The following is a 228,909-nucleotide window of genomic DNA, read 5'->3' as shown; positions in this document are numbered from 1 at the left end:
GTCGTGCTCAAACGCATGTCCGGCAGCCGCACGCACACCATGCTCGACCTGGATACCGTCCATCGCGCACGCACGCTCGACTGGAGGCAGCTTGGCGCGGACTACCTGGCGAGCACACGGCCGGCGACGGGCATCAAGGCACATTTCATCGACAAACTGCCCCATAACTTTCTCTATGCCGGCTATATCGCTCGCGCCTTGCCGAACGCCAAGATCGTCTGCCTGCGCAGGGATCCAGTGGATACGTGCCTGAGCAACTTCCGCCAGCTCTTCTCGCAGATCTCGCCGCTTTATGGCTACTCGTTCGACCTGCTCGATACGGGCCGATACTTCACACAGTTCGATCGCCTGATGTCTCACTGGCAGCGAGTGCTCCCCGGACGCATCCTGGAGGTCCGCTACGAATCGCTGGTGGATGCTCAGGAAGAACGCTCTCGCCGGTTGATTGATTTCTGTGGCCTGTCCTGGGACGAGCGCTGCCTGCAATTTGAGAAAAACGAGGCGCCGGTCAATACGGCCAGCGCGGTACAAGTTCGCGCACCGATCTATCGTACCGCTGTCAAACGCTGGAAGAAGTACGAGTCCCAGCTGGGACCACTGCTGGATCTGCTTGATGACTCCGGCATCGCGCTGGAGCGTTGAACGGACCGGCCTGCCCTGCAGGCGACTTGTCGATCGCTTGAGTGGAAACGGCCCTGCAAAACAGGGCCGTTTCCGTGAAGCGCTCAGCCACTAGTTCCCGAAGGTGTACTTTGCTTCGAGGTAGATGGCACGACCATACACGTTGTAGTTGTCAGTGTTATAGGGCGTATTCGTCAGGCCATCGTAGCTATGATCTTCAGGTGGCATGTTGTCGAACAGGTTGTTTACCAGCAGCGACAGGCCAAGGTTTTTGATCGGGTTATAGGTCACGCTGGCGTTGTAGATGATCCACGGTGCGAGCTTGCCGGTACCCGGATCCGTGTAGTTGTCGACCACCGTGGCCAGGTAGTTCGGCGTGCTTCCGTAACGGTTGAAGTACAGCGTGGCCGACCACTCGTTCTTACTCCAGGTGAGCGAGCCGTTCGCCTTGCTCTTGAAGTCCGTGCCATTGGGATACGCGGCCGGATGGCGAAGCACGTCGACCTTCGGATCGGTCGCGTAGTCCTGCGTGGTGTGCTTGAGCACGTCCGAATAGGACAGGTTGAGCGCCAGCTGGCCCCACACCCCTACAGGCTGCACGTAGGCAAAGTTCGCCGTGATGGCATTGAGCTGCTCGTTGGCGATGTTGAGCTTTGGCGTGGTGATGTTGGTGATCTGACCCAACAGGGTGCCGTTGCCTGGACCGCGCGTGATCAGGTTGAACGCATTCGTACAGAGCGCAGATGCAGGGTCATAGGTTCCTATGTCGCAGAGGTATTCCGTCTTCGACAACTGGTCGGCACTGATCTGGGTAACCTCGTTGTTGATGTCCCAGTGAAGGTAATCAACACCAAACGACATGCGCTCGATCGGCGCCCAGACAAAACCGTAACTCCACACCTTCGCCGTGATCGGCTGCAATTCCGGATTGCCGTAGGTCAGGCCCTGATACTGCGTGAGGTCATACGGAGCTTTACAGTTGCGTGCAGCATTGGCCGGATCCACACCCATGCGTGCGCAGTTGAGGTAGTCCGTGACCGAGTTGTAGTAGCCGCTTGGACCCTGGAACTCGTCCGCCAGTGTCGGCACCTTGAAAGCCGAACCGTAACGCACGCGCAGCAGCAGCGTTTCAACCGGACGGTATTCAAGCCCGGTGTTGTATGTGGTGTGATCCACGTGATTTCCGGCGACCTTGTAGTTGTCGTACCGGGCCGAGATATCCATGGTCAACTGCTCAAGCAACGGCAGCCTGAATTCCGTCGTCGCCGCGTAGCGGGAGCGGTGACCCGCACCCGGCGTTGCGCTGGTGCCGTAGACATAGCTGTCGGTGTTTCCGTTGACGTCGGTCACCGTCTGCAACAGACGCGGGTCGGGCGATGAATCCCAGCCCTGGTTGCCGCCTTCGAGCACCACCGCGACGCCTGCATCGCCACCGGCCAGATGGACCAGCGACTGGTTGGTCAGCTGACCGCGAAGCAGGTTGTCCCAAGTCTTGGCGGTTGACGTGGTATAGCCGGTGAAACTGCGGAAGTCAGACGTCGAAACCGGGTTGTACAGCTTCGTATAGTCAGGCGTGAACACCGGATAGCCGGAATACGTACCCTGCTGGCGGCCCATGACGTGATCGGCAAAATATTGCTCGATCGGACCCGTAAAGCGCTGGAAGTCCCGATTGATGAGCTTGTCATCGGAATGCGTAAAGCCGAGATCGTAATCCCAGTTGGACTGCCCGACCGTGCCCTTGCCACCCAGGGTCAGCATGTACGAGTTTTCGTACTGCTTGCTCATGATGTTCTGGTAGCCGCCCACTTCTTCAGGCGTGAAGATGCGCTGCACCAGCGCCAGGGTGTTGAGATTGGGATCCCAGTAGTAACCGCCGCCGGCGGCAGCCGTCGCGATTTGACTGCTCCAGAACGTCGTGTTGCTGCCCGGCGTGAATTTCTGCTCTTCGTAGTTGTAGAGCAGGTCACCGTAGAGCTGCAGATTCTCGTTCACGTCGAACGTCGAGTGCGAGTACAGGTTGGCCGTCTTGTCGTCGTTGGCGATCGTCGAATAGCCGGCGCTGTATTGCGAACCGCAGTAGTCGCCTCGACCCGGACGATTCTGCAACCCTTCCGTACCGTGGTACCCACCGCTCACCGTCGAGCAGTTATTGGGGTCGAGAAACAGGTACTGGCCCGCAATGGCGTCCAGCACAAGATAGTCTCGGGACGCCGTAGCCGGACTCGTTCCCTGGTTGTAGTAGGTCTTGGTAAGAGAGCGGTCGTAACCCCAGATGGGCTTTTTTTGCTCGTATTGAAGGCCAATCATGGTGTTGAATTTGCCGACGCTGAAACTGTCCGCAAAACTGATGCGCTGACTCGCCCCGCCGCCTCGTGAGTACCAACCGGCGCGCACATCAATGGCCGGGGCATCCACGTGCTTCTTCAGCACGATGTTGACCACACCGGCAATGGCGTCGGAACCGTACAGCGACGACTGACCACCTGGCAGCACATCGATGTGGTCGACCATTTCCATCGGAATGTTGCTGATGTTGTTGAAAACATCGCTGCCGTTGTAGAGGCCGGGGAAATCTCCCATCGGCCGGCCGTCGATGAGGTACTTGGTGAAGCCGACGGGCAGGCCGAACATGCTCAGCGTCTGAGCACCGGTGGTGAACGAATTATTGTCCTGTGGACCTTGGACGCTGCCGGTGGCAAACGACTGCTGCTGCAACGCTTCCGCGACCGTGGTGAATCCACGAGCCTTCATGTCCTCTGCCGTGATCGTGATGATCGGCGTCGCCGTTTCCACCTGCGATTGAGGAATCAGTGAACCCGTAACGGTCACGGCTTCAAGCTTCTTTGCCTTTTTCACTGCGTCTGCATCTTGCTGGGCTTGCGTCGCATCCTGAGCGGATGGCGCGTCCTGTGGCGCTGGTGAATCAACAGCGCTGGCCGCAGATGCATAGCCGAACGCCAAGGCTGCCAGCACGGCAGCCGTGAGCTTGCACTTCAACATGCTTGTCTCCCCGAATCTTCCTTCTCAGAAGACACACCAAGCGGTGTGCACGAAGGCGAGAACAATCAGCTGGACGACAATTCCCCAACAGTCGTCCGGTCCCCTTATCCGTCCCCGCCAAGCCCTGTTTATCACAGGTTTTTTTTAACAAACAGTGACGTCATCCAGGTCGCAATAACTTGCGGCTCGCGCGATATTTGGACGTCCATAACGGGGATGCCCATCAAGCGAGTGCAGCCTGCATTCGCGCAAACGGCCGATGCCACGGCCTGATGCCATCCGGGTGTGACATTTCACGCGAACAACACATGAGCGCCAGTGGCGCGCTGCCTATGATGACAGCGGTGACATACCCGTCAGATCAACCGCTCCGCTTCCAGCTCGCTCTTCAGATAGGCGTAGTAGATCGGGCCCGCGATCAGCCCTGGTAGACCGAACGCTGCTTCCATCAGCAGCATCGCCACCAGCAGCTCCCACGCGCGGGCACGGATCTGTCCACCCACGATGCGCGCATTGAGGAAGTACTCGAGCTTGTGGATGAGGATGAGGAAGCCCAGCGCCGCGATGCCCACGCCCAGTGAAATCGACAGGCCCGCAATGGTGATGGCAGTGTTGGAGATGAGATTGCCTATAACCGGCAGCAGGCCGACGATGAAGGTGACCACCACCAGCGTCTTGGCCAGCGGCACGTGAATGTCCAGCAGAGGCAACACGCCCAGCAGGAAAATGGCGGTGAACACGGTGTTGATCAGCGAGATCTTGATCTGCGCAAACACCACGTTATGGAACGCCTCGGCGAGACGCTGTGCACGCAGGCCCAGAGACGCCGCCAGCGGCCCGACCTGATGCGCCGGGCGCGCCCGGCTAAGCGCCACGATCGCGCCCAGCACCATGCCGATGAGGATGTGCACGAACACGCGCGCAGCTTCCTTGCCCACGGTCTGCAGGCTCACCGAATGCTTGCGGGTAAGTTCCAGTGCCATCACGCGCAGGTCGTCCACGCTATCGGGCAACCAGCCCACCACGGATGTGGGCAACTGCTCGCGCGCCTTTTCAACGAGTGGCATCAGCTGTTGCTGCCACATCACCTCGGGATTGCCGATCTCGTTACGCAGGAAGCTCACTGCGCCAAGGATCAGCAACACCAGCAGGCCCACCACGATGGTGCCGAGCAAGGCCACCACCAGCACCCGCGCTCGGTCGCCGGGGACGCGTTTGCCCAGCAGCGGCGCGGTGGCTTGCACCAGCTCGTATACCAGCAGGCCCGCGAACAGTGCCGGCAGCAGACGCAGGCCCAGCACCAACATCAACGCGGCGCCGGCCAGCACGTAGCTGGTTATGCGGACGGCCAACGAAGGTTGGCGCAGGATGGACGGGGCAGGTTCCATGCAACTTCATGTGGGCGGTGGGGGCCGCCCGAGTCTGTCAGCAGGCCGACATTGCCGCCAGCCCCGGATACCCTGCCCTCCACCGTCGTCCCAGCGAACGCTGGGACCCAGTGCCTGTGGTTGATGACTGCGATACACCCCAGATAAAGACACTGGATCCCAGCCTTCGCTGGGATGACTGCTGGTGAGGCCCTCGGTCACGACATGCCCCTGTCGTAAACTTCTCTGATCCTGTTTGTTCAGTCTCCACGGGAATCCCTTCATGTCCGTTCGTTTGCCGGCGGCCCTTGCCGCCCTGGTTTTGCTTGCCGGTTGTTCCGCCGCACCCCTCAAGTCAACTGCGCCCGCCGCTGCGGCGACGCCCACCCCGGCCGCCGCGATCCAGGCGGACGACAACCTCAATGCCGTCGCCTGGAGCCAGGCCGCAATCGAGCATGACCTGATCTATCTGCAAACCTATCGCGATGCGCAATCGCGCCTGTTGCCCGCCATGGTCGACCCTCAGTGGGACGCGCTGCCGAAGGACGACCGGGTCGCCCCAGCCAAGGGCCTGACGCCCGCGGTGGTGCTGGATATCGACGAAACCGTGCTGGACAACTCGCCCTATCAGGCCCGCCTGGTAAAGAGCGGCGGTGAATACAACGAGGCCGACTGGGCCGCGTGGTGCAAGGAACAGCGCGCCCGCGCCCTGCCCGGCGTGGTCGAGTTCACCCAGTTCGCCGCCAGGCATGGCATCGCGGTGATCTATATCTCCAACCGCGCCAAGGACCTGGACCAGGCCACCCTGGCCAACCTGCGCGCTGCCGGCCTGCCGGTCTCCGGCCCCGAGGCATTCCTGGGACTGGGTACGTTTGTGGAGGATTGCGAACAGGTTGGCACCGAGAAGGGTTGCCGCCGCCAGATGATCAGCCACAAATACCGTGTTTTGATGCAATTTGGCGACCAGATCGGCGATTTTGTAACCGTTCTATCCAACAACGCCGAAGGCCGACAGAAGGCCATGGCGCCCTATATGGGTTGGGTGGGCACCCGCTGGTTCGTGCTGCCCAATCCCACCTATGGCGCATGGGAACCGGCTTTGTTCAACAACGATTGGACGGCACCGCGCGACGAGCGCCGCCGCCAGAAGATCCAGTCGCTGCATTTTGATTGAATGAACATCACAAAAAATCAATGAGTTACGCGACTCAAGCTAAAGTATTGCTTTAACTTTAACGGGGAAGTAAGATCTCCCCCGCCAACACCTGCTGACCTTGATAATTCCGCAGGCAAGGCCATTTCCCTTCCGGCTCTGCCGGATTACCCCGTGAGGCCAAACGCCCGCGGGGTTTTCTTTTTGGGCCACCGCACAGCCCGGCAACCTGGCTCTTGTTCACGCGGAGCCGCCGCCCTTACGCTCCGCCGACCGCTCCGGACCCTGCTGGTCGACGGGCGCCACACTTCGAGACTCCATGCGCCGCTCATCCGTCTTCTATGCCGTTGGCGCATTTGTCGCCCTGCTGGTGCTGGCCACGGTGGTCGCCTTGGTCATGACTTCGCACAAGCCCGCACCGGTTCCGGTGGTTGCCGGCGGCGAAACGCCCGAGGCCTCGGTGCAGCAGTCGGTGGCCCTGATCAAGACGGGTGATTTTGCCGGGTTCTGGAAGCACGCCCTGCCTCCCGCGGACTACGACACGCTGCGCACGGACTGGACGCGCGCCCGCGCCGACGAACAGCCCATCAGCGCCGAAGACCGTGCCGACTTCATCAAGAACATGCAGCAGCTGACCGAGCCGGACGCGGAGAACAAGCTCTACGCACTGGCCAAGCCCAAGCTCACCCAGCTGGAGCAGCAGTACCACGACCAGGTGCCGGTGATGATCGGCATTGCACAGGCCATCGCCAGCACGGGTGTGGCGCAGAGCAAGGAGCTGACCACGCCACAGAAGCGGCAGGCCACGGAAGTGGTCAACGTACTCGCGCCGTGGGCGCAGCAGGTGCCTTGGTTCGATCAGGCGCGGGCCAAGCAGGCGATTGCCGTGGCCGTGGCCACCGCACGCAAGCTCGACCTGAAGACACCCGAGCAGCTGCGCAGCATGGACTTCGATACCGCGATGCAGAAGTACAGCGCAGGCTTCCTGGGTATCAAGCAGGTGCTGGCCATCTATGGGTTGTCGATCGATGACACGCTCAACTCCGTCAAAGTCACGCCGCTGGAAAGCGGAAATGGCCACGCTCGCGTGCGCATCGACTACGTCCTGCTTGGCAAGCCACTTTCCATTGAATCGGACCTGGTCCAGCAGGCCGGTCGCTGGTACAGCGCCGACATGTTGCAGAACGTCCGCGAGGCGCATGAGCGGCTGATCGCGCCGCCCGCGCCTGCCAGCAGCACTGAAAAAGCTCAGGCCGTGAAAGGCTTAGCCACCGCGCTGTCGACTGATTGCGTCACTGGCGTCCACGTCGGCTACGTCGCGACTGGCGGTGGCGCAACGCCCGCGCAGGCGGCCGCAGCCCGGGCGACGGCGGCCCAAGCCGAAGCCAAACTAACTGCGGCGTGTAAGCACTGAGGCCGAATCCGGTTCTTTTGGCTCCACCGGTTACAATCTGCGGATGCTGAATATGTCGACCACGGACACTCCCGCCCGTAGCCGCGCGCCTTGGTGGTTCAACCTGGCCGGGCAACTGCTCGAACCCTGGATGCGCATCCGCCGCGATCCCGCCGAACCCGCCGCCCTGCTCCAGGCCGGCGTGCGGGTGTGCTATGTGATCGAGCGCGATGGCTTCTCCGATGCCCTGATCCTTGAGCGCGCCTGCCGCGAGGCCGGACTGCCCAGCCCGATGCAGCCGCTATCGGGCACACGCCGCAAACGCTCGGTATTTGCGCTCGCGCGCCGCGACGGCTGGCTGTTCGGCCGTAACCGCAAGCGCTCGCCCAACGAGCCGCTGGGCCAGCTGGTGCGTTCGCTGGAAGGCGACCCGGAGCGGGACATCCAGATCGTGCCCGTCTCCATCTACGTCGGCCGCGCGCCTACCCGCGAGTCGGGCTGGTTCAGCGTGCTGTTCTCGGAAAACTGGGTGATGGTGGGCCGCTTCCGCCGCATGCTGGCGTTGCTGCTCAACGGTCGCGACACGGTGGTGCACTTCTCCACGCCGGTGTCGCTGCGCACGGTGATGAACGAGGCCGGCGAGATCCGGCCGGAACGCCTCACCCGCAAGATCGCCCGCGTGCTGCGCACCCACTTCCGCCGCATCCGCGCGGCGGTAATCGGCCCGGATCTTTCGCATCGCCGCACGGTGGTCGACGCCGTGCTCAATGCCGAACCGGTGCGCACCGCCATCGCCGCCGTCGCGGCGAAGGAAAACATCAGCCAGGCCAAAGCCTGGCGGCGTGCGCACGACATGGCGATGGAAATCGCCGCCGACTATTCGCACCCGGTGGTGCGTTCGGTGTCGTTCCTGCTCTCCAACTTCTGGAACAAGCTGTACGACGGTATCGCCATGCATCACTTCGACAAGGCCCGCGCCGCTGCGCCGGGCCATGAAGTGGTGTACGTACCGTGTCATCGCAGCCATACCGACTATCTGCTGCTGTCCTACCAGCTGCATGTGTCCGGCGTGGTGGTACCCCACATCGCTGCGGGCGTGAACCTCAACCTGCCGGGCATCGGCCCGATCCTGCGTCGCGGTGGTGCGTTTTTCCTGCGCCGCAGCTTCAAGGGCAATGCGCTGTACCCGGTGGTGTTCAACGAATACCTCGCCCAGCTGATCGATCGCGGTGTGCCGATCGAGTATTTCATCGAGGGTGGCCGGTCGCGTACCGGGCGCCTGCTGGCGCCGCGTGCCGGCATGCTGGTGATGACCGTGCGTGCGTTCCTGCGCGCGCCTCGCCGTCCGGTGCTGTTCCAGCCGGTGTACATCGGCTACGAGAAGCTGATGGAAGGCAAGAGCTATATCGGCGAACTCTCAGGCAAGCCCAAGGAGAAGGAATCGCTGCTCGGCCTGCTGCGCGGCCTGAAGGTATTGCGCCAGCGCTACGGGCACGTGTCGCTGAATTTTGGCGAGCCGATCGAACTGAACCCGTTGCTCGATGCCGCGAGTGCCAACTGGCGCGCCGCCATCGATGATCCGGACGCCAAACCCGAGTGGCTGAACCGCGTGGTGGATGATCTGGCCGAACGCATCCAGGTCAATATCAATCGCGCCGCCGACGCAAATCCCATCAACCTGCTGGCGGTGGCCCTGCTCGCCACGCCCAAGCACGCGATGGCCGAGAACGACCTGCTGGCGCAGCTGGAACTGATGAAGGCGCTGCTGGAAGAGCTGCCTTTTTCGGACCGCATGACGCTCACCTCGATGGATCCTGCCGGCATCATCGCGTACGGCGAGCAGATGGGCTGGATTCGCCGCGTGCGTCATTCGCTGGGCGACGTGCTGGTCACCGAAGACGAGCAGGCGGTACTGCTCAGCTACTTCCGCAACAACGTGCTGCACCTCACGACAACCGCGGCATGGGTGGCCTGCTGCTTCCTCAACAACCGCCGCATGTCGCGCGCCTCGGTGCTGCGACTGGGTCGCATCATCTATCCGTTCATCCAGGGTGAGCTGTTCCTGCCGTGGGACGAGGAAGGTTTCTGCACGCAGCTGCAGTCGACTATCGACTTCTTCGTGCGCCGTGGCTTGCTGGAAGCCACCGGCGAAGGTCGCGTGCTGGAGCGCGGCCCGGGCCAGGACGATGCGGCATTCCAGTTGAAGATCATCGCGCGCAGCCTGATCCAGGCATTCGAGCGCTACTACATCACCATCGCCGCACTGGTGAAGAACGGTCCTCACACGCTCACCGGCGCGGAGCTGGAGAACGCCTGCACACTCACCGCGCAGCGTCTGAGCCTGCTCAATGAGCTGTCGGCGCCGGAGTTCTTCGACAAGGCGCTGTTCCGGGGCTTCATCCATAAGCTGCGCGAGAATCGCATCGTGTGGACCGACGAAGCCGGCAAGCTCGACTACGACCATGCGCTGGAAGACATGGTGCGCGATGCACGCGTGATTCTTTCCCGCGAAGTGCGCCACTCCATCCTCAAGATCACACCGGGCGGCGATGGCGAGAAAGAGGTCGCGGCCGAGAAGCCGGTACCGGCCGATGCCACCAGCGAGGCGCTGCACGCGCGCCACGTGGCAGCGGAACGTCACGAGCACGCGCCGGCCGAGGTCACGACGGTGGTGGAAGACGCCGGCAGCGACGAGTCGGGTAAAGACTGATCGTCCATATCCCGAGGGGTGACTTTCGTCACCCCTCATCACGTGTGTCACTCCCCTAAGATGGTCGCTTCACCCGGGGAGCTCACCATGACCACACGCATTGCCTTCGCCATCGCCGCAGCCCTTGCGCTGCCTGCCGCCATCGCAGCGGAAGCGCCTACCACCCATCGCGACGTCACCGTGCTGCATTGCGCGCGCCTGGTCGATCCGGCCGCAGGCAAGCTGCTGGGCGAAACCACGCTGGTGATCGAGGGCACCCGGGTCAAGGAGATCAAGAGCGGCAACGTCGACGACAAGCCGTATCGCGACGCCGCCAGCGCGGCTGGCACGCGCTACGCCGTGGTCAATCTGGCGGACGCCACCTGCATGCCGGGCCTGATCGACTCGCACACGCACCTCTCCTTCGAAACCAGCCCCTCCAGCTACTCTGACCAGTTCCGCTGGAATGTGGCCGACTACGCCGTGCGCTCCACCGTCTATGCCCGCCGTACGCTGATGGCCGGCTTTACGGCCGTACGCAATGTCGGCGACGGCAACAACGAATCGATCGCGCTGCGCAACGCGATCAACGCGGGCATCGTGCCGGGCCCGCGCATGTTCACCGCGGGCAAGCCGATCGGCACCACCGGCGGCCATGCCGACCCCACCGATGGCTACCGCTCGGATTTGGCCGGCAACCCGGATCCAAAGGAAGGCGTCATCAACAGCCCCGAGGATGCCTACAAGGCCGTGCGCCAGCATTACAAGGACGGCGTGGATGTCATCAAGATCATGCCCTCGGGCGGCGTGCTGGATGAAAGCAGCAGCGCCGACAACGCACAGATGACCATCGAGGAGATCAAGGCGGTAGTCACCGTCGCGCACGACTACGGCTTCACCGTGGCCGCGCACGCGCACGGTGCCGAGGCCATCCGCCGCGCCGTGCTGGCCGGCGTGGACTCGATCGAGCATGGCACCTTCATGAACGACGAGGACATGAAGCTGATGAAGGAGCATGGCACCTGGTACGTGCCCACCATCATCGCCGGCAAGTATGTGCAGGAAATGGCCGCCAAGCCGGGCTATTACCCGCCACAGGTGGCAGCCAAGGCGATGCAGGTCGGCCCGATCATCCAGGCCACCGCGGGCAAGGCGTACAAGGCTGGCGTGAAGATTGCCTTCGGCACCGACGCAGCGGTTTACCCGCATGGCCAGAACGCCAAGGAATTCGAATACATGGTGCAAGCCGGCATGCCCGCGATGTACGTGCTGCAGGCCGCCACCACGCACGCCGCCGAACTGCTGCACAAGCAGAACGAGCTCGGCCAGATCGCCGTGGGCCGCCGCGCTGACGTGGTCGCGGTCCCGGGCAACCCGCTGGATGACATCACGGTGATGCAGAAGGTCAGCTTCGTGATGAAGGATGGCGTGACCTACAAGCAGGACGGCAAGGAAGTTCTGTAACCCCGCCCTTTCTCCCTCTCCCCACTGGGGAGAGGGCTGGGGTGAGGGGTCGGTCTTGCGATGAGGCCAGTTCAGAGCCGGCTCTTTTAAAGCCTTCCCGCGAGCACTCGCCCCTCAACTCAATCCTCTCCCCCAAGGGGAGAGGAAGCTCAAGGGCCCGATCCGTTACCATGTATCCATGAGCGATCAGCACCGCAACACCACCCATTTCGGTTTCCGCGACGTGCCCGTCGCCGACAAGCAGAAGCTTGTCGGCCAGGTGTTCACTTCGGTCGCGCGCAACTACGACCTGATGAACGACCTGATGTCGCTGGGCATCCATCGCCTGTGGAAGCGACATTTCGTGGCGATCAGCGGCGTACGCCGGGGTGATCGCGTGCTCGACCTGGCTGGCGGCACCGGCGATATCGCTGCGTTGCTCAAGCCCGTGGTGGGCACGGAAGGCGAAATCGTGGTGGGCGACATCAACGCCGCCATGCTCGGCGTGGGTCGCGATCGCATGACCGACCGCGGCCTCGTCTCGGGCCTGCGCTGGGCGCAGCTCAATGCCGAAGTACTGCCGTTCCCGGACAACAGCTTCGATGCGGTGACCATGGCCTTCGGCCTGCGCAACGTCACCGACAAGGACAAGGCGCTGGCCGATATCTGCCGCGTGCTCAAGCCCGGTGGGCGCGCGCTGGTGCTGGAGTTCTCGCGTGTCCAGAGCGACCTTTTCAGCAAGATCTACGACTTCCACTCGTTCAAGGTGCTTCCGAAACTCGGCCAGCTGTTCGCCGGCGACGCCGACAGCTACCAGTACCTGGCCGAATCGATCCGCAAGCATCCTGACCAGGAAACGCTCAAGGGCATGATGGAACGTGCAGGCTTCGGTCGCGTGGACGTGCGCAACCTCAGCAACGGCATCGTCGCCATCCACCGCGGCTACAAGTTCTAAGCACGCATGCGCGTGCTGGTCACGGGGGCCTACGGCTTCATTGGCTCGCACATCGTCGCGGCGCTGACCGCCGCCGGTCACGACGTGGTTTGTGCGGTACGCGCCGCGCGACTGGATACACGGTTTCCCGGTTCGCACGCGATCGCCTGCGACATGGCGCGCGACGTTACACCCGAGGCTTGGCTGCCGCGCTTGCGCGCCATCGATGCGGTGGTGAACTGCGCCGGCATTCTGCGCGAGCAGGGTGCAAACCGTTTTGAATCCGTCCATGTGCAGGCACCACGCGCCCTGTTCGAAGCATGCGTGCGCGCCGGCGTACACCATGTCGTGCAGGTGTCGGCCCTGGGCAAGGCCGGCGATGGCGAATTCATCGCCAGCAAACACCGTGGTGACGAACAGCTGGCGAGTCTGCCGCTCAACGCCACCATTCTTCGCCCGTCGCTGGTCTACAGTGCGCGCGGTTCCTATGGAGGCACCTCGCTATTGCGCGCGATGGCTGCCTTGCCCGGTGTCATCGCCGTGCCTCGCAACGCCATGCGCCCCTGCGTTCAACCCATCGCGGCCGAGGACGTCGCGCTGGCGGTGGTCGCCGCCTTGTCGCGTCCCGCCATCGGCGTGGAAGTGCTGGAACTGGTCGGACCGGAATCGTTGGGTCTGGGTGATTACCTGCAGCGCTGGCGGCGATGGCTCGGCCTTCCGAAGGCACGGATCTTGGCAGTGCCCGCCGTCGGTGTACGACTGGCATGCTGGCTCGGCGAACGGTTGGGACAAGGGCCGCTCGGCGAAACCATGCAGCGCATGCTGGAACACGGCAATCTGGGCCGGCGCGGCGCACTGGAACGCATGCAGGCCAGGCTCGGCGTGTCGCCGCGCTCGTTGAATCGCGCATTGTCCGAAGCACCCAGCCATGTGCAGGATCGCTGGCACGCGCGGTTGTATTTGGCGCTGCCCGCGTTGCGCATCAGCCTTGCGCTGCTGTGGCTCGCTTCCGGCGTCATCGGCTGGTGGCTGCCGGCGGAAGCGGTCACCGCAGCGACACCAGACGGCCCACTCTCGGCCGGCGCCGCCCTCGTTCTGGCGCGAGGCACCGCGACGCTCGACCTTCTGCTCGGCGCGCTGTGTCTGTTGCGTTGGCGCCCGCGCTGGGTGCTCATGAGCATGCTGCTGATGCTGGTCGGCTACACCGCGGGCATCGGCATGCTGTGGCCGGTGCACTGGCTCGATCCCCTTGGCGGATTGCTGAAGAACCTGCCCCTGATGGCGGCGCTGATCGTGTTGCTGGCCACGGAAGAAAAGCAATGACGGCTTATGCGCTGCTGAAGTTCGTGCACATTCTTTCCTCCACGCTGCTGTTCGGCACCGGCTTGGGCACCGCGTTCTTCATGTGGTTCACCTGGCGCGGTGGCGACCTGCCGTCGATCGCCGCCGCGTCGCGGCTGACCGTGCGCGCGGACTGGTGCTTCACCACGCCTGCCGTCCTCATCCAGCCCATCACCGGCGTCGCGCTGGTTCGACTGATGGGTTTTCCGTGGACGAGTCCCTGGTTGCAGGCGGCGATGGCGCTCTATCTGTTCACCGGTGCCTGCTGGCTGCCGGTGGTTGTCCTGCAGATGCGTGTGCGCCATCTCGCGGCTGCAGCACTGCATGCCGGCCAACCGCTGCCCGCCGATTGCTCACGTCTGATGCGCTGGTGGTTTGCTTTGGGCTGGCCGGCATTTCTCGCCGTGCTGGCCATTTTCTGGCTGATGGTGGCCAAGCCACCGCTGTGGAGTTGAGCAGGTTTTTGCGATGCAGGAGATCACGCCTCCGGTGGGGTCTTCCGGTGGCATAGTGTCGAAATCGCCTCGGCCCGACGCAGCGGTCTCTCCATGGCACAGCCTTATCGCCCACTTGCCATTTTCGGTGCCCTGCTCGGCTGGTTCGGGCTGGCGCTGCAATTGTGGCTGTCGATCCAACTCACCGAAGCGAAAGGCCAGGGCGTGCTCGCCGGCGTGTGGCTGTACCTGAGCTTCTACACCATCCTTACCAATATGCTGGTGGCCAAGGCGTTGTCGGCCGTGGCGATCGGACCAGGCCACGGCCCGGTGATCCGCTTCTTTCTGCGGCCAGGCGTGCAGACGGCGATCGCCATGAGCATCGCCATCGTCTGCCTGATCTACAACCTGATGCTGCGCCAACTGTGGCACCCCACCGGCTGGTTGCTGGTGGCGGATGTGATCGTGCATGACGTCATGCCGCCGCTGTATCTCCTGTACTGGTGGCTGGCGGTGCCCAAGGGCGGGTTGCGCTGGTCGCAGGCGCTGGTATGGCAGAGCTATCCGGCTGGCTATTTTTTCTATGTGCTGCTGCGCGGTGCGGCCAACGGCTGGTATCCGTACCCGTTCCTTGACGTGAAGTCGCTGGGCTACGGGCAGGTGCTGGTGGACGCGATCGCCGTGCTGCTCGCCTTCATGGCAGTGGCGCTGGCGCTGGTGGCGCTCGGCCGCTGGCAGGCACGCCGGAACGGTTACGTGGCGGTCGATCCGGTTTAGTGCGGCTTATGCGGTGCGCAGGTCCCGCACCACCTCGCCGTAGCGTTGGACCTCTTCTTCATGCGCCACGTCGCGCCAGGTTTCGGTCAATGCGTCTTCGTACCAGCGGCGCATCGAAGGCAATGCCAACATGCGTTGCGCATACTCCGCAGCGGGTCGGTCCAGCTCAAGGCCATAGGTCTGCACGCGGAAAGCTACCGGCGCGAAGAAGGCATCGACCGCGGTGAACGTGTTGCCCGCCAGGAACGGGCCGCCAAAACGCTGCAGCCCCTCGCACCATAATTCGTTGATGCGCGCGACGTCCGCCTTCAGTGCTGGGCCGTTGGCACGCAGGCGCACGCGGATGCCGCAACTCATGCCACATTGATCGCGCAGTGTCGCAAAACCCGAATGCATTTCCGCCGCGGCGCAACGCGCCCAGGTACGCGCCGCGCTATCGGACGGCCAGACGCCCGGATGGCGCTCGGCCAGGTATTCGGCGATCGCCAGCGAATCCCAAACCACCGCATCACCGTCGTGCAGGCATGGCACGCGGCCGCTGGGTGAGAAGCTGCGAAATTTCTCCCAGTTCGAGCCCTGCTCGAATGGCACAGCTTTCTCCTCGAACGGAATATCCAGCTCGTTCAACAATACCCAGGGACGCAGCGACCACGACGAGTAGTTCTTGTTGGCGATGTAGAGCGTGGTCACCGATGGACTCCTAGCATGGACGGCTTCAGGTATCGAGGATCAGTAGCGTACCGCGACTGCCCTTCTCCACGCTGTGTGGCACGCCCCCAGGCACCACGCAAAGTTCACCGGCACCGATGCGGCACGTTTGGCCGTCCATCCTGAGCATCATCTCGCCGTCCAGCACCAGCAGGCCTTCGGCGTAGTCGTGGCATTCCTCTGGATAAGCAGAGTCGTCCATGCGCAACAGTTTCAGTTGCGCATCGCCGAAGTGGGCAAGCACGCGCGACGACCATGCCTGCGGCAGGCTCCCATCCGCCTCTATCAGGCGGATGGGCGTCACGCCTCAGCTCTGCTTGGCCGACGCAGCCACCACTGCCGAGGCCGACGCAGGCGCGCGGCGGCGCGCATTGGCCAGCACCACGCCGCCCACGGTGATCACGCCGCCCACGAGGGTCAGCATCGTGGGGCGCTCGCCCAGCCACACCCAGCCGATCAACACCGCGATCGGCGGCGAGAAGTAGATGAAGCTGCTGACCTGCGAGGCGGACGCACGGTGCAGCGCTGCGTTCCATGCGATGTACCCGATGAAGGTTGGCGCAATGCCCAGCCACAGCAGCGCACCGATATGCGACGCGGGTGCCACCGCCAGCGCATGCGGCAGCCCCAGCCCGAACGGTAGCGAACCCAGCGTTCCGGCAAAGAAGGTGAAGCCGGTGACGCCCAACATGCCGTTGCGCACGAAGAACGGCTTCTGGCCCACGAAGAACACAGCGCACGCAAGCACACTCACCAGCACCAACGCCGCCATCGGCTCGATCTTCACATCCTTGCCGCTGGTCAGCACCACGATCACCACGCCGATCAATGCCACGGCGAGGCCGGTCAGGGAGCGTGGCGACAGGCGCTCACGCAGCCAGATGGCCGACAACGCCGCCGTGGTCGCCGGCACCAACGAGATCAGGATGGCTGCCGTGCCACTGGCAACGCGCGTTTCTGCCGTGTTGAGGCACAAGTGGTACACGGTGAGGCCAATCAAGCCGAGCGCTGTCAGCTGCGGCCAGTCGCGCCGTGCCGGCAGCGGCACACGCTTCACCACCAGTAGCACGGCGAAACACAGCGAGCCGATGGCGAGGCGCGCCAGCGCCACTTCGCCGGGCGTGAACGAGGCTAGCGCATAGGCGATCGCGGCGTAGGCCGACGACCAGGTAAGCAGGGCGATGCCGATAAAAGCGAGGGCACGCCCGTCCAGGCGTTCCGGGGTCTGCATGGGGAAGATTCCGGTGGAGGGAAACGTGTGCATCGTAAATCGGGCAGCGGTACGCATGAATGATGGATCAGCGTAGGATGTTGATGTTTCGCCAACGATCGAAATGTCCATGAACGCTGTCACCTTTGAATCGAAACCGATTTGGGACGCCACGGATTGGCAACTGCTGGAGGCCCTACAGCAGGACGCTCGCCTGGGCTACGCGGAGCTGGGACGCAAGGTGCGCCTGTCCGCACCTGCCGTGGCAGAGCGCGTAAAGCGGCTGGAGGAAGCCGGCGTGATCACCGGGTACCGGGCGGTGGTGAACCCGCGCAAGCTGGGCTATGAGATCGACGCGATGATCCGCCTGCGCTGTGACGGCGGCATCTGCGCACGCGTGGGCTCGCTGGTCGCGGACATTCCCGAAGTGCTCGACTGCCGCCGCCTGGCCGGCGAAGATTCCGCCCTGCTGCACGTGGTGGCCATGTCCATTTCCCATCTCGAGTCGGTGTTGGACCGCCTGCTGAAAATTCACGCCAGCATCAGCACCACAACCCTGGTGGTCTTGCAGACGCCGCACGAAAACCGGCCGCTGACGCGCACGATGTGGAATACGGCGCGTACTTTCCTCGAGGACTAGGGGCAACTTTCGCTCCAATCAACTATTAGCGTGACGTAGTTCACATATTCAAAATCGACGCATATCGATCGGCATAGTTATTGCCTAGCCCTTCGCATGAAAAGGGAATGTTGAAGAAGCGGTTTTTGCAATAAATATTCGAAGGCGCAGAACCTTACGGAGGTAGGCGCGGGTCGATTGAGTTAGGATGTCCTGTGTTTTGGGGGCATGCCTGGCATCTCAGGGGGCTCCAGTTCTGTTCTGTTCGGCCGATCAGGAACGGACGGTTTGGAAGGGAAGCTCCATCCAGCGGGGGTTGGACATGCAAAAGGGAACAGGGGTGACCTTCTGGCTCCGCCAGATCGCGATGGCCGTGGCCTATGCCATGGTCGTGTCACTCTTTCGTCAACTGTCGATCTCACATTGGCTGCTCTTGTGCGGTTTGCATTTGTCCGCGCTGCTGCTGGTGCCCTATCGCTATTGGGTAGCGCTGCTGGTTGGCGAAACGGTGTCGCTGACGTATCTGAGCATTACGTGTCTTGACCAGCTCGGGCTCGCCTGGTCGCTCTGCAATCTGGTGCCATCAATCGCATTCGCGATGCCCGTGGTCTATCTGTGCCGCGAACGCTGGCAGGTCTTTCCGTCCCGGACGACTATCAACATGGGCGCGCTGCTCGTGTGTTCACTGTTGGTGGCTGCGCTGAGGACGGCGTACAGCCTAGGCCTGGTGTCGACGACCAAGCTTCCTGAAGGCTACCCCCCCCTCGACTACGGATTTCTGGCCGGCCAGTGGATGCTCGGCAATTACATGGGCGTCCTGACTGTCGTGCCGTTCGTGCTGGTGGTCCGTCAGGTGCTGCAAGAGACCACTTGGCGCGCGCTCGACACGCGCTTCATCAAGAGCCGGCTAGCTATGGAATGCGTCTTCCTGCTGGTGCCGATGTTGATCTTCCTGATGTGGATGGGTTTGAGTGCGTCACCCACCGCAAACACCCGCCAACTCGCCCAGATGGCGATGTTCCTGCCGGTATTGTGGCTCACGCTGCGCTACGGCTGGCAGGGCGCCGCCGTGGGCGGCACGCTGGCCAGCCTGGCGGTGGTCGTGTTGATGCCGGTGATGTTCGATCCTGGCACGCTGAACGCACAGGTTTTTATCGCGTTCATCATCTCGACCATGCTGATCATGGGCGCTCGCATCGGCGCGCTGGATCACCGGGCGCAACAAGAGCGCACCGATGTACGCATGGCGCTAGCGCTGGCGCAGCGCAATGTGCATCTCGGCGAAGTGCAGATGCGCATGACTTCGCAAGCGCTCGAACAAGTCCGCGAGTCGGTCCACTCGGTCTACAACATGATGCTCGGACGCCTGCATCACATGGGGCCGATCATTGATGATCGTAGCTACCGTCGGCAGGCACTGGTGGCACAGGACCAACTCTATCGCCTCGCTGATAGCCTGTGCCCGGTGACGAGCGAGCGCGGATTGTCCGCCGTGCTGCGCGAGGGCCCCATCGCCCGCGTACTGGACGAATCTGGCGTCACCTACTGGTGCGACCTGCGCGGGCCAGTGAGCATGCTCTCGGCAACCATCCAATTGGCCATCTATCGCCTCATCTGCGAGGCCATCGCTGATGGCTGCACTCGCAAGGACATCAGCGACATCCGCGTGCAGGTCCGCTGTGGCCAGCGCGGAGATCGTCGATGGAGCGTGGTGCGAATCAACCTGCGCTCCAAGCCCGAGCGGCTGGCAGACGTTCGATGGGACGAGCTGCTGCCGAGGGTACTTCGAACTGCCACCGGTCTCGGCTGGCCGGCTATCGAGGACCGCGCTGCCACTTTTGAGGGCAAGGCCCGCGAGCGCCTGATCTACGGCGGGCGCTGCATCAGCGTGATCCTGTTCGATCCGGAAGTCCCTGGCAGCGACGAGTGCTGCCAGGGTTGACCCCATCACGTCCTCACTGGGCGTGATTGCTGCACTGGACAGGATCGCAGGCAGCAGCTGACACCGCCCTGAGCTGCACCGTACCGTCCGTCTGCGGCGTCGCGGTGACCTGCACGGACGTGTCCTGATACACGGTGGTCGGCGCAGTGGCCGCCTGCGCTGCTGTCACCACGGCGGCAGGTTGCTGCGGCGTGGCAACCAGCTGCGCGAAAGCGCCGATCGGTAGCGTGATGAACTGGCCGTTGGCCGTACCGACCGCACCGATGACGTTGCCATTGATGTCATTGACCTGGACGTACTTGACGCCGCCGAGAACGAACACATAAGCGTGCCAGTTCGGGCTCGCGCTCACATCCGTGGTGTTCGGCCACGCTTGACCAAGACCGGTGGCTGCCGGCTGGGCAGCCATAGCTGCGCCCGATACACCGGCCAAGAGCAGACCCGCAAGCGCGGCACAACGCAGACGTGTGTTTGACATAGCCATTCCCCTCTCCGAGTAGTGATGACGCCTTGAGGCGCTTCCCGAATGTAGCACTAGCGCGCCTATCAAACAGAAGATCGCTGCAACAAATGGATTGGCCCTCTCTTTGCAGTGCCGCAGCCTCGTCCAGGCATCGACGAATGTCGAAAACGTATCGCCTCCCAACCAGTACTTTTGTCACGGTCGCGCCGTGACGGTGATACGCATACTCCAAGGTCGGCCACATCGTCGCGGTCACCACCCTGGGGAGTTTCATGCGTCGTCTTTTGTTTGTGCTGCTTGCCAGCAGTGTTGCCCTGTCACCCTGCACTCAACTACTGGCCAAGGACGCGCCCGCCAACAAGAAGGAAGTCGCCGGCAAAGACGAAGACGTCCAGGCGCCCAGCACTGAAACCGCGGTGCGAACAAAGCACAGCGCCAGCATCGGTGGCCACTCGGTCGCCTATACGGCGACAGCCGGCACGCTGATCATTCGCGACGACAAGGGTCAGCCGCAGGCCAGCGTGTTCTACGTGGCTTATACGGTGGACGGCGGCAAGTCGGAGAAGCGGCCCGTCACGTTCCTCTACAACGGCGGCCCGGGCTCCTCCAGCATGTGGCTGCATATGGGCTCGTTCGCGCCGGTACGCATTGAAACGGCCAGCCCCGCGGCCACCGCGCCAGCGCCGTACAAACTGGTCGCCAACAACGACAGCCTGCTCGACAAAACCGACCTTGTTTTCATCGACGCCGTAGGCGCCGGCTACTCGCGACCAGTCGGCAAGGCCGAGGGCAAGGATTTCTGGGGCGTGGATCAGGACGTGTCCGCGTTCAGCCGCGCCATCCAGCGTTACGTGACCATCAACAACCGCTGGAACTCGCCCAAGTTTCTCTACGGCGAAAGTTACGGCACCACGCGCTCGGGTGCGCTGGTGGATGCGCTGCAGGACAAGGGCATGTCGTTCAACGGCGTGATCCTGATGTCCACGATTCTCAACTACGGCGTGCGCATGCCGGGCTACGACGAGATGTACATCGGTTACGTGCCGAGCTATGCGGCTGCCGCGTGGTACCACAACAAGCTCGCCAACAAGCCCGCTGATCTCAAGACCTATCTTGACCAGGTGCGCGCATTCGCCCGCGGCCCATATGCCACTGCGCTGGCCAAGGGCCAGGACTTGCCGGCGGCGGAAGCCGATGCTGTGGCTCGACAGCTCGCCAGCTACACCGGCCTATCACCGGAGTACATCAAGGAAGCGAATCTTCGCGTCGAGCCCTCCCGCTTCCGCAAGGAACTATTGCGCGACCAGCGCCGCACCATCGGCCGCTACGACGCACGCTTCGAAGGCGTGGACGAGGATGCCGCCGGCGAAGTGCCGGGCTACGACGCCTCCGACGCCGGCATCAGCGGTGCCTTCGTCACTGCGTTCCATGACTACGTAAGCAGTCAGCTCAACTACCACACCGACCTCGACTACCGCCCCACCTTCAGCGACATCGGCAAGGACTGGGACTGGAAGCACCAGGCCGCCGGCATCAAGCGCCCGCTGCAAATGGCTTACGTCGCAGGCGATCTCGCACATGCCATGCGCACCAATCCGCATCTGCAGGTGTTGTCGGTGAACGGCTACTACGACTTTGCCACGCCGTTCTTCATCACCGAGTACGACCTGTCGCACATGAACCTCGAGCCGGCGCTGCGCGGCAACGTGCACTACCTGTACTACCCCTCGGGCCACATGATTTATCTGAACACCGAGGCGCTGCAGCAGCTCAAGGGCGACCTGTCCCGCTACTACGACGACACCACCCACTCCTGATTTCGCGCCGTACCGGAGACATTCCCCATGCGCCACATGCCATTCGCCTCGCTCGCCTTCGCCACGCTACTGGCCTTGGGCAGCCTGCCGCTGCACGCCGCCGACGACACCAAGGACGCGCCCAAGGCGCAGTCGGACAAGGGCGACAAGGACAAGAACGACAAGAACGCCGGTGACGAGCAGCCCATCCCTGCCGAGCGCACGGTGGTGACCAAGCACAGCGTGCGCATCGGCAACCGCACGGTGAACTATCAGGCCACCGCCGGCACGCTGCTGATCCGCGACGACAAGGGCAAGCCGACGGTGAGCTTCTTCTATGTCGCGTACACCGCAGACGGCGGCAAAAGTGGCAAGCGCCCGGTGACGTTCTTTTACAACGGCGGCCCGGGTTCCTCGTCCATGTGGCTTCACATGGGCTCGTATGGCCCCGTGCGCGTGGCCAACGATGGCGACAAGCCCATTCCGCCCGCACCGTATCGCTGGGTGCCGAACGAATACAGCCTGCTCGACAAGAGCGACCTGGTGTTTATCGACGCGCCGGGCACTGGCTATTCGCAGCTGGTGGGCAAGGCGGAAGGCAAGGATTTTTGGGGCGTGGACCAGGATGCCGACGCCTTCACCAAGTTTGTCACCCGCTACGTCAGCGCCAACAATCGCTGGAACTCGCCCAAGTTCCTGTTCGGCGAAAGCTACGGCACCACGCGCTCGGCGGTGCTGGTGAAGTCGCTGCAGGAAAAAGGCATGGAGTTCAACGGCGTCGTGCTGATGTCATCGATTCTCGACTTTTCGGTGGCCGCACCCGGCATCGATCACGGCTACATCGTGAACCTGCCGACCGAGGCGGCGATTGCGTGGTATCACAACAAGGTGCCGAACAAGCCATCGGACATCAGCACGTTCCTGGCCGACGTGCGCCGCTTCGCCTCGGGCGATTACACGCAAGCCCTGGCCAAGGGCGACGCCATCGACCCGGCCGAAGCCGACCGCATCGCCAACCAGATGAGCCGCTACCTCGGCCTGTCGCCGCAATACATCAAGGAAGCCAATCTGCGCGTCGGCCCCAGCCGCTTCCGCAAGGAGCTGCTGCGCGACCAGCGCCTGACGGTTGGACGTCTGGACGGCCGTTTCCAGGGTATTGACCCGGATGCTGTGGGCGAGACGCCTGATGGCGATACCGCCAGCGATGCCATCACCGGCGCCTACGTGGCCACATTCAACCAGTACGCAGCAACCGAGCTCAAATTCACCGAGGATCGCCCCTACCTGCCCAACAACTACGCCGCCGTCGGCAAGACGTGGGACTGGAAGCGCAAGAAGAGTGACGGCTGGCTACAGGCCACTTACGTGGGTGACGACCTGGGCGATGCCATGCGCCGCAACCCGAACCTGAAAGTATTCTCGGCCAATGGCTACTACGACCTGGCCACACCGTTCTACGCCACCGAGTTCGATCTTTCGCATCTGGGCCTGGAGCCCGCACAGCGCAAGAACATCTCGTTCGGCTTCTATTCCTCGGGCCACATGATCTACATCGATCAGAAGTCGCTGGAACAGAGCAAGGCAGACCTGTCCCGCTTCTACGACAATGCTGCGCCGTGAGCAAACCGCCTCCGCCAAAAGGCGCTGACGGCGACGGCGAACAACCGCTCGATCCATCGCGACGCCGCCTGCTCGGTGGCCTCGCACTCACGGGCGCCGCACTGGCGGTGGGCGGACGCGAGGCGTTCGGCGGCGACCTTCCTACCGCGATGCATGCCGCATCCAAACCGCTGGATGTTGCCTTGCGGCAGCATATCCAGCAGGTCGTGGTGATCTATGCGGAGAACCGCAGCTTCAACAATCTGTTTGCCAACTTCCCCGGCGTCGAGAAACCGCTCAGCGCGCTCACGCCGCAGCAGTATCAGCAGCGCGATCGCGACGGTTCGCTGCTGAAGACCTTGCCGCCCATCTGGCACGGCCTGGCCCCGCACAAGCAGGTAGTGAACCATCGCAGTTACCAGGTGATGCAGGACGACCTCAACGGACTACCGAATGCACCATGGGCTCTGCGCACCGGCAGCGGCGAGCCGTTGCCGCACGGGGTGGTCACGCGCGACCTGGTGCATCGCTTCTACGAGAACCAGCAGCAGATCAACGGCGGCAAGAACGACGGCTTCGCAGCCTGGGGCGACACCGGCGCGATGGTCATGGGCTACTACGACAACAGCGCGTCAAACCTGCGGCTATGGCAGCTCGCACGCCAGTACACGCTGTGCGACAACTTCTTCATGGGCGCTTTCGGCGGTTCGTTCCTCAACCACCAGTATCTGGTCGCTGCACAGCCGCCGCTTTATCCGAACGCGGACCAGAGCCCGGCGCGCTTCAATATTGCCGTCTCCGAAAGCGGCGCGCCCACCGACACCCGCTTGAAGCTTGCTGACGATTCGCCGCGTAGCGCGATGGACGGCCGGCCGAAATTCGCTTCACGCAGCTCGCTCACGCCCGACTTCTATGCGGTGAACACGATGTCACCGCCCTATGCACCCAGCGCCACCACATCGGGTAGCAACCCCACGCTCGCCGACGAGGACAGCCCGAATACGCTGCCACCGCAGGCGCACAAGACGATTGGTGATGTGCTTTCCATCGCAGGCGTGGATTGGGCCTGGTATGCCGGCGCCTGGCAGCTGGCGCTGGACGGCAAGGGCGATGGTGACGAGAAGCAGTTTCCGCAGCGACCCAACTTCCAATTTCATCATCAACCGCTCAACTACTTCAAGAGTTTCGCACCGGGCACCGAGGCACGCGCGAAGCATCTGTGTGATGCGGGCGTAGGCGAGACGGCGCAAACCAATCGCTTCCTCGCCGATATCGAGGCCAATCGCCTACCCACGGTGACCTTCTACAAGCCGCAGGGCGATCTCAACATGCACGCCGGCTACTCGGACGTGGATGCCGGCGACCGTCACATCATGCGCATCGTCGACAGCTTGCAGAAGTCGCCTTCGTGGAAGCACACGCTAGTGATCATTACCGTCGATGAAAACGGTGGCTGGTGGGACCACGTCGCGCCGCCCAAGGGCGACCGCTGGGGGCCGGGATCACGCATTCCCGCCATCATCGTGTCGCCGTTCGCCAGGAAGGGTCACGTGGACCACACCATCTACGACTCCGGCTCCATCGCGCGTTTCCTCACCCGTCGCTTTGGCCTGGAAAAACTACCCGGGCTCGCCATGCGCGAGCAGGCGATGATCGCTGCCGGTGGACCGCCACCGGGCGACCTGACCGGCACGCTGAATTTTGAAGGCTGAGCAACACCGGTCGCGCATGCCTTGCGCCACCGGTGTCTTCACTGCTCCCAACGAACATACCCCTCACATTTCCGGTGCCATACTTCTGACTCACATTCAGGGAGAGAGCACCGCCATGCGCCACACCCGCCCGATCCTTGCTGCACTCGTTGCATTGGCCACCGCTACCGCCGGCCACGCGCAGATTGGCCTCGGCAATATCGCCAATACCGCAGACACCGCGTCGAAGAATTTCGATATCGCCGACAAGAACCACGACGGCCTGCTTAGCAAGGAAGAGGCCGAGAAGGGGCCGGTGCCGTTCATCCGCGCGCATTTCGACAAGATCGACAAGGAACACCGCGGTCTGGTGTCCAAGCAGGACGTAAAGGATTACTTCCAGGCGCTAAACAAGAAGCCCGATCAGAAGCCCGCGCCGGCGGCGGCAAGCTCCGGCTACTGAGGTTCGTGCGGCGGTCGGTTATCGCCGGGGGTGACCATCTGCACCGGCAACCGTCCGCTCGCCGGTGGCATACTCGGCGCTTCCGCTGATGGAGCTACCCCGATGCGCCCGTTCCACGTCCTTGCCTTCGGCGCCCTCGTGCTGCCGCTGAGCGCCTTCGCCGCCGACCCGCATTCGTATGCCCAGCCCGACCAGGTGCGCGTCACCCATCTGGACCTGGACCTGAAGATCGACTTCCCGCACAAGCAGCTCAATGGCCAGGCCACGCTGAAGCTGGATTGGAAAGATGCCAAGGCACAGTCGCTGGTGCTCGATACGCGCGACCTGAAGATCGCCAGCATCGAAGGCATCGACGCAGCCGGCAAGGCGAGTGCGCTGAAGTACGCGCTGGCGCCACGTGACAAGGAACTGGGCAGCAAGCTCACCATTGCCACGCCGCAGCATCCGGCGCAGGTGCGCATCGTCTACTCCACCGTGCCCACTGCGTCGGGCCTGCAGTGGCTGACGCCGGAGCAGACCGCGGACAAGGAACTGCCTTTCATGTTCTCGCAGTCCGAATCCATCCACGCGCGCTCGTGGGTGCCGCTGCAGGATTCGCCGGCCATCCGCTTTACATATAACGCCCACGTCACCGCACCGCAGGACGTGCGCGTGGTGATGAGCGCAATCAATGATGCAAAGCATCCACTGAACGGCGACTACTCATTCAACCAGCCGCATCCGATTCCTTCCTACCTGCTGGCCATCGGCGCGGGTGACATCGCTGCGAAGGAAACCGGTCCGCGTTCGGCCGTCTATGCGGAACCGAGCGTGGTCGGCAAAGCCGCCAAGGAATTCGAGGACACCGAGAAGCTGATCGCGTCGGCCGAGAAGCTGTACGGCCCGTATGCATGGGATCGTTACGATCTGCTGGTGCTGCCGCCGTCGTTCCCGTTCGGCGGCATGGAAAACCCGAACATGACGTTCGCCACGCCGACGTTGTTGGTAGGCGACAAGAGCCTGGTCTCGGTGATCTCGCATGAGCTGGCCCATTCGTGGTCCGGCAACCTGGTGACCAGCGCCGCGTGGCGCGACATCTGGCTCAACGAAGGTTTCACCACCTACGTGCAGGGCCGCATCACCGAGGCCGTATACGGCAAGACACTCGCCGACGAAGAGGCATTGCTGTCGGCTCGCAATCTGCAGAAGACCATCGGCGAAATGCCGACCAACGCGCAGCGACTGGCACCCGAGCCGCGCGGCATCGGCGCCGACGATTCGATCTCCGAAGTTCCCTACGACAAGGGTTCGTGGTTCCTGCGCACGCTGGAACGGCGCTTCGGCCGCGACACCTTCGACACGTACCTGAAGGGCTATTTCGCGCACTTCGCGTTCCAGAGCATCAACACCGAGCAGATGCTGGACTACCTGAAGGCCAATTTGTTCGACAAGAACCCGGGCAAGATGAGCTGGGATGAAGTGAAGGCCTGGGTGTACGAACCGGGTATTCCGAAGAACGCTCCGTTGCCCGACTCGCCGCGCTTCGACTCCATCGACAAGGAACGCGCCGCATTCCTCGGTGGCACGCTCGCTGCCGACAAGCTCGATGCCAAGGGTTGGAACACGCAGGAATGGATGTACTTTCTCGACGGCCTGCCGGACGCGACGCCGCTGGACAAGATCAAGCAGATCGATGCCACCTGGCACCTTACCGGCACGCCCAATGCCGAGATCGGCATGCGCTGGTACAGCCACGCCGTCGCCGCCGGTGACAAGGACGTGTGGAGCGCCGCCGCTGAGCACATGACGCGCATCGGTCGCCTGTATCTCACCATGCCGCTGTACAAGGCCTTCGCCAAGACGCCGGACGGCCTCGCCTATGCCGAGCAGGTCTACGCCAAGGCCAAGGCCGGCTACCACCCGATGACCCAGGGCGCGGTGGAAGCGGTGTTCGCCAAGGCAAAGAAGAAGAACGCCAAGTAAGCCGCTCGCGCGCCTCCTTGCAAAAGGAGGCGCGCGTCGCCATCGATGGTTGCGCCCCCTCATCCCGATTCCGACATGACATCCAAAGCCACTATGCCCAAGCCTGTTTCCACGCGCCCGCTATGGCAGCGACTGGCCTTGCGCCGGCTCAAGTTCTTCGCCTTCGTGGCGGCGCTGCTGGCGGTGCTGCTGGGCGGCTCTTACCTGTTCGCGCCGCAGTGGCTGATGCAAGCCGACGTCAAGCGGCAAGCGGTGGCCGCGCACGTCGAGAAACATTCGGTGCAGGTGGGCGATACGAAGTGGGTGTATTTCGAAGGCGGACAGGGTCCGACACTGGTGCTGCTGCACGGCTTCGCCGCCAGCAAGGAAGTGTGGCTGAAGCAGGCGGAATTGTTGACGCCGCATTTCCATGTCATTGCGCCGGATCTGCCCGGCTGGGGCGAGTCCTCTCGCGTCGAGGGCGCCAGCTACAACATCGACGCCCAAGTGGCACGATTCCAAGGTTTCGTCGATGCACTGCACCTGCCGCGCTTCGTGTTGATCGGCCACTCGATGGGTGGCGCCATCGCCGGCGTCTATGCCGCCGAGCACCCTGAGCACGTGGCCGAGCTGGCCTTGTTCGACTCGTTCGGCCTCAAGACCAACGAAAATGACTTCGCCCGCGAGGCGATGGCCGGCAAGAACCCATTCAAGTTCGACAACCGCGAGGAGTTTGAGCGTGCCACCGCACTCGCCTTCGCCAAGCCGCTGTCGTTGCCGGGTCGCTTCGAGGACGTGTTGATCAAGCGCAACCAGGTCGATCGCGCCTTTATCGACCGCACCTTCAACGAACTGCGTGAGCCCTCGCAATACCTTTCCGTGCAGAGCCGGCTCGGCCAGCTGGAGATGCCCGTGCTGGGCCTGTGGTGTCACGACGACAAGATCATCGATATCTCGGCGCTGGACAGTCTGCGCGATGGTCTGAAGAACGCCAGTGCGATCAGCACCAGCACCCTGAACGGGTGCAACCACATGCCGATCCTGGAGAAGCCCGAAGAGACGGCGCGCATCCTGACGGCGTTTGCGTTATCGCACTGAACCCTTGCCAGACCTGCCACGCGCCCGTCGCGTGGCGTTTCCCCCGGCAGGCGCCGCTCGTCTTGCCAGCTTCAGCGGGTGGTGTAGGCTAGCTCTGGGGAATCCAGGGGAAGTGCTATGCGCTGGCTGCTATGCGTGGTCATCGCCTTTGCGTTGCTGGCCGCTCAGTCGGCCGTGGCGGGCGACCTTTCGGTACGTGTGCTGGACGAGGCTCATCGCCCCGTCAGTGATGCTGTTGCCACACTGACGCCGGACGTCGCCGCTGCGTCGGCTTCGGCGCCGTCACCCGCAGTCAAGGTCGTCGACCAGAAAGACGAAACCTTCCTGCCCTACGTGCAGGTGCTGCAGCCCGGCAATGCCGTGGTATTTCGCAACAGCGACACCACGCGCCATCACGTGTACTCGTTCTCGCCGGCGAAGGCGTTCGAGTTCGTGCTGCGCCCCGGCGAAAGCTCGCCGCCGCTGACGCTCGATCGCGTGGGCATTGCCGCCGTGGGCTGCAACATCCACGACCACATGATCACCTATCTCTACGTCTCCGATGCACCCTATGTCGCGGTGACGGGACACGACGGCAGCATCACGTTTCCCCAGCTGCCGCCCGGACGCTACACGTTGCATCTGTGGCATCCGCAACTGCATCCGGGGCGTCCGGAGATCACGCAGGTGGTGCAAATTGCCGGCAACGCCGCGCCTGCGCCGCTCACTTTCACTTTGTCACTGCTTCCGGATCCGCGCATGCCGATGGATCGCGAACACATGCAGTACTGATCGCCATGGCCGCCCTCGGGTTTCGCATGCGGCTGACCCTGTTTGTCGTGACGACCATCGTCGCGATACAGGTGATCACGGCCGTGCTCGTCACCCAGATCACCCGTCGCCAGCTGATTGCCGAAGGCGAGCGCCAGCTGACCGTCTCCGCTGACGCTTTCATCGGTCAGCTTGATGATGTCTCCACGCGCGTCGCCGAGAGCGTGCAGATCCTCGCGCTCGACTATGCCTTGCGCGCCGCCATTGCGCAGCACGATCGCGACACCGTGCTTTCGGTGCTGCGCAATCATGGCCGCCGCGTTGGAGCAACGCGCATGCTTATGATCGGCCTGGACGGCTCCATCCAGGCCGACACCGCCGCCAACGCGCCGACACTGCAGCGATTTCCTTTTCCCGACTTGCTGGACAGCGCCTTCAGCCATCGCACGGCCGCCGTGGTCGCGCTCGACGGCAAGGCCTACTGGATGGTCGTCGTGCCGATCTACGCGCCGCAGCCGGTTGCGCTGGTGGCGGCGGGCATTCCGATGGACGACGCCTTCCTCGCGCGCATGCTGCATCTGTCGGCCTTGCCGACCGATATCCAGCTGATCGCGCAAACGCCACCATCACGATGGGAGGTGGTCGCCAGCAGCCAGGCACGCGTGAACCTGCTGGGTGGCGTGGTCGCCGCGGGCCGCACACCCACCGCGAAGCCGACGCTGGAGATGGTCGACGGGCGTGAATACCTCTTGTTGATGCGCGCCTTGAGCCGGCCGCACGAAAGCCGTTCGGTGCAGGCACTGATCGGCTACTCGCTGGACGATGCGCTGCGGCCGTATCGCTCCGTGCTGTCGACCTGGCTTGGCCTGCTGGCGCTTGGTTTGCTTGCTGGCCTGCTTGGCGCCTGGTTGATCGCACGCGGCGTCTCCCGCCCGGTGGAGGCGTTGGCTGCGTCGGTGCGACGGATCGAACGTGGCGATTACAGCGTTGCGCCGCGCATGGGCCGCAATGACGAGCTGGGGCAGCTGGCCGACGCATTCAGCGCCATGACCCAGGCCATCCGCCAGCGCGAGGAGCGCATCCGTTTCCAGGCGCTGCACGATGCGGTCACTGAGCTACCCCATCGCAACGCGGCCGAAGTCTTCATCCAGCAAAGCGTGCACGAACACGCCAGCGGCGCGCTGCTGATGGTGGGCCTGACGCGCATGCCCGAGATCATCAAGACCGTCGGCCACGCGCTGGGCGACCGGCTGATGCGCGATGCCGCGCTGCGTATTCAGGCGGTAACCCGCGGCTTTGTCGCCCGCGCGTCCGATGCCACCTTCCTGATCTGGTTGTCGGATGCGGACCGGGGAACCGTGATTGCGCTCGCCCTGCAACTGCTGGAAGTGCTCAACAAGCCTTATCAGGAACCGGACATATCGGTCGATACGACGCCGGCGGTGGGCATCGCCCAGTATCCCGAGCACGCTGGCACCGCCAGCGAGCTGCTGCAGCGCGCCGAAGTGGCCGTGCTGGCCGCGCTGCGCGTGCCGGAGGCGGTGGCCTTCTACGACGCTGCCAACGATCCGCATCGCCCGGAGCGCCTCTCGTTGATGGGCGATCTGCGTGATGCCATTGCGCGCAACGACGTCGCGCTGCATTACCAGGCCAAACTCAATCTTCGCAGCGGCGTCATCGACGGCGCCGAAGCACTGATCCGCTGGCAGCATCCAAGGCTGGGCGTCGTTCCGCCGGATGCTTTCATCACGCTGGCCGAGGAAACCGGCAACATCCACCGCGTGACGCGTTGGGTGCTCGCCACGGGCGTGGCCCAATTGCAACGCTGGTCGGCGCAGGGGTTGAACCTGCGCCTTGCGGTGAATCTCTCCGCGCGCGACCTGCAAGACCTGGAGCTGCCGCGACGTATCGCGGATCTGCTTGCGCTGCACCGCGTGAAGGCCGAATGGCTGCGACTGGAAATCACGGAGAGCGCTGTGATCGGCGAGCCCGCCGTGGCCATCCAAGTCCTGCGCGAGCTGGCCGATCTGGGTCTAAGCATCGCCATCGATGATTTTGGCGTAGGCGAGTCGTCGCTTGCCTATCTGCGCAAGCTGCCCGTGCACGAGTTGAAGATCGACAAGATGTTCGTACAGCGGCTCGGCACGGAAACGGAAGATCGCATGATCGTCCGCTCCATCGTGGAACTCGCGCATCGCCTGGGTTTCGGCGTGACAGCCGAAGGCGTGGAAGACGCCGCGGCACTGGCCTATCTCACCGATATCGGCTGCGACTACGCCCAGGGTCATTTCATCGCCGCAGCCATGCCAGCGGAACACCTCGCCAGTTTCGTGGCGCGGTACGGCGTGGAACACACCGGGTGAGGCACGCGCCCCGTGTCGCCATGGCATGGATCATCCTGGCGGCATCGCGCGTGGCCGCTGCGCAGGACATCTCGCTTCATGCCTATGTGGATGCGCGCCTCGTGGCCGCACCCGATGCGCTGAGTTGGACCCAGGGCGGTGTCGGCAAGACACGCTTCGGCAACGGCGACGACGGATTCCAGTTCGGCGGCGGCGCATTGGCTGTCGCCCTGCAGGCCACGCCATCGCTGCTCGCGTTTGCGGACGTGCAATACCAGACCACCGACCGGCACACGCTCGACGTCATCGAGGCGTATGTCCGGTACCGGCCAGTGTCCACTACTGCCTGGCGCGGATCGATCAAGCTCGGCGCCTTCATGCCGCCCGTGTCGCTGGAGAACGACGCCGTCGGCTGGACCAGCCCGTGGACCATCACGCCATCGGCCATCAATAGCTGGGTTGGCGAGGAATTGCGGGCGAAAGGCGCGCAGGGCCAACTCGAATGGCGCGGCAACCAGCAGACGCTCGAATTCGGCGGTGCGCTGTTCAAGGGCAATGACCCCACGGGGACGCTGCTGGCCGTGCGCGGCTGGTCGCTGAGCGACCTCACCTACGGCATCGGCAGCACGCTGCGAGAGCCGGATGCGTTCGTGCGCGCCTTCGGCGATCCGGACCGCCCGCGCTACAACCCGTTCCAGGAAATCGATGGACGCTGGGGCTGGTACGCCAACCTCGCATGGCGCTCCAGCGAGTATGGTCAGTTGACCTTGATGCGCTACGACAACCGCGCCGACCCGGCCGCCCATACCTCCTCCGATGGCTCGGCCGACGTATTCGCCTGGCATACCTATTTCTGGAGTGCAGGCGCACGCACCGATACGGGAGCAGTGACCTGGATCGTGCAAGCGATGGATGGCAGCACCGAGATCGACCCTACGCCCGGATTCCACCTGGAGACGCGCTTTCGCTCCGCCTTCGTGCTCGCTGGATGGAATCGCGGCGCATGGCGGCCGGCGCTGCGGTTGGAACACTTCAGCACGGGCGACTATCGCAACGGTGTCTACGCCAGCCAGGGCGAGAGCGGCAACGCGATCACCGCCGCACTGAACTGGCGACCGCATGCATGGCTTCGCCTGACGGGTGAAGTTCTTCATGTCGAAGGCTCGCGCTCGGCGCTGCGCGTGCTGGGCCTGCCCACGCGATACAACGATACGCAGGCACAGTTGAGCGTGCGGCTGATCTACTGAAGACAGTCGCCGCTGTCAGTCGGCGACGTCGGCGATCAAGCGATCCAGCTCCGTCTTCAGCCATGCGCCGTTCAAGCGCAGCCAGTCGCGCTGTTCGCGCCAATCCGGGAAGAGGCCTTCCACCTGCGCCCAGAAACGCGGCGCGTGGCTACGCACCTTGAGGTGACATAGCTCGTGCGCGAGCACGTAGCGCAGCGCGGCCGGCGGCGCGAGCGCCAGCGCGAGATCGAGGTTGATGCGGTCGCGCGTATCGAGGCTGCCCCACAGGCTCTTCATCGGCCGCACACGCAACGCGGTGGGCGCGAGTCCCAGCATCGGCACGTAGCCAGCGAGCCAGCGCGACACATCACGACGTATCTGCGTTTCGAAGAATGACGCGAGCAGGCCGCGCGCTACCGGCAAGGCCCGCGTATGCGGCCGAGGTATCACCAACGTCAATGCGCCCTCGCTCGCCTCCACGCGTGGATACGGACCTTCGGCCCAATCCAGCTGCACCGTTTCGCCGCGTAGGGGAAATTCGGTGGGTGTGCCCTGGCGCAATGGCGGCAATGGTTTGACGATGAGATGCAGCTCGTCGAGTTTGCGCTCCAGCCAATCGGCGTGGTGGCGAAGGAAAGCACTGACCTGAGCGGGATGCGTGCCGTGCGGATACGAAACACGCGCGCCCTTGGGCGTCACGGTGAGGCGCAAGCGGCGCGCGCGCGGATGCGCGGATTTCAGCACGCGTATCGTGCTACCACTTGCAGTGGCCAGTTCCAGCCAATCGCCTTCGAGATGCTGCGTCATGTCCCGCCCTAATGCTCTGGCGTCCAGGCCGGAAGTGTCCCTCAGACTATGTGGGGGGAGCATGCAGGCTTCGCAAGACGGGCCGGTGACCGCCATCCCCTGGCCGAACGGCCAGGGGGAGACGGGCGGCCTCAGGCCTCGGCCGGCCGCGGCAGGCCGAACCATTCCTCCAGCTTGCCCAGCAGCCGCTCAACCTCGAGCGTAAGCAGGGCAAAGGTGGCGTCGGCCTCGGCGGCGGCGTCCGGGTGGCTATCTCCCAGCTCGTCAACGACCACGTCGAGGAACTTCAGCTTGCGCACGATCAGGTCCTCGCCCAGCACGAAGCTCATACGCTCATCGAAGGTGAGACCGAGCTGAAACACCTGTTTGCCGTTGCGCAGGTGTTCCTTCACTTCCTCGCTGTCCAGGTCCTGGCGGCGGCACTTGGCAATGGCGCCGGTCGCCGAGGCCGCGTCACGCAGCTCGACCTCATCGCCCAGGGCCAGGCCAGCCGGCAGGTTGCCGCTGGCGAGCCAGTCGGTCATCAGCACGCGCGGGCCCTCCTCGGGCGCCAGCGGCACCGCCGGGAAGCTGCCCAGCGCCTCGCGCATCTGGGTCAGGGTGTTCTCGGCCGACTTGCGGCTGGAGGTGTCCAGCACCAGCCAACCGTGCTTCTTGTCCACGTAGGCCTTCATGCGCGAGCTGCGGATGAAGGCGCGCGGCACCAGTTCGGTAAGCACGTCTTCCTTGAGCCGCTTGCGCTCGCGACCACCGACCTTGCGGCCTTCTTCTTCGGCGATCTTCTGCACACGGCGGTGAAGTTCGTCGTTCACCACCGAACCTGGCAGCAGCTTGTCCTCACTGCCTACGGTCACCATGGTGCAAGCGTTGACGGCATGGGTGAGCAGCGCTTCCTCGCCACGACCCACCGGCGGGACGAAACCCTTGGTGCCCATTTCCATCGGCCCGCACGGGCGCAGGCGGTGTTCGCCCAGCGCCTCGTCCAGGCGGTTCAGATCTTCGGCAACGGCGGGGGAAAAGCGGAACAGTGTGAGATTGCGGAAAAACATTTGGTATCCGTTCTTATTTGCCGTCATCCCGGCTCGGGCCGGGATCCAGCGTTGTTATCGGTGCGCAAAGGCACTGGATCCCCGCTTTTGCGGGGATGACGGTGAGGTGGCTTGAAGGCTTAACGGCTGATCGCGGCGACCGCGTTCACCACCGTGTCCAGGTTCACACGGTTCAACGCCGCCACGCAGATGCGGCCGGTGCCGATGGCGTAGATGGCGTACTCCTCGCGCAGGCGATCCACCTGGGCCTTGCTCAGGCCCGAGTAGGAGAACATGCCAGCCTGCTGCTGGATGAAGCCGTACTGCGGCGCACCCGCCGCGGCCAGCTTCTCCACCATGCCGGCGCGCATCGCGTGGATGCGCTCGCGCATCTCGCCCAGCTCCTGCTCCCACATCGCGCGCAGCTCGGTGCTGTTGAGCACGCCGGCCACCAGCGCGCCACCGTGCGTGGCAGGGCTGGAGTAATTGGAGCGGATGGTGCGCTTGACCAGCGACTGCACGCGCAGCGCCTCGTCGCGGTCTTTGCCCACCACGGACAGCGCACCCACGCGCTCGCCATACAGCGAGAACGACTTGGAGTACGAATTGGCCACCACGAACGATTCCAGTCCCGACGCGGCAAACAGGCGCACGGCGATGGCGTCGGCGTCGATGCCTTCGTCGAAGCCCTGGTAGGCCATGTCGATGAAGGGCATCAGGCCACGCTCTTTCACCAGGTCCACCACTTGCTGCCACTGTTCGGCGTTGAGATCCACGCCGGTGGGGTTGTGGCAGCAGGCATGCAGCAACACCACCGTACCCGGCTCAAGCTTGCCGAGGTCGGCCAATATGCCGGCAAAATCCAGACCGTGCGTGGCGGCGTCGTAGTACGCGTAATCCACTACTTCGAAACCGGCAGCGGTGAACACCACGCGGTGGTTTTCCCAGCTTGGGCTGCTGATCGCCACCTTGGCCTTGGGCAGCACCTTCCTCAACAGGTCGGCACCGATGCGCAGCGCGCCGCTGCCGCCAATGGTTTGCGAGGTGGTCACGCGGCCGGCTGCCAGCAGCGGCGAATCCTCGCCGAACACCAGTTTCTGGGTGGCGATGTCGTAGGCCACCAGGCCGTCGATCGGCAGGTAACCGCGCGGCTTGGCTTCCAGTGCCAGCGCCTGCTCCACCTCGCGCACGGCGCGCATCAGCGGGATGCGGCCCTGCTCGTCGTAGTAGATGCCCACGCCCAGATTGACCTTGCCCGAGCGGGTGTCGGCCAGATAGGCCTCAGTGAGTCCCAGGATCGGATCGCCCGGGGTCATTTCAACGGATGCAAAGAGAGACACGGCGTTACTCGACTGGTGGGTGATGGGGTTCAAGACTCGTCCGGCGTACCGGCAAGCCACTGGCACGCCTCGGCGCGTGGGGCATCTTCGCGCGCGCCCAGCGCGGCGAAGTCGAACAGCTTGCGGTCGGTGAGCTGGGAGGGTTGCACGCTACCCAGCGCGCGGAAAATGTTCTCGGCGCGCCCGGGTTGCGTCTTCTCCCAGTCCGCCATCATGCGCTTGACCGCCTTGCGCTGCAGGTTTTCCTGCGAGCCGCACAGGTTGCACGGAATGATGGGGAACTGACGCTCCTGGGCGTATTCCGCGATATCGCTTTCCTTGCAGTAGGCCAGCGGGCGGATCACGACGTGGCGACCGTCGTCCGAGCGCAGCTTGGGCGGCATGGCCTTGAGCTGCGCCTGATAAAACAGGTTGAGAAAAAACGTGCCGAGAATGTCGTCGCGATGATGGCCCAGCGCGATCTTGGTCACCCCGTTGTCCGCCGCCCACTGATACAGCGCGCCGCGCCGCAGGCGCGAGCACAGGCTGCACATGGTCTTGCCCTCGGGGATCACGCGGGTGACCGTGCTGTAGGTGTCCTGCTCGATGATGCGGAACGGCACGCCGCGCGCGGTGAGGTATTCCGGCAGCACGTGCTCGGGAAAGCCTGGCTGCTTCTGGTCCAGGTTCACCGCGATCAGCTCGAAGCGCACGGGGGCCTTGGCCTGCAGCGAGAGCAGCACGTCCAGCAGCGTGTAGGAATCCTTGCCGCCGGACAGGCACACCATCACCTTGTCGCCGTCCTCGATCATGTTGAAGTCGGCAACGGCCTGGCCCACCTGATGGCGCAGGCGCTTGGCCAGTCTGGCGGCCTCGTGGTGCTGCTTGCGGATGACGTCAGGCTGGGTGGACATGGTCGGGATCGTACGGGTCGGCCTCCCATTGTAGCGATCTGACCGCCCCGGGTCCGGCGGCGGTACACTGGAGGTCTTCCTTCCCAGTCGCCGTCGTCGTCATGCAGGTCCAGGACCAAGCCGAGATCGCCCATCTACTGGCTGAACTGCGCGTCGAGCACCGCGATCTCGACGTCGCCATCGAACACCTCGCCACCACGCTCAGCCGTGACGAGCTGCAAATCACCCGACTGAAGAAGCGCAAGCTGCTGCTGAAGGACCATATCGCGCGCCTGGAAAGCAGGCTGATCCCCGATCTGGACGCCTGACAAAGCGCGATTCAGGGCATAGCTACGGCGCAAGCCGAAAGCGTGCGGATGACCTTTCTGGCGAGGTCCCCTGAGCGATAAAGCGCCACGCGGCTCACCAAAACCCGGGATGCGACACCGCGCCCACCGATTGTTGCCGCCGCGGCAGGCTGCTTAAATGCCGCGTCATCGCCCTCCCTTTCACTGCCCGCGACTCGCTGGAGTCCCCATGCCCTCGCTCGCCCCGCTTCGTTTGGAAGACGACTACGTCGCGCTCGAACCGTTGACAGCACACCACGCGCCTGCGCTGGAATCGGCCGCTGCCGATGGCGAGTTGTGGAAGCTGTGGTTCACCAGCGCACCAGCCCCGGGAGAAGCGGCCGCCTATATCGCCAAGGCGCTGGAAGGCCAGACCAGCGGACTGATGCTGCCATTCATCGTGCGCGAAAAAAGCACCGGCGAGATCGTCGGCACCACCCGCTATTACGATTTCGTGCCAGAACTGCCGCGCATCGCCATCGGCTACACCTGGTACGCGAAACGATGGCAGAAGAGCCACATCAATACAGCCTGCAAGCGCCTGCTGTTCAGGCATGCCTTCGAAACACTCGGTTGCGTGGCGGTGGAGTTCCACACGGACCATCGCAACCTCGATTCGCAACGCGCCATTGAACGCCTTGGCGCGCATCGCGACGGCGTGTTGCGCGCCCACAAGCGCCGCCCCGATGGCACGCTGCGCGATACGGTGTGCTTCAGCGTGATCGCCAGTGAATGGCCGGATGTATCGCGCTGGCTAACCATGCGCCTGGAGCGACTGGCGGGCTGAGTACGCCTCACCTTTTGCCGCAGGAGCGCACCCTGTGCGCGACCGCAGAGTCACGTCGTTCCCGCAGCGCTGGATCCCCTTGGGGGATGGGCATAGCGCGCGCAGGGTGTGCTCCTATAGTGTTTCGTTACAGCAGGCGCCCGATCAGCCGGTCGAGTCGCACACGCCGCAGTCGACGCAACATGCGACGCACCTCTGGCGGATAACTGCGCGCACCCGGCAGCTCGCGGTACTGACTTAGTCGCGTGGCGTGCTGGCGCAAGGCCTCCCACTCGGCCTCATGCTGCGCAAGCAGCCGGTGCGACGGATCACGCAACAGCAGACCGTTCTCCAGATCTAGCGCCCACGCGCGCGGGTTCAGATTGTTGCCGGTGAGCACGGCCACATCTTCGTCCACCAACAGCCCCTTCAAGTGATAGCTGTTGTCGCCGTCACGCCACAACCACAGGTTGAGCTGGCCGCTGTCGATGGCCGCCTGATGCGACCGCGCGAAACGGCGCAAATTGCTTTCGTAGAGGTACGGCAGCATGCCGATGCGGTTGAACGGCTGATCGGGCGGGATGTAGAAATCGTTCGCCACCTTGTCGCCCACCATGACGTCCAGGCGACAGCCACGGCGCAGCAGCTGGCCAATCGCCGCGCGTACTGGCCGTGGCAGGTTGAAATAAGGCGTAAGCAGGATCACACGCTGACGGGCGCCGCGCAGCAGAGCGAGCAAAGTTTCGTTGAGCGCGTTGTCGCTGCGGCCAAATCCCACCAGCGGAATCACCGCCACTTCGCCTTCGCCCAGGGGCTCGTTGGCGCCTTCGTACTGCGCCTGCTGCAACGACTGGCGCAGGCGTCGGATCGGTTCCTGCAGCTCACGCGGCCGTGGCAGCGGCAGGCGGTCCAAGCGCGACACCGCATCGCTGCCCCCGAACTCGCGGCGTACGAAGCCGGCCATGCTGTCGGCCAGCGCGCGATGACGGATCAGATGGTAGCGATCCAGACGGTAGCGCCCGTGCTTGGCCAGGTAGACGTCGTTGAGGCTGGCGCCGCTATAGAGCACCGCGTCGTCGATGATGAAGCCTTTCAGATGCAGCACGCCGAACAACTCGCGCGTCTGCACCGGCACGCCGCGGATCACCACGCCCTCGCCGAGACGCTGCGCATATTCACGGTACATCGCTGCATTGCCTTCGCTGCCACCCTTGCCGATCAAACCACGCCGCGCGCGATGCCAGTCGACGTAGACCTCCACCACGAGTGTCGGCCGCGCCATGTGCGCGGCGTAGAGCGCATCGAGCACCTCGCGGCCGGCGTCATCGTCCTGCAGGTACAGCGCTACCAGCACGATGCGGTGTTGTGCCTGCGCAATGTGCGCCAGCAGCGTTTCGCGGAAGGTTGCCGGGCCGTCGAGGGTGGTTATCGCCGCGGCGGGCACCGCAAAATTCGCATAGCCGGACAGATCCAGCTCGCGATGGCGGCGCAATGACAGCAATCTGCGGGCTAGGCCACGCGGCGAGGGCAACGGACGGTTCATGGGGCGCCATGTTAATCAAGCGCGCCCCCCACGTGGAAAAGTCCGCGTTATTCGCGGTCCTTGTCCAGCGCCCGGCGCTGCTGCACGTCGATGCTGGCGGTCATGCCGGCAGCCAGCACGACATCCTTGGGCACGCTGGCTTCGTCGATGGTGATGCGCACCGGCACGCGCTGCGCCAGCCGTACCCAGTTGAAGGTGGGGTTGACGTCAGCCAGCAGGTCGCGGCCGGTGGGGTTGTCGCGGTCGGTGATGCCACGCGCGACACCGGTGATGTGGCCTTTGAGATGAACGCCGCCACTCATCAGGCGAATGTCCACCGGATCGCCCACGCGCAAGTGCGGCAGCTTGGTTTCTTCGAAGTAGCCGTAGATGTAGTAGCTGTGGCGGTCGATCAGCGCCAGCCGCGGGCTGCCGGTGGCGGCGTAATCGCCCACGCGCACATCGAGATTGGTGACATAGCCGTCCACCGGCGAGCGCACCTCGGTGCGCTCCAGGTCGAGCTTGGCGCGATCCACCGCGACCTGTGCCTGCACCACCGCCGCCTCGGCCTGCTCGCGCGCCGCACTGGCCTGATGGCCGCTCGCCTGCGCCTGTTGCCATATGGCCATGGCGGTATTGGCGGCGGACTTGGCATCAGTGCGCTCTTCCTTCGGCACCACATCGGCCAACTGCTCGCGACGCTTGGCCTGATCCTGGCGCATGTCGAACTCGGCCTTGCGCGCGGCGGCACTCGCCAGTACGGCGTCGATGTTCGCGCCCGCGGCACGCGCGCTGGCCTTGGCTGCCGTGAGGTTGGCGTCGGCCTGCTGCAGGGCGATGTGGAAGCGTTCCGGATCGATCTCGAACAGCACATCGCCCTTCTTCACTTCCTGGTTGTCGATCACTGCCACCTTGGTTACCAGACCCGAAACATCTGGAGCGATGCGGATCACTTCCGCGCGCACGCGGCCATCGCGCGTCCACGGCGAGTACATGTAGTGCCGCCACAGAGCATGGCCCAGCAGCAGCGCCACGATGACGACGGCGGCGGTGATGGCGAAGCGGAGCAAGGCTTGTGGCTGGATTTTCATGGAAGTCACTCAGGGATACAGCAACAGGCCGGCCGCGCCGAACAGCACGAAGAACACGGCAACGCGAAACAGCGAGGGATGCCAGACGTAGCGATACAGGCCATAGCGGCCGACGATGGTGTCGATCACCCACAACACCAGCAGGCAGCCCAGGTAAATCAGCAGCATCCCGGGAACCAGCGCGTCACCAAGGGCGATTTCAAGAGGCATGAGGGGTCTCCTGTGCCTTGACGATGTAAGGCGCGAGTGCGGATTCGTCGTCACGCAGCGCCGTGCGCAGCTGCAGCAGATGCGCCAGCGCCGGCTGGCAGCTGGCGCGCGCCTGCGGCAGTGTCTGCCTTGTCAGCGTGAGGGCATGGTCAACATGGCGGTCGGCCGCCTGCCAGTGCGCCTGGTCGGGCTGATCGTAGAGCTGAGCTAGCGATTGCACGGCACGCTGCAAGGCTTCCATGATCGGGGGCGGGAGATCGGCATGCTGCATGTCCTGACGCAGCTCGATCACAGTGCGGCCCGAGTCATGCACGGCCAGCGCCCATGCGAGCTGGCACTGCGACTCGGCGCTGCCAGGCTTGGTGAACTGCACGATCTGATGGAACAGGTCTCGATTCTCGCTCTCGAATCGATACACAAGGCCTTCCAGCGGCGCCGTGGCTGCCATGGTTACCTGACGACGCAGTTGCTGCAGTTGACGCCTGCGCAGCCATTCCGTGCCGATCACGGCGGGAATGACCATGAATGCCAGGCCGCACATGAGCAGGCCGAACAGTGAAGCGATGGCATCGTTGAAAAGCCGGTCCGGCGCGTAAACCATGGGGTTCTTCAACGCCAGAATGGTGGCGAAACCCAGCATGTAGCCAGAACCGATGCCCGGCAATGTCGCGTTGCGTGTGGTCAGGTAGGGGCCGATCATCAGCAGCGGCCCGCTGGTGAGCATCAGCATCAGGAAACCGTCGCTGCCGGGCAGCAGCCATAGCACCACGATGAAGGCCGCCAGCATGCCCAGGGCGACGCCGATCGACATATTTACCGTTGCCGGGATCGGTCGTGGCGATGTCGCGAGCAACCCGCTGAAGACGGTAGCCAGCAGCATCGCCGTGATTCCTGACGGCCAGGCCGTCACAAGCCAGAACGTGCTTAGCGTAGCCATGGTGAGGAACGTGCGGATCACCGCGATGGCCGGCGAGACGAATTCGTTGGCACGCCTGAAGCTGATCCGCTCCACCGTACCGCCCAGCGTACCCTGCGTCTCGCGCAGCGTTGCTTCCAGCGCCGCGAAGTCGCGCAATTCCCTTGCGAAGCGATAAAGCAGCGCGGCGCCGCTATCGAACTCCAGCAGCAGTTCCGGATCCTGGCGCAACTCTTCCTGCAGCTTGGCCGCCAGCGCCGGCAGTTCGGCTTCGCACGCTTCCAGGCGCGTGGCCATCAGCCTGGGCACGTGCTGGTCATCGGCCGGCGGCGACAGCGCCTTGCCCACCGGCGCATAGAGTTTTATCAGCGCGCCGGCCGTGCGGGGATGGTTGGTTCGCTCCAGGCGGTTGATCAGATGGTGCAATGACTGGAAGCTCGTAGCCGCCGCCATGTAGCGCACATTGAGCAACTGCATGCGGCTGCTGCGCGCGCGAGCTTCCGGGTCTTCGAAGATCACCGTGGAACGCAGGTCCTCGAGCTCCACGGCAGCACGCACGAAATGCAGATGCGCCTGCTCCATGTCGGCGCGTGGGATGACACCACCCAGGCTGCCGCGCGCAAACTCGATGAAGTGCCCGTAGTGTTCCCGCGCTCTACGCCGCAGCACCTGGCGCAGGCGCTCTGGCAACACCATGTCACTGACCAGACCCGCCACGATCATGCCCAGCATCACCTCGCTCACGCGCATCACGGCCGAATCGAACACGGCGTAAGGGTTATCGATGGCCGGCAATATCACGATCACGGCGGTGTAACCCGCGAGCACGAAACCATAGGACATGAAGTTGCGGTACAGCACTGCGCCGCCCGCGCACAGGCCCACCCACAGCGAGAGACAGAACAGGAACAGCTCGCGCTGCTGTGGAAACACCGTCATCAACAGCAGGGCGAACAAGCTGCCTGTACAGGTGCCGATCGCGCGGTAAAAGCTCTTGGCCAATACCATGCCGCTCTGCGGATGCATCACGATCGATACCGTGATCATGGTGGTGGATGGCTGCTCCAGCTGAAACACCATCGTCAGCCAGGCGGCGATGTAGAACGCCAGCATGCATTTGAATACGAAGATCCAGGCCTGGCCTTCAGTCGCCAGGAATCCACCCAGCCACGGCAGGGTCCGCTTGGAAGCAAGCTCCGTAGGCAGCGCCGACATGGCTAGTCGCGCTCCAGCTCCGCGAGGAATTTCTTCAGCAGACGCTCTAGCTGCGCCATCTCGCGCGGTTGCAGGTCACCCACCTGGCGCTCCAGCAGATCGCAGATGTCCGGCAGGAAACTCTCGATCATGGCCACCCCCTCCGCGGTGAGCGTGAGTGTCACCTTGCGGCGATCCTCGTCGCTGGCATTGCGTGCGATAAGGCCTTTTTCGCACAGCTCATTGGTAAGCCGCGTGATGTTGGCCGACTTCTCGCCGGCGGCGTCGGCCAGTTCCGTGGGGTGCAGCGTGTAGCCATCGGTGCCATACAACATCATCAGCAGGTTGTATTCCGGATGATTGATGCCGTACGGCCGCAGTACGGCGTTGGCATCGTCATGCACGCGTTTGTAGATGTGTTTGATCAACCGCACCACGACCGCCGGATCCCGCGGAAAGGCGGGATGCCGCTGGCGGGTGATCGCCAGTCGTTGTTCGGTGGGAAGGAAGCTGCTCACGACGCGTCGCCTAAATAGTACATATATGTAATATATACATGTAAATTTTATGCTTGCCGCGGAGGGCGCGCAAGAGCGTCATCCTCTGGACGTGAAAAAGGCGCCACGAAGGCGCCTTCCAATGCGAAACCGGGTTGCCGCTCCTGTAGGAGCGCACTCTGTGCGCGACCGCAGCCTTACAACTCACCGCTACGGCATGCCCGTTTGTCGCGCACAGGGTGCGCTCCTACAAAAGGCGATCGAGGCCGGACAGTCCTCAACCGCCCTTGACCGGGTACGTCTCGAACGCACCTGGTGCCGTTGATGCTTTGGCTGGATTCGCCGCCGGCCGATTGGTCGGCGCCAACTGCGCGCTGCCGCACTGGTAGGCGCCCCACGGCTGTGAGCCATCGGCAGGGTCGCCCAGTGGCTTGATGGTGTCGGCGTGCATCTTGGCGGCTTCGTTGCGCGCCATGACTTCCAGTTCGTCGCGCACCTTGATGTCGTTCCGGTTCATCGGACCGACATGATCCATCACCGATACGGTGACCTTGCCCAGGTCATGACAGGAGGACACGTCGCCGCTCCAGGCCGTGCGGACGTTCTTCCCGGCATCGTCCAGCGTGATGCCGTAGGTGCAGGCGCCGAGCAGCGCGATGGGAACGAGCAACAGCAGGGTCTTGCGCATGAGTAACTCCGCAGCATGAATATAAAGAGGCCGGGCGGTTGCCCACCCGGCCTCCATCGTAGCGCGAGGACGTGAACAGGTCCTCACGCAGGGTACGACTTATTTTGTCGGCATCTGCTTGCCGTCACCGTCGATCACCTCGACCTCACCGAGCTTGAGCGCGCGCACGGGCTGCTCAATCTTCTTGAGATCACCCACGATCACCCAGGTCAGCGCGCTGGGCTTGATGATCTCCTTCAGAGCGCTTTCCGCATCGGGCTGGCCGATCGCCTCGGTACGCGCCTTGAGCGTCTGCACATAGTTGTCCGGGCGGTTGTACTGCACGATCTCGCTCATCGCGCTCAGCACTTCGGCACCGGTCTCGAAACTGCCCGGCAGGCCACGCACGTTGGAGTCCTTGATCTTGTTGACCTCCTGCGTGGTCAGCGGATGTGCGCCGACCACCTCGTTGGCTTCCTTGAGAACTTCGTGCGCGGATTCGGCCGTCTTGTCGGTCTGCACCGGCGCGTACATCAGGAACGGGCGCTGGCCGATCGCATCGCGCATGAAGCTGAAAGCACCATAGGCCCAACGCTTGTCCTCACGCAGGTTCATATTGAGCCGCGAGGTGAAGCTGCCGCCGAATGCGCCGTTGGCCACGTCGATGGCCAGCTCGTTCGGGGCCTTGCTCGATGGTGCAAGCAGGCCGGCGAGGATCAGCGACTGCGGTGCGTCCGGTTTGTCGATCAGAAACACGCGCGGCTTGGACTGCGCCTCCACCTTGGCGATGTTCTTCTTCGGCACAGCGCTGGACGGCGCCTTCCAGTCACCGAAGGCGGCATCGAGCTGCGGAATGATCTGCTGCAGCGTGGTGTCGCCCGCCACCAGGATCTTCACGTTGTCCGGCCGCAGCCAGTCGCGCTGGAACGTGGTGAGATCGGAAGCCTGCATTGCCTTGATCGCTTCTTCCGTGCCCGAACCGGTAAACGGAATGCCATAGGCGTGGTTGGCGCCGTACAGCAGCGGAGGCAGCGTGCGCAGGGCCAGCGCGGTGGGCTGCGTCTTCTCCTGCGCAATACCTGCCAGCCACTGCCCACGAACGCGCTCGATGTCCTCGGCCTTGAATGCCGGGTTACGCACGATGTCGGCGAACAGCGCCAGCGACGGCTGCAGCTGGTCGTTCAACGCATTGAGCGACGCCGAGCACGCATCAAGCCCGCAACCGATGCGCGTGATCGCACCGAGCCGCTGCTTGCGCTTGGCCACTTCCACCGAGTCGAGATCCTTGGTGCTCTCGTTCATCAGCGTGGTAGTGAAGCTGGCGGTGCCGAGCTTGCGACCTTGGTCGGCGGCGTAGCCCGCGTCGAACATCAGCTGCACGTGCGTCACCGGAATGGTGTGGCGCTGCGCCAGCACCACCTCGATGCCGTTCTTGAGCTTGCCGCGCTCAAGCGGGGGAAAGCTGAGGTCCGGGAACTGCGCGACCTGGGGCACACCGTTGCTGCGATCAACCTGGCCCTTCGCCACGGTGTACGTCTGCTTGGCCGGCAGCTTCGCTTCGGGACGGCCTTCGGCCGGGGTGAGCGCGACAACCTTCGCGTCTTCCGTATCCGGATTGAAGTCGTTGCCAGCCGGCAGCACGGTGAGCAGGTAATCGCCCTTGCTGAGCCACTTGTCGGAAGCCGCCTTGACGCTGGCCTGGGTGGCCGCGTCGGCGCGCTCAAGATCCTTTTTGTACGCGCCCGGATCACCGCGATAAACCTGACCCTCAGCCAGGATCACCGCCTTGCCGCCGAAGCCGCCCACCTTCTCCAGCCCGCGCACAAAGCTGGCACGGTTGCCGATCTTGGCGCGCTCGAGTTCGTCCGTCGTGGGGCCTTCGGCAAGGAATTTCTTCAGCTCCTCGCCGATCACCGCCTCGACCTTGGCCGGGTCCACGCCGTCCTTCACGTCGGCCTGGATCTGGAACTGGCTGGCCAGCGCGAACGGCGAAATGCTGGCCGAGATGTCATCGACCAGCTTGTCCTGGTAGACCAGGCGCTGATAGAGGCGCGACGTCTTGCCACCACCGAGCACGGTGGAAGCGAGATCGAGCTGGATCGCATCGTCGGCACCCAGCTGCGGCACCACCCAGGTGCGGTAGATGCGCGGCTGCGCCACGTGATCGTGCTGTACGCCGCGGGTGGACTTGCTCAGCGGCGTAATCCACGTCTGCTGACGCGGCACCGGCGGGCCGGCGGGAATGTCGCCGAAATATTTCTCGGCCTTGGCCTTGGCTTCCGCCAACGTGATGTCGCCGGCCAGCACGAGCGTGGTGTTGGCGGCGCCGTAGTAATCGTGGAACCACTGCTTCACGTCACCCAGCGAGGCCGCGTTGAGGTCGGCCATCGAACCGATGGTGTCGTGCTGATAGGGGTGGTTACCGGGATAGGTATTGGACAGGACGTTCTGGTCGACACGGCCGTACGGACGGTTCTCACCCTGGCGCTTTTCGTTCTGCACCACGCCGCGCTGCGTGTCGAGTTCCTTCTGGCCAATGGCACCGAGCAGATGACCCATGCGGTCCGACTCCATCCACAGCGCCATGTCCAGCGCGGTAGTCGGCACCGTCTCGAAATAGTTGGTGCGGTCGAACCAGGTGGTGCCGTTCATGTCGGTGGCACCGGCCAGCTCGAACGGCTGGAAGTAGGTGCCCTTGTGGTTCTCGGAGCCCGAGAACATCAGGTGTTCGAACAAGTGCGCAAAGCCCGTCTTGCCCTTGGGCTCGTCGGCCGAACCCACGTGATACCAGATGCTCACCGCCACCACCGGTGCCTTGTGGTCCTCGTGCACCACAACAGTCAGGCCATTGGGCAGGGTGAAACGGGTGTAGGCGATATCGGGCACCGCCTGGGTGGCTTCAGCGGCGGCGGCCTGGGGCACCGCAATGGCGGGAATGCCTGCCGACATGCTGAGCACTCCAGCAACGAGCAGAGCGAGGGGCTTTCTTGCCATGACGACACTCCTGTTTATTTTCAGCGAATGAACGACCGGAGGCTATCGGTGCCTCCGGACCTTGGCAAATGACCAATGGCAGGGGATTTGGTGCCCGGATTAGTGTCCGTCCGGTTGTCCGGCTACGCCCGGTCGCTGTCCGCGGACAGCCAACGGCGGCATTCGGCTCTGGATAATTTCCAATAACGACAGTCACTTAAAGGTGAATGCAGGGTTGGCACGGGCCTTGCCATATCTACCGTGCAGGACCTACCCACTAATTCATCGGAGATATGATCATGAAATTCGAAGCCTTGATGCTGCGCAGCCTGTTCGTCGCCTGCCTGCTGGTTTGTGGACTCGTGCTGGGTGCCATGGTGACCGCTTCGCCGGAAGCCGTCCGTCTCGCCGCCACCGGCACCGCCGGTCAGCTGATCGCTGCCCCCGTCGCCTGCGCCTTGCCGCCCGACGGCGTGGTCTGCCCCCGCACCAACGGTTGAGCACGGACGCTCACCGTTTCGTGAGCCAGGGAAGACACCCGATAATGGCCGGATGCTGCATGTCATTCTTTACCGACCCGAAATACCGCCCAACACCGGCAATGTGATCAGGCTGTGCGCCAACACCGGCGCCACGCTGCACCTGATCCGGCCCTTGGGGTTCGAACTGGACGATGCCCGCCTGCGCCGTGCAGGCCTGGACTACCACGAATATGCGCAGCTGGCCGTGCACGACGACCTAGCCAGCTGCCTCGAGGGCATCGGCCAGCCACGTGTGTTTGCGTTCTCCACGCGCGGACGCGTCGCCCATGTCGATGCGCGATTTGCCGAAGGCGATGCCTTGTTGTTTGGCTGCGAAACCGCCGGCCTGCCTGGCGACGTGCTCGATGCGATTCCTGAGGCGCAGCGACTGCGACTGCCGATGCGCGCCAACAGCCGCAGCCTCAATCTTTCCAACACCGTCGCTGTGGCGGTGTATGAGGTTTGGCGACAATTGGGATTTGCTGGGGCGCTTTAACTCCCTCTCCCCGTTGGGGAGAGGGCTGGGGTGAGGGGTCAATCTTGCGATAGCGCATGATTGAAGCCCGACTCGTAGATGCCTTATCGCAAGCACCAAACCCTCACCTCAATCCTCTGTCCCGCTGGGATTACCTTCAGGTCGCCCGTCGGGGAGAGGAGGCTAAACGCCGCTAGCCGCTACAATCGCGGCATGACTGCGCCCTCCCCTCGCTCCCTGCTGCCTCGCCCACTGCGCGCCCTCGCCGGTCGCGCGCTGGAAACTGCGCTCAATCACACGCTTTCACTCGACCCGGAAACAGTCGCGCGATTGTCAGCGCTCGATGGCCGCAGCGTGCAACTGCATCTGCGCGGCCCGGAGCTGGCACTGTCGGTCACGGTGGAAGGCGAGCGCCTGAAAGTCGGCCCCGCGCAGGAAGACAACCACCTGCGCGTCGCCGCCACGCCGGGCAGCCTGCTCGCGATGCTGGTCAAGCGCGATGACGAAGGCGTGGCCCCGGGCAAGGTGGACATCGCCGGCGACGCCGACCTTGCGCGCCGCCTGGAGAAACTCGCCAGCAAGTTCGCGCCGGATTTCGAGGAAGCCTTCGCGCGTACCTTTGGCGACGTACTGGGCGTGCCGCTGGCCAAGGCGGTGCGCAACGGCCTCGCCCATGCGCGCGACACGGCCAGCCATCTCACCACCGACACTGCCGACTGGTTACGCGACGAAGCCCGAGTGGCCGCTGCGCCCGGCGAAGTGGAAACGTTTCTCGATGGCGTGGACGAGCTGCGCGAACGCAGCGAGCGCCTGGAAGCACGCCTTGTTCGCCTTGAGCAACGCTTGAGGAAAGGACCCGCGGCGTGACGATGCCACTTAAGGTCGTGCCGCGCGTGCTACGCGTCGCCTCCGTGCTGCTTGCCTACCGGCTCGACGAACTCGTCGACGCTGCCCATCTGTTCCGCCCGCTCAAGCTGGTACGCCCGTTCGTGGCGCGGCCGCGCGTGGACGTGCGCGACCTTTCACGCGGCGCACGGTTGCGTCTGGCGCTGACCGATCTCGGCCCGATCTTCGTCAAGGCCGGCCAGGTGTTGTCCACGCGCCGCGATCTCGTACCGACCGACATCGCCGACGAGCTCTCGCAACTGCAAGACCAGGTGCCGCCCTTCCCCGGTACCGAAGCGCGCGCCATCGTCGAACAGGAACTGAAAGCGCCGATCGGCCAGCTCTACGCGAGTTTCGATGAAACGCCACTGGCGTCCGCCTCCATCGCCCAGGTGCACGCGGCGACGCTGCACGATGGCAGCGCGGTGGTGGTGAAGGTGCTTCGTCCCGGTATCGACAAACAGATCGAACGCGACATCAAGCTGCTGCGCTCGCTGGGTGAACTAGCCCAACGCTGGCACCCCAACGCTGACAAGATCCGCCCGCTCGACGTGGTCGCCGAAGTCGAGAAGATGCTGGAGAACGAGCTGGATCTGCAGCGCGAAGGCGCCAGCGCGAGCCTGCTTCGACGTAACTTCGAAAGCGGCGTGGATATGTACGTGCCCTCCGTGCACTGGGAACTCACTGCCGCCCGTGTGCTGACGCTTGAACGCGTCTATGGCGTGAGCTGCGACGACATCGCCGCGCTCGATGCAGTCGGCATCGACCGCAAGGCTCTTGCGGTGAAGGGCGTGCGGCTGTTCTACGAACAGGTGTTCCGTGACAACTTCTTCCACGCCGATGCGCACCCCGGCAACATCTGGGTGGACACCGCGCGCCCGGGCGAGCCGCGCTTCATCGCGCTGGATTTCGGCATCATGGGTTCGCTGCCGGAAGAGGACCAGTACTGGCTGGCGCAAAACTTCATCGCATTGTTCGAGCGCGACTACGCGCGCATCGCGCAGCTGCACGTCGACGCCGGCTGGATGCCTTCCACCGTGCGCATCGATGAACTCACGGCTGCCGTGCGCACAGTGTGCGAGCCCTACTTCACGCGGCCGCTCTCGCAGATCTCGCTGGCCGAACTGGTGGTCAAGCTGTTCCAGACGGCGCGCCGCTATGAACTCACGCTGCAACCGCAACTGATCCTGCTGCAGAAGACCTTGCTCAATATCGAAGGCGTGGGTCGCATGCTCGATCCGCAGATCGACATCTGGGCGGTGGCGCACCCAGTGCTCAAACGCATTCTGCGCGAGCGCTACAGCCCCTTGCGCACCCTGCGCGCGATGCGCCAGCGGGTGCCCGAGTGGCTGCATGCTGCGCCGGAATTTCCGGAGCTGATCCGTGACGCGCTGCGCCAGGTAGCCCGCGGCGAACAGCGCAGCGTGAGCGATCCGCGCGAACTGACACAGCAACACGAAGAAGCGCAGCGCACGCGGCGCTCGCTGGCGTTTGGACTGCTGGGCGGAAGTTTGCTGATTGGCAGTGCCGTGTTGTGGACGCAGGCGCCACAGCAGGGCGTGTGGCCCGCTGCGATTGCCGCAACCGCAGGCTTACTCGCTTTCTTTATTGGCTGGCCCCGCCGCTGATCGCTACCTCGCGTCATCGCTAATTCCCGCCTCGCGTCATCCTGGCGGCTCTCAACAGCCGAAGGGCTGGTCAAGCCGGGATCCAGCGACTTTCGGCGGTGCGGCGAGGTTGAAAGACACTGCATCCCAGCTTGACCAGCCCTTCGGCTGTTGAGAGCCGCTGGGATGACTTCTTCCATGCGTGGCGCGACGGGAATGCACCTTCCAGAGTTCATCCATGCTTGAAATCCTCTACCAGGACGACGCACTCATCGCGGTGAACAAACCCGCGGGCCTCGCCGTGCATCGCTCAAAGATGGTGGGCAACGCCGAGGAATTCCTGATCGACCGGCTGCGCGAGCAAGTAGGCGGCATCACGTATCTCGCACACCGCCTGGATCGCGCCACCAGCGGCGTGCTGCTGGTCGCACGCTCCACCGAAATTGCGGCCGCACTGGGTGAGCAGTTCATGGGCCGCAACGTGCACAAGCAGTACCTCGCGGTGGTGCGTGGCTGGCCGGAGCCGGAAGAAGCTCTGATCGACTACGCCCTGCCCGGCTCACGCGAAACCGGTCCACGTCGCGACGCCCGCACGTCCTATCAGCGACTGGCGACCGTGGAAGTACCCATCGCGCTGGGTCGCTACCCGCAGCAGCGCTATGCGTTGGTACTGGCCGAGCCACAGACCGGCCGCTTCCGCCAGATCCGCAAGCACATGGCGCACGTCCACCACCCGATCATCGGCGACTGCCAGCACGGCCGCGGTGACCACAATCGCCTGTACAAGCAGTACTTCAGCTGCCATCGCATGCTGCTGCATGCCTGGCGACTGAGCTTCACGCATCCGGTCACGGGCGAGCCCATGCGCATCGAAGCGCCACTGGATACGGCTTATCTGGCTCTGCTCGATCGGTTCGGCTGGTCCCTACCGGTCAGCTGATGCGGCGGTGCGACATGGCAGCGCATCATGCGCGCCCGCTAAACTTCGCAACATGCTCACCATCAGCCGATCCATCGTCGTACCCGAGACCGAGCTGACCGAGCGCTTCCTGCGTGCCGACGGTCCGGGCGGCCAGCATGTCAACCGCACCGAAAGTGCGGTCGAATTGCGCTTTGACGTAACACACTCGCCTTCGCTGCCCGAACCCGTGCGCGAGCGCCTGCTCGCCCGACGCGACCGACGCCTGACCGACGACGGCGTACTGGTGATCCAGGCGCGCCGGTTTCGCGATCAGTCCCGCAACCGCGAAGATGCGCGCGAGCGTCTGGTCGAGATCATCCGTGGCGCGCTGGTCGCTCCCAAGCCGCGCGTCGCCACCAAACCCACCCGCGGCTCGAAAGAGCGCCGCCTCGTTGGCAAGCAGCAGCGGGGCAAGATCAAACAAACGCGTTCGCGTGACTGGAGTCGTGAATGAGCACCCAGCTGCTCCCTGCAGCCCCGCCTGAAGCACCCAGGCTCAATAGTCGTTTCTGGCCGTGGCTCGCGCGTACGCTGCTGCGCCTGAGCGGTTGGCGCCTGCTTGGTGGACTGCCCAACGAGCCAAAGCTCATCCTGATTGGGGCGCCGCATTCGTCCTATTGGGACGGCTATTACGGCCTGCTGATGAAGATCGGACTGGGCGTGGACATCAACATCATGGTCAAGCGTGAGGTGTTGGATGGCCCTCTTGGCATCATCCTGCGCCCCATCGGCCTGATTGCGATCAATCGCAGCGCCGCGCTCAATGTGGTGGGCCAGATGGTGCAGCGTTTCGCCACCAGCGAGCGGATGTGGCTGGGCATCACGCCCGAAGGTACGCGCAAGAAGGTCACGCACTGGAAGTCCGGCTTCCTGCGCATCGCGCACGAAGCCAACGTGCCAATTCAAACCATCTTCATCGACTATCCCACCAAGACCTTCACGTTCGGCCCCGTAGTGCGCGCCACCGAGGATCACGACGCGGACATGGTGAAGATCCGCGAGCTGTTCACGCCATATCGTGGCAAGCATCGCAACGCCAACGATTAAGCTCCATGGAATCGCACGGCATCCTGCACTTCGACGCTTTCCTGCTCGCCTGCATCGCGCTGAACCTCACGCCGGGCCTGGATACGTTCTACATCCTCACGCGCAGCGGTCGCGAAGGTCGTGCCGTGGGTGTGGCGGCGGCGTTGGGCATCAATGCTGGTTGCATCGTGCACACACTGGCCGCGGTGCTGGGCATCTCGGCGATCCTGATGACCTCGGGCATCGCCTTCAGCGTGCTGAAGTACCTGGGCGCTGCTTACCTCGTGTGGATCGGCCTGCGCATGCTGCTGTCACGCGGCAGTGTTCGACAACCCACGGTCACGCGCGGCAAAGGTCTATCAGCAGCGTTTCGCCAGGGCATGCTGACCAATGTGCTCAACCCGAAGGTGGCGCTGTTCTTCCTCGCCTTCCTGCCGCAATTCGTGTCGATGCAGGTGGCGCATCCGCAACTGGGCCTGCTGGTGCTCGGATTGAGCTTCATCGGCACCGGCACGATCTGGTCGATGGTGCTGGCGTGCTGGGTGGCCAAATCCATCACCTGCTCCATACGCGCTCGCAGCTCGGCGGCTGGATGGATCACGTGTGTGGCACAGTGCTGCTTGGCTTCGGCGCGAAGCTGGCACTGCAACGGCAGGCGTAGATGCTTTTTTGTAGGAGCGCACCCTGTGCGCGACAATCCTACGGAGCAGCAACACCCATTCGCCGCGGTCGCGCACAGGGTGCGCTCCTACACAGAACGCTCAACGCTCCGAGTGCCCCGACTCGTCGTAATCGCGGTGCGTCAGCAAGCCCGGCTTCACCAGATCTACGAATGCGCGTGCCTCCGCACTGAGAAACTTGCCCTTGCGCATCACTACACCGTAGCTGCGCTGCGGAAAATACTGCTTCATGTTTCGGACGGCCAAACGCGAGCGGTCGGCCTCGGTAATGCAAATACCGGTGACGATGGAAATGCCCAGCCCCATTGCCACGTATTCCTTGATTACATCCCAACCACCCACCTCGATCGCTACGCGATAAGGCACTTGTCGCTGCTGGAACACCAGATCCACCAATCGGTAGGTGGACAAGCGTTGTGGCGGCAGGATCAAGCCATAGGGCGACAGATCCTGCAGTGTCAACGCGGCCTTGGACGCCAATGGATGATCAAGCGGCGTAATCAGCATGGGGTCGTAGTGGTACACCGGTGCCCAGGCGATGTCGTTGGGCACATCGAGCATCGAACCCACGGCAAAATCCGCCTCGTCGGCACGCAATAGCGCCAGGCCGTCCTTGCCGGTGACGTTCGCCAGCTGCAGGTGCACCTCCGGAAACTGTTCGCGGTAGCGGCGTACCAGCTCCGGCAACAGGTACTGGATGGTCGAGGTGCCGGCTGCAATGGTGAGCCGGCCGCCCTGCAGTCCCTTCACCTTGGCCTGAAAATCCCGGTCCAGGTTTTCCCAGCCCTCCACCAGGGGCCGCGCCAGTTCATACAAGGCCTCGCCGGCATCGGTGAGGTTGATGCGACGGCGACGACGCTCCATCAGGCTGACGCCCAGCTCACGCTCCAACGCCTGCAGCTGCAGGCTCACGGTTGGCTGAGACAAGAAGAGAGCTTCTGCAGCGCGTGTCAGGGTGCCGAGTTTCACGGTGTACACGAAGGCCCGCATCTGCTTCTGGCGGTTGCCCTTGTAGTAATACCGGCCGCTGTCGCTTTCCGCCGCATCAGTAGCCCTTCGCCGCCTCGAAGACGCCGGGCGCGGCTTTTTTTCTTTGTTCATCCGGTTTTCGGCGCTTTTCATTGCTTAAAACTCAATGAGTTGGGATACACATTAAGAATAGCAATATTAATGATTGAAACATTTGCTTTGTCAAAGCAAATCTCCGTGACCTAGTGTCATCCCATCGTCATCACGGAGAATCCCCATGGCCGTCCCCAAGGAACGCCTCGCTCTTATCCCGGCACAGGTCAACGGCACCACCGGACCCGGGCATGACGCCATTCTCAGCGCCGATGCCCTCGCCTTCCTGGCCGACCTGCATCGCCAGTTCGACGCCCGCCGCCTGGAGTTGCTGGCCGCCCGCGAAGCCCGGCAGGCCCGCTACGACGCCTGCGAGCTGCCCGATTTCCGTGCCGACACCGCCGCCATTCGCGAGGGCAACTGGACCGTCGCGCCAATCCCGGCCGCCCTGCGCGATCGCCGCGTGGAGATCACCGGCCCGGTCGAGCGCAAGATGATCATCAACGCGCTCAATTCCGGCGCGAAGGTGTTCATGGCGGACTTTGAGGACTCCTCGGCCCCGACCTTCGCCAACCAGATCGACGGCCAGACCAACCTGCGCGACGCGGTGAACGGCTCGATCGAGTACACCTCGCCAGAGGGCAAGCACTACCGCGTGAACGACAACCCGGCCGTGCTGGTGGTGCGCCCGCGCGGCTGGCACCTGCCTGAGCGCCACATCACTGTGGATGGCGAGCCGATGGCCGGCGCGCTTGTCGACTTCGGCCTGTTCGCCTTTCACAACGCGCGCAAGCTGCAGGCACGCGATCGCGGCCCGTACTTCTACCTGCCCAAATTGCAGGCGATGGAAGAAGCCGCGCTGTGGAACGAGGTCATGGCTGCCACCGAGGCGGCGCTGGACCTGCCGCCTGATTGCATGAAAGCCACCGTGCTGATCGAAACGTTGCCGGCGGTGTTCCAGATGCACGAGATCCTGCACGCGCTGCGTGGCCGCGTGGTTGGCCTCAACTGCGGCCGTTGGGACTACATTTTTTCTTATCTGAAAACCTTTCGGACCCATCGCGACCGCCTGCTGCCAGATCGCGGCCAGGTGCTGATGACGGTGCCGTTCCTGAAGGCCTATTCGGAACTATTGATCCAGACCTGCCATCGCCGTGGCGCCTTCGCCATGGGCGGCATGGCCGCGCAGATTCCGATCAAGGGCGACGAAACCGCAAACGAGGCCGCGCTGGCCAAAGTGCGCGCCGACAAGCTACGCGAAGTGCAGGCCGGCCATGACGGCACCTGGGTCGCGCACCCGGCGCTGGTGCCGGTGGCGCAGGAAATATTCGATAAGTACATGCCTTCGCCGAACCAGCTCAGCGTGGTGCGCGCGGATGTGCACGTCACGCGCAACCAGCTGATCACTCCGTGCAGCGGCAGCATCAGTCGCGCCGGCTTCGACAATAACGTCGAGGTGGCACTGCGCTACACCGCCTCGTGGCTCGACGGCCAGGGCTGTGTGCCGATCCATCACCTGATGGAAGACGCCGCCACCGCGGAGATCGCGCGCGCTCAACTGTGGCAATGGCTGCATCTGGGTCCGCTGGAATTCACGGATCACGCGCCGATCGACTTCGCCTTGTTCGATCACGCACTCACCACGCACACGCATCGCCTGCGCGAAAGCGGCGGACCCACCGCCCATCGCGCGGAAGAAGCCGCAGCGTTGCTCAAGCAACTCACTCATGCCGACGAACTCGGCGATTTCCTCACCCTGGCCGCCTACGCGCAGCTCTGAGCCGCAACCCAGTTGCCATCACGCATTACGGATATGCAGGAGTAAACCTCATGAAGAACACGCTGCCCACCGCCGACCAGATCGCTCTCGATTGGAAGAACAACCCCCGCTGGAACGGTGTCCAGCGCAACTACAGCGCCGAGGACGTGGCGCGTCTGCGCGGCACCGTGGGTGTGGAACACTCGCTCGCCCGCCGTGGCGCCGAGCGCTTGTGGAAGTCGCTGCACAAGGACGAGTTCGTCAACGCGCTCGGCGCGCTCACCGGCAACCAGGCCATGCAGCAGGTGAAGGCCGGCCTGCAGGCGATCTATCTCAGCGGCTGGCAGGTCGCAGCCGACGCCAACGTCGCGGGCGAAATGTATCCGGATCAGTCGCTGTATCCGGCCAACTCGGTGCCGCTGGTGGTCAAGCGCATCAACAACACGCTGCTCCGCGCTGACCAGTTGCACCACGCCGAAGGCCAGGACGATATCGACTGGATGGTGCCGATCGTGGCTGACGCCGAGGCCGGTTTCGGTGGCGTGCTCAATGCGTTCGAACTGATGAAGGCAATGATCGAAGCGGGCGCCGCGGGCGTGCACTTCGAGGACCAGCTCGCCTCGGTGAAGAAGTGCGGCCACATGGGCGGCAAAGTGCTGGTGCCGACGCGCGAAGCGGTGGACAAGTTGAACGCCGCACGCCTCGCCGCTGACGTGCTCGGCGTGCCCACGCTGATCGTGGCGCGCACCGATGCGGATGCCGCCGACCTTCTCACTTCCGAGATCGACGACAACGACAAACCGTTCATTACCGGTGAGCGCACTGTGGAAGGCTTTTTCCGCGTGCGCCCAGGCCTGGACCAGGCGATCAGCCGCGGCCTCGCTTACGCGCCGTATGCGGATCTCGTGTGGTGCGAGACCAGCAAGCCGAACCTGGAAGAGGCACGCAAGTTCGCCGAAGCGATCCATGCCAAATTCCCGGGCAAGCTGCTGGCCTACAACTGCTCGCCCAGCTTCAACTGGAAGAAGAATCTCGACGACGCCACCATCGCGAAGTTCCAAAAAGAACTCGGCGCCATGGGCTACAAGTTCCAGTTCATCACTTTGGCTGGCTTCCATAGCCTCAACTACGGCATGTTCGACCTCGCTTACGGGTATGCTCGCCGTCAGATGAGCGCATTCGTGGAGCTGCAGGAGAAGGAATTCGCCGCTGCCGAGCGTGGCTTCACTGCCGTGAAGCACCAGCGCGAAGTGGGTACGGGTTACTTCGATGCGGTGACGCAGGCGATCCAGCAGGGCCAGTCGTCCACCACCGCGCTCAAGGGTTCTACCGAAGAGGCGCAGTTCCACGCCTCGCGTCAGGCCAGCGCGGCCTGACCGGTTGTACCTCGTTGCGTGAGTCGGCATGGATGCTGGCGCGTGCGTGGGGAGCGCGGCCCTGTCCAGCGCTCCCTGCGCATGCACGCAAGGGCACTCAGCCTTCGGGCTGAGCGATGCCCTCCGGCGGCACCAGCGCAATTACCGTCCAACCTGGCCGCGGCTCGAGTTCCCGCTTCTCCGAGGCCACGCGCAATGCACCTTTCTCTTCCACGCCAAACAACAGCACCGTGGGTGAGCCGTACTGTTCGATGAAGTGGGGCCAGTCAAAGGTGGCCGTCAACCGTGTCGATTTGATGCGCCAGCCCTCGGTCATGCGCTCGGCGAATCGTTCACGGGTCATGTCCGCGCCAAACAGCAGCGGCGCCAGCAGATGCCCGCCCAGCTGGGTTCGATCGCCCGCCTCCTGCGGCCCTTCGTTGAACAGACGGTAGACCCGAGTGCGACCAAACTCCTGTCGGTAATAAACGCAGACCAGCGCGTTGCGCTCGCGGTTGGACGACATGGCCAGCAGGCGACCGATGCCGGTGAGATTGAGATGCCGTTCGGCGAAAGCGGTGCCTGGGTGACCGTAGAACGTGGCCAGGCCTTCCATGCGCGCCCGACGGATGCCTTCCCAATGCTCGTCGGCCACGATCACTCGAAAGCCTGCATCAACGAGCGCACGCGCCACTACACGGGCGACCTGGTCGGAACCATAGATCAGCACACCGTTCGGATCGGGCTCGGCAACTTTGAGCCATAACGCCAGCGGCCTCGCCGTGGCGCTCTGCAACACCACTGTGCCGATGATCAGGATGAACACCAGCGGCACCAGCGCCTTGGCGCCGGGCATGTCCAGTGCCTCCAGCCGCAGCGCAAATAGCGCGGAAACGGCTGCCGCCACGATGCCGCGCGGCGCCATCCATGCGATCAATGCACGCTCCCGCCAGTTCAACGTGCTGCCCACGCTGGCGATTGCCACCGTCACTGGACGCACCACCAACTGCGCCACGATGAAGATCGCCATACCCGACCACAGCACGCCGTCGGGCAACGGCCAATGCAGCCGCGCGGCAAGCAGGATAAACAGCACCGACACCAGCAATGTGGTGAGGTTTTCCTTGAAATCGAGGATGTCGTCGATGTGCACGCCGCGCATATTGCCCAACGCAATACCCATCACCGTCACCGCCAACAGGCCCGACTCGTGCGCGATCGCGTTGGACAGTGAGAACGCCAACAACACCGTGACCAGCGTGCCGTAGTTCTGCAAATACTCGGGAATCATCTGTCGACGCAGCAGCGCCGCGAGTAGCCACGCGGTGAGCAGGCCAATCATCGTTCCGCAGGCGATCACGGCGAGAAACACACCGATAGTGCGGCCCTGCTGATGCGAAACGATGGCCTCGTAGACCAGCACGGCAAACAGCGCACCGAGCGGATCGATCACGATGCCTTCCCAGCGCAGCGTGTTGGCAATGCGTTCGTTCGGCCGCACCGTGCGGAGCATCGGCACGATCACCGTGGGTCCTGTCACGCAAGTGAGCGCGCCGAACAGCAGCGACACTTCCCAGTTCAGTCCCGCCAGATAGTGCGCTGCCACAGCGAGCAGCAGCACCGCGATCACCGCGCCATAGGTGACCAGCCCGCGCACGACACCGCCGATGCCGGGTAGCTCGCTAAAGCGCAGGGACAGGCTGCCCTCGAACAGGATCAACGCCACAGCGAGCGACACCACTGGAAACAGCAGCGGCCCCAGCAGCTTGTCCGGCTGCACCACACCGGCAACCGGACCCATCAGGACGCCTGCCAGCAGCAAGAAGAGGATCGCCGGCAACCTCACTCGCCACGCCAGCCATTGGGCGAGGAAACCGATGCCCAACATGCACACCAGCAGCCATCCGATATCAGACGACATGCACGATCCTTCGAGCGTCCACGGCAGATCTATCGGAGCACGCGCGCAGTCGCGACGTCCACCACTAAGCAAAATCAAAAAGGGAAGGAGAGAGGCCAAACCCCGGTATCGGACGGGGGGAGGGGGAGGGGGCGCCGATACCGGGGTGGCAGGCTGAGTTCGATAAAGAACTAGCGAGTACAGATAATACGCTCGCGCCCGGACATGTCAATACCCATCAGTTCAAAAATTCGGCTCGCGTTGTCTGGCCGCTTAATACGCCCGCTTCAGAACCGGCGATAGGTCAAAGCCTCAGCCAGATGCGCCCGGTCCAACAGCGCCGCGCCGCCATCCAGATCCGCGATGGTCCGCGCCACCCGCAAGGTGCGGTGATAGGCACGGGCTGACAGGCCCAGTCGTTCCAGTGCCGCATCGAACCAGCGTCGCTCGGCCGAGCCCAGTGCGCAGTCGCGCTCCAGTTCCCGCGTACTGATCTCGGCATTGGGTCGTCCGGCACGCATCAGCGCGTGAGTGCGCGCCTTGACCACGCGGGCACGCACCGTCGCCGAATCCTCGTCATGCCCGCTACGCGGTGCTCCCAGCTCACCCAACGGCACACGCGGCACTTGCACGCCAAGGTCGATGCGATCGAGCAGCGGCCCGGAAATGCGGCCGCGATAGCGCTGCATTTGATCCGGCGTGCACTGGCAACGCTGGCGAGGATCGCCCGCGTAGCCACAAGGACACGGATTCATCGCCCCCACCAATTGGAATTGGGCAGGAAAGGTGGATTGCCGAGCCGCGCGGGAAATAACGATATGCCCAGACTCCATCGGCTCACGCAGCACATCCAGCACATGCCGTCCGAACTCGGGCAACTCGTCCAGGAACAGCACGCCATTGTGGGCCAGCGAAATTTCGCCGGGCCGCGGCATGCTGCCACCGCCTACCAGCGCCACGGCCGAACTGGTGTGGTGCGGTGCCCGAAATGCGCGCCTGCGCCAGTGCGTCGGATCCACAGCCTGTCCGGCCACCGACAGCACGGCACAGCTTTCCAGCGCCTCCGATTCGGTCAGCGGCGGCAGGATGCCAGGCAAGCGTTCCGCCAGCATGGTCTTGCCCGTTCCCGGCGGCCCCACCAGCAGTAGATGATGGCCGCCGGTAGCAGCGATCTCCAGCGCCCGCCGAGCCTGCAGCTGGCCGCGCACGTCAATGAGGTCGGGACCTGAAACATCCGGGGGAATGCCTGGCGCTTCTCCAGGCAGGGTCAAATCCTGCGCGCCACGCAGCCAACCGCATACTTCGGCCAGGGTATCGGCGACCAATACATCAGCGTCGGACACGAGCGCGGCTTCGGCGGCATTCGCCCTCGGTACCACCACGCGGCGCCCGCGTGCACGTGCGCGCAGCAGCGCCGGCAGCACGCCGGAGACGCCACGCAACGCGCCGGACAGCGCTAGCTCACCGAGGAATTCGCAATCGTCGAGTTTCTCCCGCGGCACCTGGCCACCCGCGGCAAGAATGCCCAGCGCAATCGCCAGGTCGAAACGCCCGCCATCTTTTGGGAGCTCGGCAGGCGCGAGGTTCACCGTGACCTTGCGGTTCGGATATTCGAAAGCCGTGTTCTGGATAGCCACTCGCACGCGGTCGCGCGCCTCGCGCACGGCCGCTTCGGGCAAGCCAACGATATTGGTGCCGGGCAAGCCGCCGGACAGATGGACTTCGACCATCACCTGCGGGGCCGTCACACCTTCCTGGGCACGGGTGAGCGTAACGGCCAGGCTCATGGAACCAACGCTAGGGAACGAGAGTGGCTGCCAGGTTCGGACACGGAGCAACTCCCTTGCGCGGCCTGCGGTGAAAATAGCCGCCCCCGATCGTTCTCGGGGTGAGGGTGACGGATCGGGGGCGGCTCCCGGGACGTGGGCCCGCGCCGCACCCCGTTAGTCAGGTAGCAGCACCAGCCTCAAGATCTGCGATTCGTTTCTCTAGTGCCTCGACCTTGGCGCGGGTGCGCGCCAGGAGCTGGCTCTGGACTTCAAACTCTTCGCGGGTGACTAGATCAAGGCGGCGCAATCCCTGCGCCAGGACATCGCCGAAGTTGGTGCGCAAATCCTGATGCGCCTGAGCCAATCCTGTTGGAACCAACGAAACAAGACGCTGGGCAAGTTGATCGATATCCTGCCTATCCATCATGGATAGCACCTCGAACTCGTCGGGGTTGAGTGTAGATTCATGTCTGTAAATGCCACCATCGGCTTGCTCCGCTTCTATTTGTAGGCATTCTCCTACACGGTGATGGCCCAGGCGACAGGCGCCGGTTCACACAGGCAAAATGCCGGCCCACGGCAAGCCTGCCGACACACGACGATTTTCGAGGAATCCCCCATGAAGCTGGTGGTTGCGGTCATCAAGCCGTTCAAGCTGGACGATGTACGTGAGGCGCTGGCCGAGGTGGGCGTGCAGGGCATCACCGTGACCGAGGTGAAAGGCTTCGGCCGCCAGAAGGGTCATACCGAGCTCTACCGTGGCGCGGAATACGTGGTCGACTTCCTGCCCAAGATCAAGCTGGAAGTGGCCGTAGCCGACGACCAGCTGGATCGCGTGGTGGAGGCCATCCAACAGTCAGCGCGCACTGGCAAGATCGGCGACGGCAAGATCTTCGTCAGTTCGCTGGAGCAGGTGATCCGTATCCGTACCGGCGAGTTGGATAACGACGCGCTCTAGGCCGTCGCCTGAGCGCGCTCGAAGCGCCGGTGGTGAACCAGCAGGCCGGCGTAGTAACAAATGTAGTAGCCGATCATCAGGCCGAAGATGGCCAGGGTCAGCGGACTGTTTCCTATGGCCGGCGCCGGGTGCGCCGTCGCCTGGTCCTGCCATTGCGGCATCAGCACCACGAAGCGCCAAGCCAGCCGCGCCACCAGCAGCGTGGCCAGCAGGCCACCGATCCAGGCATTGGGAATGTAGAGGTCGTTGCCGCTGGCATCGCGCTCGAACCGGGTCAGGCGAAAGCCCACCGTGCCCAACGCGGCGCCAGCCAGCGAACCGCCGAGCAGCCCTTCCAGCAGCTTGGGATTGTGCAGGCCGCCCAACGCGAGCAGGGCACCGACAACCGTGAGAATCACGATGCGGGCAATCATCCGCTTGCGGCGGATCGGCTGTCGCCCGAAGCTGCCGCGCACGCGACGCCAGACGCCGAATGCCATCAGCGGGATCAGAAACGCGTAGATCATATTCGGGTTCATGAAAGTCGCCTCCCTGTGAATTGCCTGGAGCTTACCGACTCGAATCGGTGCCAACGACTGACGCGGCGCAGCCATCGCAGGTGACGCCTGTCACCCGCGATGGACCGAAGCGGATTACTTGGCTTTGCCCTGGTTCGCCACGGCGGCCATCTTCGCGGCGATGGCGTCGGTGTCGCCCAAGTAGTAGTGGCGCAACGGCTTGAGGTTGGCGTCGAACTCGTACACCAGCGGCACACCGTTGGGGATGTTGAGCTCGACGATCTCCTCCTCGGAGATGTTGTCCAGGTACTTCACCAGCGCACGCAGCGAGTTGCCGTGCGCGGCCACCACCACGCGCTGGCCCGATCGGATGGCCGGCGCCAGCACGTCGTGCCAGTAGGGCATCACGCGATCCACGGTGTCCTTCAGGCATTCGGTGTCGGGAATCATCGAGGGGTCGAGCGAGGCGTAGCGCGGGTCGTTCACCGATTCGTTGCTGGCACGGTCGAGCGGCGGCGGCGGGATGTCATAGCTGCGACGCCACACCTTGACCTGGTCTTCGCCGTACTTGGCCGCGGTCTCAGCCTTGTTGAGTCCGGTGAGCCCGCCATAGTGGCGCTCGTTGAGGCGCCAGTCGGTCACCACCGGAATCCACAACAGGTCCATCGCGTCCTGCACGCCCCACAGGGTGCGCACCGCGCGCTTGAGCACGGAGGTGTGGGCGACGTCGAAGGTGTAGCCCTCGGCCTTGAGCAAGCGGCCGGCCTCAGCAGCCTCGGCCTTGCCCTGTTCGGTGAGATCCACGTCGGCCCAGCCGCTGAAGCGGTTGTCGAGATTCCACTGGGACTGGCCGTGACGGATGAGTACGAGCTTGTACATGGCTGGGATTCGCGACGGGAAACCTAAAATGGTGAGGCTCCGCCCCGGCGTCGTCAAATCGGGAGTGGCCCCTGTCGAAGGTCATGCTAAACCCGGAGCTCTGCTGGAGCATCCTAGGCTTGGTCAATACCTACACATGCACGGAGTTCATCATGCGCCGACATTCACTAGCCCTCGCCTTCGCCCTGGCCCTGCCCCTGACCGCACTCGCGGCGGACAATGATATCGACAAGGTCAATGGCACCGTACGCGTCGAGGCGGGCCAGCACGCCGGTAATGTGAGCACGGTGAACGGCGCGGTGCACATCGGCGACAACGCCGTGGTGCAGAAGGCCAGCACGGTGAACGGCGCCGTGGATCTGGGCGACCGAGCCCAGGCCACGGCCGTCGATACCGTCAACGGATCGGTGACGCTGGGCCAGGGCGGACGCGTCACCGGCGCCATCGACGCCACCAACGGCGCGATCCGTTTGGGCAAGAGCGCGGACGTGGCCGGCAAAGTCGGTAACGTCAACGGCAGCATCGGGCTCGATGCCGCACACGTGGCGGGTGGCATTCAGACCGTCAATGGCGACATCAACGTGGGTGCCAACTCGCGCGTGGAAGGCGGCATCCTCGTGGACAAGCCGGGTGGCTGGTTCAACTGGAACAGCAATAGCCGCCTGCCGCATGTGGTGATCGGACCTCACGCAGTGGTGCAGGGCACGCTGGAGTTCCGCCGCGAGGTGGTGCTGCAGGTGAGTGACAGCGCCACGATCGGTGCGGTGAAGGGTGCGACGCCGGTGAAGTTCAGCGGTGACATGCCGACGGAGTGAATACCGATGGCTTGATTCCGTCATCCCAGCGAACGCTGGAATGACGGATCAACAGCCATTCACACCCAATCGCGCGGCCTGAGGTAGTCACCCAGCCGCGCTTCTGGTGAGCCGTCCTCGGGTTGGTACGCGTACTCGAAGCGTACGCGCGGCGGCAGGCTCATCAGGATGGATTCGGTCCGTCCGCCGGACTGCAGACCAAACAGCGTGCCGCGGTCGTACACCAGGTTGAATTCCACGTAGCGACCGCGGCGATAGAGCTGGAATTCGCGTTCGCGTTCGCCGTAAGGCGTGTCCTTGCGACGCTCGACGATGGGCAGGTAAGCATCGAGGAAACCCTGGCCGACGTCGCGGGTAAAGGCGAAGCAGCGTTCGAAGCCGCCCTCGTTCAAGTCATCGTAGAACAGGCCGCCGACGCCGCGCGTCTCCGCACGATGCTTGAGATAGAAGTACTCGTCGCACCACTGCTTGAAGCGCGGATAGACGTCCCCGCCGTACGGCTCGCACAGGTCGCGCGCCACGGTGTGCCAGTGCACCACGTCCTCGTCGCGCGGATAGAACGGAGTGAGGTCGAAACCACCGCCGAACCACCACACCGGTTCCACGCCTTCCTTGCTGGCCTCGAAATAGCGCACGTTGGCGTGCGTCGTAGGCACGTGCGGATTGCGTGGATGCAGCACCAGTGACACACCCGTGGCAACGAAACTGCCACCGGCCAGGTCAGGCCGATGTGCGGTAGCGCTGGGCGGCAGCTGGTGGCCGTAGACGCGTGAAAAATTCACACCGGCCTGCTCGAAGATTGCACCGTCACGCAGCACGCGAGTGCGTCCGCCACCGCCGGCCGGGCGCGTCCAGGCGTCCTCTTCGAAACGCGCCTTGCCGTCGATCTGCTCGATGGCAGCGCAGATGCGGTCCTGCAGTTCGCGCAGGAAGGTTTCAGCGAGGTCGGCTTGCTGGCTCATGATGCGATCCATCGTCGGGAACAAAACGCGGCAAGCTTATCAAGCCGCGCCGGCGCCACCGATGCGTCCCGGCGTCGCGCCGCGAGGTGGTGGTAGATCAACTCATGCGCGCCACGATGCGGCGGTGACCGATCAGCTTTGCCCAGCGCACGCCGACATCGATCCACATCAGGTAACCCGATTCGGTCAGCAGGCGGAGCAGATAGCGGCGATCAAGCACCAGCGCCGGCTCGGCCGCCACCGGTACGCTTTCGAAACCCAGCCGGCGCGACAGCAGCAGGCAGCGCGCGAGGTGGTAGCGGCTGGTGACAAGCGCCACGGGCGGCAGCACGCGCGTCACCGGGCCTTCTTCCTGCAGCAGGCTGCGCGCGTGGCGAAGGTTTTCCAGGGAATCGACCGACGCCTGCTCCAGCTGCAGGATCACGCCAGGCGGCAACTCGTGGCCGGCCAGCCAGTCACGGCCGGCGGCGGCCTCGCTGACAGTGCCCCCGCTACGCCCGCCCAAGAGCAGCACGTGATCGGTCTGCTCTGCCCGCATCAGCGCCAACGCCCGACCCAGACGCTGCTGGTAGTCCGCCTCGGGCTGGTCATGCACTAGCCGACGGCCGAATACCAGCACGGTCATGGGCCTGGGCAGAGTCAGCGGGCTGCGTGCCGCCACGCGCCAGACATGAATGAGATAGCCGACCCAGACCAGGCCCAGGCTCAACACCAGTGCGACCAGGGTCACTACTGCCGCATGCAGGATGTCCCGGTCGCTCAGATAGCGCCAGGGACCACGTTTGAGCGGAGCGACGATTGTAGGCAAGGGCAGGGCAGTCCGCGAACCGATAGGGAAGTGTGCTCAGCCGGGGATCGGGGCGCAATCGGGCGAAGATGAACGCCAACGCGACCGCGCTTTGTCCAGACTAGGCAATGCGGCAGGCGCTCGTTAGGCTCTCGCGATGTCAGTACCGATCCAACCCCTCGCCGTCAGCGCCTACACGGCCACTTCGGCGCTAGGCCACGGTCTCGAAAGCCACGTAGCAGCCCTGATCGCCACCCGCGGCGGCTTGCGCCAGAACGACTTCAGCAGCGCGCCACTCGCGTGCTGGATAGGTCGTGTCCAGGGCGTGGAAGATGCCGAGCTACCCGCCGCCCACGCCTCCTGGGAATGCCGCAACAACCGCCTGGCATGGCTGGGCCTGCGCCAGGACCGCTTCCTCGACCGTGCACTGGACGCACGGCAGCGTTACGGCGCAGCCCGCGTCGCGCTGGTGCTGGGTACCTCCACCGCCAGCATCGGCGCCACCGAAGAGGCTTACCGGCGCCTCGACGATGATGGCCACATGCCGCCCGACCTGCGCCGCCCGTTGATCCACGCGCCACATTCTCTGGCCGGGTTCGTGGCCGAAGCGCTGGGGCTGGAAGGCCCCTGCCTCACCGTATCCACCGCGTGCTCCTCCAGCGCCAAGGTGTTCGCCAATGCCGAGCGGCTGATCCGCCTGGGCCTGGTCGATGCCGCTGTGGTCGGTGGTGTGGATACCCTTTGCGATAGCGTGCTGTTCGGCTTCAACGCGCTGGAATTGGTGTCGCCCGAACCGTGCCGTCCGTTCGACCAGGCGCGCCGCGGTATTTCTATTGGCGAGGCGGCCGGCTTTGCGTTGCTCGAGCGCGTCAACGCTGCCCCGCAGGCGCCCAGGCTGCTTGGCTATGGGGAATCGAGCGACGCGCACCACATGTCCACGCCACATCCGGAAGGCCTGGGTGCCGAGCTTGCCCTGCGCGATGCGCTGGCGCGCGCCGGCCTGCACCCCGACCAGGTCGACTACATCAACCTGCACGGCACGGCCAGCCTCAAGAACGACGAAGTGGAAGCGGCGCTGATAACGCGCGCGTTTCCCAGCACCACGCGCGCCAGTTCGACCAAAGGCTTTACCGGCCACACGCTGGGCGCGGCGGGCATCCTCGAGGCCGTGTTCGCGCTGCAGGCCATCGAACACGGACTGGTGCCGGCCAACCTTGGCTGCATCACGCCGGATGCCGCTTGTGGTCCGCAGTTCGCCCTGGAAAGCGAACGCCGACCCATCGACGTGGCGTTGAGCAACTCGTTCGGCTTCGGCGGCAACAACGCGTGCCTGGCCTTCGGGAGTGCGCCGGCATGAGCGCGCTGCAAGTCCAGTTGGAAGGTATCGGCCTGTGGTCGGCGACGCTCGGCGATTTCGCCGCGCTGCAGGCACTGGAACAGGGCGCTGCCGTCACGGCCCCGCCAACGCGACCGCCCGCGGCCACACTGCCCGCCAACGAACGACGTCGCGCGCCGGAGAGTGTGCTGCTCGCCGTCGAGGTTGCCGGGCAAGCAGTGGCCATGAGCGGTCGCACGCCAGACGAATTGCTGTGCGTGTTCAGTTCCGCTTATGGCGACCAGCTGATTTCCGACTACATGTGCGCCACGCTGGCGCAAGCGCCCACTGAGCTCTCGCCCACGCGCTTCCACAACTCCGTGCACAACGCACCCGCCGGCTACTGGACCATTGCCACCGGCTGCCACGCCGCGTCCAGCGCGATCAGTGCCGGCCATGCGAGTTTCGGTGCCGGCCTGCTGGAAGCGGCCACGCTCTGCCAGGCCGAACAGCGACCCGTGCTGCTGGTGTGCAGCGATATCGCTGGCAGTGGCCCGGTGGGCGAGATGACTGGCTCGCGCACGTCGTTCGGCTGCGCGCTGGTGCTGTCACCGCAGGCAAATGGTCGCAGCCTCATGCGACTGAACCTCACGCTCGAGCCGCACGCTGGCCAAACTCTGCACCCCGCACCGCCCACCGGCGCGTGGCACGAGGCCAACCCGACTGCCACCTCTGCGTGGCCGCTGATGCAGAATCTTGCCCGTGGCGAGGGCGAATGCACTGTTGCCGCTGCTGAAACCCTGGCTCTGCGCGTTGTCCTGGAGACGCCTGCTTGAATACATCCGATGTCCGCTGGTGCGTGTTGATCCCTTGCCTCAACGAAGAGGCAGCGATCGGCGGCGTGGTGCAATCCGTATTGGCGTTGGGTGTGCCCGTCATCGTGGTAGACGATGGGTCGGACGATCGCACGCCGGAAATCGTGGGCGCTTTGCGAGTGACGCTGCTGCGGCATCCGCAACGCAGCGGCAAGGGTGAAGCGCTGCGCACGGGTTTCCGCGAAGCCGTGCGCCAGGGTTTCGATGCGGTACTCACTATGGATGGCGATGGGCAACACATGGCCAGCGATATCCCGCGTATCGCTGCCGCCGCCCAGCGTTATCCCAATCACATCGTGATCGGCGCCCGCCTGCTCGACCGCGAGCAGCAGCCCAAGGGCCGTCGCCGCGCCAACGCGGTAGCGGACTGGGGTATCTCGTGGGCCTGTGCGCAACCGGTGGCCGATACGCAAAGCGGGCAACGCTGGTATCCCCGCGCCGCGCTCGACCTGGTCGACCTGCCCGCAGAAAACTTCGTATTCGAAGCGGCCATCCTCATTGCCGCCTCACGCGACAAGGGCTTGGGCGTGGTCTCGGTGCCGATCGCCTCGCGCTATCACGGCGAGTTTCGCATCAGTCATTTCAGCCCCGTGCGCGATGTCTCGCGCATCACCTTCTACACCGTCGGGCAGGTGTTCCGGCACGGTGACGTCGTCTCCAGCTATCGCCGCTCGCGCGCGTCGCAGCCGATTGTTTTCGATACCGCGGCAACCTGACCTTTCGTGGGCAGCGGTTTCACGCCATGCCGCCATTCACGCCAATCACCTGGCCGTTGATATAGGCGGCTGCGTCCGAGCACAGAAACGCCACTAGCGCGGCCACTTCCTCGGGCTTGCCCGCACGCTGCGCCGGAACGATTTCGCGGATGCGTTCGGGAGGAAATTCCTCGCCGATCATGCGTCCTTCGATCACACCCGGCGCCACCACATTGGCGGTGATGCCGCGCGAGGCCATCTCGCGTGCCAGCGAACGCGTTGCGCCATGCAACGCCGACTTGGCCGCCGCATAGTTGGCCTGGCCACGATTGCCCAGCTGCGCGGCGACCGAACTGACTGACACAATGCGCCCGAACCGCGCCCGCGCCATCGGCAACAGCAACGGCTGGGTCACATGAAAGAAGCCGTGCAGCGAAACATCAATGACGCGGCGCCACGCATCTTCGGACATGCCCGCCATGGGGGAGTCCTCATGCACGCCCGCGTTGTTCACCACGGCATGGATCGGACCGTCGGCCAACAACGCGTCAATGGCCTGTCGGGTCGCGCTGCCATCGGTGACATCGAAAGCCACCGCCTGCGCACTGCCGCCAGCATCGCGAATCGCCGCAGCCACATCGTCGGCACGCGACAGCGCCGCATTCGCATGCACGATCACGTGATAGCCACCGTCGGCCAACGCACGACAGATGGCGCCGCCAAGATCGCCACTGCCTCCAGTCACCAGGGCGCGGCGGGAAACGGGGGCTTGCGACATGGAAAACCTCGCTCTCAGGTGACTGGATGGATGACTGCGGAACGACCACTGGCAAGCACGCGACCGCGATGCTCCACCCGGAACGCATATTGTGCTCCACCATCGTCGGCGTACAGACATTGCGCATGGACGTCCAGATGGCCATCCAGCACGTCGACGTACTCCGTAGAAAGCACTACGTCACGCAAACTGACCAGGCGCCCGGGACGAGCCTCAACGATTCCCTGCTGTCGCGCCAGCAACGCGCCGTGTACGGCCATCGCCTGCGCGCCATACTCGGCCAGGTGCACCGCATGCAAGCCGCCCTCGCTGCGCAACGGATGATCCGCGTGAGCGTGGCCATCGCTGATGGCGTGGATGGTCGTGTCGTCCCATGTCACCACGGCATCGAGCAGGCACATGGCGCCCTGATGCGGGATCAGATGCGCCCAGTCAGTCTTGGCGAGCATGCGGAGCCATGAAAATCGAGAGACAGAAGTGGAAGGCCACTCCCAGGCTCACCGTCAGACCGATAGCGCGCAGCACCGGGATCGAACTCCATGCCAGCATACCGAACACCAGTAGCGCCGACAGCACGCACACCAGCGTGGCATGCAGCGTGCGCCGCTGTTCGGACGCGTCACCGGTGTCGCGCTCGAAGAACAGTGCGTAGTGCAGACCCAGACCGGCGGCAAGAATCAACGCCACCAGATGAAACAGCGACACTTCGACACCGGCCGCGCGCTCAACGGCAAGCACCAGGAAAGTGGCCAGCGTCATCGGCGCCAGCACGTGCCAGGCGCGACGCAGGCTGCGCAATGCCACGGTGATCGTGATCACCAACAAAAGGGTAGCCACCAGCAGCGCATGAAGAATGCGCGTGCGGTAGGCCACCACCATCGACTCGGCCGTCTCCTTCAGGTCGAGCAGGCGTACTGATCCGCCGCTGCCCTGTGCCAGCCTCTGCAGCGCCGCCACGTCATGCACGCCGCTGAGCGTGCCCAGGCCCAGCCATTGATCGCCGCGCTGCATCAGCATCGCGGACACGCGCTGGCCAAGAGGCGACGCGGCAAAACGAGCCGGGGTGAGCAGCGGAAGCTCACGCGCCTTCTGTACGTCATCGACGAATGGCGCGAATAGATTCTGCTGGAATGGCAGGCCTTGTTGCGCTTCTTCCAAGGCCCGCGCGAGCATCGCGCGCTCAGGCAACTTCTGCTGACGCGACCGCTGCACCGCTTCGCTGGGCAGGTAGCGTGAAGGCAGTTCGATGGCGTCCACCGAGTGCTTTGCCACCAGGGCATCGGTGGCTGGCTCCAGGCGCTCGGACAGCGCCAGCACGCCTTGTTCATCCTTGGCTTCCATGACGAGCAGGTAGCGCACGTCCGGCGCACCAAGGGCCTCGCGCAGACGCGCGTCCCGCTGCAGCAGATCCTGCGGCAATGGCGTCAGTGCGGCGAGGTCGTTCTGCCAGAACGAGCCCCGTGCGAAAGCAAGCATCGCCACAATGGCGCACACCACCAGCGCCGGTATCCAGCGCGGTCGCGGCAAGGCATCCACGAACCCGCGTGCACGCACCAGCCAGCGCATATCCGCCACGTCGTGCACGCGTTCCGGCAGCAGATAGGGCAATAAATAGCGCGTACTGAAGCCGGCAACGAGCAGACCGGTCACCGTAAAGACGGCCAATTGCTTCAAGCCGTTCACGCCCGAAGCGTAGAAGGCCAGATAGGCGATGCACGCCGAGGCGATGGCAGTGAGCAGCAGCGGCCACAGGTCGCGCACGCTTTGCACGGCGTTCTCACCGGCGCGCCGGTGACTGAGCACACGGATCGGATATTCCTGGGCCACGCCCAGCAACGTGAAGCCGAAGGCCAGCGTGATGCCGTGCACCTGCGGAAACAGCAGCACCAGTGCCACGATGCCGGCCAGCGCCGCGCTGGCGATGGGCAGCGCCGACAGCAACAGCGAGCTGACACTGCGGTACGCCAGCAATAGCAGCAACACGAAACCCACGGTGGACACGCGGCCGATCAACTCGGCCTGGCCGCGCGTCTGTGCGTTGGCCACCACGCTGAAATAGCCGGGCCCGCTCAGCACGAGCGTGGCGCCCTGGTGGTTTGGCAAGGCGTCGAACACATGCTGGATGCCGTCGATAGCCGCCGCCTGCGCATCGGGATCGAAGCCGGCTGCCTGGGTCTGCACGAGCAGCAAGGCTTCGTTCTGCGCCGAGAACCACACGCCTTCGCGCAACTCCGGTGATTTCGGCGGCGTCCATCGCTCGGCCAGCTTCAACACCTCCAGCGTGGGGTCTCGCGGCAGCAGTCCTTTGAGCAGGCTTGCCGCGGGCGAGGAAAGATCATCCAGCCTTTGCTGCAACTCGTCGCGCAGGAACGCGGCATCCATGGCCTGCGTATCCAGCGTGGGCGACAACAAGTAGCGATAGGGCAGCAGTTGTTCGTCGAGCGCGGCGATGTCGAAGCTACCGTTGAGCACCTGGCTGTAGCGCGCGTCTTTACGCAGCGCGGTCGCCAATTGCTGGCTCAGCGCGGCGAGTTGCTCATCCGGCTTGCCGGCGATGGCGAGCAGCAACAGGCGCGAGCCCGGCCCTTCACCGATCTGCTCCATCAACAGGCGCTGATCGGGCGTGGTCGGTGCGGGCATGAAGCTGCGCAGGTCGGTGCTGACGCGCAAACGTTGCACGACGAAGCCGCCCAGTGCAGCCAGCAGCGCCAGCCATAGCACCAACAGCATCCACCGCCCGCTGCGCTGCATGCTCAGCCGCCCTGACACAGCGCCGCGAGCGCTTCGCGGGAGGGCGTGGCGGGCATCTTCGCGGCAAGGTTTCCAAGCAGGTCGACTGCGAGATCGCCGTCCGCCTCCTGCATGCGCATGCAATGCGGCTCATTACCGCTACCGTCGACCTCGATACGATTGACGGAGCGCACGAGCTTCGCATCGCGCGGCGTGAGCATCAGCGTCCACCGGTTGGCGTCACTCACCGTGTACTGGATGGTGAACGCCTGTTCCAGGCGCGTGGAATCGCCGCCGAGCAAGGCGACAAAACTGTCGAGAAGAATCTGCAATTGTGGGGCGCGTTTCAGCGAGAAATGCCGCGGCTCGCGACCTTCGCGCTGCTGCGTCACCTCTCCATCGGCGATGGTGGAAACTTCGGGGGTCGGATGTTCAACCCGGCGTTCCAGCCGGTCGCCGCCCAGCCAGGCCAGCTCGCCGGAAACGACCAGCGGCTGGTCCAGCATCTTCAGGAAACGCGCTTCGGCGAAAGGCGTGCGCGCCGGCGCGGGACGTCCCAGCGAGGCCACCAGCGCGCGCGCCGTGGCAGCATCTTCAGGCGCCGACGCGTTCGCGCCCAGCGACATCGTCAGCATGCACAGCAGTAGCCACGTCTTGCTGCCAGAAATCATAGAAGTTGAACCAGTTGTAGGGGGCGACGTGGACGTAGTGTTCCACGCGACTCGCATAGCGGGCGATCAGCGCGTCCAGTACCTGGGCGCGATCCTGGCGCGGCATGTCCACGCGATCGGCGAACGGCTCGAAGATCAGGCGATAGCGGTTGCCGCCTTCGTACAGACCAAAGCAAAGCATCACCGGCACGCGCAACGAGTGTGCGAGCAGCCAGGGGCCCACCGGGAAAGGCGCCGGCTCGCCGAGAAATGGCGTACGGCGCAGCACTTCATGCTCGCGACCGCGATCTGCCAGCAACGCCACCATTGCGCCCTGTTCGCAGGCCTCGGCCATGGCGAGGGTGATGGATGCGCCGCCCAGCGAGGCATCAATCACCTGGGCACCGATATCGGGCGCCAGCGCTTCGAGCAGCTCGGTAAGGGCTGGCGTCTTCTGTTTGTCCAGCACCACGCGCAGCGAGATGTCTGGTCGACGCGAGCTGAGTGCACGCAAGGCTTCGAAACTGCCCTGATGCGAGCCGAGCAGCAGCAGGCCGCGCCCCTGCGCGACGGTGGCTTCGAGTTCGTCGAGACCTTCCACCGTGATGTCGAAGCCCTTCTGACCGCGCGCGAGCAGGAAGATGCGATCGAGAAGGGTCGCGGCGAAGCTGTGGATGTGCTTCATCACCTGCCACGCGCTGACCGGCTTGCCGAGCACGCGCTCAAGGAATCGCCGTGATGCCACTCGTTCGGGAGCACGTCGGCAGTAGAAATAGAGTGTGATCGGATACAGGAAGAATCGGCCCAGCGGACGCCCGCCGTGCAGCGCAATGCTGCGAATCAGCCACAGTGCAAAACGGCCGCCACCCTCGGGACGGCTCTGCCAGTGCTCGCTCACGCGCCACCCTCGATCGTGCCGCGGGCGAGCAGTTCCTCGCCACGGCGGATGTCGAAACGCACGCGCCCGGCCGTTTCGGTCAACGTGATGGTCGCGCGCTGGTCCGGCAGCAGCGGCGATACGAACTTGGCGTCCACCACACGCGCCAGTCGCTCGCCACGCCATTGGCGCAACGCCATCGCTACCTGCTCAAGCAAGACGACGCCAGGCACCAATGGTGTGCCAGGAAAATGACCTGGCAGGCAGGGATGTTCCGCCGGCACCTGAATCTCACGATGGAAGGATGCGTGACTCATGACGACATGGGGCCCTTACCGCGCACCAGCTGCGGCCAGCGCGCCGCGATGCCGAGCGCCAGTTCGTGCAGACGCGGATGCGGGATATGCCGCAGATGCCAGCGGCGGAACACATGCTCCAGCAGAAAGGCCGCGGCGATCAGCGCGTAGCCACCCACGTGCACATACGACTGGGCCGGTCCTGCCGGCACCGGCCACGGCGAAACGATGCCCATCGAACCCAGCAAGCCACCCGGCTCTGCACAAAGCAGCAGCACTGCCAGCATCGACGCCTGCGCCGCGGTCAGCACGGTCCAAAACCAGGTGAGCCGACGCGCGTAAACCGCCAAGCCCGGCACCTGCAGGCGTTCGGGCCCTTCCAGCGCCTCGATGAAGCGTGCGATCAACGGCATCGAGCCCGCCCGCAAGCTGCGTCCGAATAGCGACGCCAGCAATACGTTGATGGCAATGGGCACGCATTCCAGCAGCAGCCCAACCATGCCGCGCTGCCACAGCCAGCCCATGGTCGCCAGCGTCAGTAGCCAGATGGCCCACGGCAACGGCCGCCGCGTAGACAGGCCCGGTGCCATCAGCAAGGTAAGCAGCAGCGCGCAGGCGGCCAGCGAGAAACCCTGGCGATGCGTCAGCACGCCCGCCATTGCCAGCACGGGATAGCCGAACATCAGCGGTAGCCAGCGCCGCGATGCGGATCTCGGTTGGGAGACGGGAAGGGACGACATGTTGGTATCAGCCTGCTCGCTTGTCACCGAAACGGCGACGGCACCAGTGTGCCGCGCATGCCAGGCATCATGCCCGATGTTTGTTAAACGGCGCGGTGTCGTTCAACGTGCTCGGAAAGCGTACGCAGGCTGTTGAAGATCTGGCGGTTTTCCGGGTTGTCCGAGCGCAGCTGGAAGCCGTAGCGCTTGGACACGGCCAGCGCAATTTCCAGTGCGTCGATGGAATCGAGGCCCAAATCGCCCCCGAACAACGGTGCGTCTGGCTCGATCTGGTCGGCCGGCACGGTTTCCAGGTTGAGACTTTCCACGATCAATGTGGCCAGTTCGTGTTGTGCGGTGCTCTGCTCGGCCATACCCGATTCCGTACCTAGTACATGCGCCTCTCCCCCAGAGGCGGCGACCGGCGAGTGTAACATAGCGACCCCATCTCCCCGGGTTGGAGCGCATGGTTCAGGGTTGTGAAAACGTCAGTCCGGCACTGCGTCGCGCGCCGCAGGTCTCCTATCGCCACGCCAAGCCAGACGCGGTATTGCAGGAGCCAGGTACCTTGGCCGTGTTCGGTTTCGGTACGGGCGCGGTGCGAAGTAGCGACCCGCGCTGGCTGGGAGTGGACCTGGAAAGTTTCGACGCGCCGGAGACGCTGGAGATCTGGCAAGTGAACGGCCCAGTCAGCCACGGACGCGAGGGCGACCTGCAATGGTCGGCCGGTGAGGGTTGGCTGTTTGCGGCGATGACCCTGGACGAACAGGCGCACGGCGGCCCGGGCGACACTGCCGCCGCCGCGTATGCGCAGCTGCGCAGTTTTCTTGCGTCGCGCCTTGAGCGGCACGTGCAGCGCATCTGGAATTACCTTGGCGACATCAACCAGGGCGATGGTGATACAGAACGCTACAAGCTGTTCTGCGACGGCCGCGCTGACGGCATGGACAACTTCTTCGCCGACGGCTTTCCCGCCGCCACGGCCATCGGCCACCACGCTGCCACGCCACGCCTGCAGGTCTACCTGCTGGCGTGCGACGAACCGGGCGTGCGCGTGGAAAACCCACGCCAGGTCAGCGCCTGGCGTTATCCGCGCCAATATGGCCGTACGCCGCCCAGCTTCGCTCGCGCGATGGCCCTGCCGGCGCAAGACGCCCTGGCCATCTCTGGCACCGCCGCCGTGGTTGGCCATGCCTCCGCGCACGAGGACGACCTGGAAGCGCAGCTCGAAGAGACGCTGATCAATCTGGAGAGCCTGCTGGCCAGTGCCGGCATGCGGGCGGGCTTTGACACGCAGTCGCCGCTGAAGGCCTACGTGCGCCACCCGACGGACGCACCGCATGTGCGCGACTTCCTGCAGCGACGCCTACCCGGCGTGCCGGTGCTGTTGTTGCACGGGGATATCTGCCGGCAGGAACTGCTGGTGGAGATCGACGGCTGGCGCTACGCGTAAATCGGGGTGCGCGAAGCCGCGCCCTCCATCCGCCGCTACTTCGCCGCGTAGGTGGGGTCCAGGCTTGCCAGGAAATCGTCCACATTGGCGTGCAGGTAAGGATTCGCCGGACCCTCCTTTTGATCGGCGGTCTTCTCTGCATGGACAGGAACGGCCTGTAACAGCCGACCTGTCATCGAATCGAAAACGTAGATGGTGGCGGTATAACCTACAGCCGGCGCGGGAGAACTGCCCTGCTTGCTCAACGACGTCACGGTGTAGCCGGCTTTCATCCAGGGCTTGTAGTGAACCGCCAGGCGATAAGGCAGCGCCTGCTCCCTTGAACGGGATGGCTGCCCATCCTGGAATGAGCCATCGCTCGGCTCGACCCCATGCAACTTGACGTGCCGATCGCTCGCCCAGGCATCAAACCAGTTTTCGACATTAACGCAATTGACGCTGTCACTGGTGCAGGCCAGGTAGAACGTGAAACGCGGGCTGGCGTCTGCGTTGAACAGCTGTAGAGACTGGAGGTTCTGTTGCGCCGTGGTGTCCATGACGGCACCCGCACCAACACAACCTTGAAGGGTCATCGTCGCAACCGTACCTAGCACCAACATCCGAATCCGCATCGCATGCTCCTTTGCTGGTCGACAAAAGTTCGCACTACGCACTGCTGGATGAAACGAACCAGCAAGATTGCTGGCTGGAGCCAACGACTGCCTTGATACCCGAGCCTGGACTTGCCCATCCCGGAGGGAAATGAGCCGGACGATCCTTACGTCTTCTTGGTCGGCCGATGCCAGCCGTTTAGCGTCACCTGACGCGCACGCGCAATGGTCAACTCACCCGCTGGCGCCTCCTTGCTGATGACCGAGCCCGCACCGATGGTCGCTTGCGCGCCGATCGTCACCGGCGCCACGAGCGCGCTGTTGGAACCGATGAAGGCACCGTCGCCGATGGTGGTGAGGTGCTTGTTGACGCCATCGTAGTTGCAGGTGATGGTGCCCGCGCCGATGTTCACGCCGCTGCCGATCACGGTGTCACCGAGGTAGCTCAAGTGATTGGCCTTGCTGCCTTCACCGAGCTGCGCCTTCTTGGTCTCGACGAAGTTGCCGATATGCACGCCGGTAGCCAATTCGGTGCCCGGCCGCAGGCGTGCGAACGGGCCGATGATGCATGGGCCGTGCGTCACCACGCCTTCCAGGTCGCAGTGCGACTGCACGACGGAGCCAGCAGCGAGGCTCACGTCCTTCAAGCGGGTGAATGCACCGATGCGCACGTCATCGCCAAGCGTGACCTTGCCTTCGAGGATGACGTCGATATCGATTTCCACGTCCATGCCAGCGGTCACGGCGCCACGCACATCGATGCGCGAAGGATCGGCCATCCGCACGCCTTCGAGCGCCAACGCCTTCGCCGCGCGCAGGCGGAACTGCGCTTCCAGCTCAGCCAGCTGCCAGGGATTATTGGCGCCGGCCGCTTCGTATTCGTCCTCACATTCCACGCAGGCCGCGGCGCGATTTTCCGCGGCGGCCATGGCGAAGATGTCGGTGAGGTAGTACTCGCCCTGCACATTGTTGCGATCGAGTTTGGACGTCCATCGCTTCAACGCCACCGCCTCGGCGGCGACGATGCCGGTGTTGATCAGATTGTTGGCGCGCTGGGCATCATCGGCATCTTTCTCTTCCACCACGGCGCGCACCAGCCCGTTGCCATCGCGCAGCACACGGCCATAACCGAGCGGCTCGCTCACACGGGTGGCCAGCAGGCTCACCGTACCCTCGGCGCGCACTAGCCGTTCCAGCGTCTGCGCACGGGTCAGCGGCACGTCGCCATAGAGCACCAGCACGGTGGCCTCATCGGGCACCTCGAGCAACGCCTCGCGCACCGCGTGCCCGGTGCCAAGCCGCTGCGACTGCAACACCCAGCGCAAGTCGGCCTGGCCGTCGAACGCCGCGTGCACCTGGTCGCCGCAATGACCGTAGACCAGGTGAATGGCCTGCGGCTGTAGCGCGCGCGCTGCATCCAGCACATGAGCCAGCAAGGGCCGACCGGCCAGGGGCATCAGCACCTTGGCCCGCCTGGACTTCATGCGCTTACCCTCACCGGCGGCGAGGACGATCACGTGCAGGGGTGCGTTCTTGATCATTGGCGGGCCCGTCTTGGCTAGCGGCGCAGCATAGCAGCCGCAAGATGGAGGTCTTCAGTCACCGCGCTGGCGGGGATGAGGCTAATGGCTGCCGCCGGTAGGGGCGCTGACTTCCGTTACCGGCTCGCCCCCCCCTTCCAGGCGAAGCGGAACACGTAGTTCACGCTGAACGGTTGGGTCTTGCTGCCCACTTCATGGGTCTCCCCGTTGGCATCGGCGGCCCACTGGCTGATGCGCAGGGGCAGGAAAGTCCATTGCATGACTGCCTCACGTACTGCTTCCGCAAACAGGCGGTGCCGTGGGTCGCCCCCCGTGTCATTGGCAATGCGGACCTCTCTGACCTTGCCCTGCGCATCCACCAGCAGCAGCGCCTCGATTTCCTGCGGCGGCGGGCGCTCTGCAAGCAGTGCCGGAGGATAGGACGGCGCCGGATGTTCCAGCGGCACAGCGCCGATGGAGGTCTGGCCGAGCGCCAACGGGTAGTGCCGCACACCGTCGTTGGTGAGGGCGCGATGAGAAATGTCGTTTTCGGATTGCGGCCCCAAGGGCGGCAGGGAAGGCGGAGTAGCGCAGGCAACCAGCAGCGCGATGGCCGCAACCTGCAACAGGTGCCAGTGCAGACATCGCACGCGGGCCGCGCAGCACCGCTCTGTTCGCATGGCTCAAGCCACCTCTCGATGTGCAACCAGCATAAATAAAAACGCCGGCTCGAAGGCCGGCGTTTCGTGTTCGCTACCCTGGAGCCAGGGCGACCGAAGGTTTAGTGCTTGAGCGTCTTGCGCAGGCGCTCCAGCGCCTGCAGCTGGGTCAGCGCCTGGGCCAACTTGGCCTGGGCCTCGGCAATATCGACCGCATCGGTGCGATTGGCCAGGGCGTCCTCGGCTTCCTTCCTGGCCGCCAGCGCGGCTGCCTCGTCGATGTTCTCCGAGCGGATGGCCGAATCGGCCAGCACCGTGACAACCTGCGGCTGCACCTCGAGGATGCCGCCGCCGGTGATGGAGATATCGACCTTCTCACCGTTCGGCTGGGTGACGACAACCTTGCCCGGCTTCAGGCGGGTGATCAGCGGCGCGTGGCGCGGCGTGATGCCCAGCTCACCGATCTCGCCGGTGGCAACGACCATCGTCGCCTCGCCCGAGTAGATCTCGGCTTCGGCACTGACGACTTCGACGCGAATGGTGTGGCTCATGACTCGATTTCCGGATGCTTAAGCGACGGGCGGAGGGTTCAGATCCGCCCGGAGGGATCAGGCGGCCTTCTTGGCGCCCATTTCCTCGGCCTTCTTGATGGCCTCGTCGATGCCGCCGACCATGTAGAACGCCTGCTCCGGCAGGTGGTCCACTTCGCCGTCCACGATCATCTTGAAGCCGCGGATGGTTTCCTTCAGCGGCACGTACTTGCCCGGCGAGCCGGTGAACACTTCGGCCACGTGGAACGGCTGCGAGAAGAAGCGCTCGATCTTGCGGGCGCGCGACACCGCCTGCTTGTCTTCTTCGGACAGTTCGTCCATGCCCAGGATCGCGATGATGTCCTTGAGCTCCTTGTAGCGCTGCAGCGTGCCCTGCACGCGACGGGCCACGTCGTAGTGCTCGGCGCCGATCACGTTCGGATCGAGCTGACGGCTGGTGGAGTCCAGCGGATCCACGGCCGGGTAGATACCCAGCGAAGCGATGTTACGCGACAGCACCACGGTCGCATCAAGATGCGCGAAGGTGGTGGCCGGCGACGGATCGGTAAGGTCATCGGCGGGCACGTACACGGCCTGAATCGAGGTGATCGAACCGGTCTTGGTCGAGGTGATGCGCTCCTGCAGCACGCCCATTTCCTCGGCCAGCGTCGGCTGGTAACCCACGGCGGACGGCATACGGCCGAGCAGTGCAGACACTTCGGTACCGGCCAGCGTGTAGCGATAGATGTTGTCCACGAACAGCAGCACATCCTTACCCTTGCCGGTCTCGTCCTTCTCATCGCGGAAGTACTCGGCCATGGTCAGGCCGGTCAGCGCCACGCGCAGACGGTTGCCCGGCGGCTCGTTCATCTGGCCGTACACCATCGCGACCTTGTCCAGAACGTTGGAGTCCTTCATCTCGTGGTAGAAGTCGTTGCCCTCACGGGTACGCTCACCCACGCCGGCGAACACGGACAGACCCGAGTGCGCCTTGGCGATGTTGTTGATCAGCTCCATCATGTTCACGGTCTTGCCCACGCCGGCGCCGCCGAACAGGCCGACCTTGCCGCCCTTGGCGAACGGGCACATCAGGTCGATGACCTTGATGCCGGTCTCCAGCAGATCGTTTGCAGCAGCCTGGTCGTCGTAGCTCGGCGCTTCGCGATGGATGACCCAACGGTCCTGCTCGCCGATCGGGCCGGCTTCGTCAATCGGGTTGCCAAGCACGTCCATGATGCGGCCCAGCGTGGCCTTGCCGACCGGCACCTTGATGCCTTCGCCGGTGTTGCGCGCCACGAGGCCGCGCTTGAGGCCAGCGGAGGAACCGAGGGCGATGGTACGAACGATGCCGTCACCCAGGACCTGCTGGACTTCCAGCGTGATCTCGGTACCGTCGATCTTCAGTGCGTCGTAAACCTGCGGCACCTGATCGCGCGGGAATTCCACGTCGATGACCGCGCCGATGATCTGTACAACTTTGCCCTGACTCATGGAAGTGCTCCGGATGGATCTTTTAGTGTTTATTGCGGCGCCGCTGCGCGTCGCCAGAATTTGATTCGTCACAGCGCCGGTCAAACCGCCGCTGCACCGCCCACGATTTCGGAAATTTCCTGGGTGATCGCCGCCTGACGCGCCTTGTTGTAAATCAGCGTCAGCTCACCGATCACCTTGTTCGCGTTATCCGACGCGCTCTTCATCGCCACCATGCGCGCCGCATGCTCACTGGCAAGGTTCTCCAGCACGCCCTGATACACCACCGACTCGATATAGCGAATCAGCACGTCCCCGAGCACCGTGGCGGCATCGGGCTCGTAGATATAGTCCCAGTCGTGTTTCTGCTCGAGCTTGAGTCCTGCCACCGGGTAATTCGGCGAAGCTGACGACTCGCCGGCCGCGACGCCCATCTCCTCGGCAACCACCGGCAGCGGCAGCAGTGCACGCACAGCTGGCGTCTGCGTCATGGTATTGACGAAATCGTTGTGGGCCAGGAACACGCGATCGACCCTGCCCGCCATGTAGACATCGAGCACGACCTTGATCGCGCCCACCAGCGTATCGAGCTTCGGCTTTTCGCCGAGGTGGCTGACCGTGCCGATCAAGTTGACGCCCTTGAGACGACGGAAGAACTGCACCGCCTTCTGGCCGATCGCCACCACGTCCACTTCGACGCCCTTGTCCTGCCATTCGCGAATGGCCGGCAGCAGGCGACGGAACAGGTTCGAATTGAGGCCACCGCACAGGCCGCGGTCAGTGGTGATGACCACGTAGCCCACGCGCTTGACGGTCTCGCGTTCCTGCAGGAACGGATGGCTGAAGTCCGTGTTGGCCTGGGCCACGTGCGCGATCACCTTGCGCATCGCACGCGCATAGGGCCGCGAGGCCTTCATCAGATCCTGCGCCTTGCGGATCTTCGAGGCCGAGACCATTTCGAGCGCGCGCGTCACCTTGCGCATGTTCTGCGTGCTCTTAATCTTGGTTTTGATTTCGCGTCCGCTTGCCACGTTTGCCTCAACCTGTTGGGTGATTGCGATCCCGGCCCTTCGGCCGGAGTGCTGTACAGCCGCTCAACATAAGCGGCCGTACACCCTTTCTACTTACCAGCTACCGGTCTTCTTGTACTCGTCGAGCGAGGACTTGAAGGTCGCTTCGATCTCGTTGTTCCAGTCACCGGTGACGACGATCTTCTTCATCAGCTCGCCGTGATTCTGGTGCATGAACGCGTGCAGGCCCTTCTCGAACGGCAGCACCTTGTTCACGGGCAGGTCGTCGAGGTAACCCTTCTCGGCGGCGTACACCGACAGGGCCAGCTCAGCAATCGACAGCGGGGCGTACTGGGCCTGCTTCATCAGCTCGGTCACGCGCTGGCCGCGGTCCAGCTGAGCGCGGGTGGCCGGGTCCAGGTCCGAAGCGAACTGCGCGAACGCAGCCAGCTCACGGAACTGCGCCAGGGCCAGCTTCACGCCGCCGGACAGCTTCTTGACGATCTTGGTCTGGGCGGCACCACCGACACGGGACACCGAAATACCGGCGTTCACGGCCGGGCGGATGCCGGCGTTGAACAGGTCGGTTTCCAGGAAGATCTGACCGTCGGTGATCGAGATCACGTTGGTCGGCACGAACGCGGACACGTCGCCGGCCTGCGTCTCGATGATCGGCAGCGCGGTCAGCGAGCCGGTCTTGCCCTTCACTTCGCCGTTGGTGAACTTCTCGACGTACTCCTCGGACACGCGTGCAGCGCGCTCGAGCAGACGCGAGTGGAGATAGAACACGTCGCCCGGATAGGCTTCACGGCCCGGCGGACGCTTCAGCAGCAGCGAGATCTGGCGGTAGGCCACGGCATGCTTGGACAGATCGTCATAGATGATCAGCGCGTCTTCGCCGCGATCGAGGAAGAACTCGCCCATGGCGCAGCCCGAATAGGGCGCAGCGTACTGCAGCGCGGCCGACTCGGAAGCGGAAGCCACCACGATGATGGTGTTGGCCAGCGCGCCGTGCTCTTCGAGCTTGCGCACCACGTTGGCGATCGACGAGCGCTTCTGGCCGATGGCGACGTAGATGCACTTAATGCCGGAATCTTTCTGGTTGATGATCGCGTCGATGGCCAGCGCGGTCTTGCCGGTCTGGCGATCGCCGATGATCAGCTCGCGCTGGCCACGGCCGATCGGAATCATCGAGTCGACCGACTTGTAGCCAGTCTGCACCGGCTGGTCGACCGACTTACGCCAGATCACGCCCGGAGCAACCTTTTCGATTGGCGAGCTGTACGGCGTATTGATCGGGCCCTTGCCGTCGATCGGGTTGCCCAGCGCATCGACGACGCGTCCGAGCAACGCCGGGCCCACCGGCACTTCGAGGATGCGGCCGGTAGTCTTGGCCACGTCGCCTTCGCGCAGGTGCTGGTACTCGCCCAGCACCACGGCGCCGACCGAGTCACGCTCGAGGTTCAGCGCCAGCGCATAGGAGTTGCCCGGCAGTTCGATCATTTCGCCCTGCATCACGTCGGCCAGGCCGTAGATGCGCACGATGCCGTCGGACACGCTGATGATCGTGCCCTCATTGCGTGCCTCCGCGCCGAGCTTGAACTGCTCGATGCGGTTTTTGATCAGTTCGCTGATCTCAGACGGATTCAAAGTCGTGCTGGACATGGTGGTTATCCTGAAGAATTTATTTTCTCAAGAGTCCGGCCATGGATGGCCGGTTTTTGCTCTTCGCGAAATGGACCCGCGTAAAACTAACTGGAGAGGAGTGAGGAGTGAGTAAGAGTGGCGTGGTGGTTGCTTTCCACTCGTTTCTCACTTCTCTCCACTGTGCATCGGCTGTTAACGCGCCAAACTGCTGGCCAACTTGGTCAGGCGGCCGCGGGCGGAGCCATCAATCACTTCACTGCCGGCATCGATCACCACGCCGGCAAGCAACGCGGTATCGATCCGGGTTTCCAGTTCGATCTCGCGCTTGAAACGGCGCTTCAGCGATGCCTTGAGCTGCTCGGTCTGCGTCGTGTCCAGCGCCATCGCGCTGGTCACCTTGACCAGCAGCTGCGACTCGGACTCACGCTTGAACGCTTCATACAGCTCGGCCACTTCCGGCAACAACGCCAACCGGCGCTGCTCGGCCATTTCGCCGAGGAACTGTGTAAACGGTGCATCGGCAGCCATGCCGGTCGGCAGATGCAGCGCAACCAGCTGTGCCGGCAGCACACGCGGGTCGGTGCTGAGGTCTGACACGCGCGAATCACTCGCGACTGCAGCAGCGAATGCGAACGCCTGCGACCACGCATTCAACGAACCGGCCTCATGCGCCACTTCAAAGGCAGCGCGGGCGTACGGACGAGCGAGGGTGATTGCCTGGGCCATCGATCAGATCTCGGCTGCGAGCTGGTCGAGCAACGCCTTGTGCGTCGACGGGTCGATCTCGCGCTGCACGATCTTGCTGGCGCCCTGCACGGCCAGTGCGCCCACCTGCTGGCGCAGCTGGTCACGGGCACGCTGCGCCATCGACGCGATATCGTCCTGCGCCGAAGACTTCAGCCGGTTGATCTCGGTGATCGCTTCGGCACGGGCCTTGTCGATGATCTGATTGGCCTGCTGCTGGGCCTTGTCGATGATCTCGGAAGCTTGCTGGCGCGCCACCTTGATCTCGGCCGCGACCTTGTGGTCGGCGTCCTTCAGCTCGGCGTGCGCGCGCTCGGCGGCATTGAGGCCCTCGGCAATCTTGATCTGCCGATCCTCAATCGCCTTGTTGATGTGCGGCCAAATGAAGTGGACGCAGAACCAGATCAGGATGGCGAACGAAAGCATTTCGCCAATCAAGGTCGCGTTGAAATCCATCGCTGCGTTACCTGTAGTTGCTGTGTATTACGAGCAAGCACGCCGAAGCGTCATTGCGGAAATGCGGCGCCGCCGAAGCGGCGCCTTGAACCGACGTATTAGTGACCAGCTGCAGCGGTGGCAGCGTTCATCACGTTCGACAGCAGCGGGTTCGCCACGGCGAAGTACATCGCCAGCGCCACACCGATCAGGAACGCCGCGTCGATCAGGCCGGCGAGCAGGAACATGCGGCCCTGCAGCAGCGGCACCAGTTCCGGCTGACGGGCAGCGGCCTCGAGGAACTTCGAACCCATGACGCCGATACCGATACAGGCACCGAGTGCACCGAGACCGATGATCAGACCCAGCGCGATGGCGGTAAAGGACTGCACTTGAGCAATATGAGCGATGAGTTCCACGACGGTCTCCTGAGAAATTTAAACTGAAAAGTCAAAACGGTTGAAATGGAATATTCGAAAGCACGAATCAGTGGTGATCGTGCGCCATCGAGATGTACACGATCGTCAGCACCATGAAAATGAAGGCCTGGATGCCGATGATCAGGATATGGAACACGCCCCACACCGTGTAGCCGATGATGCCTGCGCCATACAGCGCCCAACCAGCCACGCCGGCGCCAGCACTGAACAGGCCAGCGATCAGCATGAACACCAGCTCGCCCGCGTACATGTTGCCGAACAGTCGCATCGCCAGGCTCACCGGCTTGGACAGCAGCTCGACGACGTTGAGCAGGAAGTTGGGGATCCACAGCGCCGGATGCGAGCCGAACGGCGCGGTGAACAGCTCATGCATGTAGCCGTTGAAACCCTTCGCCTTGAAGCTGTAGAAGATGATCAGCGCGAACACCGTCAGCGACATCGCGAACGTCATGTTGATGTCGGCGGTCGGCACGGCGCGGAAATGACCGACGCCGAATTTCTCGGTGATCCACGGCAGCAGATCCACCGGCAGCAGATCCATCGCGTTCATCAGAAATACCCAGACGAAGACGGTCAGCGCCAGTGGGCCGAGAAAACGGCGGTCGCCATGGAACACGTCCTTGACCTGGCCATCGACGAATTCGAGCACCAGCTCGACAAACGCCTGGCCCTTGCCCGGCACGCCCGCCGTGGCCGTACGCGCCTTCAGCCAGAACAGCAGGCAGAAGACCACGCCAAGCACCAGCGACACGGTGACCGAGTCGATATGCACTGCCCAAAAACCTTCCTTGCCGGTATTCAGCGGAATAAGGTGGGTCAGATGATGCTGGATGTATTCGGTTAGGCCGCCCGACTCGCTTGCCATGTCTCAACCCTTGAATCTGAACGCCAACAGATAAACCGCGTAGGCAGCCACCAACCCCGTGATGGCGGCCAGTGGCGGCAACTTGTATTGGAACAGGATCATGATCAGTCCCCCGACGATCACGATCCATTTAAGGAGCATGCCCGTCAGCAGTCGGCTCAACGCCATGCCAGCCCCATTCAACCCGCTGAAGAAGCGTGCCGACAGCAGCGCGGTACCCAGCGCCACAATCGCCGCACCCGCAGCGGCCGATATCGCTTCACGACGACCCAACGTCAGGAAAACGAGGCCGGCCAGTACCGCCACAGCGAACTGCAGCCACATGATGCGCAAGGCGAGACGTCGACCGGAAGCAAGACTGTTGAGCACGTAACGTCCCCGCGCGGTTTACACCAGGCGGCACCGATACAGCTACGGGCCACGTTCCAATCCGTAAGAGTATATCAGCGCGCCGATTGCAGCGACAAGCCGCAGGGGCTGCGACATCTTGTGAAACCGCTATTTTGTTCACATTTGGACGTCGGGAGTGCGCCCAAAAGAAAAGGGGCCGGACATCAGTCCGGCCCCTTGACGCAACTGGGGGAAGAAGGGCTGCGTCGGCAAATCGTATTACTTGCCCGCAGCAGCCTTCTTGGCGGCAGCGACCGGTGCAGCGACAGCGTCGTTGGCAGCCTGCTGCTGTTCCTGCACAAGCGCGTTAAGCGACTCGGCGGTCTTCTGGGTCACGGCGATGATTTCCTGCGTCACGGCCACAGCGCGCTCGGCGTTCTCGCGGCTGGCGGCAGTGCCCTTTTCCCACAGCGTGCGCAGACCATCGATATCGCGGGTCTCGAACGCACCGCTGACGAACTCAGCTGTGGCTTCGGCCTGCTTTTCGAGCGCCTTGATCTGCAGCTCGGCGACCTTTTCCAGACCCTTCAACGCCACGGCCTGAGCCTTGAAGGCGCTGTCGGCGAACTGCTTGGCGTAGGCAAAAATCTGGGTATTCAGTTGCTGCGTCATGACTTGGTCCCTCGGAGGGAGTTTGGGTGTGGCGAGAAGTCTACCAAGTCATTTTGTGCAGTGCAATATATTTTTTCTCACTGAAGCCACATGCCACAAAAATTTCAAGAAATCCACCACATTACGACCAAGCCAAGAAATTTTGCGACGCATCAAAAACTGTCACGGCTACAACTTGCACCCGAGGTACAGGTTTCGTGGACCACCACCTTGTCCAGTCCAGGTAGCGACGGCTCCAGATGCCGGAAGATCCAGCGCGCCAGCACTTCGCTGGTGGGGTTCTCAAGCCCCTGGATGTCATTGAGGTAATGGTGGTCGAGCTGGTCGTAGATGGGCGCGAAGGCAGCCTTGACGTCCGCGAAGTCCATGACCCAGCCGAGCGTAGGATCGGGCTCGCCCGCGACATGGATTTCGACGCGGAAGGAATGCCCGTGCAGGCGCGCGCACTTATGCCCCGGAGGCACGTTGGGCAGCCGGTGGGCGGCTTCGAGATGGAAGACTTTGAAGATATGCATGGCGCCATTCTACCGCTTGCGACAAGGGGCTTCCGATGCACGCTGCCTTACGTTGTCTCCTCACGTCTCATAGGCGATGGTCATCGACACACGCGTTGCACGCCGGGTTGACGTACGGGGTGGCTTAATCACCAGTCGGGGGCGTGGATCGTCGGAACGCGGGAAGCAGGGGCAACCAAAGCCCTTCTGCGCGTCACCCACGACTACACCTTGCGATCCTTTGAAGATGATGCGTGACCGGGTGCTCTTTGCCGAGAGGGAATGGCGATGTGCACGTTGCTGTCTGCCGCCACCGTCGCTGCACTGACGGCGGTTATCGCTCCAGGATTGGCCACGGCTGCCGATGGCGGCTCAAACCCTGTATTGCGTGACGGATCCGCACAGACCGACGCCGGACTCCAGCCCGACTATCGCGCTGGGCCGCTGGGTATGGGCCTGGCCCACGCGCCGAGCTGGCTGGCGCTCGCCACCCCAGCGGGTTCGGTCAAGTTGACGACGGAGATGACCGAATCCTGGGCGTTTCCCGCCGAAGGCGACTGGCGCGCCTGGGGCCGGGCTGTCGGGCGATGGAGCTTCGCTTCGGTAACGACGCCTTATGCCTGGTCACCCTATGCATTCAACTTGCGGGCGGGAAGCTCGCCGATCAGCCCCACCTCCAGCGCCGATGGTGACTCCGAGGTCGCCCTTACGCAGTTCGTGGCCAGCTACCGCATCACGCCGACCGACCGCATCACGGTGTCATACGGCGTGACCGCATCCACCAGCAACCTCCAGAGCGCCCGGCGCAACAAGGCCGCCTACAACTTCTGGACCTTCACGCCCAAAGTCGCCTATATCAAGACCTTGCCCAGCGGCGACTCGGATGCCTCCACCGTCGTCGCGATTGGTTTGTTTTCGCGCAAGACCAATGCGATCTACCAGAACAGCGCCGTCGGTCGCATCGAAACCATGGTGATGCGACAAAACACGAGCGGCTGGGGCTTCGGCGGCGTGGTAGCTGCGATCGAGCACTACACGCTGGATCCGACCGCACCCAGCTACGGCATGCCTCATAACCCGAACTTCGATGGTGCGGGGCTCGGCGTGGGGCCGCAGATCAACTGGAACACCAAGTGGCGGGGCGGGAACATCGAATTCCGCTATCGCTGGATCTACGAATTCAACGGCCCCGGCGGACGCCCGATCCAGCCCATGTTGTTCTCAGCCACGGTGCATCTGTAAGGCCTGCCGGGCGACGCCCCAAACGAGGGCCGCGATATCCGCGGTGCAACTGGGCTGGCCATGGTGGCGTGTCAACGGCAGGCCCTCCCTGGCGATCGAGTCGATGTTCGGCGCGCAGCACTCACTCCAGGTGCTCGCCCAGGATCATCGCGTTGAGTTCGCGGCCTTTCCAGAACAGGTGGTGGACACGCAGTCGCAATTTTTCCAGCGCCGAAGCAGGCATTCCATCGTAGGCCAGCAACACGGCAGGCCGCGAACCGTCGCCCGGCACTTCCTCGATCCGGTCATAGGCCGGAAAGCCGTACTTTTCGAGAAATGCAGCGACCTCCTCGTCGGAGGTGCCCGGTTCGATATTGCCAATCAATAAGCGGGTCATGATCGCACTCCCGTCGCAACGATCTCCTGCCGCGCCGACGTCACCGCCTGCGTCCGTCAGTATTTTTCGTCGATGTAGCGGTATGGATAATCCGGCTCGCGGTAATCACCGCGTTTTTCGCGCTTGGGCAGGACTACCTTTTTACGATGGACTTCCCTGTACGGAATGCGGCTGAGCAGGTCGTTGATGATGTTGAGGCGGGCGCGTCGTTTGTCGTTGGAGTTGACCACCAGCCACGGTGCGAACTCCGTGTCCGTGTGGCGGAACATGTCGTCGCGTGCGCGCGAGTAGTCGTACCAGTGGCTGTAGGACTTCAGGTCCATCGGCGACAGCTTCCAGACCTTACGCTCATCGTCGATGCGCGCCTGCAAACGCCGCGTCTGCTCCTCCTCATCAACTTCCAGCCAATACTTGAGCAGGATGATGTGTGAAGCGACCATCCCACGCTCCACCAGCGGAGTCACCTGCAGGAATCTCTCGACCTGTTCTTCGGTGCAAAAGCCCATCACGCGCTCGACGCCCGCGCGGTTGTACCAGCTGCGATCGAAAATCACGATCTCGCCCGCCGCCGGAAAATGGCGCATGTAGCGCTGGACATACATCTGGCTCTTCTCGCGCTCGGTGGGTGCAGGCAGCGCCACCACCCTGAATACGCGCGGACTGACCCGCTCGGTAATGGCCTTGATGGCGCCGCCCTTGCCTGCTCCGTCGCGCCCTTCGAAAACGACGCAGACCTTGACGCCTTGCTCCTGCACCCAGAGCTGCAGCTTCACCAGCTCGCCGTGCAGCTTCTGGAGCTCTTTCTCATAGTCCTTGTTCTTTAGCTTCGCGCTGTCGGCAGGGCCGTCCCCGCTGGCTACCTTCTTGTCCTTTGCCATCGCATCGCCCCTCATGTTCCAGTGCCACCCCTGTGTTCCCGGGCGCACACCTTGGACCTGGCATGCAGACGAAAGGGCCTCGGCGAGGGTCAACGGCCTCGCCGTCGTTCGCACGAAGAACCGGCGACAGCCGCACCAGCCTTTCCGTATCCAGTCACCTTATCGCCGGGGTCATGAAGACATCGTCACGCAGGCGGCTGTGGCAGCCGAATGGCCGACAGCCCAGCTCTCCAGGTCAACACTCTCTTCAGCCAAGTGGCGGACCGGGACGCGAAGGCATAAAAAACCCGCTCTTAGGCAGGTTTTCAAGGATTCAAGGGTCTTGGCAAGACGCCTTGAAACCAGCAATGGTGGTATGGGTGCGCTCGAATAGATGCGTCCAAGCCAAGTAATACCTGGGTCTAAAACAGGAAGTCTAGAAAACTACCCCCATAAGTACCCCCAGCCGAAGAGAGCTCGCCCGAGACACTGAAAAGCTGCGGACCCAGCATCCCCAGCAACGACGACCCAACGGCCAGGTCTCATGCACGACGATTTCCGTGCAGCAGCGGCAGCAACGGCTTGAACTTCACCCAAATCCAGACGGCCAGCCCCTCGCTAGTGGGATTTTCCAAACCCTCGACACCGTTGAGGCTGTGGTAATCGTAGATCGGCTGAAACGCCGCTTTCACATCACCGAAGTCCATGGCCCAGCCCTATAAGTCCCCAAGCTCGCCAACGAGCTGCAGCTCTACCCGGAACGAGTGTCCATGCAGGCGCGCGCACCCGAGGCACGCCGGCTGGTTCGGCATGCGGTGCGGGGTTTCGGGGATGAAGACTTTGAATGGATCAAGCGCCAAATCGTACCGGCGGCATGGCCCCTGCTACGCATCAAGCAACCACACCTTGCGCGCCAACTCGCCGAGCTTCATTTGCCGATCCTCGATGGTGTCGCTGTTCCAGCTTGAATAACTAGAGAGCAGTTCTAAGGCGCGCTTGAGGGTAGTGTCCTTGCCGTAACCATCCATGCTGTCGATGACGCGAGTCAACAGCACCTTGGACTGAGCGAAGGCCTTCAGCTTTTCGTCGAAGTCTTTGTTTCCCGCAGCGGGGTTGAGGGGCTTTTCCAGTAGCGTCAGGTTTCCAAGCCGTTCAACCCACTGATCGTACTCATCCGGCTTGTCGAACGAGGCGCGCAATGAAGGGGCCGGGTTCTGCGGCAGGATGTGTTCAATCTCCAGCTTGCCGTCGAGATAGGTGGCCAAGTCGACCGAGGCCAGCGCACCTTGGTAAGCGACGTGTTCCAGATACTGCGCCAGCTTGGCCAGAACGTATTTCAAGCGGTATTTCTGTATGCGGCTAGCGGTCAATGCGCCCATCGCAAAGTCGAAATCGCTGGATTTGGCCTGCAGCAGCGGCTTCACCCGAAGCGCAATCACTTTCTCGACGTCCTCGCGTCCGCGTGCGTGGCGCAGATCATCCGCCCAATCGCCAAAGACCCCCTCGAACGCCTTGGTGGGCTCCCGCGTTACCGTGTAAACGAAGAACAGGCATTCCAGTTGCTGCGCCAGCGCGCCGAGCGCATCCGTGGGCAGATGACGCCCGGCCAACATCAGGATGAAATGCTGACGCGCCTTCCCACTCAGGCTCTGAATGTTATCCAAGTAGCGAATAGGGGTGCCATCGGGTGCCTTGCCTTCGGCAAAGCGTCGATATTGCGCCGCGGCGGTTACCAGCTTCTCCAGGAATGCCAAAGGGCGACCCTCAATGTTCAGATCGGAGTCGCCGGCGTGCGCGGTGAACCACTCATAGATCTCATCTTCACGCAGCGGCTTGCCTGATTTCATGCGGAATGCGGGCGAAGTGGCCATCACGAAATAGCGCAGGAAGCGGAGATGCTTTTCGTTGCAGGCATCGAGATCGCCGGTCAGTCGCTTCCAGGCGTCCTTGAGCTTCGGGTAGTCGGATGCGGCAGCACGCATGAACAACAAGTTTTTCAACAAATCCATGGCGGTCAGACCGACGCCGCGGTCGTTGACTGTCTCGAAAACCTTGAGTGCGTGGGAAAGATTGGGCGTCACGATTCGGATCAGCTTGACCCGACGGATGAGTGTGGCGAAGAACTTGCGTACTTCAGGCGCATCCTTGCCGAACTCGTCGACCACGAAGGCGATCAGCACTCGGTACGCATCGATTATGCAGCGCATCGAGGTCGTATCGGCCCGGGCCGCGTTGGTTGGCGCGTTACCATCCGCAATACGTTCAAGAATGTCGCGACTATCTTCGTACTGCAGCACCAACCGGTAATCGCGCGCATCCGTGCCATCTTCGGCTACGCGCGTGTCCGCAATCATCTTGTCCAGTGAGCCGCTCGCATCAACCGCTAGCGTACGCAGATAGTCGCGTATGGCGCACAGGAATAAGAAGAGCGTGGTCATTCGCTGCTGCCCGTCAATCAAATCGAACGTGCCGTGAGCGTTCCGACACACTACGATGCTGCCGATGAAGTATTCCGAATCGGGAATGAGCTCGCCTTTCTCGGTGTAGAACTCGTCGTAAATATCGTCAGCAAACGTTTGCACGTCGTCTTCGTCCCAAACGTACTCACGCTGGTAGTCGGGAACGGCGTAGAAGTCCTTGTAGACCTGCTCGATGGTCAAGTCGCTGGATTCGATCTTGGGTGCGGACGTCATGCAAATTCCTTCGGCTGATAGGCAATGGCTCGAGAAAGGCATAGGCCCAGATCGTCAGCCAAAATAGAACTGGATCTCAAAGAATGCCGGCCTTATGGCAGCCCTGCAGGTAAGCGTTCTTGAGGAAGTTGCACTCGGCAAAGGGCTTGTCTGCAGCACGCACAGCCAGGTCTGCCAGGTACGCCTCCGGAGTGCCGCCCCTACTCGGCCATTCATCCAACGCCTGCGTTATCCAGTACTTGCCATCGTTCTCGCCGAGAAGCTTTGCCCTGTATCGTTCTTTAATTCCATATACGTCACACCAAGTGGCGAGCTCTTCAGCCATCCCAGCCGGCCCAAAGTCAAAATTGATGTCCTCTGGGATGAGTCCGTCAACATTGGTGTTCGCGAGGCTAACTGAAACCTCTACGCTCTGAGCGTCGATTCGATAGGGATAGAAGATCTTTCTTCGCTGCGCCGCTCCCGCAGGATCTTTCACGGGATGGGCAGGGTCCCGGCTCGTCTTGTAACTGCTGTTGCATTGGTGGCAGGCGGGTACCAAATTTTTGAAGTTGATCGAATTGAAGGGATACAGGGCCTTGGGAAGATAGTGATCGTAGGCTTCGCGCTTGGTGTGGTATAGGCCTAGCATGTCACTGATGCCACAAAACGGGCACTTGCCCTTGTTATTGATCTTGACGAACGATTTGTAGTGATCGTCGATGTCGCCGATTTTCTCTCTCAGCGCGGCCAAATCAAGTTGTGAGTACAGCCCCTTGAAGAACGACGCGAGCTGACCGCACAGAACCTCATCTGCAACAGGAAGGTCCGCGTACCGTGCTATGTGAGCAGCCGGGTCGTTCGCGCAGACCTTCTCGATATCGTTGTCACCCTCATACCACTTTGCGAACTGGCTAATTTGCCCCTGAGTCAACGTCGCAAACAAGCCATAGATGCGTTCGACATGGCCATAAAAAAAATCGGCACCCTTGGTATCCGAGTAGAACAATGTCTCCATCAACTCATGCAATTCAGGGTTGCCTGCAAACAGGCTCAGGTCAAAGGGCGCGCCATCCGACGACTTACACCACACTTTAAAAAAAATGAAGTCGATGAATTCCTGCATCTTCTCCATCTTGTGTGGCACGTAGATGTACGGAAAAAGCATCAGCTTTGTCCCTCTACGGCGTCGCCCTCGACCTTCCCCAGAATCGCTTTGATCAACAGAATTTTCTCGACCGAATCGCCGAGTTCCCGGTTGAGTTCGTCGATCAGTGCGGACGGGTCTTCATCGCCGGCATTGAAGCGGGCGCGCACCTGGTCCAGAACTTCCTTCGCATAGGCGCCGATCGTTTCGCGCTTGCCAAACGTGTTCATGGTGATCTTGTTGATCGACGCGCCCAAGGTGTTGTATACGGGTGAGCTGACGCTTACGGTGCTACCGGCCTCATCCTTCTTGAAGATCAGTACCTTGTCTGGCTTGCTGTCCGAGATAAGAAACGGTGCATGGGTGGTGACCAACATTTCCTGACCCACGTTCTCGTCTGGCGTGTGTCGGAGGCAGCGTCTTAGGCGATTAATGAAATTCGCGCGCCAGTCGGGATTGAAATGTGTCTCAGGTTCATCGAGCAAGAACAGCGCATTGGTGTGGCGAAACAGCAGACACAACCCAAGGCTGTGTAACAGCTGGTGCTCACCATCGGAAAGCTCCTTGAGCAGCATCGGCCGCTCGACGCCGTGCTTAGAGAAGTAGAAATTCTTAAAGCGCATGATGCGCTGATCCGAGGCCAGCGTAGGCACCGTCTCAGTCACGTAGTGGCTCTTGGACTTGTACAGATCGTCCTTGAGCGCGTCGCTCACCGCGTACAAGTTCAACGTCAGCAACACCTGAAACGCTTGGAACAGCGCCAAGGGTGACTGATAGAACGCGTAATCGAAGTTCTCGCGGAATGCCTCGCGGGTTTCTTCATTCACCCAGTAGTCGAGAATCAGCGTGTCGGTAGCCTGATCCAGATAGCTCAATGTCGCGCAACGCTGAAGGGCGCTCACGATTAAGGAAGATCGTTCGTTCCCCTCCAGCAGCTGCATCAGATTCACGCGATAGCGAGGGCTGCCAGTCTCATCAGTCTCCATGCGAAGTGCCGGGTTGCTTCGGACGATGTCGTCCAGCGATTGGATCTCGCTCTCGTCTTCACTGGCAAAAGAACCTACTTGTTCCGGCTGGAGTGGAATACTGCGCTGAAGGACGATGCGAAACTGCTTCAGTGTTTCTATGCCTACATCTTGACGAAACGGCTCATGCTCAAATAGCAGGTTGCAAAGCAGGATCGCCTGGCTGAAGCCGCTGTCGAGATATGCCAGACGCGAGTCAGGACGACCGGGGTAAGGCATCTGCTCCTTTAAGCAGCGCCAGTACTCGTCGAACTGCACAAAGCGCATCTTGAAGAACGGCAAACTGAGAATCTCGTTTTCGCCCGAGGAGTACCCCAGCACATATGTAGGCAACAAGAAATCGCGTTCGCGTTCGCCGCAAAGGCCATCGCTGGCGAGATCAATGCCAAGTGGCGCGAAGTTGACGGGGTTGAGCCAAAACATTCGGGGCGTTCTTCCGGGCTCCTTGATCACCCGCACATGGGCGTAACGCTCCCCATACGGCAACGCATCCACCGGAAGCCTCATCAGGTATTCCAGCTCATAGGCTATCGGTGCGCTATCTTGACCCTCGATCAACAGTGCCTCAGGCAGAAAACTGCGACTCACGCGCTGCACTTCTAGTTGAAAAAAGATCGCCGCCAGAGCTTCGAGCAGGTTCGACTTGCCGCTGCCATTCGGGCCGGCGCAAACAAAGGGAGCGAAACCCTCGGTCTCGATCGGCTCATCTTGCAGCGTCCATTCCGTGCGGAAGAAATGCTCAAAACCAGAGGGAAGACTGCGGAAGCCTTTCGGATCGGTAATCTTGAGGCTCAACAGCTTCAATGCTCGGCTCCCTGCCGGATCTCGATGAGGTTACCGAAAACGGGATTCCCGTTTTTCTCGTATCCAGTGATGTCACGAGACTGCCTGAGACGACCATTGCCCAACGCTTCGAATACCCAGCTCTTGATGTGTTCGTAGGCTTGTTGGTCAAGCTCGAGGTCGTTGTCAGGGTGTAATTCCGACAGCCGCGTTTGCGCGGCGGCAATGAAACTATCGACGGAGAAGGCCGCATCAGCCAACTGGGCACGATAGGCCTCAAGCCACTGGTGTAGAAGCGGCTTGAGGTTCTCCCGGTCCTCCAACGCAAACAATAGCAAGTCAGTGTCTGGAAGGTTGATCGCGCGCGCTGCGGTCTCTACTGGCAATGGTTCGGCGGTCACGATGTTTTCTCTCTCGATGGGCTTGGCGGGTACCGGCACGCGCGATAAGTCGAGCTCGCCTTTGAAGGCTCTTTGGCTCAGCGCGCCGTAGAGGGCCTCCAGGTCAGCTATGTTCTCGTAATAACGAACTTTGACAACTTCCACCTTACTGGCAATTGCACCAAATCGATCTTGAAGTTCAACGGGCGGATATGGGAATTCCAGCGAATCCAGCACCCCCGTATTCATGTGTGTGAATGCACCGTCAGGCCCGGTTTTCAAACGCCCCACTCGCCCTTTGCAATACAGCATGAGCGAAACAAAGTGGGACGGGCGCAAATCGGAGCCAAGGCGAAGGCGGATGAGGTTGGTACTGATGATGGCCGGCTTGCCGTTCATCCGAGCCACACACATCTTTCCAACTGTGCCCGCGCGCGAAATGATTACGTCGCCATCCTTCACGGAATACGCCGTCAGGTGCTCGTACTTCTCAGCCGTGATCCACATGCGAAAGGGCAACACCATCTGTCCATCGATAGAGATGTTGTCCATGTTCCAGACAGCCACGCCCGAATCGACTAACTCCTCTTTCTTCAGCGCGCTACCGAAGGGACCGCATTTTGTGCCCTCTTTCGGATTGATATAGAACTCCGAAAGCGACCTCACCTGAAACCCATGCGGGTTCAAGATGGGGTCGCCAAACATTTCCATGAACACGCTTTTGAGGAAGCCGTCGAGTTCCTGCAGATGTTGCTTGCGCTGGGCGATCAGCCCCTCCACTTTACCGAGGAGATGGGCAATGCGGATTTGGGAGTCGAGAGAAGGCAATTCTATTTCGAGATTTCGAACTATCGTCGCGGAAAGGTTTTTCAGCGCTACACCACGTCCTTGATTGATCAATGAACGTCTATTGCTATCAAACCAGAATTTGAGATAGCTCAAACTTAACTCGCTGTCTTCTTTTGGCCTGATTCCAAGAATTGCCTGGTTGGCTGATAGGTCTAGGCCTGCAAAAGCCACCTTGCCAATAGATCCATACATGGAAAACAACAGCGTACCCTTTGGAAATATCTTTCCTCGGATATCCTTTAAACCATCTTTGGATATATGCTCTTCTGTCGAATAAATGACGCTGTTCTTAGCGCCCTCTATGTCTGAAATCTTTGCCCAGGGAATATCACCACTGAAGAACTCGGCGTTGCTTCTTGATGGTGTGCCGCCACTCGAAATATCACAAACCTCAGAGAGTTGAACCTTCCTCATCCAACCATCTCCTTCAACTCCAGCAATTCGCGCACGATGCCGCCCCGCACCTTGGCCAGTGCCACCCCTTCCACATCCCCAACCTCGGCCTGGATCAACCGCTCCAGAATCGCACTCGGTGCGTCGTAGTGCACTTCCTCAAACACGTCCGTTTTATAGCGGGAGAGTGATAGGTCGTAATTGTTCTTTTCGTCAGCGATCTCGGTGTGCGGCACCATGAAACATTTCGCCGCTCGATCAGTGTCGATAGCAGCGCTACGTACGTGGTACTTGGCAATGATGTCCTGCAGATCGCCGTAGCCTTCTTCCTTGTCACGCTTGTCGTTCAGTGCGTACCCGTCGACCTTCATTTCATAAAACCAGACGTGTTCGGTGGCGGGCCGAGCCACCTGGTCTTTCGGCCCCCAGACTTTGGTGAAAAGCAAAATTGCGGTGCTGACGCCAGCATAGGGTTTGAACACGCCACTGGGCAGGGTGATGACGGCCTTGAGGTCGCAGCGTTCGACCAGAAGCTGGCGCAGGTTCCTGAACGCGCCACCAGCACCAAACAGAACACCTTGCGGCACGATCACGCAAGCGGTGCCGCCCTTCTTCAACAATCGGTAGATGTTCTCAACAAAGAGCAGTTCGGTCTTGGTCGTTCCCAATTGCAGGTTTTCGTTGATGTCACCCTTGTCGATACTGCCGGTAAACGGCGGGTTGGCCATGACGATGTCGTATTCGGCCTCTTCAAGGTAGCTCTTGCTGAGAGTGTCTTTGTAGTCGATGTGCGGCTCATCAATGCCGTGCATCATCAGGTTCATCAGTCCAAGGCGCACCATGGTGGCGTCGATGTCGTAGCCCCAGAGGGACCCCGCGAGAATGGCCTGCGTTTTCTCGGTAAGGGCCGCGGCTACCGACGTTCGCACAAACCCGTCCTCATCCGGCGTGAGGTTCGCGGTGCCAGCCTTGATAGCGAGCTGAGTAACGATGTACTGGTAGGCACCGAGCAGGAAGCCACCGGAACCACAGGCCGGGTCGGCGATCCTGTGGCCCAGTTGCGGCTGCACAAGATCGGCCATCAGCTTGATGATATGGCGCGGGGTACGGAATTGACCGTTCTTACCGGCAGTGGCGATTTCAGACAGCAGCATTTCATAGACATCCCCCTGGATATCCTGAAACGCCTGACCGTGTTCCCGCGAATCCCTCTCCATGATCTCGAAGATTTCGTCGATGGTCTTCACCGCCTCTACCAACAAAGCGGGCTTCGGAATGATAAAGACGGCGTTCTTCATGTGATGAGTAAAGTTGGACTCAGCACCGTTCAAATCTTTGAGAAAGGGGAACACCTTGCTCTGTACATGCTGCAGCATTTCCTCGGCCTGCATGCGCTTGAACTCGCTCCAGCGCAAGGTGCGCTTGTCGACTCCATACTTGTGCTCATCCTGAGCCTTGATGCCGATGAGCTCGAGCTCGGTTTCGCTACCAGTGAGCTTGGTTAGATACTCTGGTGGAACCCAGACCCCCTCAAACTTCGAAGTGTACTTTTCGCCAGTGAACTCTGCATCGAACTGACGCTTGAGATCGAGTTCATCGAGTCGCTTCATGAAGAGCAGGTAGGTGATTTGTTCGATGGCGGTGAGGGGATTGCTGATGCCGCCACTCCAGAATTTATCCCAGAGCTGGTTGATCTTGCCTTTGAGTTCGGAGTCGTTTTGCAGCATGGGATTACCTGTGCGTTATGCGGCCAACAGTTCGGTGAGCTGCAGGATCTCGTTGATTTCGGCTGGGCCGAATACGCCGCGAATGCCCTGCGGATGGATGACGGTGAAAGGGGTGTTGATCAAGTCCTTTTTCTCGACTCGCTCGCGTTCGATGATGAAGCTCTTCAACAGGTTGAGGAACTCCATTTGTCGGCTCGACAGGGTCGTGCGGGCGCGGATGAACTGATCGAATGCAGCACTCACCTCGTCCGGGAAGCTCTTGAGCACTTCAATGCCGAGGATGTGGCGAATGAACTGGATGAAGTTGGCTTTCCGGTTTTTGTAGACCTGGCGCAGCAGGCTTTCGGTGATGTGGGGGTGCTCTTCGTGCAACAGCTCTGCCAGTTGCGCAGCCTCGTCGGCGCTGACGGGCTCACCGTTTTTGATTTTCTGAAGCACGAGGTTGTGCTCGGTCAGCTCGGCAATCAGCGTCTCGACCATCTCTCGGTAACGGCTGATGCCGACGGACTCGTGCTGCGGACCAAACTCTACCCACTCCTTCTTGTGCAGTTCGTCGGCAAGGTCAAGATGGGTTTGCTCCTGACCCGAGCCCTGCTCGCGAAACTTCATCAGCGGGCCAAGCTCAGCAACGAGTTGGTCACAGCTGTCTTCGTCGGCCTTGGCCCAAAAATAGGTGGATTGCGCGGCGCGGATCAACACTTCGTGATGCTTGACGAAGTTCACTGAGAGCGGCAGCGCACCGATTTGTTCCACGACACCTTCCTTGAGCGTATCGGCCTGCTCCTTGTCTTCGTTCAACACGGCTAGCGTGTATTCGAGTACGTCACGCTCAAAGCGCATCGCCTTGAAATCGGCTTCCGACACGGTGCGGAAGAGAGCTTTGATCTCGGCGCGCAGGAACTCGAGCTTCTCGTGGGTCAGCGTGATCCAGAAGTTCTCTTCGTCCAGTAGCGCCAGCGAAGCAGCCGCGTCCTTGATAACGACGGAGTTTTTCGGCAAACCAGCGATCTGCCGACGCAGCTTGTTCACTTCGCGCGCCGCGATTTCTGCGAGGCCGCTGTCGTTGGCCCTTTCGATCTTGTCCAGCCGCAGACCCACCAAACGTACGGGCAAAGGCAGTTGCGGCTTGAGCTCTTTACCTTTGGGTTGCAGCTTGAAGTATTCGAAGTTGTCCCAGCAATCAATGATCAGGAACACGTCCTTCTCGAGACACCATGGCTTGGGCTTGCTGCTTTCCAGCAAGCGCGTGCCGCGTCCGATCATCTGCCAGAACTTGGTATAGGAATACACCGGCTTGGCGAAGACCAGGTTGACCAGCTCGCGCACGTCGATGCCCGTATCGAGCATGTCCACGCTGATCGCCACACGCGGCATGTCGTTGTTGGTGAACTGGTCTAGCAGACCGCCTTTGCCGTAGACGCGCGGGTCATCAGACACCAACACCTTGGCCAGCTCGCCTTTGTATTGCGGGTAGAGCTTGTCAAAGATTTCCTCGATACGCCGGGCATGCGCCTTGGTGGCGCAGAAAAAGATGGTCTTGCCAGGCAGCACACCATTGGAGTCCTTGATGGATTCCTCCATGAACTCCTTGACGATGAGGGTGTTGGTGCCCTTGTTGATGACCTGCTTTTCGAGCTGACTGCCTTCGAAGTTAATTTCTTCAATCTCCTTGCCCTGCAGAATCAGCTTTTTCTGGTCCTCAAGAGAGATGGTGCGTTTGCTGATGCCTTCCATCTGAAACTTGGTCTGGATCTTCATGACCTGGAAGTTGCAGAGGTATGGCGGCACGTGGTTCACAGCCTCTTCGAAGGTGTAGGCAAACGTCGGCAGACCGTTTTCGCAGTGGAACAGCTGGAAGGTGTTGTGGTCGATGATGTCGGTCGGCGTCGCCGTCAAACCGAGGGTGAGGGTTCTGAAATAGCCGAGGACTTCGCCGTAGGTGTTGTAGATCGATCGGTGGCTTTCATCGACGACGATGAAGTCGAAGAAGTGCGGCGACAGATTCTGCGCTTCATCCCGGATGATGTTGAGCATGGTGGGATAGGTGGCGACGTAGATCCGGCGATCCTTGGCCAACACCTTCTCGCCGGTTGTGGGCCAGCGCGGCTCGTTGGGCAGGTGCTCCTTGAACGCCCCGAGAGCCTGTTCGCGCAAGGCGATGCGATCCACCAGAAACAGCACTCTTTCCGCATGTCCTGCGCGCATCAGTGCGTCGACCAAGGCAATGCAGGTTCGGGTCTTGCCGGTGCCCGTGGCCATGACCAGCAGGAACGTACGCTGTTTCTGCTCGATGCCTTCCAGCACCGAGCGGATGGCCCGGATTTGGTAGTCCCGACCAGCAATGGATGTATTGATGAACTCCTGGGTGAGCGGTTTGCCATTGCGCCGGATGTAGGCAAAGCGCTCAAGGTCATCGCGCGTGGGGAAACCAACGACCTTGCGGGGAGGATAGTTCTCCAGGTCCCAGAAGTAGGTTTCGTGGCCGTTGGTGTAGAAGCAGAAAGGCAGCTCGCCACCCAGTTGCTTCTGGATGTTGTAGCAATACTGCTTGGCCTGTTCGCGACCGATCGCAGCGTCTTTGCTGGTCCGCTTCGCTTCAATCACCGCAAGCGGCTTGCCATTCTTGCCCAGCAGGACGTAATCGCTGAATTGATGGCCTTCATAGCGGGAACGTGGTTCAGCCACTCCGTCGGGCAGGTCAGTCAGGATGTCGAACTCTTCCACGACCTGGGTAGGGTCTTTGACGTTCCAGCCCGACCAAGCGAGCTTTTGGTCAATCAGTTCTGACCGCGTTAGTGCTTCCGACTTGGTCATCCGTTGCCATCCCCTGTGCGACTTTCTACGCCGATACCCTTGATCACGACGCCGGGAACTTGACGGGGCTGCGGCGTATCCCCTCGTAATCTTATAGTTTTGAGGTTCTTATCCGAAACGATCACATCGACCCCCGGCTCGAGCGGCGCCGTGGATTCACCCATCGTCCTTCGCTCCGGTCACTTCTTTTGCCCAAGTAGGTCAGATCGGCCTATCACGGTCTTCTTTGGTCTTGTGGGCTCTGGATCCGAGAACCCGCTGAAGGCATCGCCGAACGCCATATCGCCTAAAGCGTAGACGCGCTTGTCTCGGAGTCCGTTGATACCTTCGTGCCAAGCCGAGAGCATGCGCTTGCCGATGTCGACAAATCCGGGATGTTGTTGCATCGCTTCGCGAACCATTGGACCGACGTCAGCCATGGCCGCGGCGATCTGATCGACGATCTCGGCCTGCTCGCGCAAGGGCAGACCAAACGTCGTCGTGATGAAGGTATGCAGGCTCTTGCCTGGGTCCCACGTCTTCTTGCCCATAAAGGCGATGGCTGGCGGGTTCCGCTGGTAGTCCGGGTAAGCTGCGGTGGTGATCATGTCGTAGGCAGGCGCCAGATGGACGTCATCGTGGCGCGTGTAGAGCAGCGCGATGTTCTTGGCGTGGCAGTCAGCGTTGCGCAGGGCGTAGGTCAGTAGCAGCAGGGTCGCCATCTGCCGGAAGGTCGTTGGCCGGTTGGCCATGGGTACATGATCGCGCACAGCCTTGGCGATGCGCTCCCACGTGGTTTCGTACTTAGCCGCGGGACGCAAGCCCAGCAGCGCACAGAAATCCTCCATGCCCCAGTGGGGCGTACCATTTTCGTCAACGTCGAAACGATGGACGACCAACGCCTGGCCGTCGCGTGAGACCTCGGTTCTGGCGGCAGGCATCACCCGTTGCGCCACTTGCATGCATAGGTGTTCGTTCAAGGACACGAACGGCAGTAGCCGCGACGAGCCCTTGATGATGTGCTGATGGGTGAACAGCGTGGCCTTCTTGTGCGTGCCTTTGCTCACCTTGTCGACGTCACCGTCGAGAAACTTAGGGACGATGCCTGAAACGCCGCTGGTTGCGTGCTGACGCACCAGCTCGTTAAAGGCCTCTTCTGAGTTGTCGCCCTGAAGCAGTGCGGCCACATCGACCGGTTTTGGCGGCTCTTCCAGATGAGCACCCGATGGAGCCACCTGGACTCGCCCGATCATGTTGCGTCCAATCACCGATAACAGTGCCATCGGGCTGGCGCCAATGTGAGGGCCAAACTGTTCCTGCAGCACCTGCAGCAAGTAGCCCTCTGGAAGGTTCATCTGGAAAAACGGATGCAGCACGTCATCCCACAGGTACGCATCCGGCCTCACTCGCATAGTCAGCGAGACGAAGTCCTCCGGCGCTACGTCGGCGCGGTAGGTCATCGAGCTTTTGAAGTCGCCGATGGCCTCCAACGTGGCCACCTCACGCCCAAGCACGTAGACGGAAAGACTCATGCGCCACCACGCTCACGGCGAAGCTCATCGAGGGAGCCAGATGCACCTATGCCGGCAAATTGCAGCTCCAGTCCCAAGACCGACAGAACAGCCAGCAGCTTGCGTGAGCCAAACTCCGCGGACTTTCCTCGCTCGAAGCGGGAAAGCACTTCCTGGCTGACGCCCGCACGGGCGGCCACCTCGCCCTGCTTCAGGCCGAGTGATCGCCGCCGAGCCGCCACGGCTTCGCCCACTTCCAGCAATGTCTGCATATTTGACGTATTTGTCTAAAAATTAAAGTTACCCCGCAATATTTGCCAAATAAGTCGAAAAAGCAAGCGCCGGATCAATTCTTTGGCATTGGGACGGCTTGCGCCCCCGCTCAGCACAGAGCCGGTAGTCGAGCGACCGTGGCGCGCCAAAGTGTCAGCTGCTACCCCTTCACCGGGGAAACTGGGAGATCCAGTTTTCATCATCGCAGTCATGGGACCGATTAGATCCGGCGTTTAGACCCATGGACACGCGAACCGTGAGCAGGTCGCGCCATACCAAGTCTGTTCGATTCGTAAAACGCCCTACTGATACATCCCGAGGTGTTTCGCCAGAAGGTCGAGGGCCTTGAGCTTGCTATGCAAACGGAGCCGGAACCCGTTCGTGTATTGCTTGGCGTCGGCGAGTGCCAACCTTTTTACCGGCGACAGACTTGATAGCGGACGAAGCCGAGAACCAGCTTCGTCTTCTTCCACATAGTCAGCGATGTCGGCAAAAGCGATAGCGGCTAAGGCCAACAACACTTGTTCCTGCTGGACATGTACCCGCTTACGCAATTCGGTCTGGCGCGCATGAACAGCCGCTTGGACACCAGTTTTCCCTAGCAACTGCGAGCCAATCTTGTCCGCCGAATGAGGGCTGTATCCCGCACGAATAGCTGCCTGGGTCGCATTGAGGTCCACCAGGTATTCGTCCACAAAACGGCTTTGCTTGGCAGTCAGCTTTTGCATGACGAGTCTCCTGATTGCTCTGGAAGGATCGCCAGCAGCGCGGCCTTGTTTACTAGCAGCGCGTGAAGCAAATCGGATGGGATGTCCTCCTCGCGCTTGCTGATATGCAGGCCATCACCATCACGACTCAAGACGGCACCCACTGCCGCTACGAGCAGTAAGGCTTGCAGCGGGTTCAGATCAGTGGGCTTCATATCGTGATGCCCTCCTGCTCGTCCGTGCCGCAAACCTCACGGGCAAGTGCCATAACTGCCATTCCGCCATTGTTCGCTTCACTGGATGGCGGTTGTGGCACTTGTGGTAGTTGCCCACAGGATTTGTAGATCAGGGTCAGATACTGGTTGGCGGCATCGCGATGGCGCTCGATATCAATGCCCACGCTACGCAAAGAAGGAGCCAAACGACGTAAGGTGGCTTGAAGTCCCTTGGGCGAGTGGGGCCAACCCGGTTCGTACTTATCCGTACCCGCGCCCTGATTCAGGAGGTTCAGTAGTTCGCGCGCCGTGCCTTTCCATTTGCTCTGTTGCTCGGTAAAGCGGCGAACGGCGCTGGCGATGCTAGAGGCCTCCAAACCTGCCGCGATGGCGTCAGCCTGATTGCGCCCATAGGCTTCAATGAACGCTTCGCGCGTGAAGCCAAGCGCAGGCACACCTGCGGCAGCCCATTTGGCGAAATCTGCCATGCGGGGCAGTGGGCCGACGTATGGGGTATCCATGTCGCGCAGTGCCAGTGCAACACCATCCAGCAAAGCCGCCATGATTCTCGGAGCATCGTCCTTAAAGCGTGCTGCCATTTCGCCCTCGGTGGCACGCGTGATCAGTGGTGGCAAAGTCAGGTGTATGCAGCGCTCGGCCAAATCGGGACGCGAGGCAATGTCATCTATGCCATTCAAGATGACGGGGCGCTGCACGTTGTAGGCCGTTTCCTCGCTATCCGTGTAGAGCTTGCGGCCTGCCAGTGCACCGCCTGTAGCCAATCGGCAAAGCGCATCGGAAAGCTGCGGCGTCGCGCCGCTCAGGTTGTCCAGCGCCAGCACCCATGAATTGAATGCCGCCACCAGCAGATCCTTATCATCACGCGGCGGTGAACGCAGCGGCACGCTTGACGGATCGGTAAACGCTTTCAGCGTACGACTAGATTGACTCTTACCCGCGCCCTGTTCACCCAACAGCAGCAAGATGGGGAACGGACCGCGCGGGCACAGTGCCGACAGCAACCAGGCGGCAACCAGCACGCGATCCGCCATTTCAACATTGACGTATTTCCAAAGTCGGGCGAAGTCGGCGCTACCGGGTATCGGCAATGCCGCACCTTTAGTCGTGCGGCGGAAGTTCGCGGCGTGGCGAGGCGTGATGTGCCAGCCGTTTGCCGTGATCTCGATAGCCGCCCAGTCGGCCGCACCGGTATCGATCACGATTCCTTTCTCGATATTGCCAATGCGTAGGTGTACCAGCTCCGTGTTGCCTTCATAGAGCGCGATTGCCGTGAGCGTGGCGACCGCATCGGCTATGGCTTTGCGGTTCGCTCCCGTGCGCGAAAGCAGGAAGTACGCATGGCTCAACAAATCACAGTACTGGCTACTGACGATGCGAAACACCTCGGTATGGTCGCCCACCGCGATGCGCGCGAAAGCTTCGCGGTCGGGATTGTGAAACAGATGATGTTGCTTGCCGATTTCCGTCAAGACGGTCGCCTGGGACTTCTTGCCGTTTTCGTCGTACAGGGAGATGCACTCAAGTGTCGGGCTGGCCTTTTCCTCGCGCGCGGCGAGATCGTCAATGCTGGTGCTGTAGGTTTCAGTGACCACGGAGCACCTCCTGTGCATCAAAGATTTGTAGGCAGGCCACACGAAGGGCGGTCAGGTCCGCATCGTCCAGCGGAGTACCCTCGGCAAACTGATAGGCTGCCGCCAACGTCACGCTTGCTGCATGGACGAGCACCTCATGCGCCGCGCGCCATTTCGGCAGAAGAGCCACCTGGCGAAGGTGCTTACGCTCAGCGGGCGACATGCTCTTGAGGTCACGACGGATGAACAGGTCACCAGCATGCAGGCCCACGGCACCGAGTACCTCGTGAACCTGACAGCCAGCAAAGCAATGAACCAGCAGCGTGCCGTTGTCGCCTTGGGTGATGGCCAGCGAAGCAGAGCGGCCACCATGCGATGGACAGTGGGCACGCCAGCCCTTGCCGGTCTGGACCACGCCATCAAGGCGGCCCAGCAGCAAAGACGCCGGATCAAGGCTAGTGGTAGAGTGTTTTGCAGAAGATTGGTGAGAAGTACCCTGACGCCCGGTTGCCGCCGGGCGTTGGCGTTTCTGGGAATAGCTCATTACTCAGCCTCCTTCGCCAGCGACTCAGCGAAGGCCATCACGTCGGCAGAGCGCCAGACGGTGACGCCGGGAGAGAGCTTGATGGGCTGCGGCGCCTTGCCAGCCTTCACCCAGGCCCACCACGTCGCAGGAGCGATAGAAAGAATGCCGTGCTGCCCGGTCTTGCGGTTGCGGGTAATTTCAGAGGCGCGCAGGTACTTCTGGGTAGATTCGGTGTGCATGTGACCGTCCTGTATTGGTTCAGACGGTCATGGATATTGAACACACAAACGACTGCGAACTAATTCCCCTATCCACCCCTCGTGAGGCGGTGGATAAGGGAACTACTCAAGCGAGCCGATCAAACGGCATCCCCCCGTTCACGCTCGGGGTTGTTCAATAGGCGCCGGCCAGCATCGATGTCATCGTCGATTTTGACCGGCGCGATGCCAACGATTTTCAGCGTCAGACGAAGCACTCGCGCATTGAGCGCGCCTCCTTGCCGGTGCCGGCTTTCGGGATCATCACGAGTTGCGGCCGGCTCTCTCCCGAGCACATCCCGAATGATTCGAGCAACATCCTTCGAAAGATGGTCGCGCGCATAGTTGTGTGGCTTGTCGGGCAAACTGCCAGCCTTACCGACGGCGGTCTCAGCTGCTCCTATCAGCGGCACAAGCGCGTGACGAAGCTCGCCAAAACTCAAGCCGGCGGCTTGGGCCAGTAGGCGACGCGAATTAAGTGGAAGTGCCTCGATGAGATCTTGCGTGGAACTGAGCGCCTGCATGATCTTCGCTAAGTCTCGTCGAATGCTGGCGGTGCGAGGCTCCAACCTTCTGCTGATTTGATAGTCGCGAACCGCCTCCATGATCTGGTCAAAGGCAGTGATCGCCATTTCCTCGGTGCCGGCCTCCCTCTCCAGAAGTTTTCGTAGCGCGTCTACAGGTGAGTCTCCACTTTTAGGGCTACTCATCGGCTACACCCGACGCATCATTGAGACGACATTTGAGCCGTCGCGCGAGCTGCCCAGGAAGTCCGCCCATGTCCTCATCATCTTTCGACGCTCCGGTAGGTAATTCGCACGGTTGTAGGCTGCACCGCACCCTGTTCCGCTCGGGGATGGGCCTAGGCGCGGCATGAATTGGTTTAGCTAACCTTAGCTCTTCAACGCGATGACTTGCCCGCCTACACGCAAGCCCTCCAGAAGGTCCGCCCATCCCTGCATGATCTTCCTGCGTTCGGCCAGATGTTTTGCTTTGTTGTAGACACCTGCCATGCCCGGTTCGACATGCGACATCTGGCGCTCTAATGCTTCGGCGCTCCACCCAGCCTCTGCCAGCAGTGTGCGCGCCATGTGACGGAAGCCGTGCCCAACCATGATGCCCTTGTAGCCGATGCGTGCCAGTGCGGCATTTACTGCACCGTCTGACATATGGCGCTTTGGATCGCGCGCGCCCGGAAATAGGTAGCGCCCATGTCCTGTTAGCTGGCGCAGCTCGCTCAGGATTTCCAGCGCCTGTCGGGATAGGGGCACGATGTGGGGAGGCGTCAGGGGGTTTTCCTTGGCCGCCTTCTTTAGCTTCCGGTTCACTGGCGGAACCGTATAGGTGGGGTTCTCGCTGTCCATATCGAAGTGCGTCCATTCGGCCATGCGAATTTCGCCAGGACGGCAGAACCATAGTGGTGCCAGCTTCAATGCACAGTGCACATGGAAGGTGCCGGTGAAGCCATCGATGGCTCGCATCAGCTCGCCCACCTGGACCGGGTCGGTAATCGTGGGGTAGTTCTGGGGGTTGCGTGCGGGCAGGGTGTCGCGCAGATCGGCGGCAGGGTCGCGGCTGGCGCGTTCGGTGGCGATGGCGAACCGGAACACCCGGCTAAGCTGACTTCGCAGGCGGTGGGCCTGTTCGACATGGCCGCGCTTCACCAGGTGCGCCAGCAAGGGCCGAATCTCCGCCACCCCAATACCCGAAACAGGCAGGCCGCCGATCCGTGAGAAAGCGTGGTTCTCCAGCCGGTCGCGTTCCTTCTCGAATTGCTTGGGCGTCCATTCCGGCTCCTTCACAGCCAGCCATTCGCGGGCGATGACCTCGAAGCTATTGGCCGCGCGCTCGGCACCAGCCACCTTTTCCGCCTTGCGTTGCTGGCCGGGGTCGGAACCCGCCGCCAGCAGTTTGCGCGCAGCAGCGTGTTTCTCGCGGGCATCGGCTAAGCCGGTATCGGGGTAGGTGCCCAGCGCCAGCAGCTTTTCCTTACCCCCAAAGCGGTATTTGTAGCGCCACCACTTGGAACCCTTGGGGCTTTTCTCGCTGACTGGGTTCACCAGCAAATACAGGCCGCCCCCATCGGGCATCTTGTACGGCTTCTCGCGGGGCTTGGCGTCACGTACAGCGAGGGCACTCAGCTTTCCCATTTGGGGGTAGTCCTTGGCCGGAGTGAGCAACTACCCCACGAAACTACCCCCTGTCAGGGGTAGATTTCAATAGACCGCATGGGACTGCCCTGGACACAAGAAAGCCCGAAACCCTTGGTACCACTGGGCTTCTTGGGCTTTATCGGATGGGCTTGGACGTATATTTGGTGGCTATGGGTGGACTCGAACCACCGACCCCAGCATTATGAGTGCTGTGCTCTAACCGGCTGAGCTACATAGCCTTGGGTGCCGCCCGCCAGTAACGTCGACGTGGTGTCGATCAGGCAGGGCCCGGCAGTTTAGTGGGCTATGCCCTCTGGTTCAAGTGTTCGGCTTGCCGCCACTTTGGTCGCTATGGTTGAATCGACGCGGGCCACGATGTTCATGACGTGCGATTTCCGTCGTGCTGAGCGGCCCCAGGAGGCAACATGATCGACGTTGATGGCTACCGTCCGAATGTGGGTATCGTGCTGCTGAATGCCGATGGCCGACTGTTCTGGGCGCGCCGCGTCAATCGTGATGGCTGGCAGTTCCCCCAGGGCGGCATGCGCAGCGACGAGACGCCGCTGGAAGCGATGTATCGCGAGCTGGAAGAGGAAACTGGCCTCTCGCCACATCATGTGGAGGTCATCGGTGTCACCCGTGGCTGGCTGCGTTATCGCTTGCCCAGCCGTTATGTACGCCACCATCAGCACCCGACCTGCATTGGACAGAAGCAGGTGTGGTTCCTGCTGCGCCTGGTGGGCGGGGAAGAGGCGCTGTGCCTGGACGCCTGCGAGAAGCCCGAGTTCGACCTTTGGCGCTGGGTGGATTTCTGGTACCCGGCCGCGCATGTGGTCAACTTCAAGCGCCAGGTCTATGTGCGGGCTCTACGCCATTTCGCTCCGCTGGTGGAGACGCTGCTCAGCGTCCAGTTGGGCGAGCTACCTCACCGCGACGGGCATGACGCCGGCGCAGCCGCCCGTAAGGGCCGGGCCGCCGCCTGAACCGTCGCTCGAAGGTTTAGTCGGGTGGTTGGTTGTTAGTTGACAATCATTCGCATTTGCGTTTCCATATGCCCCATGTATATCTGCATGTGCAACGCCGTTACCGATAGCGACATCCGCCGCGCCGCGGCCGATGGCGTTCACCATTTCGCTGACCTGCAGTCGCGCACGGGCTGTTCCGACTGCTGCGGTTGCTGCGAGCAGGAAGCCCGGGCCACGCTGGACAAGGCGGTGCAGCAGGTCGTGTTGCAACTGCCCATGCTCGTCACGGCCTGAACCTTCCAGGCACGATGATTGACCTTGACGCGCAGCCCTGGCTGCGCGTTTTCGTTTGGGCTATCGGAAGTCATTCTCGTTCCGTCATCCCGGTAAAGAGCGCCGTATAGTCGCGTGCTGTAGCTGCAAGGAGACTTCCCATGAAGGGCGACGCCAAGGTCATCGAGTTCCTCAACAAGGTGCTCTACAACGAGCTGACCGCCATCAACCAGTACTTCCTGCATTACCGCATGTACAAGGACTGGGGCTACGGCGAACTGGCGGCACACGAGTACAAGGAGTCGATCGAGGAGATGAAGCACGCCGATCACCTGATCGAGCGCATTCTGTTCCTCGACGGCCTGCCCAATCTGCAGCACCTGGGCAAGTTGCGCATTGGCGAGAATGCAGTGGAATGCCTGCAGGGCGATCTCGATCTCGAGATGGCTGCCGTGAAGGACCTGCGTGACGCCATCGCCTACAGCGAAGGTATCGCCGACTACATCAGCCGCGACCTGTTCAAAGACATCCTCCATGACGAGGAAGAACACATCGACTGGCTGGAGACGCAGTTCAGCCTCATCAAGGACATCAGCGCCGAGCGCTATCTGCAGTCGAAGATGGACAGCTGACGATCCACCGGAGCCGACGCGGCCCCGGGCTGGCGACGCTTAAAGCGTGTCGTCGTTCCTTGACGCTCTCGCCACGAGGCGGCTATATCTTGGTTTTTACCAAGTAGGCCGCGCATGGCTTCACGCCCACCACCGCGCTTCGTGGTACGGCCGCATGACACGGCCGGCCGGTGGCGTCGCGCATTGTGGCTGGGCGCCGCGTGGCTGATCAGCCTGGTGCTGACGGCACTGACGGTTGGCGCGCTGGTTCGCCATGCCACGCCGGCCGCCACCGAGGAGCGCCAGGTCAAGGCGCTGACCAAACAGAATGATGAACTCCAGCAGCAGGCAGCCAATCTGCAGCGGGCCGGGCAAGTGTCGGATATCGCCAATGGCTCGCTGCGCAAGACCCTGGCCGAGCGCGAGGAAGAGATCAGTGGCCTGCGCGCGGATCTCGGCTTCTACTCCCGCCTGACTGGCGGCGATGCCCAGCGCGAGGGGCTCAAGGTGCAAGAGGTGCGCCTGCAGCCGGTGGCCAATTCCCATGCCTGGAATCTCACGCTGAGCCTGACCCAGAACGCCAAGCGCGGCGAGGATGTGATTGGCAATGCCACGGTGAGCGTGGAAGGCTTGCGCGGCGACAAGGTGGTCCAGCTCAGTTGGGCTGCACTTGGCGACACCTCGCAGACCGACGGCATGCCTTTCCGCTTCAAGTACTTCCAGCAGCTGCACGCCACCATTGTGCTGCCCGCCGACTTCCGGCCCACCCGTCTGGTGGTCACGGCCCACCCGGCCGGTGACGACGCGGTCAGCCGCGCGATGACCTGGGGCGAGGCGTTGTCGGGTCACCTCACACCAAACCAAGGGGAACAAGATGCTCAACCGTAAGCGCGCCGAGCGCACGCCCGCCAGCCATGACACCAGCCTCATAGCCCGCAGCACGATGATCCGAGGCGACGTGCATTTCAGCGGCACGCTGCACCTGGATGGTCGCATCGAAGGTGCGGTGCTGGCCGAGGAAGATGGCGCCGTGTTTACGCTGAGCGAGAACGGTGTCGTGCAGGGTGAGATCCGTGTGCCGCACGCCATCATCAACGGCAAGGTGCAAGGCGATATCCACGCGGGCGAGCGCCTGGAGCTTGCACCTGAGGCGCGCATCATCGGTGACGTGTACTACCGCACCCTTGAAATGGCCGCGGGCGCGCAGGTGAACGGCCGCATGAGCCATCACGCCAGCGAGCTGCCGCGTGAACTGCCGGCTCCCACCCTGGGTGGCATCGAAGCCCTACCGGCCTGATCGCGGTATGCTTGCGCCTTAGCCGTATCACCCCCACTTGAGCATCATGGATACCGTCGTTCCCCTTCCCATCGTCCCCGACTACCGCAGCGCTGGCGCTCCGCTGGTCTTCACTGAAGCCGCTGCCCGCAAGGTGCACGAGCTGATCGTGGAGGAGGGCAACCCGGAACTGAAACTGCGCGTGTACATCACGGGCGGTGGCTGTTCAGGTTTCCAGTACGGCTTTACGTTTGACGAGGCCCAGGCGGAAGACGACTTCGCGCTCGACCGTGAAGGTGTCACGCTGCTGGTCGACCCCTTGTCGCTGCAGTACCTCACTGGCGCCGAGATCGATTACTCGGAAAGCCTGAGCGGTTCGCAGTTCGTCATCCGCAACCCCAACGCCAAGACCACCTGCGGCTGCGGCTCTTCCTTCTCCGCCTGAGCGCCGCCGAGGCATGGACCGCAACACCACGCCGCGCCTCAATACCTTCGCGGGGCTAAGCCTGATCCTCGATCGGGCCGCCGAGCGGCGGGACGAGTCGATGTGGGTCAACGACCAGGGCACGTCGGAACATGCCCGTTACCTGCTGCTGGACGCACTGGGCCAGACCTACCTGCTGCCCGGCAGCGACGCGCTGCGCTGGCTCGACTCCGGCGAGCGAGAGCAGCTGCTGGGCGAACTGAAAGCCACCTTCCTCGGCTTTGCCGCTGAGCGACCGCACTTTTTGCTGGCAGTGGATGACAGCCAGCTCGCTGGCGAACTGGAAACCCGACTCGGCGCGCGCCGCGCCGGGCTGCGCGATGTGGGCCTGCTGCTGGCCGCCGACGAAGCAGGCCTGTTCGCCTACGCGAAGGGCCTGGCCCATTGGCAGCGCGAGACCCGTTTCTGCGCCCACTGCGGCGCACCGCTGGTGCTGGTGGCGTCCGGCCATCGCGCCCAGTGCACCAACGACAGCTGCGGTCGCATGCATTTCCCCCGCACCGACGCTGCCGTGATCGTGATCGTGGAACACGAAGGTGCTTGCCTGCTCGGCCGACAGTCCGGCTGGCCGAAGGGGCGCTATTCCACCCTGGCCGGTTTTGTCGAACCGGGCGAGGCCCTGGAAGATGCCGTGCGTCGCGAAGTCGCCGAGGAATCGGGCGTGATTGTGAGCGACGTGCACTACCACTCATCGCAACCATGGCCGCTGCCGCAATCGTTGATGGTGGGGTTCACCGCCACAGCGGTGTCGCGCACCATCCGTCTGCGCGATCAGGAACTGGAAGAAGCTCGCTGGTTCACCCCGCAGGACATCGTCAACGGCCTGGCCGATGGCAGCTTCCTGCCCTCCTTGCCGCTGTCGGTGTCCTATCGCTTGCTGGAGCATTGGCTTAAGCAGCGCGCGGGCCTGGATCTCGATGCGCTGGTGGCGCAGCACAAACGCTGAAGCGTTTTTTCCCTTTTCCGAGCGGAGAAGGGGCGTTGAAAGCAGCTCCCCGCGCGCAACCCGTCATGGCCCTTGGCCTACAATGTGGCCATCGACAGGGAGAACTGTGTCCATGGCTGTCAGCCTGCTTACTGCGCTTATCGCACTTGGCCTCTTGCACGTTGCGCCGCAGCTGGCGCACTGGCGTGGCGATGGCGGGTTTCGTCGCTGGGTAGCGCAGCTGGGCGATACCAGCGGCCCGGGGCGCGTGACGGTGACGCTGGCGGTGCCCGTGGTGCTGTGCCTGCTGGTGACGTGGCTGATAGGCCTGCTGCCGGGCAGCGAACTGCTTCGGCTGATCTTCTCGCTGGTGGTACTGCTGTACTGCTTCGGCCCCCATGCGTTCGAAGCGGATCTGGAAGCGATCCTCAAGGCACCCGACCAGCCTGCGCGCGAGGCCGCCGCGCAGGCGCTTTCCGATGACGGCGATCCGGTGAGATGGAACGCCATCGATCTGGGCGAGGCGACAGCCTATGCGGCGTTGCGTCGGCGTTTTGGCGTGCTGCTGTGGTTCTTCCTGCTGGGTCCGGCTGGCGCGCTGCTGTATCGCCTCGCACAGACGCTGGGCCGCGATCCCAGCCTCCACCTGGACTCACCGGCCCGCAGCGCTGCCCGTGCCTTCGCCAATGCCGCCGATTGGCTGCCAGCGCAGCTGATGGTGTTCACGCTGGCCCTGGTTGGCCATTGGGATGCAGTGATCGGCGCGTGGAAGCACTGGCATCAGCAGCAATCGCCGAACGGTTGGTATGTGGAAGGTCCCGGCTTTCTTGGTGCCGCCGCGCGTGCCGATGTGCAGGTCGATATCGAAGCCGGCGACGGTTATGCCGAAGAGCGCTCCGACCCCGTTGCTGAATTGTTCCGTCTGCGCAGTGCGCTGCTGCGCGTGCTGCTGGCCTGGCTCAGCGTGGTGGCGCTGATCGTGCTGGCGGGGTGGATGAGCTAAGCCTCACTGTCACCTGTGCGCGACAAACCTACGGAGAGGTAACGCCAGGGTTCCGCGGTCGCGTACAGGGTGCGCTCCTGCAAAGAACTCGCTGGCTCAGCCTCAGGCGAAATCCCCGCGCAACTCGCGCACGCGCGTCTCCAGTGCTTCGGTGCGTGCATCTGCGGGCGTGATCGGCGCACCGGCCACCAGTTCCACCCGTGCACGAAAACGTCGTGGCAGTCGCGCGCGGTGCAGCATCGAATCGCGTCGGCTCCACACGCTGCCCCAGAGTCCACGCAGGGCCAGCGGCACCACCGGCACGGGGCGTCGATCGAGAATGCGCGCCACGCCCTGCCGGAAGGGCGCAATATCGCCATCCTTGGTCAGCCCACCCTCGGGGAAAATGCACACCAGCTCGCCCGCGGCGAGCGCAGCATCCACTTCCTCGTAGGCACGCTGCAATACGGCCGCATCTTCCTTTTGCCCCGCGATGGGAATGGCCTTGGCCGTACGGAACACGAACTTCAACACTGGAATATTGAAGATCTTGTAGTACATGACGAAGCGCGCAGGCCGCCGCAGGTTCGCCATCAGCACCAACGGATCCATGAAGCTGACGTGATTGCAGACCAGTAGCGCAGGGCCCTCTTCCGGAATCTGTTCCAACCCATCCACGCGCACGCGATACAACGTGTTCACCAGCACCCAGGTGATAAAGCGCATCAGGAACTCGGGCACCAACGTGAAGATGTAGACCGCCACCGCGACGTTGAGCACCGCGGCCGCAAGAAAGATCTGCACAGCGGTCAACCCAAGCGCCCCCAGCGCAAGGCCAAAGCCCGAGGCCAGGCAGATCAGCAGCGCATTGAGGATGTTGTTGCCGGCGATGACACGCGACAGGCGCTCGCGCGGCGTGCGTGCCTGCACGTAGGCAAACAGTGGCACGACGTAGAAACCGCTGAACACGCCAATCAGCGTGAGATCCAGCACAAGGTGCCAGCTGCCCGCACTGCGCAGGAAGGCCAGCCAATCAAGACCATGTGAGGTCGCCAGACCCGGATGCGCCGCATACAGGTCGACACCAAAAACCGTCAGTCCGAACGCACCCAGCGGCACCAGACCCACCTCGACTCGGCGACCCGACATGCGCTCGCACAGCAACGCGCCGATACCTGTGCCCAGTGAGAACAACGTAAGCACGAGCGTATTGACGGAACCATCGCCGCCCAGGTTCATGCGCGTGTAGTTGGGCAGTTGCGCCACCAGCACCGTGCCAAAGAACCAGAACCAGGAGATACCCAGCACCGCGTTGAATACGTTGCGGTCCTCGCGCGTGATGCCAAGCACACGCACTGTTTCGGTGAACGGATTCCAGTTGAACACCAGGTCGGGCGCGGTGGCCGGCGCTGGCGGAATGCGCCGGCTGGCAAGATAGCCAAGCACCGCGATCAGGATCGTGGCGGCAGACGCGGCGATCGGCCCGTATCCGGCAATGAGCATCAACGAATTGCCGGCGATCATGCCAATCAGCATCGCCAGCTGCGTGCCCATCTCCACCAGGCCGTTACCGCCGACCAATTCTTCCGGCTTCAACGCCTGCGGCAGGATGGCGTACTTGATCGGACCGAATGTCGTGGAGTGCAACCCCATCAGGAACAGCACCAGCAGCAGCAACGTGGTGTGATGTGTGTAGAAGCCAATCGCGGCAATCAGCATCGCTGCGATTTCGAACAGCTTCACATAGCGAATGATGCGCGACTTCTCATACTTCTCCGCCAACTGCCCTGCCGTAGCCGAGAACAGGAAATAGGGAATGATGAACAGCGCCGGCGCCAGGTTGGTGTAGAGCGACACCGTCTTGTCATCCAACCCCATCTGGAACGCCACCAGCATGACCAGTGCGTTGCGAAAAGCGTTGTCGTTGAACGCCCCCAAGGCCTGCGTCCAGAAGAACGGGGCGAAGCGGCGGCTTCCAAGCAGGTTGAACTGGCTCATGCGGGGCCTTGGCGTGTGATCGCGGGCAAGCCTAGCGCGAAAAGCCACTCACCATCATTTCTGGAACTTGCCAGCCGCGGCACTCCCATCGAAAGGGTTAGCTGCAGGCTGGCCCGGTGCTCTGGTAAGCCATCGGTGCGCGGTGGCATGCTTGGCTACAGCGGCGGCGAGGATTGCTGCTCATCTGGGTAACACTGTTTAACCGTTCATCCAAGACGATATCGCTTTGTGGCTCGGCTCAGCACAACATTAGGCAGCGCAACACGCAGTGCCCAAGGTCGCTTCGAAAGGACGAAATCCCATGCATGAAGTCAGCACGCTACGCCTCTATTTGCTCAGGGCGATGTACCTTCTCATTGCGGTCGGCCTTGGGATGACCATTTGGCCGGCGATTATTTCGCCGCCAGGTACGGCCGCAAACGCAAGTACCGTGATTCGATCCTTGCTCGGCGCTTTGGCCGTGCTATCGGCGGTCGGCATTCGCTATCCATTGCGGATGCTTCCGCTCCTCCTGTTCGAGTTGCTCTGGAAGGTGATCTGGGTTGTCGCTTTCGCGTTGCGCATGTGGCTGCGCACGGGACTCGATGAGTATGCGTCGGAGACTCTTTTCGCCTGTCTTATGGGCGTCGTCCTTGTGCCCATCGTCATGCCTTGGACCTATGTCTTGAATCACTATGTGAGGGCTGCTGGTGATCCGTGGCGTAGACAAGGTCCGTCCCGTGCGGCCTGACCGCTCGTTCAACCGGACCAATCGCGGGCAGCCCATTCGTTAGGAAGCCAAAGTCCTAACGTCCTCCCGATCAAGTAGTGAGGGTGTCATGTCCCGACTTTGCGTCCGAAGCTTCGCCGTTTCCATCGATGGTTATGGTGCCGGGCAGGATCAAGATCTTGACCATCCACTCGGCGTCAGGGGACCTGAGCTGATGGAGTGGTTCTTTCCCACACGCATGTGGCAGCGGATGAACGGCGGTGATGGCGGCGAAGCAGGGGTGGATAACGACATCGCGGAGCAAGGCTTTGCGGGTATTGGCGCCTGGATTATCGGCCGCAACATGTTCGGCCCTGTGCGCGGCCCGTGGCCGGACGACAGCTGGAAAGGCTGGTGGGGCGACGAGCCGCCGTATCACACGCCGGTGTTCGTGTTGACGCATCATCCGCGCGCGCCGCTCAAGATGGCGGGAGGCACGGAGTTTCACTTTGTCACCGAAGGTATTCACACGGCCTTGGAACGCGCAAGGGCGGCGGCGGGCGGTCTCGATGTTCGACTCGGCGGCGGCGTGTCCACGGTTCGGCAATATCTGCTTGCGGGCCTGATCGATGAACTGCATCTCGCCATTCGGCCCACGCTGCTTGGCTCCGGAGAACATTTCTGGAGGGACCTGGATATGCACGCTCTTGGCTATGAGTGCGCGCGCTCCGTCGCTGGCGAACGCGCCACCCACGTGTTCTTGCGTAAGCGGCGATGAGTTCATCTGCCTGTTCCATGTCCCTACGGCCCAGTGAACGGACCGCTGAAGGCAGGGATGCTGTCGAAATCGACCGTGCTGGTTCGTCTACTACAAGCCATACCCGGCATATAACCATCGCGTGTTTCCAGCATTGAAAGGAAAGAATCCATGGCTACCCATACCGTGAAACTGCACCGCGTACTCCGTACAACACCTGAGAAAATCTACCGGGCCTTCCTTGATGCAGATGCGATGGCCAGGTGGCTTCCACCGAACGGATTCACCGGCCACGTGCAGCATCTGGACGCAAAGGTCGGCGGCACCTACCAGATGTCATTTACCAATTTCACCACCGGCCACAGTCACGCTTTCGGCGGCACGTATCTCGAACTTGTACCGCACGAGCGCATTCGCTATTCGGCCAAGTTCGACGACCCGAATCTCGTTGGCGAGATGCAAACGACGATCACCTTGCAGAAAGTGTCCTGTGGAACGGAGTTGAACATCGTGCAAGAGGGCATTCCCAGCCTCATTCCAACCGAGGCCTGCTATCTCGGCTGGCAAGAGTCGCTGGTTCATCTGGCAATGCTGGTCGAACCGGAAATTCCAGGCTGACTCACGCATGCGGCATGGATTTCCCTGATTGGCGCGCCGGGCCGTTCGGCCGTCCCTGGACAGCAGGAGAACGCGATGACCATTCATCTTGATCACGTGGTGGTGCCATCTCGCGACAAGCGTGCCGCTGCGAAACTATTGGGCCATTTGCTTGGCGTCGCATGGTCGGAGCACGGCGTCGGGCCGTTCGCGCCGGTGTACGTAAGTGATGGGCTGACGCTCGACTTTGACGAATGGAGCGACGCCATTCCGCTTGCCCATTACTGCTTTCGAGTTAGCCAGGATGAGTTCGATGCCATTCTCGGGCGCATCAAGGCGGCCGGCATTCCGTACCGAAGCTGCGTCCATGGCGCTGTTGACTACGCCGTTGATACGCAGCACGGCGGTAGCATCGTTTACTGGAATGAACCCGATGGCCATCAATGGGAGATGTTGACGGTCAGTTATGCACGGCAGGCGTCGTGAACTTCAACGTGCCGAATAGGACACTGCCGCGAACGTCGATGGATCCCGTTATCGCACAACCAAGGAGCTGTCATGTGGACTCATGAAGAGAGCATTGAAACCAGCGCAGCGCCGGCGCGCATTTGGCAACTGTTTGCGGATGTAGCCGGATGGAAAGCCTGGAATGCAGGGATTGAACGCATCGAATTGCACGGACCTTTCACCGCGGGCACGACGTTCACCATGCAGCCGCCTGGCGTGGATGCCTTTGTCAGCACGCTGGTGGAAGTGCGGGAGAACGAGGGCTTCACCGACGAGACGGCGATCGATGAGACACGCGTCGTGGTGGAACATCGCATTGAGCCGCTACCTTCCGGCGATACACGCGTTGTTTACGGCACGCGCATCACCGGGCCCGATGCGCGCGAGATTGGCCCGTTGGTGACAGGGGACTTTGGTGATGTTCTTCGTGCATTGAAGCGGATGGCGGAACGCGCCTAGTTGGCCGGGAACCGTTTAGCCGTCCAAAGCTCCGTGCTCCTGATACCGACTTCGCATCGGCATCGACCCCAGATGCGGATCATCGACGCCGATACTTGCCTGCCTGACGAGCGACGAGTAGTGCCAGCGATGATGGGCCATGCGCCTGACCACGCCCGAGGTGGCGTGTGATGCGGCTTTTCCGGGCTCTTTCGCGAGCACCCGCCCTTTACCACCTTTAGGTGGCTCACCTCGATCCTCTCCCCACTTAGGGGAGAGGAAGCCAAGCGTTAGCCGCGGTGCAGGGCGCGGTGGGCGATGTCGCGGCGGCAGAAGGCGCCTTCGTAGTGAATCTTGCTGACTGCGGCATAGGCATGCTCGCGGGCAGCGGCAACGTCCTTGCCCAGCGCGCACACCGTGAGCACGCGACCGCCAGCGGTCGTTACGCGGCCCTGCGCATCGAGCTGGGTGCCGGCGTGAAACACCTTCACGTCGCGACCGAAATCGCTGTCCAGGCCTGTGATGACATCGCCGTTGCGCACCTTTCCCGGATAGCCGCCAGCGGCCATCACCACGCCCAGCGAGGGGCGCGCGTCCCACTGCACGTGGGTATGGTGCAGTTCGCCATCGAGGGCGGCCTCGATTAGGTCCACCAGGTCGGATTTCAGGCGCAGCATGATTGGCTGCGTCTCCGGGTCGCCGAAGCGCACGTTGAATTCGATGACCTTGGGTGCGCCGCTCTTGTCGATCATCAGGCCTGCGTAAAGGAAACCGATGAACGGCGCGCCTTCCATCGCCATGCCGTGCAGCGTGGGCTCGATCACTTCCTTGAGGATGCGGCGCTCCACCTCCGGCGTGACCACCGGTGCGGGTGAGTAGGCACCCATGCCGCCAGTGTTCGGACCCAGGTCGCCTTCGTCACGGCGCTTGTGATCCTGGCTGCTGGCCATTGGCAAGGCATGCTGGCCGTCGCTCATCACGATGTAGCTAGCTTCCTCACCGTCGAGGAATTCCTCGATCACCACGCGCGCGGAAGCATCGCCGAACGCATGCGCGCCCAGCATGTCATGCAGTGCCAGCTCCGCGTCGGCCAGCGTGAGCGCCACGACGACACCCTTGCCGGCAGCCAGGCCGTCGGCCTTGATGACGATGGGCGCACCGTGTTCGCGCACATAGGCCAGCGCGGGGTTGAGCTCGGTAAACACGGCGTAGCGGGCAGTGGGAATGTTGTGGCGGAGCAGAAAGTCCTTGGCGAAGGCCTTGGAGCCTTCCAGTTGCGCGGCAATGGCGCGCGGACCGAAGCATCGCAGTCCGGCAGCGCGGAACTTGTCGACCACGCCCGCCACCAGCGGCACTTCGGGACCGACCACCGTCAGCTCGATTTTCTCGTTCTTGGCCAGCTTGAGCAGGCCGTCCAGGTCGGTGACTGCCACGTTCGCATTGCGCACGCCCTTTTCACGCGCGGTGCCTGCGTTGCCCGGCGCGACGATCACTTCGCTAACGCGCGGCGACTGCTTGAGCTTCCACGCCAGCGCGTGTTCGCGCCCACCGCTGCCGATGACCAGGACTTTCATGCTTGCTCCACTACCTAGGGGTGCCGCCGGGGCCGGCGCAGCACGACATTGTAGAGGCTGGGCAGAAATTGCGCAGCGCAGCAGGGTGCTGCGTAGTTGCTCCCTCTCCCCTATGGGGAGAGGGTTGTGGTGAGGGGACAACCTTGCGTTGGGGCTTTGTCGAAGCGGGCATGTCGAAGCGTTCCCGCCAGCACCCGCTCTTTACCACCTTCAGGTGGCTCACCTCGGCCCTCTCCCCAAAGGGGAGAGGAAGAAAAGCGTTAGCCGCTACCTTCCAGCAACTCGAGCATCGCCGTGCGAGGCAGCTTGCCGGTTTCATTGCGCGGCAGGACATCGACCAGCTTCAACGGACGGGGCAGGAACACCGGATCGATAGCGCGGCGCAACGCATCGATGATGCCGTGCTCGTCCAGATCCGGCGCCACCGCCAGCGCGGCGATGCGATGCACGCCCAGCGCATCGCCGCCGTCGAGCTGGAACACCACGCCGTCCTTCACGCCGGGAATGGCCAGCAGGCGTCGCGTGAGGTCGCCCAGCGAAGCGCGCTTGCCGGCGATCTCCAGCATGTCGGCGTGGCGACCGCGCAGTTGGAAGCGGCGGCCGCCATCGTGCAAGGTGACGATATCGGCCAGCGTCATGGGCTGCTCCAGTTGCGGCGCGCGCACCTGAGTGCCATCGGGCTGGGGGTGCAGCTGCACATCGTCAAACAGGGTCCACGGCTCGTCGGCTGCCGCACGGCGGCTGGCGAACACGCAGGTTTCGGTGGACCCGAACACTTCCAGCAGCGGCGCGTCGTAGCGCGCTTCGGCAGCCTGCGCCAGGTCTACTGGCATGGGCGCGGTAGCTGACACCACGGCAGCAATCGGCGGCAGCGATACGCCCGATTCGATCAACGCACGCAGATGCACCGGCGTGGTCACCAGCACGCGCGGCGTCGGCACTTCGGCCAGCGCGGCGGCCACATCGGCAGGGAAAAACGGACGCCCGGCATGCACGCTCACTTCATCGAGCAACGGCAGCAGCACCGACATCTCCATGCCGTACATGTGCTGCGGCGGCACGGTGGCCACCACGTGGAAACCGTCGCTCACGGCAGCATGGAGCATGCGCAGATTGCCGGCATTGCTGGCGTGGAAACTGCCCCACGTCTTGGCATTGCCCTTGGGCACGCCAGTGGAGCCGGAGGTGTAGCCGATGGCCACCACCTGATCGGCGGGAATGGTCGGCGGCTCGAATCCATTGCCGGTCTCGGGCACCGAAGACAACGCCGGCAGGTGCCGGTAATGGGCTGGCGGCGCCTCGAGCGCCAGCTCGCCCACGGCGTAGCAACCGGGATGGGCAGCCATCACCTCGGCCACGGCCTGCGGCGCGCGTGACGAGGGCAACAGGCTGGCCTGGCCACGCAGCGCAATGGCGCAGAACGCGACCAGGAAGGCGTATCGGTCCTCGCACAGGTTCACGGCCGTCACGGCGGGAGGCAGCTGCGCGGCGATCTCCTGCACATGCGCAAGGAACCGGGCCGCGCTGATCGCCTCGCCATCGCGCCACGCCACCGTGCGCTCCGAATGGCCAGCCACCAGCAAGGGCAACCCGAGGCTCGCCTGGTCCTGCCGATAATTTTCGAAAACGATGGCCAAGGTGTTCTCCGGCGACTGCAATCAGCTTGACGGGCCAGCTCGCGCAGGACCGCTGGGCGGACGGTGAAAGAGAGCCCGCGAGGATCCCCATCCTCAGGGCGACCACTGAATCCGCCCCTACCGGCGGCCCGTGGCGTCAGGAATCCGTTCATCCTGCCCGTCAACCAGGCAGGGCGTCGGCCCCCTGTCAGGCGCGGATGATAGCGCCCGAGAGGGCGTCGCGGATCACTGTTGGCCGTTGCTGATCGCCGAGCGGGGCATCGAGCAGGCCATCGAGCGCCGCGCCGAAGTAGCTGTCCACCGTGGCTGCCGAACGGGCCGACGGCTCGCCATGTGGGTTGGCGCTGGTGGATACAAGGGCGCCGCCAAAGGCATGGCACAGGGCGGCGGCCGGGGCGTGTGCGGTCACTCTGAGGGCGATGCCGGCATGAGCGCCAGCCACCCAGGTGGGTACGGCCGGGGAGCGGGGGAATATCCAGGTATGCGGGCCGGGCCAGCTGGCCCGCACCTGCGCCAGCACATCGGCAGGCACGGCGGTCAGGTCGATGTAGCGCTCGATCTGGGAGAAATCTGCCGCGATCAGCAGCACACCCTGAGTGGGCGGGCGCTGCTTGAGGGCGAACAGGCGATCGAATGCCACCGGGTTATGCGGGTCACAACCGAGGCCGAACACCGCCTCGGTGGGATAGGCCAGCACGCCGCCGCGGCGCAGCAGCGCGGCGGCGGCGTCAATCTCGGCCAAGGTGAAGCGCGAACTCACTCAGGTAGCGGCTTTGGCCGCCGTCTTCTTGCTGGCTGCCTTCTTTGCCGTGGACTTGGCCGCGGTTTTCCTGGTGGCCGTCTTCTTGCTGGTCGTCTTCTTGGTCGCCGCTTTCTTCACCGCCGTTTTCTTGGTGGCGGTCTTGGCAACGGTCTTGGTGGCCGCAGGCTTCTTCTCGGCGGTCTTCTTGGACGCTGCTTTCTTGAATGCGCCGCGTCCCTTCTTCGGCTTCAGCGGCGCAGCGGCCAGCAGCTCCACGCACTGGGCTTCGGTCAGGTCCTTGGGTTCCTGATCCTTGGGAATGCGCGCGTTCTTCTCACCGTCGGTGATGTACGGGCCGTAGCGGCCATTGAGCACCTGCACGCCATTGCCGAAGTCCAGGATGGTGCGGTTGGCGATCATCTCCAGCTTTTCCTGCACGATCTGCAGGGCGCGCGGCAGCTCGATGGTGTACGGGTCGTCCTCGACCTTGAGCGAGGCATAGGTGCTGCCCTGCTTCACGAACGGGCCGAAACGGCCCACGCCCACGCTCACCTCGTCGCCGTTGTCGGCGTTGCCGAGAGCGCGCGGCAGCTTGAACAGTTCCAGCGCCTCGGGAAGGGTGATCGTGTGCATGCTTTGACCAGGGCGAAGGCTGGCGAACTGCAGCTTCTCGTCCGTGTCCTTGTCGCCGATCTGCGCATACGGCCCGTAACGGCCCAGGCGCACCGACACCGGCTTATCGGTCTTGGGATCGCGGCCCAGCTCACGCGCGCCGGTGGCTTCGCTGCGATCGACCGACTCGGTTTTCTCATCCACCTGTTGCTTGAACGGCTGCCAGAAGCGTTCCATCAATGGCACCCACGCTTCCTCGCCACGACTGACCGCATCGAGCTCGTCTTCGAGCTTGGCGGTGAAGTCGTAGTCGACGTAGCGGGTGAAATGCGCGGTGAGGAACTTGCTTACCGCGCGACCCACGTCGGTCGGCTTGAAGCGCCGACTGTCGAGGAATACATACTCGCGGTTGAGCAGCACCTGGATGATGCTGGCGTAGGTCGACGGGCGGCCAATGCCGTGTTCTTCCAACGTCTTGACCAGGCTCGCTTCCGAATAGCGCGGCGGCGGCTCGGTGAAGTGCTGGTCGGCAGCGATGTCGTGCAGCGCGATCTGCTCGCCCACTTCGAGCTTGGGCAGGCGACGGCCTTCGTCCTCGTCCTCGGCGCTCTTCTGGTCGCGGCCTTCCTCGTACACGGCCAGGAAGCCCGGATCGACCACCGTGGTACCCGTGGAGCGGAACGACGCGGCGCCACCGGCGACGTGCGGCACTGCAAATTCCACCGATACGGTGTTGAGCGTCGCGTGGACCATCTGGCAAGCCACGGTGCGCTTCCAGATCAGTTCGTACAGCTTGCGCTGCTCTTCATTGAGGAACGAGGCCACTTCGCGCGGCGTGCGCAGCGCGGAGGTGGGGCGCACCGCCTCATGCGCTTCCTGCGCGTTCTTGGATTTGGACTTGTAGACCTGCGCATGATCGGGCAGCGCCTTGCTGCCGTAGTCGCGCGTGATCAGCTCGCGCAGCTCGCCCAGTGCGTCTTCCGACAATGCCACCGAGTCGGTACGCATATAGGTGATCAGGCCGACGTTGCCCTCGCTGCCGATCGAAACGCCTTCGTACAGGCCCTGCGCAATCTTCATCGTGCGGCTGGTGGTGAAACCCAGCTTGCGCGCGGCTTCCTGCTGCAACGTGGAGGTCGTGAACGGCGGCGCCGGACGGCGCTTGCGCTCTTTGCTGCCGACCTCGCTGACGGTGAGGCGGCCATGCGCGGCTTCCTTCAAGGCCGCCCGCGCAGTCATCGCATCGTTTTCGTTGGTGAGGTCGAACTGCTCGAACTTCTTGCCGTTGAGCTTCGTGAGGCGAGCGCTGAAATCGCCTTCCGCATGGCGCAGCGCTGCTTCGATGGTCCAGTACTCGCGCGCCTTGAACGCCTCGATCTCTTCCTCGCGCTCCACGATCATGCGCAGCGCTGGCGACTGCACGCGGCCGGCGGAGAGGCCGCGCTGCACCTTGCGCCACAGCACCGGCGACAGGTTGAAGCCCACCAGGTAATCCAGCGCACGGCGGGCCTGCTGCGCATCGACCATGTCCAGCGACAGCTCGCGCGGGCTGGCTACGGCGGCCTTGATCGCCTTGGGCGTGATCTCGGAGAACACCACGCGGTGCAGGTGCTTGCCCTCGGTCAGGCCGCGCTCCTTGAGGATCTCGCTGATGTGCCAGGAGATCGCCTCACCTTCGCGATCCAAGTCGGTCGCCAGATAGATGTCGTCGGCCAGCTTGGCGGCCTTGGCAATCGCGTCGACGTGTTTCTCGTTGCGATCGATCACCTCGTAGGCCATGGCAAAGCCATTGTCGGGGTCGACCGCGCCCTCCTTGGGCTTGAGGTCACGGACGTGACCGTAGGAGGCCAGGACCTGGAAGTCCTTGCCAAGGTATTTGTTGATCGTCTTGGCCTTGGCCGGCGACTCGACGATAAGCAGGTTTTTTGCCATGTAACTCGGTATCCACCATCAATGGCCAAGCCCGTCCGGGGCTGGCCTCTATATCTAGTTAAAGGCATGGCAGCTCGACGACGTCAAGCTGGGCCATGTGAAACCGCGGTGTAGAGCGGCTTTGGCTCAACCCGGCAACCGTTGGTAAAGGTTGCCAGGCAGAGCTTCGATCCGACCGTCAAGCTCAAGCATCAGCAGCTTCGGCGACAACATGGCGACAGCCTGCCCGGTGAGGGCCGCCAGCTCATCCAACGCCATTGGCGCATGGCCCAGGGCGTTCAGAAGTGCCTGGCTGGCCGGGTCCACGGCCGCAGTCCATCCATCCGTCTCAACCGGCTCCAGATCGAGCCGGCTGGCCAATGCGCGGCCCAAGGCGATCGCCGCAGGTGCAAGCACCTCCACGATCTCGCTGGCACCTTCCACCAGCCGCGCACCATCGCGGATCAGTTGGTGGCAGCCTCGGGCGAGCGGATTATGAATGGAACCGGGCAGGGCGAACACCTCGCGCCCCTGCTCCGCGGCAAGTCGGGCGGTGATGAGCGACCCGGAGCACAGCCCAGCCTCGACCACCAGCGTGCCCAGGGAGAGCCCGGCAAGGATGCGGTTGCGGCGCGGAAAGTGATCCGAGCGGGCGGCTGTGCCCAGCGGAAACTCGCTCACCAGCGCGCCTTGCGCCGCGATGCGGCGGGCCAGCGCGTGATGCTTGCGTGGATACACCCGGTCTGCCCCGGTGCCGATCACGGCCACGGTGGGCACACTTGCATCCAGCGCCGCCAGGTGCGCCGCGCCGTCGATACCGTCAGCCATGCCACTGGTGATGGCAAACCCGGCCTGCCCCAACGCGTGGGCGAAGGCGCGGGCATGAGTGCGACCGCTCAGGCTGGCGTTGCGCGCGCCCACAATGGCCACCTGGGGGTGCAGCAGCAGGCTGGCATTCCCGACCACGAACAGGGCCGCAGGCGGCTGCGGGATGGCTTCCAGCAGCGGAGGGAAATCCTCGTCAGTGCAGCAGAGCAGACGGTGGCCGGGTTCGGTCAGCCAGTCCAGGTCGGCCGCCAGACGCGCCTCGTCAGGGTGCCGCAGCCAGTCGCGAGCGGCACCGGAAAGCGTGGACGCCCCCTGCCGGAATCCGGCCAGCACGGCGTGAATGTCGTTACCGTGCGCCGCCAGACGGTCACGCAGGCCGGCAGGGCCCAGTCCGGGAGTGCGCAGGAGAATCAGCCAGGGAAGAAAACGTTCCATATCTTTCATGGCCGCCAAGCCTAGGGGCGGCCCCAAAAAGAAACGGCGCGGTGATCACCGCGCCGTTCTGTCGTCCAATACCGCTCCGGCTTAGTCGGGCAGCGCGAGCGTGTCGTGCCTATGCACCGGGCGCAGGCCGTCCATGATCAGGCCGTAGCTGACGCGATCGAAGGTGCGGAACACCATCACGTGACCCACGAACTCCTGCGGCAACGTCACACTCTTGCCGGTGCCGCGATTCCAGCTGTTGCTGGCCACGTCGTCGGCAATGGTCTCGCCGGGCTGGTAGATCGAATAGGTCTGGCCGTTTTCCACACCGTCCTGCGAGCCGATGTTCAGCGCCACGACCTGATGTGGGCCCACCGCATCCAAGGCATCGGCGAACGCGATGACGCGCGCGTTGCCCGCCAGCGACTTCGGTGCGTGCGGGTAGTAGTACGGATCGTACGGCTTGTCGTCGATCGCCAGGAGGCGGTCGCCCTTGCGGATCTCCAAGGTGGAGTCGAGCAGCAACAGAGTGGTCGGGTCGCCGGTACGCAGCACTTCGGCCGTGCCGATCACGCTGACTTCAGTACCGATGTCTTCGCCCGAGCCATAGTGGCCATCGGCGCGGAAGTCTTCCTTCCACGGCGTCTGCACAGTGGACACATCGCTGTCGATCGGATGGGCCACCAGGTCGGAGCCGTTGTCACGACCTGACTTGCCGTCGAAATTGCGGAAGGTCTGGGTCGGACGCACGATGGCAAAACGCTGGCCCGGTTCGGCCTGCAGGTTGCGTACGTAAACGTTGCGGCCCACGGTGCCGCGTAGACCCGCTTCTTCGAAGCCGACCACGTACGGCAGCGACGCCACTTCCTTGGAGTCGAGCACGCGCATTTCCTTCAGGAAGGTGCGCAGGCCGGACAGTGGAATCGCGGGAATCGCATCACCTTCGGCGCGCACGCGTGGCTGCAGGCCAACACGCGGACCATTGATAAAGGAGAGGTTGAGCACATCGCCCGGATAAATCAGGTGCGGGTTCTGGACCTGCGGGTTTGCCTGCCAGATTTCGGGCCATAGCCATGGCTTGGACAGGAACTGCGAGGAGATCGCCCAGAGCGTGTCGCCCTTGCGCACCGTATAGGTATCGGGGTGATCGGCACGCAATTGCGCGCCCGCAGCATAAACCGCCACCGTGACCAGCATACCGGCCAGCAGCCCAATGGACTTTCTGATCATAAACGGGAATCCCCCATCCCCCAACGCTCGGGCGAGTGTAACCGAACAGTTCAAGCCTGCAACTGGGGCCAGTTGGCAAAATGGCATGCCAGACACGAGCTTGGCGACGTACAATGATGCGCATTCTAGATCGCGCCGGGGCTTGGTTTTTACCGATTCGCCCGCACTTTGGCGCCAAGGTGAAACCCATGTCTCTACTGTCCATTCTCGAATTTCCCGACCCTCGCCTGCGCACCAAGGCCGAGCCCGTGCGTGTGTTCGACGCCGATCTCAAGCAGTTTGTGGCCGACATGTTCGAGACCATGTATGGCGCCAACGGCGTCGGCTTGGCAGCCACCCAGGTCAATGTGCACCAGCAGGTGCTGGTGGCCGACATGAGCGATGAACGCAACCAGCCGCTGGCGCTGATCAATGCGCAAATCATCGAGAAGGACGGCGCGCAGGTCTATCAGGAAGGCTGTCTGTCGTTCCCCGGTATCTATGCCGATGTCACCCGCGCCCTCAAGGTGAAGGTGAAGGCGCAGGACGTGGACGGCAACGAGATCGTCGTGGACGCCGAGGGCCCCCTGGCGGTGTGCATCCAGCATGAGATGGACCATCTCGCCGGCAAGGTTTTCGTGGACTACCTCTCGCCGCTCAAGCGCACCCTGCTGCTCAAGCGCATGGAAAAGCAGCGCAAGCAGGCGGCCAGCGCTTGAAGCCCCGCGTCGTCTTCGCGGGCACTCCCGAATTTTCCGTTCCCTGCCTTGAAGCGTGCCGCGCCAGCGGCGCGGAGGTGATGGCGGTCTATACGCAACCGGATCGCCCCGCGGGGCGCGGCCGCAAGCTGACGCCCAGCCCGGTGAAGCAGGCTGCGCTGGCTGCGGGCATCCCCGTCGAACAGCCCGAATCACTGAAATCAGCCGAAGCGCAGGCCACGCTGGCCGCCCATGCGCCCGACCTGATAGTGGTCGTGGCCTACGGCCTGATCCTGCCGCGCAAGGTGCTTGCCATTCCTCGCCTGGGCTGCTGGAACGTGCATGCCAGCCTGTTGCCGCGCTGGCGCGGCGCGGCACCGATCCAGCGCGCCATCCTCGCCGGCGACGCGGAAAGCGGTGTCGACCTGATGCAGATGGAAGCGGGCCTCGACACCGGCCCGATGCTGCTTGAGCGACGCACGCCGATCAGCCGCGAGGACACCGGTGGTTCACTGCATGACCGCCTGGCCGCGCTGGGTGCCGACGTACTCGCCGAAGGCCTGGCCAGAGTGATGGCGGGCGAGGCACTGGTGCCGCATCTACAGCCTGACGAGGGCGTCACTTACGCGCACAAGTTGGACAAGGCCGAGGCGCGGCTGGACTTCACCCGTTCCGCGATCGAGCTTGAGCGCCAGGTGCGCGGGTTTGATCCCTGGCCGGTCGCCGAGGGCGAGATTGGCGGTGAGATGCTGCGCATCTGGGCCGCGCGCGCTATCGACGGCCAGCCCGGCGCCGCACCCGGCACCGTGTTGGCGATGAGCCGCGAGGGCATTGATGTTGCCTGCGGGGAAGGCGCGTTGCGTGTGACCGCGCTACAGCGCGCCGGCGGCAAGCGCATCAGCGCGGCCGATTACGTCAACGCACAGAAGACCCGAAGCGCATAACCCATCGCCATTCCGGGTTCTCAGCAGCCGCAAGGCTGGTCAAGCCGGAAAGATGGGCCATTTGGCGAGCGCATTGACTCTCGCTTCTCATTCCTCTCCGCTATGTTCATTCCCATGACCGATACCCGCGCCCTCGCCGCCCAGGCTCTAGCCGATGTCGCCTTGCGCGGCGCCTCGCTACGCGACGCGATGGAGCGTTACGCGCCACGCCTTGCCGACGCGCGCGACCGTGCCCTGCTGATGGCGTTGCTGAGCGACGGTGCGCGCTGGTGGCTGCGGTTTGATCCCGCGCTGGACCGCCTGCTGGAAAAGCCCGTGCGCCAGAAAGAGCCGGCAATTCATGCTTTGCTGGTGCTTGGCCTGGTGCAGCTGGAAATTCTCCAGCTACCCGACTACGCCGCCGTCGCCGCCACCGTGCAGGCCACACGTGCCCTGCAACGACCGCGCATGGCGGGGCTGGTCAACGCCGTGCTCCGCCGCTGGCAGCGCGAACGCACCGAACTGCTCGCCGCGCTCGACGTCAAGCCGCAGACACGTCACGCGCATCCGGCGTGGCTGGCAAAAGCGATCGCACGCGACTGGCCTGTACAAGCCGACGCCGTGATGGCCGCGGACAATGTCGAGCCACCGTTGATGTTGCGCGTGAATAGCCGCCGCGCCGAACGCGATGCACTGCTAGAACGCTTGCGTGCGGATGGCTATACGGCTGAAGCGCACATCTGGCTGACCGATGGCATTGTGCTGCCGCACAGCAGCGACGTGACCCGCATGCCTGGTTTTGCTGCGGGAGAATTCGCCGTGCAGGATGGCGCCGCGCAGTTGGCCGCCGATCTGGCCGAAGTGCGCCATGGCCAGCGCGTGCTCGATGCCTGCGCGGCTCCCGGCGGCAAGGCCTGTCACCTGCTGGAGCGCGCGGATGTCGCGCTTACGGCGCTGGAGTTTGATGCCAAGCGTGCCCAGCGCATTACTCAGAACCTGCAGCGCCTGGGTCTGTCGGCCGAGGTCGTTATTGGCGACGCCGGTCAGCCAGGAGACTGGTGGGACGGCAAGCCGTTCGACCGCATTCTCATCGACGCGCCTTGCTCGGCCACCGGTGTGCTACGCCGCCGACCCGATGTGCGGTTGCATCGTCGCGAGAGCGACATCGCGCCGCTGGTGGCGCAACAGCGCCGCATCCTGGACGCGCTGTGGCCACTGCTCGCAACGGGTGGGCGCATGGTTTACGTCACCTGCTCGCTGCTGCGCGCCGAGAACGAGACCGTAGTGCGCGAGTGGCTGGAAGCGCACCCCGATGCCCGTGCCAGCACCATCACCTTGCCCATCGGGCAGGCCACCTCTGTCGGTTGGCAGATACTGCCTGGCGATGGCGACCTGGACGGCATGTACTATGCCGTTCTCGAAAAATCCTGACGCCGCCCGGTGTGCCGCGGTAGTCCAGTGGGCGCAGAATGATCGCGCTCACACGGCTCAGCGCACCATAAGGTGTGCCTCGTAACATCATCGACTGCTCGCGACTCGGCCATGTCGCCCCGGAATCCACGTATGCTCGCTTTGTCCCAAGCCACTTCGCAGGAACGCCGCTACTTCTGGCTGATGCTGTTGATCGCCCTAGTGGTGATCGGCGCCGGCATGGGCTTGCGTGATCCGTGGCCCTCCGACGAGCCGCGCTTCGCCTTGGCGGCCAAGCAGATGGTCGAGAGCGGCGACTGGCTGTTCCCACATCGTGGCAGTGAGCTGTATTCGGACAAGCCGCCGATGCTTTTCTGGCTGGAAGCCGCCAGTTACACGGTGGTGCGCAGCTGGCGCGTCGCCTTCCTGCTGCCGTCGCTGCTCGCCGCGCTGGGTGCGCTGTTGCTGGTTTATGACCTCGGGCGGCGGCTGTGGAATCGGCAAGTGGGCCTATATGCCGCTTCCGCGCTGTTGATCACCTTCCAGTTCGTCTACCAGACCAAGCGAGCGCAGATCGATCCGTTGGTGATGTTCTACATCACGGCGGCGAACTGGGGTTTGCTGGTGCACATGTTGAAGGGACCGAACTGGCGCGCATTCTGGTTCGGTTGCTTCTGCGCGGGCTTGGGCGTGATTACCAAGGGCGTGGGTGTGCTTGCGTTGTTCATGTTCGCGCCGTATCTCGTCGCCACGTTGGGGCAATGGAATGGCGTAGCGCGCATGGGCGCGGGTGCGTGGTGGCGCTGGGCGCTTGGCCTGGTGGCTGTGCTCGCCGCGATAGCGCTGTGGCTGGTGCCAATGCTGCTAGGCGCGAAGGCACACGCCGCTGATCCGGCCTATGCCACTTACGTCAACGACATCCTGTTCCACCAGACTGCGGGCCGTTACAGCAAGTCGTGGGACCATCACCATTCGGCGCTGTACTACGTACCCATCGTATTGTTCACTTGGCTGCCGCTGTCGCTGACCTATCCGGGTACGTTGCCGCACTGGTGGCGCGCACTGAAGGCGAAGGACGCACGCGTCCTGCTTCCGCTCGGCTGGATCGTGCTGTTGCTGGTGTTTTTCTCCATTCCCAAGGGCAAGCGCGACGTCTACATCATGCCGGCGTTGCCCATGCTGGCGCTGGTGAGCGCACCTTATCTCGACGAGCTGCTGCAGAAGCGCTGGCTGCGCGTGGCCGGGCTGGTCTTTATCGGCGTCATGGGCGTGGCGATGCTGTCGGTGGGCGCTGTGGCACTGGCCGCGCACCCGAAATTCGCCAGCACGTTTGCCACCGCCCGCGGATTCGAAGACGGTGGCCATGCGTTGTGGTGGATGTTCGTGGTCATCGGCGCCACCCAGTTGCTGCTGATTGCCACGCTGCGTGTGCGACGCGCGGTGGCGGCGGTGGCCGGTGGCATGGCGGCCATGTGGCTGGTGTGGAGCCTGTGGGCTTACCCCATCCTCAACGATTCGAGCTCAGCGGCAAGCTTGATGGAAGACGTGCGCAATCATCTGGCTCCCGGTGATGAGCTGGGCATGGTGGCGTGGAAAGAACAGAACCTGCTGATGCTGAATCATCCCGCCACCGACTTCGGCTTTACGAAGCCGTGGCATGAGCAGTACGCCGCTGCCGTGAAGTGGCAGGCACAGGACCCGACGCATCGCTGGCTGTTCGCGCTCGATCCGGTGATGGCCAACTGCGTGGATCGCAGCAAGGCGGTGAGCCTGGGCCACGCGAACCGGCGCGAGTGGTGGATGTTCAAGGCCGATGCCGTGGTGCCGGGTTGCGTGCCGGACGAGAACGTCGATCGCGTGCCGGCGGCGGCACTGGAAGACTGAGTGAGTCCGGGTTGCGCACTGCGTGCGCGACCCGACCTAGCGGCTGGCCAGCAACCGCTGGTAAACGGCTTCGGTGCGCTCCACGAACTGCGGCAGCCCAAAGTCGCGCGCGGCGTGCTGTCGCGCTGCCGCGCCCATCGCTGGCAAGGTATTACGCTGCTCCAGCAGCCCTGTGATGGCTGCGGCAATGGCTGCGCGATCGCGCACCGGCACCAGCCAGCCGTCGACACCAGCATCCAGATTTTCTGGCAGCCCGGCGTAATCGCTGAGCAATACGGATTTGCCCATCGACATCATTTCGCGACAGGCGAACGAGATGGTTTCCACGTCATAAGACAGCACAAAGCCCGCATCGAGAGCAGCCACCATCGGTCGCGGATCGGCCAGCACGCCGGGAAACACGACACGGTCAGCGAGTCCGAGGGCGGCGACACGCTCCAGCTCTGCAGCCTTGGGCGGCACGCCGGCAATCAACACCCGCACACGATCGCGCACCGCTGCGGGCAACGTCGCCAGCGCCTCGACCAGATCCATCCAGCCTTTGTAACTGGCCGTGCCCGCGTTACTGCCGAGCAGCAGCACACTGTCGTCGCCGCCATTCCAGCGGCGGCGTTCCACCGCTACGTCTTCAGCGGACCACGGCGACCAGTGATCGATATCGACGCCGTTGTAGACGGTGTCCAGCCGGCAGCGCCGATAGGCGGTACCCATGAGTTCGCGGCGTGTGTACTCGCATACCGCAATGACCTGGTCCGTGACGCGCGCGCGCAGCCAGTGACCGATGCCGCGCACCGGCTTGGAATTGTGCTTGGTCCAAACCAGCGCCGGCCGAATGCCTGGCATCGCCGACAGCACCAGCCGATGATCGGCTGAACCGTTGACGTGCACCACGTCGAACGCTTGCGCACGCAGGTAGCGCGCCAGCTGCTCTTGCGCGCGACGGCGCGCCTTCCACTTGTTCAAGCCATTGGGAAACGGCTGGTCGAGCACGAACACGCCGGGCAGCGTACGCGCCTCGCGATTGAGCCGGCTGCCGGGCGGTGCGGCCACATGAACTTCATGATGCGACGCGAGCGCCGCAGCGAGTGCGCGGATATAGGTGGTGTGGCCACCGCCGTCTCCCGTGTGGAAGTTCGTGTAGAGCAGCTTCATGTCGTGTGACCGCTTCCCTCAAGCAAGTCGACATGCTGGTTGATGCCACGCTCGCACCAGGTGACGCCCTGCGTGCGGGTTTCGTGGAACAGGCGATTGTTGGGCAGGCTCATGTCATTCACATCAGGCGGCGAGCGCGAGTCGTGCCAAAGATGTACTGCAAGCGCCGACCATTTCAGCGCACGGCGTCGCAAGCCGGTGTTCTCAAGGCGCGCGGCAAGCTCACGGTCTTCCGCGCCATAGCCTTCCATGCGCTCGTCGAAACCGTTCACGCGCAGCAAGTCGTCACGCCAGAAGCTCATGTTGCAGCTCATCACGCGACCGCCGTTGCGGGAGCGCGCCTTCCAGCGCGCCAACAAAGGCTGCCGGAACGCGTAAAGCCGTCGCGTGCCATCGAACTCTTCAAAATGGGCGCGCACCCATGGCGCGAACACCGGCTTGCCGCCGGCAAGCAAACGCGTGGATTCCTCCTGCGTCGCCTTGAGCCGGCCGCCCTGCAGAAAGTAACCACGCTCGGCCAGCATCAGGTGGTCGGCGATGAACTGCGGATGCACGAGCATGTCGCCATCGAGCAGGATCACGTAGTCGCCGCCGCTGGCGGCGATGCCCCGATTGCGTGAGCGGGCGGCACGAAACCCATGGTCTTCTTGCCACATGTGGCGCAGGGGTACCGGGAAACTGGCACGCATCCGCTCGATCAGCGCAGCCGTGTCCGGCCGGGAGCCATCGTCGGCGACGATGACCTCGTAGGGAAGCTGCGTCTGCCAGGCCAGGCCCTCAAGCACGCGCTCGAGTGCTTCCGGCCAGTTGTAGGTCGTTACGACAACGCTGACGCGCAGGGCGAGATCCGCATTCATGCCCGGCGTATCTCGCTGCGACTCATGCATCCGTCGCCTTGCGCCGCTGGCGCATGCCGTGGCGGAGAATGGAAATGGCCCGATCCATGCGTTTGGGCCAGGCGGCGCTGCCGCGGCGGGCGGCGATGGCCGCGTAGCGCCACGCCTCATCCATGCCCGGCTCCGGCTTGCTGCGGAACTCCGCTTTGGCCAAGTCCAGTGTATGGACGTCCATATGCATGCGCTCGGCATACTGATTGATCAGCGTGCGCGAGCGGAACAGGTTGACGAACTGGTTTTCGCGGTGCCTGGCGTGCCACCAGCCGTTTGCGCCATGGACGCGGTAGTGCACCATGCCGGTGGGCAGGAAATACTTGCGTGCGCCAAGCACGCTGGTGCCGAACACCAGGCAATTGTCGGCCGAAATGCGCCATGTGCTCAGGAAAGCCTGCGGCAGGTCCAGTGCACGTTGCGCCCACGGGCGGCGCATGGACAGCGCGGACGTGGCGGCGCCATACCAGTAAGCCGTTACCCAGGTACTGATGGCCGTGTAGCCGAGGTCAGTGGCTCGGTCGGCATAGCCGATGATGCCTTGCTCATTGCCGAACAGATTGACATCGGTGAACACGAAATCGATGTCACGACGACTGTCGTAGACCTCGCCCATGCGTGCTAGATAGTCCTTGCCCCAATGGTCGTCCGCGTCGAGGAAGCAAACGACGTCGCCGGTGACGCCATCCATGCCTTTGACGAAGGCGGAGAGTTGCCCGCCATTGCTCACGCAGCGAAGCGTCACGCGGTGATCGTCGCCGTAATGCTCGAGAAGCCATTCGGTCGAACCGTCGGTGGAGCCGTCGTCCATCACGATCACCTGGGCGGCCGCGCGGGTTTGCGCCAGCACGCTGTCGATCGCGGTGCCGACGTAATCGCGATAGTTGTAGTTGGTGATGATGACGCTGAAGGTCACCCCGGCCTTCATGCAGGGACCCCGTCCTGCAGCAATTTGCGGAAGTAGGCGATGGTTTCGCGCAGGCCATCGTCGAGGCTCACGCTCGGCTCCCAGCTCAGCTTCTCCTTTGCCAGCGAAATGTCCGGCTGGCGTTGGCGCGGGTCATCAGACGGCAACGGGCGGAACACGAGCTTGGAGCGTCCGCCGACGAGCTGCAGCACGCGCTCGGCCAGCTGCAGCATGGTGTGTTCGACCGGGTTGCCAATGTTCACCGGACCGGTAAAGCCGGCCTCGCTGTCCATCATGCGCACGATCACTTCGATCAGGTCGTCGACGTAGCAGAAGCTGCGCGTCTGGCTGCCGTCGCCGTAGATGGTGATGTCCTCGCCACGCAGCGCCTGCACGATGAAGTTGCTCACCACGCGGCCGTCGTTGGGGTGCATGCGCGGCCCGTAGGTGTTGAAGATGCGCACCACCTTGATGTCGAGGTTATTCTGGCGGTGGTAGTCGAAGAACAGCGTCTCCGCGCAGCGCTTGCCTTCGTCGTAGCAGCTGCGGAACCCGATGGGATTGACGCGCCCCCAGTAGTCCTCGCGCTGCGGGTGCACTTCCGGATCACCGTACACCTCGCTGGTGGAGGCCTGCAGGATGCGTGCATGGGTGCGCTTGGCCAGGCCCAGCATGTTGATGGCGCCATGCACGCTGGTCTTGGTGGTCTGCACCGGATCGTACTGGTAGTGCACGGGCGAGGCGGGGCAGGCGAGGTTGAAGATGCGATCGACCTCCACATACAGCGGAAAGGTCACGTCATGCCGCATCAGCTCGAAATAGGGGTGACCTAGCAGGTGCGCGATGTTCTGCTTGCTGCCGGTGAAGAAGTTGTCCACGCACAGCACGTCGTGGCCGTCGCGCACCAGCCGGTCGCACAGATGCGAACCCAGAAAACCAGCGCCGCCGGTTACCAGCACCTTGTTCATCGAGAAACCCCCGAGACCCCAATCAGCATCGGGGTACTTTAGTTTTATTGGATGGAAGTTGCCCGAACCGCGGCGCGTTCCCGCCAGGCCAGGCCCAGGGCCAGCCCGAACGGCAGCCAGAGCAGCAGCCAGGACGGTCGCGGGCTGTTGAGCATCTGCGGCATGTCGAACTGCAAGACCACCGACGCATAGACCCACAGCGCCAGCACGATACGCCCCTGCATGGAGCGGCGATGCCGCCAGCCCTGCCAGCCGACCAGCAGCCACATGGCCACGGTCAGCAACAGGCCGGGCACCCCCAGCTCCACGGTCACCTGGGTCAGCAGGTTGTGGGTATGGGTATAGGGCAGGCCTTGCACCATCAAGGAGATGGGCATACCCGCGCCCTGCCCCAGCCACGGCCGCGCGGCGATCAGGTGCATCGACTGCATGAAGAGTTCCGGGCGCAGGGAGGCGCCGCGCTCAAGCAGCATGCTTGTTGGCCACATCGCCAGGGCCGCGCCCGCCAGCAGCACGCCAATCGCCAGCCAGCGCCACACCCGCCCCGGTCGCCACAGCGGCATTGCCAGCACACAAACGCACAATGCCAGCCAGACATTGCGGGTCTGGGTGAGGCCCACGAAGACCAGCAGGGCAGCGATCGCCACATAGCGCAGCACCGACCAACGCCGTTCGGCGATCTCGAGCTGGCTCAACCACAAGGCCACCGCGCCCATCAGTGCCGCGGCGTAGTTGGCCGTCGCGATGGCGCCTTCGCCGACGATGCGGACGTCGGTTTGCGGTTGGACCAGGAACCTGACGCAGTAGAAAAGGGCGCAGGCAGCAATGGCCACCCCCACCGGCAGCAACAAGCCGCGGATGCGTGGCGCCTCGTCCGCCGCGTAAGCGTGCCAGCCGAGTACGAACGAAAGCACGCTCAGCAAACGACCAATCTCATCTCCCGGACGTGCCAGCTTGCCCCAGATGATGGACAGCGCAGCCCACGCCAGCAGCAGCAGGAACACCCGGAAGGCCGGCAACGGCCACAACTGGCGCCATACCGCCGCGCGTTGCGAAAAGGCCAGGAACAGCGCCGGCAGATACAACAACAGGATCAGGCTTGCCTGATAGGTCTTGCCCGGATTGAATGAAACGCCCGCCGGCATGATGACCAGGCCCAGCATCATCCAGGCGATACCGATGGCCAGGACGATGCGCGCGATATCGCGGCGACGCGGTTTGGCTTGTGTACTCAACGGGCTCGCGTTGCTTTCCATACTGCCTACTTGCTTGATCGTTATCGCGGCCCGGGGACACCATCCCCGCCTTTCGCGTGTCTCAACGCGGCTTCCGCCGACGTGGCCTACATAGTTTCAGGCCTGGCGTAGCCATTGTCAGCAGGATAGTGCAGACCCCCAGCTGAAAATGAGCCGACCACCGCGCCATAACGGCTCGCCTGCCCAGGCCCTGCGCGCAGGCACCTGGCCGATTGCGGCTAGAATTCGCGCCATGCCTACCCTGCCCCTTACCCTCGTGGTCATCACCTACAACGAGGCGAAAAATATTGCGCACTGCCTGGACAGCGTGCCTTTTGCGGCCGAGAAGGTGGTGATCGACAGCGGTAGCACCGACGACACCATCGCCATTGCGCAGGCACACGGTGCGCGGGTGGTACATCAGGATTGGCTGGGTTTCGGGCCGCAGCGCAATTTCGCCACCACCCAGTGCAATAACGAATGGATCCTCGCGCTGGATGCCGACGAATATCTTTCGCCCGCGCTGGCGGCCGAGCTGGAGCAACGGTTGCCTGAGCTGATGGCCAGCAGCCTCTGCGCCGCCTACCTGCGCCGCGCCACCATTTATATGGGTGCGCCAATGCGCTGGTACCTGCCGGCGATGGGCGAGCGGATGGCGCGCCTGTTCCACCGCGACCGCGCGCGGTGGACCGATGCGCGCGTGCACGAATCGCTGCGATTCGATGGGCCGTCGGTCACGCTGAAGGCTCCGTTCAATCACGAGAACAATCCGAGCCTGCCGGAGAAGCAGATCAAGGTACTGCGGTACGCGGAACTCAAGTGCCGCGACTGGCTGGAGAAGAACAAGCCGGTGCGCATGTGGCAGACGCCGTTCGTGTACCTGCTGGCCTTCATCAAGGATTACTTCTTGCGGCTGGCCTTCCTGGATGGCTGGCGCGGTTTCGTCATCGCGCAGACCGCAGCCTCCTACGCCGCCTACAAACGCATGCGTTACTACGAGATGCGTCGCAACCCGGCCTCGCTCGAAAGCGCCGCAGACGCCCTGATTCGCCACGGCATCGATCGATGAGCAAACAGCCCGATCTAAAAGAGCATTACCTCCTCTACGGCTCCGAGCGTTACGCGCTGGCCATCCTGCGCCCGGTGCAGGAGGCGATTCGCGCACGCGGCGACGAAGCGGCCTGGTTCTTCGACGGCCCCGGCGCGGAAGACCTGATGGAAGGCGAGCGCCTGCTCACCGTGCAGGAAGTGCGCGCGTGGAACCCGCGTGCGGTGATCACTTCCAGTAATGCGGTGCCGCATTTCTTCCCGGGCGTGAAGGTGGAGACCTTCCACGGCTTCGACGCTGGCAAGCCGCGACACATCTACGTTCGCGGCTTCTTCGACCTGTACTGCACCACCGGTCCGCGCGACACGGCGAAGTTCAGGGAGATCGCCGATCGCGTCGGTCATTTCGCCGTGACCGAAACGGGTTTCCCCAAGCTCGATCCTTTCATGAAGGAAATCAGCGGCCCGATGCCGCCGGTACGGCAGCCGCCGGTGATTCTCTATCACTCCACCTTCTCGCCTTCGTGGAGTGCGGCCGAGACGCTGTACGAAGAGGTGAAGCGCCTCTCGCGCGATGGCCGCTGGCGCTGGATTGTCACCTTCCATCCGAAGATGAACCCGGAAACGACGGCCAAGTACAAGGCGCTGCAGAACGAATACCTGACGTTCGCCGAGAACGACAACATTCTGGAGCTGTTCCCGCAGGTGGACATGATGTGCTCGGACACCTCGTCCGCGCTCAACGAGTTCCTGCTCACCGGCAAGCCGGTGGTGACGTTCAAGAACCGCCGGCCGGGACCGCAACTGATCGATATCGACGAGGCGTCGCAGTTCGAACCGGCGATCGCGCGCGCACTGTCGCGTCCGCCCGAACTGATGCAGGCCATCCGCGAGTACGGCGATGCCATCCATCCGTACCGTGACGGCCATTCCAGCGAACGCATCCTCAAGGCCATCGACGGCTTCATCGCAGCGGGCGGGCGCAACCGGCGCCGCAAGCCGTGGAATTTCTGGCGGAAACTGAAGATCCGCCGGCGTATCGGGTATTGGGGTCCGGCGTAGCCACCACGGCGGCCGGCAACGCCGCTTTTGACCGTCACCCCCGCGAGGAGCTTTTCAACAGCAAAGCTGGTCAAGCGGGGATCCAGCGTCTCTCTTGCTCGCGAAATGCTCAAAAGGCACTGCCCCCCGCTTTCACGGGGATGACGGCTCGTTGAGCCTCCCCGCGACGTGGACCATGCCCGGCTCGGGCTAGAATCGTCTCACTACTCACCAAGAAGACTGCCCGTGGCATCCAGCAGCTATAGCCGCTTTGAACATCTGCGCTCCCTCTGGCCCTGGCTGCCACTGTGGACACTGGCCGCGCTGCTGGCGATTTTTTCGCATGGGCCAATGCCGCTGTACTCCACGCGCACCCTCGCGGTGGCTTGGGAAATGTGGAACCACCATCACTGGCTGGTACCGCATATCAATGGCCAGCCTTACAGCGAAAAGGTGCCGCTGCTGTTCTGGCTGATCCATGCCGGCTGGCTCGTGTCCGGCGTGAACGACGTCTGGCCGCGCGTGCTTGAAGTGATCTTTGGTGGCGCGGAGCTGGTGCTGGTTTCGGTGCTGGCACAGCGGCTGTTTCCGAACCGTCCATGGGTGGCCAAGGGCGCACCGTGGATGCTGCTGGCGCTGGGCTATGCCTTCCTGTTCGGCCTGCAGATCATGTACGAGGTGCTGCTGGCCGTTTGCGTGCTGTCGGCGCTGCTTTGCCTGACGCCCAAGCCGCAGCGCGCCGAACCGCGTTGGCTGCTGTTTGGCCTGTGCGTTGGTGCCGGCTTGCTCACCAAGGGTCCGGTGATGCTGCTGCACATCGCCTTCCCGTGGTTGCTGGGGCCGCTGTGGAATGACTGGGCGCGCGACAACCGCGCGCGCTGGTACGGCCGTGGCGTGCTGGCCGTGCTGCTGGGTGGCGCGATGTTGCTGGCCTGGGCGCTGCCGGCCGGCTTTAGCGGTGGCGAGGCCTATCGCCAGCGGCTGTTCTTCACCCAGACCGCCGGCCGCGTAGTGGATGCGTTCGACCACGCTCGTCCGTTCTGGTGGTACCTGCCGATGATCCCGGCGCTGCTGTTCCCGTTCAGCGGCTGGCCGCGCGCGTGGGCGGCGCTGATCACGCTGCGTCGACCGCTCGACAGCGGCGTCCGCTTCGCGCTGTGCTGGCTGGTGCCGGTGATCGTGGTGTTCTCCTTCATCAGCGGCAAGCAGCTGTACTACCCGTTGCCGGAGTTCGCCGGCGCTGCTCTGCTGATGGCCGGTGCCATCGCCGTGCTGCGCGACCAGCGCCCTTCGCTGGCCAACAACGCATGGCTGGGCACCTGGCCACTGGGTGTGGGCGGCATCCTGTTTGGCATCTTCCTGTTCGTGCTGCCGGTGCTGGTCGCGCACAACGACCTGCATGGCGAGTGGTTCGACAATACCCAGCGCTACAGCCGCTTCTTCAGCGTGGTGTTCGTGCTGCTGGGCGGCCTACTGCTGCTGCGTGGACGCGGCGAGATGCGCCGCCTCGCGTTTGCCGGGCTTGTCGGTACGCTGGCACTCAACACCCTGTTCACCCTGACCATGTGGCAGAACTTCGACCTGCGCCCTTCCGCCCATCTGCTGGGCGCGGCGGACGCCGAGGGTCGTGCCATCGGCTACCTGGGCAACTACGAAGGCCAGTTCCATTTCGAGGGTCGGCTTACGCACGCCATCGAACGCCTGAGCCAAGGCGATTCGCTGCAGAAGTTCGCGCTTGAGCACCCCGATGGCCTCGTCGTGGCGCGCCCCGAGAAGCTTGAACCTAGCGACCTGCGCTATCCGCTGCTGGTGCAACCGTTCCGTTCGTCGTGGGTGGTGATCTGGCCGGCTCGGTCGCTGGCGGAGCTACGTGCCGGCCGCGTGCCGCCCGAGCCGCCGCATCCGACCCGCGTCTATCAGGTCGACGAGTGGCGCTTCCGCGCCCTGCAATGAACGAGACGCTGATCGCCAACCTGCGTGCGCAGTGCGGCGGTCCGCGCGATGGCGCACTGCTGCGCTTCTCTCTGGGCAATGCGCTGTTGTCTGCCGGCGATGCCGCAAGCGCGGCGACCGAGCTGCGGCAGGCGGTGACGTTTGATCCGAACTATTCGGCTGCCTGGAAGCTGCTGGGCAAGGCTTGCCTCGCATTGGACGACAAGTCCCGCGCCGCCGAGGCATGGCGCCAAGGCATCGCCGTGGCGCAGTCGCGCGGCGACAAGCAGGCAGAGAAAGAGATGACGGTGTTCCTGCGGCGGCTGGGCTAGGAAACTACGGCCGCGGCTGGTCGTATGGACTGGGACGATCGTCCGCCGAATAGCGCTTGTAGTGCCACTGGTACTGCGCGAACGCCAGTTCCACGCAGCTTTCCACACCCCTGTTGAGCGCGCGCGATGCTACGGCCATATCGGCGTCCGCCAGCCCATCCGGCGCGGGAAGCAGGTGAATGCGGTAGCCGGCGCCTTCCGGCAAGCGCTCGGCGAACGCAAACAACACGGTCGCCCCAGTGCGTGCCGCCAATCGCGGCAACAGCACCATGGTCAACGCGTCGCGACCGAAGAATGGTGCGAATTCACCGTCGCCGGCGCGAGGCTTCTGGTCGGGCAGGATGCCGACCGTGCCGCCGGCCGCCAGCCGCTTGTACAACGTGCGCACGCCGGCGCCCTCGGCCCGCACCTGCTCCGGCGCCAGCGCGCCGCGAACTTTGCGCAGCAGGCCTTCCACCGCGGCAATACGCGGTGGGCGATAGAGTATCGCTATCGGCGTCTTGCGGCACAGCCAGTAATTGAGCAGCTCCCAGCAGCCCAGATGCGGCGCGGCAATGATCACGCCCTTGCCCGCCGCGAGTGCTGCATCGAACAAGGCTTCACCATGCACCTCGCGCACCAGATCCAGCGCGCGCTCGGCGTCGATGCCCCAGATCTTCGCGATCTCGGTGGCGGACTTGCCGCTCTCGGCCATCACCGTGTGCAGCAGCGCCGCGTGGGCCGGGTCATCCAGTTCAGGCCGCACGATGCGCAGGTTCACCGACGTGTTGTGCGCCATGCGACTGTGTCGCCATAGCGAGAAGCGGCCGATGCCCGCGCCGATGCGGTGAAGCGTGCGCAGCGGCAGCTTGCCGAGAAGGCGCAGGAGCCAATAGAGGAGAGTGATGTCGAATCGCATGAGCGGCGCAGTGTACCCGGCCGGGCGACTGGTTCGCGGGTCAACGTCGCGTCGCCGGCCACGTTGCCATGTGCATGGCTACCGTCTCGCGTGGCCAAGTTCTAAGCTCCCGTCATCGCCAGCTGCCACCTCACCCATGATCGCCCTGATCCAGCGCGTCCTGTCTGCCCGTGTCGATGTCGAACATAACGATAGAGAGCGAGAAACCGTGGGGGCCATCGGGCCCGGCCTGCTCGCGCTGGTGGCCGTGCAACCAGGCGACGACGAGCCGCGCACACGACGCATGCTCGATCGCCTGCTGCGCTATCGCGTATTTGCCGACGAGCAGGGCCGCATGAACCGCTCGCTGACCGATACCGGCGGCGAACTGCTGCTGGTCAGCCAGTTCACCCTGGCCGCCAACACCCGCTCAGGCATGCGCCCCAGCTTCACCAGCGCGGCGACACCCGAGGAAGGGCGTCGCTGGTTCGAGCGGTTGGTGGAACTGGCCCACGCAGAGCACCCGAGGGTGGAAATCGGACGCTTCGGCGCCCATATGCAGGTACACCTGGTCAACGATGGACCGGTCACGTTCTGGCTGGAGACGCCATGACCGCCATCGTCACGGCACGCCTCGCCCATCGCTTACAAAATCATCGGAAGATGCCGATTTGGCGCGATTTTTGCGTGTCTGCCGTCCAGATTTTATTACTTGAAAACTGGTCAAAAAAGCATCACATGGGTATACTGATCGGTTCCTGCATACGCGGCGGTAGGTATGAATAGCAAAGCTCCCGAGCAACAATCGGAAATCAAGGCGCTCATCTCCAAGGGTTTGGAGCAGGGCTACCTGACCTACGCCGAGATCAACGATCACCTGCCCGACGACATCGTCGATCCGGAGCAGATCGAAGACATCATGGCGGTGCTCAAGGGTGTCGGCATCGAAGTGCACGACGCCGCGCCGGATGCCGATCCGCTCTCGGACAACGCCCCCGGCGCCTCCACCGACGACGAAGCTGCTGCTGAAGAAGCGGTGGCGTTGCTGTCGGCGGTCGACTCCGAAGTGGGCCGCACGACTGACCCGGTGCGCATGTACATGCGCGAGATGGGCACGGTCGAGCTGTTGACCCGCGAGGGCGAAATCGCCATCGCCAAGCGCATCGAGGAAGGCCTGGGCCAGGTGCAGACCGCACTCGCCAGCTTCCCGCTGACCATCCAGTTGCTGCTGGAAGAATACGACCAGCATCTGGACGGCAAGCGTCGCCTGAGCGAGATCCTGGCCGGCTTCGCCGACCTGGAAGAGGCCGCTGATGCGGCCCAGGCTGCCGCGGCCGATCTGGAAGTCGATGCCGGTGACGCCGAGGTCGAGGAAGAGGACGACGATTCCGCCACGGACGAGGACGCCGGTCCGACCGGTCCGGATCCGGAAGAGGTCAAGCGCCGCATGGAACTGCTGCGCGACTACTACGGCAAGTTCCAGAAGACGGCCCCCAAGGCCACCGACATCAGCGACAAGAAGATCGTCAAGCTGCGCGACCAGATGGCTGAGGAATTCCTCAAGCTCAAGCTGCCGTCCGCGCTGATCGACGGCTTCGTGCGCAAGCTTCGCGAAGTGGTCAACGACATCCGTCACCACGAGCGTGTGCTGATGGACATCTTCGTCAAGCAGGTGAAGATGCCCAAGGCCGAGTTCCTCAAGGCATTCCCGAGCAACGAAGGCAGCCTCGAGTGGGCCAACGAGCTGGGTCGCAAGCGCCAGAAGTGGTCGCCGAACATCAAGCCTTACAAGGAAGCGATCGATGCCGAGCAGGAAAAGCTCGCCAACATCGAGCGCCAGCTGTTCCTGCCGCTGACCGACATCAAGGAAATCAACCGCACGATGTCGATCGGTGAGGCCAAGGCCCGCCGCGCGAAGAAGGAAATGGTCGAGGCCAACCTGCGCCTGGTCATCTCCATCGCCAAGAAGTACACCAACCGCGGCCTGCAGTTCCTCGACCTCATCCAGGAAGGCAACATCGGCCTGATGAAGGCCGTGGACAAGTTCGAATACCGCCGCGGCTACAAGTTCTCCACGTACGCCACGTGGTGGATCCGCCAGGCCATCACGCGCTCGATCGCCGACCAGGCACGCACCATCCGTATTCCGGTGCACATGATCGAGACGATCAACAAGCTGAACCGCATTTCCCGCCAGATGCTGCAACAGTTCGGCCGCGAGCCGACGCCTGAAGAGCTGGCCAAGGAAATGGAGATGCCCGAGGACAAGATCCGCAAGGTGCTCAAGATCGCGAAGGAACCGATCTCGATGGAAACCCCCATCGGCGACGACGAAGACTCGCATCTGGGCGACTTCATCGAGGACACCAACGCTTCTTCGCCGGTCGAGTCGGCGACGGAAACGGGCCTGATGGAAACCGTGCGCGACGTGCTGGCCGGCCTCACCCCGCGCGAGGCCAAGGTGCTGCGCATGCGCTTCGGCATCGACATGAACACGGATCACACGCTGGAAGAAGTCGGCAAGCAGTTCGACGTCACCCGCGAGCGGATCCGCCAGATCGAGGCCAAGGCGTTGCGCAAGCTGCGTCACCCGAGCCGCTCGGAGCAGCTGCGCTCGTTCCTCGATATCGACTGAGTACCGCGCTGGTGCAAGTTACGAGAAGCCCCGCGAAAGCGGGGCTTTTTGTTTGGTGCGAAGGCGAGGCGGGACGCTTCAAGTCACTGGATCCCAGCGTTCGCTGGGATGGCATCAGTCACCGTCATCGCTGGTTTCGAGGGAGGATGACGAAACCTTTCAAGCCTTCATCCCAGCGAACGCCGGGATCCAGTGACTGTCGTCAGGTCGCAACCAACAGCCATTACCCCATGTCGTAGAAGAACTGCTCCTGCACGATCTTGTCGTCTTTCACGTGATACACGCAGATTTCGGTCATGGTGATGCGACCGTATTCCTTCATGGTCAGATCCATGGTCATCACGACGCTGAACCAGTTGCCGGCCACCAGGGGGTCGGTCACTTCGATGCTGTGGATCTGCGTCACGCCCGCCTGGAACCGCTTGCCCTTCTCGAGGATCTCATCCAGGCCTTTCACGTTACCCAACGGACCTTGCGCCGACGCCTCGGGCTCGATGCTCACCGCGTCCTTGGCATACAACTCGTGTTGCGCTTCCTCAAACTGACCATGGCGGCACATGGCAACCAGGCGCTTGGCAACGGCTTCGGTACTCATGAGGACATCTCCGGCGGAAGGGTCCGCCGAGGGTAACCCCGCCGACCGAAGCCGGGCGTGAAGGCGCGGCGGCGGTGTTCCGCCGCGCCCATAGGGTCAGTGCTTGCTGACGTTGTCGGTCTCGCCGATAAAGCGCGCCACATTGTCGTGAAGCTGCTTCAGCGAATCCTCGTGCGCATAGACCATGTGGCCCGACGGATACCACGCGTACGAGATGTTCTTCTGCAGGTTGGCCGGAATCGGCATGTGCTGCATTTCATAGTGAGCCGCGTAATAAGGCGTGGCCAGGTCGTAGTAGCCGCCGTGCAGCGACACCCGCAGGTTCGGGTTGGTCTTCATCGCGGTGGCCAGATCGGGCATCACGTTGGTCGACTGCTGCAACGCCTCGGTGGCGCCCGGCCCCTTGTGCGAAAACTCCCAGTGGTCGATATCGGCGAACAGGCGATACGTCTGGCCATCGCCGAACTTGAGCTGGCGGCGCACATAGTCATTGAACGCGGCGACATAGGCCGAGCTGATCGCCGAGGACTGCGGGTCGTATTCGGACGACTTGCTCAGCGGGTCGAGCGACGGGCCGGAGAAGCGGCTGTCCAGGCGGCCGGTGGTGACGTCGCCATCGGCCTGCAGTTGATGCTCGAACATGCCGCCATCCACACGCAGGTTGGCCTTGAGCAGGTAGGTCACCGGCAAGCCGGTGTACTGATGCAGCTTCTCCGCGACGGCCTGCTTGCGCGCATTGTCCAGGCTCGCACCAGCCATCAGTGCCGAGGCGTAATCGGTGATGGCGTACTGCTCCACCTCGCGCAGGAACGACTCCAGTGCGGCCGGCTGCTGCGGCAGCTTGTGGTGGTAGTAGGCGGTGGCGGCAAAGGTGGGCAGGCCCACCACGTAGGGGAGGTCCACGCCGGGGTTATTGGCGGCGCCATCGATGCTGGTGTCGAAGTTGAGAATCTGCGAGAGCAGGATCACGCCGTTGAGGTCGACGCTGTCCTCGTTTTCCAGAATGTTGGCCACCACCGCTGAGCGGGTGGTGCCATAGCTTTCGCCGAACAGGTACTTGGGCGAGTTCCAGCGGTTGTACTTGGACAGGAACTGCGTAATGAACTGCGCGAACGCATGGCCGTCACCGTCCACGCCATAGACCTGCTTCTTGCGCTCCTTCATCTGCTCCTCGCGCTTGCCCTTGTCGGCATCGTCGGCGATCAGGCGGCTGAAGCCCGCGCCCGGCGCGTCGATGAACACGAGGTCAGAAGCGTCGAGCAGGCTGTAGTCGTTGTTGACCAGACCATAAGGCGCGGCAGGCGTATGCGAGTCCTCGCTGGTCATCACGCGCTTGGGACCGAACGCGCCCATGTGCAGCCACACAGTGGCCGAGCCCGGGCCGCCGTTGTAGATGAAGGTGATCGGCCGTTTGCCCGGCTCGGCGCCCTTCTTCAGGTATGCGGTGTAGAACATGCTGACCTGCGGCTCGCCTTCCTTGTCGCCGCTGCCGTGCAGCACCAGGGTGCCCGCCACGGCGGTGTAGTCGATGCTCTTGCCCTCGACCTTCACCGACCCCGAAGTCTCCGACGACTGCGACTTGAGCAGTGCGGCATCGGGCTTGGCGTCGGGCTTCTGGTCCTTGTCGTTTTTGTCGGCGGCGTAGACGCCCGAGCTGAGCATCAGCGCGGCGAGGGCGACAGCGAGAGGAAGCTTGCGCATGAAGGTGGAACCTCTGGGACGGGCGCGGATGCGCGAAGCGCCCAGCTTAGGCAGTGCGCGGGTTCAGTTTCATACGCCAGAAGTCATTGCGGGTGACATCAACAGGACGTTATTCCACCCTTCTGTAGGAGCGCACCCTGCGTGCGACTGGTCCTTGCTGTGGTCTTCCTGCTCGTCATCCCAGCGAAAGCTGGGAACCAGCGACGTTCGCTCTTGGTTGTGCGCTGTCGCCAGCGTGCCGCCTACGCAGCGGGCGTTTCGATCGCCTGCCGGCGACGCGAAGCTAGTCCCCGTGGGACGAGCGAGTCACTTTTCTTTTGCTGGCCCACGCACGCGCAGGAGCGCGTGCGAACGGCGAAGCCGGCCCGAAGGGCGGAGGGCAGGATGCCCGGAGTCAAAGAAAAGTAACCCAAAGAAAATGGCCTTAAGGGCTCACAGCGATATGCGGAATACAAGCGTTGGCCACAGAGGGTTTCGGCCGCGCGACGTGCTACCTCAAGGAACGCGGCTACATCGCAAGGCGTTGAGGTACTGAGGGCTTAAAGCGAAGCGTGCTTTTCGCTCCCTCTCCCCTCCGGGGAGAGGGCTGGGGTGAGGGGCCAATCTCGCAGGGGCGTTGGTGAAAGCTGGCGTTGTGTAGCCCTTCGCGAGTACACGCCCTTCACCTCGGTCTTCTCTTACACAGGGACTGCCTTCGGGTCGCCCGAAGTGAGAAGAAGCAAGCCATCACCCCCGCGCAATCAACCCAATCGCCACCAGCGCCAACGCCAGCCCGAGGGTGTTGACCCAACTCAGCCGCTCGCGGAACGCCAACGTGCCGACCAACGCCCCCAGCGCCACCACACCAAGATTCATGCTGGCAAACACCAGCGACGGGTGATCGGGCAGCGCCTGATGGCCGCGCACGTAGAACACGATGTTGCCGAAGTTGGCCAGGCCCAGCAGCAGGCCGGCGACGGCGTCGCGCAGGGTGAAGAAGGTGCGGTCGTGCCAGCGGCGCCACAGCAGCAGTATCACGGACACCACCAGCGCCAGCGCAAACATCGCCTGCAATGAAGCCGCGAATGGCGTGCCGGCCTGTGCCACGTGCTTGAACAGGATGTCGATGACGCCGAAACCTGCGAACACCACCAGCGGCCAGAGCCATCCGCGTGCTTCACCACCGGGAGCGGACTCCACTCGCCACACCATGCAAAGCAGCGCGAGCAGGCCCAGCACTATGCCCACGCCCTTGCTGATACTCGAATGTTCGCCAAACAGCAGGAACGCGGCGAGCAAGGAGATCAACAGCGAAAGACGTTGCGCCGCGTCCGTACGCACGATGCCGGCGCTGCGTACGGACGCGGCAAGCGCCAGGAAGATCAGTGGCAACAACAGGCCAAGGCCAACGAAGCCGATCCACGGCGCTTGCGGGCCGCGCAGCACATCAAGCGAAGGGTGGAACACCACAGCGGTCAACGCACTGGTCACCACGTAGTTCCATGCGATGGCCTGGCCCACGTCGATGGAAAGCCGGCGTGACAGTTTCAGCAGTACCGATACGAGCACGCTGCACACGACGCTCATCAACACGTAAATCATGAAAGGTCCTTGTCAAAGACAACGGCGCGATACACGGCCAGGCAATACCGAACCGCTTGCAACCGTCATCCCGGCAAACGCCGGGAAAACGGAACAAAGTGGAGGTTATCTCGCGTGTGTGAAGCGTTCGCGATAGCGTGCGGGGCTCAGCTTCAAATGTTGGCGGAAATGGTGGCGTAGCGTATCCGCACTGCCGAAACCGCACACGTCCGCCACGCGTTCCACAGGCATGTCGCTGCCTTCCAGCAATTGACGCGCACGATTGAGTCGTTCCTGTGTCAGCCACTGCTTGGGTGAACAGCCGGCCGCTTCTTCGAATCGGCGCAACAACGTGCGCTCACTCATCCCGGCACGATCGGCCAGCAAGGAAAGCGGTAACGGCTGGTCCAGGCGTCGGCGCATCCATTCCAGCAGCTTGCCCAGCGCGGCGCCCTGTTCGGGCAGTGGCGACTGGATGAACTGCGCCTGCCCACCGTCGCGATGCGCCGGCACCACCGCGCGTCGCGCGACCGAGTTGGCGACTTCCGGCCCGTAGTCGCGACGGATCAGGTGCAGAGAGAGATCGAGCGCCGCCGCGCTGCCTGCAGAAGTGAGCAGGTTGCCTTCGTCGACATAGAGCACGTCGGGCTCAATGTGAATGCGGGGAAAGCGTTCCGCCAAAGCCTGTGCGTAGCGCCAGTGCGTGGTGGCGCGGCGGCCGTCCAGCAGTCCAGCGGCCGCCAGCACGAACACGCCGGAGCAGAACGACACCAACCGCGTCCCGCGTGCGTGCGCCTTGCGCAGCGAATCGAGCAAGGCCGGTGGTGGTGGCGCATCGGCACCTCGCCAGCCGGGAACTATCACGGTGCCGGCTTTGGCAATGCCGTCAAGGTCTCCGTCAGCAAGCACGCGCATGCCGCCGGCCGCATGCATCGGCCCCTTGTCCACGGCACAAAGGCCGAACTGGTACCACTCTTCCAGTTCCGGCCGCGGCAACCCGAACATTTCCACCGCAATACCAAATTCGAACGTGCAAAGGCCGTCGTACACCAGCACCGCCACCCGGCGATTAGCCGGGCCGGATGGACGTCTTGAACGTTTTGGCGGTTTTTTCATGATAACTGGCATTCTTGCCAATGTCGGCGACGCGCGCCAGTGCCGATACTGGCGCCGTCATCCAACACGGAGCCGTCCATGAGCAGTGTCGTCCAGCGTTTTTCCGCCGCCCCCAGCACCGATGCATTGGCACATTTCCAGGCCCGACTCGGCTATGAAACCGACTGCGCCGACGTCTATTACGCGACCCATCACGAAGCGAAGGATTTCGTACTGCTCGATGTGCGCACACCGGTGCTCTATGCCGCCGGGCGTGTACCCGGCGCCCTCAACATGCCCACGCGCACGATCAGCGAACAGCGTCTGGCGGAGTACCCGGCCGATACATTGTTCGTCGTCTATTGCGCCGGACCGCACTGCAACGGCGCCAACAAGGCAGCCGTAAAACTCGCGCAACTGGGACGCCCGGTGAAGGAAATGATCGGCGGCTTGACCGGCTGGCTCGACGAGGGTTTCGGCCTTGAGCGCGGCTGACGATATTCCTGATGCCGCATTGATCCGCCGCGCGGGCAGGGCCGACGTGCCCGCGCTGCTGCAGTTGTGCGCGGAGCACGCTGCGTACGAACGCTTGCCGTACCGATCAGACGAACGAACGGATGCACTGGAGGCGGCGCTGGAAAGCCAGCCACCGCTATGGCATGCATGGCTCGCCAACGTGGGCGGCACCAGCGTGGGTTATGCCAGCGCCACGCTGGATTTCTCCACGCTCGATCGCGCCACCTATCTGCACATGGATTGTCTGTACGTGCGCGAGCGTTGGCGAAGCCGCGCGATCGGCAGGGCCCTGTGGGAATCGGTACGTGCTTTTGCACAGGCCCGCGGTTGCCACGCGATCCAGTGGCAAACGCCATGGTGGAACACGGATGCGGCGCGTTTCTATCGTCGCCTCGGTGCCATGGAATCGGCCAAATTGCGTTATTGCCTGCCGCTCGATCACCGTGACTGACGCGGCTGCGCCGCAACGGCGGGCAATGCGATGATGCCGGAGAAACCACAGCGGGAGGCCACATGCTGGAACTTCGTCCCACTTGCGAACATTGCGACAAACCGCTGCCACCCGCCTCGACCGAAGCGATGATCTGCTCGTTCGAGTGCACCTACTGTCGCGACTGCGTCGAGTTATTGCACAACGTCTGCCCCAATTGCGGCGGCGGCTTCGAGCCACGCCCTATCCGGCCGGCGCAGGACTGGGAGAACGGCAATACGCTGGGCCGGTATCCGGCCGCGGGCAAGCACATCCATCGCCCGGTGAATCTGGCGACGCATGCGATGCTCATCGCACGTCTGGGCAACACGCCGCCCGAACAGCGCTGAGGGTGCCGTGGCTTACTCCCGCGTAGCCAACGCCTTGTTCACCCGCAACGCCAGCAGCGTGCACAGGACGCCCGAGAGCAGGTAGACGCTGACTGCCGCCAGCCCGAAGCGCACGGACAGGCTTAACGCCACCAGGGGGGCGAAGGCTGCGCCAATCAGCCAGGCGAAGTCAGTAGTGAGTGCGGCCCCTGCGTAGCGATGGCGGACTTCGAAGTTGGAAGTCACGCTGCCCGCGGCCTGGCCGTAGGAGAGGCCCAACCCGCCAAAGCCAAGGATGATGAAAGCGTCCTGCCCGAGCTTTCCACCACCCAGCAGCCACGGCGTGATCAGCGCAAAAATGGCGATCAGTGCGGCCATGGTGCCCAGCGTCGTGCGACGGCCAACGCGATCGGCCAACACACCTGACACGATCATGCCAAGCATGCAGGCGAAAGCGCCGATGATTTCAGCAACCAACACCGCGTTCACCGATTGGGCCGCGTGCAGCACGATCCACGACAGCGGGAAGATGGTCACCAGATGGAACAGCGCATAGCTGGCCAGCGCCGCGAATGCACCGATGAAGATGTTGTAGCCCTGCGTACGTAGCAGCTCGATGATGCCGATGGGTTCCAGCTCGCGCTCTTCCATGGCCACCGTATACTCCTCGGTCACCACCAGGCGCAGGCGGGCAAACAACGCCACCACATTGATGGCAAAGGCGACGAAGAATGGATAGCGCCAACCCCAGTCGATGAAGTCTTCCTGCGACAAGCTTCCATGCAGGAACAGGAACAAGGCGCCAGCCACTATGAAGCCGATCGGTGCGCTCAGTTGCCCGAGCATGGCGTACCAGCCGCGCTTCTGCGGCGGCGTGTTGAGCGCCAGCAACGAGGGCAGGCCGTCCCACGAACCACCAAGCGCAAGGCCTTGCAGTATGCGGAACAGAACCAGCAGCGAGATCGCCCAGGTGCCGATCACGTTGTAACTCGGAAGAAAGGCCATGCCCGCCGTGGCGCTGCCCAGCAGGAACAATGCAATGGTGAGTTTGGTGCCGCGACTCCAACGACGCTGGAAGCTCATGAACAGCGCGGTGCCCAGCGGGCGCGCGATGAACGCCAGTGAAAAGATCGTGAAGGCGTACAGCATGCCGTCCAGCGCGCTGGCAAACGGGAACAGCACCTGCGGAAACACCAGCACGCAGGAAATGCCGAACACGAAGAAGTCGAAGTGCTCGGAGGTGCGTCCGATGATGACGCCGATGGCGATTTCGCCCGGCGCCACTTTCGCCTGAGCCTGCAGCCGCCCGATCTCCTCTACCGAGGTGCCCGCCGTGCCGTCATGTTCAGGGAACGCGCTTGACATAGTCGTTACTCGGAAAGAGGGAGGATGTCGCGGCCGCAGCATGGCACCGCCACGCCTCACGCGTTATGGGAAAGCTTCACCCGTTCCTGTAGCACGCCGATCGGCGTACCGTCTTTCACTATCCAGAACACCGGTTGCGTCGTCGGACATGTCTATGAAGGCTTTCCGTGGACTGCTGCTACCTGTCGCCGCCCTGCTCGCGGGTTGCCAATCCGTGCTCATGTCGCCGTCCGGCGACCTGGCGGTGCAACAGCGCAACCTGATCATCACGTCAACGCTGCTGATGCTGATCATCATCGTTCCGGTGATCGTGCTGACGTTGCTGTTCGCCTGGCATTTCCGCGCGTCCAACAAGAAGGCTACCTACGATCCGGAGTGGGATCACTCCACCATCCTCGAACTGCTGATCTGGTCCGCACCGCTGCTGATCATCATCGCACTTGGCGCGATCACCTGGGTCAGCGCGCACAAGCTCGATCCGTACCGTCCACTCGATCGCCTTGCCGCCGGTCGTCCGGTGCCTGCCGATGCACGGCCGCTCACCGTCAACGTGATCGCGCTCGACTGGAAGTGGCTGTTCATATACCCCGAGCAAGGCATTGCCACCGTGAATGAGCTGGCCGCGCCGGTGAATCGGCCGATCCGGTTCAAGATTACGGCTTCCACGGTGATGAACTCGTTCTTCATCCCCGCACTGGCCGGCCAGATCTATGCGATGCCCAACATGGAAACCACGCTGCAGGCGGTGATCAACCAGCCGGGCGAGTTCCAGGGCTTTTCGGCCAACTACAGCGGCATCGGCTTCTCGGGCATGCACTTCGTCTTCCATGGCATGAGCGAGGATGCGTTCACGCAGTGGATCCAGCGTGCCAAAGCTAACGGTGGAGACCTGAGCCGTGATGCCTATGTGAAGCTCGCCCAGCCCAGCGAGAACGAACCGGTGCGCACCTACGCCACGGTGGAGCCGGGCCTTTACCAAGCCATCCTCACCCATTGCGTGCAGCCCGACAGCAACTCGTGCATGACTCACATGAAAGCGCCCGGCACGGAGACTGGCGCCGTGCGCTCAGGTCGCGCGGCACAAGGCGTGGCCGACATGCCCATGAATCCCCCTCGTTCCGACTGATCTCCAGTGCCCAGCGGTGTCCACGATGCTTGCTCATCCTGACCTTACCAAGCTGATCTTCGGTCGCCTCACCCTGGAGGCGCTGCCGCTGCACAATCCGATCGTGCTCGGCACCTTCCTGGTCGTGATGATCGGTGCGCTCGTGCTGGTCGGCGCCATCACGTACTTCAAGTTGTGGGGCTACCTGTGGCACGAGTGGTTCACCAGCATCGATCACAAGAAGATCGGCATCATGTACATGATCCTGGGCTTCGTGATGCTGCTGCGCGGCTTTTCGGACGCGATCATGATGCGCGCTCAGCAAGCCATTTCATTCGGTGACCAGGTGGGTTACCTGCCGCCGGAACACTACGACCAGATCTTCACCGCGCACGGCGTGATCATGATCTTCTTCGTCGCCATGCCGATGGTGACGGGCTTGATGAACTTCGTGATGCCGCTGCAGATCGGCGCGCGCGACGTGGCATTTCCCTTCCTCAACAACTTCAGCTTCTGGATGACCATGGCAGGCGCCATGCTGGTGATGTCTTCGCTGTTCATCGGTGAATTCGCGCGCACTGGTTGGCTGGCATACCCACCGCTTTCGGATATTGCGTCGAGCCCCGATGCCGGCGTGGACTACTACATCTGGGCCTTGCAGATCGCGGGCGTGGGAACGTTGTTATCGGGCATCAACCTGCTGGTGACCATCGTGAAGATGCGCGCGCCCGGCATGACGCTGATGAAGATGCCGATATTCACCTGGACGGCGCTGTGCACCAACGTGCTGATCGTCGCGGCGTTCCCGGTGCTGACGGCCGTACTGGCGCTACTCGCGCTCGATCGCTATGCGGGCACCAACTTCTTCACGACCGAGCTTGGCGGCAACGCCATGATGTACGTAAACCTGATCTGGATCTGGGGCCACCCGGAGGTCTACATCCTGATCCTTCCGGCGTTCGGCATCTTCTCCGAAGTCACCGCCACCTTCAGCCGCAAGCCGCTATTCGGCTATGCCTCGATGGTGTACGCCACCGTGGTGATCACGGTGCTGTCGTACCTGGTGTGGCTGCACCACTTCTTCACCATGGGCTCGGGCGCCAGCGTCAATTCGTTCTTCGGCATCACCACCATGATCATCTCGATCCCCACGGGCGCGAAGATCTTCAACTGGCTGTTCACCATGTATCGCGGGCGCGTGGTGTTCGAACTGCCGATGATGTGGACGGTGGCCTTCATGATCACCTTTGTCATCGGCGGCATGACGGGCGTGCTGTTGGCAGTGCCGCCGGCGGACTTCTCGCTGCACAACAGCCTGTTCCTGGTGGCGCACTTCCACAACGTGATCATCGGCGGCGTGCTGTTTGGCCTGTTCGCCGGCATCACTTACTGGTTCCCCAAGGCGTTCGGCTTCAAGCTCGATCCGTTCTGGGGCAAGTGCGCGTTCTGGTTCTGGGTGGTGGGTTTCTATTTTGCCTTCATGCCGCTGTACTTGCTGGGCCTGATGGGCGTGACGCGTCGCCTGAGCCACTTCGAAGACTCGTCGTTGCAGATCTGGTTCCAGCTGGCAGCGGTGGGTGCGCTCCTGATTCTTCTGGGCATCGGCTGCATGATCATCCAGTTCGTGGTGAGCTTCCGCCGCCGCGAGGCACTGCGCGATGTCACCGGCGATCCGTGGGACGGACGCACGCTGGAATGGTCCACCTCGTCGCCACCACCTCAATACAACTTCGCTTTCACTCCGCGCATCCATGACCACGATGCGTGGTGGATGATGAAGAAGTACCGCTATCAGCGCCCGCTCGGCGGCTTCGTGCCCATCCACATGCCGCTCAACACCGGCGCCGGCATCATCCTTGGCGGCCTCAGCTTAGTCTTCGGCTTCGCCATGATCTGGTACATGTGGCTACTTGCGGCGGTGTCCTTCTTCGCGCTGCTGGCCGTAGCGATTGGCCACACCTTCAACTATCACCGCGAGTATTACCTGCCGGCCGAAGAAGTGAGCCGCGTCGAGGCATCCCGTACGGAGCTGCTGGCCCATCATGTCTGACATCTCATCCACTTTGCCTGCCGGCCGCGGACCGGCGCAGCCACTGGTTTTCCACGAGGCTGCGGATCATCACCCGGAGAACGGCACCTTGCTGGGCTTCTGGGTGTACCTGATGAGCGATTGCCTCGTCTTCGCCTGCCTGTTCGCCGCGTATGGCGTACTCGGTCGGGAATACGCCGGCGGCCCCACCGGTGCAGAAGTGCTTGAACTGCCCACGGTGGCGCTCAACACCACGATGCTGCTGCTTTCATCGATCACCTACGGCTTCGCGGTGCTGGAGATGCAGCGCGACCGGCAGAACCCGATGCTGGTATGGCTGGTTATCACCGGGCTGCTGGGTGCCGGCTTTCTCACCATCGAACTGCGCGAGTTTGCGCACCTGATCTCGATCGGTGCCGGCCCGCAGCGCAGTGCCTTCCTGTCTTCGTTCTTCACCCTGGTGGGCACGCACGGCTTGCACGTCACCTGCGGCATCCTGTGGATGATCGTGCTCATCACGCAAGTGGTGAAGAAGGGACTGATACCGGCCAACAAACGGCGCCTGATGTGCCTGTCGATGTTCTGGCACTTTCTGGACGTGGTGTGGGTGGGTGTCTTCAGCTTCGTCTACCTGATGGGAGTGCTGCCATGAGCGCGCATGACGAAACGCAACATGGCCACGACCACGACGACCTGGGCATCCACGCCACTTTCCGGGGCTACATGACCGGCTTCGTGTTGGCGGTGATCCTTACCGTCATTCCGTTCTGGGCGGTGATGGGGCACGCCTTCGATAAGTCCAGCACGGCGGCCGTGGTGATACTCGGTCTGGCGGCGGTGCAGATCGTGGTGCACATGATCTACTTCCTGCACATGAACACGAAGTCCGAGGGCGGCTGGAACATGCTCGCGCTGGTGTTTACCATCGTGCTGGTTGTCATCACGCTGAGCGGATCGATCTGGATCATGTACCACCTCAACAACAACATGATGCCGTCGATGATGGATCCGGCGAACCTGCCGTGACGCTTCGCAACAGCCGCGTCGCACACCATTGATGACTGCCGTCGACGACTCGAGCCGCCAGCCGCGCGGCCCCCTGGCGCTGAGCCTGCTTGCCTTGCTTGGGCTGGTGTTGTTTGCCGGCTTCATCGCGCTGGGCACCTGGCAGGTGAAGCGACTGGCGTGGAAGCGCGATCTCATCGCCCGCGTTGACGAGCGCGTGCATGCCGCGCCCGTCGCTGCGCCGGGTCCCGATCAATGGAACCAGATCACCGCACCATCGGCCGAGTACCGGCATGTAACGCTGCAGGGTCGATTTCTGCACGACCGGCAGACGCTGGTGTGGGCGGCAACCGATCTGGGCAGCGGCTATTGGCTGGTGACACCGCTGCAGCAAGCGGACGGCTCGATCGTGCTGGTCAACCGCGGCTTTGTGCCCTTGGATTGGTGCGGCGTCAAACGGCAGTGCGCGCCCGGCTCGGACAGCGAGACATCGATGACCGGCTTGCTGCGCATGAGCGAGCCGCCCGGCTTGTTTCGCCAAAACGATGTGGCGCGCAACAGCTGGTACACGCGCGATGTAGCGGCCATGGCCAGCGCGCGCGGGCTCAGCCACGTCGCGCCCTATTTTGTCGATGAAGATGCCGCCCCCGGCACACTCGACAGCGGCAAACCCGCCTGGCCGCAGGGCGGCCTGACGGTGATCGCCTTTCCCAACAATCACCTGAGCTACCTGATCACCTGGTATGTGCTGGCGTTGATGGTGCTGGCTGCAGGGATCTATGTGGCGCGGGATGAATATCGCCTGCGCCATCCGCGATAGCGCCTTTCGGTAGGAGCGCACCCAGTGCGCGACCGCAGAGATACGTCGTCATCGCTCCGCTGGTTTGCCGCGCACTGGGTGCGCTCCTACAAAAGCGTTCCCTACATCGACAGGAACGACTTGCCCTGCTTCAGCACGGTGTCGCATACCTTCTTGGTAATTTGCGATTTCATGTCGCTGGAGCCGCCACCGAAGCTCGCAAGATCCGTCTTCTCGCCATTGCTGCCCTGCAGGATGCCCTGTGCACCGCTGAGGTAACCGGCGTCGCTGGTGGGCGCGCCGCTTGCCGTACTGGCAGCGGTGCTGGATGCGGATTTCTTCTGGCCCGTCAACTGGCCCAGCATGTCGGTCGCGCTCGAACTGTGGTCCTGCTTGCTGGCCGTTGAAGTGGATCCACTGCCGCCCATCTTGCCCAGCAGCTGGTCCTTGATGCCTGACGCGCCCGAGCTGCCGCCGAGGTAATTGTTCTTTACGCAATACTCCAGCAGGCCGGCCACGTTGCCCATGCTGCCGGATGTCATGGAGCTGCCCGGAATCATGCTGCCCAGCTTGCCAAGATCCTGCGCGCCGCCTGTGCCGCTAGCGAGGCTGAGTGCGATGGCCGCGCAGGCCGTACCGATGCTGCCAATGCGCTTGTTCATGTGCGTCCCTCCGTCAGATCCACACATTCAACACCGAGCTTTGTTAGGGCTGCGTCAGCGTGAAGCGGACCACGCACGTTTTCCCGGTTTGGCGGTCCATACCGGTGCAACGCCGGTACCATGGCGAGCCGCCCCCTTACCCTGACCACACGGAAGCCGTTCGATGAAACGATATGTCGCCTTTGCAATGCTGGTAACACTACTGGCCGGCTGTTCCAGTACGGGAAGCTTGCGCAACTCCAAGCCAACGGCCGCCTACGAGGGCAGGGGTGCGGTCGGGGATGTGGCCTCGTGTATTTCCGGCGCGTGGGCGACCAAGCCCGTCCATCTTTCGTCTTATGCGCTGTACACCGGCACCACTATCGAAATTCGCCAGACCGAGAAGGGTCCGACGGTGGCCCTGGTCGATATCAAGCCGGTCAGTGACCGTACCGTGGCCACCTACTATTCGGCGTTCAACGAGGACGACTCCTGGTATTTCCAGCAGGTCGAGCGCTGCATCGATACGACGCTTCCCACGGGCTGAACGGTCCTCGGCCTGACGCTTTTCGCACGACATCCATCGAGGAAGCGGGCGCCCGGCATACCGTTGGCGCCCTTTTTCTGCTCTGCGGCCGACCCTGACGCCCGACTCCACGGCGGCTTCACGACTCCACCGCAATAGTGGGTCGACATCGGCTGCGCCGCAGCCCCCACGGATGACCGCCTTCCAGACAGCAGAACGCCTTGCGCGTCGAGACACCGCACCCACCGAAATCGCCACCGCTACTTACCGGAGTCGCGCCGATGGTATCGATGAAGAGACGTGAGCACTTCTGGACTGCCGTCTTGCTGTTTGCCGTCATCGCCTTGACCGGCTTCAGCAGTGCCGCTTCCGAACGCATCAACTTCCATCATGGCAGCGACTCGGCCAGGTTCACGGCCGCCATCGGCGATGGCCATGACTATCTGATTGGCGCCAAGGCAGGACAGACGGTGACGGTGACGCTCGAAAGTCCGGCAGGCGTCTATTTCAATGTGCTGCCACCGGGTAGCCAGGAAGCGTTGGTGAATTCCTCGACCACTGGCGACGCCACCTGGTCGGGCACCATCAAGCAGGATGGCGACTACACCGTGCAGGTCTACCAGATGCGCGCCGCCGCACGACAGGGCAAGCAACCCACGTTCACGATCACACTCGCGGTGAAGTAGCGCTCTCCTTCGAAGAGCGCGCCACGGGATCCACCTTCCGGGACTTGAGTCGTATCAGGACGCCGCGCGTTGCGGCGGCTGTTCCACGTTATTCACAGTGATTTTGATCATCGAGCGCCGATGGTTCAACGCAGCGCGGCAGCCTCGCGTGCGAGCTGTTCGATACCTGCCCAGTCACCACTACGCAACTTGTCGGACGGCGTAAGCCACGAACCGCCAACGCACAACACGTTCGGCAACGAGAGGAAATCCGGTGCGCTGGCGAGGCTGATGCCGCCTGTCGGACAGAAGCGGATCTGCGGCAACGGACTGGCCCACGCGCCCAGCAGCTTGTGTCCACCGGCAGGCACGGCCGGAAAGAATTTGAGGTGGTAGTAGCCGCGTTCCAGCAGGGTCATTGCCTCGCCGGCCGTGGCCACGCCGGGCAGCAGCGGCAGCTCGCTGTCGTCCGCTGCATCGAGCAGGCCGGGTGATACACCCGGCGATACCGCGAATCGTGCGCCGGCCTTGTACGCGGCACGCAGATCCTTGGCGCTGAGCACGGTGCCCACGCCCACCACGGCACCCTCCACTTCCTCGGCAATGGCCTTGATCGCATCGAGCGCCGCGGGCGTGCGCAACGTGACCTCGATGGCGGGAATGCCGCCGGCCACCAGCGCGCGTGCCATCGGCACCGCGGCGCGTACGTCTTCGATGATCACCACCGGCACCACGGGCGCCAGTCGCAGGGTGGATTCGATCTGCTTCTGCTTTTGTTCGATGCTCATGGCGTTCCGTGGAATGAAGAAAGGGAAGCGTTCGCTTCCATGGTCGTCATCCCAGCGCAAGCTGGGATCCAGCGACTTGATGCCCAGGGCCCGAAAGCCGCCGGGTGACCAGCCCTTCGGCTGTTGAAAAGCGCCTCCTGCATCGGCGGGAATGACGAGCAATGGATGGGGCCTCGTGGGACGAGCTGAACATGCGTCAGAACACCCCGGCACCGAGGTCGGCCGTGGTGGCGTTCTGGCGGAAGAGCCCGAACAGTTCGCGGCCAAGACCAAACTGATGCGATGAAAGATCGGCGGTAGCCGGCACGCGCGCAGCGAACTCACCCGCTTCCACCAGCACTTCCAGACGGCCATGCACGGCGTCGACCCGAATGATGTCGCCGTCACGGATGCGCGCAATGGCGCCGTTGTCCTTCGCCTCCGGCGTCACGTGGATGGCGGCCGGCACACGGCCCGAAGCACCGGACATGCGGCCATCGGTGAGCAGTGCGATGCGATGGCCGCGGTCCTGCAGCACCGAAAGCGTTGGCGTGAGTTTGTGCAGCTCCGGCATACCGATCGCCTGCGGGCCTTGGAAGCGCACCACGGCGACGAAGTCACGGTTGAGTTCGCCGCGCTCGAAGGCCTTGCGCACATCGTCCTGGTCGTGGAACACGATGGCCGGCGCCTCGATCACCATGCGATCTTCCGGCACCGACGACACCTTGATCACCGCACGCCCGAGGTTGCCGGTGAGCATGCGCAAACCGCCGTCGGCGCGGAACGGCTCGTCCGCGCTGCGCAGCACGCCGCGATTACCGCTCTCCTTCGACACCGGCTTCCAGATCAGCCTGCCGCCGTCGTCGAGCTGCGGCACCTGCGTATAGCCGTCCATACCGGTACCGAACACCGTTCGCACGTCGCCGTGCAGCAGACCATGGCTCAGCAACTGGTCGATCAGAAAACCCATACCGCCCGCTTCGTGGAACTGGTTCACGTCGGCATAGCCGTTGGGATACACACGAGCCAGCAGCGGTATGACCGAAGACAGCGCATCGAAATCGTCCCAGCGCAGCTCGATACCAGCGGCGCGCGCGATGGCGACCAGATGCAGCAGGTGGTTGGTGGATCCGCCCGTGGCATGCAGGCCGATCACGCCGTTGACGATGGCGCGCTCGTCGATGATATGGCCCAGCGCCAGGTGCGAACTGCCCGGCGCACTCAACTCGGCGACGCGATGCACGGCCTCACGCGTGAGTGCATCGCGCAGTGGCGTATCCGGCGCGACGAAACTGGCGCCCGGCAAATGCAGACCCATGATCTCCATCAACATCTGATTGGAGTTGGCGGTGCCGTAGAACGTGCAGGTGCCCGAGGTGTGATACGACGCAGCCTCCGCTTCCAGCAGCTCGGCCTTGGTGGCCTTGCCCTCGGCATAAGACTGGCGCACCTTCGATTTCTGTTCGTTGCTGATGCCGCTGGGCATCGGGCCGCTGGGGATGAAGATGCCGGGCAGGTGGCCGAAGCTCAGCGCACCAATCAACAGGCCAGGCACGATCTTGTCGCAGATGCCGAGGTACAGCGCGCCATCGAACATGTCGTGCGAAAGCGAAATGGCGGTGGCCATCGCGATCAGGTCGCGCGAAAACAGCGACAGCTCCATGCCGGCACGGCCTTGCGTAATGCCATCGCACATCGCCGGCACGCCGCCGGCCATCTGCGCCGTGATGCCCGCTTCGCGTGCCACCTCACGGATCAGCTCCGGATAGCGCTCGTACGGCTGGTGCGCCGAAAGCATGTCGTTATACGCATTGATGATGCCGAGGTTTGGCGTGTGGCCTTCGCGCAGGCGCACCTTGTCCGTCGTGCCACATGCCGCGAAGCCGTGAGCGAGGTTGCCGCAGGAAAGACGCTCGCGATGTACACCGGTGCCCTGCGCGGCGTCGATACGGCGCAGGTAGGCATCGCGCGAATCGCGACTGCGCTCGCGCAGGCGTTCGGTAACTTCGGCGACGACGGGGTGAAGCACGCTCATGATCAAACTCCGGGAAAGTCAGGCGGCGCGCATCGGTGTGCGCCACTCATTCATAGTTAGCTAGCGCCTCACGGGCACCAGTAGACGGCTACCGGCACACGTTGCTGGGTCAGCACGGCGCGTACCGGGAAATCGGCGGCCTCGCCCAGGCCAAGCCGCGCATCGGCCAGCAGCTGACGCTTGGTTTCACCTTCGATATGCAGGTAAAGCGCGCGTGTATCGAGCAAGGCGGGCAGCGTGAAGGTGATGCGCGGCTCACCGGCGCCAGCGGCGCGCATAGGCAGTACGCGCACGCTGCCGTTGGCATCCAGCGCCTCCGGCAGGCGATCACCACCGGGAAAGAACGAAGCTGTATGGCCATCGTTGCCCATGCCGAGCACGACGGCGTCAAACGGTAACTCAAGGGCAGCCATGCGCACGCGCACCGAGGCCAGGCCGGCTTCTGGTGTCGGTGCATCGGTGTACAGCGGCACGAACTGCGCGGCCGATGCCGCATGCTGCAACAGCAAGGTCTTCACCATGCCCGCGTTGGATCGCTCATGGCTCTCTGGCACCCAGCGTTCATCGACCAGGGTGACCTGCGCCTTCGACCAGTCCAGCACTTCGCGCGAGAGGCGTTCAAAGAAATGACGCGGCGTGCTTCCGCCTGAAACCGCGAGCAGTGCATGGCCACGCTCGGCAATGCCTTCGCGCAGTCGCTCGGCAACGCGCTCGGCCAGTGCCACGGCCAGCGCATGGCAATCGGTAAAGCTGTGGGTTGTCACGTTCAGGATTGGCGGCATGGTGTGAATGAAGCCAGGTGCGGATGACACACGCGTGGCGATGAAAGCGGGGACATCGCGCAGTCTAGACATCCAATCGCAATGCACAGGTGAAGCACCTGTGCATCGCCATCGACAGTGCTAAACCGCAGCTTATTCACTGTCCTCGTTCCAGGTGCGGCCGTCTCGCTCGATAAGTGCCACCGCTGCGCTCGGCCCCCAGGTGCCTGCCGTGTACGGACGCGGCGCCTCGCCGCTGTCCGCCCATGCGGCGAGGATGGGATCGGCCCAGCGCCATGCGGCTTCCACTTCATCGCGACGCATGAACAGCGTGGGGTTGCCGCGCACCACGTCGAGCAGCAGTCGCTCGTACGCATCGGGCTGCTGCACGCCGAAGGCTTCGGCAAAACTCATGTCCAGTGGCACGTGTCGCAGGCGAAGGCCACCCGGCCCCGGATGCTTGATGGTGAGCCACAACTTGATCTCCTCGTCCGGCTGCAGGCGCAACACCAGACGATTCTGCGCAAGCACGCCAGCCGACGCATCGAAAATGGAATGCGGTACCGCCTTGAACACCACCACGATCTCGGACACACGCTCAGGCAGGCGCTTGCCGGTGCGCAGGTAAAACGGCACGCCGGCCCAGCGCCAGTTGGCGATCTCGGCCTTCACCGCCACGAAGGTCTCGGTGTGCGACTTGTGGTCGGCCAGTTCTTCGAGATAACCCGGCACGCTCTGCTTCTCGGCAGCGCCAGCACGATATTGCCCGCGCACGGTGAGTTGCGCCGCGTTGCTCTCATCGATGTGCTTGAGCGAGCGCAGCACCTTGAGCTTCTCGTCGCGTACCGCATCCGGCTGCAGCGAGGAGGGCGGCTCCATCGCCACCATGCACAGCAGCTGCAGGATGTGGTTCTGCACCATGTCGCGCAGTGCTCCCGCGCGGTCGTAGTACGCGCTGCGCTGACCCACGCCCAGGGTTTCCGCCACGGTGATCTGCACGTGGTCGATGTGCTCGGCGTTCCACAGCGGCTCGAACAGCGCGTTGCCGAAGCGCAACGCCAGCAGGTTCTGCACCGTTTCCTTGCCGAGGTAATGGTCGATGCGGAAGGTCTGCGATTCGTCGAACACGCGACCGACCGCGTCGTTGATCTGGTTGGCGCTGGCCAGGTCGCGGCCGAGGGGCTTTTCCAGCACCACGCGCGCCTTGCCCTTGTTGAGGCCGTATGAGCCGAGGCGGTTGCAGATGTCGACGAACAGTTCCGGCGAGGTGGAGAGATAGAACACGCGCACGTGATCGGGCTGTTCGCCAATCAGCGTGGAGAACGCATCCCAACCTTCATCTTTGCGTGCGTCCAGCGAACGGTAGCCCACCAGGCGCAGGAAGGCTTCGAGCTTGCCGGCGTCCGCGCGGCTTTCAAGCAAGGCCTTGCGCAGGATGGCGCGGTAGCCATCGTCGTCCAGGCCTTCGCGGGCGATGCCGATGATGCGACTGGTCTCGGGAATCTGGCCGTCCACGAAACGGTGGTACAGCGCGGGCAGCAGCTTGCGTACGGCGAGGTCGCCGGTTCCGCCGAAAATCACCAGGTCGAAAGGGTCAACCGGCAGGGGAGAAGCAGTCACTTCAGTCACCTCGAGGCAATGCGGGGAGCGACACGTGGCATGCATACCACGCGCAATGCCTGTGGATCGTACCAGTGACATACCAGACAAAACCAGTTCCCCAGGACGCGCCCGGCAACCCGCCGTGGGCATGGATTGGTGACGGAAATTGGTACCACCGAAAACCCGCGTCACAGCGTCTGATTGCCAGATTGGTATGGTCATTGGTATCGTGGCGGTATGGAAACCGCCCTCGTCAACGAATACCGCCGCCTCAGCCGCGACCCGGCGACCAGCCAGCCGCTGGCCTACCTGCGCCTGCGCCGGGCGATCCGCAACGTGGTCGAGCACCGCGACATCGAGCCGGGGCAGGCACTGCCCAGCGAACGCGATCTGTCACGCCTGTTGCAGCTTTCGCGGGTCACGGTACGCAAGGCCATCGCCGGCCTGGTCGAAGAGGGTTTGCTTAATCAGCGCCACGGCGCCGGTACCTTCGTGGCCGAGCGCATCATCAAACCGATGTCGCGTCTCACCAGCTTTACCGAAGATCTGCGCGCCCGCGGCCTCAATCCACGCTCCGAATTCTTCGAACGCGGCGTGGGCGAAGTGACGCCGGAAGAATCGATGGCGCTGAATCTTTCTCCCGGTGTGCTCGTGGCGCGCCTGCATCGCGTGCGCTATGCGAAGGAAGAACCGTTGGCGATCGAACGCAGCGTGGTGCCCGCCAGCATCCTGCCCGACCCCAGCGTCGTGCACGATTCGCTCTATCAGGTGCTTGAGACCCTGGGTGCCCGACCGCGTCGCGCATTGCAGCGCCTGCGCGCCGTATCGCTGGGCGCGCAGCAAGCACGCCTGCTGCACGTACCAGCCGGCAGCGCCGGCCTCAACATCGAGCGCCGCAGCTTTCTCGACGATGGCCGCGTGGTGGAGTTCACCACGTCGTGGTACCGCGGTGATATCTACGACTTCGTGGCTGAGTTGCAGACGGACTGAGGGCGGTTAGTGCCAGCGTGACCGGCGCTGTGCGTATCCGCATGGCAGCGCCGTGGCGCGATCTGCCGGAGAAGCTGGCAACGATCAGTTCGCCAGCGGCTCGGCCGACGTAGGTCGACGCACGCTCAACGCGGTGCCGGCCGCCGCCACAATGATGGCCACGATGGCCGCCCACTGCAGCAGGCTGAGCCGTTCGTCCAGCAACACCACGCCGGCCAACGCTGCGATGGCAGGCTCCAGGCTCAACAAAGTACTGAACGTGCGCGCTGGCAGCCGGGTCAGCGCGGCCATCTCCAGCGAATACGGCAGGGCCGAGCTGAGCACGGCCACGCCGAACGCGTACGGCAACAGCGTCGGTGACAGCAGTGCACTGCCTGCATGCGCGACACCGAACGGGATCGCCACCAAGGCACCGATGGCAGTGCCGAGCGTCACCGCGTCCGCGCCGTAGCTCGCCCCCGCCTTCTTCCCCAGCACGATGTACAGCGCCCAGCCCACGCCGGCCGCCAACGCGTACATCACGCCAACGGGGTCAAGTGCATGCATCGACCCACGCAACGGCAGCAACAGGATCAGCCCGGCCACCACCAGCCCGATCCAGACGAAGTCGATCAGCCGACGCGAGCCGGACAGCGCCAGCACCAGCGGCCCGGTGAATTCCAACGCTACGGCGATGCCCAGCGGGATCGTGCGCAGCGACATATAGAACACCAGGTTCATCGCACCCATCGAGAGGCCATAGCCCCATAACGAGCGCCAGTCGCGCTGACTGCCCAATCGGCGCCACGGCCGCCGCCATAACAGCAGGATCAATACGCTTAGCCCCAGTCGATAGGCAGTAGCGCCCTGCGCACCAACCTGCGGAAACAGGTGCTTGGCCAAAGAGGCACCACACTGGTACGAAACCATGCTGATCAGCAGCACGCCGACCGCAAGCGCGACTGGAGCAATGGTGGAACGTGAAGTCATGAGCGCAGCCGCAGGTGATCAACCGTCCGCTAATGATGCCTGCAGCCTCAGATGAAACCCACCCATGCGGGCCGTCTCGCCGTCGTCATTGCTGACAGTACGTGGCAGTAGTGGACGACTCGAAGCACGAGATGACGCATGAATGTCCATTCCCACGTCTCAGCTCGTTGTCATTCGCCTAAATCAGTCCGATTTGGGTCGGAAGCGGACCTTCCAACAGCACCGATTCTTCCTTGCTCGTTCAGTCGCTGGCAGAGGGGAGGAATCCGTTGAACACCCATCGCAAGGCAAGAAAAAGAAGCGCTGGTAGCACGACACCTGGCAGAGATAGCGCGACCAACTCGGCGACCACCTGGCTAGAGTGAAAAATAAGGAAGGCCCTCACGATGAGGTACGCAAGCCAAGCGGCCCAGACAACAACATAAGAGCGGGTCAGCCCCCGCTTCCAATTCAGACTCAACATTTCCCCCCTGTCACGCTTCCATCGCTTCCCGCGGGGAGCCGGCAAGGGGTCCTCGTATCGGTTGCGAAAGTATCCGGGGTGAGGCGCTCAAGCAACGGTGCTTCGCCATGCCTGCTCAGGATCAAAGGTCGACGTTTGACCGCCCCGTTCCTGGACGACCCTTCTTCAAGCGGCCATCGCGCCGCGTCGGATTAGCACGCTGACCCGAGCCACACACCGTCGTGCACCAACATGTTCGACCACGTCGAACATATCCATCGCGACCATGGCACGTCATCTCGCTGGTTCCAGCGCAAGCTTTCCTCTAACGGCGCCACGGGCGTCAATCGTCAACAGATGGGAGAAACTACGATGTCACGTCTCAACGGAAAGGTTGCTCTGATTGTTGGCGCCAGCTCCGGCATTGGCCGGGCTACCGCCAAGCTGTTTGCCGCCGAGGGCGCAATGGTCGTCCTCGGCGCGCGACGCGATGTGGAGCTGCAATCGCTGGTGAAGGAGGTCGAATCGGCAGGTGGCATCGCCGTGTCGCTGGCGGGCGACGTTCGCTCGGAGGCCTATGCTCAGGCGCTGGTCGATCTGGCGGTGACCCGCTTTGGACGGCTGGATATAGCGTTCAACAATGCCGGCACGCTGGGCGAGGCCGGTGCAAGCACCAACGTAAGCGAGTCCGGCTGGAGCGATACGCTGGCTGTCAACCTCACAGGATCTTTCCTCGGGGCAAAGCACCAGATCGCGCAGATGCTCAAGAACGGCGGGGGCTCGGTAATCTTTACGTCAACGTTCGTGGGCCACTCGTTTGCGTTCCCCGGCGTCGCCGCCTATGCAGCCAGCAAGTCCGGCCTCATTGGCTTGACGCAGGCACTGGCTGCGGAGTTTGGGCCGCAAAATATCCGGGTGAATGCGGTGTTGCCGGGTGCCGTCGATACGGACATGTACCGCGATATGAACAACACCGCGGAATCCCAGGCGTTTGTAACCAATCTGCATGCACTCAAGCGGGTCGCCACACCAGAGGAGCTCGCCCGTTCGGTTCTTTACTTCGCGTCTGACGACTCCGCCTTCGTCACTGGGACGGCCTCTCTCGTGGATGGCGGCGCGTCAATCACGCGCACATAACAGGCCATGACCTGAACTAGACATTGGACGAGGAGGCCCGCCCGCCTCGTCCACCGCAGGGGAACCCCAAGTATTCATCGCCTCCACTGGGAGTCATTTCCATGATTCGCCTTTTCTTGATCGCGTGCCTGCTCACATCACTAAGCATGTCAGCCTTCGCAGACGTTGAATCTTTTCCGCCGTCGTTCCAGCTTCAGGACATCCAGTCGAATGGCGCCACGATTCACGTTCGCGTCGGCGGCAAAGGTCCCGCGGTCGTGCTTCTGCACGGTTTTGGAGACACCGGCGACATGTGGGCACCACTGGCTGCGGATCTGGCGCATAACCACACCGTTGTGGTGCCCGACCTGCGCGGCATGGGATTGTCGTCTCATCCCGAAGGCGGTTACGACAAAAGATCACAAGCGGCGGACATCCGCGGCGTGCTGACGAAGCTCGGCATCGATCACGCCGTGGTCGTGGGGCACGACATCGGCACCATGGTTGCGTATGCCTACGCCTCGCGCTATCCCGACAAGACGGACCGCCTGATCGTGATGGATGCACCGGTTCCCGGCATCCCTCCGTGGGACCAGATAGTCCGCTGGCCCGCACTCTGGCATTTCGACTTCGGCGGTCCGGACATGGAGCGCCTGGTCGCTGGCCGCGAGCGCATTTACCTGGACCGTTTCTGGAACGAATTCGCTGGCGATCCAACGAAGATCGACGAAGCCAAGCGGCAACACTATGCGGAGCTCTACGCCAGGCCGGGCGTCATGCATGACGCATTTGCGCAGTTCCGCGCCATTCGGAAAGACGCCGAAGACAATAAGGCGGCGATGGCGACCAAGCTCACCATGCCCGTCCTCGCAATCGGCGGCGAAAAATCCTTTGGTGCCAATGAGGCGATCGTGATGCGCAACGCCGCGAACGACGTCACCGAACTCGTCATTCCCAACGCGGGACATTGGCTTATGGAGGAAGCACCGGATACCACCATCCCAGCCATCCACCGCTTCGTTGACGGCCAGCTCCCGGCGATTCCACAGGCTAAGCAATAAACTTCGCAGGTGTCCGCTTTGCGTCGGTAGCGACCATTCCCAGCTGGCCGACTACGAACCTTGCCGCAAGTTCCGTGGTCGGCTAGAGGCGGACACTCGCCAACGTTGCGGTAACTGGCCTGCGCCGAAGGCACGTCCGGGTTGACCCGCACGCTAAAAGGTTACCGACGGAAATTGCTGCGACGCGCCGGCAGTCCCGACTCATCCGAAAGCTTGCCTGATGAGTTTGTGAATCCGCAAACTCATTGTGTCGCCCTTGCCTCTCAGGGTGATCCCGTCGATGGCACTGCCCCGGCCAATGATCTTGCGAGCAATAGCGGGCTAGGTGTCTGCACCTTTAGCATCTCGACAAAGTTCCAGGTGTCCTGGCCATAGTCCGCACGGGGCTTGGGGCACCGGGTTCAAAAATACTCAGACCACGAGATCAAATCGCTTATGCATTTCGCGCTGCCCGATCTTGGTCACTGACAGGACGCGGCTTTCGAAGTCCTTGACCACCCATTTACGTTGCAAGGCAATGCTCAATAGACCGGCGCCGACCGCTCCGGCAAGATGCGGCCTCCGTTCGCTCCAGTCCAAACAGTCGCAGGCGAAACGGCGCCGCTGTGCGCGCGCCGCGGAGACATCCATCCCCAACTCTGCCAATTCGTCCGTTCCTTCATTAGTAAGGTCGTAGAGACCTTGACTGCCAGGCACGTCTGACAGCCAACCCATGTCCCGCAAACGATCACGTAGCGCCACGCCCAAAGCGCCAGCCATGTGGTCGTAGCATGTGCGCGCAGCGCGCATGCGCTCCGGTGTATTGGGCTCAAACGGCACCATCAGTCCACCCGCGATCACTGTCAGGGCCTCAATGGCGGCGGCAACCTGGTGATCGTGCAGACTGTAGTAGCGGTGCCTGCCTTGCGCATGCATCAACACCAGACGGCGCTCCCGCAATTTGGCCAAATGGACGCTGGCGGTGGATGGGCTGACCTCCGCAACCAGCGCGAGCTCGGTGCTGGTGCGCGCGCGGCCATCCAGCAGCGCGCACAGCATGCGCGTACGCGCGGGTTCCGCAATCGCTGCGGCCACTTCGGAAACTGCTGACTCGGTGTGCTCTACATCCATAGTTTGATCGTCGGCGAAGTGTAGGGTTTGAAGAAGCGAGAACATCTTCGGCATGGAAACTGAAGACCGGATCGGCACAGACCAACAAGCCCCTCAGTCGCCGCATTCAACTGCGCACGACATGACGCGTCGCAAATTCCTTTCAGGAAGTGTCGCGCTGGCCGCCTTCTGCGCCGCGGCGTCGTCCGGCTTCGACGCGCTTGCCGGACCAACCCAAGCACTGGACAGATCTCCATCACCGCGCTTATCCGGACGCCTCCCCATGACTATAGTTTGCATCATCCGCTACGAGATCGACCCCTTTCAACGCGACGCTTTCAAGCAATACGCTGAACAATGGGGCCGCATCATTCCCCGCTGCGGTGGCCATCTGGTCGGCTATTTCCTGCCGTGGCAAGGCACCAATTATGTCGGTTGGGGGCTAATCGCACTCGACAGCCTGAGCGCATACGAAACTTACCAGGCACGATTGCACGAGGACCCTGATGCGCAGAGAAACCTCGCGTTCGCACACGAAAAGCACTTCATCTATAAGGAAGAAAGAAACTTCGTCGAGGTCGTAGACGGGACATTTGAAATTCCAGCCATCAAACCGTGAAGAAAATCGGCATCGTCGGTAGCGTCTCATGGCCTTCGACTGCCGCCTACCACACTAGTCTGCGCCCCCTCGGCGAAGTGCGGTATTTATCTACGCATTCGATGGATTTTGCTTCAATGCCTGAAATTGTGACTTTGTCGCTCGCTCTCGATAAGGCAAGTGCGGTGGTCGGCCATGATGCGGACGATTCACCTCGCGTGGGCGGTTCGGCATGCAATCGCGGACTGCCCCAAGCCTCCCGGCTCGAACGATGTACTTGCCTGACACAGTCGATGACCGTGCATCTTCCAACGCGCGTTCGCTGATCGGACGATCTCGCCATGGCACATCGACCGGCACGGCGGCGTACTCGGTTGACTTGTAGCGGATGTCCACGTGAGAGAGGAAATGCCAAGCGATCTCAGGCATGTCGATTCCTACTCGGGAACGCTGAATGTGCAATGCGAGCAGCAAAGATGCTCGCTGCAAGTGCGCGAGCTTGGCTCGTTCGGCAGGCCGCCGCTGAGCTAACTCTCGCAATGTGTCCCTAACCTGATCTGTGGATTGGGACTTCACGTTCACGACTGCCTCTCAAATACCGAATGTTCACTCCGGGTCGATAGCGGACGGTTCGTCGCATGGCCACCATTTCACACCCGGTGGCCGTGCCGTATCACCTCAATGTGATGAAACGAAATCCGACGCCGCTTGCGCGGGAGGTACCGCAAAGTCGTTCCTCATGCGCTTCACTTCCGCCACAGGCGGCAGCCCGAAGAGGCGCTTGAACTCTCGATTGAACTGCGACGCGCTTGCATACCCTACGGCGTAGCCGGCTGCCTCCGCAGTCATCCCCTGACGAACCATCAATAGGCGGGCCTGATGTAGTCGCGTCGACTTCAAGTACTGCATCGGCGATGTCCGGGTTACCGACCTGAAATGGCTGTGGAACGTGGGCACACTCATGTCAGCCTCTCTGGCCAATTGCGCCAGATTGATCGGCTGAGCATAAGCAACATGGATGTGGCGAAGTGCCTTTCCTATCTTGCCGAACTGCCCCTGCATCCCCAAGGCGGAGCGCAGCGCCGCTCCCTGTGCTCCGGTGAGCACGCGGAAATAAAGTTCGCGCAAGAGACCTGGCCCAAGAACCACCGAATCCAATGGGCGACTCATTGCCTCCAAAAGGCGCAGAACAGACGTCCGCAGCGCGGTGTCCATAGGGCTGGACATCATGCTGAGCGGTGCATCCTCAGCAACAGACGACTGATGATGGGCGATCTGCAGCATCAGATCGGCGGCCATCTGAAAGTCGAGATGCATATAGATGGCTAACAGCGGGTGCTCCGGAGTGCCATCGGACTCCATGGTAAACGGGACTGGCACGGCGACGGCCAAGTAATGCTGCTCATCGTAAACATAAATCTGGTCGCCAAAATGGCCGCGCTTGCATCCTTGGCACACGATGACGATGCCGGGGTCGTACAAGACCGGCGTCTGGGACAGGGCGCGATCCGAGCGCAGGATGCGCACACCAGGCAAAGCCGTGAGGTTGTATCCCTCCTGCGGCGCCAACTGTCGGGCAAGGGCCGCTATGCGCTGGCTTTCATCTACCAGCTTGAGCTCGTTTGCGGGGGCACGGAGACTCATAGAAATGGGCAAGAAATCCAGAACATCAGGCGTAAACGATGATCCTTCTTGAGCCTATTGTGCAAGTCATGTTCGTGAGCCAAAAGGAGCAATCACCATGACCACAGTCAAAACCTTGCTAATTACCGGGGTCAGTAGTGGGTTCGGCAGAGCCCTGGCTCAGGAGGCTCTGGCTATGGGTCATCGCGTGATTGGAACCGTGCGCAGTGAGCAGGCGCGTCTTGAATTCGAAGCACTTGCCACCGGAGATGCCGTAGGCCGCATTCTCGATGTCACCGACTTCGATGCGATCGATGGCGTCGTTGCCGACATCGAGGAAACCGTTGGCCCTGTGGACGTTCTAGTCAACAACGCCGGATATGGCCACGAAGGCATTCTGGAGGAGTCGCCATTGACGGATATGCGGCGACAGTTCGATGTGAATGTCTTTGGCGCCGTGGCCATGATGAAGGCTGTGTTGCCCTACATGCGAGGTCGACGCAAGGGTCATGTCCTCAACATCACCTCGATGGGTGGCCACATCACGCTGCCTGGCATTTCCTACTACTGCGGCAGCAAGTTCGCACTGGAAGGCATTTCCGAAGCGGTCGGCAAGGAAGTGAAGCCGCTCGGCATTGCCGTCACAGCGGTAGCCCCTGGCTCGTTTCGCACGGACTGGGCAGGACGCTCGATGGTCAGGACACCCCGTTTCATTCCCGATTACGACAGCCTGTTCGATCCGATCCGGGACGCCCGTCAGCAAAAGAGTGGAAAACAGCTTGGCGATCCCGCAAAAGCAGCGCGGGCAATGCTCGATGTCATCGCCAGTGACTCGCCACCAACACATCTATTGCTGGGAAGCGATGCTATCGACTTGGTGCGACAGAAGTTGTCTTTGCTGGCCGAGGAGATTGATCGGTGGGAGGCCATCACGCGCTCGACCGATGGTTGATGAGGCAGGCCGACCCGCCATGGTCTGCATCCCTTGTCCAACAGTGAACCCGCTTTCAATCTTGTCTATCTGCAATGTCGGCTTCGGGTCGGAAGCGGACATTGCGACTGATGTCTAAAGCGATTCTTGCACTTTCCTTAGATCGTAAAGGACTGCTGCTTGGTCTCGCGCATGCATCGTCGGAAATGCCGATTTGGCACGCGCGGGTTGAGCGCCCAAGTGCCGGCAGCGCTTGCCGGCAATGCTGGCGGTGATCAGACGGTCAGCGGCGGAAGCGGACGTAGGCCCGCTTGGCCAGGTAGAGCAGATGGCCCGTCAGGCCTCCATCCTGTGCTTTGCGCAGCGAGGTGTTTTCTGCGTAGAGCATGCGGATGTGGCTGTCACGCTGCTCAAGCAGGCTTTTGAGTTCAGCGACATCGGCACGCGATAGCGTGTGCCCTTCGGCGAAGTGGTCGGGCAGCTGCCGGTTGACGTAGTACGTCGTGTGCCGATCGGTGATTTCGTCGGCGGGGCGATCCTTCGTGTAGAAGTACAGCGCGATTGACCGACGGGTGAGATCTGCGTGCTCGGCCGGCAGCTGGATCTGATTGAAGGCGTGCCAGGACCGCTCGGAGGTCTCGAAGATCACGCAGCGATTGAACGCCGGAGCGATTGACTGCGTCGGGCGGGCATCGGCATGGGGATCCTGGAACAGCTCAAGCCGGCCGCCCCAGTCGTCTTCCCACGTCGAGTTGAGGTAGATGATTAGATTGAGGCGACGATGCCATCGTTCGCTAGGATGAAAATTGAAGTCAACATGGGGATCGAGGCTCATGCCGTTGCGATTCTCGTGCGTGCCGCCGCCGAGATACCACGGGTCATACAGCAGGCCGTCGACACCCGTTAGACGTCCGACGGCCTGCAAGAATTCGGGACTCTTGATCGCGTCATCGAGACGCTGGTACGCGGGACCGACCGCACGGATCTTGTCGAGCGTTGACTTACCGCCCGGCTGTCCGTTGTCGCCGATGTAATTCCCGCGATCGAAGGCGGGAAAGCTGGCAAGCAGTTCGGCGGCAAAGGCGGGATCGAGGAAGTTCTCGATGACGACATGGGGGAAGGGCACGCCGGATTGGAATTGCTCCTGCCATTCGCCGGCGGATGCGAGCACGATGGGGTTGAGAATCGTCAGACCGGGCTTTCCGTCCATGCTGTCCGTAACTGGGTGGGGAAGAATGTCCATTGTAGCGGAGGGCCCGCCATTCAGGCCGGCGAGGCCATGGCTCGCTGTCATTGGCCGTTTGCATACCCACTGCGGTTTTCCCCGTGATCTACACGCTGCCGTAGCTCCGTGCCGTGGCGGCGACAATGGTGGACCCTGACGGCTATCGAAAGTGGGCTACCGCGTAACGCGGAAAATTCGATGCGCAATTGATGCGGAGGAAGGGGCTTCAACAGTGGCCAAGTAGGTTTCTCGGCAAGCTCCATTGGTATGCGAGGGAAGCACCAGCTGGCGCTTTCCTCGGATTTCTGATCGAAGCCTTGCCCTTTCTGCGTACGTCGGAAAGGGCTTCTCTGCAGCTAGACCGCGAGCTGCCGTGCGTCGTCGCGCTGATGTGCCGCGGATGCTTTGATCGGCCAGGGGTCAGCCCACGCGGGAATGCGCATCAGATCATCGAGCCAGCGGACGATGTTGGGAAACTCTTCCAATGGCATGTCCGACTGGCGCCAGTAACAGGCCATCGAAGCGAGCTGGAAGTCGGCGATGGTGAGCCGGTCGCAGGCCACGAAAGGGTGATGTTTCAGATGGCCGTCCAAAACCGCGGCCAATGTCTGCAACTCCGGGATCATCGGCGTTAGCGCGGCGCTGTCGGGGCTGCCCAGGCCAAAAGTGGCCTTGACGATGTGTTCGAAGTAGAACGGCCCCACCGCACGTATCCAGTGGCAATCGTTCCAGGACAACCAACGCAACACCTCGACCTGCTCGGCCGGGTTGCTGGCTGGCCACATGTCCGATCCGGACTTGATGCACAGATACATCATGATCGCCGAGGACTCCCACAGCGTGAAATCGCCGTCCACCAGTGTCGGAGCCTTGCAGTTGGGATTGAGCACGGCGTATGCGGGGCTCTTCAGGCCGCCTGTCGACGCATTGACCTCGATGCATTCGGCGTCGATGCCCAGGTGCTTGACCAGCGCCAGCACCCGGCGCGGGGCCTGGGCCTTGATCCAGTAGATCTTCATGTCATGTCTCCATTGGCGAGTTTGTCACTCTCGGGCGCCTAGCCTACTCAGCACCAGATTATGTTAAAGAACATATTCTGGGGGCCTGCTATATCTCGCGGACGGAGGCCAGAAACCATGCCCTATAGCCCGGACCACAAAGCTCGCACGCGCAGCCGCATCATTGAATCCGCGCGCCGCCTGTTCAACCACCATGGGTTTGAGCAGGTCACCATCGACCAGATCATGTCGGCGGCCGGTCTTACGCGCGGCGCCTTCTATCACCACTTCGACAGCAAGGACGAGCTTTACGCGGCGGCCGTGGCGAGTTTCGTCACATGCAATCCGTTTGCCGTAAAGACAGCCAACGCAACAAGCAGGATCGATGATCCACGCCGACTCGCGCGCATGCTGGTGGATCTCTATCTCAGCGACGAAGTGCTGGAGGACATCGACATGCATTGCCCGCTTTACGCCCTGCCTTCCGACGTCGCTCGTGCCGGCCTGGCACCGCAGCAGGCGTATACCGACCTGATTCGCGGCATGAGTCATGTCTATCGCTCGGCGTTGAACGGCGTGCGCGATGCTGATCGCCGTGCCGAGACGATGGTGTCGCTGTGCGTGGGCGGCATGGTGCTTGCCCGCACTACGAATGATCCCGTCCTGCGCAAATCGCTGCGAGCATCGGCCAAGCACCAGGCGTTGGCATTGTTGAAGGTGTAATGCGTGGATCGCTCCACGCATTTGTCTTAGACACTTACGGGCGCTTGTCTGGGCCTTGCACCCATGATCACGAGCCACAGCATGAACGCGAGTTCGCCAAGCTGCAGGGGGAAAGCGACCTTGCTGACGAAATCCTCCCAGGGCGGCATCAACAGGCCCGTGAGGCTCAAGGCCAGGTAAGCAAATCCGTTGAGGATCAACCACACGCCCAGAAAGCGCGGAAGGAATCGCGAGCGAATCACGAGGGCCGCCAGGGGAAACAGCCACAGTCCCCAGAAGATTTCCGCACAGAGGATCATCTGGCCGTGCATCTTGATGAACAGCATGACTAGCGCGTCGCGCTGGGGCTGTTCGAACGCGGAAAGGAAGTCGGCGCCACGCACGATGATCAGCGCCGCCGCATCGTTCAGCACATTGAAGAAATACAGTGGCGTGTCCATGAATCCGAGGGCCAGCATCAGCACCGCGCCGGTCTTGTTGACGTCCCTGAAGAGCCGGTAGAGCGCCAGTGTCATGAAGAGGCTGATGGTGCCGGCAAACAGGTCGCTGACGATGGCCAGGCGAAACAGCGATTCGTGCGCTGCGATATGGGCCGCCGTCGCTGCTGGGTCGTTGTGGACGAACAATGCGCTGGGAATGTAGACGAGGCGAAAGGGCGCGGCGATGGTCAACAACAGATAGAGAAACCCTGCGATTCTTGCGTTTCTGCTGATCGAGTTCATGCGCCGCCCCTTTTCCTTAGGATATGGCGTGGCCGTCAAAACCCCGCCCGTTCACCGGCTTGCCCTGTGCAAGCACCCACATGCCAATGTTTGCAGCCCGGCATGCGCCCCAGCCCATCATGCCCCACGCGCGCCTGGTTTCGGCGGGCCAGAAGCAGTCCCATGCCGGGGGTCATGATCGGCGGCCGATGCCTTTCCAGGGCGCACGTTCCGGCCTCGGTTTGCTCGCTTCGCGGGCGGCCATTAGAATTTCGTTTGTTCGGGTGTCCCGGCGCATGTCTGCGTCGGGATGAAACGGGAAGCCGGTGAGCTGCAAGCAAGTCCGGCGCTGCCCCCGCAACGGTAAGCGAGTGAATCCACCAGAGGGCGAGATGCCACTGTGCGAAGGCACGGGAAGGCGTCCGATGGTGCATGCGGTGAATGCATGCCGCTCGCAAGCCCGGAGACCGGCCCGACAACGTTACGCGCGGCTCGCGGTGGGCGAGACCGGACGTCGTGCTTTGGCCGTGTGCCTGCCGCCGTTCCCTTTTCCCACGTGTTGCCGCAGCCCACTCACCAAGGGCCGCGCGAGGGTGCGCACCCGAAGGAACACGCATGAAGAAGACCTTGCTGGCAGCCGCGCTGCTTTCGTCCACGATGGCCGCCCAGGCGGCCGAATCGAACCAGGCGCCGTCGCTGTCATCGGTGATCGTCACTGCCACACGCACCTCGATCACCACCGACGAGGCGCTGTCGTCGGTCAGCGTGATCACGCGCGCCGATATCGAGCGCCTGCAGCCGGCCTCGGTGCACGACCTGCTGGTGGGCTTGCCGGGTGTGTCCTTCACGCAGGCAGGCGGGCTAGGCGAGCAAAGCTCGCTGTTCCTGCGTGGCACCAACTCCACGCATGTGCTGGTGCTGATCGACGGCATCCGCATTGGCGCCGTGGGCGCGGGCCTGCCGGCGTTCGAGCAAATTCCGGTGGACCAGATCGAGCGCATCGAGATCGTGCGCGGTCCACGCTCAAGCCTGTATGGCGCCGACGCCATTGGCGGCGTGATCCAGATCTTCACACGCCACGGTGCGCGAGACGGAAAGCTCGATCCGTCGCTGAGCGTGTCGGCCGGCAGCCGCAGCTATATGGACGGCCATGCTGGCCTTTCCGGTGGCGATTCGCATGCGTGGTTCAACGCGGGCCTGGGTGGTCAGTACACCAGCGGCATCAACAGTTGCCGCGTGGGTGCGGCCGAACTGGGCGTGGGCTGCTTCGCCGACGAGCCGGACCACGACGCCTACCGCAACTGGAACGGCATGGCCAACGGCGGCTATCGCTGGGACAACGGTACGGAACTGGCCGCCACCTGGCTGCGCAGCAAGAGCTTCGTCGAATACGACGGCAGCCCCTATGGCGGCAACCAGGCGGTAAACCAGCAGGAAGTTGCGGGTGCGCGCCTGAGTTTCACGCCGCTGGATGCGTGGAAAGTCACGCTCAACGCCGGCCAGAGCCGCGACGATTCGGCCACTTATTACCAGGGTACGTACAACGACACCTTCTTCGGCGTCACCACGTACTACCCGCGCACGCCGGTGGGCTTCGCCTACGGGCGGCGCAACCAGGCGTCGTGGCAGAACGACATCACGCTGGACACCAACCAGCTGCTCACGGCAGGCGTGGACTACCAGCAGGAACACATCGACAGCGACACCGGCTATCTGAAAAGCACGCGCCAGGACACTGGTGTGTACGCGCAATACATGGGCACGTTCGGCCGCAACGAGGTGCAGCTGTCCGCACGTCACGACCACAACGACCAGTTCGGCAACCACAACACCGGTTCAGCGGCGTGGGGTTATGCGTTCGATGACGGCCTGCGCCTGTCGGCCAGCTACGGCACGGCGTTCCACGCGCCGACGTTCAACGACATTTACTACCCGTTCGGCCTGGGCAACCCCAACCTCAAGCCGGAGAAGTCCAATTCCGGCGAACTGGGCCTGAGCCAGAAGCAGGGCAGCTGGAACTGGGCGGTGAACGTCTACCAGACGCAGATCGACCAGTTGATCGCGCTGGACGAGAACTTCGTGCCGCAGAACATCAGCAAGGCGCGCATCCGCGGCGTGGAAGGTCAGCTCGGCGTCAATCTCGACGGCTGGCAGCTGCAGGGTTACGCCACCCTGATGCAACCGAAGAACCGCGAAGGCGTGTACGACGGCAACCTGCTGCCGCGGCGCCCCGAGCAGACGGCGCGCGTGGATGTGGATCGCCAGTTCGATGCGTTCGGCGTGGGCGCCACCTTCTTCGCCTCCGGCAAGGCATACGACGACCTCGCCAACCAGCACCGCCTCGGCGGCTATGCCACCACCGACCTGCGCGCCAGCTACGCGTTCCTGCCCGGCTGGCGCATCGAGGCGAAACTGGCCAATGCGTTCGACCGCAATTACGAGACGGCGTATTACTTCAACCAGCCGGGTCGGACGTGGTTCCTGACGTTGCGGTATAGCCCGGCGATGCGCTGAGGAATATCGTCAGACGAATCTTTATTCCTCCTCAAAGCCTCCTATCCGTCATCCCCGCGAAAGCGAGGATGACGACCGAGGGAATGGGGATGACGATCGGGAGAATGGGGGTGACGATTGACGGGAATGGGGATGACGATAGGGAAGATTATGGAATCACCCACTAACGGCACATTCGCCATCGCAAGTTTGCGAGCATAAAGGCCTTCGAGACGGCTCGCCCTCGGTGCGCCTCGTGTCCCATGGCGCGACGGGTGCGCGCCAATTTCAACGGAGCAGAAGCGCGTGAACCTGTTCGCGCCATTCATACGTCGCCCGATCGGCACCTCAGTGCTGGCGATAGGCCTCGCGCTGGCAGGCCTGTGGGCGTACCTGTTGCTTGGCGTGGCGGCGCTGCCGTCGCTCGAATTCCCCGGCATGGTGGTGTACGTCGAAGTGCCCGGTGCCAACGCGCAGACCATGGCCTCGACCGTGGCCGCGCCGCTGGAGCGCCACCTGGGTCGCATCCCCGGCATCAAGGAGATGCACTCGGAGAGTAACGACGGCTCCACCAACATCCGCATCCTGTTCAACTTCGGCAACAACACCGACAAGCTGGCTCGCGATGTGCAGGCCGCGATCAACGCCAGCATGGTCGATCTGCCGACGAACATGCCGGTGCCGCCGCGCTACTTCAAGTTCAACACGGCGAACATCCCGGTACTGTTGCTTTCACTCACGTCTCGCACGTTGCCACCGGACAAGCTGTTCGACGTGGCCGACACGCTGATTAACCCGGCCCTTGCGCAGATCCCCGGGGTGGCGCAGGTGCGGGTGATCGGCGGACGGCCAAAAGCGGTGCGCGTGGAGCTGAACACTGCCGCGCTTGCCGCCAAGGGACTGACTGCCAACGACGTGGCCAATGCGTTGCGCGCGGCCAACGTGACCTCGCCGCAGGGCACGCTGAGCGATGGCCACACGCAGATGACGGTGTCGGCCAACGACTCGCTGCATGATCCCGCGGAGTTCGCCAGCCTGCTGATTGCCTCGCACAACGGCGCGCCGGTGCGGTTGTCCGACGTGGCGAAAGTGACCAGCGGTCAACAGGACGAGTACCAGGCGGCCTGGTTCAACAACCAGCGTTCGGTGGCCATCCGCATCAGCAAGCGCCCGGAGGCCAACGCAGTAGCAACGGCCGATGCGATACGCGCCAAGCTGCCGCAAATGCGCGCGTGGCTGCCAGCGGATCTGCAGATCACACCGATCTTCGACCTTACCCAAACCACCAAGTCCGCACTGCACGAGGTGCAGGTGGCGCTGATGCTCAGCGTGGTGATGGTGGCGGCGGTGATGCTGGTATTCCTGCGTCGCATCGGTCCCACGCTGATCGCCATGCTCAGCGTGCCGCTGTCGCTGGCTGGCGCCTTTGTGGTGATGTGGTCGCTGGGCTACACGCTCAACACGCTGTCGCTGGTGGCATTGGTGTTGTGCATCGGTTTCGTGGTGGACGATGCCATTGTGGTGATCGAGAACATCGTGCGCCACATGGAGAACGGCACGCCGCCGCTGGAAGCCTCGTTGACCGGCGTGAAAGAGATCGGCTTTACGGTGGTGTCGATCACGCTATCGCTGATCGCGGTGTTTGCGCCATTGCTGTTCGGCAACAACCAGTTCACGACGCTGCTGCGCGAATTCTCGGTGACGCTGACCGCTGCCGTGGTGATCTCGGCAATCATCTCGCTGTCGCTCACGCCTGCCCTATGCGGCCGCTACCTGACCCTGGAACACACGGACACGCGCGAGCCGAACCGTTTGCAGCGTGCGCTGGAGCGTTTCGATCGCGGGTTGCTGCACATCTACCAGCGCGCGCTGGACTGGGCCATGCGCCATCGGCGACTGATGCGCTGGCAGCCGATCATCCTGCTCACGCTCACTTTCGCCATGGCCACGCTGGTGGTGAAGCTGTTCGGCTTCAACTTCATGCCGCCAGAAGACATCGGCATGATTCAGGGCGATGTGCGCGCGGATGCCAACATTTCGCCCACGCTGATGGCCGAACGCGCCAAGCGCGCAGCGGCGATCATGAAGGCAGACCCTGCGGTGCTGGATGTCACCACCTTCCTCGGCAGCGATCGCGCCGGTGGCGCCGTGGGCAACGAGGCCACCATGTTCGTGGATCTCAAGCCACGCGGACATGGCCCTGGCGAGCGCCCGGAACCGATCAAGGAAGTGATTGCGCGACTCAACAAGGCCTACGAAAAATTGCCGGAACTGCGCGTCTCGATGAATGCCATCGGCTTCTTCAATGACAACAACGACAGCGACCGCGGCAGCCAGAGCTATGAACTGATCAGCAGCAGCAACATCGACCTGCAGCCGTGGGCGCTGGAGGTTACCCGGCTGATGCGCAAGCACAAGGAGTTCCGCGACGTCAGCAGCGACTACGACGATGTCGACAAACAACAGATGCTGTTGGTAGACCGCGCTGCAGCGGGTCGGCTGCACCTGAGCATGGGGCTGGTCGATTCGGCGCTGTACAACGCCTTCGGACAGCGCCAGGTGTCGATCATCTATTCGGACATCAACCAGTACTGGGTGGTGTTGACCTCGTCCGGGGAACGCTCGCTGAGCCCCGACACCCTGCTCAACACCTATGTGCGCGGCGACACGGGCAACATGGTGCCGCTATCGGCGGTGGCGCATATCGCACCGCATGTGACGCCCTCGTTCGTGATCCACACCAACCAGCTGGAAGCGGCGAAGATCTACTACAACATCGATCCGGACTTTCCGCAGGACAAGGCAACGGCGCTGATCGAGCAGATCGTTGCGGACGCACGCTTGCCGGCCGGCGTGCAGCTGGGCTATTCCGGAAGCGCGCAGAACCTGCAGGAAACCCGCTCCAACGCGAATGTGCTGCTGATCGGCTCGATCCTGGCGATGTACATCGTGCTGGGTATTCTCTACGAGAGCCTGGGCCACCCGCTGACCATCCTCTCCACGCTGCCCGCCGCCGGCGCGGGTGCGTTCCTGGCGATGCTGGCTACGGGCACGTCGTTGTCGCTGATGGCGATCATCGCGATCCTGATGCTGATTGGCATCGTGAAGAAAAACGCGATTTTGATGGTGGATTTCGCGCTGGTGGCGCAACGCGAACACGGGTTGTCACCACCCGATGCCATCCGTGAGGCCGCGCTGGTGCGCTTTCGTCCCATCACCATGACGACGTTGGTGGCGATGGGCGCGGCGCTGCCGCTGGCAATCGGCTTTGGCGTGGGCTCGGAGTTGCGCCAGCCGCTGGGCGTGGCGATTGTGGGCGGCCTGCTCGTCTCGCAGCTTTTGACACTGCTGAGCACGCCGGCCATTTATCTGTGGAATTACGACCGGAAGGTGCACAAGGAGGCGCGTCGTGCGAAACGCGCGGCCAAGCGGGCGTTGAAGGCGCAGACGGCGTAGCAGCGCTACTTCCTCTCCCCTCGGGGGAGAGGACTGAGGTGAGGGGGCGGGTGCTCGCGGGAAGGCCTCATCGCGGCGCGCTTTTGATGAAGGGTTCCCGCAAGATTGACCCCTCACCCCAGAGGGGAGATGGAGCAAACTACCCTTTTTCGCCCCCTGCCTTTCGGCACGGACCGACTTCAGGCACATTCGCAACACCTGCCTCTGCAGGCATAAGTCGTGACATGACTGCGCCTTTCGCCCGCCTTGCGCGTGAACGAGCGCCTCTGCCGCTGGTCTGCCTATGCGGCGGGTGCATGCAGTCCTATACCGGTATGGAAACCTGAGTGAACATCTTCGCCCCCCTCATCCGCCGCCCCGTGGGCACCTCGCTGCTGGCGCTGGGCCTGTTGCTGGCCGGGTTGTTCGCCTATCGCCTGCTGGGCGTGGCCGCGCTGCCGTCGCTGGAGTTTCCCGGCGTGTACATCGTCGCGCAGCTGCCCGGCGCCAACGCGCAGACCATGGCGTCTACCGTGCTGGCGCCGCTGGAGCGCCACCTGGCTCGCATTCCCGGCATCGACGATATGTACGGCAATGCCGCCGAAGGCACCGCGTCGATCCAGATCCGCTTCACCTTCGACCGTACGGCGGACAAGGCTGCACGCGACGTGCAGGCGGCGATCAACGCGGCTCAGGCCGATTTGCCGGTGTTGCCCGCGCCGCCGCAGTACTTCAAGTTCGATACCTCGCAGATTCCGATCCTGCTGGTGTCGCTCACTTCCACCAGCCTGCCCCCAGACAAGCTCTACGACCTCACCGATACGCTGCTCAAACCCGCCGTGGCGCAAATCCCTGGCGTGGCGCAGGTGCAGGTGTTCGGCGGCACGCCGCACGCGGTGCGCGTGGAGCTGGACATCAATGCGCTGGCCGCCAAGGGCCTGACCGCCAACGACGTGCGCAATGCGCTGATCGCCGCCAACGTGACATCGCCGCAGGGCATCCTCACCGACGGCCAGACGCAGATGACGGTGACGGCCAACGACGGGCTGCGTGAGGCCAGCGATTTCGCCAACCTGCTGGTCGCCTCGCACAACGGCGCGCCGGTGCGGCTATCGGACGTGGCCAAGGTGACCAGCGGTCAGCAGGACATCTACCAGGGTGCGTGGTTCAACGACCAGACCACGGTGGCGATGCAGATCAGCAAGCGCGCCGAGGCGAACGCGGTCGAAACGGTGGATGAAATTCGCCGGCGCCTGCCCGAGTTTCGCCAATGGATGCCGGCGGACGTGCAGATCACGCCGATCTTCGATCTCACCACCACCACCAAGTCGGCGCTGCATGAAGTGCAGGTGGCGCTGATGATCAGCGTGGTGATGGTGGTGCTGGTGATGCTGGTGTTCCTGCGTCGCCTGCGACCCACCATGATCGCCACGCTCAGCGTGCCCCTGTCGCTGGCAGGCTCGTTTGTGGTGATGCTAGCGCTGGGCTACACGCTCAACACGCTGTCGCTGGTGGCGCTGGTGTTGTGCATTGGCTTTGTGGTGGACGACGCCATCGTGGTGATCGAGAACATCGTGCGCCACATGGAGAACGGCACGCCGCCACTACAGGCCGCGCTGATGGGCGTGCGCGAAATCGGCTTCACGGTGGTTTCGATCACGATGTCACTGGTGGCGGTGTTTGCGCCACTGCTGTTCGGCAACAACATGCTGATCATGTTGCTGCGCGAATTCTCGGTGACGCTGACGGTGGCGGTAGTGATCTCGGCCATCGTCTCGCTCACGCTCACGCCCGCGCTGTGCGGTCGCCTGCTCAAGCACGAAGAACCGGGCGAGCGTACGCAGGGCCGCATGGAGCTGGCGCTGGAACGCTTCGACAAGGGCCTCCATCGCGTCTACGAGCGTTCGCTTGACTGGGCCATGCACCATCGCCGAATCATGCGCTGGCAGCCACTGATTCTGCTGCTGGCCACCTTCGCGCTGGGCGCTGCGGTGGTGGCGACCGCTGGCGGCAACTTCATGCCGGAAGAAGACATCGGCATGATCCAGGGCGACATTCGCGCCGACGCCAACATCTCACCCACCATGATGGCCATCCAGGCGCAGCGCGCTGCCGCCATCATGAAAGCGGACCCCGCTGTGCTGGACGTGCTCACCACGCTGGGCCGCGACGACGGCGGCGGTGCGGTGGGCAACGCGGGCAGCTTGTTCGTGGACCTCAAGCCGCGCGGCAGCGGCCCCAATGACCGCCACGACAGCGCCAAGGTGGTGATGGAACGCCTGGCCAAGCAGTACGACGCACTGCCGGGCATCCGCGTATCGCTGAGCCTCGTGCAGTTCCTCGGCGGCGGCGGCAGCGGCGACAAGGGCGGCCAGTACGAGTTCCAGCTGATCGGCAGCAATGGCGAAGACCTGCAGCCGTGGACGCTGAAGATGGTGCAGCAGATGCGCAAGATGAAGGAGCTTCGCGACGTCGGCAGCAACTTCGACCTGGTAGGCAAACAGCAGATGTTGAAGGTGGACCGCGAGGCCGCCGGCCGCCTGCTGATAAGCATGGGTGCCGTGGACACCGCGCTGCTGAACTCGTTCGGCCAGCGCCAGGTGTCGGTGATCTATTCGGACATCAACCAGTATTGGGTGGTGCTGACCTCCAGCGCGGCGACGTCGCTTAGCCCAGGGGCGCTGCTCAATGTGCGTGTGCGAAATACGAAGGGCGAGATGATCCCGCTCTCGGCGATCTCGCATATCGAGCCGAACATGAGCCCGATGCGCGTCCGCCATCACAACCAGTTGGAAGCCTCGACCATCAGTTACAACCTGGCGAAGGATGTGACGCAGGACATCGGCGTGAAGCTGGTGGAGAACGCCGGCATCGCGGCGGGCCTGCCATCCGGCGTGCGGGTGGAGTGGACCGGCCAGAACCAGCGCCTTCAGCAAGCCAAGTCCAACGGCATGGTGCTGTTGATCGGCGCCATCATCGCCATGTACATCGTGCTGGGCATTCTCTACGAGAGCCTGGGCCATCCGCTAACCATCCTCTCCACGCTGCCTGCTGCTGGCATGGGTGCGTTCCTCGCAATGCTGGTGACGCAGACCCAGCTCACGCTGATGGCGATCATCGCGATCCTGATGCTGATTGGCATCGTGAAGAAGAACGCGATCCTGATGGTGGACTTCGCCCTCGTTGCACAACGCGAGCGCGGCTTGTCACCGCCGGATGCGATACGTGAGGCCGCGCTGGTGCGCTTCCGTCCCATCACCATGACGACGCTGGTGGCGATGGGCGCGGCGTTGCCGCTGGCGATTGGCTTCGGCGTGGGTTCGGAGATGCGCCAGCCGCTGGGCGTTGCGATCGTGGGCGGTTTGCTGGTGTCGCAGTTGTTGACGTTGCTGAGTACGCCGGCGATTTACCTGTGGAATTACGACCGCAAGATCCGCAAGGAGGCGCGTCGGGTGAAGCGGGCGGCCAAGCGGGAGCTGAAGGCGCAGACGGCGGCGGGGTGATCCCTCTTGCCTCCTCTCCGTTGGGGGAGAGGACTGAGGTGAGGGGTGGGTGCTTGCCTTGCCGTTTCATTTCTTCTGTGGGGCGCACTCTGTGCGTGATCGGTTCTTGCCTCGTGGTTGAGTGTTTTCGCCAGCTTGCCGCCTGCGCAGCGGGCGTTTCGACTGCCTGCCGGCAGCCGATTCACTTTTCTTTTGCTGGCCCAAAAGAAAAGTAACCCAAAGAAAATGGCCTGACGGGCTCTTAGCGAGATGGTGGATACGAGCGCTGGAGGTCTCTACCGGCCGGCTGCGATGCGTGTTACCTCAGGGATAGCCGCTACACCGCGAGGCGCCGTGGCGCAGAGGAGGCGCAGCGGTGCGTGACCTACAAGCCTTGGGGGTTCCTGCAGCTGGCTTGGTTGTGCGCTGCCTACGGCGAGCGGCTACACCGCGGGGCGGCGGGGTATTGAGGGCTTAAAGCGTGGGGTTTGTCTGTTGACTGAAACGTCTATGGGATGGGTGGCGGGCGTTCGCATCAAACCACCGTGTCGCAAGATTGGCCCCTCACCCCAACCCTCTCCCCGCAGGGGAGAGGGAGCCAAACCTACAGCGCCGCGCTGCTTTAAGTCCTCAGTACATCGACGCCCCGCGGTGTAGCCGCGCCGCCTAGGCAGAGCCGTTCGCTATTCGCCAGCCTCGAGCTGCAAAGCCTGTATGCCGCAGTTCGCTGCGCCCCCTCTGCGCCACGGCGCCTCGCGGTGTAGCGGCTACCTCTGAGGTAACACGCAACATAGCCGGCTAGCCAAGATCGACAAGGCTCCTATCCTCCATCTCGCTAAAAGCCCTTAAGGCCATTTTCTTTGGGTTACTTTTCTTTTGGGCCAGCAAAAGAAAAGTGACTCGGTCGCCGGCAGGCGATCGAAACGCCCGCCGCGTAGGCGGCACCCTTGCGAAAACACTCAACCCTGAGGCAAGAACCGATCGCGCACAGGATGTTCTCCCACAGAGGCGCGAGCAGCGCCAAGAGAGGATGCCCAAGCCAAAAGCTAATCCTTCGGACTCGTGCACGCCGCGTAGCGCACCCCTTCCACCTGCACTACATCATGCCCCTGCAAATTCACGCTCGCCGTGTAGTGCTCCGGCGAATCGAAATCCACCCGACCCCGCGCGCCGGGCGATAACAGACCGGGACAACTGAGCGACCACGCCAATGCCGTGCTGCTGCGATGCTGGCTGGTGCGCTCGCACTGGTCATGGCCCGGCACGGGGAGATCGGCGAATTCCGTCCACGGATCCGGCCCTTCATCCACGCAATGCCATTGCACCTTGGGCTGCCCCAGGTGGCCATGTTCCATGACGCGCGTGACGATCTTCCACAGACCCGGCATTGCCTGGAAATCGCCCGGATCGGCGCGGCTCGGTTCGCCCACCAATGCCGCCGCCAGCAGCACCAGCAGTGCGATGGTGCGTGACACCGCATGGCCGCGTTTGGCCTGCGATGGTTGGGAAAAGGCATTCATGATCGCAAAGGTTCCTGCCAGACGGACGGAAGACCCCGCCTGCTCACGCAAGCGGGGTCCGGTCTTTGGCTATTCCATCAGTCCTGTGTTTCAGCTGCTGCCACGTTCGCGTGACCATTTGGCCCGAAATCGAACATGTTCATCAGGTTGCCGATGGCCGGTGCGTTGAGCGGCACGTATGGGTTCTTCGGCAGCGACACCGGGTTGGGCAGGTTGTCGCGACTGCGCGAGGAAATGGTCTCGTGCAGGCCCCAGTTGGCTTCGACGAATTTGTCGAACGACACATGGTCGTAGTACGTGTGCACCACGTGGCCGCCTTCGGAGTAACGCGAGATCACCAGCATCGGGATGCGCGTGCCATCGCCGAAGAAATCGACCGGCTGGATATAGCCCGAGTCGTAGTAACCGCCGCCTTCGTCGAAGGTCACCATGATCACGGTGTCGGCCCATACCTTCGGGTTGGCCTTGGCCATGTCCACGATCTTCTTCACGTAGCCTTCGAAGAGATCAAGCTTGGACGAGGCCGGATGGCCGTCCAGAATGCCGTCCGGCTTGGCGATGGATACCGCCGGCAGCGTGTCGTTCTGGATGTCGTTGTACAGATCGTTGATGTCCTGGTTGTTCGCGCGCAGCTTGGGATCGGTCATCACCTGCGTGGAATACAGGAACGGGTTGCAGATGTTGCAGAACGTGCCTGCCTCACCGTTCTCCTTGCCATTGCCCCAGCCTTCGCCGTAGTACTTCCATGACACGTGGTGGCGCGACAGCAGCAGCGCGAGGTTGTCCTGGCGCGACGGCGGAATGGTGAACAGGTTGGCACCCAGCGGCGCCGGCGTGCCGTCACCGAGGTAACCCGGGTTGTAGTTGTTCACCAGGTAGTAGGCGTTGCGCTTGCAATCGGTGCCGTGGAACGTACGGTACGGCAGCGATTTCAGATAGTCCTTTACCGCGGCGACGCCCGGCTGCGTGTCGTCCGCACAGTTGACGTACGAACCGCCGCCGTAACCGTCCTGCACGTACCAGTTGTTGGTGCCCGGCTGCGTATCGGGGTTCTCGATCTGGTTGGACGGCGGCACGGCAGGGTTGCCATTGCCGTCGGCGTAATAGATCAGGTCGCCGTAGCCCAGCATGATGTGGTTGGCGCCCGTGCCACCCATCACCGACTGGTGGAAGTTGTCGCTGAGCGTGTACGTGCGCGCCAGTTCGGCGAAATAGGGTGCATCGCCCTGGGCCATGTTGAGGAACTGCATGGCGGTGGAGCCTTCGCCCGTAGTCTGCTCGTTGAAGTTGGCCGGCAGCGGCTTGCCGTTGGTGCCGGCGCCAATGCTGGTTTCCACCCACGGGAACAGGTCATTGCGGCAACCACTGGGGTTCTTTGCGGTGGCGGCGTGCACGTCGCAGTCGAGCTGCTGCCACATCTGGAAGAAACGGTGTACGGGACTGTTGGCGTAATCGTCATAGTTGAGCGAAGCATGCATGTCCACCGGTGCATTTGGCAGCTGCGCAGGGAAACGTGTGTCCACGACCCCGTTGGGCAGACCTGTGCCGCCGTTGGCCAGTTCGCCGTAAGCCGCATCGGGCAGACCCGGCTCCACAGCTTGTGCCTGCGCCGCCGAAGCGAAGGGCGCTTGCGTCGGTGCACCGCCAGTGTTCATGGCGGGCAGCAGCGGGTAGGCGCTGGTGCGTGTTGGCGCGAGCGCGAACTTGCCTGTGCTGCTGGCCTGCCACTGCTGGCTCGCGGCCACATTGGGGCCCGGCGTGCCGTCGGCATTGACGATGCCTTTGGACAAGAGGTTATCGACGCTCTCGCCCTTGGGCGGCGTGTACGTCGCATAGACGTGGTCAAAGGTGCGGTTTTCACCGATCAGCAGGATCACGTGCTTGATCGGCGTCTTGGTGCGATCGCTGTGGTCATCGCCATCGCCTGGCTTATGCAGCACGGTGACGCCTCCCGGTAGTCCCGAGCGATCACCGACGGCTGCGGCAGGAACCTTGTCTCGGAAATTGGCATCCTGATCGGTGGTGGTGTTCTGTGCGTTGACGACACCGGCCAGACCGGCGGCGAGTGTGCCAATGACAAACGGCAAGAGCCGCTTGCGAACATGCGTCATAGACATGACTTCGATCTCCTGCAGTCACCCAGTGTGGGCTGCAATCGAGTGGACCCCCTGATTTGGCCTGCGCGCTTGCGCAACGATGTGCTCAGGCCGGCGCGGAGTCTGGTCCGCGCGGATGACGCTTCCTTGGCACTTCTGCGACAGCCATGGCGCGGAAGATGACAATGCGGCGACGGCGCAAGTGCTTGCGCATCAGGAGAAAGTGCGAGGCTCGCAGTTTGTTGGAGCGGACCCGATGCGCGATTGCGATGCCGCGGTGTTTCCGCAAGAAATCACTTGTGCGAAAGTCCAAGCGATGTGGGAAAACCGCGCACTGCGTCGTGTATGGCATGTGACGGTCGCGCACAGGGTGCGCTCCTACAGAGGTGTCGTTACGCTGGAAGCAACTGGAAAGGCCGCATCATTTCGTTGTCTTCGTGCTCGAGCAGGTGGCAATGCCACACGTAACGGCCGGGCTCACCCTCGAAACGCGCGATGATGCGCGTGACCATGCCGGGGTCGGCGCGCACGGTGTCCTTCCAGCCCATCTCGTGCGGCGGCGGCGGTTGCGCGGGGCCGGTGTATTTGAGCGTCTTCGTCGCGTTCCAGACGAACAGGTCGAACGGCCGCCGCTCAAGTACCTGGAAACGCACCAGGTGCAGATGCATCGGGTGCACGTCGCCAGTGAGATTCACCAGGCTCCAGATTTCCACGCTGTTTTGTCGCGGGTTTTCGGTGATGGGCGCGGACCAATGCTTGCCACCAAGCATCATCATCATCGGATTGCCGCCGGCATCGTCCTGCTCGCCGAGGCTCAGCACGCGGTCGCGCACCGCGCTGGCTGGCGCGATGCGTTCGATGTCACGCAATGTCGCCGGCAACACGCTGGTATCAGGGCGGCCGCGATCGCGCACGCGAAATTCCAGGATCGCTTCCGATTGCTGGCGTAGCTGCACGCGCTTGCCATCCATGCCGGCGAAATCCACCACCACGTCCACACGCTCGGCGGGGTACAGCTCCACCCGTTGGCGCGGTAGCGGTGCGGCGAGCAAGCCCTGGTCACTGCCAATCTGATGGAACGGCTGGCCGCTGGACAGCGATAGCTCATAAAAGCGTGTGTTGGCGGCGTTGATCAAACGCAATCGATAGCGTCGCGGCTCGACCTCGAAGAACGGATAGAGCTTGCCGTTGCACAGGATCGCGTTGCCGTGGCATTCGGATACCCATGGCGCTTCTGGATCGTCAGACACCGGGTAATAGAGTTGTCCGTCCTTGGCGATCAGGCGGTCGCAAAGGATCAATGGCAGGTCGCATTCGTCGGCTGGCAGGCCTAGCGCGTGCTCCGCGGGCTCGCGCACGATGAACGCGCCAAGCAAGCCGGCGTAGATGTTCAGCCGCGTAATGCCCATGGCGTGGTCGTGGTACCACAGCGTGGCCGCGTCCTGTGCGTTGGGATAGTGATAGACGGCCGAACGTCCCGGCGCGAACCAGTCTTCCGGATAGCCATCGCTGCCGGCGGGAGCGCGCGCGCCATGCACGTGCGCGACCGTGCGCACTTCCGGCTTGCTGCGCTCGGCGCCGTGGATGTTGTGATCGATCGGCAGGAAGTGGTGATCGGGGAGGGCGTTGATCCACTCCACCAGCATCGGCTCGTTTCGGGTCGCTTCCAGCGTGGGCCCGGGAAACGAGGCGCCGTATCCCCACATGGGCGTGGGTGGCAGGTCGCGATGCAGCTGCGTGTTGAAGGCACGCATTTCCATCCGATAGATCGGCAGCTGTTGGCCCGGATAGGCCGGATGCGAACGTTGTCCGACGGCTTTTGCCACCGGCGGTATCGGCAACGCATCGACAAACCGCTCCAGCGTCACCGGATTGACCAGCGGTACCTTCGGCGCAGCGAGCTGTGGCATCGCCATGCGAGGCATGCCCGCATCCATCGACACAGGGGCCGCCCACGCCAGCAGGCCCAGGTCGGCAGCAGCAGCGACGCCGACCATATCCGCCAGGCCACGCAGGAAACGACGACGCGAAAGACTCACGCGATGACGCCCATGCCGGGCCGGCGTTGGAAAGTAGCGGCTGCCATGGCGTTACACGTTAAGAATCGCCGATGACAACCACGTGGCAGCTCAAGGTCCTACACGCCAAGCTCCAACCGGTCAGCCCGCGGCTTCGACCGGCTTGGGCGCGCCGATACTGCGTAGCGCCGGATTGGTCAGGCAGCTCAGGGCAATGGCCGTGAGAATCAAGCCGGCGCCGGCGAACAAGGTGGGCAGGCTGATGATCTTTAGCAGGGTACCCGCCAACGCAGCCGATACCGGCCCAAGGCCCATGAACGTGAACATCAGCAGGCTCATGGTGCGCCCCATCATTTCGCGCGATACACGCTGCTGGATCCAGCTGATGATGGCGATCTGGGCGATCCCCGCCAGCACGCCGGTGGCGGCCAGGAGGACAGCTCCGCTCCAGGTGCTGTGGACCCAGCCCAGCATGACCAGTCCCAGGCCGGCGACGCTGTCGATGCACAGCACCAACAGGCCGAGTCGACCCCGTATGAGCCGCGCGGCCAGCTTCGAGAGAAACCCTCCCACCACCATGCCGCCGCCATTGGCCGTCATCAGGATGCCCAGCGAGGCCGCGCCGAGGTCCAGCCGCGTGTCTGCCAGCACCGGCAGGCCCACCTGGATCGGGCCACCGACGAAGACCGTGACAGCGCCCACGTAGAGGATGAACGCGCGCAGCGGCACGTCGGCCCACACCTCACGAACGCCCTCGGCCACGGCCGCCAGCACGCTGCCCTGGGTACGCCGGGGATGATCGTCCGTATGGAGTCGGATCATCATCAGCGAGCCCAACGAGGCGAGGAAACTCACCGCATCGATGCCGAAGGCGAGGCCCAGGCCATGTGCATCCGCCGGACCACGGGCAGCGGCGGCGTGTGCTCCTGTGCCGATCACCAGGCCAGCCAGCAGCGGCCCTACGAACACACTCAATTGGCGCATGCCCATCATCAGTGCGTTGGCAGAGGCGAGTTGGGTGGGCTCCATCAATTGCGGGAGGATCGATGAGGACGCCGGATACGCAAAAGCCGTCGACAAGCCGATGCCCAGTGCAATCGCATAGACCATCGTCATGTTGATGCCGCCGATCCACACCAGCAGCGCCAACAGGCTTACCAGCAAAGCGTTGGCACCACGGGCACCGAGCAGCACCCGCCGTGGCGACATGCGATCCACTACGGCGCCACCGATCAACATGAAGATCGCCCGCGGCAGCGCCATGGCCGCCAGCACCAGGCCCAGTGCCGCCGGGTCACCGGTGAGCTTGAGCACCAGCCATGGCAGCGCCACCAGCGTGAACTGGTCGCCCAGCGCCGATACAGTGCTGCCGCCAAAGAGCAGTCGGAAATTACGATTGGCCAGTACCGAGCCTTGTGTCGCGGTTTGCATCAACGTGTCCTTACGCGGCGTACCGGAGACGGTTCGCCTTGATGATGGCTAAGTTGGGAAGGCGAATTCCGCCGTGATGCTTCAATCCACCGAAGCGGGCACGCCCTGTCCAGTGGTCGGTGCTTGCTGGCCTGCCACCGATGCCTTGTCGGCCGATGTATCGATGGGCGTGGACAGCATGTGCGCGCGTCGCCATCCACCCCACTTGTAGTAGCCCATCGCCATCAACATCGAGGCGAGCGAGCCGAGCGGGAAGCTCCACCAGATCGAATCGGCACCGATGCTTGGCGCCAACAGCAGCGCGAAAGGCGGACGGAACAGCCACATCGAGATGAACAGAATGATCAGTGGCGGCATCACCGCACCCGTGGAACGCACCACACCGAACAGTACAAAAGTGACGCCGAAAAACATGAAGGACCACACCGCGATGCCGTTCAAGTGCTGCGCCAGCGCCAGCGCCTCGCCATCGTTGGGCAGGAACAGGTTGAGCGCGGCATGGTTGAACAGGTAGATCAACGCGATCAGCGCGCCGCTGAGCAGGAAGTTGTACAGCACGCCGACCTTGGTGATGCGACTGACGCGATCCCACAGTTTCGCGCCCACGTTCTGCGCCGCCATTGACGACACGGCGGCACCGATCGCCATCGCCGGCATTTGCACGTAAGTCCACAACTGCGTGGCTGCGCCGTAGGCAGCGGTGGTCTTGGAGCCGTAGCTGTTGACCATGTGGATCATGATCATCGCGGAGGTTGAGATCACGATCATCTGCAGGCCCATCGGCAGGCCCTTGAACACGAGCGAACGCAGGATGGCTGTATCTGGCCGCAGGAAGCGCAGCTCGCCGCGCGTGAGGCGAAGGAAGTGCTTGCGCGCATAGAGCGTCGAGAGCAGCGCGACCAGGGCCACGCTCTGCGCGATCAATGTCGAGGTTGCCGAACCGGCGATGCCCATGCGCGGAAACGGTCCCACGCCAAAGATCAGCAGCGGGTTGAGTACGATATCCAGCAACACCGACAGGCCCATGAAGACGAACGGCGTGCGCGAGTCGCCCGCGCCGCGCAGCGTCATCATCAGGAAGGCGTAGAAGTACATCGACGGCACGGCGATGAAGATGATGCGCAGGTACGGCACGGCGAAGGCTTGCGCATCGAGCGGCGTACCCAGTGCACGAAGCATCCACGGCGTACCGAAGTAACCACAGATCGCCACCATGATCGACACGGCCACGAAGAACGTCACGCCCGTGCCCACCACGCGCTTGGCTTCCAGCATGTTGCGCGCGCCCAGGCTCTGGCCGATGAGGATGGTGCAGGCCATGCTCAGCCCGAATACGGCGCCCAGCAGCAGGAACAGGATCAGGTTGGCATTGCTCACCGCCGTGAGCGCCGCTTCGCCCAGGTAGTGGCCGATCCACATCGCATTGACGGAGCCGTTAAGCGACTGCAGCACGGTGCTGCCCAGGATCGGCAACGCGAACATCAGCAAGGTTCGGGCGATCGGGCCTTGGGTGAGCATCGGTTGCCTTGCGGCGAAGGATGACATTCGTATGGATTCCGCAGTGAGAGTGAGAGAGAGACGTTGGGGACGATGTCAGCCGATGGCGCTATCGGCCCATGCCGTCGCTGCGAGTCGACGCACATGCTCGCGCACATCGGCCGGCCATGCATCGGTCAGTTCGGCGAAGCGGTCGCGCTCCTGGCGCCAGAACGCACGCGAGGCTTCTTCATGGTTTGGCAGATTGCCGGTGATCGCCAGCATGAAGCGATCGACCGCCTCACCCGCCTGACGCGCATGGTCGCGACCACGGCTGTTGCGCCGCGCTTCTTCCACCAGTCGCCGCAGGGTGGCGGACGCGCCGCCAGGCTGAGCGGCGAGCCAGTCCCAATGTCGCGGCAACAGGGTGACTTCGCGCGGCACCACGCCAAGCTTGGGCCGGCCTGGCCCACCGCGGACAGGGGCGGCATCTGCCTGCGCTTGTGCCGGCAGGCGCGCCAGCACCTCGTCCGGACTGCCGCGCAGATCAACCTCGACCTGCCGGCTGCTGTGGTCGTCAAAAATCAGCACCGGCCCGGCCACACCGGCGTCGACCGCTTGTTTGGTGGCGAGGACAACGCCGGCCAGCGCGCCGCTGGCGATGCGGCGGTGGCCATCAAAGGCGGTGCACGTGGATGCCTCGGGCAATGACATGATTTCATCCGGGTATTATTTGTTCGGTATTTTGCCCGGATAAAAATGGTGCCGTCAACCGGCTTCGCGAATGGCGCGCTAAAGTGCGCGCCTGTCTGTTCCCGCTGTTGCACCCTTCATGGTCATCCACCCCGCCCACCGCCCGCTGCGGCTGATGCTGTTCACCCTGCGCGGCTCGATCGTCTCGGTGATCTGGAGGCGGGTGCTTGCCATGATGGTGCTGGCCACGCTGGTGGTGCTGCTGGAACGCCGGCTGCCGCATACCGGCGTGGAGCTGGGCGCCGTGCCGCTGACCCTGATGGGCCTGACGCTGGCGATCTTCCTGGGCTTTCGCAACAGCGTGGCCTATGAGCGGTGGTGGGAGGCGCGCGCCCTGTGGGGTGAACTGCTGATCGTGCTGCGTAATCTGGCGCGACAGACCACCAGCCTGCCCGACGGGTTGCCGCGTGAGGAACAGCGCCTGCGGGTTCATCGCCTGATCGCTTTCGCACATGCCTTGCGCCATCAACTGCGTGGCACCCCGGGGCAGCCGGAGCTGGCGCGCTGGTTGCCGCCAGCCGAGGCGGCCGCACTGGCTGACTCGCCCAATCCACCCAATGCCTTGTTGGGTTTGATCGGCGAGAGCTTTGCGCAATTGCGACGCGACGGTCGACTCGACGCCATCCTGCTCGCCAGCATCGACACGCAGCTCACGCGCATGTCTTACGTGCTCGGCGGCTGCGAGCGCATCCAGGGCACACCTATTCCGTTCGCTTACATCCTGCTGCTGCATCGCACGGTCTACATGTATTGCCTGCTGCTGCCGTTCTGCCTGGTGGGTAGTGTCGGTTGGGCCACACCTCTGATGGTGGGCGTGCTGTCCTACACCTTCTTCGGCCTGGACGCGCTGGGCGACCAGATCGAAAGCCCGTTCGATCGCCTGCCCAATGACCTGGCGCTGGACGCCATGTGCCGCAACATCGAGATCAACCTGGGCGAATTGCTGGGCGACACCGAGCTGCCCGAGCAGCTGCAGCCGGTGGATGGCGTACTGCTTTAAATTCGCCTCGATTTTCGGCCCTTTTTCCGCATTTTCCGCGTGGACTTCACGCGCATTGAGACAAGCTGTAAGCCCCTTCCTGGACGAGGGGGAGCAAGAGCGCAAGCACCGCCCGCGCAACGCACTGTTGACTAGATTCGACCTATTTCTAGTACCGAACAGTGCAGTAAATAAATAAACTACGCGGTGCACGAATCTTTCTCCCCAAGCCAAGAAGAACAGCACATGCGACTCCCCCTTTTGCGCAGCGTTGCCGCACTAACCCTGTTGGGTCTTTCCGCCACCGCAGTGGCCGACACCCGTATTGAAGTCGAGGGTGGCCGCAGCGACTCCGACGGTTACGGGACCAACACAGCCTTCATCGAAGCGGTGTTTAGCGAGCACCGTATCGGCCACAGCAACTTCAGCTGGGCGCCCGACGTCTCCGCCGGCTATATCGACGGCCGCAACGTGGCGCGCTACGGCAACTCCGTGTCAGACAACATCTGGCTGGTCGCCGGTGGCGCCCGTTTCCGCATGGGCGGCGATGGCGATTGGTATCACCACCTGTTCTGGACGGCACAGGTCGCGGCGCAGAAGGGCCGCACCATGGCGCTAAGCAGTGCGGGCGAATTCGTCAATTCCGTAGGCTGGCAAGGCAATCACTGGACTTTCCAGCTGCGCCACATCTCCAACGCCGGGCTCGACGGCCCCAATCGCGGCGAGACAATGGCGCTGGTTGGTCTCGCGTTCGATCTCTAGAATTCAACGACCACGGAAACAACAACGGCCCCGAAAGGGGCCGTTGTTGTTTGGACGTCCAAACAAACTAGTGACCGCCGGCTGCCGGCCCGGCCTTCGCCGAGAACGGCGGGCGCGCCATCCATACCACCACGATCAGGCCGAAGAACACCCAGCCCAGCATGTGGAACACCTCGTTGAACGAAATCTGATAGCCCTGCTGCGTGATCAACTGTTCCAGCAACGCATTGCTCGCCGGCCCGGTCACGCCGGCCGCCTGCAACGTCGCCTGCGCGGACGGGTCGTAGGGCGTGATGTGTTCAGTGAGGTGCGCGTGATGCACGATGGCGCGGTGATCCCACAGGAAGGTGGTGAGCGAGGCGGAGAAGCTGGCGCCCAGCGTACGCAGGAAGGTCGCCAGGCCTCCACCCGAGGGGATCTCGTGGGGCTGCAAGTCCGATAGCAGGATGGTCGTCACCGGCATGAAGAACAACGCCACGCCCAGGCCCTGCAAGAACTGCACGCCAGCTACATGCATGAAGTCGATCTGCAGGAAGAAATCCGAGCGCATGAAACACGTGATGCCCATCACCAGGAACGCGCACGAGGCGAGCAGACGCATGTCGGTGCGGTTGGCGTACTTGCCCACCAGGAAGGTCAGCATTACCGGCAGGATGCCCAGCGGCGCCGCGGCGAAACCGGCCCAGGTCGATGTGTAGCCCACGTTCCGCTGCAACCACTGCGGCACCAGCAGGCCGATGGCGAAGAACGCTGCATAGGCCAGCACCAGCGAAATGGTGCCAATGCGGAAGTTGCGATGACGCAGCAAGCGCAGGTTGACGATGGGATCATCGTCGGTGAGTTCCCAGATCAGGAAGATGGCCAATGCAATGGCCGACACCACGCTGGTAATCACGATGAACGACGAGTTGAACCAGTCTTCGTCGTTGCCCTTGTCCAGCACGACCTGCAACGCTCCCACGCCGACGATCAGCGTGATCAGTCCCACGTAGTCCACCTTCGGACGCGAGGTGGTATCCACGCGCAGCTTCATCTGGTTGGCGACAACCATGCTGGCGAAGATGCCGATCGGCACGTTGACGAAGAAGATCCACGGCCACGAATAGTTGTCGGTGATCCAGCCGCCGAGGATCGGTCCGGCGATCGGCGCCACCACCGTCACCATCGCCAGCAGCGCCAGCGCCATGCCGCGTTTGGCCGGTGGATAGATCGAGATCAGCAGGCTCTGCGTGATCGGGTACATCGGTCCGGCCACCGCACCCTGAATGGCGCGGAACAGGATCAGCATCGGCATGCTTTGCGCAAGGCCGCACAGCAACGAGGCGATCGAAAACAGCAGCGTTGACCAGATGAACAGCTTCACCTCGCCGAAACGACGATTGAGGAAGCCCGTCAGCGGCAACGCGATGGCCGTGCTCACGGCAAAGGACGTAATGACCCAGGTGCTCTGGTTGACGCTCACGCCAAGGTTGCCGGCAATCGTCGGCAGCGACACGTTGGCGATCGTTGTATCGAGCACCTGCATGAAGGTCGCCAACGAGAGGCCGACCGTAGTCAGCGCCAGGTTGGGTGGACGAAATTCACTGCTCATTGCACGGATAACCTGAAGAGGTAAGAGGCGCGCCGGCCGCAACCGGCGCGAACTGCTGCTTACTGCTTGCCGTGGGTGTCGCCGGCCATGTTGGCGTGGATGATCTCGGCGATCAGGCCATCAGCCTTGGCCAGCTGCTGCTGGTACACATCGGTGTTGAACGCCGGCTGGGTGGGTGCCTGCTTGGCGAGCAGCGCGCCGCTCTGGTCATGCAGGTTCACGTCCACCTTGGTCGACAGGCCGATGCGCAGCGGGTGCTCTTCCAGCTGCTTGGGATCGGTGAAGAACACACGGACCGCCACGCGCTGAACGATCTTGATCCAGTTGCCGGTGGCGTTCTGCGCTGGCAGCAGCGAGAAGGCGCTGCCCGTGCCCACGCCCAGGCTCTGCACCTTGCCCTTGTAGGTCACCGAACCGCCGTACACGTCGGCGCGGATCTCCACCGGCTGACCGATGCGCATCTTGTTGAGCTGGGTTTCCTTGAAGTTGGCATCGATCCACACCTCCTTCAGCGGCACCACGGCCATCAGCGGCGTACCTGGCGCCAGGCGCTGACCCAGCTGCACCGAACGCTTGGCCACGTAGCCGTCCACCGGCGCGATGATCGAGGTGCGCACGTCGTCGAGGTAGGCAGCGCGCAGCTTGGCTGCGGACGTCTGGACGTCCGGATGCGAAGCGACCACGGTGTCGTCCACCAGCACCTTGTTGGTCTGAAACTGCTGTTGTGACGAGGTCAATGCGCTCTGCGCGGACGTGAGCGCATCCATGGCGTGCGACAGTTCTTCGGCCGAGATGGCGCCGGTCTTGGCCAGATCGCGGCGACGGCTGTAGTCGGCCTGCGCCTTGTCCACGGCTACCTTGCGCGCGGCCACTTCGGCCTGAGCACCACTGACGTTGCTGTACAGGCCGCGCACCTTGCGAACGGTACTGGCGAGGCTGGCTTTGGCCTGAGCCAATGCGATGTCGGCATCGGCCGGGTCGAGCTTGACCAGCACGTCACCGGCATGGACCAGGTCGCCATCATCGGCGCCGATGGTGATCACCGAACCGGGCACCTGCGGAGTGATCTGCACGATGTTGCCGTTGACGTATGCGTCATCGGTACCTTCGTACCAGCGACCTTCAAAGAAGTACCACAGCCCCCAGCCAATGGCGGCGAGCACCACGACGGCGCCAAGCACACGCAGCAGGAAGCCGCGGCGGTTCTTCGGGGGTTGAACGGCGGCAGTGTTGTCGGCCGCGAGTGGGGTCTGGCTAGACATGGGGGGTGCCTTCAGAGCGAATGTTCAGAGGAAGATTGGACGACCACGTCGGCCGCGCCCGCCTGCGGGCGGAAACCGCCGCCGAGGGCCTGGATGAGTTGCACGGACACGTCGACCTGCAGTGCCTTGAGTTCTGCCATGTGCTGCTGCGCACCGAGGAGCTGCTGACGCACGATCAGCGCCTCCAGATAGCTGCCGACGCCCGCCTTGTAGCGCTGCTCGGACAGTTGCCAGGCCTGCGTGGCGGCATCGACTGCGCGCTGCTGGGCGGCGACCTGTTCCTTCGCGGACTGCACGGCGTCGTAGTCGTCGGCGACTTCGTTCACTGCGCGCACCAGCGTCTGGTTGTACTGGGCCACGACTTCGTCGTATTGCGCGTCCCTGCCGGCGAGGTTCGAGCGCAGGCGGCCGCCATCGAAAATCGGCAGGCTCAGCGACGGACCAAAGGTGTAGAAGCGCGCCGGCAGCTGCAGCGGGTTGATGCTGCCGAAGGCGGCGACGCCAGCCATGGCGCTGATGCTGACGTTCGGCAGGAACTCGGTCTTGGCAACCTTGATTTCCTTGCCTGCCGATTCGACACGCCAGCGCGCGGCGACCAGGTCGGGGCGGTGGCCGAGCAGTTCGGTCGGCAGATCCGCCGGCACCGACAGCGCGGCCGGCTCAAGCGCCTGCGGACGAGTGATGTCCAGGCCGCGGTCCGGGCCCTTGCCCAACAGCACCGACAGCTGCGAACGTGCGGCGTCGATGGCGCGGCTGGCCGCGGCAAGGCGCTGGTCGGCGTTGGCGACCTCGGTCTCGTTCTGCTTCAGCTGCAGCTGGTTGTCGATGCCGGCGGCCACGCGTTGCTGGGTCAGCTGACGCGCGGTGGTGGCGCGCTCACCCTCGGCCTTGGCCACATCCTGCTGGGCGTACGCATAAGCGAGCTGCACGTAGGCGCGGGCCACGTTGGTGGACAGCTCGATGCGCGCCGCCTGCGTTTCGATTTCGGCGGCATGCTGCTGACCGACGGCGGCTTCCCATGCAGCACGCTTGCCGCCCCACAGGTCCAGGCCCCAGCTGAAACCGACCCGGGCGTCCTTGAACCAGGTGAAGTGGCCACCGCCCAGTTCCGGCGGTGCAGCGGTCAGCGGCAGGCGCTGGCCGATCACATTGGCGCCGGCGTTGACGGTGGGGCCGCGCTCGGCGTCAGCCGCACCCGACTCGGCCTGCGCCTGGCGGGCGCGTGCATCGGCCATGGCGAGGGTCGGATTGTCCTTCAGGGCTTCGGCGATCAGCGTGCTGAGCTGCGGATCGCCCAGACCGGTCCACCAGTCATCGGCGGGCCAGGCGGCCGGGGAGAGCGTGGCGCCGGACAGGCTGCGATCGCTTTTCAGCGTGGACGCATCAGTCAGTGTGCCTTCCGGGTGAAGGCCACCGCTGCTGACACAACCTGCCAGCGCGAGGGTAAGGCCGGTGGCTGCCGCAAGGAGTTGCAGACGCATGGGCGTGGCTTCCAGAAAAATGAAACGGTTCAGGTCTTGTCGCGGAGCGCCTTGAGCACGCGCTCCAGATAATCGCGAAGCTGCTCGCGTTCGGTCGTATCCAGTGCCCGCTGCGCAGCTTCCAGCACACGGTCATTGCACGGCGTCATCTGGCGCCAGGTGGATGCACCCAACGCCGTCAGCTCGATGCGCAGCGCACGGCGATCCTGCTCGTGCGGCTGGCGGCGCAGCAGGCCACGGCCTTCCAACTGGTCGAGCTGGCGCGTCATGGCACCACCATCGAGTTCCACCGCCCGAGCCAGCTCGCTGGCCGACATCGTTCCCATCAGTGCCAGACGCTTGAGTATCAGGAACTGGGTAAAGCGCAGATCTACGCCGGATGCCTGCAGTTCGGTCTCCATGGCACGGACCAGTTCGCTGCGCACCATGCCAACCAGCACGCCGATGCTGTCTTTCTGCAGGGAAATGGGTGGCTTCGAGGGGTTCATGAGCCGCGCATTCTATTGCCGAAATAATATTTGTCAAGGCAAATATGTTTTGGGCTTATTTTGTCCAGGCAAATTCTGCCGTGCCTAACCCGGCAGGGTGGCGAGCTCGTCCTCCAGCCAGGCCCGCAGCGCTGGTTCGCGGACTTCAAACAGCTCGAATACACCCAGCGCCCGCAGCGCAGGCAGCAGCGCCAGCAAGCGCGGCTCCATTGCACGACGGGCCGCTTCCGGCATCGCCGGGTCGAGCATCTGGTGGGCGCAGGCCACGAAGGCCTCCAGCGGAGACGTCTGGCTTTCGGCGCCGGGGGCGCGGGCAAAGATCGTCGACATGGTCAGGCTCTCTCCCTTGGGGCACCCGTGGTGCTCCGCTTGCTCAAATGAGGACTCGTCTAGGCGTGCGGGCGTGACACCGCCAGTTCAACCGGCCAAACGTCATGGATCGTCAAAACACGCACCGCGAGCATGAGTCCGACGCGCGAGCGTCCCGTTTTTCGACACCGCGGGCGGCGGCAGCGCTGGGGAAACGGGTCCGCATGATTGAGCAGGCAGCCGGATTACTGTTAGCGTTATTTGGTCAAATTTTGTCGAGAACCGGCCATGGGCCATGTTGCCGAACACCAAGAGCTCGAGTTCCACGCGATGATCGAGCGCACCGATGGACCGTCGGTGATCGCCTATTGGACCGAAGGCGAAGCCGCCAGCGAATACAACGAGGGCACGCGCGAGTACGGCTGGCACTCCCATGCGCGCGGGCAGTTGTACTGCGTGGAGAGCGGACTGGTGCACGTACGCACGGCGCAGGGCTCCTGGCTGTTGCCGCCCCACCGCGCCGGCTGGATGCCGCCGGGTGTGGAGCACACCGTCACCATCAGCGGCTCCATGACCGGCTGGGGCGTGTTCGTGACGCCGCCCGAATGCGGCTGCCTGCCCACCGAACCCTGCGTCATCGGCGTCACTGAACTGATGCGCGCGCTGGTGCGCCGCGCCAGTTCATGGGTGTGGGAAACGCAACTGGATGAAAGCCAGGAACGTCTGACCACGGTGTTGCTGGAAGAAATCCGCCTCGCACAGCGCGAACCGCTGCACTTGCCGATGCCTGTCGATCGCCGCGCGCTACGCATCGCCGTCGCGTTGATCGAACGACCGGAGGACAACCGCGGCCTGGAGGAGTGGGCCGCGTGGGCGGGCCTGTCGCCGCGCAGCCTCAGTCGCCTGTTTCGAAGCGAAACGGCGTTGAGCTTTGCGCAATGGCGGCAGTTGGCGAGGTTGTCGCGCGGATTGGAACGACTGGCCGATGGCGAAGCGGTATCGGCGGTGGCGGACGCGCTGGGCTATGCGAGCGTCAGCGCGTTCGTGGCGATGTTCCGCAGGAGTTTCGGGCAGCCACCGGCGAGGTATTTTGCGGCGCAGGCGTCGGGCTAGCGCTTCTGCTTCCTCTCCCCGCTGGGGAGAGGATTGAGGTGAGGGGTGGGTGCTTGCGGGAAGGCTTGAAAGAGCCGGCTTTGACGCGACGCCTTCGCAAGATTGGCCACTCACCCCAACCCTCTCCCCGGAGGGGAGAGGGAGCGAAGAGCGGGCTTCGCTTAAGTCCTCAGTACTTCGATGCGTTGCGGTGTAGCCGCGGCCTTTGAGGTAGCACCTCGCGCGGCCGAAACCCTCTGTGGCCAACGCTTGTATTCCGCATATCGCTGTGAGCCCTTAAGGCCATTTTCTTTGGGTTACTTTTCTTTTGGGCCAGCAAAAGAAAAGTGACTCGGTCGTCCCACGGGGACTAGCTTCGCGTCGCCGGCAGGCGATCGAAACGCCCGCTGCGTAAGCGGCAAGCTGGCGGAAGCGTCGAACCAAGAACGAAAGTCACTGGATCCCAGCTTTCGCTGGGATGACGAATAGGAGAGGCAGAGGCAAGGCCGGATGTGCGCAGGGCGCGCATCCTACTGAGATAGATGCGAGCACCCGCCCTTTACCACCTTCAGGTGACTCACCCCAACCCTCTCTCCCTCGGGGACTACCTTCGGGTCGCCCGGAGGGGAGAGGGAGCGCGACTGCTTACTGACGAACCGGCTTCACATACGTATTGAACAGCTCATCAATACGACGGTATTCGTCATACCACGAGTCCGGATGCACGAAGCCGTGGCGCTCCATCGGATACAGCGAAATCCAGAAGTTGTTCTTGTGCAGCTCGATGAAGCGCTGATACATGCGCACGGTGTCGCTGGCCACCACGTTGTCGTCGATCAGGCCGTGCTGCATAAGCAGCGGATCCTGCAGCTTGTCGGCATAGGTGATTGGCGAGCTGGTCGCGAACGCTTCCGGGTCGATCTGCGGGTCGTTGAGGATGTTGGACGTGTACTCGTGGTTGTAGCTGGTCCAGTCGGTGACGGGACGAAGCGCCGAACCCGCCGCGAATTCGCCCGGTGCGCGCAGCAGCGACATCAGCGTCATGAAGCCGCCGTAGCTGCCGCCGTACATGCCCACGCGACGTGAGTCCACGCCGTGGTTCTTCACCAGCCACGCCTTGCCGTCGAGCAGGTCTTCCAGTTCCGGATGACCCATCTGGCGATAAATGGCGGTGCGCCAGTCGCGGCCGTAGCCGTCCGACGCGCGGTAATCCATGTCCAGCACCACGTAGCCCTGCTGCACGAGCAGGTTGTGGAACATCTGCTCGCGGAAGTAGTTGGAGTACGACAGCGTGACGTTCTGCAGGTAGCCCGCGCCGTGCACGAAGATTACCGCCGGACGCGAAGCTGCCTCGCCGGCATCGGCCAGGCCGTAGTACTTCGCCCAGACGGTACCTGCGCCATGCGAGGACGGCACGGCCACGATCTGCGGCTGGATCCATGAGTGTGCAGTGAACTCCGGCTTCATGGTGTTGGTGAGTTCGCGTGGCGCACCGCCCGCTGCATCCTGCACGGACAACTGCGCCAACACGTAGGGCGCCGAATGCAGCACCGCCAGCTGGCGGCCGTCCGGCGACAACGCGAAGTCGTCCATGCCCTGGTACTGGGTGATGCGAGCGAGCGCGCCGCCAGCGGTGGGCACGCGGTACACGTCATAGCTGTACGGCGCGACCTGGTTGGTGCGCACATAGAACCACTGACCGTCCTCGCTCAGCACCGGATGACTCACTTCGAACTTGCCGGACGTGAGCGCCTTGGCCTTGCCGCCCAGGCTCATGCCGTAAAGCTGCGAATAACCGGTTTCCTCGCTCAGGTACCACAGCGTGCGACTGTCCTTGAGCCAGCCGAAATCGTTGAAGTTCCAGTTGATCCAGGCCTTGTCGGTGAGGCGGTGCTGGTTCACCAGTGCGTGCTTGTCGAAGTCCACGCTGGCGATCCAGCGATCCTTGTTGTCGATGGCACGCAGCTGCACGGCCACATTCTGGCCGTCGTCGCTCCACACGATGCCGCCGCCACCGCCGTCGTCGGCGTTGGAAACGATGCGCACGGCGCGCACGTCAGGCGCCTTGATCATCTTCGCTTCGTCAGCCTTGCCGTCCTTCTCCAGCGCGGCGATGGCCTTGCCGCGCAGATCCTTGAGCGGATCGTCCTTGATGCCGGGCAAGCTGTCGGTCTTGAGCGGATAGAACTTCGCCGCCTTCAGATCCACCAGCACCAGCGACTGCGGCGCGGGATCGTCGCGGCCCACGTAGCTGCGTGTTTCCTGCTGCTCGGCGTAGCCGGACTCGGTGACGTAATGGGTGACCTCCGGCTTCTTGCCGCCCTTGGCGCCCTTGGGCTTGGTCACCACCAGCATCCAGCGACCATCGGGCGACAGTTCGGTATCCGCCGGCTCGCCACCTTCGCCCAGGTAGATCGGCTTGGGCGCACGGCCCGGATCGGCTGCGGTCAGTGCGTCGTCATTGGCACGCTGGGCGTCCTTGTCGGACTTGTTCTCGCGCAGCGACTTGAACATCTCCATCTGCTGGCGGCCGAGCGCGTCTGGCTGCTTGGCCTGCGGATCGTCGACAAAACGCAGCACCGCCGCCGGTGCGCTTACGCCGCTGATGAGGTCGTAGACGAACCAGTTGTTGCCCTGGCGGTACTGCAGCGTGCGGCCGTCACTGGCGAAGCGCGGCGAGGATTCGGCCTCGGCCGTGCGGGTGACCTGCTCGCGGCGGCCATTGGTGAGGTCCACCATGAACACGTCGCCGTGGAGCACGAACGCTGCATGACGATGCGCGCGGTCGTACACCGCCGGGCCCTCGGCCTGCGCCATGGCTGCCGGCTCGAGCTTCACGCTTTGACCGGTGGCCGGATCGACGCGATAGAGGTCGCGCACCTTGCTGCCGTCGCGCTTGAGCGAGTAGTACAGGCTGCGACCGTCCACACTCCAGTACGGGGATTCCACCGGGGCGCCGATCCAGTCCGGATTGGCCATGATGGTTTCCAGATCCAGCTGCCCGCCACTGGCGGATGGCGACAGGGCCGCCGCGGGCAACGTGGCGAGGGCGGCAAGGCCAGCGAACAGCATTCGGCGCATGGAGTGCTCCACAGTCAAAACGCCGGAGCATAACCAAGGCCGGCCAGCTGACAAGCGCCGTTGGTCCGGGTTCAAACTAGTCGCCTAGGCAGCTAATCTTGGTGGTTCGCCCGGCCATCTGGATGTCGGCTGAGCTGCGGGTTGTGCGTTCAGTAAGTTTCCATGGCGTGCCGGCACTGCATGCCCTTCCGCAACACTCCCCGGCAGAACCCCATGTCCCTACCCACCGTCGAGATCGAAACCGCCCCTCAGCCCCGTCACAGCGTGATCTGGCTGCACGGCCTGGGCGCGGACGGCAACGACTTCGCGCCTATCGTGCCGGAGCTGGTATCGCCCGCATGGCCAGCGCTGCGCTTCGTGTTTCCCCATGCGCCGGTGCGGCCAGTGACGGTCAACGGCGGCATGCCGATGCGCGCCTGGTATGACATCGTCGGGGTGGATCTGGTCTCGCGCCAGGACGAAAGCGGCATGCGGGCGTCCATCGCCAGCGTCAAAGCACTGATCGCCCGCGAGAACGAGCGCGGCGTGCCGACCGAACACATCCTGCTGACGGGCTTCTCGCAGGGTGGCGCCATCGCGCTGTCCGCGGGGCTGCGTCATGCGGAACGGCTGGCGGGCATCATCGCCCTGTCCACCTACCTGCCGCTGCAGGACTCCTTCGCCGCCGAGCGCAGCGCGGCCAACGCGACCACGACGGTGTTCTGGGGCCATGGCACCGGCGACCCGATCGTGCCGCTCACCCGCGGCGTCAGCTCGCGCGATTTGCTGCGATCGCTGGGCTACCTCGTGGACTGGCACACCTACCCGATGCCGCACTCGGTGTGCGCCGAGGAAGTGGCCGACCTGCGGCAGTGGATGACGGCGCGTCTGACTGGCTGAGAAGCCAGCTGGCGACGACCCTCGCATGGCCGTCATCCCAGCGAAAGCTGGGATGACGAGCTGAAGCAGGTCGCGAAAGCCCTTCCACGCATACGGCATACTCCGCCGCATGAGGGAATCCACCGTCGATTCAACCACGCAGCGCCATGCCGAGCGCCGCTTGCTGCCGGATTTCTGCAGCCTGCCGGTGATCTTCGCGTTGCTGGTGGTGGGTGCGATCACCGTCACCGTGATGTGGCTGGCGCCCAACAACAGCCACGACTGGCGTGGCTACAGCGTAGGCATGCTGTTCGCCGACTGGCTGGCGCTGGTGATCGGCGTGGCGCTATGCAAGCTGCGCCCTTTGCTGCAACGCCTGCCCGGCCACTCGCCGTATGCGAGCGTGTGGCTGGTGATGGTGCTGATCGTGGCGGCCGGCAGCGCACTGGTGCACTGGATGGACGGCGCCATGCAGATGGATCTGCTTCACGACAGCACCGGCGATTTCGTCGGCAACAACACACTCATCGCCGCCCTGCTCGGCGCGGCCATGCTGCGCTACTTCTACTTGCAGGCGCAGTGGCAGACGCGCCTGGCGGCGGTCACCACGGCGCAGGTGGCCGCGTTGCAGGCGCGCATCCGCCCGCATTTCCTGTTCAACAGCATGAATACCGTGGCGGCGCTGGTGCGTGTCGATCCCGCGGCGGCCGAACGCACGGTGGAAGATCTGTCCGAACTGTTCCGCGCGGCGCTGGGTGAGCACGCCACGCGCGACGGCACGCTGGGCGAGGAACTGGGTCTGATCGATCGCTATCTCGACATCGAACAGCTACGACTGGGCGAGCGTCTGCGCATTCGCCGCGAACTGGATGATCTGCCCACCGCTTACTCCTTGCCACGCTTGCTGCTGCAGCCGCTGGTGGAGAACGCCGTGCGCCACGGCATCCAGCCATTGCGCGAGGGCGGCGAGGTGATCCTGCGCGGACGTCGCGTGCGTGGTGGCATCCTGATCGAGATCGACAACCCGCTGGTCGGCAAGCCCACACCGGGCGGCCATGGCCATGGACTGGACAACGTGCGCCAGCGAGTGGCCTATCGTTATGGTTCGCGCGCCCGCGTCACGGCCGGCCCCGAAGGCGACCGCTTCGTGGTGCGACTGCAACTTCCGGAACAAGCAGAACAAGCCGATGCGCGTACTGATCGTTGATGACGAACCCCTGGCCCGCGCGCGCCTCGCTGCTTTGTTGAGCGAGTGTGGTGACGTGGAGGTTGCCGGCAGCGTGAGCGATGGCGAGGCTGCGCTGGATGCACTCGGCGATCTGCAACCGGACCTGTTGCTGCTGGACATCAACATGCCCGGCATCAGCGGTACCGCGCTGGCCCAGCGGCTGGCCGGGCGCAAGCGTCCGCTGGTGGTGTTCTGCACGGCCTACGAAAGCCACGCGCTGCACGCCTTCGACCTTGGCGCTGTCGATTACCTGCTCAAGCCGGTGCGCCTCGAACGACTCAACGAAGCCCTGCAACGCGTGCGCCTGCGACTGCAGCAGACGCCACGCAGCACGGTCGGTTACCTGCACGGGCGGCTGCGCGGCGAACAGGTGCGCGTGGCGCTGGACGATGTGATCTGCCTGCTCGCCGAGGAAAAGTACGTGGTGGTGCAGCACCGCGGCGGCCAGCTGCTGCTGGAAGAATCGCTGCGGCAACTGGAAGAGGCGTACCCGGACACGCTGATTCGCTTGCACCGCAACTGCCTGGTGCCATCGCAGCGACTGATCGGCCTGAAGACCCTGACCGACGGCCGCGTACTGGCCCGGCTCAGCGGTACCGAACTCACTCCCGAGGTGAGCCGGCGCAACCTGCCGACGCTGCGCAAGCTGCTGCGCATGGGGTAGTGCCGGTTTCCCGCGTATTCGGCGCCATGCAGCGCGCAAAGACCTGCGCTGCCGGCCTGATTACGCGACAATAGGGCTCCCCGACGACGCCCCGCGCGCCGCCTCCACCGAGATCAACATGACGCCATCCATCCTGCGCATCGCCACCCGCAAGAGCGCGCTCGCCCTGTGGCAGGCCGAGCACGTCGCCGCCGAGCTGCGCGCCATACACCGCGGGCTGGTGGTAGAGCTGGTGCCGATGTCGACGCGGGGCGACGAGATCGTGGACAAGCCGCTGGCGACCATCGGCGGCAAGGGGTTGTTCCTGAAGGAACTGGAAGTGGCCATGCTGGAAGGCCGCGCGGAGCTTGCCGTGCATTCGCTGAAGGACGTGCCGTCGGAGCTGGAGCCCGGCTTCACCCTGCCCGCCATCCTGCCGCGCGCCGATGCGGCTGATGCCTTCGTCAGCAACGACTACGCCAACCTCGCCGCGCTGCCGCTCGGTGCGCGCGTGGGCACGTCGTCACTGCGCCGTCAGGCGCAGCTGCGCGCGGTGCGACCGGATCTCACCTTGCTGGATCTGCGCGGCAACGTCGGCACGCGTCTGTCCAAGCTCGACGCCGGTCACTACGACGCCATCGTGCTCGCCTGCGCCGGGCTGGAACGGCTCGGCCTTTCCGCGCGCATCCGCAGCCGCCTCGCCCCGCCGGACTGGTTGCCGGCGCCGGGCCAGGCAGCCATCGCCATCGAAGCGCGCAGCGACCAGCCGGCCGTGCTGGAACTGCTCGCCGCGCTCGACGATGCACAGACACGCCTCGCAATCACCGCCGAACGCGCCATGAACCACGCGTTGGGCGGCAGCTGCACGGTGCCGGTGGGTGCATGGTGCACCGTCACCGAACATGGGCTGCATTTGCGCGGCATGGTGGGCGACGTCAAAAGCGGTCGCCTGCTGTTGGCCGAAGCCCAGGCGGAAGGCGACCAGGCCGCCACGCTGGGTCAGCGCGTGGCCGACGCGCTGTTCGAGAAAGGCGCCGGTCCACTACTGGCTCAGTAAACACGCTTTTCTGTAGGAGCGCACCCTGTGCGCGACAAACCTATGGAGCGGTAACGCCATCCTCCGCGGTCGCGCACAGGGTGCGCTCCTACAAGAAGAGCCAGCCTTCTTAGAAGTTGTAGACCAGATTGGTCGTCAGCAACGTATCGGTGTTCTGCGTGCCTGGCTGCGTGTCGCTGTTGTAGCGCACCTGGTAGCCAAGCTTCAGCGCCATCTTGCGGGTCATGCTGACCGACAGGCCGATGTCGTTCTGGTAGTACTTGTTCTTCGAGCCTGTTTCGAGCAGCAGGGTGTCTTCCAGCGCGGTGTTGTCGGTGAGGCGGTACTTGTAGTTGACCAGACCGCGACCGACGATTTCGCTCTGCGTATCCTGCTGCACCTTGACGTTCGCGCCGTTCACCGTCTCGTCCAGATCGGCCGGACGATAACGCTTGTAACCGGGGCCGGCTTCGAACGACAGCTCGGTGCTCTCGGTCTTCAGCGCGATATAGCCGTAGCCCACCGAGACGATGCCCTGCCACAGGTTGGCGCCGAAGTCGTCGTGCTCGTAGCGCGTGGCCGTCACGATGTAGCTGCGCGGGTCGAGCTTGAAGCCCACCGAGGCGCCGGCGTCGTAGCGGTTGGCGGTGGTGGTGAGGCGGTCGACCTCATTGCCCTGCTGGTCCACCACTTCAACCTCGCCCTTCGAGCGCAGGCCGTTGAGGAAGAAGTTGTTTTTCCACATATCGTTTTCCTGGCTCAAACCAAGCTTGGCGTTGATGTTCTCGGAGCGGGAATTGCCGTGGGCCGAGGCGAAACCGAATTCACCCGAGCCCGTCCAGCCACCGTTGTCGGCCGGGTTGGAAGCGGGCGAGTTGGCAGGCGCGTCGTCAGCCAGCGCGCCAAAACTCACCAGCGCCGCGAGCAGCGCACCCGCCATCAGGGTCTTCTTCATCAAATTCGTTCCTTTTTCGTTAAACAAAAGCAGGTCGCCACCTTAACGAGGTGGATTGAACTGCCTGTGAACAGGGCGGCTTTTGTAAGGCGCAAATGGCGCCAGAGCGCCGTTTCAGCGGCTATCGGGGAGTGCCGCCAAGGCACCATCATACAAAGTCAGCTCGATGGCCATACCGATCATGCATATCGCCGCAGCTACCAGGGCGATCAGCGACCGGCCATCGTAGAAACTTGCCGCCAGCAATGCGAGGCACGGCACGACGTAGGCCAGCAGGGCGGCGAGGTAGCGACGCGGCTGGAATTCGAGCCGACTCCGCGGTCCGGGCATGCGATGCAGCAAGGCCTGCCAGCGCATGCTTTCCACCAGCCCCCGCAGCAATGCCAGCAGCAACAGACTGACGATCCATGCCCAGAGACGGCTGTTGCTTTCGCCGTTGTCCTGGCCCGCGGCACACATCCATAGCCATAGGCCGCCGCCATAGGCGGCCGAAACCACCCGGCTGAGCGGCAACTGCGTGGCTAGTCGAACGTCGAGACCGGGGGCACTTCGCTTGGCGTCGCCATGCGATGTGATGATGAGGCTGGCCAGGCTGCAGAGTGCGAGCGCCGCACCCGCCAGGCGCGTGGCCCAGAATGCATTGTCGCCACGCGCCAGGCCAGCCACGGCGAGCGCAGGCAGGACCGTGGCGAGTGCGATCAACGCATCACTCGTGGGTCGCGCGCCCTTCCCGATGTGCCAGCCGTACCAGCTTGGCATCCAGCGCAAATGCAGGCTCGCGGCCAACAATCCGACACCCGCCAGCAGGCCGCCCAGGGCAAGCGGCACCAGCACATCGCCGCGGCCGTCCGAAAAAACGCCCACCGCCAGGGCAAGCCCGACCAGCATCCACAAGCCGAAACCGTCGAATGTGGAGACCTGCAGCAGCATGGTCACCATCCGTCGGGGACGGATAGGCGGGGAGCCTTCATCGCTGCTGGAGGCAGCATGCTGCTCGGAAACGCGGCGTTGCTTCATGAGTTTTCTGTCTTTTACGCGTGAAGGCCGGATCATGGGTGCATGACTACCGCGTGATCTGGCCGGCGTCCGCCGTCTGGTGGACTTGCGGCAGCCGCCAACGGTGCGCATGCTACGCGGAGGCTGCCGTCGAAAAAAATTTCATGGATCGTTACGAGCGCATTCTCACACTGCACCGATTGCTCAAATCGGCGCACTACCCGGTGCCCCTGCCGCGCCTGATGGACGAGCTCGAATGCTCGCGTGCCACGCTGTATCGCGACGTGGCGTTTTTGCGCGACGCACTCGGTGCACCCATCGAAAGCGCAGGCGGCGAACATGCCGCGTTCCGCTATGCGGTGGGCGAGGGCGAGCGTTTCGAACTGCCCGGCCTCTGGCTTACGTCGGACGAACTGGCTGCGCTGCTCGCGCTCAACGAACTGATCGGGCGCAGCGGACCTGGTGTACTTGCGGGTGCGCTCGCGCCATTCAAGGCGCGCATCGAACATCTGCTGTCCGATCAGGGAAGTGGCAAGGCGCTGCCTATCGAGCGCATCCGTGTGATCGCATGGGGTGAGCGCAAGCTTGACCAGCAAGTGTTCCGCATCGTCGCCGGCTCCGTGCTTGAGCGCAAGCAGCTGCACTTCCGCTATCGCGCGCGCACCACCAACGCAGACAGTCATCGCAAGGTGTCGCCGCAGCGGCTGACGCATTACCGCGACAACTGGTACCTCGACGTGTGGGATCACGATCGCGAGGCGCTGCGCAGCTTCGCCGTCGATCGCATCGCCGAACCGCAGGCGCAGAACGAACCGGCGCGCGATGTACCGGAGCAGGAACTCAATGACGCGCTTGCCTCCAGCTACGGCATCTTCGCCGGCAAGCCCAAGGCGTGGGCCACACTGCGCTTCTCGCAGCATGCCGCGCGCTGGGTGGCCGACGAACACTGGCATTCGCAGCAGAAAGGCGAATGGCTGTCCGACGGTCGCTACGAATTGCAGGTGCCCTATTCCAACTCCAAGGAACTGCTGATGGACGTACTCAAGTACGGGCCGGATGCGGAGGTGGTCGCGCCGCTGTCGCTGCGCGAGGAAATGAAGATCCAGCTGCAGCTGGCATTGGGCGGTTATCAGCAACCACCGCGCTGAAGACGCACCACGGTATCGATGGATAGGGCCATTCCGGTGCGGGCCGGGATGACGACACGCTCGCGCGCGTGGATGCCGGCAGGCTCCAAGGCTTGCCATCGCACCGCGCCGAGGCGAGGCTAGGGTCTCCGCCCGCCGCCACGCCACAGGTTCCATGAAGCTCACCGACATCGCCGAATCCTCAGCCATTCCCGCGGAAACTGTTGCCACCCGCAAACCGACCGTGGCGCTCGCACTTGGTTCCGGCGGAGCGAAGGGATTGGCCCATATCGGTGCCATCGAGGAGATCGAAGCGCAGGGCTACGAGATCGTCGCCATCGCAGGCACGTCGATGGGTGCACTGGTCGGCGGCATCTACGCGATGGGCAAGCTGGATGTGTATCGCGAATGGGTGTCCGCGCTGGCCAAGATGGACGTATTGCGGTTGGTTGACTGGACGCTGTCGGGCGGTGGCCTGATCAAGGGCGAGCGCATCATCGAGACGCTGCGCGAACTGATCGGCGATGCCTGCATTGAGGAATTGCCGCTGGCCTTCACCGCCGTCGCCACCGACCTGGATCGCGAGCGCGAGGTATGGCTGACGCGGGGTTCGCTGTTCGACGCGATTCGCGCGTCGATCGCCATCCCCACCGTGTTTCGTCCGCACACGCTGTCGGAGCGCCGGCTGGTCGACGGCGGGTTGCTCAATCCCTTGCCGGTAACGCCGTTGATCCGCGAAACGGCTGACTACCTGTTCGCCGTCAGCATGGATGGTCCGCCGGATACCGCCACGCCGGAGGAGATACCGGCCACAAACCCTGAGACGTCGAACGGCTATCGCGCGCGCATCGGGGATTTCATCGGCAAGTTGATTCCGCATGGAAGCGTGAAGCCACGTGAACCGAACATGCTGGAACTGCTCACGCAATCGATGGACCTGATGCAGGCCAATCTCTCGCGCCTGCGCCTGGCTGCGTACGAGCCGGATCTGTTGATCCGCATGCCGCGCAACGTTGCCAATGTGTACGAGTTCTATCGCGCCCGCGAATTGATCGAACTGGGCCGCATGCAGGCCAGGCGCGCGTTGACCGACTGGGAGCCAACGCATCGCGGCAAGTTCATGCCCAACCCGTAGTAGCCGCCGGCCTCATTGAGGCCCGTGAGCCTTGAGCCATGCATCGAGATAGCACTTCAGTGCGACCGCGTTGTTGTGCTCCTCATCGCGAGCACCGAACAACAGTGTGATGCGGTGGCGCGAGGCCTGTGTCGCCAGCGGCCGCCAGTATTCCGCGGCGGCATCGAGCTCGGTGGCGTAGCGATGACGGAAGCCTTCCCAGCGCGCCGGATCGTGACCGAACCATTTTCGTAGCGCAGGCGACGGCGCCAGTTCCTTGGTCCACTCATCGAGCGCGGCGTCTTCTTTCTTCAGCCCGCGTGGCCACAGGCGATCGACCAACACGCGATAACCATCGGACTTGGCAGCAGGCTCATAGACGCGTTTGACGACGATGCTCATGCCAGGGCGGCCTCCGCAAAGCGGAAATGATCAGCATACGCCGATGAAAAATACGTCGAGGCCCAGCGACGCTCTCCTGCAGGAGCGCACCCTGTGCGCGACCGCAGCGTCGCCGACGTGCTGGGTCGTCGCGTTTCGGATGCTCCGTCGTCACCGCTTCACCAGCCACCCTGGGTGGTGGGCTTGTCGCGGACTGGGTGCGCTCCGGCAGAAAGCGGTTGGCGACTCAGATTTCCTCGACCTGGGTCACCTTGCCACGACGCATCAGCCAGGCCACGCCGCGCAGATCGGCGATGCCTACCCAAAGGCGATCGAGCATGCCGTACTTGGAGGTGCCCGCCGTGCGCGGACGATGTCCCACCGGCACGCTGTTGCTCTGGAAGCCCGCGCGCTTGACCAACGCCGGCAGGTAGCGATGCATGTGGTCGAAGTAGGGCAGGCGAAGGAACACTTCGCGGTCGAACAGCTTCAGGCCGCAACCGGTATCGGGGGTGCTGTCTTTGAGCATGCGCGAACGCACCGCGTTGGCGACCTTCGACGAGATGCGCTTGTTGAAACTGTCGCGGCGCGTGGTACGCCAGCCGGCAAACAGGCGCACGTTCGCGGCCGCGCTTTCGCGCGAGGCGAGCAGCTTGGGAATATCGGCCGGGTCATTCTGGCCATCGCCGTCCAGCGTGGCGATCCACGGTGAACGAGCGGCGCGCACGCCGTTCCACACCGCGGTGCTCTGTCCGCTGCGAGTGAGGTGACGCACGATGCGCAGCTCCGGGTAGCTCGGCTTTTCGGAGGCAAGCACAGCCACGCTGTCGTCGCTGGAATCGTCGTCCACATACACGATCTCGAAGTCGATCTTGCCGCGCAGCGAGGCGGCGATTTCGGCGAGCAGCGGCGGAATGTTGTCGCGCTCGTTGAACACCGGCACGACGACGGACAGTTGGGGCATGGGGAGGGCCTTGTCTGGAACAGGGGGCGCGTGGCGCCAGGGCGCCATTCTAGTGGGTGGAGGGCTTGGCGTCAGGAGCGGGTTTTCTGCTTCGCTCTTTCTGTAGGGGTGCAACCCTGTGCGCGACCGGCGTTACCCGGCCTCCCCTATCGTCATCCCTGCGAACGCAGGAAGCGCTTTTCAACAGCCGAAGGGCTGGTCATCCAGTGACTTTCGTTCTTGGTTCGACTCTTCCGCCAGTGTGCCGCCTACGACCGAAGGAAGTCCCCGTGGGACGCGGCGGGCGTTTCGATCGCCTGCCGGTGACCGAGTCACTTTTCTTTTGCTGGCCCAAAAGAAAAGTAACCCAAAGAAAATGGCCTTAAGGGCTCACAGCGATATGCGGAATACAACCTTTGGCTGCCGAGGATTTCGGCCACGATCCGTGCTACCTCAAGGACCGCGGCTACACCGCGACGCGTCGGAGCACCGAGGGCTTAAAGCGAAGCGCATTCTCTGCTCCCTCTCCCCTCCGGGGAGAGGGTTGGGGTGAGGGGCCAGTCTTGCCCCAGTCCCTGCTTCACACTTTCCAGCAGGCCGGCAGGGAGAACTCCCTCGCCTCGCCTTTCAGCGGATCTTGCCGAGAATCCCTTCCAGCTCGTCATTGCTGTGGTAATGGATCACCAGCTTGCCGCGCCCGCCGCGCCCTTGCGCCAGCTCCACGCGGGTGGCAAAGCGCTCGGCCAGCTGGCGCTCCAGGTCGGCGATGTTGGGGTCGCGCGAGGGTGCGCTCTTGGCCTTGCCCTTGGGCGCGGTCTGCGCACGGCGGGCGGCGTCTTCCAGCTCCCGCACGCTCCAGCCTTTGCGCGCCGCTTCCAGCGCGAGGCCTTCGGCCAGGCTTTCGGGCAAGGTCAGCAGGCAGCGGGCGTGACCCATCTCCAGCTTGCTCTCATCGAGCAGGCGCTTGATCGATTCCGGCATCTCGGTGAGGCGCAGCATGTTGGACACGGAGGCGCGCGAACGGCCCACCGCGTCGGCGGCTTGCTGGTGAGTGAGGTCGAAGTCGTCGATCAGGCGCTTGAGCGCATCGGCTTCTTCCAGCGGGGTGAGGTCCTGGCGCTGGATGTTCTCGATCAGCGCCATGGCCGGTACGGCCACTTCCGGCACGTCCTTCACCAGCACCGGCAGCTCGGACAGCTGCGCGCGCTGCGCGGCGCGCCAGCGGCGCTCACCGGCGATCAGTTCGTACATGTTGTTGCCGATGGCGCGAACCACCACCGGCTGGATCAGGCCCTGCGCGCGAATGGAGGCGGCCAGTTCGTCCAGCGCCTCGTCGTCCCAGTGGCGGCGCGGCTGATACTTGCCCGGCTGGATCCGCTGGATCGGCAGCGTACGCAACTCGCCTTCCTGCTCCAGCACCGACGGCGCGCCGGTGTCGTCGCCACCGCCCAGCAGGACGTCGAGCCCGCGTCCCAGGCCCCGTTTTTTCGCAGCGGACATACTTACTCCTGATGGACGTCGACGATATCGTCGAGCGTCTCGTCTGCAAGGCCGCCGTGGGCGGTGTCGTCGTGCAGCATCGGCGTCACCACTTCACCGGCAGCCGCGGCGGCTTGCCCACGTTCGCGGCGAATCATCTCGCCGGCCAGGCCAATGTATGCGATGGCACCGCGCGAGCTGCGGTCGTACAGATGGATCGGCTGCCCGTGGCTGGGTGCCTCGGCCAGGCGCACGTTGCGCGGGATGATCGAGCGCAGCACCTTGTCGCCGAAATGCTTGGTGAGCTGCGCGGATACTTCGTTGCCCAGGTTGTTGCGCACGTCGTACATGGTGCGCAGCAGACCTTCGATCTCGAGCGCGGGATTCAACCGCTGGCGCACCGCCTTCACGGTGTCGAGCAGGCTCGAAAGGCCTTCCAGTGCAAAGTATTCGCACTGCACCGGAATCAGCAGGCCATCAGCCGCCGTCAGCGCATTGAGCGTGAGCAGGTGCAGCGACGGCGGGCAGTCGATCAGGATGGTGTCGTAGCGGCCGACGATCTTGACCAACTGTTCCTTGAGCCGACTCTCGCGTGCGATCGCGTCCATCAGCTTCAACTCGGCAGCGGTGAGGTCACCGTTACCGGGCAGCAGGTCGTAGTTCGCCTCGGTCCTCACGATGGCACGCTCGATCGGCGCTTCTTCCAGCAACACCTCGCAGCCGTTGGGCTTGGCCTCGTGTTTGTCCACGCCCGACGCCATGGTCGCATTGCCCTGCGGGTCGAGATCGACAAGCAGCACCTTGCGCTTGGCAGCAGCGAGCGCGGCAGCGAGGTTGACGGCGGTGGTGGTCTTGCCGACGCCGCCCTTCTGGTTGGCGACAGCGATGATGCGGGCCATGGTGTCGTCGATACCGTGAGGGAGTGAAAAGGGGGCTAGATTAGCAGCCTGCCCGGCCGAGCACGACGAGATGGCGCTCACCGCCCACGTCCGGCACCCGCAGCACATGAATGGCTCGCACATCGAACCCGGCCGGCACGCCCGCCAGTTCCTCCTCCGGATGCCTGCCCTTCATGGCCAGCCAGATGCCGTCCTTGGTCAAAAGATGACCACCCCAGGCCAGCATGTCAGCCAGGCTGGCGAAGGCGCGTGCGGTGACGCAATCGAACTGGCCCTCCACCTCTTCCACGCGGGACTGCACGGCCCGTACGTTCTCCAGCTTCAGCGAGCGGATCGCCTCGCGCAGGAAGCGCACCTTTTTGCCGTTGGAGTCCACCAGCAGCACCTGCCGCTGCGGCGCCGCGATGGCCAGCGGGATGCCAGGCAGGCCGGGACCGGTGCCCAGGTCCGCCAGCGTCTCACCCTGCACGTACGGGGCGATCGCCAGCGAATCGACCAGATGGCGACTCACCATTTCGGCCGGATCGCGGATGGCGGTGAGGTTATAGGTGGCGTTCCAGCGCGCCAGCAGCGCCTGATAGTCGAGCAGGCGTTCCACCGCATCCGCCGGCAGCTGCAAGCCAAGCGCGGCGATGCCGCGTTCCAGCCGGGTTTGCAGGTCGTGGCGGGAGGTCATCAGGGAACACCTTGAAGAAACGGGGCCGCAAGTATCCGGGCGCACCGCCCGCGATGCCAGCGTGAGGACAAAGAAAAACCCGCCGAAGCGGGTTCAAGGGTCTCCCCTGAGCGGGCCGTTCTGGGACGGCCTTCGCCATGTGCCTGCCAACTTTGACGTCGGTCAGGCGAATTCCAGCTCCACGCGGGTCACCATCATGCCGCGCTCGCGCAGCGAGCCGTTCATGCTCTGCTTGAGGCGCGAAACGAGGTCACGACGGTTAGCGCTGAAGGCCTCCGGCTCCAGCCGCAGCGCCGCCAAGGCACCGCCGCGGATCAACTGGTCGGCCTGTTCGATCACCGCATCAGCCCGCTCCGGTTCCAGCACCTGCCAATAGACGGTGCCGCGCACGTCGTGCGCATCCGGCAGCAGCTCCTCAAAACGCAGCACCTGGCCGCTGAGGTTGATGTGGTGCTCCACGTGGTCGATCAGCGGCAGCGCCATGTGCACGCCGGGCTGCAACAGCCGATAGGGTTTGCCGCGCCGGTAGAGGCTGTGCACCTGGTCGGCCGGCACACGCTTGACCGCGTTGGCGAACATCGCGAGCAAGGCCAGGACAATGAGTGTAATCAGGGCATTCATGGCAATAAATACAGCTAGTTATGTGTGGAACTTTCGCAAAGACTGTAGGTTGATAGTACAGCCGCTTGCGTCCCCTTGGATTAATGCCAATTTAACGACGAACTAAGACCTTCTTACAATTGGTCATTCGGGCTATGTGCCTGATTTTGTGACCCAAGTGGCAGGCACAGAGGGCATGCATCGACCGCGCCAACGGGCGCCTTCATGCCAGATTTTCCCCTACGAAGTTTTAACGGCAAGGGACATGTGACCTTGAGCGCCCCCGCTGCCACGCGCGCACGAAAAAGCGTTCCGGCCGGAGCCAGAACGCTTCTACGCGTGGAGAACCGAGAGTCTTAGAACTTGCCTGCGCGGAAGTCCGCGATGGCCTCGTGGATCTGCTCAGGCGAGTTCATCACGAACGGCCCATAGCGGGTCACGCTTTCGTTGAGCGGATGACCGGCCACCAGCAGCACGCGAGCCGCCGCGTCACGGCCGGCGACGCGCAGGCTGCCACTGCGCGACAACACGGCCAGTTCGCTGCGTGCCAGCAGTTCGCCAGCCACGTCCGCGTCCGTGCCGTCGAACACGTAGGCAAATCCGGCGTGGCCTTCCGGCAACGCAATGGTGACGGACGCGCCCGGCTGCACTGCGATATCCAGATAGATCGGCTGGGTGACGATCTCGGCGACCGGCCCGCTCACGCCATCGAATTCACCGGCAATGACTTTCACCTCGACACCTTCGGACGGGCGTACCACCGGAATGCGTTCGGGGCCGATGTCCTGGTAGCGCGGCGCGATCATCTTGTCCTTCGCCGGCAAGTTCACCCACAACTGGAAGCCCCACATCAGGCCGTCTTCCTGCTCGGGCATTTCCGAATGCAGGATGCCGCGGCCGGCGGTCATCCACTGCACGCTGCCTGGCACGAGATCGCCACTGTTGCCGTGGTTGTCGTGGTGCTTCATGTGGCCGGCGAGCATGTACGTCACCGTCTCGAAACCGCGATGCGGATGCTCAGGGAAGCCGGCAATGTAGTCGCCCGCCTGGTCGGAACGGAATTCGTCCAGCAGCAGGAACGGATCGAGCATGTCCAGCCCCGGCTGGCCGATGACGCGCTTGAGCTTGACGCCCGCACCATCGGAGGTGTCGATGCCGCGAATGCGACGAAGAATGCTGCGTTCGGTCATGGCCAGGCTCCCGTAAGTTGACTGCCCGTCATGATGATGCCGCGCGTGCCCGCGCCCAAGACGTGAAACGGGAACGGATTGTTCGCGAAAAGCGAGAGTGCGCGAAGAGACGCAAGAAGTAAGGGACACCCCGGCGTTAACGACACGCCCGCGTCTCACCTCTGCTCATCATCCCTGCCCTCAATGCACCCAATGCCCGCTGCGCTGACGCGGCGGCGATGTTTCCGGCTCCGTCTCCTCGTCGGGCCGCACGGCGGCTTCGACTTCGGCCTCGGTCACTGGATGCTCGTGCCAGTACTGGTTCACCGCGCCGAGCACGGTCGGTACCTGGGTGAGGCACTCGTCGTATTCGTCGTCGCTGAGCTTTTCGAATTCCGCGTCGGCGTTGAGGACGCCTTCATCTACCGCCAGCGCCATCACCGGGCCGAGCAGTTCCATCAGCTGCGGATCGTCAGCCAGGCGCTTTTCCCACAACCCGGCGTGCAGGTCGATGCCGCGGCTGAAGCCTTCGCACCAGCCGGCAGCGGACAGCACGGGGCCGGCCTCGGTATCCACCTCGCCGAGGATCGGCTCGTAGGCCTCGACGTCCAGTTCAGCGCTGATCGAATCGTTGAGCTTGGCCAACAAGGCCAGCACGCGGTTGCCTTCGGTCTCGTCCGCGAAGGGCTCGTGCAGCACTTCGGGCAACCATTCTTCCGGCAGCACCTCTATCGGACCTACCGACAGTGCGGAGAGCAGGCCGTGCACACCGTCCAGCAGCAGATCGCCGTCGCCAACGTGGGCGCGCAGGTATCGGTCCAGTTCGTCCAGCTCGTTGTCGTCCAGCGAACTGGGCCAATCGGTCTTGGGTGTATTCATCAGCAGCCTGTTTGCAAATCGGTCACGCGCGACCGCATTTCTAGATATCCAGATCCACCGTTACTGGCGTGTGATCGGAAGGTCGTTCCCAGGTCCGCGGCGTGCGGTCGATGCCGGCTGCCTTCGCCGCGGATTTCAGGGCGTCGCCGATCAGGACCAGGTCGATGCGCAATCCCATGTTGCGCCGGAACGCAGCCTGACGATAGTCCCACCAGCTGAAGTGTTCGCCGTTCGGTTCGAACAGACGGAAGCTGTCGTGCAGGCCCAGATCGGTGATGCGCTTGAGTGCTTCGCGCTCCGGCGGCGAGCACAAAATGTCCTCGCCCCAGGCCACCGGATCGTAGACGTCACGGTCGTCCGGCGCGATGTTGAAATCACCCAGCACGACCAGATTCGGATGACGTTCGATTTCGCGAGCGAGGAACTCCCGCACCTTCGCGAGCCAGTCCAGCTTGTAGTCGTATTTTTCGTCACCCACCGCTTTGCCGTTGACCACGTAGAGATCGATCACGCGCACCCCGCCAATGGTGGCGGCAAGGATGCGTCGCTGCGGATCGTCCAGCTGCGGAATGTCGGTGACGACGTCCTCGAAGTCGCCGTGCGCATCGGCGCGCGCCAATAGCGCGACGCCGTTGTAGGTCTTCTGGCCGGAGAACACCGCGCGATAGCCCGCCGCCGCCAACTCATCGACGGGGAACTTCGCGTCTTCCAGCTTGGTTTCCTGCAACGCCACGACATCTGGCTGCGCATCGGCGAGCCATTGCGTGAGGTGCGGCAGCCGCACCTTCAGCGAATTCACATTCCAGGAGGCGATTTTCATGGAGTCATTGTAAGCGATGGATGCGCCGGAACCGCCGCCCGTTGCGAGGCGGCGGCGTCGGTCAGGCGAGACCGTGGCTCTTCAACAACGCGTCCGGCTCTGGCTTGCGGCCGCGGAAAGCGATGAAGCTTTCGATCGCTGGACGACTGGCGCCGACGGCGAGAATTTCGCGGCGGAAACGGTCGCCGGTGGGACGATCGATCACGCCGTGTTCCTCGAATTCGCCAAAGGCGTCAGCGCTGAGCAACTCGGCCCACAGATAACTGTAGTAACCCGCCGCGTAACCGCCGGCGAAGATGTGCGAGAACGCATGCGGAAAGCGTTGCCATGCGGGCGGATGCAGCACGGCCACCTCGTGGCGCACTTCCTCCAGTACGCCGATGGCGCGCGCACCCTGCGTCGGGTCGTATTCCAGATGCAGCCGGAAATCGAACATGGCGAATTCGAGCTGCCGCACCAGAAACAAGCCAGCGTGGAAGTAACGGGCCGCCAGCATGCGCTGGAACAATACGTCGGGCAGGCGTTCGCCGGTTTCGTAATGGCGCGCGAACAGGTCCAGCGCCTCGCGATTCCAACCAAAGTTCTCCATGAACTGGCTGGGCAGCTCCACCGCATCCCATTCCACGCCGTCGATGCCGCCGATTGACGGCAGCGCGATCTCGGTCAGCAGGTGATGCAGGCCGTGGCCGAATTCGTGGAACAGGGTGAGCACGTCATCGTGCGTGAGTAGTGCGGGGCGACCTTCGGTGGGCGGCGCGAAGTTGCAGGTGAGGAACGCCACCGGCAACTGCTCGCTGTCGCCGTCGCGGAAGCGGGCGCGGCACACGTCCATCCATGCGCCACCGCGCTTGCCGGTGCGAGCGTAGAGGTCGACATAGGCACCGGCGAACACGCGGCCATCCGCATCGCGCACGTCGTAATAGCGGACGTCCGGATGCCACACGTCGACGCCTTCGCGCAGGCTGAGCGAGATGCCGTAGAGACGCTGGGTGAGATCGAACAGGCCATCGATCACCGAGGGCAGCGGGAAGTAGGGCTTGAGCTGCTCTTCGTCCAGGTCGTACTGCTGCTGGCGCAGCTTCTCCGAGGCGTAGCCGACATCCCAGGATTCAAGGTTGTCGAGCTTGAGCTCGTTGGTGGCAAATTCGCGCAGCTTGGTCAGCTCGGCGCGCGCGACCGGTTTGGCGCGCTGGGCCAGATCGTGCAGGAACTCCATCACCTGTGCGGGCGAACCGGCCATCTTGGTGGCCAGCGATTCCTCGGCCGCATTGACGAAGCCCAGCAGCTCGGCAGCTTCATGGCGCAGCGCCATGATGCGTTCGATGCGCTCGCTGTTATCGAACCTGCCCGCCTGCGGTCCCTGGTCGGACGCGCGCGTCTGGTAGGCCCAGTACACGCGCTCGCGCAGGCCGCGGTTGTCGGCGTAGGTCAACACGGCCTGCACGCTGGGCTGCTTGAGAGTGACGAGGTAGCCGTCGAGGTTCTGTTCCTTGGCGTACTGGCGCAGCACGGCGCGACTGGAGTCGGGCACTCCGGCCAGGTCACGCTCGTCGGTGATGTGCTCGTGCCAGGCGTCGGTGGCGTCGAGCACGGCATTGGAGAATTCGGTAGAGAGGCGGCTCAGCTCGACGCCGATCTCGCGATAACGGGAGCGTGCGGGTTCTTCCAGCGCCACGCCGGACAAGCGGAAATCGCGCAGCGCATGTTCCACCAGCGCGCGTTCGGGGCGCGGCAGGGCGGCGAAGTCCGGCGCATCGGCCAGCGCCTGCACCGCCTGGTAGAGCGCGCGGTTCTGGCCCACCTCGATGGCGTGCTCGGTGAGCTTTTCTTCCGCCGGACCGTAGACCTTGCGCAGCGCCTCGGTGTCGGCCACCGAATGCAGATGGCTCACCGGTGACCAGGCTCGCGCCAGGCGTTGTTCCAGCCGTTCCTGCGTAAGCATCACGCTGGCGAAGTCATGCGGTGCGCCGGGTGCGGTCAACGCATCGATGCCGGCGCGGTAGTCGGCCAGCAGGGTGTCGATGGCGGGCGTGACCTGCTCGGGCCGGATCTGCGAAAACGCCGGCAGTGCGTCGTCGGCCAGCAGCGGATTGTCTTGTTCCATGAAATCTCCTCCAGTCGTCCGCCAGCGTGGCGACGCACTCTGGCGAAATCAAGCGCAGGAACCTTCCCGGACGGGCCCGCGCTCACGATTTGTCATATCGCCCGCCTAACCTCGCGCCATGCCCATGCCTGATTTCTCCGCCCTGCTGCGTCGATGCGATGTGTTTGGGCACCTGGAGGACGAAGCGCTTGCCGCGCTGGTCCCTGAACTCCAATGGTTTTCCCTCCCCGGCGGCCACACGCTGTTTCGCCAGGGCGACCCCGCGGACGCGCTGTACCTGGTGGTAAGCGGCAGCCTGGGCGTGTTCGAAGGCCCAACCGAGCGTGTCCGTCTGGTGGCTGCCGGTGACAGCGTGGGGGAGATCGGGCTGATCACCGGCGAAGGGCGCCAGTACACGGCCCGGGCACTGCGCGATTCGGAATTGCTGCGGCTGGACCGCACCGCCTGCGAGGCACTGGCGCGGCAGCATCCGCAGGCCATGCTCGGTGTGGCGCGGGTGGCCATCGCCCGCCTGCAGGCGCGCATGCGAGGCGACGAGAACCCGGGGGCACCCCGCACGTTCGCCCTGCTGCCGGCCAGCGCAGAGGTGCCCGCCCGCTCCCTGGCCATGCAACTGGCGATGGAGCTAGAGCAGTGGGGCAACTGCATCGTGATCGATGCCGAACATGGAGCCGACCGGGGCAGCGACTGGTTCGCCGAGCGCGAAGCACAGGCGCGTTTCGTCATCTACCTGGACAGCACCGGCGACAACCATTGGCGACAACGCTGCCTGCGCCAGGCCGACGTGCTGCTATTGCCCGCACTCGCATCGCAACCGGCACGTCCCTGGCCGGAAGCGATGCCGAGACACCCTTCGCACGCCGGCCATCGGCCCCGTCACCTGATCCTGCTGCACGCCGGGAGACAACCCAGCCTGGGCGCCGCCCAACGCTGGCGGGCGCAGTTCAGCGGCGAACTGCAGCATCACCACGTGGGTGGCCGCGCGGACATCGCGCGGCTGGCGCGGTTGGTGAGCGGGCATGCGCGAGGGCTGGTGCTGGCTGGCGGCGGCGCACGTGGCGTGGCGCACCTGGGCGCACTGCGCGCCTTGCGCGAAGCGGGCCACACGTTCGATGCGGTAGGTGGCACCAGCATCGGCGCCATCATCGGTGCCAGCGTGGCCGCGGGCTGGGATCTGGATGAGATGGTGGAAACCTTTCGCCGCAGCTTCGTCGAGGGTCGCCCACTGTCGGACTGGACGCTGCCGATCGTGGCGCTCACCCGTGGCCGGCGCGCGGCGGCGATGTTGCGGCGCGCGTTCGGCGCGCTCGATATCGAAGACCTCACGCTGCCGTTCTTCTGCGTGTCCACCTGTCTTTCCGGCGAGGGCATGGTGGTGCACCGACGTGGCCCGCTATGGCTGTGGCTGCGTGCATCCAGCGCGATTCCCGGCGTGTTGCCGCCGGTGCTGCACCAGGGCCGCGTCTTTGTGGACGGCGCATTGGTCGACAACCTGCCCACGGACGTCATGGCCGACGACGGCATCGCGCACATCACCGCGCTCGATATCCGCGCCGACATCTCGCTGCTCACCACCGCCGAGGAATTCGCCACGCCCCCGTGGTGGCAACTGCTGCTGCATCGCCAGGAAATCCGGCGGCCGGGATTGGTATCCACGCTGGTGCGTGCCGCCATGGTCAACAGCGAAGGCCCGAGCGAGCATCGACGCGATCGCGCCGACCTGCTGATTACGCCGCCGCTGGAGCACATCGGCATGCTGGACTGGAAAGACTGGCAGCGCGCGATGGATTCAGGCTATCTGCACACGCTCAAGGTGCTCGAAGCACACGACAAGAACATCCCGTAGCGGCAAGGGCGGTACCATAGGCCGATGGATCCACTACGCAAATACAAGGGCATCTGGCCCACCCTGCATCAGCGCGTCTATGTCGACCCGATGGCCTCCGTCATCGGCGCGGTCGAACTCGCCGACGATGTATCGATCTGGCCCGGTGCGGTGCTGCGCGGCGACGTGAACTTTATCCGTATCGGTGCGCGCACCAACGTGCAGGACGGTGCCATTGTCCATGTCACCCACGATGGCCCGTATTCACCGGGCGGCACTCCCACCATCGTGGGCCAAGGCGTCACGGTGGGTCATGCCGCCGTGCTGCACGCCTGCACCATCGAGGACTACTGCCTGATCGGCATGCATGCCGTCGTACTCGACGGCGCCGTGGTGAAGAAATACGGTTTCGTCGGCGCGGGCAGCGTGATCCCGCCAGGCAAGGTGGTGGGCGAGCGCGAACTGTGGCTGGGTAATCCGGCAAAGATGGTGCGCCTGCTCAGTGACAAGCAGGTCGAGCAGCTGCATTACTCGGCCGATCACTATGTCCGGTTGAAAGACGAGTATCTCGCCGCGCAATGACGGCGCCGCGCCACGTTCTGTCTCTCTGCAGCCGGCATCGGCTTCGC

At 63.2% G+C, this 228,909-nt stretch carries 210 protein-coding genes, 1 tRNA gene, 2 pseudogenes and 1 riboswitch (2 of these 214 running past the window's edge); of the genes and pseudogenes, 94 read left to right on the top strand and 119 right to left on the bottom strand.

Going from position 1 to position 228,909, the window contains the following annotated elements; genetic code table 11:
• Nucleotides 1-642, top strand: partial view of a tetratricopeptide repeat-containing sulfotransferase family protein gene (locus AC3CBN_RS05875; protein WP_488635886.1) — the end only. Its footprint begins 936 nt before the window's first position; the window shows 642 of its 1,578 coding nt (coding positions 937-1,578); the start codon falls outside the window, past its left edge; it ends in the stop codon at nt 640-642.
• Nucleotides 643-732: 90 nt separating this feature from the next.
• Here AC3CBN_RS05875 and AC3CBN_RS05870 read toward each other — a convergent pair whose 3' ends face one another.
• Entirely contained in the window at nt 733-3,624 is a 2,892-nt protein-coding gene (locus AC3CBN_RS05870; protein ID WP_488635885.1) for a TonB-dependent receptor domain-containing protein, read from the bottom strand.
• A gap of 356 nt (nt 3,625-3,980) precedes the next feature.
• Nucleotides 3,981-5,012, bottom strand: a complete 1,032-nt coding sequence (locus AC3CBN_RS05865) for an AI-2E family transporter (RefSeq protein WP_488635884.1) — start codon at nt 5,010-5,012, stop codon at nt 3,981-3,983.
• A 262-nt stretch (nt 5,013-5,274) separates the two neighbouring features.
• Here AC3CBN_RS05865 and AC3CBN_RS05860 point away from each other — a divergent pair, with 262 nt between their 5' ends.
• The 8 genes from AC3CBN_RS05860 (at nt 5,275) to AC3CBN_RS05825 (ending at nt 15,155) form a co-directional block, all read left to right on the top strand.
• Nucleotides 5,275-6,165: a 5'-nucleotidase, lipoprotein e(P4) family gene (locus AC3CBN_RS05860; protein WP_488635883.1), complete on the top strand. Its 891-nt coding sequence runs from the start codon at nt 5,275-5,277 to the stop codon at nt 6,163-6,165.
• A 298-nt stretch (nt 6,166-6,463) separates the two neighbouring features.
• Nucleotides 6,464-7,558, top strand: coding sequence for a hypothetical protein (locus tag AC3CBN_RS05855; RefSeq protein ID WP_488635882.1), 1,095 nt, complete (start codon nt 6,464-6,466; stop codon nt 7,556-7,558).
• 43 nt (nt 7,559-7,601) lie between these two features.
• The gene (gene plsB, locus AC3CBN_RS05850) at nt 7,602-10,247 is read left to right on the top strand and encodes a glycerol-3-phosphate 1-O-acyltransferase PlsB (RefSeq protein WP_488635881.1); all 2,646 of its coding nucleotides are present in this window, start codon (nt 7,602-7,604) and stop codon (nt 10,245-10,247) included.
• An 87-nt stretch (nt 10,248-10,334) separates the two neighbouring features.
• Nucleotides 10,335-11,690, top strand: coding sequence for a metal-dependent hydrolase family protein (locus tag AC3CBN_RS05845; protein ID WP_488635880.1), 1,356 nt, complete (start codon nt 10,335-10,337; stop codon nt 11,688-11,690).
• A 178-nt stretch (nt 11,691-11,868) separates the two neighbouring features.
• Entirely contained in the window at nt 11,869-12,624 is a 756-nt protein-coding gene (ubiE, locus tag AC3CBN_RS05840) for a bifunctional demethylmenaquinone methyltransferase/2-methoxy-6-polyprenyl-1,4-benzoquinol methylase UbiE (protein ID WP_488635879.1), read from the top strand.
• A 6-nt stretch (nt 12,625-12,630) separates the two neighbouring features.
• Complete coding sequence (locus AC3CBN_RS05835; protein ID WP_488635878.1) at nt 12,631-13,926, top strand: SDR family oxidoreductase; 1,296 nt, start codon at nt 12,631-12,633, stop codon at nt 13,924-13,926.
• Nucleotides 13,923-14,399, top strand: a complete 477-nt coding sequence (locus AC3CBN_RS05830) for a DUF2269 family protein (RefSeq protein ID WP_488635877.1) — start codon at nt 13,923-13,925, stop codon at nt 14,397-14,399. Before AC3CBN_RS05835 ends, AC3CBN_RS05830 begins: the two co-directional genes overlap by 4 nt.
• Before the next feature lie 93 nt (nt 14,400-14,492).
• Entirely contained in the window at nt 14,493-15,155 is a 663-nt protein-coding gene (locus AC3CBN_RS05825) for a Pr6Pr family membrane protein (RefSeq protein WP_488635876.1), read from the top strand.
• A gap of 6 nt (nt 15,156-15,161) precedes the next feature.
• On the opposite strand, the gene AC3CBN_RS05820 is transcribed toward AC3CBN_RS05825, so the two are convergent.
• Genes AC3CBN_RS05820 through AC3CBN_RS05810 form a run of 3 tightly spaced genes read right to left on the bottom strand, consistent with a single transcriptional unit; the run spans nt 15,162 to nt 17,094 of the window.
• On the bottom strand, nt 15,162-15,845 hold the full coding sequence (locus AC3CBN_RS05820; protein ID WP_488635875.1) for a glutathione S-transferase family protein: 684 nt from the start codon (nt 15,843-15,845) through the stop codon (nt 15,162-15,164).
• A gap of 25 nt (nt 15,846-15,870) precedes the next feature.
• Nucleotides 15,871-16,167 carry a cupin domain-containing protein gene (locus AC3CBN_RS05815; protein ID WP_488635874.1) on the bottom strand — a complete coding sequence of 99 codons (297 nt, stop codon included), beginning with the start codon at nt 16,165-16,167 and terminating at the stop codon, nt 15,871-15,873.
• 3 nt (nt 16,168-16,170) lie between these two features.
• Complete coding sequence (locus AC3CBN_RS05810; protein ID WP_488635873.1) at nt 16,171-17,094, bottom strand: DMT family transporter; 924 nt, start codon at nt 17,092-17,094, stop codon at nt 16,171-16,173.
• Nucleotides 17,095-17,203: 109 nt separating this feature from the next.
• On the opposite strand from AC3CBN_RS05810, the gene AC3CBN_RS05805 reads away from it, so the two are divergent.
• Both AC3CBN_RS05805 and AC3CBN_RS05800 read left to right on the top strand, forming a co-directional pair.
• Nucleotides 17,204-17,713, top strand: coding sequence for an Lrp/AsnC family transcriptional regulator (locus tag AC3CBN_RS05805; RefSeq protein ID WP_488635872.1), 510 nt, complete (start codon nt 17,204-17,206; stop codon nt 17,711-17,713).
• 319 nt (nt 17,714-18,032) lie between these two features.
• A complete protein-coding gene (locus tag AC3CBN_RS05800) occupies nt 18,033-19,634 on the top strand; it encodes an MASE1 domain-containing sensor histidine kinase (protein ID WP_488635871.1) in 1,602 nt (533 codons plus the stop codon).
• A gap of 13 nt (nt 19,635-19,647) precedes the next feature.
• On the opposite strand, the gene AC3CBN_RS05795 is transcribed toward AC3CBN_RS05800, so the two are convergent.
• Complete coding sequence (locus AC3CBN_RS05795) at nt 19,648-20,118, bottom strand: hypothetical protein (RefSeq protein ID WP_488635870.1); 471 nt, start codon at nt 20,116-20,118, stop codon at nt 19,648-19,650.
• Nucleotides 20,119-20,369: 251 nt separating this feature from the next.
• Between AC3CBN_RS05795 and AC3CBN_RS05790 the strand changes: the two genes are divergently transcribed.
• The 9 genes from AC3CBN_RS05790 to AC3CBN_RS05750 all read left to right on the top strand — a co-directional run bounded on the left by AC3CBN_RS05790 (nt 20,370) and on the right by AC3CBN_RS05750 (nt 33,024).
• Nucleotides 20,370-21,914, top strand: coding sequence for a S10 family peptidase (locus AC3CBN_RS05790; protein ID WP_488635869.1), 1,545 nt, complete (start codon nt 20,370-20,372; stop codon nt 21,912-21,914).
• A 27-nt stretch (nt 21,915-21,941) separates the two neighbouring features.
• Nucleotides 21,942-23,513: a S10 family peptidase gene (locus AC3CBN_RS05785; protein WP_488635868.1), complete on the top strand. Its 1,572-nt coding sequence runs from the start codon at nt 21,942-21,944 to the stop codon at nt 23,511-23,513.
• Nucleotides 23,510-25,204 (top strand): acid phosphatase, encoded by a 1,695-nt coding sequence (gene acpA / locus AC3CBN_RS05780; RefSeq protein ID WP_488635867.1) that lies wholly within the window; start codon nt 23,510-23,512, stop codon nt 25,202-25,204. The genes AC3CBN_RS05785 and acpA overlap by 4 nt, the downstream gene beginning before the upstream one ends.
• Before the next feature lie 115 nt (nt 25,205-25,319).
• Nucleotides 25,320-25,646, top strand: a complete 327-nt coding sequence (locus AC3CBN_RS05775) for an EF-hand domain-containing protein (protein ID WP_488635866.1) — start codon at nt 25,320-25,322, stop codon at nt 25,644-25,646.
• A gap of 102 nt (nt 25,647-25,748) precedes the next feature.
• Entirely contained in the window at nt 25,749-27,608 is a 1,860-nt protein-coding gene (locus tag AC3CBN_RS05770) for a M1 family metallopeptidase (protein WP_488635865.1), read from the top strand.
• Between the two features lie 75 nt (nt 27,609-27,683).
• A complete protein-coding gene (locus AC3CBN_RS05765; protein ID WP_488635864.1) occupies nt 27,684-28,685 on the top strand; it encodes an alpha/beta fold hydrolase in 1,002 nt (333 codons plus the stop codon).
• Between the two features lie 117 nt (nt 28,686-28,802).
• Nucleotides 28,803-29,456: a methylamine utilization protein gene (locus AC3CBN_RS05760; protein ID WP_488635863.1), complete on the top strand. Its 654-nt coding sequence runs from the start codon at nt 28,803-28,805 to the stop codon at nt 29,454-29,456.
• A gap of 26 nt (nt 29,457-29,482) precedes the next feature.
• The gene (locus tag AC3CBN_RS05755; RefSeq protein ID WP_488635862.1) at nt 29,483-31,798 is read left to right on the top strand and encodes a bifunctional diguanylate cyclase/phosphodiesterase; all 2,316 of its coding nucleotides are present in this window, start codon (nt 29,483-29,485) and stop codon (nt 31,796-31,798) included.
• A gap of 20 nt (nt 31,799-31,818) precedes the next feature.
• Nucleotides 31,819-33,024 carry a hypothetical protein gene (locus AC3CBN_RS05750; protein WP_488635861.1) on the top strand — a complete coding sequence of 402 codons (1,206 nt, stop codon included), beginning with the start codon at nt 31,819-31,821 and terminating at the stop codon, nt 33,022-33,024.
• A 15-nt stretch (nt 33,025-33,039) separates the two neighbouring features.
• Here the strand turns inward: AC3CBN_RS05750 and AC3CBN_RS05745 are convergent, their stop codons facing one another.
• From AC3CBN_RS05745 to ttcA, 4 genes are all read right to left on the bottom strand, one after another.
• On the bottom strand, nt 33,040-33,810 hold the full coding sequence (locus tag AC3CBN_RS05745; RefSeq protein WP_488635860.1) for a M48 family metallopeptidase: 771 nt from the start codon (nt 33,808-33,810) through the stop codon (nt 33,040-33,042).
• 131 nt (nt 33,811-33,941) lie between these two features.
• Nucleotides 33,942-34,859: a recombination-associated protein RdgC gene (locus AC3CBN_RS05740; protein ID WP_488635859.1), complete on the bottom strand. Its 918-nt coding sequence runs from the start codon at nt 34,857-34,859 to the stop codon at nt 33,942-33,944.
• A 119-nt stretch (nt 34,860-34,978) separates the two neighbouring features.
• Nucleotides 34,979-36,178: an amino acid aminotransferase gene (locus AC3CBN_RS05735; protein WP_488635858.1), complete on the bottom strand. Its 1,200-nt coding sequence runs from the start codon at nt 36,176-36,178 to the stop codon at nt 34,979-34,981.
• Nucleotides 36,179-36,207: 29 nt separating this feature from the next.
• Complete coding sequence (ttcA, locus tag AC3CBN_RS05730; RefSeq protein ID WP_488635857.1) at nt 36,208-37,071, bottom strand: tRNA 2-thiocytidine(32) synthetase TtcA; 864 nt, start codon at nt 37,069-37,071, stop codon at nt 36,208-36,210.
• Nucleotides 37,072-37,172: 101 nt separating this feature from the next.
• On the opposite strand from ttcA, the gene AC3CBN_RS05725 reads away from it, so the two are divergent.
• Nucleotides 37,173-37,379 carry a YdcH family protein gene (locus AC3CBN_RS05725; RefSeq protein ID WP_488635856.1) on the top strand — a complete coding sequence of 69 codons (207 nt, stop codon included), beginning with the start codon at nt 37,173-37,175 and terminating at the stop codon, nt 37,377-37,379.
• Nucleotides 37,380-37,587: 208 nt separating this feature from the next.
• Entirely contained in the window at nt 37,588-38,184 is a 597-nt protein-coding gene (locus AC3CBN_RS05720) for a GNAT family N-acetyltransferase (RefSeq protein ID WP_488635855.1), read from the top strand.
• Nucleotides 38,185-38,311: 127 nt separating this feature from the next.
• Here the strand turns inward: AC3CBN_RS05720 and pssA are convergent, their stop codons facing one another.
• The 7 genes from pssA to AC3CBN_RS05685 all read right to left on the bottom strand — a co-directional run bounded on the left by pssA (nt 38,312) and on the right by AC3CBN_RS05685 (nt 47,254).
• Complete coding sequence (pssA, locus tag AC3CBN_RS05715) at nt 38,312-39,706, bottom strand: CDP-diacylglycerol--serine O-phosphatidyltransferase (protein ID WP_488635854.1); 1,395 nt, start codon at nt 39,704-39,706, stop codon at nt 38,312-38,314.
• A gap of 47 nt (nt 39,707-39,753) precedes the next feature.
• A complete protein-coding gene (locus AC3CBN_RS05710; protein ID WP_488635853.1) occupies nt 39,754-40,776 on the bottom strand; it encodes an HlyD family secretion protein in 1,023 nt (340 codons plus the stop codon).
• Between the two features lie 9 nt (nt 40,777-40,785).
• Nucleotides 40,786-40,986: a DUF1656 domain-containing protein gene (locus AC3CBN_RS05705; RefSeq protein ID WP_488635852.1), complete on the bottom strand. Its 201-nt coding sequence runs from the start codon at nt 40,984-40,986 to the stop codon at nt 40,786-40,788.
• Nucleotides 40,976-43,117 carry an FUSC family protein gene (locus AC3CBN_RS05700; RefSeq protein WP_488635851.1) on the bottom strand — a complete coding sequence of 714 codons (2,142 nt, stop codon included), beginning with the start codon at nt 43,115-43,117 and terminating at the stop codon, nt 40,976-40,978. Before AC3CBN_RS05700 ends, AC3CBN_RS05705 begins: the two co-directional genes overlap by 11 nt.
• A gap of 2 nt (nt 43,118-43,119) precedes the next feature.
• The gene (locus AC3CBN_RS05695) at nt 43,120-43,614 is read right to left on the bottom strand and encodes a MarR family transcriptional regulator (protein WP_488635850.1); all 495 of its coding nucleotides are present in this window, start codon (nt 43,612-43,614) and stop codon (nt 43,120-43,122) included.
• A 256-nt stretch (nt 43,615-43,870) separates the two neighbouring features.
• Nucleotides 43,871-44,281, bottom strand: coding sequence for a DUF4156 domain-containing protein (locus AC3CBN_RS05690; protein ID WP_488635849.1), 411 nt, complete (start codon nt 44,279-44,281; stop codon nt 43,871-43,873).
• 99 nt (nt 44,282-44,380) lie between these two features.
• Entirely contained in the window at nt 44,381-47,254 is a 2,874-nt protein-coding gene (locus AC3CBN_RS05685) for a M16 family metallopeptidase (RefSeq protein ID WP_488635848.1), read from the bottom strand.
• Nucleotides 47,255-47,532: 278 nt separating this feature from the next.
• Between AC3CBN_RS05685 and AC3CBN_RS05680 the strand changes: the two genes are divergently transcribed.
• The 8 genes and pseudogenes from AC3CBN_RS05680 to AC3CBN_RS05645 form a co-directional block, all read left to right on the top strand.
• The gene (locus AC3CBN_RS05680; protein WP_488635847.1) at nt 47,533-47,733 is read left to right on the top strand and encodes a hypothetical protein; all 201 of its coding nucleotides are present in this window, start codon (nt 47,533-47,535) and stop codon (nt 47,731-47,733) included.
• Between the two features lie 52 nt (nt 47,734-47,785).
• Nucleotides 47,786-48,250 (top strand): tRNA (uridine(34)/cytosine(34)/5-carboxymethylaminomethyluridine(34)-2'-O)-methyltransferase TrmL, encoded by a 465-nt coding sequence (trmL, locus tag AC3CBN_RS05675; RefSeq protein ID WP_488635846.1) that lies wholly within the window; start codon nt 47,786-47,788, stop codon nt 48,248-48,250.
• Nucleotides 48,251-48,442: 192 nt separating this feature from the next.
• A complete protein-coding gene (locus AC3CBN_RS05670) occupies nt 48,443-49,096 on the top strand; it encodes a ubiquinone biosynthesis accessory factor UbiJ (protein ID WP_488635845.1) in 654 nt (217 codons plus the stop codon).
• A 2-nt stretch (nt 49,097-49,098) separates the two neighbouring features.
• Nucleotides 49,099-50,742 (top strand): ubiquinone biosynthesis regulatory protein kinase UbiB, encoded by a 1,644-nt coding sequence (gene ubiB, locus AC3CBN_RS05665; RefSeq protein WP_488636671.1) that lies wholly within the window; start codon nt 49,099-49,101, stop codon nt 50,740-50,742.
• A 217-nt stretch (nt 50,743-50,959) separates the two neighbouring features.
• On the top strand, nt 50,960-51,661 hold the full coding sequence (locus AC3CBN_RS05660; RefSeq protein WP_488635844.1) for a pseudouridine synthase: 702 nt from the start codon (nt 50,960-50,962) through the stop codon (nt 51,659-51,661).
• A 52-nt stretch (nt 51,662-51,713) separates the two neighbouring features.
• Nucleotides 51,714-52,136, top strand: coding sequence for an alternative ribosome rescue aminoacyl-tRNA hydrolase ArfB (gene arfB / locus AC3CBN_RS05655; RefSeq protein ID WP_488635843.1), 423 nt, complete (start codon nt 51,714-51,716; stop codon nt 52,134-52,136).
• Entirely contained in the window at nt 52,133-52,729 is a 597-nt protein-coding gene (locus AC3CBN_RS05650) for a 1-acyl-sn-glycerol-3-phosphate acyltransferase (RefSeq protein ID WP_488635842.1), read from the top strand. Before arfB ends, AC3CBN_RS05650 begins: the two co-directional genes overlap by 4 nt.
• A 5-nt stretch (nt 52,730-52,734) precedes the next feature.
• Nucleotides 52,735-53,199 (top strand): annotated as a pseudogene (locus tag AC3CBN_RS05645) (LysE family translocator); the annotation flags it as partial.
• Nucleotides 53,200-53,469: 270 nt separating this feature from the next.
• Here the strand turns inward: AC3CBN_RS05645 and AC3CBN_RS05640 are convergent.
• Nucleotides 53,470-54,489: a LysR family transcriptional regulator gene (locus AC3CBN_RS05640; RefSeq protein WP_488635841.1), complete on the bottom strand. Its 1,020-nt coding sequence runs from the start codon at nt 54,487-54,489 to the stop codon at nt 53,470-53,472.
• Nucleotides 54,490-54,634: 145 nt separating this feature from the next.
• On the opposite strand from AC3CBN_RS05640, the gene aceB reads away from it, so the two are divergent.
• Nucleotides 54,635-56,230: a malate synthase A gene (gene aceB, locus AC3CBN_RS05635; RefSeq protein WP_488635840.1), complete on the top strand. Its 1,596-nt coding sequence runs from the start codon at nt 54,635-54,637 to the stop codon at nt 56,228-56,230.
• A gap of 50 nt (nt 56,231-56,280) precedes the next feature.
• A complete protein-coding gene (aceA, locus tag AC3CBN_RS05630) occupies nt 56,281-57,585 on the top strand; it encodes an isocitrate lyase (protein WP_488635839.1) in 1,305 nt (434 codons plus the stop codon).
• Nucleotides 57,586-57,682: 97 nt separating this feature from the next.
• On the opposite strand, the gene AC3CBN_RS05625 is transcribed toward aceA, so the two are convergent.
• The 3 genes from AC3CBN_RS05625 to AC3CBN_RS05615 form a co-directional block, all read right to left on the bottom strand.
• Nucleotides 57,683-59,485 (bottom strand): cation:proton antiporter, encoded by a 1,803-nt coding sequence (locus AC3CBN_RS05625; RefSeq protein ID WP_488635838.1) that lies wholly within the window; start codon nt 59,483-59,485, stop codon nt 57,683-57,685.
• Between the two features lie 266 nt (nt 59,486-59,751).
• Complete coding sequence (locus AC3CBN_RS05620) at nt 59,752-61,251, bottom strand: YifB family Mg chelatase-like AAA ATPase (RefSeq protein ID WP_488635837.1); 1,500 nt, start codon at nt 61,249-61,251, stop codon at nt 59,752-59,754.
• 160 nt (nt 61,252-61,411) lie between these two features.
• On the bottom strand, nt 61,412-61,660 hold the full coding sequence (locus tag AC3CBN_RS05615) for an accessory factor UbiK family protein (protein ID WP_488635836.1): 249 nt from the start codon (nt 61,658-61,660) through the stop codon (nt 61,412-61,414).
• Nucleotides 61,661-61,852: 192 nt separating this feature from the next.
• Here AC3CBN_RS05615 and glnK point away from each other — a divergent pair, with 192 nt between their 5' ends.
• On the top strand, nt 61,853-62,191 hold the full coding sequence (glnK, locus tag AC3CBN_RS05610; protein WP_243048302.1) for a P-II family nitrogen regulator: 339 nt from the start codon (nt 61,853-61,855) through the stop codon (nt 62,189-62,191).
• Here glnK and AC3CBN_RS05605 read toward each other — a convergent pair.
• Together AC3CBN_RS05605 and gpmA are read right to left on the bottom strand one after the other, a co-directional pair.
• The gene (locus tag AC3CBN_RS05605; RefSeq protein ID WP_488635835.1) at nt 62,188-62,709 is read right to left on the bottom strand and encodes a CcdC protein domain-containing protein; all 522 of its coding nucleotides are present in this window, start codon (nt 62,707-62,709) and stop codon (nt 62,188-62,190) included. The genes glnK and AC3CBN_RS05605 overlap by 4 nt on opposite strands.
• A 114-nt stretch (nt 62,710-62,823) precedes the next feature.
• A complete protein-coding gene (gene gpmA, locus AC3CBN_RS05600) occupies nt 62,824-63,567 on the bottom strand; it encodes a 2,3-diphosphoglycerate-dependent phosphoglycerate mutase (RefSeq protein WP_488635834.1) in 744 nt (247 codons plus the stop codon).
• Nucleotides 63,568-63,719: 152 nt separating this feature from the next.
• Here gpmA and AC3CBN_RS05595 point away from each other — a divergent pair, with 152 nt between their 5' ends.
• Nucleotides 63,720-64,382, top strand: coding sequence for a DUF4097 family beta strand repeat-containing protein (locus AC3CBN_RS05595; RefSeq protein ID WP_488635833.1), 663 nt, complete (start codon nt 63,720-63,722; stop codon nt 64,380-64,382).
• 59 nt (nt 64,383-64,441) lie between these two features.
• Here AC3CBN_RS05595 and hemF read toward each other — a convergent pair whose 3' ends face one another.
• Nucleotides 64,442-65,344, bottom strand: a complete 903-nt coding sequence (gene hemF / locus AC3CBN_RS05590) for an oxygen-dependent coproporphyrinogen oxidase (RefSeq protein ID WP_488635832.1) — start codon at nt 65,342-65,344, stop codon at nt 64,442-64,444.
• A gap of 97 nt (nt 65,345-65,441) precedes the next feature.
• The gene (locus AC3CBN_RS05585) at nt 65,442-66,152 is read right to left on the bottom strand and encodes a YdcF family protein (protein ID WP_488635831.1); all 711 of its coding nucleotides are present in this window, start codon (nt 66,150-66,152) and stop codon (nt 65,442-65,444) included.
• A 136-nt stretch (nt 66,153-66,288) separates the two neighbouring features.
• On the opposite strand from AC3CBN_RS05585, the gene AC3CBN_RS05580 reads away from it, so the two are divergent.
• Genes AC3CBN_RS05580 through AC3CBN_RS05570 form a run of 3 tightly spaced genes read left to right on the top strand, consistent with a single transcriptional unit; the run spans nt 66,289 to nt 69,037 of the window.
• Complete coding sequence (locus AC3CBN_RS05580) at nt 66,289-67,488, top strand: beta-ketoacyl-[acyl-carrier-protein] synthase family protein (protein ID WP_488635830.1); 1,200 nt, start codon at nt 66,289-66,291, stop codon at nt 67,486-67,488.
• Entirely contained in the window at nt 67,485-68,282 is a 798-nt protein-coding gene (locus AC3CBN_RS05575) for a beta-ketoacyl synthase chain length factor (protein ID WP_488635829.1), read from the top strand. The genes AC3CBN_RS05580 and AC3CBN_RS05575 overlap by 4 nt, the downstream gene beginning before the upstream one ends.
• A complete protein-coding gene (locus AC3CBN_RS05570) occupies nt 68,279-69,037 on the top strand; it encodes a glycosyltransferase family 2 protein (RefSeq protein WP_488635828.1) in 759 nt (252 codons plus the stop codon). Before AC3CBN_RS05575 ends, AC3CBN_RS05570 begins: the two co-directional genes overlap by 4 nt.
• A gap of 19 nt (nt 69,038-69,056) precedes the next feature.
• Here AC3CBN_RS05570 and fabG read toward each other — a convergent pair whose 3' ends face one another.
• From fabG to AC3CBN_RS05530, 8 genes are all read right to left on the bottom strand, one after another.
• Nucleotides 69,057-69,794, bottom strand: a complete 738-nt coding sequence (gene fabG / locus AC3CBN_RS05565; RefSeq protein WP_488635827.1) for a 3-oxoacyl-ACP reductase FabG — start codon at nt 69,792-69,794, stop codon at nt 69,057-69,059.
• 14 nt (nt 69,795-69,808) lie between these two features.
• Nucleotides 69,809-70,243 carry a hotdog family protein gene (locus AC3CBN_RS05560; RefSeq protein ID WP_488635826.1) on the bottom strand — a complete coding sequence of 145 codons (435 nt, stop codon included), beginning with the start codon at nt 70,241-70,243 and terminating at the stop codon, nt 69,809-69,811.
• Nucleotides 70,227-72,545 (bottom strand): MMPL family transporter, encoded by a 2,319-nt coding sequence (locus AC3CBN_RS05555; RefSeq protein WP_488635825.1) that lies wholly within the window; start codon nt 72,543-72,545, stop codon nt 70,227-70,229. The genes AC3CBN_RS05560 and AC3CBN_RS05555 overlap by 17 nt, the downstream gene beginning before the upstream one ends.
• Nucleotides 72,546-72,547: 2 nt before the next feature.
• A complete protein-coding gene (locus AC3CBN_RS05550; RefSeq protein ID WP_488635824.1) occupies nt 72,548-73,150 on the bottom strand; it encodes a LolA-related protein in 603 nt (200 codons plus the stop codon).
• Nucleotides 73,119-74,072, bottom strand: coding sequence for a lysophospholipid acyltransferase family protein (locus AC3CBN_RS05545; protein ID WP_488635823.1), 954 nt, complete (start codon nt 74,070-74,072; stop codon nt 73,119-73,121). Before AC3CBN_RS05545 ends, AC3CBN_RS05550 begins: the two co-directional genes overlap by 32 nt.
• Nucleotides 74,069-74,368, bottom strand: a complete 300-nt coding sequence (locus tag AC3CBN_RS05540) for an ApeI family dehydratase (protein ID WP_488635822.1) — start codon at nt 74,366-74,368, stop codon at nt 74,069-74,071. The genes AC3CBN_RS05545 and AC3CBN_RS05540 overlap by 4 nt, the downstream gene beginning before the upstream one ends.
• Entirely contained in the window at nt 74,365-75,087 is a 723-nt protein-coding gene (locus AC3CBN_RS05535) for a COG4648 family protein (protein ID WP_488635821.1), read from the bottom strand. The genes AC3CBN_RS05540 and AC3CBN_RS05535 overlap by 4 nt, the downstream gene beginning before the upstream one ends.
• 83 nt (nt 75,088-75,170) lie before the next feature.
• On the bottom strand, nt 75,171-75,440 hold the full coding sequence (locus AC3CBN_RS05530; RefSeq protein WP_488635820.1) for a phosphopantetheine-binding protein: 270 nt from the start codon (nt 75,438-75,440) through the stop codon (nt 75,171-75,173).
• Nucleotides 75,441-75,532: 92 nt separating this feature from the next.
• On the opposite strand from AC3CBN_RS05530, the gene AC3CBN_RS05525 reads away from it, so the two are divergent.
• Entirely contained in the window at nt 75,533-76,519 is a 987-nt protein-coding gene (locus AC3CBN_RS05525; RefSeq protein WP_488635819.1) for a chorismate transformation FkbO/Hyg5 family protein, read from the top strand.
• A gap of 35 nt (nt 76,520-76,554) precedes the next feature.
• Here the strand turns inward: AC3CBN_RS05525 and AC3CBN_RS05520 are convergent, their stop codons facing one another.
• The 14 genes from AC3CBN_RS05520 to queD form a co-directional block, all read right to left on the bottom strand.
• Entirely contained in the window at nt 76,555-77,130 is a 576-nt protein-coding gene (locus AC3CBN_RS05520; RefSeq protein WP_488635818.1) for a hypothetical protein, read from the bottom strand.
• 146 nt (nt 77,131-77,276) lie between these two features.
• Nucleotides 77,277-78,647, bottom strand: a complete 1,371-nt coding sequence (glmU, locus tag AC3CBN_RS05515; protein WP_488636670.1) for a bifunctional UDP-N-acetylglucosamine diphosphorylase/glucosamine-1-phosphate N-acetyltransferase GlmU — start codon at nt 78,645-78,647, stop codon at nt 77,277-77,279.
• 119 nt (nt 78,648-78,766) lie between these two features.
• Entirely contained in the window at nt 78,767-79,309 is a 543-nt protein-coding gene (locus AC3CBN_RS05510) for an energy transducer TonB (protein ID WP_488635817.1), read from the bottom strand.
• A 101-nt stretch (nt 79,310-79,410) separates the two neighbouring features.
• Nucleotides 79,411-79,839 (bottom strand): F0F1 ATP synthase subunit epsilon, encoded by a 429-nt coding sequence (locus AC3CBN_RS05505; protein ID WP_488635816.1) that lies wholly within the window; start codon nt 79,837-79,839, stop codon nt 79,411-79,413.
• 57 nt (nt 79,840-79,896) lie between these two features.
• Nucleotides 79,897-81,309: a F0F1 ATP synthase subunit beta gene (gene atpD, locus AC3CBN_RS05500; protein WP_488635815.1), complete on the bottom strand. Its 1,413-nt coding sequence runs from the start codon at nt 81,307-81,309 to the stop codon at nt 79,897-79,899.
• An 80-nt stretch (nt 81,310-81,389) separates the two neighbouring features.
• On the bottom strand, nt 81,390-82,319 hold the full coding sequence (gene atpG / locus AC3CBN_RS05495; protein ID WP_488635814.1) for a F0F1 ATP synthase subunit gamma: 930 nt from the start codon (nt 82,317-82,319) through the stop codon (nt 81,390-81,392).
• Nucleotides 82,320-82,412: 93 nt separating this feature from the next.
• On the bottom strand, nt 82,413-83,963 hold the full coding sequence (gene atpA, locus AC3CBN_RS05490) for a F0F1 ATP synthase subunit alpha (RefSeq protein ID WP_488635813.1): 1,551 nt from the start codon (nt 83,961-83,963) through the stop codon (nt 82,413-82,415).
• Between the two features lie 174 nt (nt 83,964-84,137).
• Nucleotides 84,138-84,671, bottom strand: coding sequence for a F0F1 ATP synthase subunit delta (locus AC3CBN_RS05485; protein ID WP_488635812.1), 534 nt, complete (start codon nt 84,669-84,671; stop codon nt 84,138-84,140).
• Nucleotides 84,672-84,674: 3 nt separating this feature from the next.
• The gene (locus AC3CBN_RS05480; RefSeq protein WP_488635811.1) at nt 84,675-85,145 is read right to left on the bottom strand and encodes a F0F1 ATP synthase subunit B; all 471 of its coding nucleotides are present in this window, start codon (nt 85,143-85,145) and stop codon (nt 84,675-84,677) included.
• 98 nt (nt 85,146-85,243) lie between these two features.
• Nucleotides 85,244-85,543: a F0F1 ATP synthase subunit C gene (gene atpE, locus AC3CBN_RS05475; protein WP_140653657.1), complete on the bottom strand. Its 300-nt coding sequence runs from the start codon at nt 85,541-85,543 to the stop codon at nt 85,244-85,246.
• Between the two features lie 67 nt (nt 85,544-85,610).
• Nucleotides 85,611-86,429: a F0F1 ATP synthase subunit A gene (atpB, locus tag AC3CBN_RS05470; RefSeq protein ID WP_488635810.1), complete on the bottom strand. Its 819-nt coding sequence runs from the start codon at nt 86,427-86,429 to the stop codon at nt 85,611-85,613.
• Between the two features lie 3 nt (nt 86,430-86,432).
• Nucleotides 86,433-86,798 (bottom strand): hypothetical protein, encoded by a 366-nt coding sequence (locus tag AC3CBN_RS05465; protein ID WP_488635809.1) that lies wholly within the window; start codon nt 86,796-86,798, stop codon nt 86,433-86,435.
• A gap of 240 nt (nt 86,799-87,038) precedes the next feature.
• The gene (locus AC3CBN_RS05460) at nt 87,039-87,431 is read right to left on the bottom strand and encodes a phasin family protein (protein ID WP_488635808.1); all 393 of its coding nucleotides are present in this window, start codon (nt 87,429-87,431) and stop codon (nt 87,039-87,041) included.
• A gap of 152 nt (nt 87,432-87,583) precedes the next feature.
• Nucleotides 87,584-87,946, bottom strand: a complete 363-nt coding sequence (gene queD, locus AC3CBN_RS05455; protein WP_488635807.1) for a 6-carboxytetrahydropterin synthase QueD — start codon at nt 87,944-87,946, stop codon at nt 87,584-87,586.
• A gap of 261 nt (nt 87,947-88,207) precedes the next feature.
• Between queD and AC3CBN_RS05450 the strand changes: the two genes are divergently transcribed.
• Nucleotides 88,208-89,167, top strand: coding sequence for a transporter family protein (locus AC3CBN_RS05450; RefSeq protein ID WP_488635806.1), 960 nt, complete (start codon nt 88,208-88,210; stop codon nt 89,165-89,167).
• A 121-nt stretch (nt 89,168-89,288) separates the two neighbouring features.
• On the opposite strand, the gene AC3CBN_RS05445 is transcribed toward AC3CBN_RS05450, so the two are convergent.
• From AC3CBN_RS05445 to AC3CBN_RS05355, 19 genes and pseudogenes are all read right to left on the bottom strand, one after another.
• Complete coding sequence (locus tag AC3CBN_RS05445; protein WP_488635805.1) at nt 89,289-89,543, bottom strand: hypothetical protein; 255 nt, start codon at nt 89,541-89,543, stop codon at nt 89,289-89,291.
• Between the two features lie 56 nt (nt 89,544-89,599).
• Nucleotides 89,600-90,421 carry a polyphosphate kinase 2 gene (gene ppk2 / locus AC3CBN_RS05440; RefSeq protein WP_488635804.1) on the bottom strand — a complete coding sequence of 274 codons (822 nt, stop codon included), beginning with the start codon at nt 90,419-90,421 and terminating at the stop codon, nt 89,600-89,602.
• 490 nt (nt 90,422-90,911) lie between these two features.
• Nucleotides 90,912-91,212: pseudogene (locus AC3CBN_RS05435) on the bottom strand (6-pyruvoyl trahydropterin synthase family protein); the annotation flags it as partial.
• A 72-nt stretch (nt 91,213-91,284) separates the two neighbouring features.
• Nucleotides 91,285-93,093, bottom strand: coding sequence for a DUF262 domain-containing protein (locus AC3CBN_RS05430; RefSeq protein ID WP_488635803.1), 1,809 nt, complete (start codon nt 93,091-93,093; stop codon nt 91,285-91,287).
• A gap of 76 nt (nt 93,094-93,169) precedes the next feature.
• Nucleotides 93,170-94,240: an HNH endonuclease gene (locus AC3CBN_RS05425; protein ID WP_488635802.1), complete on the bottom strand. Its 1,071-nt coding sequence runs from the start codon at nt 94,238-94,240 to the stop codon at nt 93,170-93,172.
• Nucleotides 94,240-96,048 (bottom strand): restriction system-associated AAA family ATPase, encoded by a 1,809-nt coding sequence (locus AC3CBN_RS05420; RefSeq protein ID WP_488635801.1) that lies wholly within the window; start codon nt 96,046-96,048, stop codon nt 94,240-94,242. The genes AC3CBN_RS05425 and AC3CBN_RS05420 overlap by 1 nt, the downstream gene beginning before the upstream one ends.
• Entirely contained in the window at nt 96,045-97,670 is a 1,626-nt protein-coding gene (locus AC3CBN_RS05415; RefSeq protein WP_488635800.1) for a restriction endonuclease subunit S, read from the bottom strand. Before AC3CBN_RS05415 ends, AC3CBN_RS05420 begins: the two co-directional genes overlap by 4 nt.
• Nucleotides 97,667-99,376, bottom strand: coding sequence for a type I restriction-modification system subunit M (locus AC3CBN_RS05410; protein ID WP_488635799.1), 1,710 nt, complete (start codon nt 99,374-99,376; stop codon nt 97,667-97,669). The genes AC3CBN_RS05415 and AC3CBN_RS05410 overlap by 4 nt, the downstream gene beginning before the upstream one ends.
• 15 nt (nt 99,377-99,391) lie before the next feature.
• A complete protein-coding gene (locus tag AC3CBN_RS05405) occupies nt 99,392-102,190 on the bottom strand; it encodes a type I restriction endonuclease subunit R (RefSeq protein WP_488635798.1) in 2,799 nt (932 codons plus the stop codon).
• A gap of 179 nt (nt 102,191-102,369) precedes the next feature.
• Complete coding sequence (locus AC3CBN_RS05400; protein WP_488635797.1) at nt 102,370-103,668, bottom strand: type II toxin-antitoxin system HipA family toxin; 1,299 nt, start codon at nt 103,666-103,668, stop codon at nt 102,370-102,372.
• A 29-nt stretch (nt 103,669-103,697) separates the two neighbouring features.
• Nucleotides 103,698-103,952 (bottom strand): helix-turn-helix domain-containing protein, encoded by a 255-nt coding sequence (locus AC3CBN_RS05395; protein ID WP_488635796.1) that lies wholly within the window; start codon nt 103,950-103,952, stop codon nt 103,698-103,700.
• Nucleotides 103,953-104,255: 303 nt separating this feature from the next.
• Nucleotides 104,256-104,681, bottom strand: coding sequence for a terminase small subunit (locus AC3CBN_RS05390; RefSeq protein WP_488635795.1), 426 nt, complete (start codon nt 104,679-104,681; stop codon nt 104,256-104,258).
• Nucleotides 104,669-104,875, bottom strand: coding sequence for a hypothetical protein (locus tag AC3CBN_RS05385; RefSeq protein ID WP_488635794.1), 207 nt, complete (start codon nt 104,873-104,875; stop codon nt 104,669-104,671). The genes AC3CBN_RS05390 and AC3CBN_RS05385 overlap by 13 nt, the downstream gene beginning before the upstream one ends.
• Entirely contained in the window at nt 104,872-106,488 is a 1,617-nt protein-coding gene (locus AC3CBN_RS05380; protein WP_488635793.1) for a hypothetical protein, read from the bottom strand. The genes AC3CBN_RS05385 and AC3CBN_RS05380 overlap by 4 nt, the downstream gene beginning before the upstream one ends.
• Nucleotides 106,478-107,011: a hypothetical protein gene (locus tag AC3CBN_RS05375; RefSeq protein WP_488635792.1), complete on the bottom strand. Its 534-nt coding sequence runs from the start codon at nt 107,009-107,011 to the stop codon at nt 106,478-106,480. Before AC3CBN_RS05375 ends, AC3CBN_RS05380 begins: the two co-directional genes overlap by 11 nt.
• Nucleotides 107,011-107,232: a helix-turn-helix transcriptional regulator gene (locus tag AC3CBN_RS05370; protein WP_488635791.1), complete on the bottom strand. Its 222-nt coding sequence runs from the start codon at nt 107,230-107,232 to the stop codon at nt 107,011-107,013. The genes AC3CBN_RS05375 and AC3CBN_RS05370 overlap by 1 nt, the downstream gene beginning before the upstream one ends.
• 119 nt (nt 107,233-107,351) lie before the next feature.
• Nucleotides 107,352-107,960 carry a hypothetical protein gene (locus AC3CBN_RS05365; RefSeq protein WP_488635790.1) on the bottom strand — a complete coding sequence of 203 codons (609 nt, stop codon included), beginning with the start codon at nt 107,958-107,960 and terminating at the stop codon, nt 107,352-107,354.
• Between the two features lie 183 nt (nt 107,961-108,143).
• Entirely contained in the window at nt 108,144-109,400 is a 1,257-nt protein-coding gene (locus AC3CBN_RS05360) for a tyrosine-type recombinase/integrase (protein ID WP_488635789.1), read from the bottom strand.
• Between the two features lie 165 nt (nt 109,401-109,565).
• Nucleotides 109,566-109,642, bottom strand: a tRNA-Met gene (locus AC3CBN_RS05355).
• A gap of 186 nt (nt 109,643-109,828) precedes the next feature.
• Between AC3CBN_RS05355 and AC3CBN_RS05350 the strand changes: the two genes are divergently transcribed.
• The 8 genes from AC3CBN_RS05350 to ampE all read left to right on the top strand — a co-directional run bounded on the left by AC3CBN_RS05350 (nt 109,829) and on the right by ampE (nt 114,940).
• Nucleotides 109,829-110,386: an RNA pyrophosphohydrolase gene (locus tag AC3CBN_RS05350; protein WP_488635788.1), complete on the top strand. Its 558-nt coding sequence runs from the start codon at nt 109,829-109,831 to the stop codon at nt 110,384-110,386.
• A gap of 75 nt (nt 110,387-110,461) precedes the next feature.
• Nucleotides 110,462-110,662: a (2Fe-2S)-binding protein gene (locus AC3CBN_RS05345; protein WP_488635787.1), complete on the top strand. Its 201-nt coding sequence runs from the start codon at nt 110,462-110,464 to the stop codon at nt 110,660-110,662.
• Between the two features lie 140 nt (nt 110,663-110,802).
• Nucleotides 110,803-111,273, top strand: coding sequence for a bacterioferritin (gene bfr, locus AC3CBN_RS05340; RefSeq protein WP_488635786.1), 471 nt, complete (start codon nt 110,803-110,805; stop codon nt 111,271-111,273).
• 114 nt (nt 111,274-111,387) lie between these two features.
• Nucleotides 111,388-112,140 carry a DUF6776 family protein gene (locus tag AC3CBN_RS05335; protein ID WP_488635785.1) on the top strand — a complete coding sequence of 251 codons (753 nt, stop codon included), beginning with the start codon at nt 111,388-111,390 and terminating at the stop codon, nt 112,138-112,140.
• Nucleotides 112,127-112,549 carry a bactofilin family protein gene (locus tag AC3CBN_RS05330; RefSeq protein WP_488635784.1) on the top strand — a complete coding sequence of 141 codons (423 nt, stop codon included), beginning with the start codon at nt 112,127-112,129 and terminating at the stop codon, nt 112,547-112,549. Before AC3CBN_RS05335 ends, AC3CBN_RS05330 begins: the two co-directional genes overlap by 14 nt.
• 46 nt (nt 112,550-112,595) lie before the next feature.
• Entirely contained in the window at nt 112,596-112,973 is a 378-nt protein-coding gene (erpA, locus tag AC3CBN_RS05325; protein ID WP_488635783.1) for an iron-sulfur cluster insertion protein ErpA, read from the top strand.
• Between the two features lie 13 nt (nt 112,974-112,986).
• Nucleotides 112,987-113,958, top strand: coding sequence for an NAD(+) diphosphatase (nudC, locus tag AC3CBN_RS05320; RefSeq protein WP_488635782.1), 972 nt, complete (start codon nt 112,987-112,989; stop codon nt 113,956-113,958).
• 112 nt (nt 113,959-114,070) lie between these two features.
• Nucleotides 114,071-114,940, top strand: a complete 870-nt coding sequence (gene ampE, locus AC3CBN_RS05315) for a regulatory signaling modulator protein AmpE (protein WP_488635781.1) — start codon at nt 114,071-114,073, stop codon at nt 114,938-114,940.
• A 102-nt stretch (nt 114,941-115,042) separates the two neighbouring features.
• On the opposite strand, the gene AC3CBN_RS05310 is transcribed toward ampE, so the two are convergent.
• Nucleotides 115,043-116,917, bottom strand: coding sequence for an MFS transporter (locus AC3CBN_RS05310; protein ID WP_488635780.1), 1,875 nt, complete (start codon nt 116,915-116,917; stop codon nt 115,043-115,045).
• Nucleotides 116,918-117,218: 301 nt separating this feature from the next.
• On the opposite strand from AC3CBN_RS05310, the gene AC3CBN_RS05305 reads away from it, so the two are divergent.
• From AC3CBN_RS05305 to AC3CBN_RS05285, 5 genes are all read left to right on the top strand, one after another.
• Nucleotides 117,219-117,647, top strand: a complete 429-nt coding sequence (locus AC3CBN_RS05305) for a hypothetical protein (protein ID WP_488635779.1) — start codon at nt 117,219-117,221, stop codon at nt 117,645-117,647.
• A gap of 88 nt (nt 117,648-117,735) precedes the next feature.
• Nucleotides 117,736-118,383 (top strand): dihydrofolate reductase family protein, encoded by a 648-nt coding sequence (locus AC3CBN_RS05300; RefSeq protein WP_488635778.1) that lies wholly within the window; start codon nt 117,736-117,738, stop codon nt 118,381-118,383.
• Nucleotides 118,384-118,533: 150 nt separating this feature from the next.
• Complete coding sequence (locus AC3CBN_RS05295; RefSeq protein ID WP_488635777.1) at nt 118,534-118,980, top strand: SRPBCC family protein; 447 nt, start codon at nt 118,534-118,536, stop codon at nt 118,978-118,980.
• Between the two features lie 75 nt (nt 118,981-119,055).
• Entirely contained in the window at nt 119,056-119,445 is a 390-nt protein-coding gene (locus tag AC3CBN_RS05290) for a VOC family protein (RefSeq protein ID WP_488635776.1), read from the top strand.
• A 72-nt stretch (nt 119,446-119,517) separates the two neighbouring features.
• The gene (locus AC3CBN_RS05285) at nt 119,518-119,925 is read left to right on the top strand and encodes an SRPBCC family protein (RefSeq protein ID WP_488635775.1); all 408 of its coding nucleotides are present in this window, start codon (nt 119,518-119,520) and stop codon (nt 119,923-119,925) included.
• 269 nt (nt 119,926-120,194) lie between these two features.
• Here AC3CBN_RS05285 and purD read toward each other — a convergent pair whose 3' ends face one another.
• From purD to AC3CBN_RS05255, 6 genes are all read right to left on the bottom strand, one after another.
• On the bottom strand, nt 120,195-121,478 hold the full coding sequence (purD, locus tag AC3CBN_RS05280) for a phosphoribosylamine--glycine ligase (protein WP_488635774.1): 1,284 nt from the start codon (nt 121,476-121,478) through the stop codon (nt 120,195-120,197).
• A gap of 260 nt (nt 121,479-121,738) precedes the next feature.
• Nucleotides 121,739-123,115, bottom strand: a complete 1,377-nt coding sequence (locus tag AC3CBN_RS05275; protein ID WP_488635773.1) for an AMP-binding protein — start codon at nt 123,113-123,115, stop codon at nt 121,739-121,741.
• A gap of 187 nt (nt 123,116-123,302) precedes the next feature.
• A complete protein-coding gene (gene tsaC, locus AC3CBN_RS05270) occupies nt 123,303-123,875 on the bottom strand; it encodes an L-threonylcarbamoyladenylate synthase type 1 TsaC (protein WP_488635772.1) in 573 nt (190 codons plus the stop codon).
• On the bottom strand, nt 123,876-126,401 hold the full coding sequence (locus tag AC3CBN_RS05265) for a DNA topoisomerase I (protein WP_488635771.1): 2,526 nt from the start codon (nt 126,399-126,401) through the stop codon (nt 123,876-123,878).
• Nucleotides 126,402-126,527: 126 nt separating this feature from the next.
• The gene (dprA, locus tag AC3CBN_RS05260; protein ID WP_488635770.1) at nt 126,528-127,652 is read right to left on the bottom strand and encodes a DNA-processing protein DprA; all 1,125 of its coding nucleotides are present in this window, start codon (nt 127,650-127,652) and stop codon (nt 126,528-126,530) included.
• Between the two features lie 81 nt (nt 127,653-127,733).
• Entirely contained in the window at nt 127,734-128,861 is a 1,128-nt protein-coding gene (locus tag AC3CBN_RS05255) for a LysM peptidoglycan-binding domain-containing protein (RefSeq protein ID WP_488635769.1), read from the bottom strand.
• Between the two features lie 188 nt (nt 128,862-129,049).
• Between AC3CBN_RS05255 and def the strand changes: the two genes are divergently transcribed.
• The 4 genes from def to AC3CBN_RS05235 all read left to right on the top strand — a co-directional run bounded on the left by def (nt 129,050) and on the right by AC3CBN_RS05235 (nt 133,755).
• Nucleotides 129,050-129,559 (top strand): peptide deformylase, encoded by a 510-nt coding sequence (def, locus tag AC3CBN_RS05250; protein ID WP_488635768.1) that lies wholly within the window; start codon nt 129,050-129,052, stop codon nt 129,557-129,559.
• Nucleotides 129,556-130,482 (top strand): methionyl-tRNA formyltransferase, encoded by a 927-nt coding sequence (gene fmt, locus AC3CBN_RS05245; protein ID WP_488635767.1) that lies wholly within the window; start codon nt 129,556-129,558, stop codon nt 130,480-130,482. The genes def and fmt overlap by 4 nt, the downstream gene beginning before the upstream one ends.
• Before the next feature lie 114 nt (nt 130,483-130,596).
• Nucleotides 130,597-131,892 (top strand): 16S rRNA (cytosine(967)-C(5))-methyltransferase RsmB, encoded by a 1,296-nt coding sequence (rsmB, locus tag AC3CBN_RS05240; protein WP_488635766.1) that lies wholly within the window; start codon nt 130,597-130,599, stop codon nt 131,890-131,892.
• Nucleotides 131,893-132,024: 132 nt separating this feature from the next.
• Nucleotides 132,025-133,755 (top strand): ArnT family glycosyltransferase, encoded by a 1,731-nt coding sequence (locus tag AC3CBN_RS05235; protein WP_488635765.1) that lies wholly within the window; start codon nt 132,025-132,027, stop codon nt 133,753-133,755.
• Nucleotides 133,756-133,791: 36 nt separating this feature from the next.
• Here the strand turns inward: AC3CBN_RS05235 and AC3CBN_RS05230 are convergent, their stop codons facing one another.
• Genes AC3CBN_RS05230 through AC3CBN_RS05210 form a run of 5 tightly spaced genes read right to left on the bottom strand, consistent with a single transcriptional unit; the run spans nt 133,792 to nt 138,925 of the window.
• On the bottom strand, nt 133,792-134,907 hold the full coding sequence (locus AC3CBN_RS05230) for a glycosyltransferase family 4 protein (protein ID WP_488635764.1): 1,116 nt from the start codon (nt 134,905-134,907) through the stop codon (nt 133,792-133,794).
• Nucleotides 134,904-135,764, bottom strand: a complete 861-nt coding sequence (locus AC3CBN_RS05225) for a glycosyltransferase family 2 protein (RefSeq protein WP_488635763.1) — start codon at nt 135,762-135,764, stop codon at nt 134,904-134,906. The genes AC3CBN_RS05230 and AC3CBN_RS05225 overlap by 4 nt, the downstream gene beginning before the upstream one ends.
• 22 nt (nt 135,765-135,786) lie before the next feature.
• Nucleotides 135,787-136,722, bottom strand: coding sequence for a glycosyltransferase family A protein (locus AC3CBN_RS05220; protein WP_488635762.1), 936 nt, complete (start codon nt 136,720-136,722; stop codon nt 135,787-135,789).
• Nucleotides 136,719-137,669: a UDP-glucuronic acid decarboxylase family protein gene (locus AC3CBN_RS05215; protein WP_488635761.1), complete on the bottom strand. Its 951-nt coding sequence runs from the start codon at nt 137,667-137,669 to the stop codon at nt 136,719-136,721. The genes AC3CBN_RS05220 and AC3CBN_RS05215 overlap by 4 nt, the downstream gene beginning before the upstream one ends.
• A 44-nt stretch (nt 137,670-137,713) precedes the next feature.
• Complete coding sequence (locus tag AC3CBN_RS05210; protein WP_488635760.1) at nt 137,714-138,925, bottom strand: O-antigen ligase family protein; 1,212 nt, start codon at nt 138,923-138,925, stop codon at nt 137,714-137,716.
• A gap of 232 nt (nt 138,926-139,157) precedes the next feature.
• Between AC3CBN_RS05210 and AC3CBN_RS05205 the strand changes: the two genes are divergently transcribed.
• From AC3CBN_RS05205 to AC3CBN_RS05190, 4 genes are all read left to right on the top strand, one after another.
• Entirely contained in the window at nt 139,158-139,973 is an 816-nt protein-coding gene (locus AC3CBN_RS05205) for a glycosyltransferase family 2 protein (protein WP_488635759.1), read from the top strand.
• The gene (locus AC3CBN_RS05200; protein ID WP_488635758.1) at nt 139,970-141,013 is read left to right on the top strand and encodes a CDP-glycerol glycerophosphotransferase family protein; all 1,044 of its coding nucleotides are present in this window, start codon (nt 139,970-139,972) and stop codon (nt 141,011-141,013) included. Before AC3CBN_RS05205 ends, AC3CBN_RS05200 begins: the two co-directional genes overlap by 4 nt.
• A 225-nt stretch (nt 141,014-141,238) precedes the next feature.
• A complete protein-coding gene (locus AC3CBN_RS05195; RefSeq protein WP_488635757.1) occupies nt 141,239-142,945 on the top strand; it encodes an ArnT family glycosyltransferase in 1,707 nt (568 codons plus the stop codon).
• The gene (locus AC3CBN_RS05190; protein ID WP_488635756.1) at nt 142,942-143,256 is read left to right on the top strand and encodes a tetratricopeptide repeat protein; all 315 of its coding nucleotides are present in this window, start codon (nt 142,942-142,944) and stop codon (nt 143,254-143,256) included. The genes AC3CBN_RS05195 and AC3CBN_RS05190 overlap by 4 nt, the downstream gene beginning before the upstream one ends.
• 4 nt (nt 143,257-143,260) lie before the next feature.
• Here the strand turns inward: AC3CBN_RS05190 and AC3CBN_RS05185 are convergent, their stop codons facing one another.
• Nucleotides 143,261-144,154: an LpxL/LpxP family acyltransferase gene (locus AC3CBN_RS05185; protein ID WP_488635755.1), complete on the bottom strand. Its 894-nt coding sequence runs from the start codon at nt 144,152-144,154 to the stop codon at nt 143,261-143,263.
• Between the two features lie 136 nt (nt 144,155-144,290).
• Between AC3CBN_RS05185 and dtd the strand changes: the two genes are divergently transcribed.
• Genes dtd through rpoD form a run of 3 tightly spaced genes read left to right on the top strand, consistent with a single transcriptional unit; the run spans nt 144,291 to nt 146,768 of the window.
• Nucleotides 144,291-144,746, top strand: coding sequence for a D-aminoacyl-tRNA deacylase (dtd, locus tag AC3CBN_RS05180; protein ID WP_488635754.1), 456 nt, complete (start codon nt 144,291-144,293; stop codon nt 144,744-144,746).
• Nucleotides 144,743-144,919, top strand: coding sequence for a hypothetical protein (locus tag AC3CBN_RS05175; RefSeq protein WP_488635753.1), 177 nt, complete (start codon nt 144,743-144,745; stop codon nt 144,917-144,919). The genes dtd and AC3CBN_RS05175 overlap by 4 nt, the downstream gene beginning before the upstream one ends.
• On the top strand, nt 144,912-146,768 hold the full coding sequence (gene rpoD, locus AC3CBN_RS05170) for an RNA polymerase sigma factor RpoD (protein ID WP_488635752.1): 1,857 nt from the start codon (nt 144,912-144,914) through the stop codon (nt 146,766-146,768). Before AC3CBN_RS05175 ends, rpoD begins: the two co-directional genes overlap by 8 nt.
• A gap of 223 nt (nt 146,769-146,991) precedes the next feature.
• On the opposite strand, the gene AC3CBN_RS05165 is transcribed toward rpoD, so the two are convergent.
• The 4 genes from AC3CBN_RS05165 to ftrA form a co-directional block, all read right to left on the bottom strand.
• Nucleotides 146,992-147,363 (bottom strand): SnoaL-like domain-containing protein, encoded by a 372-nt coding sequence (locus AC3CBN_RS05165; protein ID WP_488635751.1) that lies wholly within the window; start codon nt 147,361-147,363, stop codon nt 146,992-146,994.
• A gap of 96 nt (nt 147,364-147,459) precedes the next feature.
• On the bottom strand, nt 147,460-149,064 hold the full coding sequence (locus AC3CBN_RS05160) for a S10 family peptidase (RefSeq protein ID WP_488635750.1): 1,605 nt from the start codon (nt 149,062-149,064) through the stop codon (nt 147,460-147,462).
• A gap of 726 nt (nt 149,065-149,790) precedes the next feature.
• Nucleotides 149,791-150,645, bottom strand: coding sequence for an EamA family transporter (locus tag AC3CBN_RS05155; RefSeq protein WP_488635749.1), 855 nt, complete (start codon nt 150,643-150,645; stop codon nt 149,791-149,793).
• A 105-nt stretch (nt 150,646-150,750) separates the two neighbouring features.
• Nucleotides 150,751-151,740 carry a transcriptional regulator FtrA gene (ftrA, locus tag AC3CBN_RS05150; RefSeq protein ID WP_488635748.1) on the bottom strand — a complete coding sequence of 330 codons (990 nt, stop codon included), beginning with the start codon at nt 151,738-151,740 and terminating at the stop codon, nt 150,751-150,753.
• 78 nt (nt 151,741-151,818) lie between these two features.
• Here ftrA and AC3CBN_RS05145 point away from each other — a divergent pair, with 78 nt between their 5' ends.
• The 3 genes from AC3CBN_RS05145 to AC3CBN_RS05135 all read left to right on the top strand — a co-directional run bounded on the left by AC3CBN_RS05145 (nt 151,819) and on the right by AC3CBN_RS05135 (nt 153,054).
• Nucleotides 151,819-152,214: a rhodanese-like domain-containing protein gene (locus AC3CBN_RS05145; RefSeq protein ID WP_488635747.1), complete on the top strand. Its 396-nt coding sequence runs from the start codon at nt 151,819-151,821 to the stop codon at nt 152,212-152,214.
• Nucleotides 152,201-152,686, top strand: a complete 486-nt coding sequence (locus AC3CBN_RS05140; protein WP_488635746.1) for a GNAT family N-acetyltransferase — start codon at nt 152,201-152,203, stop codon at nt 152,684-152,686. The genes AC3CBN_RS05145 and AC3CBN_RS05140 overlap by 14 nt, the downstream gene beginning before the upstream one ends.
• A gap of 62 nt (nt 152,687-152,748) precedes the next feature.
• Entirely contained in the window at nt 152,749-153,054 is a 306-nt protein-coding gene (locus tag AC3CBN_RS05135) for a DUF1272 domain-containing protein (RefSeq protein WP_488635745.1), read from the top strand.
• A gap of 12 nt (nt 153,055-153,066) precedes the next feature.
• Here AC3CBN_RS05135 and AC3CBN_RS05130 read toward each other — a convergent pair whose 3' ends face one another.
• Nucleotides 153,067-154,398 (bottom strand): MFS transporter, encoded by a 1,332-nt coding sequence (locus AC3CBN_RS05130; protein WP_488635744.1) that lies wholly within the window; start codon nt 154,396-154,398, stop codon nt 153,067-153,069.
• Nucleotides 154,399-154,552: 154 nt separating this feature from the next.
• On the opposite strand from AC3CBN_RS05130, the gene cyoA reads away from it, so the two are divergent.
• Genes cyoA through AC3CBN_RS05105 form a run of 5 tightly spaced genes read left to right on the top strand, consistent with a single transcriptional unit; the run spans nt 154,553 to nt 159,357 of the window.
• Nucleotides 154,553-155,524, top strand: coding sequence for a ubiquinol oxidase subunit II (gene cyoA, locus AC3CBN_RS05125; protein WP_488635743.1), 972 nt, complete (start codon nt 154,553-154,555; stop codon nt 155,522-155,524).
• A gap of 55 nt (nt 155,525-155,579) precedes the next feature.
• Nucleotides 155,580-157,553: a cytochrome o ubiquinol oxidase subunit I gene (cyoB, locus tag AC3CBN_RS05120; RefSeq protein ID WP_488636669.1), complete on the top strand. Its 1,974-nt coding sequence runs from the start codon at nt 155,580-155,582 to the stop codon at nt 157,551-157,553.
• Complete coding sequence (gene cyoC, locus AC3CBN_RS05115; RefSeq protein ID WP_488635742.1) at nt 157,546-158,184, top strand: cytochrome o ubiquinol oxidase subunit III; 639 nt, start codon at nt 157,546-157,548, stop codon at nt 158,182-158,184. Before cyoB ends, cyoC begins: the two co-directional genes overlap by 8 nt.
• On the top strand, nt 158,181-158,558 hold the full coding sequence (gene cyoD, locus AC3CBN_RS05110; RefSeq protein WP_488635741.1) for a cytochrome o ubiquinol oxidase subunit IV: 378 nt from the start codon (nt 158,181-158,183) through the stop codon (nt 158,556-158,558). The genes cyoC and cyoD overlap by 4 nt, the downstream gene beginning before the upstream one ends.
• Before the next feature lie 31 nt (nt 158,559-158,589).
• Nucleotides 158,590-159,357, top strand: a complete 768-nt coding sequence (locus tag AC3CBN_RS05105; RefSeq protein ID WP_488635740.1) for an SURF1 family protein — start codon at nt 158,590-158,592, stop codon at nt 159,355-159,357.
• A 101-nt stretch (nt 159,358-159,458) separates the two neighbouring features.
• Here AC3CBN_RS05105 and AC3CBN_RS05100 read toward each other — a convergent pair whose 3' ends face one another.
• Nucleotides 159,459-159,998: a DUF2501 domain-containing protein gene (locus AC3CBN_RS05100; protein WP_488635739.1), complete on the bottom strand. Its 540-nt coding sequence runs from the start codon at nt 159,996-159,998 to the stop codon at nt 159,459-159,461.
• Nucleotides 159,999-160,161: 163 nt separating this feature from the next.
• Here AC3CBN_RS05100 and AC3CBN_RS05095 point away from each other — a divergent pair, with 163 nt between their 5' ends.
• Together AC3CBN_RS05095 and AC3CBN_RS05090 are read left to right on the top strand one after the other, a co-directional pair.
• On the top strand, nt 160,162-160,524 hold the full coding sequence (locus AC3CBN_RS05095) for a hypothetical protein (protein ID WP_488635738.1): 363 nt from the start codon (nt 160,162-160,164) through the stop codon (nt 160,522-160,524).
• 269 nt (nt 160,525-160,793) lie between these two features.
• Nucleotides 160,794-161,189, top strand: a complete 396-nt coding sequence (locus tag AC3CBN_RS05090; RefSeq protein WP_488635737.1) for a hypothetical protein — start codon at nt 160,794-160,796, stop codon at nt 161,187-161,189.
• Between the two features lie 125 nt (nt 161,190-161,314).
• Here AC3CBN_RS05090 and AC3CBN_RS05085 read toward each other — a convergent pair whose 3' ends face one another.
• From AC3CBN_RS05085 to zwf, 4 genes are all read right to left on the bottom strand, one after another.
• A complete protein-coding gene (locus AC3CBN_RS05085; protein WP_488635736.1) occupies nt 161,315-161,956 on the bottom strand; it encodes a bifunctional 4-hydroxy-2-oxoglutarate aldolase/2-dehydro-3-deoxy-phosphogluconate aldolase in 642 nt (213 codons plus the stop codon).
• Between the two features lie 196 nt (nt 161,957-162,152).
• Nucleotides 162,153-163,970: a phosphogluconate dehydratase gene (gene edd / locus AC3CBN_RS05080; RefSeq protein ID WP_488635735.1), complete on the bottom strand. Its 1,818-nt coding sequence runs from the start codon at nt 163,968-163,970 to the stop codon at nt 162,153-162,155.
• A gap of 68 nt (nt 163,971-164,038) precedes the next feature.
• A complete protein-coding gene (gene pgl / locus AC3CBN_RS05075) occupies nt 164,039-164,752 on the bottom strand; it encodes a 6-phosphogluconolactonase (protein ID WP_488636668.1) in 714 nt (237 codons plus the stop codon).
• 132 nt (nt 164,753-164,884) lie between these two features.
• Nucleotides 164,885-166,351, bottom strand: coding sequence for a glucose-6-phosphate dehydrogenase (gene zwf, locus AC3CBN_RS05070; RefSeq protein WP_488635734.1), 1,467 nt, complete (start codon nt 166,349-166,351; stop codon nt 164,885-164,887).
• A 219-nt stretch (nt 166,352-166,570) separates the two neighbouring features.
• Here zwf and AC3CBN_RS05065 point away from each other — a divergent pair, with 219 nt between their 5' ends.
• Nucleotides 166,571-167,323, top strand: a complete 753-nt coding sequence (locus tag AC3CBN_RS05065; protein ID WP_488635733.1) for a GntR family transcriptional regulator — start codon at nt 166,571-166,573, stop codon at nt 167,321-167,323.
• An 84-nt stretch (nt 167,324-167,407) separates the two neighbouring features.
• On the opposite strand, the gene AC3CBN_RS05060 is transcribed toward AC3CBN_RS05065, so the two are convergent.
• Nucleotides 167,408-168,292 (bottom strand): EamA family transporter, encoded by an 885-nt coding sequence (locus AC3CBN_RS05060; protein WP_488635732.1) that lies wholly within the window; start codon nt 168,290-168,292, stop codon nt 167,408-167,410.
• An 814-nt stretch (nt 168,293-169,106) separates the two neighbouring features.
• Here AC3CBN_RS05060 and AC3CBN_RS05055 point away from each other — a divergent pair.
• Together AC3CBN_RS05055 and AC3CBN_RS05050 are read left to right on the top strand one after the other, a co-directional pair.
• Nucleotides 169,107-169,871, top strand: coding sequence for an SDR family oxidoreductase (locus AC3CBN_RS05055; protein WP_488636667.1), 765 nt, complete (start codon nt 169,107-169,109; stop codon nt 169,869-169,871).
• A 101-nt stretch (nt 169,872-169,972) separates the two neighbouring features.
• Nucleotides 169,973-170,911: an alpha/beta fold hydrolase gene (locus AC3CBN_RS05050; RefSeq protein WP_488635731.1), complete on the top strand. Its 939-nt coding sequence runs from the start codon at nt 169,973-169,975 to the stop codon at nt 170,909-170,911.
• Between the two features lie 411 nt (nt 170,912-171,322).
• On the opposite strand, the gene AC3CBN_RS05045 is transcribed toward AC3CBN_RS05050, so the two are convergent.
• Nucleotides 171,323-172,075, bottom strand: a complete 753-nt coding sequence (locus tag AC3CBN_RS05045) for an ArsR/SmtB family transcription factor (protein WP_488635730.1) — start codon at nt 172,073-172,075, stop codon at nt 171,323-171,325.
• Here AC3CBN_RS05045 and AC3CBN_RS05040 point away from each other — a divergent pair.
• Nucleotides 172,074-172,619, top strand: coding sequence for an NIPSNAP family protein (locus AC3CBN_RS05040; RefSeq protein ID WP_488635729.1), 546 nt, complete (start codon nt 172,074-172,076; stop codon nt 172,617-172,619). The two genes, AC3CBN_RS05045 and AC3CBN_RS05040, sit on opposite strands and share 2 nt — an antisense overlap.
• 657 nt (nt 172,620-173,276) lie before the next feature.
• On the opposite strand, the gene AC3CBN_RS05035 is transcribed toward AC3CBN_RS05040, so the two are convergent.
• Nucleotides 173,277-174,242: an AraC family transcriptional regulator gene (locus AC3CBN_RS05035; protein ID WP_488635728.1), complete on the bottom strand. Its 966-nt coding sequence runs from the start codon at nt 174,240-174,242 to the stop codon at nt 173,277-173,279.
• Between the two features lie 97 nt (nt 174,243-174,339).
• Here AC3CBN_RS05035 and AC3CBN_RS05030 point away from each other — a divergent pair, with 97 nt between their 5' ends.
• The gene (locus AC3CBN_RS05030) at nt 174,340-175,173 is read left to right on the top strand and encodes an oxidoreductase (RefSeq protein ID WP_488635727.1); all 834 of its coding nucleotides are present in this window, start codon (nt 174,340-174,342) and stop codon (nt 175,171-175,173) included.
• 262 nt (nt 175,174-175,435) lie between these two features.
• Here AC3CBN_RS05030 and AC3CBN_RS05025 read toward each other — a convergent pair whose 3' ends face one another.
• Together AC3CBN_RS05025 and AC3CBN_RS05020 are read right to left on the bottom strand one after the other, a co-directional pair.
• A complete protein-coding gene (locus tag AC3CBN_RS05025; RefSeq protein WP_488635726.1) occupies nt 175,436-176,362 on the bottom strand; it encodes a 2OG-Fe(II) oxygenase in 927 nt (308 codons plus the stop codon).
• A 371-nt stretch (nt 176,363-176,733) separates the two neighbouring features.
• A complete protein-coding gene (locus AC3CBN_RS05020) occupies nt 176,734-177,396 on the bottom strand; it encodes a glutathione S-transferase family protein (RefSeq protein WP_488635725.1) in 663 nt (220 codons plus the stop codon).
• A 117-nt stretch (nt 177,397-177,513) separates the two neighbouring features.
• Between AC3CBN_RS05020 and AC3CBN_RS05015 the strand changes: the two genes are divergently transcribed.
• A complete protein-coding gene (locus AC3CBN_RS05015) occupies nt 177,514-178,098 on the top strand; it encodes a TetR/AcrR family transcriptional regulator (protein WP_488635724.1) in 585 nt (194 codons plus the stop codon).
• A 26-nt stretch (nt 178,099-178,124) separates the two neighbouring features.
• Here the strand turns inward: AC3CBN_RS05015 and AC3CBN_RS05010 are convergent, their stop codons facing one another.
• Nucleotides 178,125-178,820 (bottom strand): DUF4386 domain-containing protein, encoded by a 696-nt coding sequence (locus AC3CBN_RS05010; RefSeq protein ID WP_488635723.1) that lies wholly within the window; start codon nt 178,818-178,820, stop codon nt 178,125-178,127.
• Between the two features lie 244 nt (nt 178,821-179,064).
• A riboswitch (cobalamin riboswitch) is annotated at nt 179,065-179,287 on the top strand.
• Between the two features lie 127 nt (nt 179,288-179,414).
• On the opposite strand from AC3CBN_RS05010, the gene btuB reads away from it, so the two are divergent.
• The 3 genes from btuB (at nt 179,415) to AC3CBN_RS04995 (ending at nt 188,230) form a co-directional block, all read left to right on the top strand.
• Nucleotides 179,415-181,313, top strand: a complete 1,899-nt coding sequence (gene btuB / locus AC3CBN_RS05005; RefSeq protein ID WP_488635722.1) for a TonB-dependent vitamin B12 receptor — start codon at nt 179,415-179,417, stop codon at nt 181,311-181,313.
• A gap of 285 nt (nt 181,314-181,598) precedes the next feature.
• Nucleotides 181,599-184,748: an efflux RND transporter permease subunit gene (locus tag AC3CBN_RS05000; RefSeq protein ID WP_488635721.1), complete on the top strand. Its 3,150-nt coding sequence runs from the start codon at nt 181,599-181,601 to the stop codon at nt 184,746-184,748.
• A gap of 326 nt (nt 184,749-185,074) precedes the next feature.
• Entirely contained in the window at nt 185,075-188,230 is a 3,156-nt protein-coding gene (locus tag AC3CBN_RS04995) for an efflux RND transporter permease subunit (protein WP_488635720.1), read from the top strand.
• A gap of 1,025 nt (nt 188,231-189,255) precedes the next feature.
• On the opposite strand, the gene AC3CBN_RS04990 is transcribed toward AC3CBN_RS04995, so the two are convergent.
• From AC3CBN_RS04990 to AC3CBN_RS04965, 6 genes are all read right to left on the bottom strand, one after another.
• Nucleotides 189,256-189,729, bottom strand: coding sequence for a DUF3617 domain-containing protein (locus tag AC3CBN_RS04990; RefSeq protein ID WP_488635719.1), 474 nt, complete (start codon nt 189,727-189,729; stop codon nt 189,256-189,258).
• A 77-nt stretch (nt 189,730-189,806) separates the two neighbouring features.
• Complete coding sequence (locus AC3CBN_RS04985; protein WP_488635718.1) at nt 189,807-191,846, bottom strand: alkaline phosphatase family protein; 2,040 nt, start codon at nt 191,844-191,846, stop codon at nt 189,807-189,809.
• A 371-nt stretch (nt 191,847-192,217) separates the two neighbouring features.
• Nucleotides 192,218-193,864: a multicopper oxidase family protein gene (locus tag AC3CBN_RS04980; RefSeq protein WP_488635717.1), complete on the bottom strand. Its 1,647-nt coding sequence runs from the start codon at nt 193,862-193,864 to the stop codon at nt 192,218-192,220.
• A 120-nt stretch (nt 193,865-193,984) separates the two neighbouring features.
• Nucleotides 193,985-195,274, bottom strand: a complete 1,290-nt coding sequence (locus AC3CBN_RS04975; RefSeq protein ID WP_488635716.1) for an MFS transporter — start codon at nt 195,272-195,274, stop codon at nt 193,985-193,987.
• 81 nt (nt 195,275-195,355) lie between these two features.
• Entirely contained in the window at nt 195,356-196,819 is a 1,464-nt protein-coding gene (locus tag AC3CBN_RS04970; protein ID WP_488635715.1) for an MATE family efflux transporter, read from the bottom strand.
• Between the two features lie 48 nt (nt 196,820-196,867).
• Complete coding sequence (locus AC3CBN_RS04965; protein WP_488635714.1) at nt 196,868-197,464, bottom strand: DUF2239 family protein; 597 nt, start codon at nt 197,462-197,464, stop codon at nt 196,868-196,870.
• A gap of 118 nt (nt 197,465-197,582) precedes the next feature.
• Between AC3CBN_RS04965 and AC3CBN_RS04960 the strand changes: the two genes are divergently transcribed.
• Both AC3CBN_RS04960 and AC3CBN_RS04955 read left to right on the top strand, forming a co-directional pair.
• A complete protein-coding gene (locus tag AC3CBN_RS04960) occupies nt 197,583-198,503 on the top strand; it encodes a bestrophin family protein (RefSeq protein ID WP_488635713.1) in 921 nt (306 codons plus the stop codon).
• 225 nt (nt 198,504-198,728) lie between these two features.
• Nucleotides 198,729-199,244, top strand: coding sequence for a lipid A 3-O-deacylase (locus AC3CBN_RS04955; protein ID WP_488635712.1), 516 nt, complete (start codon nt 198,729-198,731; stop codon nt 199,242-199,244).
• A gap of 67 nt (nt 199,245-199,311) precedes the next feature.
• On the opposite strand, the gene AC3CBN_RS04950 is transcribed toward AC3CBN_RS04955, so the two are convergent.
• From AC3CBN_RS04950 to AC3CBN_RS04930, 5 genes are all read right to left on the bottom strand, one after another.
• On the bottom strand, nt 199,312-200,835 hold the full coding sequence (locus AC3CBN_RS04950) for a DHA2 family efflux MFS transporter permease subunit (protein WP_488635711.1): 1,524 nt from the start codon (nt 200,833-200,835) through the stop codon (nt 199,312-199,314).
• Nucleotides 200,836-200,894: 59 nt separating this feature from the next.
• On the bottom strand, nt 200,895-202,097 hold the full coding sequence (locus AC3CBN_RS04945) for an EmrA/EmrK family multidrug efflux transporter periplasmic adaptor subunit (RefSeq protein WP_488635710.1): 1,203 nt from the start codon (nt 202,095-202,097) through the stop codon (nt 200,895-200,897).
• A gap of 11 nt (nt 202,098-202,108) precedes the next feature.
• The gene (locus AC3CBN_RS04940) at nt 202,109-203,578 is read right to left on the bottom strand and encodes an efflux transporter outer membrane subunit (protein ID WP_488635709.1); all 1,470 of its coding nucleotides are present in this window, start codon (nt 203,576-203,578) and stop codon (nt 202,109-202,111) included.
• A 29-nt stretch (nt 203,579-203,607) separates the two neighbouring features.
• A complete protein-coding gene (locus AC3CBN_RS04935) occupies nt 203,608-204,066 on the bottom strand; it encodes a MarR family winged helix-turn-helix transcriptional regulator (RefSeq protein WP_488635708.1) in 459 nt (152 codons plus the stop codon).
• 84 nt (nt 204,067-204,150) lie between these two features.
• Nucleotides 204,151-204,396, bottom strand: a complete 246-nt coding sequence (locus AC3CBN_RS04930) for a hypothetical protein (protein WP_488635707.1) — start codon at nt 204,394-204,396, stop codon at nt 204,151-204,153.
• 267 nt (nt 204,397-204,663) lie between these two features.
• Here AC3CBN_RS04930 and AC3CBN_RS04925 point away from each other — a divergent pair, with 267 nt between their 5' ends.
• A complete protein-coding gene (locus tag AC3CBN_RS04925) occupies nt 204,664-205,488 on the top strand; it encodes an AraC family transcriptional regulator (protein ID WP_488635706.1) in 825 nt (274 codons plus the stop codon).
• 624 nt (nt 205,489-206,112) lie between these two features.
• Here the strand turns inward: AC3CBN_RS04925 and AC3CBN_RS04920 are convergent.
• Nucleotides 206,113-208,548, bottom strand: coding sequence for a S9 family peptidase (locus tag AC3CBN_RS04920; protein ID WP_488635705.1), 2,436 nt, complete (start codon nt 208,546-208,548; stop codon nt 206,113-206,115).
• A gap of 213 nt (nt 208,549-208,761) precedes the next feature.
• Between AC3CBN_RS04920 and AC3CBN_RS04915 the strand changes: the two genes are divergently transcribed.
• The 4 genes from AC3CBN_RS04915 to hemC all read left to right on the top strand — a co-directional run bounded on the left by AC3CBN_RS04915 (nt 208,762) and on the right by hemC (nt 212,334).
• Entirely contained in the window at nt 208,762-209,427 is a 666-nt protein-coding gene (locus AC3CBN_RS04915; RefSeq protein ID WP_488635704.1) for an alpha/beta hydrolase, read from the top strand.
• 109 nt (nt 209,428-209,536) lie between these two features.
• Nucleotides 209,537-210,613, top strand: coding sequence for a sensor histidine kinase (locus tag AC3CBN_RS04910; RefSeq protein WP_488635703.1), 1,077 nt, complete (start codon nt 209,537-209,539; stop codon nt 210,611-210,613).
• A complete protein-coding gene (locus AC3CBN_RS04905; protein WP_488635702.1) occupies nt 210,594-211,298 on the top strand; it encodes a LytR/AlgR family response regulator transcription factor in 705 nt (234 codons plus the stop codon). Before AC3CBN_RS04910 ends, AC3CBN_RS04905 begins: the two co-directional genes overlap by 20 nt.
• Nucleotides 211,299-211,416: 118 nt before the next feature.
• Nucleotides 211,417-212,334: a hydroxymethylbilane synthase gene (hemC, locus tag AC3CBN_RS04900; protein ID WP_488635701.1), complete on the top strand. Its 918-nt coding sequence runs from the start codon at nt 211,417-211,419 to the stop codon at nt 212,332-212,334.
• 109 nt (nt 212,335-212,443) lie between these two features.
• Here hemC and AC3CBN_RS04895 read toward each other — a convergent pair whose 3' ends face one another.
• Nucleotides 212,444-213,268 carry a DUF481 domain-containing protein gene (locus tag AC3CBN_RS04895; RefSeq protein WP_488635700.1) on the bottom strand — a complete coding sequence of 275 codons (825 nt, stop codon included), beginning with the start codon at nt 213,266-213,268 and terminating at the stop codon, nt 212,444-212,446.
• A 114-nt stretch (nt 213,269-213,382) separates the two neighbouring features.
• Nucleotides 213,383-214,285, bottom strand: coding sequence for a hypothetical protein (locus tag AC3CBN_RS04890; RefSeq protein WP_488635699.1), 903 nt, complete (start codon nt 214,283-214,285; stop codon nt 213,383-213,385).
• Nucleotides 214,286-214,428: 143 nt separating this feature from the next.
• Between AC3CBN_RS04890 and AC3CBN_RS04885 the strand changes: the two genes are divergently transcribed.
• Both AC3CBN_RS04885 and AC3CBN_RS04880 read left to right on the top strand, forming a co-directional pair.
• Nucleotides 214,429-215,412 carry a helix-turn-helix transcriptional regulator gene (locus AC3CBN_RS04885; protein ID WP_488635698.1) on the top strand — a complete coding sequence of 328 codons (984 nt, stop codon included), beginning with the start codon at nt 214,429-214,431 and terminating at the stop codon, nt 215,410-215,412.
• A gap of 154 nt (nt 215,413-215,566) precedes the next feature.
• Complete coding sequence (locus AC3CBN_RS04880) at nt 215,567-216,526, top strand: patatin-like phospholipase family protein (RefSeq protein WP_488635697.1); 960 nt, start codon at nt 215,567-215,569, stop codon at nt 216,524-216,526.
• A gap of 12 nt (nt 216,527-216,538) precedes the next feature.
• On the opposite strand, the gene AC3CBN_RS04875 is transcribed toward AC3CBN_RS04880, so the two are convergent.
• The 10 genes from AC3CBN_RS04875 to AC3CBN_RS04830 form a co-directional block, all read right to left on the bottom strand.
• Nucleotides 216,539-216,907 carry a DUF488 domain-containing protein gene (locus AC3CBN_RS04875; RefSeq protein ID WP_488635696.1) on the bottom strand — a complete coding sequence of 123 codons (369 nt, stop codon included), beginning with the start codon at nt 216,905-216,907 and terminating at the stop codon, nt 216,539-216,541.
• Between the two features lie 226 nt (nt 216,908-217,133).
• Nucleotides 217,134-217,850 carry a glycosyltransferase gene (locus AC3CBN_RS04870; protein WP_488635695.1) on the bottom strand — a complete coding sequence of 239 codons (717 nt, stop codon included), beginning with the start codon at nt 217,848-217,850 and terminating at the stop codon, nt 217,134-217,136.
• A 606-nt stretch (nt 217,851-218,456) separates the two neighbouring features.
• On the bottom strand, nt 218,457-219,329 hold the full coding sequence (locus AC3CBN_RS04865; protein ID WP_488635694.1) for a ParB/RepB/Spo0J family partition protein: 873 nt from the start codon (nt 219,327-219,329) through the stop codon (nt 218,457-218,459).
• Nucleotides 219,330-219,331: 2 nt separating this feature from the next.
• Nucleotides 219,332-220,207, bottom strand: coding sequence for a ParA family protein (locus tag AC3CBN_RS04860; protein WP_488635693.1), 876 nt, complete (start codon nt 220,205-220,207; stop codon nt 219,332-219,334).
• Between the two features lie 40 nt (nt 220,208-220,247).
• Nucleotides 220,248-220,883, bottom strand: a complete 636-nt coding sequence (rsmG, locus tag AC3CBN_RS04855; RefSeq protein ID WP_488635692.1) for a 16S rRNA (guanine(527)-N(7))-methyltransferase RsmG — start codon at nt 220,881-220,883, stop codon at nt 220,248-220,250.
• A 162-nt stretch (nt 220,884-221,045) separates the two neighbouring features.
• Nucleotides 221,046-221,504 (bottom strand): SPFH domain-containing protein, encoded by a 459-nt coding sequence (locus AC3CBN_RS04850; RefSeq protein ID WP_488635691.1) that lies wholly within the window; start codon nt 221,502-221,504, stop codon nt 221,046-221,048.
• Nucleotides 221,505-221,839: 335 nt separating this feature from the next.
• Entirely contained in the window at nt 221,840-222,673 is an 834-nt protein-coding gene (locus AC3CBN_RS04845) for a pirin family protein (RefSeq protein WP_488635690.1), read from the bottom strand.
• 180 nt (nt 222,674-222,853) lie between these two features.
• A complete protein-coding gene (locus AC3CBN_RS04840; RefSeq protein WP_488635689.1) occupies nt 222,854-223,531 on the bottom strand; it encodes a YecA/YgfB family protein in 678 nt (225 codons plus the stop codon).
• Between the two features lie 40 nt (nt 223,532-223,571).
• On the bottom strand, nt 223,572-224,351 hold the full coding sequence (gene xth / locus AC3CBN_RS04835) for an exodeoxyribonuclease III (protein ID WP_488635688.1): 780 nt from the start codon (nt 224,349-224,351) through the stop codon (nt 223,572-223,574).
• Between the two features lie 61 nt (nt 224,352-224,412).
• Nucleotides 224,413-226,455 carry a M3 family metallopeptidase gene (locus AC3CBN_RS04830; protein ID WP_488635687.1) on the bottom strand — a complete coding sequence of 681 codons (2,043 nt, stop codon included), beginning with the start codon at nt 226,453-226,455 and terminating at the stop codon, nt 224,413-224,415.
• 124 nt (nt 226,456-226,579) lie between these two features.
• Here AC3CBN_RS04830 and AC3CBN_RS04825 point away from each other — a divergent pair, with 124 nt between their 5' ends.
• The 3 genes in view from AC3CBN_RS04825 to AC3CBN_RS04815 are tightly spaced (at most 24 nt apart) and all read left to right on the top strand, a layout consistent with a single transcriptional unit that may run on beyond the window.
• Nucleotides 226,580-228,301 (top strand): patatin-like phospholipase family protein, encoded by a 1,722-nt coding sequence (locus AC3CBN_RS04825; protein WP_488635686.1) that lies wholly within the window; start codon nt 226,580-226,582, stop codon nt 228,299-228,301.
• A gap of 24 nt (nt 228,302-228,325) precedes the next feature.
• Nucleotides 228,326-228,862 (top strand): gamma carbonic anhydrase family protein, encoded by a 537-nt coding sequence (locus tag AC3CBN_RS04820; protein ID WP_488635685.1) that lies wholly within the window; start codon nt 228,326-228,328, stop codon nt 228,860-228,862.
• Nucleotides 228,859-228,909 carry the beginning of a low molecular weight protein tyrosine phosphatase family protein gene (locus AC3CBN_RS04815; protein ID WP_488635684.1) on the top strand. It continues 282 nt past the right edge of the window, so the window shows 51 of its 333 coding nt (coding positions 1-51); the start codon lies at nt 228,859-228,861; the stop codon falls past the right edge of the window. The genes AC3CBN_RS04820 and AC3CBN_RS04815 overlap by 4 nt, the downstream gene beginning before the upstream one ends.

The sequence above is a fragment of the Dyella sp. OK584 genome, from assembly GCF_057787755.1.
Note: the sequence above shows the minus strand (reverse complement) of the source record. Positions and strands in the feature narration are given on the sequence as shown.

Bases quoted from the DNA above. Each gene is read 5' to 3' on its own strand.
- AC3CBN_RS04990 (WP_488635719.1), bottom strand. From the start codon at position 189,729: ATGAATGCCTTTTCCCAACCATCGCAGGCCAAACGCGGCCATGCGGTG.
- AC3CBN_RS05755 (WP_488635862.1), top strand. From the start codon at position 29,483: ATGCGGCTGACCCTGTTTGTCGTGACGACCATCGTCGCGATACAGGTG.
- AC3CBN_RS05450 (WP_488635806.1), top strand. From the start codon at position 88,208: ATGGCGATGTGCACGTTGCTGTCTGCCGCCACCGTCGCTGCACTGACG.
- AC3CBN_RS05700 (WP_488635851.1), bottom strand. From the start codon at position 43,117: ATGTCGGCGCTGCCTACGGAGCTTGCTTCCAAGCGGACCCTGCCGTGG.
- AC3CBN_RS05605 (WP_488635835.1), bottom strand. From the start codon at position 62,709: ATGAACCCGAATATGATCTACGCGTTTCTGATCCCGCTGATGGCATTC.
- AC3CBN_RS05620 (WP_488635837.1), bottom strand. From the start codon at position 61,251: ATGAGCCTGGCCGTTACGCTCACCCGTGCCCAGGAAGGTGTGACGGCC.
- AC3CBN_RS04895 (WP_488635700.1), bottom strand. From the start codon at position 213,268: ATGAAGAAGACCCTGATGGCGGGTGCGCTGCTCGCGGCGCTGGTGAGT.
- nudC (WP_488635782.1), top strand. From the start codon at position 112,987: ATGGACCGCAACACCACGCCGCGCCTCAATACCTTCGCGGGGCTAAGC.
- AC3CBN_RS05215 (WP_488635761.1), bottom strand. From the start codon at position 137,669: ATGAACAAGGTGCTGGTAACCGGCGGCGCTGGTTTTCTGGGTTCGCAT.
- AC3CBN_RS05045 (WP_488635730.1), bottom strand. From the start codon at position 172,075: ATGCCGAAGATGTTCTCGCTTCTTCAAACCCTACACTTCGCCGACGAT.
- AC3CBN_RS05795 (WP_488635870.1), bottom strand. From the start codon at position 20,118: ATGGCTATGTCAAACACACGTCTGCGTTGTGCCGCGCTTGCGGGTCTG.
- AC3CBN_RS05265 (WP_488635771.1), bottom strand. From the start codon at position 126,401: ATGGCAAAAAACCTGCTTATCGTCGAGTCGCCGGCCAAGGCCAAGACG.
- AC3CBN_RS05830 (WP_488635877.1), top strand. From the start codon at position 13,923: ATGACGGCTTATGCGCTGCTGAAGTTCGTGCACATTCTTTCCTCCACG.
- AC3CBN_RS05740 (WP_488635859.1), bottom strand. From the start codon at position 34,859: ATGTTTTTCCGCAATCTCACACTGTTCCGCTTTTCCCCCGCCGTTGCC.
- AC3CBN_RS04925 (WP_488635706.1), top strand. From the start codon at position 204,664: ATGGGCCATGTTGCCGAACACCAAGAGCTCGAGTTCCACGCGATGATC.
- AC3CBN_RS04920 (WP_488635705.1), bottom strand. From the start codon at position 208,548: ATGCGCCGAATGCTGTTCGCTGGCCTTGCCGCCCTCGCCACGTTGCCC.
- AC3CBN_RS04955 (WP_488635712.1), top strand. From the start codon at position 198,729: ATGCGACTCCCCCTTTTGCGCAGCGTTGCCGCACTAACCCTGTTGGGT.
- AC3CBN_RS05845 (WP_488635880.1), top strand. From the start codon at position 10,335: ATGACCACACGCATTGCCTTCGCCATCGCCGCAGCCCTTGCGCTGCCT.
- AC3CBN_RS05185 (WP_488635755.1), bottom strand. From the start codon at position 144,154: ATGCGATTCGACATCACTCTCCTCTATTGGCTCCTGCGCCTTCTCGGC.
- AC3CBN_RS05295 (WP_488635777.1), top strand. From the start codon at position 118,534: ATGGCTACCCATACCGTGAAACTGCACCGCGTACTCCGTACAACACCT.
- AC3CBN_RS04885 (WP_488635698.1), top strand. From the start codon at position 214,429: ATGGATCGTTACGAGCGCATTCTCACACTGCACCGATTGCTCAAATCG.
- AC3CBN_RS05640 (WP_488635841.1), bottom strand. From the start codon at position 54,489: ATGAACAAAGAAAAAAAGCCGCGCCCGGCGTCTTCGAGGCGGCGAAGG.
- AC3CBN_RS05765 (WP_488635864.1), top strand. From the start codon at position 27,684: ATGACATCCAAAGCCACTATGCCCAAGCCTGTTTCCACGCGCCCGCTA.
- AC3CBN_RS05175 (WP_488635753.1), top strand. From the start codon at position 144,743: ATGACCGCCATCGTCACGGCACGCCTCGCCCATCGCTTACAAAATCAT.
- AC3CBN_RS05720 (WP_488635855.1), top strand. From the start codon at position 37,588: ATGCCCTCGCTCGCCCCGCTTCGTTTGGAAGACGACTACGTCGCGCTC.
- AC3CBN_RS05225 (WP_488635763.1), bottom strand. From the start codon at position 135,764: ATGAATGCGGATCTCGCCCTGCGCGTCAGCGTTGTCGTAACGACCTAC.
- AC3CBN_RS05745 (WP_488635860.1), bottom strand. From the start codon at position 33,810: ATGACGCAGCATCTCGAAGGCGATTGGCTGGAACTGGCCACTGCAAGT.
- AC3CBN_RS05870 (WP_488635885.1), bottom strand. From the start codon at position 3,624: ATGTTGAAGTGCAAGCTCACGGCTGCCGTGCTGGCAGCCTTGGCGTTC.
- bfr (WP_488635786.1), top strand. From the start codon at position 110,803: ATGAAGGGCGACGCCAAGGTCATCGAGTTCCTCAACAAGGTGCTCTAC.
- AC3CBN_RS05615 (WP_488635836.1), bottom strand. From the start codon at position 61,660: ATGATGGATAGGCAGGATATCGATCAACTTGCCCAGCGTCTTGTTTCG.
- xth (WP_488635688.1), bottom strand. From the start codon at position 224,351: ATGAAAATCGCCTCCTGGAATGTGAATTCGCTGAAGGTGCGGCTGCCG.
- AC3CBN_RS05520 (WP_488635818.1), bottom strand. From the start codon at position 77,130: ATGCGGATTCGGATGTTGGTGCTAGGTACGGTTGCGACGATGACCCTT.
- AC3CBN_RS05190 (WP_488635756.1), top strand. From the start codon at position 142,942: ATGAACGAGACGCTGATCGCCAACCTGCGTGCGCAGTGCGGCGGTCCG.
- AC3CBN_RS05345 (WP_488635787.1), top strand. From the start codon at position 110,462: ATGTATATCTGCATGTGCAACGCCGTTACCGATAGCGACATCCGCCGC.
- plsB (WP_488635881.1), top strand. From the start codon at position 7,602: ATGCTGAATATGTCGACCACGGACACTCCCGCCCGTAGCCGCGCGCCT.
- hemF (WP_488635832.1), bottom strand. From the start codon at position 65,344: ATGAGCCAGCAAGCCGACCTCGCTGAAACCTTCCTGCGCGAACTGCAG.
- AC3CBN_RS05535 (WP_488635821.1), bottom strand. From the start codon at position 75,087: ATGTCGTCCCTTCCCGTCTCCCAACCGAGATCCGCATCGCGGCGCTGG.
- AC3CBN_RS05365 (WP_488635790.1), bottom strand. From the start codon at position 107,960: ATGAGTAGCCCTAAAAGTGGAGACTCACCTGTAGACGCGCTACGAAAA.
- AC3CBN_RS04975 (WP_488635716.1), bottom strand. From the start codon at position 195,274: ATGCAAACCGCGACACAAGGCTCGGTACTGGCCAATCGTAATTTCCGA.
- AC3CBN_RS05855 (WP_488635882.1), top strand. From the start codon at position 6,464: ATGCGCCGCTCATCCGTCTTCTATGCCGTTGGCGCATTTGTCGCCCTG.
- aceB (WP_488635840.1), top strand. From the start codon at position 54,635: ATGGCCGTCCCCAAGGAACGCCTCGCTCTTATCCCGGCACAGGTCAAC.
- AC3CBN_RS05310 (WP_488635780.1), bottom strand. From the start codon at position 116,917: ATGAGCCAGTTCAACCTGCTTGGAAGCCGCCGCTTCGCCCCGTTCTTC.
- erpA (WP_488635783.1), top strand. From the start codon at position 112,596: ATGGATACCGTCGTTCCCCTTCCCATCGTCCCCGACTACCGCAGCGCT.
- AC3CBN_RS05205 (WP_488635759.1), top strand. From the start codon at position 139,158: ATGCCTACCCTGCCCCTTACCCTCGTGGTCATCACCTACAACGAGGCG.
- AC3CBN_RS04860 (WP_488635693.1), bottom strand. From the start codon at position 220,207: ATGGCCCGCATCATCGCTGTCGCCAACCAGAAGGGCGGCGTCGGCAAG.
- AC3CBN_RS05775 (WP_488635866.1), top strand. From the start codon at position 25,320: ATGCGCCACACCCGCCCGATCCTTGCTGCACTCGTTGCATTGGCCACC.
- arfB (WP_488635843.1), top strand. From the start codon at position 51,714: ATGCTCACCATCAGCCGATCCATCGTCGTACCCGAGACCGAGCTGACC.
- AC3CBN_RS05685 (WP_488635848.1), bottom strand. From the start codon at position 47,254: ATGGCAAGAAAGCCCCTCGCTCTGCTCGTTGCTGGAGTGCTCAGCATG.
- AC3CBN_RS05360 (WP_488635789.1), bottom strand. From the start codon at position 109,400: ATGGGAAAGCTGAGTGCCCTCGCTGTACGTGACGCCAAGCCCCGCGAG.
- AC3CBN_RS05510 (WP_488635817.1), bottom strand. From the start codon at position 79,309: ATGCGAACAGAGCGGTGCTGCGCGGCCCGCGTGCGATGTCTGCACTGG.
- ppk2 (WP_488635804.1), bottom strand. From the start codon at position 90,421: ATGGCAAAGGACAAGAAGGTAGCCAGCGGGGACGGCCCTGCCGACAGC.
- AC3CBN_RS04850 (WP_488635691.1), bottom strand. From the start codon at position 221,504: ATGAATGCCCTGATTACACTCATTGTCCTGGCCTTGCTCGCGATGTTC.
- AC3CBN_RS04845 (WP_488635690.1), bottom strand. From the start codon at position 222,673: ATGACCGAACGCAGCATTCTTCGTCGCATTCGCGGCATCGACACCTCC.
- AC3CBN_RS05210 (WP_488635760.1), bottom strand. From the start codon at position 138,925: ATGGAAAGCAACGCGAGCCCGTTGAGTACACAAGCCAAACCGCGTCGC.
- ftrA (WP_488635748.1), bottom strand. From the start codon at position 151,740: ATGAAAAAACCGCCAAAACGTTCAAGACGTCCATCCGGCCCGGCTAAT.
- AC3CBN_RS05560 (WP_488635826.1), bottom strand. From the start codon at position 70,243: ATGCTCGCCAAGACTGACTGGGCGCATCTGATCCCGCATCAGGGCGCC.
- AC3CBN_RS05405 (WP_488635798.1), bottom strand. From the start codon at position 102,190: ATGACCAAGTCGGAAGCACTAACGCGGTCAGAACTGATTGACCAAAAG.
- AC3CBN_RS05060 (WP_488635732.1), bottom strand. From the start codon at position 168,292: ATGACTTCACGTTCCACCATTGCTCCAGTCGCGCTTGCGGTCGGCGTG.
- AC3CBN_RS05670 (WP_488635845.1), top strand. From the start codon at position 48,443: ATGACTGCGCCCTCCCCTCGCTCCCTGCTGCCTCGCCCACTGCGCGCC.
- cyoD (WP_488635741.1), top strand. From the start codon at position 158,181: ATGAGCGCGCATGACGAAACGCAACATGGCCACGACCACGACGACCTG.
- AC3CBN_RS05035 (WP_488635728.1), bottom strand. From the start codon at position 174,242: ATGAGTCTCCGTGCCCCCGCAAACGAGCTCAAGCTGGTAGATGAAAGC.
- AC3CBN_RS04915 (WP_488635704.1), top strand. From the start codon at position 208,762: ATGTCCCTACCCACCGTCGAGATCGAAACCGCCCCTCAGCCCCGTCAC.
- AC3CBN_RS04870 (WP_488635695.1), bottom strand. From the start codon at position 217,850: ATGCCCCAACTGTCCGTCGTCGTGCCGGTGTTCAACGAGCGCGACAAC.
- AC3CBN_RS05300 (WP_488635778.1), top strand. From the start codon at position 117,736: ATGTCCCGACTTTGCGTCCGAAGCTTCGCCGTTTCCATCGATGGTTAT.
- AC3CBN_RS05710 (WP_488635853.1), bottom strand. From the start codon at position 40,776: ATGAAAATCCAGCCACAAGCCTTGCTCCGCTTCGCCATCACCGCCGCC.
- AC3CBN_RS05505 (WP_488635816.1), bottom strand. From the start codon at position 79,839: ATGAGCCACACCATTCGCGTCGAAGTCGTCAGTGCCGAAGCCGAGATC.
- AC3CBN_RS04890 (WP_488635699.1), bottom strand. From the start codon at position 214,285: ATGAAGCAACGCCGCGTTTCCGAGCAGCATGCTGCCTCCAGCAGCGAT.
- AC3CBN_RS05790 (WP_488635869.1), top strand. From the start codon at position 20,370: ATGCGTCGTCTTTTGTTTGTGCTGCTTGCCAGCAGTGTTGCCCTGTCA.
- AC3CBN_RS05370 (WP_488635791.1), bottom strand. From the start codon at position 107,232: ATGCACACCGAATCTACCCAGAAGTACCTGCGCGCCTCTGAAATTACC.
- AC3CBN_RS05090 (WP_488635737.1), top strand. From the start codon at position 160,794: ATGAAGAGACGTGAGCACTTCTGGACTGCCGTCTTGCTGTTTGCCGTC.
- AC3CBN_RS04830 (WP_488635687.1), bottom strand. From the start codon at position 226,455: ATGGAACAAGACAATCCGCTGCTGGCCGACGACGCACTGCCGGCGTTT.
- AC3CBN_RS05350 (WP_488635788.1), top strand. From the start codon at position 109,829: ATGATCGACGTTGATGGCTACCGTCCGAATGTGGGTATCGTGCTGCTG.
- AC3CBN_RS05805 (WP_488635872.1), top strand. From the start codon at position 17,204: ATGAACGCTGTCACCTTTGAATCGAAACCGATTTGGGACGCCACGGAT.
- ttcA (WP_488635857.1), bottom strand. From the start codon at position 37,071: ATGTCCACCCAGCCTGACGTCATCCGCAAGCAGCACCACGAGGCCGCC.
- AC3CBN_RS05200 (WP_488635758.1), top strand. From the start codon at position 139,970: ATGAGCAAACAGCCCGATCTAAAAGAGCATTACCTCCTCTACGGCTCC.
- AC3CBN_RS05425 (WP_488635802.1), bottom strand. From the start codon at position 94,240: ATGCTTTTTCCGTACATCTACGTGCCACACAAGATGGAGAAGATGCAG.
- AC3CBN_RS05105 (WP_488635740.1), top strand. From the start codon at position 158,590: ATGACTGCCGTCGACGACTCGAGCCGCCAGCCGCGCGGCCCCCTGGCG.
- AC3CBN_RS05010 (WP_488635723.1), bottom strand. From the start codon at position 178,820: ATGAACTCGATCAGCAGAAACGCAAGAATCGCAGGGTTTCTCTATCTG.
- AC3CBN_RS05165 (WP_488635751.1), bottom strand. From the start codon at position 147,363: ATGAGTACCGAAGCCGTTGCCAAGCGCCTGGTTGCCATGTGCCGCCAT.
- AC3CBN_RS05285 (WP_488635775.1), top strand. From the start codon at position 119,518: ATGTGGACTCATGAAGAGAGCATTGAAACCAGCGCAGCGCCGGCGCGC.
- AC3CBN_RS05705 (WP_488635852.1), bottom strand. From the start codon at position 40,986: ATGCCTCTTGAAATCGCCCTTGGTGACGCGCTGGTTCCCGGGATGCTG.
- AC3CBN_RS05680 (WP_488635847.1), top strand. From the start codon at position 47,533: ATGAAATTCGAAGCCTTGATGCTGCGCAGCCTGTTCGTCGCCTGCCTG.
- AC3CBN_RS04985 (WP_488635718.1), bottom strand. From the start codon at position 191,846: ATGTCTATGACGCATGTTCGCAAGCGGCTCTTGCCGTTTGTCATTGGC.
- def (WP_488635768.1), top strand. From the start codon at position 129,050: ATGTCTCTACTGTCCATTCTCGAATTTCCCGACCCTCGCCTGCGCACC.
- AC3CBN_RS05100 (WP_488635739.1), bottom strand. From the start codon at position 159,998: ATGAACAAGCGCATTGGCAGCATCGGTACGGCCTGCGCGGCCATCGCA.
- AC3CBN_RS05095 (WP_488635738.1), top strand. From the start codon at position 160,162: ATGAAACGATATGTCGCCTTTGCAATGCTGGTAACACTACTGGCCGGC.
- AC3CBN_RS05865 (WP_488635884.1), bottom strand. From the start codon at position 5,012: ATGGAACCTGCCCCGTCCATCCTGCGCCAACCTTCGTTGGCCGTCCGC.
- AC3CBN_RS05525 (WP_488635819.1), top strand. From the start codon at position 75,533: ATGGTTCAGGGTTGTGAAAACGTCAGTCCGGCACTGCGTCGCGCGCCG.
- AC3CBN_RS05390 (WP_488635795.1), bottom strand. From the start codon at position 104,681: ATGCAAAAGCTGACTGCCAAGCAAAGCCGTTTTGTGGACGAATACCTG.
- ubiB (WP_488636671.1), top strand. From the start codon at position 49,099: ATGCCACTTAAGGTCGTGCCGCGCGTGCTACGCGTCGCCTCCGTGCTG.
- AC3CBN_RS05415 (WP_488635800.1), bottom strand. From the start codon at position 97,670: ATGAGGAAGGTTCAACTCTCTGAGGTTTGTGATATTTCGAGTGGCGGC.
- AC3CBN_RS04960 (WP_488635713.1), top strand. From the start codon at position 197,583: ATGGTCATCCACCCCGCCCACCGCCCGCTGCGGCTGATGCTGTTCACC.
- AC3CBN_RS05530 (WP_488635820.1), bottom strand. From the start codon at position 75,440: ATGGCCGAGCAGAGCACCGCACAACACGAACTGGCCACATTGATCGTG.
- AC3CBN_RS04840 (WP_488635689.1), bottom strand. From the start codon at position 223,531: ATGAATACACCCAAGACCGATTGGCCCAGTTCGCTGGACGACAACGAG.
- trmL (WP_488635846.1), top strand. From the start codon at position 47,786: ATGCTGCATGTCATTCTTTACCGACCCGAAATACCGCCCAACACCGGC.
- AC3CBN_RS05055 (WP_488636667.1), top strand. From the start codon at position 169,107: ATGTCACGTCTCAACGGAAAGGTTGCTCTGATTGTTGGCGCCAGCTCC.
- glnK (WP_243048302.1), top strand. From the start codon at position 61,853: ATGAAGCTGGTGGTTGCGGTCATCAAGCCGTTCAAGCTGGACGATGTA.
- AC3CBN_RS05550 (WP_488635824.1), bottom strand. From the start codon at position 73,150: ATGTCGCTGGGCGCGAACGCGTCGGCGCCTGAAGATGCTGCCACGGCG.
- dprA (WP_488635770.1), bottom strand. From the start codon at position 127,652: ATGAAAGATATGGAACGTTTTCTTCCCTGGCTGATTCTCCTGCGCACT.
- AC3CBN_RS05460 (WP_488635808.1), bottom strand. From the start codon at position 87,431: ATGACGCAGCAACTGAATACCCAGATTTTTGCCTACGCCAAGCAGTTC.
- AC3CBN_RS05040 (WP_488635729.1), top strand. From the start codon at position 172,074: ATGGAAACTGAAGACCGGATCGGCACAGACCAACAAGCCCCTCAGTCG.
- AC3CBN_RS05290 (WP_488635776.1), top strand. From the start codon at position 119,056: ATGACCATTCATCTTGATCACGTGGTGGTGCCATCTCGCGACAAGCGT.
- ampE (WP_488635781.1), top strand. From the start codon at position 114,071: ATGGCTGTCAGCCTGCTTACTGCGCTTATCGCACTTGGCCTCTTGCAC.
- AC3CBN_RS05255 (WP_488635769.1), bottom strand. From the start codon at position 128,861: ATGATCAGAAAGTCCATTGGGCTGCTGGCCGGTATGCTGGTCACGGTG.
- AC3CBN_RS05810 (WP_488635873.1), bottom strand. From the start codon at position 17,094: ATGCAGACCCCGGAACGCCTGGACGGGCGTGCCCTCGCTTTTATCGGC.
- AC3CBN_RS05220 (WP_488635762.1), bottom strand. From the start codon at position 136,722: ATGAAGGCCGGGGTGACCTTCAGCGTCATCATCACCAACTACAACTAT.
- AC3CBN_RS05410 (WP_488635799.1), bottom strand. From the start codon at position 99,376: ATGCTGCAAAACGACTCCGAACTCAAAGGCAAGATCAACCAGCTCTGG.
- AC3CBN_RS05330 (WP_488635784.1), top strand. From the start codon at position 112,127: ATGCTCAACCGTAAGCGCGCCGAGCGCACGCCCGCCAGCCATGACACC.
- fabG (WP_488635827.1), bottom strand. From the start codon at position 69,794: ATGTCGCAAGCCCCCGTTTCCCGCCGCGCCCTGGTGACTGGAGGCAGT.
- AC3CBN_RS05395 (WP_488635796.1), bottom strand. From the start codon at position 103,952: ATGCAGACATTGCTGGAAGTGGGCGAAGCCGTGGCGGCTCGGCGGCGA.
- AC3CBN_RS05750 (WP_488635861.1), top strand. From the start codon at position 31,819: ATGGCATGGATCATCCTGGCGGCATCGCGCGTGGCCGCTGCGCAGGAC.
- AC3CBN_RS05025 (WP_488635726.1), bottom strand. From the start codon at position 176,362: ATGGACGGAAAGCCCGGTCTGACGATTCTCAACCCCATCGTGCTCGCA.
- AC3CBN_RS05445 (WP_488635805.1), bottom strand. From the start codon at position 89,543: ATGACCCGCTTATTGATTGGCAATATCGAACCGGGCACCTCCGACGAG.
- AC3CBN_RS05540 (WP_488635822.1), bottom strand. From the start codon at position 74,368: ATGAGTCACGCATCCTTCCATCGTGAGATTCAGGTGCCGGCGGAACAT.
- AC3CBN_RS05690 (WP_488635849.1), bottom strand. From the start codon at position 44,281: ATGCGCAAGACCCTGCTGTTGCTCGTTCCCATCGCGCTGCTCGGCGCC.
- AC3CBN_RS04930 (WP_488635707.1), bottom strand. From the start codon at position 204,396: ATGTCGACGATCTTTGCCCGCGCCCCCGGCGCCGAAAGCCAGACGTCT.
- atpA (WP_488635813.1), bottom strand. From the start codon at position 83,963: ATGTCCAGCACGACTTTGAATCCGTCTGAGATCAGCGAACTGATCAAA.
- AC3CBN_RS04880 (WP_488635697.1), top strand. From the start codon at position 215,567: ATGAAGCTCACCGACATCGCCGAATCCTCAGCCATTCCCGCGGAAACT.
- AC3CBN_RS05480 (WP_488635811.1), bottom strand. From the start codon at position 85,145: ATGGATTTCAACGCGACCTTGATTGGCGAAATGCTTTCGTTCGCCATC.
- AC3CBN_RS05835 (WP_488635878.1), top strand. From the start codon at position 12,631: ATGCGCGTGCTGGTCACGGGGGCCTACGGCTTCATTGGCTCGCACATC.
- queD (WP_488635807.1), bottom strand. From the start codon at position 87,946: ATGCATATCTTCAAAGTCTTCCATCTCGAAGCCGCCCACCGGCTGCCC.
- rsmB (WP_488635766.1), top strand. From the start codon at position 130,597: ATGACCGATACCCGCGCCCTCGCCGCCCAGGCTCTAGCCGATGTCGCC.
- AC3CBN_RS05660 (WP_488635844.1), top strand. From the start codon at position 50,960: ATGCTTGAAATCCTCTACCAGGACGACGCACTCATCGCGGTGAACAAA.
- AC3CBN_RS05155 (WP_488635749.1), bottom strand. From the start codon at position 150,645: ATGATTTACGTGTTGATGAGCGTCGTGTGCAGCGTGCTCGTATCGGTA.
- AC3CBN_RS05770 (WP_488635865.1), top strand. From the start codon at position 25,749: ATGCGCCCGTTCCACGTCCTTGCCTTCGGCGCCCTCGTGCTGCCGCTG.
- AC3CBN_RS05485 (WP_488635812.1), bottom strand. From the start codon at position 84,671: ATGGCCCAGGCAATCACCCTCGCTCGTCCGTACGCCCGCGCTGCCTTT.
- AC3CBN_RS05650 (WP_488635842.1), top strand. From the start codon at position 52,133: ATGAGCACCCAGCTGCTCCCTGCAGCCCCGCCTGAAGCACCCAGGCTC.
- AC3CBN_RS05385 (WP_488635794.1), bottom strand. From the start codon at position 104,875: ATGAAGCCCACTGATCTGAACCCGCTGCAAGCCTTACTGCTCGTAGCG.
- AC3CBN_RS05335 (WP_488635785.1), top strand. From the start codon at position 111,388: ATGGCTTCACGCCCACCACCGCGCTTCGTGGTACGGCCGCATGACACG.
- AC3CBN_RS05555 (WP_488635825.1), bottom strand. From the start codon at position 72,545: ATGCAGCGCAGCGGGCGGTGGATGCTGTTGGTGCTATGGCTGGCGCTG.
- AC3CBN_RS05130 (WP_488635744.1), bottom strand. From the start codon at position 154,398: ATGTCAAGCGCGTTCCCTGAACATGACGGCACGGCGGGCACCTCGGTA.
- AC3CBN_RS04825 (WP_488635686.1), top strand. From the start codon at position 226,580: ATGCCTGATTTCTCCGCCCTGCTGCGTCGATGCGATGTGTTTGGGCAC.
- AC3CBN_RS04910 (WP_488635703.1), top strand. From the start codon at position 209,537: ATGAGGGAATCCACCGTCGATTCAACCACGCAGCGCCATGCCGAGCGC.
- hemC (WP_488635701.1), top strand. From the start codon at position 211,417: ATGACGCCATCCATCCTGCGCATCGCCACCCGCAAGAGCGCGCTCGCC.
- AC3CBN_RS05595 (WP_488635833.1), top strand. From the start codon at position 63,720: ATGCGCCGACATTCACTAGCCCTCGCCTTCGCCCTGGCCCTGCCCCTG.
- gpmA (WP_488635834.1), bottom strand. From the start codon at position 63,567: ATGTACAAGCTCGTACTCATCCGTCACGGCCAGTCCCAGTGGAATCTC.
- AC3CBN_RS05050 (WP_488635731.1), top strand. From the start codon at position 169,973: ATGATTCGCCTTTTCTTGATCGCGTGCCTGCTCACATCACTAAGCATG.
- AC3CBN_RS04865 (WP_488635694.1), bottom strand. From the start codon at position 219,329: ATGTCCGCTGCGAAAAAACGGGGCCTGGGACGCGGGCTCGACGTCCTG.
- AC3CBN_RS05785 (WP_488635868.1), top strand. From the start codon at position 21,942: ATGCGCCACATGCCATTCGCCTCGCTCGCCTTCGCCACGCTACTGGCC.
- pssA (WP_488635854.1), bottom strand. From the start codon at position 39,706: ATGAACCGTCCGTTGCCCTCGCCGCGTGGCCTAGCCCGCAGATTGCTG.
- AC3CBN_RS05020 (WP_488635725.1), bottom strand. From the start codon at position 177,396: ATGAAGATCTACTGGATCAAGGCCCAGGCCCCGCGCCGGGTGCTGGCG.
- AC3CBN_RS05575 (WP_488635829.1), top strand. From the start codon at position 67,485: ATGAGCGCGCTGCAAGTCCAGTTGGAAGGTATCGGCCTGTGGTCGGCG.
- aceA (WP_488635839.1), top strand. From the start codon at position 56,281: ATGAAGAACACGCTGCCCACCGCCGACCAGATCGCTCTCGATTGGAAG.
- AC3CBN_RS05030 (WP_488635727.1), top strand. From the start codon at position 174,340: ATGACCACAGTCAAAACCTTGCTAATTACCGGGGTCAGTAGTGGGTTC.
- AC3CBN_RS04950 (WP_488635711.1), bottom strand. From the start codon at position 200,835: ATGAGCAGTGAATTTCGTCCACCCAACCTGGCGCTGACTACGGTCGGC.
- AC3CBN_RS04875 (WP_488635696.1), bottom strand. From the start codon at position 216,907: ATGAGCATCGTCGTCAAACGCGTCTATGAGCCTGCTGCCAAGTCCGAT.
- AC3CBN_RS04905 (WP_488635702.1), top strand. From the start codon at position 210,594: ATGCGCGTACTGATCGTTGATGACGAACCCCTGGCCCGCGCGCGCCTC.
- AC3CBN_RS04935 (WP_488635708.1), bottom strand. From the start codon at position 204,066: ATGAACCCCTCGAAGCCACCCATTTCCCTGCAGAAAGACAGCATCGGC.
- AC3CBN_RS04965 (WP_488635714.1), bottom strand. From the start codon at position 197,464: ATGTCATTGCCCGAGGCATCCACGTGCACCGCCTTTGATGGCCACCGC.
- AC3CBN_RS05015 (WP_488635724.1), top strand. From the start codon at position 177,514: ATGCCCTATAGCCCGGACCACAAAGCTCGCACGCGCAGCCGCATCATT.
- AC3CBN_RS05580 (WP_488635830.1), top strand. From the start codon at position 66,289: ATGTCAGTACCGATCCAACCCCTCGCCGTCAGCGCCTACACGGCCACT.
- AC3CBN_RS05145 (WP_488635747.1), top strand. From the start codon at position 151,819: ATGAGCAGTGTCGTCCAGCGTTTTTCCGCCGCCCCCAGCACCGATGCA.
- AC3CBN_RS05085 (WP_488635736.1), bottom strand. From the start codon at position 161,956: ATGAGCATCGAACAAAAGCAGAAGCAGATCGAATCCACCCTGCGACTG.
- AC3CBN_RS04945 (WP_488635710.1), bottom strand. From the start codon at position 202,097: ATGTCTAGCCAGACCCCACTCGCGGCCGACAACACTGCCGCCGTTCAA.
- AC3CBN_RS05825 (WP_488635876.1), top strand. From the start codon at position 14,493: ATGGCACAGCCTTATCGCCCACTTGCCATTTTCGGTGCCCTGCTCGGC.
- AC3CBN_RS05230 (WP_488635764.1), bottom strand. From the start codon at position 134,907: ATGAAGCTGCTCTACACGAACTTCCACACGGGAGACGGCGGTGGCCAC.
- AC3CBN_RS04940 (WP_488635709.1), bottom strand. From the start codon at position 203,578: ATGCGTCTGCAACTCCTTGCGGCAGCCACCGGCCTTACCCTCGCGCTG.
- cyoC (WP_488635742.1), top strand. From the start codon at position 157,546: ATGTCTGACATCTCATCCACTTTGCCTGCCGGCCGCGGACCGGCGCAG.
- ubiE (WP_488635879.1), top strand. From the start codon at position 11,869: ATGAGCGATCAGCACCGCAACACCACCCATTTCGGTTTCCGCGACGTG.
- pgl (WP_488636668.1), bottom strand. From the start codon at position 164,752: ATGCCGCCAATCCTGAACGTGACAACCCACAGCTTTACCGATTGCCAT.
- purD (WP_488635774.1), bottom strand. From the start codon at position 121,478: ATGAAAGTCCTGGTCATCGGCAGCGGTGGGCGCGAACACGCGCTGGCG.
- atpD (WP_488635815.1), bottom strand. From the start codon at position 81,309: ATGAGTCAGGGCAAAGTTGTACAGATCATCGGCGCGGTCATCGACGTG.
- cyoA (WP_488635743.1), top strand. From the start codon at position 154,553: ATGAAGGCTTTCCGTGGACTGCTGCTACCTGTCGCCGCCCTGCTCGCG.
- AC3CBN_RS05760 (WP_488635863.1), top strand. From the start codon at position 28,803: ATGCGCTGGCTGCTATGCGTGGTCATCGCCTTTGCGTTGCTGGCCGCT.
- AC3CBN_RS04970 (WP_488635715.1), bottom strand. From the start codon at position 196,819: ATGTCATCCTTCGCCGCAAGGCAACCGATGCTCACCCAAGGCCCGATC.
- AC3CBN_RS05375 (WP_488635792.1), bottom strand. From the start codon at position 107,011: ATGAGCTATTCCCAGAAACGCCAACGCCCGGCGGCAACCGGGCGTCAG.
- rsmG (WP_488635692.1), bottom strand. From the start codon at position 220,883: ATGACCTCCCGCCACGACCTGCAAACCCGGCTGGAACGCGGCATCGCC.
- AC3CBN_RS05305 (WP_488635779.1), top strand. From the start codon at position 117,219: ATGCATGAAGTCAGCACGCTACGCCTCTATTTGCTCAGGGCGATGTAC.
- AC3CBN_RS05160 (WP_488635750.1), bottom strand. From the start codon at position 149,064: ATGCGCAAGCTTCCTCTCGCTGTCGCCCTCGCCGCGCTGATGCTCAGC.
- AC3CBN_RS05625 (WP_488635838.1), bottom strand. From the start codon at position 59,485: ATGTCGTCTGATATCGGATGGCTGCTGGTGTGCATGTTGGGCATCGGT.
- btuB (WP_488635722.1), top strand. From the start codon at position 179,415: ATGAAGAAGACCTTGCTGGCAGCCGCGCTGCTTTCGTCCACGATGGCC.
- rpoD (WP_488635752.1), top strand. From the start codon at position 144,912: ATGAATAGCAAAGCTCCCGAGCAACAATCGGAAATCAAGGCGCTCATC.
- edd (WP_488635735.1), bottom strand. From the start codon at position 163,970: ATGAGCGTGCTTCACCCCGTCGTCGCCGAAGTTACCGAACGCCTGCGC.
- AC3CBN_RS05430 (WP_488635803.1), bottom strand. From the start codon at position 93,093: ATGACGTCCGCACCCAAGATCGAATCCAGCGACTTGACCATCGAGCAG.
- atpB (WP_488635810.1), bottom strand. From the start codon at position 86,429: ATGGCAAGCGAGTCGGGCGGCCTAACCGAATACATCCAGCATCATCTG.
- AC3CBN_RS05860 (WP_488635883.1), top strand. From the start codon at position 5,275: ATGTCCGTTCGTTTGCCGGCGGCCCTTGCCGCCCTGGTTTTGCTTGCC.
- AC3CBN_RS05135 (WP_488635745.1), top strand. From the start codon at position 152,749: ATGCTGGAACTTCGTCCCACTTGCGAACATTGCGACAAACCGCTGCCA.
- AC3CBN_RS05235 (WP_488635765.1), top strand. From the start codon at position 132,025: ATGCTCGCTTTGTCCCAAGCCACTTCGCAGGAACGCCGCTACTTCTGG.
- AC3CBN_RS04820 (WP_488635685.1), top strand. From the start codon at position 228,326: ATGGATCCACTACGCAAATACAAGGGCATCTGGCCCACCCTGCATCAG.
- dtd (WP_488635754.1), top strand. From the start codon at position 144,291: ATGATCGCCCTGATCCAGCGCGTCCTGTCTGCCCGTGTCGATGTCGAA.
- AC3CBN_RS05065 (WP_488635733.1), top strand. From the start codon at position 166,571: ATGGAAACCGCCCTCGTCAACGAATACCGCCGCCTCAGCCGCGACCCG.
- AC3CBN_RS05725 (WP_488635856.1), top strand. From the start codon at position 37,173: ATGCAGGTCCAGGACCAAGCCGAGATCGCCCATCTACTGGCTGAACTG.